Source organism: Cellulophaga sp. 3_MG-2023, from assembly GCF_030546975.1.
In the GTDB taxonomy this organism is placed as follows: Bacteria; Bacteroidota; Bacteroidia; order Flavobacteriales; family Flavobacteriaceae; genus Cellulophaga.
This window is the reverse complement of the sequence record NZ_JAUOPS010000001.1, coordinates 922743-1116748: the sequence shown is the minus strand read 5'-3', so window position 1 is coordinate 1116748 and position 194006 is coordinate 922743. Positions and strand designations below refer to the sequence as shown.

Annotated in this window: 194 protein-coding genes, 1 tRNA gene and 1 other RNA gene (1 of these 196 only partly in view); 81 read left to right on the top strand and 115 right to left on the bottom strand. The window is 31.4% G+C overall.

Annotated elements, in window-relative coordinates:
• From Q4487_RS04800 to Q4487_RS04765, 7 genes are all read right to left on the bottom strand, one after another.
• Positions 1 to 10926: hypothetical protein (locus Q4487_RS04800; protein WP_303571878.1), on the bottom strand; the 10926-nt coding region annotated here is incomplete at its 3' end.
• Between the two features lie 527 nt (positions 10927 to 11453).
• Entirely contained in the window at positions 11454 to 12872 is a 1419-nt protein-coding gene (locus Q4487_RS04795; protein WP_303541313.1) for a CCA tRNA nucleotidyltransferase, read from the bottom strand.
• 2 nt (positions 12873 to 12874) lie between these two features.
• The gene (locus Q4487_RS04790) at positions 12875 to 13465 is read right to left on the bottom strand and encodes an L-threonylcarbamoyladenylate synthase (RefSeq protein ID WP_303541315.1); all 591 of its coding nucleotides are present in this window, start codon (positions 13463 to 13465) and stop codon (positions 12875 to 12877) included.
• Positions 13449 to 15275, bottom strand: a complete 1827-nt coding sequence (locus Q4487_RS17050) for a CDP-glycerol glycerophosphotransferase family protein (RefSeq protein WP_336622660.1) — start codon at positions 15273 to 15275, stop codon at positions 13449 to 13451. The genes Q4487_RS04790 and Q4487_RS17050 overlap by 17 nt, the downstream gene beginning before the upstream one ends.
• Positions 15272 to 15958 carry a phosphocholine cytidylyltransferase family protein gene (locus Q4487_RS04775; protein WP_303541317.1) on the bottom strand — a complete coding sequence of 229 codons (687 nt, stop codon included), beginning with the start codon at positions 15956 to 15958 and terminating at the stop codon, positions 15272 to 15274. Before Q4487_RS04775 ends, Q4487_RS17050 begins: the two co-directional genes overlap by 4 nt.
• Before the next feature lie 148 nt (positions 15959 to 16106).
• Complete coding sequence (locus Q4487_RS04770; protein WP_303541319.1) at positions 16107 to 16937, bottom strand: glycosyl transferase; 831 nt, start codon at positions 16935 to 16937, stop codon at positions 16107 to 16109.
• 41 nt (positions 16938 to 16978) lie between these two features.
• The gene (locus Q4487_RS04765) at positions 16979 to 17836 is read right to left on the bottom strand and encodes an ATP-grasp fold amidoligase family protein (protein ID WP_303541321.1); all 858 of its coding nucleotides are present in this window, start codon (positions 17834 to 17836) and stop codon (positions 16979 to 16981) included.
• Positions 17837 to 17916: 80 nt separating this feature from the next.
• Here Q4487_RS04765 and Q4487_RS04760 point away from each other — a divergent pair, with 80 nt between their 5' ends.
• Complete coding sequence (locus Q4487_RS04760; protein ID WP_303541323.1) at positions 17917 to 18738, top strand: glycosyltransferase family 2 protein; 822 nt, start codon at positions 17917 to 17919, stop codon at positions 18736 to 18738.
• Between the two features lie 78 nt (positions 18739 to 18816).
• On the opposite strand, the gene Q4487_RS04755 is transcribed toward Q4487_RS04760, so the two are convergent.
• Positions 18817 to 19632: a 2,3,4,5-tetrahydropyridine-2,6-dicarboxylate N-succinyltransferase gene (locus Q4487_RS04755; RefSeq protein ID WP_100895567.1), complete on the bottom strand. Its 816-nt coding sequence runs from the start codon at positions 19630 to 19632 to the stop codon at positions 18817 to 18819.
• A 104-nt stretch (positions 19633 to 19736) separates the two neighbouring features.
• On the opposite strand from Q4487_RS04755, the gene ruvX reads away from it, so the two are divergent.
• From ruvX to Q4487_RS04730, 5 genes are all read left to right on the top strand, one after another.
• Positions 19737 to 20147, top strand: coding sequence for a Holliday junction resolvase RuvX (ruvX, locus tag Q4487_RS04750; RefSeq protein WP_100895568.1), 411 nt, complete (start codon positions 19737 to 19739; stop codon positions 20145 to 20147).
• Positions 20148 to 20194: 47 nt separating this feature from the next.
• The gene (gene def / locus Q4487_RS04745) at positions 20195 to 20785 is read left to right on the top strand and encodes a peptide deformylase (protein WP_100895569.1); all 591 of its coding nucleotides are present in this window, start codon (positions 20195 to 20197) and stop codon (positions 20783 to 20785) included.
• 58 nt (positions 20786 to 20843) lie between these two features.
• Entirely contained in the window at positions 20844 to 21275 is a 432-nt protein-coding gene (locus Q4487_RS04740) for a DUF5606 domain-containing protein (protein ID WP_303541328.1), read from the top strand.
• 188 nt (positions 21276 to 21463) lie between these two features.
• The gene (locus tag Q4487_RS04735; RefSeq protein WP_100895571.1) at positions 21464 to 22555 is read left to right on the top strand and encodes an ATP-binding protein; all 1092 of its coding nucleotides are present in this window, start codon (positions 21464 to 21466) and stop codon (positions 22553 to 22555) included.
• A complete protein-coding gene (locus tag Q4487_RS04730) occupies positions 22555 to 22953 on the top strand; it encodes a response regulator (RefSeq protein WP_303541330.1) in 399 nt (132 codons plus the stop codon). Before Q4487_RS04735 ends, Q4487_RS04730 begins: the two co-directional genes overlap by 1 nt.
• Positions 22954 to 22994: 41 nt before the next feature.
• Here the strand turns inward: Q4487_RS04730 and Q4487_RS04725 are convergent, their stop codons facing one another.
• From Q4487_RS04725 to Q4487_RS04715, 3 genes are all read right to left on the bottom strand, one after another.
• Positions 22995 to 23591, bottom strand: a complete 597-nt coding sequence (locus Q4487_RS04725) for a hypothetical protein (RefSeq protein WP_100895573.1) — start codon at positions 23589 to 23591, stop codon at positions 22995 to 22997.
• 137 nt (positions 23592 to 23728) lie between these two features.
• Positions 23729 to 25339, bottom strand: a complete 1611-nt coding sequence (locus tag Q4487_RS04720) for a family 20 glycosylhydrolase (RefSeq protein ID WP_100895574.1) — start codon at positions 25337 to 25339, stop codon at positions 23729 to 23731.
• Positions 25340 to 25348: 9 nt separating this feature from the next.
• The gene (locus Q4487_RS04715) at positions 25349 to 25993 is read right to left on the bottom strand and encodes an SGNH/GDSL hydrolase family protein (RefSeq protein ID WP_100895575.1); all 645 of its coding nucleotides are present in this window, start codon (positions 25991 to 25993) and stop codon (positions 25349 to 25351) included.
• 277 nt (positions 25994 to 26270) lie between these two features.
• Here Q4487_RS04715 and Q4487_RS04710 point away from each other — a divergent pair, with 277 nt between their 5' ends.
• The 6 genes from Q4487_RS04710 (at position 26271) to Q4487_RS04685 (ending at position 30895) form a co-directional block, all read left to right on the top strand.
• The gene (locus tag Q4487_RS04710; RefSeq protein WP_100895576.1) at positions 26271 to 27557 is read left to right on the top strand and encodes a DEAD/DEAH box helicase; all 1287 of its coding nucleotides are present in this window, start codon (positions 26271 to 26273) and stop codon (positions 27555 to 27557) included.
• 5 nt (positions 27558 to 27562) lie between these two features.
• Complete coding sequence (locus Q4487_RS04705; RefSeq protein WP_100895577.1) at positions 27563 to 27790, top strand: VF530 family DNA-binding protein; 228 nt, start codon at positions 27563 to 27565, stop codon at positions 27788 to 27790.
• Between the two features lie 88 nt (positions 27791 to 27878).
• Positions 27879 to 28655 (top strand): nucleoside triphosphate pyrophosphohydrolase, encoded by a 777-nt coding sequence (gene mazG, locus Q4487_RS04700; RefSeq protein ID WP_100895578.1) that lies wholly within the window; start codon positions 27879 to 27881, stop codon positions 28653 to 28655.
• Positions 28656 to 28712: 57 nt separating this feature from the next.
• The gene (locus Q4487_RS04695) at positions 28713 to 30086 is read left to right on the top strand and encodes an MATE family efflux transporter (protein WP_303541338.1); all 1374 of its coding nucleotides are present in this window, start codon (positions 28713 to 28715) and stop codon (positions 30084 to 30086) included.
• A 2-nt stretch (positions 30087 to 30088) separates the two neighbouring features.
• The gene (locus Q4487_RS04690) at positions 30089 to 30316 is read left to right on the top strand and encodes a hypothetical protein (protein WP_198519426.1); all 228 of its coding nucleotides are present in this window, start codon (positions 30089 to 30091) and stop codon (positions 30314 to 30316) included.
• Between the two features lie 9 nt (positions 30317 to 30325).
• On the top strand, positions 30326 to 30895 hold the full coding sequence (locus Q4487_RS04685) for a phosphatase PAP2 family protein (RefSeq protein WP_100895581.1): 570 nt from the start codon (positions 30326 to 30328) through the stop codon (positions 30893 to 30895).
• Here the strand turns inward: Q4487_RS04685 and Q4487_RS04680 are convergent, their stop codons facing one another.
• The 4 genes from Q4487_RS04680 to Q4487_RS04665 form a co-directional block, all read right to left on the bottom strand.
• Positions 30896 to 31558 (bottom strand): hypothetical protein, encoded by a 663-nt coding sequence (locus Q4487_RS04680; RefSeq protein ID WP_303541342.1) that lies wholly within the window; start codon positions 31556 to 31558, stop codon positions 30896 to 30898. It abuts the gene before it with no gap.
• 82 nt (positions 31559 to 31640) lie between these two features.
• Positions 31641 to 32357: a glycosyltransferase gene (locus Q4487_RS04675; RefSeq protein ID WP_303541344.1), complete on the bottom strand. Its 717-nt coding sequence runs from the start codon at positions 32355 to 32357 to the stop codon at positions 31641 to 31643.
• 23 nt (positions 32358 to 32380) lie between these two features.
• Positions 32381 to 33418, bottom strand: coding sequence for a methylmalonyl Co-A mutase-associated GTPase MeaB (meaB, locus tag Q4487_RS04670; RefSeq protein WP_303541346.1), 1038 nt, complete (start codon positions 33416 to 33418; stop codon positions 32381 to 32383).
• Positions 33419 to 33420: 2 nt separating this feature from the next.
• Positions 33421 to 33981 (bottom strand): DUF2911 domain-containing protein, encoded by a 561-nt coding sequence (locus Q4487_RS04665; RefSeq protein WP_303541348.1) that lies wholly within the window; start codon positions 33979 to 33981, stop codon positions 33421 to 33423.
• Positions 33982 to 34200: 219 nt separating this feature from the next.
• Between Q4487_RS04665 and Q4487_RS04660 the strand changes: the two genes are divergently transcribed.
• From Q4487_RS04660 to Q4487_RS04650, 3 genes are read left to right on the top strand one after another with little or no spacing between them, the layout of a single operon-like run.
• Positions 34201 to 34743, top strand: a complete 543-nt coding sequence (locus Q4487_RS04660; RefSeq protein WP_303541350.1) for an RNA polymerase sigma factor — start codon at positions 34201 to 34203, stop codon at positions 34741 to 34743.
• A complete protein-coding gene (locus Q4487_RS04655; RefSeq protein WP_100895587.1) occupies positions 34727 to 35305 on the top strand; it encodes a hypothetical protein in 579 nt (192 codons plus the stop codon). Before Q4487_RS04660 ends, Q4487_RS04655 begins: the two co-directional genes overlap by 17 nt.
• Positions 35286 to 36656 (top strand): hypothetical protein, encoded by a 1371-nt coding sequence (locus Q4487_RS04650; protein ID WP_303541353.1) that lies wholly within the window; start codon positions 35286 to 35288, stop codon positions 36654 to 36656. The genes Q4487_RS04655 and Q4487_RS04650 overlap by 20 nt, the downstream gene beginning before the upstream one ends.
• Positions 36657 to 36663: 7 nt before the next feature.
• On the opposite strand, the gene msrA is transcribed toward Q4487_RS04650, so the two are convergent.
• A complete protein-coding gene (gene msrA / locus Q4487_RS04645; RefSeq protein WP_303541355.1) occupies positions 36664 to 37329 on the bottom strand; it encodes a peptide-methionine (S)-S-oxide reductase MsrA in 666 nt (221 codons plus the stop codon).
• A gap of 86 nt (positions 37330 to 37415) precedes the next feature.
• On the opposite strand from msrA, the gene Q4487_RS04640 reads away from it, so the two are divergent.
• The 5 genes from Q4487_RS04640 to Q4487_RS04620 all read left to right on the top strand — a co-directional run bounded on the left by Q4487_RS04640 (position 37416) and on the right by Q4487_RS04620 (position 39964).
• A complete protein-coding gene (locus tag Q4487_RS04640) occupies positions 37416 to 38096 on the top strand; it encodes a peptidoglycan DD-metalloendopeptidase family protein (protein ID WP_303541357.1) in 681 nt (226 codons plus the stop codon).
• A 185-nt stretch (positions 38097 to 38281) separates the two neighbouring features.
• Entirely contained in the window at positions 38282 to 38518 is a 237-nt protein-coding gene (locus Q4487_RS04635) for a hypothetical protein (RefSeq protein ID WP_303541359.1), read from the top strand.
• A 235-nt stretch (positions 38519 to 38753) separates the two neighbouring features.
• Entirely contained in the window at positions 38754 to 39005 is a 252-nt protein-coding gene (locus tag Q4487_RS04630; protein WP_100896848.1) for a hypothetical protein, read from the top strand.
• A 254-nt stretch (positions 39006 to 39259) separates the two neighbouring features.
• Positions 39260 to 39496: a hypothetical protein gene (locus Q4487_RS04625; protein ID WP_303541362.1), complete on the top strand. Its 237-nt coding sequence runs from the start codon at positions 39260 to 39262 to the stop codon at positions 39494 to 39496.
• 225 nt (positions 39497 to 39721) lie between these two features.
• Entirely contained in the window at positions 39722 to 39964 is a 243-nt protein-coding gene (locus tag Q4487_RS04620; RefSeq protein WP_303541364.1) for a hypothetical protein, read from the top strand.
• A 205-nt stretch (positions 39965 to 40169) separates the two neighbouring features.
• On the opposite strand, the gene secA is transcribed toward Q4487_RS04620, so the two are convergent.
• The 8 genes from secA to Q4487_RS04580 form a co-directional block, all read right to left on the bottom strand.
• Positions 40170 to 43532: a preprotein translocase subunit SecA gene (gene secA / locus Q4487_RS04615; protein WP_303541366.1), complete on the bottom strand. Its 3363-nt coding sequence runs from the start codon at positions 43530 to 43532 to the stop codon at positions 40170 to 40172.
• A 200-nt stretch (positions 43533 to 43732) separates the two neighbouring features.
• Entirely contained in the window at positions 43733 to 43957 is a 225-nt protein-coding gene (locus Q4487_RS04610; protein WP_013551418.1) for a DUF2795 domain-containing protein, read from the bottom strand.
• A 134-nt stretch (positions 43958 to 44091) separates the two neighbouring features.
• Positions 44092 to 44667: a cob(I)yrinic acid a,c-diamide adenosyltransferase gene (locus Q4487_RS04605; protein ID WP_100895595.1), complete on the bottom strand. Its 576-nt coding sequence runs from the start codon at positions 44665 to 44667 to the stop codon at positions 44092 to 44094.
• Positions 44664 to 45020, bottom strand: a complete 357-nt coding sequence (locus Q4487_RS04600) for an SdpI family protein (protein WP_303541368.1) — start codon at positions 45018 to 45020, stop codon at positions 44664 to 44666. Before Q4487_RS04600 ends, Q4487_RS04605 begins: the two co-directional genes overlap by 4 nt.
• 5 nt (positions 45021 to 45025) lie before the next feature.
• A complete protein-coding gene (locus Q4487_RS04595; protein WP_286142029.1) occupies positions 45026 to 45157 on the bottom strand; it encodes a hypothetical protein in 132 nt (43 codons plus the stop codon).
• A 32-nt stretch (positions 45158 to 45189) separates the two neighbouring features.
• The gene (locus tag Q4487_RS04590) at positions 45190 to 45663 is read right to left on the bottom strand and encodes a hypothetical protein (RefSeq protein ID WP_303541371.1); all 474 of its coding nucleotides are present in this window, start codon (positions 45661 to 45663) and stop codon (positions 45190 to 45192) included.
• Between the two features lie 11 nt (positions 45664 to 45674).
• Positions 45675 to 47549 (bottom strand): ABC-F family ATP-binding cassette domain-containing protein, encoded by a 1875-nt coding sequence (locus Q4487_RS04585; RefSeq protein ID WP_303541373.1) that lies wholly within the window; start codon positions 47547 to 47549, stop codon positions 45675 to 45677.
• A gap of 13 nt (positions 47550 to 47562) precedes the next feature.
• Positions 47563 to 48735 (bottom strand): DUF4105 domain-containing protein, encoded by a 1173-nt coding sequence (locus Q4487_RS04580; RefSeq protein WP_303541375.1) that lies wholly within the window; start codon positions 48733 to 48735, stop codon positions 47563 to 47565.
• Between the two features lie 171 nt (positions 48736 to 48906).
• Here Q4487_RS04580 and Q4487_RS04575 point away from each other — a divergent pair, with 171 nt between their 5' ends.
• Positions 48907 to 49668 carry a phosphatidylcholine/phosphatidylserine synthase gene (locus tag Q4487_RS04575; protein ID WP_303541377.1) on the top strand — a complete coding sequence of 254 codons (762 nt, stop codon included), beginning with the start codon at positions 48907 to 48909 and terminating at the stop codon, positions 49666 to 49668.
• A gap of 18 nt (positions 49669 to 49686) precedes the next feature.
• Here the strand turns inward: Q4487_RS04575 and lptB are convergent, their stop codons facing one another.
• The 4 genes from lptB to Q4487_RS04555 form a co-directional block, all read right to left on the bottom strand.
• On the bottom strand, positions 49687 to 50427 hold the full coding sequence (gene lptB / locus Q4487_RS04570) for an LPS export ABC transporter ATP-binding protein (RefSeq protein ID WP_034645320.1): 741 nt from the start codon (positions 50425 to 50427) through the stop codon (positions 49687 to 49689).
• Between the two features lie 64 nt (positions 50428 to 50491).
• A complete protein-coding gene (locus tag Q4487_RS04565) occupies positions 50492 to 50848 on the bottom strand; it encodes a carboxymuconolactone decarboxylase family protein (RefSeq protein ID WP_100895601.1) in 357 nt (118 codons plus the stop codon).
• Positions 50829 to 51671, bottom strand: a complete 843-nt coding sequence (gene tatC, locus Q4487_RS04560; RefSeq protein WP_100895602.1) for a twin-arginine translocase subunit TatC — start codon at positions 51669 to 51671, stop codon at positions 50829 to 50831. Before tatC ends, Q4487_RS04565 begins: the two co-directional genes overlap by 20 nt.
• Entirely contained in the window at positions 51671 to 52636 is a 966-nt protein-coding gene (locus Q4487_RS04555; protein ID WP_100895603.1) for an SIS domain-containing protein, read from the bottom strand. Before Q4487_RS04555 ends, tatC begins: the two co-directional genes overlap by 1 nt.
• Positions 52637 to 52830: 194 nt before the next feature.
• On the opposite strand from Q4487_RS04555, the gene recQ reads away from it, so the two are divergent.
• Positions 52831 to 55032 (top strand): DNA helicase RecQ, encoded by a 2202-nt coding sequence (gene recQ / locus Q4487_RS04550; RefSeq protein ID WP_100895604.1) that lies wholly within the window; start codon positions 52831 to 52833, stop codon positions 55030 to 55032.
• Positions 55033 to 55109: 77 nt separating this feature from the next.
• Here the strand turns inward: recQ and Q4487_RS04545 are convergent, their stop codons facing one another.
• The 3 genes from Q4487_RS04545 to Q4487_RS04535 are packed head-to-tail and all read right to left on the bottom strand — an operon-like array spanning position 55110 to position 56024.
• Complete coding sequence (locus tag Q4487_RS04545; RefSeq protein ID WP_330400351.1) at positions 55110 to 55421, bottom strand: CCC motif membrane protein; 312 nt, start codon at positions 55419 to 55421, stop codon at positions 55110 to 55112.
• 9 nt (positions 55422 to 55430) lie between these two features.
• On the bottom strand, positions 55431 to 55757 hold the full coding sequence (locus Q4487_RS04540; protein ID WP_100895606.1) for a CCC motif membrane protein: 327 nt from the start codon (positions 55755 to 55757) through the stop codon (positions 55431 to 55433).
• 18 nt (positions 55758 to 55775) lie between these two features.
• Positions 55776 to 56024, bottom strand: a complete 249-nt coding sequence (locus tag Q4487_RS04535) for a DUF2752 domain-containing protein (protein ID WP_368411505.1) — start codon at positions 56022 to 56024, stop codon at positions 55776 to 55778.
• Positions 56025 to 56187: 163 nt separating this feature from the next.
• Here Q4487_RS04535 and Q4487_RS04530 point away from each other — a divergent pair, with 163 nt between their 5' ends.
• Positions 56188 to 56733, top strand: coding sequence for a Smr/MutS family protein (locus Q4487_RS04530; RefSeq protein ID WP_303541386.1), 546 nt, complete (start codon positions 56188 to 56190; stop codon positions 56731 to 56733).
• Between the two features lie 6 nt (positions 56734 to 56739).
• Here the strand turns inward: Q4487_RS04530 and Q4487_RS04525 are convergent, their stop codons facing one another.
• Positions 56740 to 57246: a hypothetical protein gene (locus Q4487_RS04525; RefSeq protein WP_303541388.1), complete on the bottom strand. Its 507-nt coding sequence runs from the start codon at positions 57244 to 57246 to the stop codon at positions 56740 to 56742.
• A 112-nt stretch (positions 57247 to 57358) separates the two neighbouring features.
• Between Q4487_RS04525 and Q4487_RS04520 the strand changes: the two genes are divergently transcribed.
• Positions 57359 to 58507 carry a cysteine desulfurase family protein gene (locus Q4487_RS04520; RefSeq protein WP_303541390.1) on the top strand — a complete coding sequence of 383 codons (1149 nt, stop codon included), beginning with the start codon at positions 57359 to 57361 and terminating at the stop codon, positions 58505 to 58507.
• On the opposite strand, the gene Q4487_RS04515 is transcribed toward Q4487_RS04520, so the two are convergent.
• On the bottom strand, positions 58504 to 59157 hold the full coding sequence (locus Q4487_RS04515; protein WP_100895611.1) for a hypothetical protein: 654 nt from the start codon (positions 59155 to 59157) through the stop codon (positions 58504 to 58506). The two genes, Q4487_RS04520 and Q4487_RS04515, sit on opposite strands and share 4 nt — an antisense overlap.
• Before the next feature lie 312 nt (positions 59158 to 59469).
• Positions 59470 to 61161 carry a M23 family metallopeptidase gene (locus Q4487_RS04510; RefSeq protein WP_303541393.1) on the bottom strand — a complete coding sequence of 564 codons (1692 nt, stop codon included), beginning with the start codon at positions 61159 to 61161 and terminating at the stop codon, positions 59470 to 59472.
• 196 nt (positions 61162 to 61357) lie between these two features.
• Here Q4487_RS04510 and Q4487_RS04505 point away from each other — a divergent pair, with 196 nt between their 5' ends.
• The 4 genes from Q4487_RS04505 to rny all read left to right on the top strand — a co-directional run bounded on the left by Q4487_RS04505 (position 61358) and on the right by rny (position 63749).
• Positions 61358 to 61648 (top strand): hypothetical protein, encoded by a 291-nt coding sequence (locus Q4487_RS04505; protein WP_100895613.1) that lies wholly within the window; start codon positions 61358 to 61360, stop codon positions 61646 to 61648.
• A gap of 16 nt (positions 61649 to 61664) precedes the next feature.
• Entirely contained in the window at positions 61665 to 61961 is a 297-nt protein-coding gene (locus tag Q4487_RS04500) for a cell division protein ZapA (RefSeq protein ID WP_100895614.1), read from the top strand.
• Positions 61962 to 62020: 59 nt separating this feature from the next.
• Positions 62021 to 62131: non-coding RNA, 6S RNA (ssrS, locus tag Q4487_RS04495), on the top strand.
• Between the two features lie 46 nt (positions 62132 to 62177).
• Positions 62178 to 63749 (top strand): ribonuclease Y, encoded by a 1572-nt coding sequence (gene rny, locus Q4487_RS04490; RefSeq protein ID WP_100895615.1) that lies wholly within the window; start codon positions 62178 to 62180, stop codon positions 63747 to 63749.
• Between the two features lie 73 nt (positions 63750 to 63822).
• On the opposite strand, the gene Q4487_RS04485 is transcribed toward rny, so the two are convergent.
• The 11 genes from Q4487_RS04485 to Q4487_RS04435 form a co-directional block, all read right to left on the bottom strand.
• Positions 63823 to 64059 (bottom strand): DUF6095 family protein, encoded by a 237-nt coding sequence (locus Q4487_RS04485; protein WP_100895616.1) that lies wholly within the window; start codon positions 64057 to 64059, stop codon positions 63823 to 63825.
• Between the two features lie 17 nt (positions 64060 to 64076).
• Positions 64077 to 64889: a DUF4249 family protein gene (locus Q4487_RS04480; RefSeq protein ID WP_100895617.1), complete on the bottom strand. Its 813-nt coding sequence runs from the start codon at positions 64887 to 64889 to the stop codon at positions 64077 to 64079.
• A gap of 5 nt (positions 64890 to 64894) precedes the next feature.
• Positions 64895 to 67267 (bottom strand): TonB-dependent receptor, encoded by a 2373-nt coding sequence (locus Q4487_RS04475; protein ID WP_303541397.1) that lies wholly within the window; start codon positions 67265 to 67267, stop codon positions 64895 to 64897.
• A 124-nt stretch (positions 67268 to 67391) separates the two neighbouring features.
• A complete protein-coding gene (locus tag Q4487_RS04470) occupies positions 67392 to 69602 on the bottom strand; it encodes an NADP-dependent isocitrate dehydrogenase (RefSeq protein WP_303541399.1) in 2211 nt (736 codons plus the stop codon).
• 650 nt (positions 69603 to 70252) lie between these two features.
• Entirely contained in the window at positions 70253 to 70603 is a 351-nt protein-coding gene (gene rplS / locus Q4487_RS04465) for a 50S ribosomal protein L19 (protein WP_013619598.1), read from the bottom strand.
• Between the two features lie 139 nt (positions 70604 to 70742).
• Positions 70743 to 71063 (bottom strand): hypothetical protein, encoded by a 321-nt coding sequence (locus Q4487_RS04460; RefSeq protein WP_100895620.1) that lies wholly within the window; start codon positions 71061 to 71063, stop codon positions 70743 to 70745.
• The gene (trmD, locus tag Q4487_RS04455) at positions 71056 to 71736 is read right to left on the bottom strand and encodes a tRNA (guanosine(37)-N1)-methyltransferase TrmD (protein ID WP_100895621.1); all 681 of its coding nucleotides are present in this window, start codon (positions 71734 to 71736) and stop codon (positions 71056 to 71058) included. Before trmD ends, Q4487_RS04460 begins: the two co-directional genes overlap by 8 nt.
• A 38-nt stretch (positions 71737 to 71774) precedes the next feature.
• On the bottom strand, positions 71775 to 72218 hold the full coding sequence (locus Q4487_RS04450) for a GNAT family N-acetyltransferase (protein WP_100895622.1): 444 nt from the start codon (positions 72216 to 72218) through the stop codon (positions 71775 to 71777).
• Between the two features lie 45 nt (positions 72219 to 72263).
• Entirely contained in the window at positions 72264 to 72890 is a 627-nt protein-coding gene (locus Q4487_RS04445; RefSeq protein ID WP_100895623.1) for a tRNA (guanine-N1)-methyltransferase, read from the bottom strand.
• Between the two features lie 160 nt (positions 72891 to 73050).
• Positions 73051 to 74499, bottom strand: a complete 1449-nt coding sequence (locus tag Q4487_RS04440) for a glyceraldehyde-3-phosphate dehydrogenase (RefSeq protein WP_100895624.1) — start codon at positions 74497 to 74499, stop codon at positions 73051 to 73053.
• Positions 74500 to 74638: 139 nt separating this feature from the next.
• Positions 74639 to 76039 (bottom strand): S1C family serine protease, encoded by a 1401-nt coding sequence (locus Q4487_RS04435; protein WP_198519428.1) that lies wholly within the window; start codon positions 76037 to 76039, stop codon positions 74639 to 74641.
• 118 nt (positions 76040 to 76157) lie between these two features.
• Between Q4487_RS04435 and dapF the strand changes: the two genes are divergently transcribed.
• The 4 genes from dapF (at position 76158) to Q4487_RS04415 (ending at position 79314) form a co-directional block, all read left to right on the top strand.
• Entirely contained in the window at positions 76158 to 76931 is a 774-nt protein-coding gene (gene dapF, locus Q4487_RS04430; RefSeq protein ID WP_303541410.1) for a diaminopimelate epimerase, read from the top strand.
• Positions 76925 to 77449 (top strand): GNAT family N-acetyltransferase, encoded by a 525-nt coding sequence (locus tag Q4487_RS04425; RefSeq protein WP_100895627.1) that lies wholly within the window; start codon positions 76925 to 76927, stop codon positions 77447 to 77449. The genes dapF and Q4487_RS04425 overlap by 7 nt, the downstream gene beginning before the upstream one ends.
• Positions 77449 to 78492, top strand: coding sequence for an endolytic transglycosylase MltG (mltG, locus tag Q4487_RS04420; RefSeq protein WP_303541413.1), 1044 nt, complete (start codon positions 77449 to 77451; stop codon positions 78490 to 78492). Before Q4487_RS04425 ends, mltG begins: the two co-directional genes overlap by 1 nt.
• 162 nt (positions 78493 to 78654) lie before the next feature.
• On the top strand, positions 78655 to 79314 hold the full coding sequence (locus Q4487_RS04415) for a hypothetical protein (RefSeq protein ID WP_303541415.1): 660 nt from the start codon (positions 78655 to 78657) through the stop codon (positions 79312 to 79314).
• A 51-nt stretch (positions 79315 to 79365) separates the two neighbouring features.
• On the opposite strand, the gene Q4487_RS04410 is transcribed toward Q4487_RS04415, so the two are convergent.
• Genes Q4487_RS04410 through dnaA form a run of 3 tightly spaced genes read right to left on the bottom strand, consistent with a single transcriptional unit; the run spans position 79366 to position 81980 of the window.
• Positions 79366 to 80085 carry an SAM-dependent methyltransferase gene (locus Q4487_RS04410; RefSeq protein ID WP_303541417.1) on the bottom strand — a complete coding sequence of 240 codons (720 nt, stop codon included), beginning with the start codon at positions 80083 to 80085 and terminating at the stop codon, positions 79366 to 79368.
• A 2-nt stretch (positions 80086 to 80087) separates the two neighbouring features.
• Positions 80088 to 80546, bottom strand: a complete 459-nt coding sequence (locus Q4487_RS04405; RefSeq protein WP_303541419.1) for a low molecular weight protein-tyrosine-phosphatase — start codon at positions 80544 to 80546, stop codon at positions 80088 to 80090.
• 9 nt (positions 80547 to 80555) lie between these two features.
• Positions 80556 to 81980 (bottom strand): chromosomal replication initiator protein DnaA, encoded by a 1425-nt coding sequence (gene dnaA, locus Q4487_RS04400; RefSeq protein ID WP_077402668.1) that lies wholly within the window; start codon positions 81978 to 81980, stop codon positions 80556 to 80558.
• A 206-nt stretch (positions 81981 to 82186) separates the two neighbouring features.
• Between dnaA and Q4487_RS04395 the strand changes: the two genes are divergently transcribed.
• Entirely contained in the window at positions 82187 to 82597 is a 411-nt protein-coding gene (locus Q4487_RS04395; RefSeq protein WP_100895632.1) for a thioesterase family protein, read from the top strand.
• On the opposite strand, the gene Q4487_RS04390 is transcribed toward Q4487_RS04395, so the two are convergent.
• The 4 genes from Q4487_RS04390 to ribD are packed head-to-tail and all read right to left on the bottom strand — an operon-like array spanning position 82594 to position 85714.
• Positions 82594 to 83202 (bottom strand): YigZ family protein, encoded by a 609-nt coding sequence (locus Q4487_RS04390; protein ID WP_303541422.1) that lies wholly within the window; start codon positions 83200 to 83202, stop codon positions 82594 to 82596. The genes Q4487_RS04395 and Q4487_RS04390 overlap by 4 nt on opposite strands.
• 1 nt (position 83203) lies before the next feature.
• Complete coding sequence (locus Q4487_RS04385; protein WP_303541424.1) at positions 83204 to 84064, bottom strand: DMT family transporter; 861 nt, start codon at positions 84062 to 84064, stop codon at positions 83204 to 83206.
• Positions 84065 to 84066: 2 nt separating this feature from the next.
• Entirely contained in the window at positions 84067 to 84669 is a 603-nt protein-coding gene (locus Q4487_RS04380) for an HAD-IA family hydrolase (protein WP_303541426.1), read from the bottom strand.
• A complete protein-coding gene (gene ribD, locus Q4487_RS04375; RefSeq protein WP_303541428.1) occupies positions 84662 to 85714 on the bottom strand; it encodes a bifunctional diaminohydroxyphosphoribosylaminopyrimidine deaminase/5-amino-6-(5-phosphoribosylamino)uracil reductase RibD in 1053 nt (350 codons plus the stop codon). The genes Q4487_RS04380 and ribD overlap by 8 nt, the downstream gene beginning before the upstream one ends.
• A gap of 41 nt (positions 85715 to 85755) precedes the next feature.
• Here ribD and Q4487_RS04370 point away from each other — a divergent pair, with 41 nt between their 5' ends.
• The 16 genes from Q4487_RS04370 to Q4487_RS04295 all read left to right on the top strand — a co-directional run bounded on the left by Q4487_RS04370 (position 85756) and on the right by Q4487_RS04295 (position 101811).
• Positions 85756 to 86241 (top strand): GNAT family N-acetyltransferase, encoded by a 486-nt coding sequence (locus Q4487_RS04370; protein ID WP_303541430.1) that lies wholly within the window; start codon positions 85756 to 85758, stop codon positions 86239 to 86241.
• Between the two features lie 30 nt (positions 86242 to 86271).
• Positions 86272 to 87123 carry a peptide chain release factor N(5)-glutamine methyltransferase gene (prmC, locus tag Q4487_RS04365; RefSeq protein ID WP_303541432.1) on the top strand — a complete coding sequence of 284 codons (852 nt, stop codon included), beginning with the start codon at positions 86272 to 86274 and terminating at the stop codon, positions 87121 to 87123.
• A gap of 63 nt (positions 87124 to 87186) precedes the next feature.
• Positions 87187 to 89181 (top strand): NAD-dependent DNA ligase LigA, encoded by a 1995-nt coding sequence (ligA, locus tag Q4487_RS04360; protein WP_303541434.1) that lies wholly within the window; start codon positions 87187 to 87189, stop codon positions 89179 to 89181.
• Between the two features lie 172 nt (positions 89182 to 89353).
• Positions 89354 to 89884: a hypothetical protein gene (locus Q4487_RS04355; protein ID WP_100895640.1), complete on the top strand. Its 531-nt coding sequence runs from the start codon at positions 89354 to 89356 to the stop codon at positions 89882 to 89884.
• A 58-nt stretch (positions 89885 to 89942) separates the two neighbouring features.
• Entirely contained in the window at positions 89943 to 90833 is an 891-nt protein-coding gene (gene dapA, locus Q4487_RS04350; protein WP_303541438.1) for a 4-hydroxy-tetrahydrodipicolinate synthase, read from the top strand.
• A 141-nt stretch (positions 90834 to 90974) separates the two neighbouring features.
• Complete coding sequence (locus Q4487_RS04345; RefSeq protein WP_100895642.1) at positions 90975 to 91787, top strand: outer membrane protein assembly factor BamD; 813 nt, start codon at positions 90975 to 90977, stop codon at positions 91785 to 91787.
• 10 nt (positions 91788 to 91797) lie between these two features.
• Entirely contained in the window at positions 91798 to 92130 is a 333-nt protein-coding gene (locus Q4487_RS04340; protein WP_013622851.1) for a DNA-directed RNA polymerase subunit omega, read from the top strand.
• A 2-nt stretch (positions 92131 to 92132) separates the two neighbouring features.
• On the top strand, positions 92133 to 93341 hold the full coding sequence (coaBC, locus tag Q4487_RS04335; RefSeq protein ID WP_303541442.1) for a bifunctional phosphopantothenoylcysteine decarboxylase/phosphopantothenate--cysteine ligase CoaBC: 1209 nt from the start codon (positions 92133 to 92135) through the stop codon (positions 93339 to 93341).
• The gene (locus tag Q4487_RS04330; protein ID WP_303541444.1) at positions 93334 to 94224 is read left to right on the top strand and encodes a DUF4835 family protein; all 891 of its coding nucleotides are present in this window, start codon (positions 93334 to 93336) and stop codon (positions 94222 to 94224) included. Before coaBC ends, Q4487_RS04330 begins: the two co-directional genes overlap by 8 nt.
• A gap of 52 nt (positions 94225 to 94276) precedes the next feature.
• Entirely contained in the window at positions 94277 to 95929 is a 1653-nt protein-coding gene (gene recN, locus Q4487_RS04325; protein WP_303541446.1) for a DNA repair protein RecN, read from the top strand.
• Positions 95930 to 95996: 67 nt separating this feature from the next.
• Complete coding sequence (locus Q4487_RS04320; RefSeq protein ID WP_303541448.1) at positions 95997 to 96812, top strand: enoyl-ACP reductase; 816 nt, start codon at positions 95997 to 95999, stop codon at positions 96810 to 96812.
• A gap of 66 nt (positions 96813 to 96878) precedes the next feature.
• Positions 96879 to 97880, top strand: a complete 1002-nt coding sequence (locus Q4487_RS04315) for a glycosyltransferase family 2 protein (RefSeq protein ID WP_303541450.1) — start codon at positions 96879 to 96881, stop codon at positions 97878 to 97880.
• A gap of 41 nt (positions 97881 to 97921) precedes the next feature.
• Positions 97922 to 98842 (top strand): YbbR-like domain-containing protein, encoded by a 921-nt coding sequence (locus Q4487_RS04310; protein ID WP_303541452.1) that lies wholly within the window; start codon positions 97922 to 97924, stop codon positions 98840 to 98842.
• A complete protein-coding gene (coaE, locus tag Q4487_RS04305) occupies positions 98839 to 99423 on the top strand; it encodes a dephospho-CoA kinase (protein WP_303541454.1) in 585 nt (194 codons plus the stop codon). Before Q4487_RS04310 ends, coaE begins: the two co-directional genes overlap by 4 nt.
• A gap of 82 nt (positions 99424 to 99505) precedes the next feature.
• Positions 99506 to 101089, top strand: a complete 1584-nt coding sequence (locus Q4487_RS04300; protein ID WP_100895650.1) for a sensor histidine kinase KdpD — start codon at positions 99506 to 99508, stop codon at positions 101087 to 101089.
• Between the two features lie 5 nt (positions 101090 to 101094).
• A complete protein-coding gene (locus Q4487_RS04295) occupies positions 101095 to 101811 on the top strand; it encodes a response regulator transcription factor (RefSeq protein ID WP_100895651.1) in 717 nt (238 codons plus the stop codon).
• A gap of 58 nt (positions 101812 to 101869) precedes the next feature.
• Here the strand turns inward: Q4487_RS04295 and miaA are convergent, their stop codons facing one another.
• Genes miaA through Q4487_RS04260 form a run of 7 tightly spaced genes read right to left on the bottom strand, consistent with a single transcriptional unit; the run spans position 101870 to position 108824 of the window.
• A complete protein-coding gene (miaA, locus tag Q4487_RS04290; protein ID WP_303541457.1) occupies positions 101870 to 102781 on the bottom strand; it encodes a tRNA (adenosine(37)-N6)-dimethylallyltransferase MiaA in 912 nt (303 codons plus the stop codon).
• Positions 102781 to 103644, bottom strand: coding sequence for an ion transporter (locus Q4487_RS04285; RefSeq protein WP_303541459.1), 864 nt, complete (start codon positions 103642 to 103644; stop codon positions 102781 to 102783). The genes miaA and Q4487_RS04285 overlap by 1 nt, the downstream gene beginning before the upstream one ends.
• 3 nt (positions 103645 to 103647) lie before the next feature.
• Positions 103648 to 105012 (bottom strand): exonuclease domain-containing protein, encoded by a 1365-nt coding sequence (locus tag Q4487_RS04280; RefSeq protein WP_303541461.1) that lies wholly within the window; start codon positions 105010 to 105012, stop codon positions 103648 to 103650.
• A 22-nt stretch (positions 105013 to 105034) separates the two neighbouring features.
• Positions 105035 to 105703 (bottom strand): YggS family pyridoxal phosphate-dependent enzyme, encoded by a 669-nt coding sequence (locus tag Q4487_RS04275; RefSeq protein WP_303541462.1) that lies wholly within the window; start codon positions 105701 to 105703, stop codon positions 105035 to 105037.
• 15 nt (positions 105704 to 105718) lie between these two features.
• Positions 105719 to 106957: a DUF1015 domain-containing protein gene (locus Q4487_RS04270; protein WP_100895655.1), complete on the bottom strand. Its 1239-nt coding sequence runs from the start codon at positions 106955 to 106957 to the stop codon at positions 105719 to 105721.
• Between the two features lie 6 nt (positions 106958 to 106963).
• Positions 106964 to 107854, bottom strand: a complete 891-nt coding sequence (locus Q4487_RS04265; RefSeq protein ID WP_303541464.1) for a 3-hydroxybutyryl-CoA dehydrogenase — start codon at positions 107852 to 107854, stop codon at positions 106964 to 106966.
• A 10-nt stretch (positions 107855 to 107864) separates the two neighbouring features.
• Positions 107865 to 108824 (bottom strand): Gfo/Idh/MocA family protein, encoded by a 960-nt coding sequence (locus Q4487_RS04260; protein ID WP_303541466.1) that lies wholly within the window; start codon positions 108822 to 108824, stop codon positions 107865 to 107867.
• A gap of 185 nt (positions 108825 to 109009) precedes the next feature.
• Between Q4487_RS04260 and Q4487_RS04255 the strand changes: the two genes are divergently transcribed.
• The gene (locus Q4487_RS04255; RefSeq protein ID WP_303541468.1) at positions 109010 to 111085 is read left to right on the top strand and encodes a DPP IV N-terminal domain-containing protein; all 2076 of its coding nucleotides are present in this window, start codon (positions 109010 to 109012) and stop codon (positions 111083 to 111085) included.
• Between the two features lie 129 nt (positions 111086 to 111214).
• Here Q4487_RS04255 and Q4487_RS04250 read toward each other — a convergent pair whose 3' ends face one another.
• Positions 111215 to 111628: a DUF6691 family protein gene (locus Q4487_RS04250; RefSeq protein ID WP_303541470.1), complete on the bottom strand. Its 414-nt coding sequence runs from the start codon at positions 111626 to 111628 to the stop codon at positions 111215 to 111217.
• Positions 111629 to 111632: 4 nt separating this feature from the next.
• A complete protein-coding gene (locus Q4487_RS04245; RefSeq protein WP_100895659.1) occupies positions 111633 to 112190 on the bottom strand; it encodes a YeeE/YedE family protein in 558 nt (185 codons plus the stop codon).
• A 145-nt stretch (positions 112191 to 112335) separates the two neighbouring features.
• Here Q4487_RS04245 and Q4487_RS04240 point away from each other — a divergent pair, with 145 nt between their 5' ends.
• Complete coding sequence (locus Q4487_RS04240; RefSeq protein WP_303541473.1) at positions 112336 to 113334, top strand: metal-dependent hydrolase; 999 nt, start codon at positions 112336 to 112338, stop codon at positions 113332 to 113334.
• Between the two features lie 58 nt (positions 113335 to 113392).
• On the opposite strand, the gene Q4487_RS04235 is transcribed toward Q4487_RS04240, so the two are convergent.
• The gene (locus tag Q4487_RS04235) at positions 113393 to 114799 is read right to left on the bottom strand and encodes a rhodanese-like domain-containing protein (RefSeq protein ID WP_303541475.1); all 1407 of its coding nucleotides are present in this window, start codon (positions 114797 to 114799) and stop codon (positions 113393 to 113395) included.
• Positions 114800 to 114871: 72 nt separating this feature from the next.
• Positions 114872 to 115507, bottom strand: a complete 636-nt coding sequence (locus tag Q4487_RS04230; protein ID WP_303541476.1) for a Crp/Fnr family transcriptional regulator — start codon at positions 115505 to 115507, stop codon at positions 114872 to 114874.
• Positions 115508 to 115706: 199 nt separating this feature from the next.
• Between Q4487_RS04230 and Q4487_RS04225 the strand changes: the two genes are divergently transcribed.
• The 4 genes from Q4487_RS04225 (at position 115707) to Q4487_RS04210 (ending at position 120900) form a co-directional block, all read left to right on the top strand.
• Positions 115707 to 118130: a TonB-dependent receptor gene (locus Q4487_RS04225; protein WP_303541477.1), complete on the top strand. Its 2424-nt coding sequence runs from the start codon at positions 115707 to 115709 to the stop codon at positions 118128 to 118130.
• Positions 118131 to 118216: 86 nt separating this feature from the next.
• Positions 118217 to 118543, top strand: a complete 327-nt coding sequence (locus Q4487_RS04220) for a hypothetical protein (protein WP_303541478.1) — start codon at positions 118217 to 118219, stop codon at positions 118541 to 118543.
• Between the two features lie 3 nt (positions 118544 to 118546).
• Positions 118547 to 118849 (top strand): hypothetical protein, encoded by a 303-nt coding sequence (locus Q4487_RS04215; RefSeq protein ID WP_303541479.1) that lies wholly within the window; start codon positions 118547 to 118549, stop codon positions 118847 to 118849.
• On the top strand, positions 118849 to 120900 hold the full coding sequence (locus Q4487_RS04210) for a PepSY domain-containing protein (RefSeq protein WP_303541480.1): 2052 nt from the start codon (positions 118849 to 118851) through the stop codon (positions 120898 to 120900). Before Q4487_RS04215 ends, Q4487_RS04210 begins: the two co-directional genes overlap by 1 nt.
• Positions 120901 to 120933: 33 nt before the next feature.
• Here the strand turns inward: Q4487_RS04210 and Q4487_RS04205 are convergent, their stop codons facing one another.
• The 4 genes from Q4487_RS04205 to Q4487_RS04190 form a co-directional block, all read right to left on the bottom strand.
• Positions 120934 to 121293, bottom strand: a complete 360-nt coding sequence (locus Q4487_RS04205) for a pyruvate kinase (protein WP_100895666.1) — start codon at positions 121291 to 121293, stop codon at positions 120934 to 120936.
• Positions 121294 to 121555: 262 nt separating this feature from the next.
• Positions 121556 to 121978, bottom strand: coding sequence for a hypothetical protein (locus Q4487_RS04200; protein ID WP_303541482.1), 423 nt, complete (start codon positions 121976 to 121978; stop codon positions 121556 to 121558).
• Positions 121979 to 122212: 234 nt separating this feature from the next.
• Positions 122213 to 123277 (bottom strand): hypothetical protein, encoded by a 1065-nt coding sequence (locus Q4487_RS04195; RefSeq protein WP_303541484.1) that lies wholly within the window; start codon positions 123275 to 123277, stop codon positions 122213 to 122215.
• Positions 123278 to 123420: 143 nt separating this feature from the next.
• Positions 123421 to 124926, bottom strand: a complete 1506-nt coding sequence (locus tag Q4487_RS04190) for a S10 family peptidase (protein ID WP_303541486.1) — start codon at positions 124924 to 124926, stop codon at positions 123421 to 123423.
• A gap of 283 nt (positions 124927 to 125209) precedes the next feature.
• On the opposite strand from Q4487_RS04190, the gene Q4487_RS04185 reads away from it, so the two are divergent.
• The 10 genes from Q4487_RS04185 (at position 125210) to Q4487_RS04140 (ending at position 137568) form a co-directional block, all read left to right on the top strand.
• Complete coding sequence (locus tag Q4487_RS04185; protein WP_100895672.1) at positions 125210 to 125695, top strand: CAP domain-containing protein; 486 nt, start codon at positions 125210 to 125212, stop codon at positions 125693 to 125695.
• Positions 125696 to 125982: 287 nt separating this feature from the next.
• The gene (locus Q4487_RS04180) at positions 125983 to 129234 is read left to right on the top strand and encodes a gliding motility-associated C-terminal domain-containing protein (protein ID WP_303541489.1); all 3252 of its coding nucleotides are present in this window, start codon (positions 125983 to 125985) and stop codon (positions 129232 to 129234) included.
• Between the two features lie 36 nt (positions 129235 to 129270).
• Positions 129271 to 130194: a type IX secretion system membrane protein PorP/SprF gene (locus Q4487_RS04175; RefSeq protein WP_303541491.1), complete on the top strand. Its 924-nt coding sequence runs from the start codon at positions 129271 to 129273 to the stop codon at positions 130192 to 130194.
• A gap of 10 nt (positions 130195 to 130204) precedes the next feature.
• Complete coding sequence (locus tag Q4487_RS04170) at positions 130205 to 132121, top strand: OmpA family protein (protein ID WP_303541493.1); 1917 nt, start codon at positions 130205 to 130207, stop codon at positions 132119 to 132121.
• Between the two features lie 125 nt (positions 132122 to 132246).
• The gene (locus tag Q4487_RS04165; protein WP_303571877.1) at positions 132247 to 132615 is read left to right on the top strand and encodes a hypothetical protein; all 369 of its coding nucleotides are present in this window, start codon (positions 132247 to 132249) and stop codon (positions 132613 to 132615) included.
• 249 nt (positions 132616 to 132864) lie between these two features.
• Complete coding sequence (locus Q4487_RS04160) at positions 132865 to 134478, top strand: glutamate synthase-related protein (RefSeq protein WP_303541497.1); 1614 nt, start codon at positions 132865 to 132867, stop codon at positions 134476 to 134478.
• A 12-nt stretch (positions 134479 to 134490) separates the two neighbouring features.
• Positions 134491 to 135225 carry a hypothetical protein gene (locus Q4487_RS04155; protein WP_303541499.1) on the top strand — a complete coding sequence of 245 codons (735 nt, stop codon included), beginning with the start codon at positions 134491 to 134493 and terminating at the stop codon, positions 135223 to 135225.
• 1 nt (position 135226) lies between these two features.
• Complete coding sequence (locus Q4487_RS04150) at positions 135227 to 135880, top strand: NAD(P)H-hydrate epimerase (protein WP_303541500.1); 654 nt, start codon at positions 135227 to 135229, stop codon at positions 135878 to 135880.
• A 6-nt stretch (positions 135881 to 135886) separates the two neighbouring features.
• Entirely contained in the window at positions 135887 to 136519 is a 633-nt protein-coding gene (locus tag Q4487_RS04145) for a Pycsar system effector family protein (RefSeq protein ID WP_303541501.1), read from the top strand.
• Between the two features lie 167 nt (positions 136520 to 136686).
• Positions 136687 to 137568, top strand: coding sequence for a DUF6268 family outer membrane beta-barrel protein (locus Q4487_RS04140; protein ID WP_303541502.1), 882 nt, complete (start codon positions 136687 to 136689; stop codon positions 137566 to 137568).
• Here Q4487_RS04140 and Q4487_RS04135 read toward each other — a convergent pair whose 3' ends face one another.
• Together Q4487_RS04135 and Q4487_RS04130 are read right to left on the bottom strand one after the other, a co-directional pair.
• Entirely contained in the window at positions 137569 to 138249 is a 681-nt protein-coding gene (locus tag Q4487_RS04135; protein ID WP_303541504.1) for a TrkA family potassium uptake protein, read from the bottom strand.
• A 6-nt stretch (positions 138250 to 138255) separates the two neighbouring features.
• Entirely contained in the window at positions 138256 to 140025 is a 1770-nt protein-coding gene (locus Q4487_RS04130; RefSeq protein WP_303541506.1) for a TrkH family potassium uptake protein, read from the bottom strand.
• A 135-nt stretch (positions 140026 to 140160) separates the two neighbouring features.
• On the opposite strand from Q4487_RS04130, the gene Q4487_RS04125 reads away from it, so the two are divergent.
• Together Q4487_RS04125 and Q4487_RS04120 are read left to right on the top strand one after the other, a co-directional pair.
• Positions 140161 to 141147, top strand: coding sequence for a hypothetical protein (locus Q4487_RS04125; protein WP_303541508.1), 987 nt, complete (start codon positions 140161 to 140163; stop codon positions 141145 to 141147).
• Positions 141148 to 141254: 107 nt separating this feature from the next.
• Positions 141255 to 141806 (top strand): DUF6515 family protein, encoded by a 552-nt coding sequence (locus tag Q4487_RS04120; RefSeq protein WP_303541510.1) that lies wholly within the window; start codon positions 141255 to 141257, stop codon positions 141804 to 141806.
• A gap of 76 nt (positions 141807 to 141882) precedes the next feature.
• On the opposite strand, the gene Q4487_RS04115 is transcribed toward Q4487_RS04120, so the two are convergent.
• The 11 genes from Q4487_RS04115 to Q4487_RS04065 form a co-directional block, all read right to left on the bottom strand.
• A complete protein-coding gene (locus Q4487_RS04115; RefSeq protein WP_303541512.1) occupies positions 141883 to 142515 on the bottom strand; it encodes a hypothetical protein in 633 nt (210 codons plus the stop codon).
• A 21-nt stretch (positions 142516 to 142536) separates the two neighbouring features.
• Positions 142537 to 143802 carry a hypothetical protein gene (locus tag Q4487_RS04110; protein ID WP_303541514.1) on the bottom strand — a complete coding sequence of 422 codons (1266 nt, stop codon included), beginning with the start codon at positions 143800 to 143802 and terminating at the stop codon, positions 142537 to 142539.
• A gap of 23 nt (positions 143803 to 143825) precedes the next feature.
• Positions 143826 to 144917, bottom strand: coding sequence for a DUF6688 family protein (locus tag Q4487_RS04105; RefSeq protein ID WP_303541516.1), 1092 nt, complete (start codon positions 144915 to 144917; stop codon positions 143826 to 143828).
• Positions 144918 to 144969: 52 nt separating this feature from the next.
• Positions 144970 to 145917, bottom strand: coding sequence for a tRNA-dihydrouridine synthase (locus Q4487_RS04100; protein ID WP_303541519.1), 948 nt, complete (start codon positions 145915 to 145917; stop codon positions 144970 to 144972).
• 45 nt (positions 145918 to 145962) lie between these two features.
• Positions 145963 to 147066 (bottom strand): toxin-antitoxin system YwqK family antitoxin, encoded by a 1104-nt coding sequence (locus tag Q4487_RS04095; protein WP_303541521.1) that lies wholly within the window; start codon positions 147064 to 147066, stop codon positions 145963 to 145965.
• Positions 147067 to 147129: 63 nt separating this feature from the next.
• Positions 147130 to 148038 (bottom strand): hypothetical protein, encoded by a 909-nt coding sequence (locus Q4487_RS04090; RefSeq protein WP_303541523.1) that lies wholly within the window; start codon positions 148036 to 148038, stop codon positions 147130 to 147132.
• 154 nt (positions 148039 to 148192) lie between these two features.
• Positions 148193 to 148726 carry a hypothetical protein gene (locus tag Q4487_RS04085; protein WP_303541525.1) on the bottom strand — a complete coding sequence of 178 codons (534 nt, stop codon included), beginning with the start codon at positions 148724 to 148726 and terminating at the stop codon, positions 148193 to 148195.
• 20 nt (positions 148727 to 148746) lie between these two features.
• Positions 148747 to 149865 (bottom strand): hypothetical protein, encoded by a 1119-nt coding sequence (locus Q4487_RS04080; protein WP_303541527.1) that lies wholly within the window; start codon positions 149863 to 149865, stop codon positions 148747 to 148749.
• Positions 149866 to 149889: 24 nt separating this feature from the next.
• The gene (locus tag Q4487_RS04075; RefSeq protein ID WP_303541529.1) at positions 149890 to 150681 is read right to left on the bottom strand and encodes a DUF1080 domain-containing protein; all 792 of its coding nucleotides are present in this window, start codon (positions 150679 to 150681) and stop codon (positions 149890 to 149892) included.
• Between the two features lie 177 nt (positions 150682 to 150858).
• Entirely contained in the window at positions 150859 to 151470 is a 612-nt protein-coding gene (locus Q4487_RS04070; RefSeq protein WP_100895695.1) for a short chain dehydrogenase, read from the bottom strand.
• A 73-nt stretch (positions 151471 to 151543) separates the two neighbouring features.
• Positions 151544 to 152107: a Crp/Fnr family transcriptional regulator gene (locus tag Q4487_RS04065; RefSeq protein WP_100896853.1), complete on the bottom strand. Its 564-nt coding sequence runs from the start codon at positions 152105 to 152107 to the stop codon at positions 151544 to 151546.
• A gap of 303 nt (positions 152108 to 152410) precedes the next feature.
• Between Q4487_RS04065 and Q4487_RS04060 the strand changes: the two genes are divergently transcribed.
• Positions 152411 to 153625 (top strand): hypothetical protein, encoded by a 1215-nt coding sequence (locus tag Q4487_RS04060; RefSeq protein ID WP_303541533.1) that lies wholly within the window; start codon positions 152411 to 152413, stop codon positions 153623 to 153625.
• Between the two features lie 102 nt (positions 153626 to 153727).
• On the opposite strand, the gene mnmE is transcribed toward Q4487_RS04060, so the two are convergent.
• Positions 153728 to 155116, bottom strand: a complete 1389-nt coding sequence (mnmE, locus tag Q4487_RS04055) for a tRNA uridine-5-carboxymethylaminomethyl(34) synthesis GTPase MnmE (RefSeq protein ID WP_303541918.1) — start codon at positions 155114 to 155116, stop codon at positions 153728 to 153730.
• Between the two features lie 224 nt (positions 155117 to 155340).
• Between mnmE and Q4487_RS04050 the strand changes: the two genes are divergently transcribed.
• From Q4487_RS04050 to Q4487_RS04040, 3 genes are all read left to right on the top strand, one after another.
• Positions 155341 to 157866, top strand: coding sequence for a DPP IV N-terminal domain-containing protein (locus Q4487_RS04050; RefSeq protein ID WP_303541535.1), 2526 nt, complete (start codon positions 155341 to 155343; stop codon positions 157864 to 157866).
• Between the two features lie 172 nt (positions 157867 to 158038).
• Positions 158039 to 158407, top strand: a complete 369-nt coding sequence (locus tag Q4487_RS04045) for a DUF4870 domain-containing protein (RefSeq protein ID WP_100895699.1) — start codon at positions 158039 to 158041, stop codon at positions 158405 to 158407.
• 125 nt (positions 158408 to 158532) lie between these two features.
• Positions 158533 to 159045: a hypothetical protein gene (locus Q4487_RS04040; RefSeq protein ID WP_303541537.1), complete on the top strand. Its 513-nt coding sequence runs from the start codon at positions 158533 to 158535 to the stop codon at positions 159043 to 159045.
• Between the two features lie 76 nt (positions 159046 to 159121).
• Here the strand turns inward: Q4487_RS04040 and dnaN are convergent, their stop codons facing one another.
• The 5 genes from dnaN to Q4487_RS04015 all read right to left on the bottom strand — a co-directional run bounded on the left by dnaN (position 159122) and on the right by Q4487_RS04015 (position 163902).
• Positions 159122 to 160243: a DNA polymerase III subunit beta gene (gene dnaN / locus Q4487_RS04035; protein ID WP_100895701.1), complete on the bottom strand. Its 1122-nt coding sequence runs from the start codon at positions 160241 to 160243 to the stop codon at positions 159122 to 159124.
• Positions 160244 to 160371: 128 nt separating this feature from the next.
• Positions 160372 to 162039, bottom strand: a complete 1668-nt coding sequence (gene gldG, locus Q4487_RS04030) for a gliding motility-associated ABC transporter substrate-binding protein GldG (protein ID WP_303541540.1) — start codon at positions 162037 to 162039, stop codon at positions 160372 to 160374.
• Positions 162039 to 162770, bottom strand: coding sequence for a gliding motility-associated ABC transporter permease subunit GldF (gldF, locus tag Q4487_RS04025; protein ID WP_303541542.1), 732 nt, complete (start codon positions 162768 to 162770; stop codon positions 162039 to 162041). Before gldF ends, gldG begins: the two co-directional genes overlap by 1 nt.
• A 4-nt stretch (positions 162771 to 162774) precedes the next feature.
• On the bottom strand, positions 162775 to 163071 hold the full coding sequence (locus Q4487_RS04020) for a putative quinol monooxygenase (RefSeq protein ID WP_100895704.1): 297 nt from the start codon (positions 163069 to 163071) through the stop codon (positions 162775 to 162777).
• Positions 163072 to 163902: an S-adenosyl-l-methionine hydroxide adenosyltransferase family protein gene (locus tag Q4487_RS04015; protein ID WP_303541546.1), complete on the bottom strand. Its 831-nt coding sequence runs from the start codon at positions 163900 to 163902 to the stop codon at positions 163072 to 163074.
• A gap of 128 nt (positions 163903 to 164030) precedes the next feature.
• Between Q4487_RS04015 and Q4487_RS04010 the strand changes: the two genes are divergently transcribed.
• Entirely contained in the window at positions 164031 to 164984 is a 954-nt protein-coding gene (locus tag Q4487_RS04010) for a PhoH family protein (protein ID WP_100895706.1), read from the top strand.
• A 9-nt stretch (positions 164985 to 164993) separates the two neighbouring features.
• Positions 164994 to 165944, top strand: a complete 951-nt coding sequence (locus tag Q4487_RS04005; RefSeq protein ID WP_303541548.1) for a phosphoribosylaminoimidazolesuccinocarboxamide synthase — start codon at positions 164994 to 164996, stop codon at positions 165942 to 165944.
• 53 nt (positions 165945 to 165997) lie between these two features.
• Here Q4487_RS04005 and Q4487_RS04000 read toward each other — a convergent pair whose 3' ends face one another.
• Positions 165998 to 166402 carry a response regulator gene (locus Q4487_RS04000; protein WP_100895708.1) on the bottom strand — a complete coding sequence of 135 codons (405 nt, stop codon included), beginning with the start codon at positions 166400 to 166402 and terminating at the stop codon, positions 165998 to 166000.
• 7 nt (positions 166403 to 166409) lie between these two features.
• Positions 166410 to 168704 carry a PAS domain S-box protein gene (locus Q4487_RS03995; RefSeq protein ID WP_303541551.1) on the bottom strand — a complete coding sequence of 765 codons (2295 nt, stop codon included), beginning with the start codon at positions 168702 to 168704 and terminating at the stop codon, positions 166410 to 166412.
• Positions 168705 to 169087: 383 nt separating this feature from the next.
• Here Q4487_RS03995 and Q4487_RS03990 point away from each other — a divergent pair, with 383 nt between their 5' ends.
• Positions 169088 to 169474, top strand: a complete 387-nt coding sequence (locus tag Q4487_RS03990; protein ID WP_100895710.1) for a YchJ family protein — start codon at positions 169088 to 169090, stop codon at positions 169472 to 169474.
• 1 nt (position 169475) lies between these two features.
• On the opposite strand, the gene Q4487_RS03985 is transcribed toward Q4487_RS03990, so the two are convergent.
• The 9 genes from Q4487_RS03985 to Q4487_RS03945 all read right to left on the bottom strand — a co-directional run bounded on the left by Q4487_RS03985 (position 169476) and on the right by Q4487_RS03945 (position 176048).
• A complete protein-coding gene (locus Q4487_RS03985; protein WP_303541556.1) occupies positions 169476 to 170819 on the bottom strand; it encodes an exonuclease domain-containing protein in 1344 nt (447 codons plus the stop codon).
• A complete protein-coding gene (locus tag Q4487_RS03980) occupies positions 170819 to 171589 on the bottom strand; it encodes a LexA family transcriptional regulator (RefSeq protein WP_303541558.1) in 771 nt (256 codons plus the stop codon). The genes Q4487_RS03985 and Q4487_RS03980 overlap by 1 nt, the downstream gene beginning before the upstream one ends.
• Positions 171590 to 171709: 120 nt before the next feature.
• On the bottom strand, positions 171710 to 172018 hold the full coding sequence (locus Q4487_RS03975; protein WP_303541560.1) for a hypothetical protein: 309 nt from the start codon (positions 172016 to 172018) through the stop codon (positions 171710 to 171712).
• A 14-nt stretch (positions 172019 to 172032) separates the two neighbouring features.
• A complete protein-coding gene (gene cydB, locus Q4487_RS03970; RefSeq protein WP_303541562.1) occupies positions 172033 to 173106 on the bottom strand; it encodes a cytochrome d ubiquinol oxidase subunit II in 1074 nt (357 codons plus the stop codon).
• A 3-nt stretch (positions 173107 to 173109) separates the two neighbouring features.
• Positions 173110 to 174441 (bottom strand): cytochrome ubiquinol oxidase subunit I, encoded by a 1332-nt coding sequence (locus Q4487_RS03965; protein ID WP_100895715.1) that lies wholly within the window; start codon positions 174439 to 174441, stop codon positions 173110 to 173112.
• 106 nt (positions 174442 to 174547) lie between these two features.
• A complete protein-coding gene (locus Q4487_RS03960; protein ID WP_303541564.1) occupies positions 174548 to 175129 on the bottom strand; it encodes a methyltransferase domain-containing protein in 582 nt (193 codons plus the stop codon).
• Positions 175129 to 175425, bottom strand: a complete 297-nt coding sequence (gene trxA, locus Q4487_RS03955) for a thioredoxin (RefSeq protein WP_100895717.1) — start codon at positions 175423 to 175425, stop codon at positions 175129 to 175131. The genes Q4487_RS03960 and trxA overlap by 1 nt, the downstream gene beginning before the upstream one ends.
• 26 nt (positions 175426 to 175451) lie before the next feature.
• On the bottom strand, positions 175452 to 175793 hold the full coding sequence (locus Q4487_RS03950) for a rhodanese-like domain-containing protein (RefSeq protein ID WP_303541568.1): 342 nt from the start codon (positions 175791 to 175793) through the stop codon (positions 175452 to 175454).
• 181 nt (positions 175794 to 175974) lie between these two features.
• Positions 175975 to 176048: transfer RNA gene (locus tag Q4487_RS03945), tRNA-Met, on the bottom strand.
• A 138-nt stretch (positions 176049 to 176186) separates the two neighbouring features.
• Between Q4487_RS03945 and Q4487_RS03940 the strand changes: the two genes are divergently transcribed.
• Complete coding sequence (locus Q4487_RS03940) at positions 176187 to 176570, top strand: START-like domain-containing protein (protein WP_013622743.1); 384 nt, start codon at positions 176187 to 176189, stop codon at positions 176568 to 176570.
• A gap of 54 nt (positions 176571 to 176624) precedes the next feature.
• Positions 176625 to 177470 carry an aminotransferase class IV gene (locus tag Q4487_RS03935; RefSeq protein WP_303541570.1) on the top strand — a complete coding sequence of 282 codons (846 nt, stop codon included), beginning with the start codon at positions 176625 to 176627 and terminating at the stop codon, positions 177468 to 177470.
• Here the strand turns inward: Q4487_RS03935 and Q4487_RS03930 are convergent.
• The 5 genes from Q4487_RS03930 to Q4487_RS03910 form a co-directional block, all read right to left on the bottom strand.
• A complete protein-coding gene (locus tag Q4487_RS03930; RefSeq protein WP_100895720.1) occupies positions 177467 to 178027 on the bottom strand; it encodes a YqgE/AlgH family protein in 561 nt (186 codons plus the stop codon). The two genes, Q4487_RS03935 and Q4487_RS03930, sit on opposite strands and share 4 nt — an antisense overlap.
• 113 nt (positions 178028 to 178140) lie before the next feature.
• Positions 178141 to 178413, bottom strand: a complete 273-nt coding sequence (locus tag Q4487_RS03925) for an HU family DNA-binding protein (protein ID WP_072302490.1) — start codon at positions 178411 to 178413, stop codon at positions 178141 to 178143.
• Between the two features lie 176 nt (positions 178414 to 178589).
• The gene (fmt, locus tag Q4487_RS03920; protein ID WP_303541576.1) at positions 178590 to 179537 is read right to left on the bottom strand and encodes a methionyl-tRNA formyltransferase; all 948 of its coding nucleotides are present in this window, start codon (positions 179535 to 179537) and stop codon (positions 178590 to 178592) included.
• A 1-nt stretch (position 179538) separates the two neighbouring features.
• Positions 179539 to 181437 carry an ATP-dependent DNA helicase RecQ gene (locus Q4487_RS03915; RefSeq protein ID WP_303541577.1) on the bottom strand — a complete coding sequence of 633 codons (1899 nt, stop codon included), beginning with the start codon at positions 181435 to 181437 and terminating at the stop codon, positions 179539 to 179541.
• Positions 181437 to 181979 carry an ATP-binding protein gene (locus Q4487_RS03910; RefSeq protein ID WP_303541579.1) on the bottom strand — a complete coding sequence of 181 codons (543 nt, stop codon included), beginning with the start codon at positions 181977 to 181979 and terminating at the stop codon, positions 181437 to 181439. Before Q4487_RS03910 ends, Q4487_RS03915 begins: the two co-directional genes overlap by 1 nt.
• Positions 181980 to 182074: 95 nt before the next feature.
• On the opposite strand from Q4487_RS03910, the gene Q4487_RS03905 reads away from it, so the two are divergent.
• The 3 genes from Q4487_RS03905 (at position 182075) to murA (ending at position 184448) form a co-directional block, all read left to right on the top strand.
• Positions 182075 to 182362: a DUF493 family protein gene (locus Q4487_RS03905; RefSeq protein ID WP_303541581.1), complete on the top strand. Its 288-nt coding sequence runs from the start codon at positions 182075 to 182077 to the stop codon at positions 182360 to 182362.
• A 103-nt stretch (positions 182363 to 182465) separates the two neighbouring features.
• The gene (locus Q4487_RS03900; RefSeq protein WP_100895725.1) at positions 182466 to 183125 is read left to right on the top strand and encodes a DUF4290 domain-containing protein; all 660 of its coding nucleotides are present in this window, start codon (positions 182466 to 182468) and stop codon (positions 183123 to 183125) included.
• Positions 183126 to 183140: 15 nt separating this feature from the next.
• Positions 183141 to 184448: a UDP-N-acetylglucosamine 1-carboxyvinyltransferase gene (murA, locus tag Q4487_RS03895; protein WP_303541584.1), complete on the top strand. Its 1308-nt coding sequence runs from the start codon at positions 183141 to 183143 to the stop codon at positions 184446 to 184448.
• Between the two features lie 6 nt (positions 184449 to 184454).
• On the opposite strand, the gene Q4487_RS03890 is transcribed toward murA, so the two are convergent.
• The 13 genes from Q4487_RS03890 to Q4487_RS03830 form a co-directional block, all read right to left on the bottom strand.
• Complete coding sequence (locus Q4487_RS03890) at positions 184455 to 184886, bottom strand: hypothetical protein (protein WP_303541586.1); 432 nt, start codon at positions 184884 to 184886, stop codon at positions 184455 to 184457.
• A gap of 117 nt (positions 184887 to 185003) precedes the next feature.
• On the bottom strand, positions 185004 to 185471 hold the full coding sequence (locus Q4487_RS03885) for an SRPBCC family protein (protein WP_303541588.1): 468 nt from the start codon (positions 185469 to 185471) through the stop codon (positions 185004 to 185006).
• Positions 185472 to 185473: 2 nt separating this feature from the next.
• Positions 185474 to 185935, bottom strand: a complete 462-nt coding sequence (locus Q4487_RS03880; RefSeq protein ID WP_303541591.1) for a TspO/MBR family protein — start codon at positions 185933 to 185935, stop codon at positions 185474 to 185476.
• A complete protein-coding gene (locus tag Q4487_RS03875) occupies positions 185922 to 186107 on the bottom strand; it encodes a Lacal_2735 family protein (protein WP_100895730.1) in 186 nt (61 codons plus the stop codon). Before Q4487_RS03875 ends, Q4487_RS03880 begins: the two co-directional genes overlap by 14 nt.
• Before the next feature lie 3 nt (positions 186108 to 186110).
• The gene (locus Q4487_RS03870; protein WP_303541594.1) at positions 186111 to 186644 is read right to left on the bottom strand and encodes a glutathione peroxidase; all 534 of its coding nucleotides are present in this window, start codon (positions 186642 to 186644) and stop codon (positions 186111 to 186113) included.
• 15 nt (positions 186645 to 186659) lie between these two features.
• Complete coding sequence (locus Q4487_RS03865) at positions 186660 to 187343, bottom strand: SDR family NAD(P)-dependent oxidoreductase (protein ID WP_303541596.1); 684 nt, start codon at positions 187341 to 187343, stop codon at positions 186660 to 186662.
• Between the two features lie 96 nt (positions 187344 to 187439).
• Complete coding sequence (locus tag Q4487_RS03860; protein WP_100895733.1) at positions 187440 to 187661, bottom strand: hypothetical protein; 222 nt, start codon at positions 187659 to 187661, stop codon at positions 187440 to 187442.
• Positions 187662 to 187665: 4 nt separating this feature from the next.
• Positions 187666 to 188352, bottom strand: coding sequence for a GTP cyclohydrolase I FolE (gene folE, locus Q4487_RS03855; RefSeq protein WP_100895734.1), 687 nt, complete (start codon positions 188350 to 188352; stop codon positions 187666 to 187668).
• 59 nt (positions 188353 to 188411) lie between these two features.
• On the bottom strand, positions 188412 to 188687 hold the full coding sequence (locus Q4487_RS03850; protein WP_100895735.1) for a TIGR03643 family protein: 276 nt from the start codon (positions 188685 to 188687) through the stop codon (positions 188412 to 188414).
• Between the two features lie 2 nt (positions 188688 to 188689).
• Positions 188690 to 190111, bottom strand: coding sequence for an SDR family oxidoreductase (locus Q4487_RS03845; protein WP_303541601.1), 1422 nt, complete (start codon positions 190109 to 190111; stop codon positions 188690 to 188692).
• Between the two features lie 4 nt (positions 190112 to 190115).
• Positions 190116 to 190730, bottom strand: a complete 615-nt coding sequence (locus Q4487_RS03840; RefSeq protein ID WP_303541603.1) for a flavin reductase family protein — start codon at positions 190728 to 190730, stop codon at positions 190116 to 190118.
• A gap of 4 nt (positions 190731 to 190734) precedes the next feature.
• Complete coding sequence (locus Q4487_RS03835; RefSeq protein WP_303541605.1) at positions 190735 to 192045, bottom strand: AarF/ABC1/UbiB kinase family protein; 1311 nt, start codon at positions 192043 to 192045, stop codon at positions 190735 to 190737.
• 3 nt (positions 192046 to 192048) lie between these two features.
• Complete coding sequence (locus Q4487_RS03830; protein WP_303541607.1) at positions 192049 to 192708, bottom strand: TetR family transcriptional regulator C-terminal domain-containing protein; 660 nt, start codon at positions 192706 to 192708, stop codon at positions 192049 to 192051.
• Positions 192709 to 192895: 187 nt separating this feature from the next.
• On the opposite strand from Q4487_RS03830, the gene Q4487_RS03825 reads away from it, so the two are divergent.
• Complete coding sequence (locus Q4487_RS03825) at positions 192896 to 193741, top strand: T9SS C-terminal target domain-containing protein (protein WP_303541609.1); 846 nt, start codon at positions 192896 to 192898, stop codon at positions 193739 to 193741.
• Between the two features lie 112 nt (positions 193742 to 193853).
• Positions 193854 to 194006: the 5' end (the start) of a DUF2911 domain-containing protein gene (locus Q4487_RS03820; RefSeq protein ID WP_100895741.1), read on the top strand. The gene runs 693 nt beyond the window's last position; 153 of the gene's 846 nt are visible here — the first part of the coding sequence; its start codon is at positions 193854 to 193856; its stop codon lies beyond the right edge, outside the window.

Genomic DNA, 194006 nt, shown 5'->3' with positions numbered 1-194006 from the left:
ATTAAAAGGATCAGTACCTAAATCTGCTTCTTGAGCATTGGTTAATCCGTCCATATCACAATCAGTATCATCAAGAGAAACCCCGTTAATAGAATCACAATCATCAAGCGGATTGGTATTATCGGTAACTTCTTGTCCGTCTAAAATGGTATCCCCATCAGTATCAGGGTTATTAGGGTCAGTACCTAAAGTAATTTCTTCACCATCTAAAAGACCATCATTATCCGAATCAGGATTAAAAGGGTCGGTACCAATAGCAGCTTCTTGGGAATTAGTTAAACCATCGTTATCACAATCGCTAGTAGGTAGAGGAGTACCACCAATAGAATCACAATCATCTAAAGGATTTGTACCATCTGTAACTTCTTGGCCATTTAATATGCCATCACCATCACAATCTACAGTTAAGTAGTCTCCAGAAACAGGAATTGTAACACTAGAAACTAAATAATCACAAGGATCATTTTTATCTGTACCATCTAGGTCTTCTTGAGTATCTAATACGCCATCACCATCACTATCTGCAACTTCTCTAAAGTCAACCTCAATTGTGCTTGTATCATCTTCGTTGTCAGTTGCAATTGCACCTGTATCCAAATCATTGTTTACATCATTACCTACAGTATCATCAAAAGCATCGTTCAATCCATCATTATCCGCATCTTCCAAAGGATCTACAAGAGTACCTTGACCAGCTTCCAGCATATCTGAAATACCATCGTTATCAGAATCAGCATCCAAATAATCTGGAGTTAAATCTGTATCAGTATCCTCTGGTCTTAATCCGTTAGGGTAGTTTGTATCTACACCATTTGGACTAAAAGATTCCGCTGGAGCAACATAACCTGTAGTAGGTTGTGCTTCTACGTTATCTGGAATACCATCGTCATCTGCATCGATATCCAAGAAATCTGCATTTCCTGATGTATCTGTGTTCAGTGGCGTTGTTCCTTCAGAACTATCTGCTTGACCATCATTGTTTGCATCTGCAAAACCAGTGTCGTTACTATCAATAACTCCGTCATTGTTCGTATCTAAAGCATCATTACCAGCTTCATATACATCAAAGATTCCGTCGTTATCTGCATCTATGTCAAAGTGGTTAGGAATACCATCACCATCAAAATCGAATAATGGTTCTGTTGTTCCGTTCACATCGCCAACCAATGGATCGTTAGGATCATCATCGGAATGGTTTGGAACACCATCATTATCATCATCGGCACTTGGGTCAATTCCGTTGGCCTCATCTAAATCTGAGATACCATCGTTATCATCATCAAGATCTGCTGTATCTGGGATACCATCACCATCAAAATCCAATACCGATCTAAAATCAACTTCTGCCAAATCAGCATCATCTTCGTTGTCAGTTGCAATAGCACCTGTATCCAAATCATTGTTTACATCATTACCTACGGTATCATCAAATACATCATTTAATCCATCACCGTCAGTATCTGCCAATGGGTCTGTCATTGTACCTTGACCAGCTTCCAGCATATCTGAAATACCATCGTTATCAGAATCAGCATCCAAATAATCTAGAGTTAAATCTGTATCTGTATCCTCTGGTCTTAATCCGTTAGGGTAGTTTGTATCTACACCATTTGGACTAAAAGATTCCGCTGGAGCAACATAACCTGTAGTAGGTTGTGCTTCTACGTTATCTGGAATACCATCATCATCAGCATCGATATCCAAGAAATCTGCATTTCCTGATGTATCTGTATTCAGTGGCGTTGTACCTTCTGAACTATCTGCTTGACCATCATTGTTTGCATCTGCAAAACCAGTATCATTACTATCAATAACTCCGTCATTGTTCGTATCTAAAGCATCATTACCAGCTTCATATACATCAAATATTCCGTCGTTATCTGCATCAATATCAAAGTGATTTGGAATACCATCACCATCAAAATCGAATGCTGGTTCAGTTGTTCCGTTTACATCACCTACTAATGGATCGTTTGGATCATCATCGGAATGGTTTGGAACACCATCATTATCATCATCTGCACTTGGATCAATACCATTAGCTTCATCTAAGTCACTAATACCATCGTTATCATCATCTAAATCAACGATATCCATAATACCATCTTGGTCAAAATCTAATATAGATCTGAAATCTACTTCAGTAGTATCTGGGTCATCTACATTATCAGTTGCGATGGCACCAGTATCTAAATCATTGTTTACATCATTACCTACAGTATCATCAAAGGCATCGTTCAATCCGTCACCGTCGGCATCTGCCAATGGGTCTGTAATTGTACCTTGACCCGCTTCTAAAATATCTGGAGCACCATCATTATCAGAATCAGCATCCAAGTAATCTGGAGTTAAATCTGTATCCGTATCCTCAGGTCTTAATCCGTTAGGGTAGTTAGTATCTACACCATTAAAATCAAAAGCATCAGCCGGAGCAACATAACCTGTTGTTGGTTGTGCTTCTACGTTATCTGGAATACCATCATCATCAGCATCAATATCCAAGAAATCTGCATTCCCTGTCGTATCAGTATTGATAGGCGTAGTCGTTTCAGAGCTATCTGCCTGACCATCATTATTACCATCAGCAAAACCAGTGTCGTTACTATCAATAATGCCATCATTGTTCGTATCTAAAGCATCATTACCCGCTTCGTACACATCAAATATTCCGTCATTATCTGCATCAATATCAAAATGGTTTGGAATACCATCACCATCAAAGTCGAATGCTGGTTCAGTTGTACCATTTACATCACCAACTAATGGATCAGTAGGAGCATCGTCTAAATAATTTGGCACACCGTCATTATCATCATCGGCACTTGGATCAACTCCGTTGGCTTCATCTAAATCTGAAATACCATCATTGTCATCATCCAAATCAACGATATCCATAATACCATCTTGGTCGCGATCTAATATAGATCTGAAATCAACCTCAGCGGTATCTAAATCATCTTCATTATCTGTTGCGATTGCACCAGTATCCAAATCATTGTTTACATCATTACCTACGGTATCATCAAAAGCATCGTTTAATCCGTCATTATCAGCATCTGCCAATGGGTCTGTCATTGTACCTTGACCAGCTTCCACTACATCTGGAGTACCATCATCGTCAGAATCTGGATCCAAGTAATCAGGAATTAAATCATTATCAGTATCCTCAGGCGTTATTCCGTTTGGATAATTAGTATCTAAACCTTCAGCATCAAAAGCATCATCTGGAGCATTGTAAGCTGCAGTTGGTTGTGCTTCAACATTATCAGGAATACCATCATCATCTGCATCAATATCTATATAGTTTGCACCACCTGTTGTATCCGTATTTAATGGCGCAGTACCTTCTGTAGCATCTGCTTGACCATTATCATTTGCATCTAAGAATACATCATCAGTACTGTCAATTGCACCATCATTGTTGGTATCTAAAGCACCGGTTCCATTTTCAACTACATCTAGAATACCATCATTATCTGCATCTATATCTAAATGGTTTGGATTTGCATCACCATCAAAATTATCTATTGGTAAAGCTGTACCAGGACCATCTGTAGCCGTAGGCGTTATATTATCATCTGTATCTGCGATATCTGAAAGTCCGTCACCATCTGCATCGGCAATTGGACCTGTACCAATAACACCATCGTTATCTGGGTCTGAACCACCAGCTTCTGTTACATCTGGAATACCATCATTATCAGAATCAGTATCTATTCTATCGTCAAATCCGTCTTCATCAGTATCTGGATTTTCTAAAGGCGTACCAGGAGTAGTTGCATCTGCAGGGTCTACACTATCTGCCAAACCATCACGGTCTGTATCTGTAGCGAAAGTATCTATAACGCCATCGTTATCTGCATCTGGACCACCAGCTTCTGTTACATCTGGAATACCATCGTTATCTGAATCTAAATCTATTCTATCTTCGATACCATCACCATCTGAATCTTCATCTGGTAAAGGAGTCGTTGCAATTTCATCTGCAAGACCATCATTATTGATATCTGTCATAGACGTTGGGTCCCCAGGAGTTGGGTAGTCTATATGACCATCACCATCCGTATCCGTACCACCAGCTTCTATTGAATCTGGAATACCATCGTTATCAGAATCTAAATCAATACTATCTGGAATACCGTCTCCGTCTGTATCTCCTGTTTCATCTGTATCTAAAATTCCGTCATTATCATCATCAATATCAACAGTATCCATGATACCATCATTATCAGAATCTAATATGGATCTAAAATCAACCTCTGCAGTGTCTAAATCATCTACATTATCCGTAGCGATTGCACCTGTATCCAAATCATTGTTTACGTCATATGCAGGAGTAGTATCATCAAAGGCATCGTTTAAGCCATCGGCATCGGCATCGGCTAAAGGATCTGTGATTGTTCCTTGACCAGCTTCCTCAACATCACTAACACCATCGGCATCAGAATCTGCATCCAAGTAATCTGGAATTAAATCACCATCTGTATCTTCTGGAGTTAATCCAACAGGATAATTGGTATCTAATCCGTTAGCAGCTTCAGCGTCTGCAGGGGCTATATAACCCGCTGTAGTTTGTGCTTCTACATTATCTGGAATTCCATCATCATCTGCATCTATATCCAAGTAATCTGGACCACCTGTGGTATCTGAGTTAGGAATTGGAAGTGGAGATGCTGCTGTAGCGTCATCCCAACCATCTGTTGTAGTGGTATCATCAAAACCATCTACAACGCCATCACCATTAACATCTAGTCCACCAGCTTCTGTAGTATCTGTAATACCATCATTATCTGAATCTATATCTAAGTGATTTGGAACACTGTCACCATCAAAATTGTCAATTGGTAAAGGTGTACCTGGACCATCGTCTAGTGTACCTGTTGTATTATCATTTGGATCTACTAAATCTGAAAGTCCGTCTCCATCTGCATCCGTAATTGCACCAGTACCTATTTTACCATCGTTATCCGGGTCAGAACCGCCTGCTTCAATTACATCTGGAATACCATCATTTTCAGAATCTAAATCTATTCTATCATCCAATCCGTCATTATCCGTATCCGGATTAGGAATTGGTGTACCTGGTGTAGCAGGCCCAACTGGGTCAACACTATCCGCAAGTCCGTCATTATCTATATCGGTCATAAACGTATCAATGATACCATCACCGTCTCCATCCATACCACCAGCTTCAGTAGTATCCGTAATACCGTCGTTATCAGAATCTAAATCCAATCGGTCTAAAATTCCGTCGTTATCAGAATCTTCATCTGGTAAAGGCGTAGCATCAACACTATCGGCAACACCGTTACCATCAGCATCAACAAAACCATCTACAGCACCGTCACCATCGGCATCTTCGCCACCGGCTTCTAAAGTATCTGTAATACCATCATTATCTGCGTCTAGATCTAAGTAATCAGGATTACCGTCACCATCCGTATCAATTGGATCAATACCATCTGTATCTGCACCAACTGCAGGTATACCTGTTAATGGGTCAATAGCTCCCGGAGCACTAAAACCAGTTGTAGTTTGTGCTTCAACCGTATCTAAAATACCGTCATTATCACTATCCAAATCGTAAGCGTTAATTAGTCCGTCACCATCAAAATCGCCACTATCATCAGTAGTACCATCTCCATCCGTATCAAAAACATTTGAAGTTGAATTTACCTGTACACAACCATTTTGTGGTGTACAAGGCGCACTACCTTCTGGACCGTCTGTAGTATCATTATCCACTACATCTGCAAGACCATCATTATCTATATCGGTAATATTGTCTAAAACACCGTCACCATTAGCATCATTATTTGCTGCACCAAGTTCTGTAATATCTGTTATACCATCATTATCAGAATCTAAATCTAAGTGGTTTGGAACGCCATCGCCGTCGGTATCAAAATTGATACATACTCCGTTAGCATTTAATCCGCCACAGGTTGGAAAATCTGTGTCATAGTAGTTTGGAGTACCATCACCATCTAAATCATCATCTGGATCTGGTAAGCCCATTGTTGCACAATCCCATCCGTTTACACCATCAAAGGTAGCAGCGCAGAAATCGGGATCTTCATAATCTAAAGTTCCGTCACCATCTGCATCACCATTGTATACTTCAATAACATCTGGTATACCATCATTATCATTATCTAGGTTTAATGGAGCACCTGAAGTTACAGGTACTACAATTGTAAAGGCCTCACACTGGCAATTTGTACTAGAAGGTAAAAACTCTACTATAAAATTTGTACCAGAACAAGCTGCACCAGCGGTAGTAAATACAATTTCATCTGTAATTGTAGATAAGTTAGGAATAGCATCAGCTATTGTACCGGTTGAGATAGCAGTACCATCTATATCTCCATTTACATCTGCACAATAAACACTATAAGCATAGCCTGCATCTGCATCTAAAGCACTTGTATTTTCTATATCTATAGATAAATGATACTCATAATTGTTACTAGTATCTACAGTAAAAAAACTATCGTTAGCAGTACCTATTATGGTTGGCTTTTCTAATGGCATAATCTCATAAGAGAAACCAGTTGCTACTTGAAAATCAGGACAAGCATTAGAGGCACACATAATACCATTAACAGTTACGTAATTTACTATTTGTACTTCCTCAGTAGCATCACATATACCTTCGTTTGTAGTTATAAAATCAAAATTAAAATTTATTTTAGATCCTGCAGTAACTCCCGCTGGATAGTTTAATATAAGCTCTTGATGATCTCCTACAGTAGCTATGCTATTAAATGTGGCACCGTCTGCACTAGCAAAAGAAGAAGCTACATATTCTATACCAGATCTTAAGGTTATTTTTCCAAAATCTGCACTACCTGTAGTACCTCCAGAAATTGTAGTTTCTACATTAATATTATCTACAACTCCACAGCCTATTATTGGCGCACCAAAACCAGGAAGATTTATAGTACTAAACGCATTATAAGGAGGTGTAGCACCAAATGCCTGAATGGAGTTAGAAACTATTCTAGATCCGTTACCAGCAGCAAGGTCACCACATGGCTCTTCTCCGTATACCTTAAATGTAAATTCAGAATTTGATATAAAATTACATTCTAATTGAATTTCAAGGTTAATATGTGCTGTTCTTTCATTAATTGAATTAATAGCAGGATTACCTTTTATACCATTTAGAGCAAGTATATTGGTATGTTCTAATAAATTTACTTTAGCAATACCATTTTCTATAGTAACAGTTACGGGCTGAGTGTCAGTTGGGTTAGTTGACCCCTTAGGATAAGTAACATTTGTACTTACTATAGTGATACCACCGTTTCCGCCAGGGATAGCAAATTCTAATGAAGGAAATATTAAATCTGCTAACTGAGCACTAATAACATCTACTTCTATATTAAAAGGTGTACATAAATTTTGTGGTGTGTTAGGTTGATTTGTTATTGCTACCTGTACTTGAGATCCTTTAGGTTCTAGGGTTATAGATGTAGAGTTTTGATAACAACTAGCACCTACTGCTTGAAAATCAGAAACATCTACATTAGTGTCTGGGTAACCAGGATAACCTAAACAATCCCATCCGTGTTCAACTAAAACAGTAAGATCTGTACAGTCTTCAAAATCTCCTTTAAAACGAATAGATTTTGTAGTGTTAGATGCAATTGAACCAGCTTCTATCCAAGTTTTATTTCCGGATTGATGAAATGTTACAGGTGTTTCTGTACCACCTGATACACTAAAAGCACTTTTAATACTTATACCTGCTGGCACAGAAACTTGTAGCCAATTGTAATTTACATCTTGCGGACTTGTATTACTTATATTAACATCAAAATCTACAGTGTAAGCATCTCCATTTACAGTAGGAGAAGGAGATTGTATTAAAAATGTAGGTTGAGTATATTGAAATCTGTTTGTATTTGTAAAACTTGCAGCTTCTGGAGTAGCATATGCAAAATCATCATAATTAATGGTGTAGTCATAATTAGCAGAAGCGGGTGAATTACAAGTACCCATAAATTCTACATAAAATCTGGGTTGTATTAAAGCACTTTGGTCACGATCTACATAACCAGGACCAGGAGTAATTGTTATTTGTCCATTACTTTCTGATACAATAAACTGGCCGCCAAGACTTGAGTAAGCACCATTAAATTGAATAGAAGAAACATTACCTGTAAACCTAGCGCCTTCTGGTATATCTACAACGGTAGATTTCCACAGTGTCATAGGTCTATATTCATCTCCGTGCATATCACTAGGAGCCATATTATGTTGGTAATACAATACTCCATTAGAAGGGGTACAGCCATTAGTAGACCTTGTTTGGTTACTACCATATATTCTAGGTCTAGAATAGTAAGCTCTATCTCCCCAAGTATCGCAACCAACTTTGTTAGGTTGTGTGTTAGCAGGGTAATCTGTAAAAGCAAAAAACTCTCCTCTTAAGCCACCAAGTTCAAAGTAGTCAATGTCTTTAAAATCTTTACTAAATTCAAAAGTTAATTCTATTTCTACTCTGTCCTTCTCTATAGCGTCACCTTCATAATTGTAAGAACCACTAATTAAACTTTTGTAAGAACTAAGATCAAAAGTTAATCTATGTTCAGTAGTCCCATTTGTAGTTAGTACAGGAGTAACAGTAATAGTTCCAGTTTGAGATGTTGTAGGTGAGTCATTAATTGTAATTTCTCCTTCTATAAAAGAAATAATATCAGGACCACCTGCAGCTAAACTTGCAGTATTGTATGTTAAATCAAAATATAAATTATCTAAAGAAATATTATTGATATAAGCAGAAGTAGAAATTTTCATTCTGTCTCCAGCAAGATATTTATTAATACCATCTGTATTATCATCTAATACTACTTTGGTATCCATTGATGCGTCTGTCCAACCAGCAGTAATTCTGTTAGCATTAAACCCTTCAATAGCAGGGCCAACGCAGTTTCCTGGACAGTGAGTATAAATATCTACAGTACCACAATGTATATCTTGACTCCAGCAAACACCGCTAGTACCAGTTGCAGTATAATTAGTTTTGTAAGGAATAGATTGTACACCGTTAGGCCCACATGTAAAAGTTAAAGGAAACTCTACCCATTCTTTATATTCAGCTCCACTTATATTTGTAGTACTATATGTAATTTCATTTCCAGACTGCGTAAACTCTGAAGAGGCACCTGGTCTTAAAGACATACCTGCTGGAGCAGTAATAGTAATACTCCAAACAGAGTTAGCGTTATTAGATAACATAGGTTGGCCATTTACTAATGGAGTACCAACACCATTGGCTTGTATAGACGGAGCTATTCTAATTTCAAAATCTTGATTATTTACAAGATCTGTAGGAGCTTCAACTTCTGTAACACTTCTATAATCTCTAATAATATTAAAGTAATTTAAATCTATACGCTCTGGTAATCTTTCACCTTTACATTGATCTTTAAAATAAACATCAAAATAAGTATGTTCCCAACCCATATATTCTAATCTTCCTGTTCCACAATTGTCTTTAGGTGTAATAGCAAAATCAAAAGATATTTCTGTAGAAGCACCTGGGGCTAAATCATCAAAAAAACCATCGTTATCTAAATCTTCTAGTCCAACACCAGGACCATCAGGGTCTGAGGTAAAGAAGTTAGGAGGTAAAGAAAGAGTATTACCAGAACCTCGAGAAGAGTAACTGTCACTAGGCCTACTGGTAGGCGAAAAACTTGTTGTTCCTACTTTAAAGTTAGAAACATTTCTAGTATCATGATAATCAAAATCCCATAAAGGATTATTATTTGCAGTAGATATAGGGGTAGAGTTTGCGCCCATTCCTAAGTTAACACCAACGTCTAAAGCCATAGAGCCAGCTGTAAGTTTTGTGTTTTCTAGTTTAACAGTATAGGTTACCGCCTCACAAAAATCTGGTGTTGTGGTTCCTATTTTAGTTAATGTAATATCTGGCACGTTTGCACCAAAATTTAAAGATCCTGTTTGCGGTGCAGCAGCTTGGCAAGTTTCGCCAACATTACATCCCCAGTATGCGTTATGAATAATTGCAGTATCTATACAATCATCTACTCTAAAGGCTTCTTGTAAAACAATTACTTCGCCGTTATCAAAACAATTATCATTATTGCCAACATCTCCAACAAAAGGAGCTACGTTTAAATCTATATTATATGTTAAAATTTGACCAACTTTAGATATAGGAGTTAAAGGCGTGCCTTTATATGATAATGTATAAATATCATCTACATCTTCACCTAAATCTACATAGTAAGTAAAAGTTTCAGTACAACCATTACCACCTTGTGCTATTGTAATATCTCTGATATATGATTCTCCTACGTTTGAATTTATAGTTGAAATTGGAGAAATATTTAAAGAAGCAGCTAATAAAGCATATGAAGATATGTTGTTGTCATTATCTGTAGCAGAATTTGCACCACCAGCATCATTAAAATTTATAGTATGCGCATCCTTAAAAAGTCCACCAGAATTTAAAAGCGTAACAGCATCACAATTTGCACTACGTTTAAATTCAAAGTATACTTCATCACCAACATTCCAGTTAAGATTTGGATCTCCATTTCTGTGTAATGTAAAAACAGGATTATTTGCTGTACCAGCAACACCTATTTCATAAGGATTTACAGTAATGGGAATTCCATTAGAGTCTACCTGAGATGTTATTACAACAGTACCGGTTTCGTACAAGACGCCGTTTGGTAAGTTAAACGTAATACTAAAATTATTACAAGATGCATTTTTACCTTGTACTAGTACACGCTCCAAAGAATTGTTTACGCCACCGCAAGTGGCCAAGTCTTCAGGAGTTAGGGAAACTTTATACCTGTTATCATCTATTTGAGCATTAAGATTTACAGCACTTAATGTTAATAAAATAATGAACAAGAAAAAGTTTTTGAATACTTTTTTCATAAAATAATGATTAGATTTTTTTCCTAAAAAGAAAGGAAATGGTTTAGTGTTTTTGTGATTTACTTATTTTTATAAGCAAAATCACGTGTTATTACTCTTTTTTTCAAAGATATCTATGAAAAAGTTTATAAATAATAATATGTTGCCGATTAAGACAAAAGTGTAGGTGAATGGTAGAAAAGTGTATGCGAAAGAAAATTAAAAATATACTGTTTATGTTTTTGTGAACTATGTTAAGTATTGTGTGTACTTAAAAAAATGTAATTTTTGGTTTTTTGTGAACCTACTTTTTCACTTTTTAACATAAAATTATAAATAGCATATTACCTATTAGGTATTTTGTTTAATGAAATTGCTCTTTTAAGTATATTAATCATATTAAAAGGCTCTAAATTGGAGCTATTACAATTGGGTTATTAGTCTTTTTTGCTTATAAGTTTATGCAAAAACTGTATAACTATATGTTATACATGTAGGTGTATGCAACGTTGGGTAATTATTTGTAAATGGTTTAGTGCCATTTTTAATTAGGTTAAACCTAACTCTTTTCCTTTTTGAAGCATAAAATTATAAGCAGCATCATATTCATTAGGAATTGTGCCATCTAAAATAGCTTCTTTTATAGCTTCTTTTAATATACCAATCTCTTTAGAAGGCTTTAGATTAAAGGTTTTCATAATTTCTTCACCACTGACTGGAGGCTGAAAATTACGTATTTGATCTCTTTCTTCTACTTCAACAATTTTTTGTCTTACTAATTTAAAATTGTTACGGTATTTACGTTGCTTTTTAGTGTTTTTTGTAGTGATATCAGCTTCGCATAAAATCATAAGGTCTTCTATGTTTTCACCTGCGTCAAAAATTAAACGACGTACAGCAGAGTCTGTAACAAAGTCTTCAGAAAGTACAATAGGTCTAGAGCTCATTAAAACCATTTTTTGCACGTACTTCATTTTGTCATTTAAAGGCATACGTAAACGCTTAAATAACTTGTAAACCATTTTAGAGCCAATAAACTCGTGTCCTCTAAACGTCCATCCCTTTTTTTTATGAAACTTTTTTGTTGGCGCTTTACCAATATCATGTAGTAATGCTGCCCAACGTAGCCATAAATTATCTGTATTTTCAGATATATTATCTACAACTTCTAAAGTATGCCAAAAGTTATCTTTGTGTTTGTGCCCTTCAATTTCTTCTATACCTTGCAAGGCACTTAACTCTGGTAAAATATAAGGTAATAATTGTGATTTATGAAGCAGAGCAAACCCTATAGACGGTTTTGGGCTATTCATAATTTTATTTAACTCGTCAACAATACGTTCTTTAGATATAATTTTGATTCTATCTTTATTTTCTAATATTGAAGCAAAAGAGTTATTTTCTATATTAAATTGAAGTTGAGTAGCAAAACGTATAGCTCTCATCATTCTTAACGGATCATCAGAATATGTTATACCAGGTTCTAAAGGTGTTTTTATGACTTTGCTTTGCAAATCATTAACTCCATTAAATGGATCTAGTAACTTGCCATACGAGTCTTTATTTAAAGAAATAGCCATTGCATTAATGGTAAAATCTCTTCTATTTTGATCATCTTCTAGCGTACCATCTTCTACAATAGGATTTCTGCTATCTGTATGGTAACTTTCTTTACGCGCACCAACAAACTCAAGCTCTAAGTCGTTATGCTTTAGCATAGCAGTACCAAAGTTTTTAAAAACAGAAACCTTTGGGGTTGTAGGTAGTTTAGAGGCTACTTTTTGAGCTAACTCTATACCGCTACCAACAGCAACAACATCTATATCTTTTGGAGTTCCTCTTTTTAATAAAAAATCTCGCACAAAGCCACCAATAACATAGCTATCTACATTAAGTTCTGCAGCAGCTTCTGCTATTACTAAAAAAATTGGGTCTTTAATTGCGTCTTTGTAGTTGTCTTGCGTCATTCCTATTTCCGAATCACCTTTACTTTACCATCATTACTTAATTTAATAATTGATGAAGGGGTGACTTTTTGTATGTTTCGCTGCAAATTTACGGCATAGTCTACACCTTTTAAAATATCAGAACTTATTTCTTTAAAACTTTTAGCTGTTGGTTCACCAGAAAGGTTAGCAGAAGTAGAAACAATAGGTTTTTTAAACTTACTTATTAAGTATTGACAAAATTTATCTGTTGCAACTCTAATTGCTAAGCTATTGTCTTTAGCTATAAGATTTTGAGCTACATTTTTTGGATTATCATATACAATTGTTGTTGGTTTGTCTGCAATATCTATAATGTCAAAGGCTACTTCAGGTACTTTTTCTACGTGCTTTTCTAACATAAAGTCATTTGCAACCAAGCAAATCATTGTTTTAGTATTTACTCTTTTTTTAAGCTGATATATTTTTTTTACGGCATCTTCATTAGTTGCATCACAACCAATGCCCCAAACAGTATCTGTAGGATATAAAATAACACCACCATTTTGTAAAACAGTAATACATTTATTTATTTCATCAATAAAATTCTGATCTGGTTTATTTCTTTGTGCCATTATGTAATTGTCGTAATTTTATATACCTCTTTTTTGTTGCGTTAGCGTAGAGGTAACTTATTATAATTCCCTTTTTACCATCTAAAACACCTAATTTAACAATATAATGCTCTAAAAACTTACCTATAGGTTTTATGTAGAGATGATAATGAGTAGCTTTTTTATTTTTAATAAAATCTTCTTGAGCTTTTAATTGCTCATACTTAATTCTTTTTTGTTTATATATGTTATAATCAAAATAAGCATAGTGAATTAATTTGTTTTTAAGGATAGAAGAATTTCCGTTAACCTCTAAGGTTTCATGAACAATCCTTTTTGTAGAAAAGGCAACCTTTTCTTTATTAAATAGTCTGTAGTTTTTATCGTTTTGCCAACCGCAAAAACGTAATATTTTATTATTGAACATAAATGTTCTGTAAACAAAAAAGGCAGAAACATCTATGTTTTTGTTATTTATGGTTATTAAAATTTCTTGCTGCAAATTATCAGGAACTCTTTCATCTGCATCAATAAATAAAACCCATTTATTTTGAGCTAAACTAAGGGCATACGCTTTTTGGTCTGAATAATTTTTAAATGCTCTCTGAATTAAAGAAACTTTAGGATGTTTTTTTATCGCTTCAACTGTTCCGTCCGTACTATAAGAGTCTACAATTATAATTTCATCAGCAAATTTTAAATTCTCAATAACAGCGTCTATATTTCTAATTTCATTGTATGTAATTAACAAGGCGCTCAATTTTTCAGATTTGGTACCCTTAAAGGTGTTTTTTATAGGTTTACCAAAAATAGAATTAATTTTAAGCGCTCTGTCTATAGGAAGCTTACGCTTGGCAGGCACACCATTTTTATGTGCTAATTCTTTAGCGGCATTAAGCATACGCTCTGCAGATTTACCGTCTGAGTATGGGTGGTACTCATCTTGAATGTATTTTCTTTGACTAGAAAAGGGATCATTTTTAAGATTAGTGATTATTTTTTCTTCTAGATTATTGTAGCTAGTAGAATTATCCCAGTATATAGTTTTATTTATGTTCTTATAGGTTACAACAGGTTTATTTAGTAGTAGAAACTCATAAATAACAGAAGAAGTGTCACTCACCATTAAGTCAGATAACAATAAATACTTTATAATATTATTATCTTCTACAAAAATAACGTTTGTATTTTCTTTTGCGACAGCTTTGTACGTGTCTATTAAATCATTACTCATTAGATCATGAAATTTAATGAGTATTAGATAGTCAGTATTTTTAGCAGTAGATTTAATTTCATTTACTAAAAAAGGAGCAGAAGTAAGACTAGGTGAAAAAGTAGGAGCATAAAGAATTATTTTTTTAGCGGTATACTTTTTTAATAATTCATTTTTTTCTGTATCATATTTATTTTTTTCAGAATAGTAGATATCTAATTTAGGCCAACCAGTTTCTACTACTTCAAAGTTTTTATATTTACGTTTAAACTCTAAAAATTTTTTTGTAAAATACGGTCCTTGTGTCAAGTACAAATCAAAATAATGTCTTATTTTAAAGTGACCTTTTTTTTCTCCTGCTAAGCCATGAAATATTTGTACTTTAACACCTTGTATGTAATAAGGAACTTCATTTCCTGGAGAAAATATAATATCGCTTTTGTAAAGTTGTAAGTCTGCTATTCTAGTGGTGTAATTATCTGTTTTGTACGGGAATTTCTGTGTAAGTTTAGAGTCAATGTACCATAAAAAGTCATCTCCTTTTTCAATCAATAAATTCTTAATTGGGTTCAGGATTCCAAAGGCATATGCATTTTGACAAAATAAAATTACTTTCATTTATAAAATAAATTATTAGCATTTACTAAATCTTCTTTAAAATCTACCTCCATACAATTATGTTTAGAAATATCAACAGCAGATAGTGCAATATTATCTTTTTCTATTGCTAATTCTAGACCTTTTTCAAAATAATCATTATCATCACACTCTTTTAATCTTTTAATAAAGGAATTAATGTCTTTTTTTGCAATAAAATTTATTCCTACAGCTTCTCCTAGCCCATTTTTAACAGATTTAGAAAGTTCAAAGATAAAATTATCTTTTAAGGTGTATTTAATTTCTTCTTCAGCAACACTATTTGTATTTACAGCTACAAAAGAATTATCTTTTTTAATGTGAGGTATTAATGTATTTAAAAGATTTTCATCAAAAACTACATCGCCATTTAGCCATAAAACAGATTGTTTTGTATTTTTTAATAATGCTCTTAATAAACTTTTTGATGTATTTGTACAGTCAAAAAAGGGGTTGTATATGTAGTTTAATTCAGGAAATCTTTCCATAATTAAATCTTTTTTAAAACCAACAACTATACTTATATCATTTACATTAAAAATAGCAGATAAATTTTCTATCTGCATTTGCATAATGCTTTTTCCATTACTTAATTTAGTAAGTGGTTTAGGAAATGGATTTCCTAATCTAGATCCAATACCAGCAGCAAGTATTACTATTTTCATTTTCAGTAATTTAATAATTTGGGGGCTTAAGTTTTTTTTCATCACTTAAGCATTAGATACATAAAACTTAAATAAGTTAGCAACTTAAATTATTTTATTTGTTTTTTTAGTGATTTTTCTTTTTTATTTCAGAAATAACTTACTTTTTTTATTGGCTTTTTAATATTGAAATTAAATCAAAATGATCTGACAGTGCTTGCCACTGAATTTCATTTTTATTCTTTTTAACATTCTCTAGCTGTAAAGATTCTTTTTGACTTCCAATTATTGGTATTGGTTGTTTAGGCTGTTTAGTAGATTTTTTAGAAATTGTATTGTTTAACAAAGACATTCCTTTGAACCATAAATCATCAGCTTTTGGCGTTAATTTTAAAAATAATTCTTCATTCAAAATAATATTAGACATAGAGTTTGGAGGATATAGTATACCCCAAGCTCCTATAGGTAGTAGACAATTATATAATTTACTGTCTTCTTTAACGCGCCATTTTATAAACGGTAGGTAATTATCATTTTCGTCTATTTTTATTTGCGTTGTGGCATGAGCTATAATTGACTTACTATCTAATAAATGATCATCGTATAAAAGTTCAAGCCAATCATTTCTATAGATCTGATCATCATCGCAAGTAACAATTGTTTTGTCTGGGTTTTCTTTTAAAGAGTGTATTAGTTTACGGTGAGAACACGTTAAATTAGAATATTTAATCTCAAACAAATTTGATTGTAGTTTATATAGTTTTTTAGGAAGATTATCTTTTAAAGATGTGTGTAGCCACAGTATTATTTTTTCTGGTATAATAGTTTGGTTAAATATACTTTTTATTACAATATCTATATTATTTAGCCTAGATGGAATAGATGTTAATGATACTATTACAGGTATGTTTTTTTTGTTTTTTATTAATTGTTTTTGTGTTTTTAATCTTAAATAACAACTGTAATAAATAGAATTTGGCAACTCTTTAAATACTTTCATTTGAATTTTATTTTTTTGTATTAAATTATTGTTTCAAATAATTATACAGTTGGTAATTTAAAATAATCTCCTATAATTTTGTTATATTTTTCTGGATAAAAATCATCTCTTGCGTCTGTCGGATAAAAGGTCATTTCACCAAAAATAGTTTTGTTGTTTACTGAGTAAAAATCAACACGAACAAATGGAAATCCACTTGATAATTTCTTTGATAATTCAATTAATTCATTAAAGTTAGAAGGTTTAGAAATAGAATTTTTATATTCTTTTTTCCATCTAAAAGGTAGCTCTTGCCATTTTAAATCATAAAAATACCTGCCTAGGCTATCAGACTGTGCAACTAGAAATTTAGGCTCACCATCAAAACAATAAAACTTATAATCTATTAGATCATTAGTTATATCATCTTTCATAAACTTTTCAATAATTAATTGTGGTTTAACATCTTTATATGCCCACTCTAAGCCACCTCTATAATATTGGTTTTTGTTAAGCCATTTATACATCTTTAAATTAGCCTTGGTTTTGTTAATTTTAGATTTGTCTGTTACAACTAAGTTAAAGTTACAACCATGAACTCCCTTTATTACAAATTTTTCAGGCAATTTGCTCCAATCAATATCTTTAGGATAATTATAAACACCTATACAGTCATTTAAGAATTCTTTTCCTATTTTTTCTTCTACAAATTCTCTTACTGCATATTTGTTTACTAATTTAGGAAGTAAGGGATTTCTGTAAAAAACTTTATACCAAGATAGTTTTTGATTAAACTCTACAGGGTTATCATAATCTAGTTTTTTACCAGTATAGTACTCGTAATAATGCCTAACATAAAATTTTTGAGGCAAAAATTTAAATGTTTTAATAAGTTTTACCCAAGTTTTTCTTAATGTCATTTTTCTATTTAGTATTGTTTTTCAAAAGTAAAGATTATTAAAATAATCCTTAGTACTTTTGTTATCATTTTTAAATTAATATGAGAGCACCAGAAATTTCCGTTATAATAAGTACTTACAATTCTGTAGAATGGTTAAAAAAAGTACTTTGGGGATATAACGCACAAACAGTTAACAATTTTGAAGTAGTTATAGCAGATGATGGATCTAATGATGACACTAGAAATGTAATAAATGAATTTAAAAAAGAGGTTAACTATCATATAAATCATGTTTGGCATAAGGACAATGGTTTTCAAAAATCTCAGATTTTGAATAAAGCAATAGTTGAATCTAAAGCGCCATATATTATAATGTCTGATGGTGACTGTATTCCAAGAAAAGACTTTGTAGAGGTCCATAACAATTATAAAGAAGAAGGTTATTTTTTATCTGGAGGTTATTTTAAGCTTCCTATGAATATCTCAAAATTAATTTCTAAAGAAGAAATAGAAACTAATATTTGTTTCTCTATCCCTTGGTTAAAAGAGCATGGACTAAAAGCTTCTTTTAAAAATAATAAACTAAGATTCGTAGGTTTTGGTGCTAAATTTTTAAACACAATTACAACAACCAAGGCAACTTGGAATGGCCATAATTCTTCAGGTTGGAAAAAAGATATTTTAGCTGTTAATGGTTTTGATGAACGTATGCAATATGGAGGGCAAGACAGAGAACTTGGTGAGCGATTAGTAAATTTAGGTATAAAAACTAAACAAATAAGATATAGCGCAATTGTTGTTCACTTAGACCATCCAAGAGGTTATGCAAACAAAGAAAGCTGGAAGATAAATAACGATATTAGAAAAGAAACTCGTACCTTAAAACATAAGGTAACTAAATTTGGTATTATAAAAGATTAGTACTAAAATGTGTTTTTTATAAAAAACAAAAGCCCACAATTGTAATTGTGGGCTTTTTGTTTCTCTAGTAGACATATACTAAACAGCAACATCATACTCTCTTAAAGCATCATTTAAAGATGTTTTTTTGTTGGTACTTTCTTTACGTTTACCAATAATTAAAGCACAAGGTACGTTGTATTCACCAGCAGCAAACTTTTTAGTATAGCTACCAGGTATAACTACAGAACGTGCAGGTACTCTACCTTTCATTTCTACTGGAGTATCACCAGTAACATCTATAATTTTAGTACTCATTGTTAAAACAACATTAGCACCTAAAACAGCTTCTTTTTCTACTCTAACACCTTCTACAACTATACATCTAGACCCAATAAAAGCACCATCTTCTATAATTACAGGAGATGCTTGTAAAGGCTCTAAAACACCACCAATACCAACACCACCACTAAGGTGTACGTTTTTACCAATTTGAGCACAACTACCAACTGTAGCCCAAGTATCTACCATTGTACCCTCATCTACATAAGCGCCAATGTTTACATAACTAGGCATTAAAATAGTGCCAGGAGATATGTAAGCTCCGTGCCTTGCAACTGCATTAGGTACAACGCGAATTCCTTTTTCTTTATAACCTCTTTTTAAAGGCATTTTATCATGGTATTCAAAAATACCAGCTTCTAATGTTTCCATTTTCTGAATAGGAAAATAAAGAACAACAGCTTTTTTTACCCACTCATTAATTTGCCAATCGCCTTCAACAGGCTCTGCACATCTAAGTTTTCCATTATCTATTAGGTCTATAACTTCTCTAATAGCATCTTGTGTAGCTGTTTCTTTTAGTAATTCTCGGTTATCCCAAGCAGCTTCTATAGTTTTCTGTAATTCTGTCATTTTTGTTAAAATCAATTTTAGCAAAGATAATAGGTGAGGCTTAATAATTTAATCAAATGTAAACATATAACAATTTATATATTATTTTTGCCAAAAAAAACAGTTTGGGTAGATTACTAGCTTTAGATTTTGGAAAAGTACGTACAGGTATAGCTGTAACAGATGAAATGCAAATAATAGCATCTGGGCTAACAACAGTTGAAACCAAAGATCTTTTAACATTTTTAAAGGATTATATTGCTAAAGAAAAGGTAGACAAAATTATAGTAGGTGAACCTAAACAGATGAATAATACCGCTTCTGAGTCCGAAGTGTTAATTGTACCTTTTTTAGTAAAACTTAAAACTATTTTTCCTAATATGCCAGTAGAAAGAGAAGATGAACGTTTTACATCTAAATTGGCATTTAAGACAATGATAGATAGTGGGTTAAATAAAAAACAGCGTAAAAATAAGGCACTGGTAGATGAAATTAGTGCTACAATTATTTTACAGTCTTATTTAAATAGAAATTAAAATTTTAATTGTTTTATAAAAACAATGTATAAAAATTAAGTAGTAATATGATTTTACCAATAACAGCATATGGCGACCCTGTGCTAAGAAAAAAAGCAAAAGATATAAACCAAGATCATCCTAAGTTAAAGGAACTTTTAGAAAATATGTGGGAGACTATGTATAACGCTAGTGGCGTAGGTTTAGCTGCACCACAAATTGGTTTGCCGGTACGTATCTTTTTGGTTGACACAACTCCTTTTTCAGACGATGAAGATTTGTCTAAAGAAGAACAAAAAGCTTTAAGTGGCTTTAAAAAAGTATTTATTAATGCAAAAATTACTGAAGAAACAGGGGATGAGTGGTCCTTTAATGAAGGTTGCTTAAGTATACCAGATATTAGAGAAGATGTATCTAGAAAAGAAAATATTAAAATTACTTATTTAGATGAAAACTTCAAGGAGCACACAGAAGAGTATAACGGTTTATTAGCAAGGGTTATACAACACGAGTATGACCATATAGAAGGTATATTGTTTACAGACAAATTATCATCATTAAAGAAAAGGTTGTTAAAGAGTAAGTTAAGTAACATTTCTAAAGGAAAAATTAGAGTAGAATACAGAATGCGTTTTCCTGAAATGAAAAAAGGAAGATAGATTCCTTTTTTATCGATATAAAAAATATAATATTTGTAGAAGATTTATAAAGTAAAATATGAGTTTAGATAAAATTTTATCCATTTCTGGAAAACCAGGATTACACAAGTTGGTAACACAAACACGTACGGGTTTTATAGCAGAGTCTTTAATGGACGGAAAAAGAAGTACTGTTAATATGCGTACAAATGTTAGTGTTTTATCAGAAATTGCTATTTATACGTTAGAGGAAGAAGTTCCTTTAAGAGAGGTATTTAATAAAATACAAACAAAAGAAAACGGAGAAAAAACATCTGTTAAGCATAAAGATGACAAGTTAAAATTAGAAGAATATTTCTTTGAAGTTTTACCTAATTACGATGAAGATCGTGTGTATGCTAGTGACATTAAAAAAGTAATACAGTGGTATAACTTATTACACGAACATGGTATCACAGATTTTTCTGAACCAGAGGAAAATAAAGAAACAAAAGAGTCTGCTGCAGAATAACAACAGAAACTTAAGTAAAAGAAAAAGGCAACATATAATTTATATGTTGCCTTTTTTTATTTAACTAAACTATTTTACCATTGGTCTATACTTTATAGCTTTCTATAGCAACCAAACTATTATTACGTTTAATTAACCTCAAATTTGCTACAGATTACAGTTTTAACCCCAAATAAAAAACAAGTAGTATGAGTGTAGAAGTTATTAATGTAGACAGTGAGATTAAAGGAGCTTTTTTTGATATGGCACATACGCCAAGTGTAATATTTGATAAAAATATGGTATTCTTAGATATGAATGAAGCTGCCATATCTACTCTAAATATAAAAAAGGATGATTTTATTGGTAAATCTATTTTAGAAGCTTTTCCTTATTTAGAAGGTACAGAAAGATTAGAGTCATATAAAAAAGTAATAGAGACAGGAGTACCTATTAGCTTAGATGAAATATCTTTTTACACAGATGACAAAACTTTTGTTTTTATAGTTAGAGCCTTTAAAGTAGGTGAAGGTTTAGGGGTTACTACTTTAGATGTTACAAATTTAATAGCTACAATTGATAAATTAAAAGCCACACAAAATAATTTAGAAAAAGTAAATAAAAATCTTAAACAAAAAAACAAAGAATTAGAAGAGTTCTCTTATGTTGCGGCGCATGACCTTAGAGCTCCTCTAACCAATATGCAGAGCCTTTTTGGTATGTTAGAGTCTAGTAATGTAATTACTGATGAAGTAAAACCTATATTTGATAAGCTAAAATATGTTGGTAAACTTATGTGCGATAAGTTAAAGGCATTAAACAATGTAATAGCTTTAAAGTCTAGTTTAGAAGATAAAAAGGAGGTTGTAAATTTTAAAGAAGTAGTTGCAAAGATTAAAGCAATACATTCTGAAAAAATTATAAATACTAGAGCTATAATAAAGGAAGATTTTGCGGCTTACCCTAAAATTAATTACAATGCTGTACAATTTGAGAGCATTTTACATAATTTAATTTCTAACGCAATTAAGTATAAACATCCGCGTAGAAAACCAATAATTTCGGTTACAACACAATTAGAAGATAATAAACCAGTTTTAATAGTAAAGGATAATGGTTTAGGTTTTGATACCAGTAATGACTCAACTAAAGTTTTTGGGTTATTCAAAAGAATGCATACTCACGTAGAAGGTTTAGGAGTAGGCCTATACATACTACATTCCATAGTTGTAAATAATGGAGGTAAAGTGCTAGTAGAGAGTGAGGAAAACAAAGGAACTCAATTTAAAATATATTTTTAATGGACGAAAAATTAACCAACTTATGTAAAATTCTACTAATTGAAGATGATGTAGTAACTAACTTTATAACAACTAGTAAGTTAAATAATTTAGGATATACAAATATAACAGCTGTAGAAAACGGTAAGGAAGCTATTGATTATTTAAAAGATAATAAGCCAGACTTAATTGTTTTAGATATTAATATGCCTATTATGGATGGTTTTGAATTTATGGAGGTTAAAGAGCAAAGTTGTATTTGTATGGGAGTTCCTATTGTTATAGTAACTTCTTCTGGGAGACCATCAGATAAAGAAAAAGCAGAAACATTTTTAGATGTAATAAGCTATTTAGAAAAACCATTAAATTATGATAAATTACAAAAAATATTAAAGTCTTTAAGAGAGAGTTTAAAATAAAAAATGCCTTGTATTACACAAGGCATTTTAAATATTATAGATTATCCCCTTCTGCGTTCTAGTAAAATCATCATCATTAATCCTAGCATTATACGGTCGTCATCATCATTATCCATTTCTCCTTGCTTACTTAGCTCAAAGTTTCTACCAAAAAAAGAAGGCTTCTTTTTTAATTTTATAATAGATTTTCCTTGGTTGTCTTTAACCATATAAGACGGATTAAATAAATAACCTGTAAAGAAATTTAAAACAGGAATTTCGCCTAGCATAGAGTCAAATACCTTAACCCAAGGGTTTTCTTCGCTTATGTTATATTGTTGTTTTTGGTTTTCATCAATAATATTGTAATGTGCTTTCCAAATAGATCTCCACCCTTTACGAGCTACTTTACCAAATTCTTTTCCGTTTTCATCTTTAAAGGCATATGCTGCAGAAAAATCTAACCATTTATCTGCTTTTATGCTATAATTTACTTTTGTTTTAGATTCGTCATTGTAAATTTTAATCTCTTCTTTAAATTTAAACATCTTTTGTTTTACATAGGCAATAGTTTTACCAGTAGCATCTGTTGCTGTAAAATCATTAGAAAAAGTAGATATTTTAAACTGAAAAGTAACAGGAAATTGAATGTTTTGCATAAATTAAATATTCTAGGTTTATGATGTTGTAATGATATGTAATATAACTCTTACCTGTATTTCTTATTGCATAAAAAAACTAGACTTATTGTTTTGGTAACATACTAAATCTAGTTTTTATAATAAATTTTATTTTTTTAATCTTTATCTATCTCTTTAAAAGTATGTTTGCTTTTTTTCCAATCTATTAATTTTGTTGGATAATATTTTACGTTCATCCTCTCTAAATAAGGAGCTTGGTTAGCTAATCTTATTTTATAGTCTTTCCAATTTCTATTTTCTTTTATGGTCCAGTTAAGCTCAGAGTAACCAATAATTCTAGGAAAAGCTAAATATTCTAACTCTTCAATATTACTAATAGTTTCAGACCATAAAGGGGCTTCAATACCTAAAACCTGTTCTTTAGGTAATTCTTTTACAAATGTTTCTGGTGTCCATATATAAGCAGAATCTACAGGAATATATGTTGCCCAGTGCAACCCGTGTTTAGATAACGTATCATACTGCATATCTAAATAAGCTTTTTTAGCTGGTGATAATATAATTTTCATCCCTTTTCCTAATGCCAATTTTGCATTTTTTTCGCTTCTCCAGAATTGAGCAACAGAATTACTACTAATATCTGTTGTAGCAATTTCATCCCATCCTATTGGTGTTTTTCCGTGACTTTCTACAATTTTAGAAACTTTTAAAATAAACTTTTTAAAATCTTTTTTCTTTGTAACGTGACTCTCATCTCCTCCTAAATGAAAATAAGGAGCAGGGGAAATAGCAGAAATTTCTCTTACAACATCATCTACAAAGGCATAAACAAGATCTTTATCTGTATCAAGAGTACTAAAGCCAACACGCATACCTGTATAAATTTTAGGCGTTTTTCCGTTGCCATTTAATTGCGGGTAAGCAACTGTAGCAGCGTTTGTGTGTCCTGGCATATCTACTTCTGGTACAATAATAATATGTCTTTCTTGAGCATAACGCACTAATTCTTTAAAATCTTCTTGGGTATAAAAACCTCCAGGACCACCGCCAACTTCTGTGCTAGCCCCAATTTCTGTTAATTTTGGCCAAGATTTAATTTCTATACGCCAGCCTTGGTCATCTGTTAAATGTAAGTGTAGAGCATTAAACTTATAGTAAGCTAAAATATCTATGTATTTTTTTACATCATCAACACTAAAAAAATGCCTAGCAACATCTAACATAGCACCTCTGTACTCGTAATTTGGTTGGTCAAGTATTTTTCCGCTAGGTATTAACCACATTTTGTGTGCTGTAAGGGTGTCATTACTTTCTTCTGGTATAATTTGCCTTAGAGTTTGTATACCTCTAAAAGCACCAGCAGCTGTTTTTGCATTAATAATTATAGAGTCTTGTGTAATATACATTTGGTAAGCCTCTTTATTATCTAACTCTAAGCTATCTGTTTTATTTATGTATATAATTTTAGATGTTTCAGGGTTTGTACTATTTACAGGAACCTCTAAGTTAATTTTTGAGCTAATTTTATTAGATAAAAAAGAACCCACTTGTTCAAAACCAGAATTTTTAGAGGTATAAATAGCCGTATTTTTATCTAATCCAAATGCACTATTAGTAGGTGTAACTTTTAGCGGTAAGGGAACCATACTTTCTGCAGATAAATCTGTAGTTGGGTAGTTAATAATTACTCTTTTTTCTTGGCAAGCAATTATTGTAAAAATGCCGATAAGGGTTAATAAGGTTCTAAATAAAATAGAATTTTTCATTTAAATTGGTTAGTTAATATAGTTTGTAATTACACTTTGCCAAATTTGGTATCCTTTGGCGTTCATATGTAGGTTGTCTTGGGTAAAAATATCTGGTTTTAACTGTTTGCCATTTAGCATAGGTTTCCAAACATCTACATAAGTTATGTTAGGGTTTTTCTTTGCTAAGTTTTTGTATTTTCTGTTTAGTTTTTTATAGTTTCTTTTTAGGTGCCACCTAGCAATACTAGGTTTAACAGAGATTAAAACAATTTGTGTATTGGTATTGGCTTTTTTTATTTTGTTAATTATTTCTGTTAGTTGTGATAGTACTAACTTGCAACTTCTATCACCTGCAATATCATTATCTCCTTCATAAATAAAAACCTGTTTGGGGTTGTAATTTAAAATTAAATCATCTGTAAATAACAGTAAATCTTCGGTTGTAGAGCCACCAAAACCTGTGTTAATAATATTTTTATTAGGAAAATCTTGTTCTATAGTTTTCCAATATTTAATACTAGAACTGCCTGTAAAAACTATAGTAGGTTCTGTGCTATTACGTTTACTTTCATATTTTTTTTGAAGCTTTTGTACTTCATTGTAAAAACGATGTGTGGTTTGACTATGTCCTAAAAAGGATACAAATAAAAAAAGTGATAGTAAAATTCTCATACTTTCAAATATAATGTTAATATAAGTTCTATGTTGTTGATGTGTGTTTATTTTTCGACAGGTAACGTACATTACCCGATACAGGTATTTTGCACATACATTACAATGTACTTAGTAGAATATAAAGCATATTAATAACAAGCTCTTTTTTAATTAATTATGGTTTGCGTCTTAACATTTTCTAAAAGAAACGATTAACCATAAAAATAGCATTACTTTTGCATTTAATTTTACGAACAGACTTTATTAAAAAGTTATGGTTTATCAATACTAATTTATGACATTTAAGAACTTAGGTTTATCTAATAATCTATTAAAAGCAATAGAGAAAAAGGGGTATACTACTCCGTCTCCAATACAAGAAAAAGCAATACCGCCAGTTTTAGAAGGCAAAGATGTTTTGGCATCTGCACAAACGGGCACAGGTAAAACTGCAGGTTTTACATTACCATTATTACATTTATTATCAGAAGAGAAAACGTTAAGACATAGGCCAGTACGAGCTTTAATACTAACACCAACAAGAGAGTTAGCAGCGCAAATATTTGCTAACGTAAAAGAATATAGTGAGTTTTTAGATTTACGCTCTGCAGTAATATTTGGTGGAGTAAACCAAAAGCCACAAATAGCAAACTTAAAAAGAGGAATGGATGTTTTGGTGGCAACACCTGGACGTTTATTGGATCTTCATAATCAAAGATTTTTATCTTTAGACAAAGTAGAGATTTTTGTTTTAGATGAAGCGGACCGTATGTTAGATATGGGTTTTTTACGTGATATAGAACGCGTAATGAAATTAATACCAGCAAAGCGTCAAAATTTAATGTTTTCTGCAACTTTTTCTAAAGACATTAAAAAACTAGCTCACGGTATTTTAAACAACCCTGTGCAGGTTGAAGCTACTCCAGAGAACACTGCCGTAGAAGTAATTCAGCAAAAAGTGTACAGAGTTGCAAAAGGTAAAAAAACAGGTTTAATTATCAAGTTAATATCAGATGGTAATTGGCAACAAGTTTTAGTTTTTACAAGAACTAAACACGGAGCTAATAATTTGTGTAAAAAAATGATTGCAGCAGGTATTTCTGCAGCGGCTATTCACGGTAATAAAAGTCAGGGTGCGCGTACAAAAGCACTAGAAGGTTTTAAAAAAGGAACACTACGTGTTTTAGTAGCTACAGATATTGCTGCTCGTGGTTTAGATATTCCTTTGTTACCACACGTAATTAATTTTGAGATCCCAAATATATCTGAAGACTATGTGCACCGAATTGGTAGAACAGGTAGAGCAGGAGCAAGTGGTGAGGCTGTATCTTTGGTAAGTGCAGATGAAACATCTTACTTAAAAGACATTCAAAAATTAATTGGAATGCAAATTCCTGTAGAAATAGTAGAAGGTTTTGAGCCAGATCCTAATGCATCAACAAAACCCATAAAACAAGGGCAGCGTGGAGGTTCTAGAAACTCTAGTAACAGACCTAAAAAAGCAGGATCTAAAAATGGTTCTAGTAATAATCGTAAACCTAAACGTAATAACGACCGCAGGTCTAATAATAAACGTAATTAATAATAATGCAAAAGTCTAATGACCCTTTACACGGTGTAAAACTAGCAACTATTATAGATGATCTAGTAGACTTTTACGGCTGGGAGTATATGGGTAACACAGTTAATATACGCTGTTTTACCCATAGACCTACAGTAAAATCTAGTCTTCATTTTTTACGTAGAACACCTTGGGCGCGTACCAAAGTAGAAGAGATGTATTTACAATTGTTGCAGGAAAAAGAGAAACAATAACCTTGTGCTTGTTTTAAGGTAAATTACTAGTCTTTTTTATGTTTTTAAAAAAGATAGTATTTGTACTTTTACCAAAACTTTTTACAGGATGAACTCCAGAAGCAAACAGTTACAAGCAATAGATAGGTTACTTACCATAATGGATGAATTGCGAGAGCAATGCCCTTGGGACAAAAAACAAACCTTACAAACTTTACGTCATTTAACCATAGAAGAAACGTATGAGTTGGGTGATGCTATTTTGGATAATAATCTGGAAGAAGTAAAAAAAGAGTTAGGAGATTTATTACTGCATATTGTTTTTTATGCCAAAATTGGTAGTGAAACTAGTGATTTTGATATAGCTGATGTAGCAAACGAGATTTGTGATAAGCTAATTCATCGTCATCCACATATTTACGGAGATGTAAAGGTAGAGGATGAAGAAGAGGTAAAACGTAATTGGGAAAAATTAAAACTAAAAGAAGGTAAAAACAGTGTTTTAGAAGGTGTTCCTAAAAGTTTACCAGCATTGGTAAAAGCAAGTAGAATACAAGATAAAGTTGCTGGCGTAGGGTTTGACTGGGAAGAGCCACAACAAGTATTTGAAAAAGTACAAGAAGAGTTAGCAGAATTACAAGTAGAAGTAGATGCTGCTAACCAAGATAAAATAGAAGCAGAATTTGGTGACGTTTTATTTTCTATGATAAATTATGCACGTTTTTTAAAGGTAAACCCAGAAGATGCTTTAGAGCGTACTAATAAAAAATTTATAAAAAGGTTTCAGTATTTAGAGGGTAAAGCTAAAGAAATGGGGAAATCTTTAGAAGATATGACACTTGCAGAGATGGATGTTTTTTGGAATGAAGCAAAAAAAGAAAACTAATAGTAAGTAAAACTAAAAAATGATTTAATTTCATTTTTTTTAAAGTATTCAAATAAATTGAAACAATACACTAAAGAATTTAAATATAACTTAAAACTGGCATTCCCTGTAATATTGGGGTTATTAGGTCACACTTTTGTTGGTTTCGCAGATAATATAATGGTAGGTCAATTAGGTACAGCACAATTGGCTGCTGTGTCTTTAGGAAATAGCTTTGTGTTTATAGCTATGTCTTTTGGTATTGGTTTTTCTACTGCAATTACACCATTAGTAGCAGAAGCAGATGGTGCCAATAATGTAACTGATGCTAAAAGTGCTCTTAAACACGGAATTGTTTTATGTACTGTCTTAGGACTTTTTTTGTTTGGTGTAATACTCTTGGGTAAACCATTAATGTACTTAATGAAACAGCCTCCAGAGGTGGTAGAATTAGCAATTCCTTATTTAGATTTAGTTGCTTTTTCGTTAGTTCCTTTAGTAATTTTTCAGGCATTCAAACAATTTTCAGATGGTTTATCACAAACCAAATACCCTATGTATGTTACTTTAATAGGTAATGCTATTAATATATTTTTAAATTATCTATTGATTTTTGGAACTTTTGGTTTTCCAAAATTGGGTATTATAGGAGCTGCCATAGGTACACTAGTTTCTAGAGTTGCAATGGTTGTTTTAATATGGATAATGCTAAAACAAACTAAAAAGTTTCATAAATACGTTACTGGTTTCAATTTTAGAAAAATAGAAAGCAAAGTAATGAACAAGATTATGAAAATTGGTTTTCCGTCTGCATTGCAAATGTTTTTTGAGGTAGCTATTTTTACAGCTGCAATTTGGATCAGCGGTGTTTTAGGTAAAAATCCGCAAGCAGCTAATCAAATAGCTTTAAACTTGTCTAGTATGACGTTTATGGTAGGTATGGGACTAGGTGTAGCTGCAATGGTACGTGTAGGTAACCAAAAAGGTTTGGGTAATTTTAAAGATTTACGTAGAATGGCACAATCTATATTTTTACTAACATTTTTATTAGAGGTTATTTTTGCAGCTTTATTTTTAATATTTAGACATTGGTTACCAACAGTGTATTTAGACGTAAATGATGCCGTAAACATAGTAGATAATACAGAAGTTATAGTAATAGCAGCTCAATTATTGTTAGTAGCATCATTTTTTCAAATATCAGACGGATTGCAAGTTGTAGTACTTGGTGCATTACGTGGCTTACAAGACGTAACAATACCTACGGCAATAACATTTGTTGCGTATTGGCTAATTGGTTTTCCTATTTGTTTTTATTTAGGGTTATACACCCCTTTAAAAAGCACTGGAATTTGGATAGGTTTATTAGCTGGTTTAACTGCTTCTGCCGTTTTACTATATATTAGATTTAATTACTTAACAAAAAGATTAATACTTAATACAGAAGAATAATTATGGATTTTCCTAAGTTTTTATTGGGTGATAACACAGACTACCCAACAGCTATATTTATTATACATACAGATTACCCTAGGTTTATAATTAATTTAGAGGATGATGAAGTAGAGTGGTTAGAAGATTTTACTAAAGAAGATGAAGAGGAATTAACTGAAGAAGCAGAAAAACTAATTGCAGAGGCTACTGCTTTTTATGACAGAGAAATTGCTCGTTACGAAGAATAACAGACTATTATGCTTGAAGAATTAATACAGTACGATACTAACTTTTTTTTATATTTAAATAATCTTGGTACTTCTACTTGGGATAGTTTTTGGTTATTTATAACTAATAAAGTAAATTCTATACCATTGTATGCCGTGTTGTTATTTTTTACATACAAGCAAGTAGGTATTAAAAAAACATTAGTAATTTTAGTGTCTATAGGTATTTTAATAGGAGCAACAGACCAGTTGGCTAATTTTTTTAAATACGGAGTAGCACGTTTAAGACCTTGTCATAATCCAGAATTAGATGGTTTGGTGCGCTTAGTTAAGAGCTCTTGTGGTGGTAAATATGGTTATTTTTCTGCTCATGCAGCAAATTCTTTTGCTGTAGCCGTATTTTTTGGAAATGTACTTAAAAACAAATTTAAATACGTAAAAGTATTACTGCTTACTTGGGCAGCATTTGTTGCCTATAGTAGAATATACATTGGTGTGCATTATACATTAGATGTTGCTACAGGTATTGTAATTGGTAGCTTTTTAGGATTTGTTTTTTATAAGCTAATGCTACTTATGTCAGTAAAATTAAAGCTGTAATTAATTCTCTTTTTTAAATATGTAATCGTTTAGTGGAGCTAAAAATATTAAGATAAATATTGCTCCAAAAACAAGTTCATAAACTTCCCAAGTTCTGCCAGATGGGTTACTTATAACTAAGGCTGTTGCAGCTAAAAAAGCTATGGTATGGTGCCATTTTACAATAGGAACAGCAAACATATTTACAAGGTTTTTAAACCATTGTTGTTTTCTGTATAAAAAAGGAGATACAATTAGGTATAAAACCATAACCACCATTAGTAATTGACTAAATATTAGTTTATTTACCTTGGTTTCTCCAACGACCATATTGTGTAAGTTGGTTTCTCCTTGTGCATTATTTTCTATAAAAAACTCGCTAGACTGTACTTCAAATATTCTTTGTCCCCAAGAAACTTCTTCGCCAGCACCAAATAAAAACAAAATAGCAAATAATAAAGTTCCAATTTTCCAAGTAATAGATTTTCCTTTAGAGATGGTAAATAACCTATAAATACAAATAAGACTTATAATAAAAAGCATTAATGCAGTACCGTATTCTACAAGTCCGTCTTCTTGAGCATAAGATTGATCAAAAAAGGCACTGTCTGTTAAACCAAAATATAGTCCAACACTACAGATTACAAATAAAACTGCGTATACTATTTTATCTCTTGTTTTCATTTTTATTTATTTAGTAATATTCAAAGGTAATAATTGGTTGTAAAAGGTGAGTTATACTTTGGTAAGATTTTAACTTTTAAGCTTAGTAGTTTCTTTTATCAACCTTATAATTAATGTATTTGTGTTTCATCCATAAATAAGCAAAACAATCTATTAAGGGTCCTAAAGATCTGTTCCAAAAACCAAATTTAGTCTTGCCTGCAATTCTAGGAAAGTGTTGCACAGGAACTTTTTTTATTTTTCCGTTTTGTAATAATATCATTGCAGGTAAAAATCTATGTAAACCATTAAAAATAGGTATTTGCTTTGCGTAATTTGTTTTAATCACTTTTAAAGGGCAACCTGTATCTTCTACACCATCATTGGTAAAAGAGCGTCTTATTTTATTTGCTAGGGTAGAGGATAGTTTTTTAAAACCGGAATCTTTCCTGTTTATTCTAATGCCAGTAACTAAGTCGTACTTTGGTGTGTATTCTAATAGTAAATTAAAATCTAAGGGGCTTGTTTGTAAATCGGCATCAATGTAACCAACTAGTTCTGTTGTGGCTTCATCAAAACCAGCTTTTATAGCAGCTGTTAATCCGTAATTTTTATCAAAAAGTAAATAAGAAAAATTAGAGTTGTTTGCACATATTTGCTCTAATAATATTTGACTACCGTCTTTTGAGCCATCGTTAATAAATAAAACACAAGTTTTTTTTGTAGCAATTTTAAGGTACTCAGTTAGCTCTTTATCTAATCTGTTAATGTTATCTTCTTCATTGTAAATAGGTACAATTATAGTAAACTCATACTTCATAATATACAAACTAATTGTTGGTCTTATTTACTATGTAACTTTAATAATTTGTCTGCAGCAGCAAAAGGAGATGTTTTATTGTTTATAACGGCATTTATAGCGCCTTTTAATTCTGCTTTTACATTTTTATCATCATAAAACTGTTGCTTTAGCTGGTCTTCTATAGTTTGCAATAACCAATATTTGTTTTGCTGTTGTCTTTTTGTATCAAAAAAGCTATTTTTAGTATTGGTGTCTACGTAGCCTTTAATAGTTTCCCAGACCTCTGTAATACCTATATCTTCTAAGGCAGAACAGGCAAGTACTTTTGGTACCCAACCATTATCTTGTGTTTTTAATAAATGTAATGCTCGAGCAAATTCTACTCGCGCTTTTTTGGCACGTTGTACATTATCACCATCAGACTTATTAATTACAATAGCATCTGCCATTTCCATAATACCACGCTTAATGCCTTGCAACTCGTCACCAGCACCAGCTAATTTTAACAAAAGAAAAAAGTCTACCATACTATGTACGGCGGTTTCACTTTGGCCAACACCAACAGTTTCAATTAAAATAACATTATAGCCAGCAGCTTCACAAAGTACAATAGTTTCTCTGGTTTTACGGGCAACACCACCTAAAGAGCTACCAGATGGCGATGGTCTAATAAAAGCGTTTTCATCTTTTACCAACTCTTCCATACGTGTTTTATCACCTAAAATACTACCTCTAGTAACAGTGCTTGTAGGATCTACAGCTAACACAGCTACTTTGTTTCCTTGGGCGGTAAGTCGTTTTCCAAAACGTTCTATAAATGTACTTTTACCAACACCAGGTACTCCGGTAATACCAATTCTAACACTTTTTGTTTTGTGAGTTAAACAGCGCTCAATAATTTCATTAGCCTGTTTGGTATGCTCACTATTGGTACTTTCTATAAGTGTTATAGCTCTGCTTAAAGCGGTTTTATCGCCTTTTAAAATACCATTGGTTAAACTATTTGTAGACGGTAACTCTCTTCTAAATTTTTTAATTTTAGAAGCACTCTTGGAACTTATATTTTTATGTGTGCTCAATATTATTTGCTAATAGGTACGTTAACTTTGGTTTTATCCCAAGCTAAAGTTAAGTATGGTTGTTCTTTGTCTTCAAAGTTAATAGTAAATCTTTCTTTAACCGAATCTAATTTTGTTACAGGTACAGAAACAGTCACAAGATCTTCTGAAGCATTTCTGGTAGTTTCTGCACCACCACTTAAAATAGTAACTCCCCAATCTGGAACCTCTTTATTAAAAATAATATCCCAACTATCTTTATTGGGTCTAGACCATATAGAGTAAGTACCTGCGGGTAGTTGTTTGCCATCTACTTTAATTGCAGAAGAAGTTTTAAATGTAGTAGGCTCATTAGCACCAGTTCTCCAAACTTTGTTGTAAGGTACAAGAGAACCAAAAATTTGACGGTCTTTTTTAGACGGACTACAATAAACTACATTTAAATTATAACCTTTTTTAGTATAGGTAGCAGTCTCCTCTGGACTAAACTTTTTTGTTTGCTCTTTCATCATAGGCATACCAACAAATACAGTAAGTAAACCAAGTACAGTTACTGTAATTATCATCCATTTTATAACTTTCATATTGTGGTTATTTTTTTAGATTTTTTCTAAGTTACTAAATCTTGCTTAATTAAGAATACCCAAAATTGTACTTTAACTTGCGTTTTATATAAAGTGTAAAATTGCTATAAATTTATAGTGATAACTATAAAAATCTAAAAATAATTTATGTTTTTGCAACATCTGTTATTTTATGTCGTCCTTTAAGCAACAAATAAAACCAAACCCAATAAATAATTAATGTTTACGTCTGATATTATTAAAAAATGCAAGGCAAACAACCGCAAAGCTCAAATGCAGCTTTATAAACAGTACTGTAATGGTATGTATTGCGTGGCTATGCGATTTTTAAAGAACGAAGGTGATGCAGAAGACGTAGTACAAGAAGCTTTTATTAATGCTTTTGAAAAAATAGAACAATTTAGTGGAGATGTAACCTTTGGAGCTTGGCTAAAAAAAATTGTTGTACATAAATGTTTAGATTTTATTAAAGCGAAAAAAGACAAGTATGTAGCTTTAACAGAAACTAATTTAAGAGTAGTAGAGGATGATGATTGGGTGGTTGAAGATACGGTAACACTACAACAAATAAAATTTGCAATAGCGCAATTGCCAAGTAACTACCAATGTGTGGTGCAGTTGTATTTGATTGAAGGGTATGATCATGCAGAAACATCGGGCATATTAAACATAACGGAGTCTGCTTGTAGAACTCGGTTATTAAGAGGTAAAGGGTTATTAAAAGAACTTTTAAAAGAGAAAAGATATGGGACAGGATCTTAGAAAAATATTTAAGGAAGAAAGAGCTAAAGAAAAGCACACCTTAAACAAAGGGCATATCTCTAGGTTTGAAGATAAGTTAAACGCTGCTATGCCTGTACCAAAACAAAATAAATGGTTTGTTTACAAAATTGCAGCAAGTGTAATTGTATTGCTTACTATTTCTATTTTGGTTTATAACAATCAATCTAAAAAAACAACAATAAAAAGTACAGTAGTAGACATAGATAAACCATCTAAAGACCAAGAGGGTATAACACTTGGAGCTTTATCTCCAGATTTAAAAAAGATTGAAGATTATTACAAAGTAAACATCAACTTAGAGCTGTCACAATTACAAGTTTCTAATGATAATAAAACATTGGTAGATAGTTATATGGAGCGCCTAGCGGAGTTACATAAAGAATACCAAGACCTTAATACAGAGTTAAATACCATTGGGCCTAATGATCAATTAATTTCTGCTTTAATTAATAATTTGCAATTGCGATTGCAGTTGCTACAAAAACTAAGAAAAAAGTTAAACGAATTAAAAAGCAATAAAAATGAGACAATTAGTGTGTAAAAGTATAGTGGCGGTAGCAATATTAGCTAGTACAAGCATATATGCCCAAAAGCAAACAAAAGTATTTAAAGAAGTGTTTAATGTAGATAAAAATGCTGTTCTAGATTTAGATACCAATAATGCAGATATAGAATTTGATACTTGGAACAAGAGTGTTATACAGGTAGAAGCTACAATAGAAGTAGAGGGTATGTCTGCAGATGAGGCAGAAAAATACTTTATACGTAATAAGATGGATATTTTAGGAAATTCTGCTAAAGTTACTGTGTCTACAGGCGGGAATAATTTTTTTAGCAAAACAGATACTTTTGCTAATGCCCATCCAATACATTTTAATACGTCTAATTTTCCTACTCGTTTTTCTTTTAATATGGATACCATAAGTATAGATACCATAATGGTAGACTATGACTTAAAAGATTTAAAATTTGCAGACTTTGATTATGAAGAATATGAAAAAGGAGGTAAGGAGTACATACAAAAGTGGCAGAAAGAGTTTCAAAAAGATATGGGAGCTAAAAACGAAGCCGAAATACAAAGATGGGTAGCAGAAGTAAGAAAGAAAGCTATATTAACTCAAAAACAATCTAAACTTTTAGCAGCGAGACATAAGGTGCTTGCAGAAAAGGTAAAAGCTAAAGTGTTAAAAGCGCATCACAAAGGAGATGTAATTTATATAGACTCTAATGAGTTTTACACTAGTCCAAATACATTTTATATTTCTAAGGATGGTGGTACAAAGAGTTTAAAGGTTAAAAAGACAATTAAAATTAAAATGCCTAAATCTGCAACCATAAAAATGGATGTACGTCACGGTAAAGTAAAACTAGCCGAGAATACTATAAATATAAACGCAAACTTGACTTACTCAAGTTTGCTGGCTTCTACTATAAACGGAGATAAGACGTATGTAAATGCGTCTTATTCTCCAATATATGTGAATAACTGGAACGTAGGGCAATTAAAAACCAGTTATGCTAAAGATGTAGATCTAAAAATGGTAAAAGAACTTACTCTAAGTTCTGTATCATCTAACATTACTATAGACCAGTTGTTAAAATCTGCTTTTGTAAAAAACGATTTTGGCAATGTGCAAATAAACGCTATATCTTCAGACTTTAAAGATTTAGATATTACCATTACTAACGGTGAGTTAGAAGCCGCTTTACCAAAATCTTCTTATACTATATATGTAAAAGGTAAATCTTCTAAAATAGCAACGCCAACGTCTTTATCTTTAACTAAATCTGTAAATCAGAATATAGTAGTGCATAAAGGATACAATACCTCAAAAAACACAGCAAAGTCTATTAATATAGATGCATCATATAGTGATGTTGTTCTAAAGTAACCTTGCTTTAATGAGTACCTTTTTTTAATAACTCAGGAAACTTACTTTTAAATTTATTTAACCTAGGTACAGATACATTTTTTAAGTAAGAGTTATTAGGATGTTTTTTTTCGTAATCTTGGTGGTAATCTTCTGCCTCGTAAAAAGTTGTAAAAGCAGTAACCTCAGTAACAATTTTAGAACTGTACACTTTTTCTTTTGTCAGTTTAGCAATGTAATCTGTAATAATTTTTTTCTCTTCTTTATTCTTGTAAAAAGCAATAGATCTGTATTGTGCACCTCTGTCTGGTCCTTGACGGTTAAGCGTTGTTGGGTCTTGTGAGCCAAAAAATACTTTTACTAAACTAGCATAAGAAACTTCTTTAGGATTATAATATACAACCACAGCTTCTGCGTGTGTGCTATTACCACTACCAACTTGCTCGTAAGTAGGATTCTTTTCTTTACCACCAGCGTAGCCAGACACCACTTCTTTAACTCCTTTAACGCTTTCAAAAACAGCTTCTACACACCAAAAACAACCACTAGCAAAATAAGCGGTTTCGTATGAGCTTAAATCTTGATTTAGGATTTCTGTATTAGCTTTTGTTTCATCCTTAGTTTTATTTTTAGATGAACAACTTGTAGATATTAATATAGTACATAGTACAAATGCAATTTTTACTGTTCTCATAAATTTCCTTTTTATAAATTAGTGCGCTGCTTTTAAAAATACTTACAAAGGCATAACTATTTTAAAGATAGATTAACATTTTACCTATGCAAAATATAGAGAGTTTATTACAGTCAGTAACAACTGGTTCTACATCAATATTAAAAACAACTAATAACAAAGATAGTTATGCAGCTTTAGATTTGTCTATAGATAATAAAGAATTAGCTACAGTAGATATTACAAATGCAACTGATTGTGAATCTTATATTCAGCAAATTTTAAATAAAACAAATAGCACAATTGCATTTGGAGGCTATTTGGAGAAAAGAAATTTGTATGCTAAAAATGCAAATTTCTCTAAACTAGAAGAGGCTGCTCGTAACATACATTTAGGTGTAGATTTTTGGGCAGATGCAGGAGCAAAAGTTATAGTTCCTGTAAATGGAGTAGTGCATAGTTTTAAAAATAATGCTGTGTTTGGAGATTATGGACCTACTATTATATTAAAGCATACTGTAGATGGCCAAACATTTTACACCTTGTACGGACATTTAGCACTTTCTTCTTTAAATGATATGTATGTTGGTAAAGAATTTACAAAAGGGGCTGTTTTAGCAACTTTGGGAACAGCTGAGGTTAATGTAGGTTATGCGCCACATTTGCATTTTCAAATAATTATAGATATTAAAGATTATATGGGTGATTATCCTGGCGTTTGTACTACAAAAGATTTAGATTTTTATAAGAAAAACTGTCCTAATCCTAATTTGTTACTTAAAATATAGCTTCTTTTTTAAGATTAAGTGCACCTTAGATCGATTAGCAGTTTTTTGCTTTTTTACAGTTATCGATGTTATTTTACCGTTTATCATAAGTTTTGTCAGACACCGAAAAATAAGTCGGTTTAAGCGATTTAGATTTAGTAACCCTAAGCTTGATAGTAATTTTACAGTATCAAAACTAAGTTACTATGAAAGCTATTATCACTTTATTATTTGTTCTTACAGTAAGCGTTGCAGCACAAGCACAAGAAGCTAATGTTTCTACTGTATTAAAATCAGATACTAAAGAGGTTAAAGCAACTGTAGTAAAGGAAGCGGTATTGCAACAAGAAGCTAAAGTTGCTCGTTTGTACAAGTTTAAAAATTCTAAAATTAAAAAAGCTTTAGCTTTTACTACTAAAAAAGCTGCATCTAAAATAGCTTAATAAATTTCTTACTCTTTATAATTCTCTTTGCTTTTAAGATGATAGATATTTCGTTTATCAAAAAAAAATCTCCACAATACCACTAACAGGTTTTACTTTGTATTTATAAAATTTAAGATGAATGTTAACAACATTTATTTTTTTACAATTCATCTATAGTTAAGTGTTACTCATCTGCAATCATCAATTTAAGTTGTTTTTGGTTGGTAGCTTTGTAAAACAAAACAAAAGTATTATGAAAACTGTTATCACTTTATTATTCGTTATTGTATTAGGATTAACTGCACAAGCAAAGGAAACTAAAACTACACCTGTTTTAAATGTAGAAAACACGGAAGTAAAAACAGGAGAAGTAAAAAAAGAGGTAATTAAAAAAGAGGTAGTTAAGAAAAAAGTTGAGGTAGTACGTTTGTATATGTTTAAAAATGCAAAAATTAAAAGAGCTTTAGCATTTACAATTAAAGATGTGGTAACTAAAACAGCTTAATTAAATATACTATAACTTTTGTTTTACATAAATATGTCTTACCCTAAACTGCATATTTATTTTCTTTGTTGCACAATATCTGTTGTAATGCACATAATTTTCGATTAGCAGATTTTACCCAAATTACAGTCATCGACGATTTTTTACACTTTATCATAATTTTTGTTAAACAGCGAAAAATATGGGGGTTTAAGCGATTTAGATTTCTATAGCTTTATGTTGGTAGTAATTTTACATCAACAAACAAAGTTACTATGAAAGCTATTATCACTTTATTATTCGTTATTACAGTAAGCATTACAGCACAAGCACAAGATGCTAATGTTGCTCCTGTATTAAAAATGGATAGTAAAGAAGTAAAAGCTACTGAAGTTAAAAAGGAAACTTTAAAAGAAGAAAATCAAGTAGCACGTTTGTATAAGTTTAAAAACTCTAAAATTAAAAAAGCATTAGCTTTTACAACTAAGAAAGCTAAAAGTAAAATAGCTTAATATCAGTTAGATAGTTATTATTTAGTGAGTTTTTGATTACCTTTTAGTTAACAGTTGTAGTGCTTGTTTTTTTGGATAAAGTGTTAGTTAACATAAAAACTACTATTTTTTAATAGGTAGTTCATCTAAGTTGTTGCAGATCAACGATAAAAAAGTGTTTTTAAACGAGTTTGAAAATAGATGAGTGAGCTTGGGTTGTAATTTTATAGTAAATAAAACCTATTTATGAAAACTCTAGTAACCTTATCTTTTATACTCTGTGTTGGTTTTTCTTTACAAGCACAAAAAGCTAAAAAGTCACCTCTTAATAAAGTTGAAGTAGTAAAGGTAGCTTCAATAGTAAAAGAAACTACAGTTAATAAGAATATTAAAAAGAATAGCGTAGCACGTTTGTATATTATAAAAAATGCAAAAATTATAAAAGCGTTATCTTTTGAAACAAAAGCAAATAAAGCAAAATTAGTTTAATTATGATATATATAACTTTAATTACCGTAGCAGCTATAACAATTGGCTTATTATCTAAAAATAAACCAGCTATGCGTGCTATTAAAGTTCCTGTTCGTAATAAACATATTAAAAAGTAACTAACGACGACAGCAGTTTTACACTGCATATAAATAAAAAGCAGCTCTAAAAGAGCTGCTTTTTTTATGACTATTAAGTACTAGTTTTATTCTTCAACTAGTACCCATTCACCTCTTGTTAATAAAGGTTCTGCTTGTTTAAATTTAACAACTTTAGATTCGCCATTCATTACATTTTTAATTGTAACTCTGTCGTTTCTACCAATTTTTGGTCTTTCTCTAGTAATTGTTTCTGTTACTTGTGGTCTATTACCTTGTGTTTGGCTAGCAGCTCTGTTCTGTGCAGCTAACTCATCACTGTTAGGTATTTCCTCTTTTGTAGTTTGTAAATTTGCTTGTGGCTTTCTTACGGTTCTTGCTTCCTGTATGTCTGATGTGTCACCAGTAGGCAATTCAGCTTTAAACAAGAATGATACTACATCTTTATTTACAGTATCTACCATAGATTTAAAAAGTTCAAAAGCTTCAAACTTATAAATTAATAGCGGATCTTTTTGTTCGTGCACAGCTAGTTGTACAGATTGTTTTAACTCATCCATTTTACGTAAATGAGTTTTCCAAGCGTCATCTACAATTGCAAGTGTAATATTCTTTTCAAAATCGTTTACCAATTGCTTACCATTACTCTCGTAAGCTTCTTTAAGGTTGGTAACTATTTTAAGAGCTTTAATACCGTCTGTAAAAGGAACCTCTATACGTTCAAAATTGTTAGCCGTGTCTTCATAAACATTTTTAATTACCGGAAATGCAGTAGCTGCATTACGCTCCATTTTGTTTAGATAGTGCTCGTAAACAACTTTGTAGGTTTTACTTGCTATATCTTGACTGGTCATTTTTGCAAAGTCATCTTCGGTAATAGGAGATGTTACAGAGAAATACTTAATTAATTCAAACTCAAAGTTTTTATAATCACTAGCACCTTTGTTACCTTCTGCGATAGATTCACAGGTATCAAAAATCATATTAGCAATATCTAACTTTAAACGCTCTCCTTGTAATGCATGTCGTCTTCTCTTATAAATTACCTCTCTTTGGGCATTCATAACATCATCATACTCTAACAAACGCTTACGAACTCCAAAGTTATTTTCTTCAACCTTTTTCTGTGCGCGTTCTATAGATTTTGTCATCATAGAATGTTGAATAACTTCACCATCTTCTAAGCCCATTTTATCCATCATTTTTGCAACTCTATCAGAACCAAACAAACGCATAAGGTTATCTTCTAAAGAAACATAAAACTGAGAACTTCCTGGATCTCCCTGACGACCAGCTCTACCACGTAACTGTCTGTCTACACGTCTAGAATCGTGACGCTCTGTACCAATAATAGCTAAACCACCAGCATTTTTAACATCTGTAGATAATTTAATATCGGTACCACGACCTGCCATATTGGTTGCAATAGTTACAATACCTGCATTACCAGCTTGCGCAACTACATCTGCTTCTTTCTTGTGTAACTTGGCGTTAAGTACATTGTGCGGTACTTTACGTATAGTTAACATTCTAGATAACAATTCTGATATTTCTACAGAAGTTGTACCAATAAGTACTGGTCTGCCAGAGTTAGATAGTTGTGTAACTTCCTCTATAATGGCATTGTATTTTTCTCTTTTTGTTTTGTAGATTAAATCGTTTCTATCATCACGAGCAATTGGTCTGTTAGTTGGTATTTCCATAACATCTAACTTGTAAATCTCCCAGAATTCACCAGCTTCAGTAATGGCAGTACCTGTCATACCTGCAAGCTTATTGTACATTCTAAAGTAGTTTTGTAATGTAACTGTAGCAAATGTTTGTGTCATTGCTTCAATTTTTACATTCTCTTTAGCTTCAATAGATTGGTGTAAACCGTCAGAGTAACGACGACCGTCCATAATACGACCTGTTTGCTCATCTACAATCATTACTTTATTGTCCATTACTACATACTCTACATCTTTTTCAAAAAGAGTGTAAGCTTTTAGTAATTGGTTCATAGTATGAATACGCTCACTTTTAATAGAGAAATCTTTAAATAACTCTTCTTTAAGTTCTGCTTCTTTTTCTATGTTTAGATTTTGGTTTTCTATTTGAGCAATCTCATAACCAATATCTGGCATTACAAAGAAATCACTATCTACATCTCCAGAGATGTGTTTAATTCCTTTGTCTGTGAGCTCTATCTGATTGTTTTTCTCATCAATTACAAACAACAACTCTTCGTCTACCGTAGGCATTTCACGGTTGTTGTCTTGCATATAAAAGTTTTCAGTTTTTTGTAATAACTGTTTAATACCTTCTTCACTTAAAAATTTAATAAGTGCTTTATTTTTAGGTAAACCACGGAATACACGTAATAATTGAAAACCACCTTCTTTAGTGTCGCCACTAGCAATTAATTTTTTTGCTTCTGCTAAAACGCCGGTTAAATATTGTTTTTGTAATTGTACAATATCTGCAACTTTAGGTTTTAACTCGTTAAACTCATGTCTGTCTCCTTCTGGTACAGGACCAGATATAATTAATGGCGTACGTGCATCATCAACTAAAACAGAATCCACTTCATCTACAATAGCAAAGTTGTGAGGGCGTTGTACTAGGTCTGTTGGTTTGTGTGCCATATTATCACGCAAATAATCAAAACCAAATTCATTATTTGTACCATAAGTAATATCTGCGTTGTAAGCAGTTCTACGTGCATCAGAATTAGGTTGGTGATAATCTATACAGTCTATAGTAAAACCGTGAAATTGAAATATAGGTGCCATCCAAGCACTATCCCTTTTTGCAAGGTAATCGTTAACTGTTACAAGGTGTACGCCATTACCAGTTAGTGCATTTAAGTACACAGGTAATGTTGCAACTAAAGTTTTACCTTCACCAGTATGCATTTCTGCAATTTTACCTTGGTGTAGAGCAATACCACCAATTAGCTGTACATCATAATGTATCATATCCCAGGTTACTTGCTTACCAGCAGCATCCCAAGAGTTTTGCCATACGGCTTTGTCTCCTTCTAGGCTAACATAGTCTTTAATTCCAGATAATTGTCTGTCGTACTCAGTAGCGGTAACAGTAAGGGTAGTATTATTTGTAAAACGTTTAGCAGTTTCTTTTACAACAGCAAAAGCTTCAGGTAAAAGGTCTGTAAGCGAGTTTTCTAATGTTTTATATACTTCTTCTTTTAAGCGGTCTATTTCTGTATAAAGATCTTCGTTCTTATCTATATCTGTAGACGCTTCTACTTCTAGTTTAAGAGCTTCTATTTGTTCATTTAAGTCTTTAGTATCTGCCTTTAGCTTTTCTTTAAACTCTACTGTTTTTGCTCTTAACTCATCTAAGCTAATAGCCTCTAAACTTTGTTCAAATGCTTTAATTTTATCAACTAATGGTTGTAATTGCTTAACGTCTTTTTTGGCTTTATCACCAACAAAGGCCTTTAGCACGGAATTAATGAAACTCATATATTTTATAATTTATAAAGTCTGTTGTTTACAATGTAAACACACTCAACTATTTAGATTAATGTTCCGTAAAACTGCGGAATGTAATTTCTTACGCAAAAGGTATTCCAGTTTTTAAAAATGTACAAATAGCCACCTGCGTCTGCCAAAATTACATAAAAAAAAAGCCTCCGAGGAGACTTTTTTGTGTATTTCTTTATTTAATATTCATCCTCGTTCCAGAGGTAATCTTCTTCTGTAGGATAGTCAGGCCATATCTCCTCAATAGATTCGTAGATTTCTCCACCTTCTTCTTCCATAGATTGTAAATTTTCTACAACTTCTAATGGTGCACCAGTTCTAATGGCGTAATCTATTAATTCATCTTTGGTCGCTGGCCAAGGCGCATCACTTAAATAAGATGCTAGTTCTAATGTCCAATACATGGTAATAGTTAATTTTAATTTTTTGCAAAAATAAATTTTTAAACAAGAAAAGCAAGTTTTTTTGTAGTTTTTTAATTTATTTTTTTAAAATTGTTGATATTCAATATGTTGATAACGTTGTAAAAAAGTAAATATTAGACTTTTTTCTCAGGAATCCATTTTATTTCGGTTGCATCCAAGTCTTTTGATAGTTTTCTTGATAATACAAATAAGTAGTCGGATAACCTATTGATAAATGACAAAACATTTGCTTCAAAAGGTTCGTTCTCATTTAAATGTGATGCTAAACGTTCTGCTCTACGACAAACAGTACGCGCAATATGACAGTATGACACGGTTGTGTGTCCGCCAGGTAAAATAAAATGTGTCATCTGTGGTAAAGATTCGTTCATTTTATCCATTTCTAACTCTAGTAACTCTATGTCTGTATTACTAATTTTTTCAATATTTAGGCGTTCTTTGCCGTTTTTAAGCACCATTTTTTCTGGATCTGTAGCTAAAACAGCACCAACAGTAAATAACTTGTCTTGTATGGTTGCAATAACATCTTTATAGTGGTTGTGTATCTCTTGGTCACGTATTAATCCCATCCAAGAATTTAACTCGTCTACTGTACCGTAAGACTCTATACGTAGGTGGTGTTTTGGAACTCTGGTGCCACCAAATAGGGCAGTAGTACCTTTATCTCCTGTTTTTGTATATATTTTCATTTATTATTTTCTTTAAATTTTGAGTCTATAGCTTTTTCTACCTTTAAAATTAAAGTAATAACACTTGTAAGCAGTAAAACTATACCTATTAAAATACTTATTTCTTTATTAGGTTGATATATTATACTTAATAACGAAAGTAAAACAAGTACAAAACCAATTTTTATAAGTTGTATTGATGCATATTTTTGCGCAAAATTCCACCTGTTTTGGTTTAACATAGACTTGCTAGTTCTGTAACCGTAAATACTATTTATTTTTTTAGGAGGAAATTTAAGTTGAAAAAGTCCTAGAAGTATAAAAATACAGCCAGAACCAAACGGAATATGAAATAAAGGGTTACTAAAATCCAAATAGCTTATTCTTTACGTTTGTAATTGTCCATAAATTTACGCGACTTTCTCTCTTTACTTTTCTTTTTGTTTTTAAAGTTTATAACAAGAAAAATAACAAGTACAATTCCGCCAACAATAAAAGTAGTATAGTCCATTTTATTTTTTTTCTAAATTTAAAAATACAGTATTATAATCTAATTTTAAAATGTTCTTTTGCTTGCTCTTTTCTGAAAAATACAGCAGCGCCATAAAAAACATCTACGGTAACAGTAACATTTTTAAGTAATTTTATTTGTTCCCAAGTTTCTTTTGTCTGTTTGCTACTGTAAATATTATCAACAAAAACCATAGTGTTGTTATGGTAGTTAATAGCGGTAAACTTATCAAGATCAGGATAATTTAAATATCCAAAATCTACACTAGTTTTTGTATAGTTTAAATTAGTTGTTATATTTTTTTTGAGCTTTTCTGATGCTACAAAGGCCGTTTTTATTTTAAAATAGGCAATACTTTTAAGTACAACATTATAGCTTTTGTTAGGGTGTGTCTTTTCTTTACTATATAAACATTTGGTTACGTAATTATATATAAAAGGCGAGTGTACTCCGTGCTGATTTGTTGCTTTTAGCAAAAATTGTAAATGAGCAATAAACTGAAACATAAAATTAAAATCTAACCTTCAACAATTGCAGAAAGCTCAAACCAGCGTTCTGTTTTTGTCTCAATTTCGTCTATAACAAGTTGTAAATCCTTAGATAAAGCATCAATTTCATCACCACTAAGGTTAGCGTCAGAAAACTTATTTTGAAGCTCAGTTTTTTTCTCTTCTAGCTTCTTTATTTTATTTTCTATGTTGTTGTATTCTTTTTGCTCTTGAAAAGATAGTTTATTGGTTTTACCTTCTGTCTTCCAAGATTTTTTTTCTGTTTTAGCTTCCTTCTCTTTGTTCTCTCTGCTTTCTAATACAGCGCTATCCTCATAAGATCTAAAGTCTGAATAGTTTCCAGGAAAATCTTCAATAACCGCATTGCCTCTAAATACAAATAAATGATCTACAATTTTATCCATAAAGTACCTATCATGCGATACTACCAATAAGCAACCAGGAAAGTCCATTAAAAAACTTTCTAAAACGTTTAGCGTTACAATATCTAAATCGTTTGTAGGTTCATCTAAAATTAAGAAATTAGGATTTTGTATAAGTATTGTACATAAGTATAATCTTTTACGTTCTCCACCACTTAGTTTCTCAACAAAATCATACTGTTTTTTTCTATCAAACAAAAAACGTTCTAACAATTGCTGTGCAGAGATTTGATGCCCTTTTTTAAGCGGAATATAATCTCCAAACTCGCGTATAACGTCTATAACTTTTTGGCCTTCTTTTATTTTTATTCCCTTTTGCGTGTAGTACCCAAACTTAATAGTTTCTCCTACAATTACTTTACCGCTGTCTGGTTGGTCTGTGCCTGTAATAATATTTAAAAAGGTAGATTTTCCGGTACCATTTTTACCAATAATTCCAATACGTTCTCCTTTTAAAAAGTTGTATTCAAATTTATCTAAAATAGGTTTGTTTGGATAGGATTTAGAGATTTTAACAAGCTCCATAATTTTACTACCCATACGTTCCATATTAATCTCTAGCTCTACCTTATGTTCTTTTCTTCGTTGGTGAGCTTTGGCTTTAATATCGTTAAAATCGTCTATTCTAGATTTAGATTTTGTAGTTCGTGCTTTAGGTTGTTTACGCATCCAACCTAGTTCTTTTTTATATAAAAGTTTAGATTTATGGTGTTCTACAGCTTCTTGTGTTAAACGAGCTTCTTTTTTTTCTAAATAATAAGAGTAATTACCTTTGTAAGGGTAAAGAGTATTATTATCTAACTCTATAATTTCGTTACAAACACGTTCTAAAAAATAACGGTCATGCGTAACCATAAATAAAGTAATATTTTCTTTTGCAAAATACTCCTCTAGCCATTCAATCATTTCTAAATCTAAATGGTTGGTAGGCTCATCTAAAATTAGTAAATCTGGTCTGTTTATAAGCGCATCTGCCATAGCTAAACGCTTTTTTTGTCCTCCAGAAAGTAAGCCAACCTTTAAGGTAACATCATCTAACTTAAGTTTAGATAAAATTTGTTTGTATTGTGTTTCAAAATCCCAAGCTTCAAACCTGTCCATAGCATCAAAAGCTAATTGGTATTTGTCTGCATCTTCAGGATTAGCTAATGCTTTTTCGTAATCAGCAATTACCCTTAAAACTTCATTGTCAGAGGCAAAAATAGTTTGTTCTATAGTTAAGTCTGGATCCATATTAGGCTCTTGCTCTAAAAATGAAACTCTAGTTCCTTTCCTATAGTTTACTTGTCCGCTATCTGGAGTGTCTTTACCAGATAAAATATTTAAAATAGATGTTTTTCCACTTCCGTTTTTAGCAATAAGAGCAATTTTTTGGTCTTTGTTTACACCAAAAGAAATGCCTGAAAATAGAGCGTGTTCTCCGTAAGATTTTGATATGTTTTCAACCGTAAGTAGGTTCATTTGCGAGTGTTATTTATTTTGTTTTTTGCCAAATAAATATATATCTAGTGGCAAGAGATAGCAGTATAGGAATAAATACTGGATGAAATTTTTGAATTCCGATTAGTTGCACAACAGGTACAATTAATAATAATATAAGTAAAAATATGCTGTATTTGTGTAGTTTAGATGCTGTATTTTCTTTTTTAAGTAGAAAAAATAAAGCAATTAAATTAAACGGTACAACCCATAGTAAATTAAAGTTATTGGTTGTTGCTGTGTGGTCAGTGGCAAACCAAAGTAAACTTAAAACAATACCTGTTATGCCAGTAACAAACAATAAAAAACCGTCTAACCATTTAGACCATAAATGGTTTTTAAAATCTATGTAAGTTATAAATAGGACTAAGGCAAAAAGTAAAATAGACCAAAACATTGGGGTTACTAAAAAATTAATACTGTCTACTTTTTTGTGTTCCTTTAAAATTATTCTGTTAGACAATACCAAAGGGTTACCTTTAATAGTGCTGTTATTTAGTTGAGACCATACATAGTCTGGTAAAAATGTATGCTGTAAAGCTGTAGCTTCTTTGTCTATTTTAGAGCCAAGAGCTAAATCAATACCAAAGCTAGACCAAGTATTTGTACTTAGCTTTTGATCTAATAATTCTCTAAACGTATATTTTTTTTCTAAATAATCTTCTTTAAAATTAATGTCTTTACCAATAGATATGTTTAAAACATCAACAATTTTAGTAGCACAATTGTTATACAAATAATCATATAAATAGTCTCTGTTCTCTGGTTTTACGTTTTTTTCTAAATAATTATAAAGCTGTTTTTTTTGATCGATATTTAAATTTAAAACTTGTTCTTTAACACCTCTTTTGTCATATTGATATTCATATAAAAACCTAGAAAAGTCTTGTTTGCTAACCTTAAAAAGTAACCTTCCTTTAACAAAGTTTAGGTAAAAATTAGGAGCATTAAAATCAAAAATACCATAATTATAAACCTTATCTGTTCTAGTAACAGGGTCCCAAACTCTAATGGCACTATGGCCAAAAATAGAATACAACTCACTACCAGGAGCACAAGTTAATACACTAATTTGAGCGTTCTTAGATATTGAGCTATTTTGCGAATATCCAAAAGCAGAGCAACTCAATAAAAGTATAAAAACGATAGATTTAATGTAATTTTTCAAGCTCATTATTTTTTAGAAGTAACAAATATCGAACAAATTAGCAGAACTGCCGTATGGATTTTAAAAAAGCAGCTTTTTAAATTGTTTTTTTTAAAGAAATACTATTTTTACCAACGCAACTAATATTACCGTATTTTTGATGACTACAGAAATACTATTAAATAAATTAGAATGAAAAAGCATATACCAAACTTAATTACCCTTTTAAATTTATTTTGTGGCTGTTTAGCGGTTCTCTTTGCTGTACACGGACTTTTTGAGATGGTAGCTCTTTTTGTGTTTTTAGGTATATTTTTCGATTTTTTTGATGGTTTTGCAGCTCGCATGTTAAAAGTACAGAGTGAGCTTGGTTTGCAATTAGACTCTTTAGCAGATATGGTTACAAGTGGTGTTGTACCAGGTGTAGTTATGTATAAATTGTTGTTAATGGCTACTACTGGCGGATGGAGTTCATCTATGTTTACAGCTACAGAAAGTGGTTTTCATACTTCTGTTTTTACAGTTTCATCTGTAATTCCCTTTTTAGGATTTATAATAACTTTAGCATCTGGTTATAGATTGGCTAAATTTAATATAGATGAAAACCAAACAGAGTCTTTTATAGGAGTGCCAACACCAGCAAACGCGTTATTAATTATATCATTACCATTAATATTAGTTTATCAAAACTATCCTGTTTTAAACGATTTAATTTTAAATCAATGGTTTTTATTAGCGATAACAGCTTTAAGTGCATTTTTACTAAATGCTAATTTACCTTTATTTGCCTTAAAGTTCAAAACGTGGAATTTTAAAGACAATGCAATACGCTATATCTTTTTAATACTTTGTATTGTATTAATAACAACACTAAAGTATTTAGCAGTACCAATTATAATAGTAGTTTATGTGCTATTATCTACGTTTAGTAAATTGGCAATAAAAAAAGCCTAAACTAAATAGAGTAGTGGTTTAGAAATCTATTTTAGTTTTACGTAGTTCAAAGTTTTGACCAAGGTATACTTGCCTTACCATTTCATCAGCGGCTAGTTCTTCTGGTTCTCCAGATTTTAAAATACCACCTTCAAACATAAGATAAGACCTTTCTGTAATGGCAAGAGTTTCTTGTACGTTGTGGTCTGTAATTAGGATACCAATATTTTTGTTTTTTAACTGAGCAACAATGCGTTGTATATCTTCTACCGCAACAGGATCTACACCTGCAAATGGTTCATCTAGTAATATAAATTTTGGATCTGTGGCTAAAGCGCGTGCAATTTCTGTACGTCTGCGCTCTCCACCAGAAAGCAAATCTCCTCTGTTTTTACGTATGTGCCCTAAACTAAACTCTTCAATAAGAGACTCCATTTTCATATGTTGCTCTTTTTTACTCAGTTTTGTAAGTTGTAGTACACTTAAAATATTTTTTTCAATACTAAGTTTTCTAAAAACTGAAGCCTCTTGTGCCAAATAACCAATTCCGTTTTGTGCTCTTTTGTACATAGGAAATTGTGTAATATTCATATCATTTAAATAAATATTACCGCCATTTGGTTTAACAAGCCCAACAATCATATAAAAAGAAGTTGTTTTACCTGCACCGTTAGGGCCTAGTAAACCAACAATTTCTCCTTGGTTAACTTCCAAAGATATACCTTTTACTACTTGTCGTCCTTTATAGGACTTCATAATATTGTCTGCTCTAAGCTTCATTTTTTCCATAGAATATCCAAATCTAAGTTATTCTTCTTGTAAACAGAGAAGATTTACCGTTTTTTTAACCTTCTTGGTTAGCCTCTATAGCTTCCCAATACTCGTGTGCGCGTCTTAAATGTGGAATAACAATACTGCCACCAACAAGAGTTGCAATACTAAGGGTTTCCATAATTTCTTCTTTATTGGCACCTTCTCTGTGCGAACTCTCTAAATGATATTTTACGCAATCATCGCAACGTAAAACCGCAGAAGCAACAAGTCCAAGTAACTCTTTAGTTTTTACATCTAAAGCTCCTTTACTATATGCGTTAGTATCAAGATTAAAAATTCTATTGATAACCTTATTTTTATCTGCTAATATTTTATCGTTCATTTTAGAACGATATTCGTTAAACTCTTTAACTGGATTTTGTGACATTCTTACCTAACTTTTTTGCTTCATTTTTTAATACTCTTCTAGAAATATAAATACTAATTTGATATAGTATTATAACGGGTATTGTTACTACAATTTGACTAGCAACATCTGGTGGTGTTATAACAGCAGCAACTATTAATACTACAACCAATGCTATTTTTCGGTGTTTTTTAAGTACCTCTGGAGTAACCAAGCCTACTTTAGTTAAAAAGTATATAATTATAGGAAGCTCAAACATAATACCACATGCAATTACGGATGCTTTTACGGTAGATATAAAAGAGCTTAAATCAAATTCATTTAATACCTCTTTACTAACTTGGTATGTACCTAAAAAGTTAATAGAAAAAGGAGTTACAATGTAGTAACCAAATAGCACACCAGAGAAAAATAAAAATGATGCAGCAAAAATAAATCCTTTAGAGTTTTTTCTTTCTTTTTCGTATAAACCTGGGCTAATAAAACGCCACATTTCATATAAAATATACGGAAAACCAAGTATAAAACCAGCCCAAATAGATGTCCATATATGAGCAGAAAATTGCCCAGCCATAGTTCTACTTTGTATAGTAAAAGGTAAAGTTTCTGCACAAAAGCTAGATTCCATTCCAAAATAAGTAGCTAAAGAACAAAAGAATTTATAGGTAGGAAAATCCATTTTCTTAGGACCTAGTAAAACCGTGTCAAAAATAAATTCTTTCATTGCAAAAGCAACAACACCAATAATTACTACGGCTAATGTAGACCTTATTAAATGCCATCTAAGTTCTTCTAAATGGTCTAAAAAGGACATTTCGTCCGGACTTTTTTTATTTTTTGCCATTATAAAATGCCTTCGTTTACTAGGTTATGTAAATGTAACAAACCAACATATTTGTTATTTTCTAAAGCTACTAACTGTGATATTCCTTGCTGTTGCATTAGTTCTAAAGCATCAACCGCTAAAACGTCTGTATTTACTGTTTTTGGACTTTTAGACATGATATCTTTAGCAGTTAAATTACCAATATTATCATACTTGTTAAGCATACGTCTTATATCACCATCAGTAATAATACCAACAACCTCATTGTTTTCTATAACAGCTGTAGCTCCAAGCATTTTCTCAGAAATTTCTACAATAGCTTGCTTTACAGGAGTATTTGAAGTAACCTCTGGTTTTTGGTTATTTTTTACAATGTCATTTACACGTAAATATAGTCTTTTACCCAAAGCTCCACCTGGATGATATTTAGCAAAATCTTTACTTGTAAAACGTTTTAGTTCTAAAAGAGATACTGCAATAGCATCACCAATAACCAATTGTGCAGTTGTACTAGTGGTAGGGGCTAAATTATTTGGGCAGGCCTCTTTTTCTACATATGTGTTTAGTACAAAGTTAGACTGTTGCGCTAAAAAAGAATCTGTATTGCCTGTCATTCCAATTAATATATTACCACCTCTTTTTATTAATGGAACCAAAACTTTAATTTCTGGTGTGTTACCACTTTTAGAGATGCAAATAACCACGTCATCTTTTAAAACAGTACCAAGGTCACCGTGTATTGCATCTGCAGCATGCATAAATATAGATGGTGTACCTGTAGAGTTTAAAGTAGCTACTATTTTTTGTGCAATAATAGCGCTCTTTCCAATACCAGAAATTATTAATCTGCCTTTAGAATTGTAAATGGCATTTACAGCATCTGTAAAATTGGAATCTAGTAGGTTAGATAAATTTTTTATGGCATCAGCTTCATTAGAAATTGTACGCCTTGCAATATCTAGAATTGTTTTGGAGTTGCTCAATGTAATCTTAAATTATGTGTTCTTTTAAAAAAGATGTATTATCTTTAAGAATACAAAATTACGTAAACTTATTTTTATGTGATACAGTAATTTGATGGAAATTAAAATTGACTTAAATTTTGTTTGGATTCCTAAAATTTGAGTATCTTGAAATTTATTTTATAAAAACAGGAATACAACCATTATAATATACTATGAGTAATTCTAAGATTGATTTGCATGCTTCCTTAAAAAAGTTTTTTGGCTTTAATAAGTTTAAAGGTCTTCAAGAAGATGTTATCAATAACTTGCTTCAAGGTAATAATACATTTGTAATAATGCCTACTGGCGGAGGAAAATCTCTCTGCTATCAATTACCTGCTCTAATGCAAGAGGGTACTGCTATTGTAGTTTCTCCCTTGATTGCCTTGATGAAAAACCAAGTAGATGCCATACGTGGTATATCTTCTGAGCACGGTATAGCACACGTTTTAAACTCTTCATTAACCAAAACACAAGTAAAAGAGGTTAAAGAAGATATTGTAAATGGTGTAACTAAAATGTTATATGTAGCTCCAGAATCTTTAATAAAAGAAGAGTATGTTGAGTTTTTAAGATCTGTAAAAATTTCTTTTGTTGCAGTAGATGAAGCTCATTGTATATCTGAGTGGGGACACGATTTTAGACCTGAGTATAGAAACTTAAAAAGCATTGTTGGTAGGTTAGGAGATGATATTCCTATGATAGGTTTAACAGCAACAGCTACACCAAAAGTACAAGAAGATATTGTTAAAAACTTAGGTATTACTGATGCTAAACTTTTTAAAGCGTCATTTAATAGGCCTAATTTATTTTATGAAGTACGACCAAAGACATTAAATATAGAGGCTGATATAATTCGTTTTGTAAAACAAAACATTGGTAAATCAGGAATTATTTATTGTTTAAGCCGTAAAAAGGTTGAAGCATTAGCGCAAGTATTACAAGTTAATGGTATTAGTGCAGTGCCTTACCATGCTGGCTTTGATGCAAAAACAAGATCTCGTTACCAAGATATGTTTTTAATGGAAGAGGTAGATGTTGTGGTTGCAACTATAGCCTTTGGTATGGGTATAGATAAACCAGACGTACGTTTTGTAATACATCATGATATTCCTAAAAGTTTAGAGAGTTACTACCAAGAAACAGGTAGAGCAGGTAGAGATGGAGGAGAAGGGCATTGTTTGGCTTTTTATTCTTATAAAGACATAGAAAAGTTAGAGAAGTTTATGTCTGGTAAACCGGTTGCAGAACAAGAAATTGGTAATGCACTACTACAAGAAGTTGTTGGTTTTGCAGAAACATCTATGTCTCGTAGAAAATTTATTCTTCATTATTTTGGAGAAGAATTTGACGAGGTAAATGGCGAAGGTGCAGATATGGATGATAATACCCGCACACCAAAAGAAAAAGTAGAAGCAAAAGAAAATGTGGCTAAACTTATAGGTGTTGTACAGGGAACTAAAGAAAAATTTAAGTCTAAAGAAATAGTAAATACTTTAATAGGTAAAAAAAATGCATTAATATCATCTCATAAAACAGATGAAAAACCATTTTTTGGCATCGGTAAAGATAAAGATGCTGGTTATTGGATGGCTTTAATACGGCAAACATTAGTAGCTGGTTATTTAAAAAAGGAGATAGAACAATACGGTATTTTACGTGTAACTCCAGCCGGAGCAGATTACGTTAAAAACCCTACTACTTTTTTAATGACAAAAGATCATGTGTACAGTCAAGAGAATGATGATGCTATTGTTAGTGCAGCAAAAAGTTCTGGCGGTGTAGCAGATAAAGAATTATCGTTATTATTAAAGCAATTAAGAAAATCCGAAGCTAAAAAACACGGTGTACCTCCGTTTGTAGTATTTCAGGATCCTTCTATAGAGGATATGGCGCTTAAGTATCCTATTAATATGGAGGATATGCTTAACATACATGGTGTAGGTGAAGGTAAAGCAAAAAAATATGGAAAGCCATTTTTAGCACTTATTACAAAATATGTAGATGATAATGATATTGTTCGTCCAGATGATTTGGTTGTTAAAAGTACAGGTGCAAATTCAGCTTTAAAATTATACATTATACAAAATGTAGACCGTAAGTTGCCATTAACAGATATAGCAGACGCTAAAGGTTTAGAGTTAGCAGAGCTGATAAAAGAGATGGAACAAATAGTATATAGTGGTACAAAACTAAATATTACTTATTGGGTAGATGAAACTTTAGATGAAGACCAACAAGAGGAAATACATGATTACTTTTTAGAAGCAGAGTCAGACAATATAGATACTGCTATAGAGGAGTTTGATGGTGACTATGAAGATGAAGAGTTACGTTTGTACAGAATAAAATTTATTAGCGAAGTAGCTAACTAGTTTAAGAATAAGTTTAAAGTAAAAAATCCCAAAACCTAAGTTTTGGGATTTTTTTATAATTAATATTTAAGAATAATTTAGTATTGCACACCATCCATACTTCCTGCTGTTATAGCAGCAATTATTACTCCAAAGTAAAGAATAGTAAATAATAATATTACGCAAGCTAGTACTAAGCCAACTATAGATAGTATTCTACCAGTATTGGCACTATCTACGCTTATATATTTGTCAGGATTTTCTTCAAATAATTTTTTTGCAGATTTTGCTTTTGCAAAACCAATAAATGAAAATATAGCACCAAAAGGTCCACAACAAAAAAGTGTTAATACAATACTTAATATTCCCATTGTTAAGGCGCTACTAGCACCTGGTAATTCTTCTTTCATAATTTTAATTTATTGTCCAGCTTCCATTTGGTCCATAACATCTTGCCATTGGTTCATACCTTCTTCAAGACCGCCAGTTGCAATAACATAAACCCATCTAATAATCATTAATACGTTTAAAATAACAGCTATTAAAGCTACAATTTTACCTGTTTTAATTTGTCCGGCATTGTCATACCCGTCAGGGTTTTCAGCATAAATTTTTTCGGCTTTAGTTGCCATAAAGTAAGCAATAGCAGACGGTATAATACCCAAACCTGCTAAACAACAGCATAAGTAACCTAGTACGCCTAATACTATAATCATTGTGCCATTTGGTAATTTTTCTTGTTCCATAATTTTAAAAGTAATTGGTTAAATAAATTTATATATATAATTAGTCAATATTAATAAGACATTAATAATGGCTAAGGCAGTTATTATTCTGCTTGCATTCTTTATTTTGTAAAAATAGTTTACTGCTACAAACGCAAATAAAAATAACAGAGAATAGATTGCTGGGTACATTTGAAAAGCACCACTAAAATCTCCCTGTAATATTAATGCTATAGATCTTTGTATACCGCAACCGGGGCAGTCTACACCTAAAAGCTTCTTGTTCATACAAGGAAGCATGTACTCATTAATATTAAATTCTAGTCTTGGTAGCAGCATTTAGGCTTGTAATCTATTTTTGAACTGGAAAAATACTACTATTTTTGTGGAAAGAAAATAAACGTCTTATTATTTTTTAAAAATTAAAGGATAAAAGATGTAAATATTAGGTATGAAAAATTTTAACATTGGTGATAAAGTAGAGGTTTTAGATGACACTATTTCTGGGGTAGTTACTGCTGTAGTTGGTGGTAATGTTACTATTGAAACTGATTTGGGTTTTGAAATATCTTATCTAGAGAAAGAGCTAATTAAAATTGCAAATGCAGATACAATAAGAGTATCTAATTATGAAGTAGCTAAAATTAAACAAGAAAAGGAACAACCAAAACGTAAAAATAAGCCTGCTATAAAACCAAAAGAGCGTAATATTCCCAAGATGGAAGTTGATTTACATATTAATCAGCTTGTAAAGTCTAGCAAAGGAATGGGTAATTTTGATATGCTTAATTTACAGCTAGAAACTGCTAAACGCCAATTAAACTTTGCTATTCAAAAAAGAATACAAAAAGTTGTTTTTATACACGGAGTGGGTGAGGGAGTGCTTAAGGAAGAATTGCAATACCTGTTTAATAAATATGATAATTTAAAATTTTACGATGCAGATTATCAAAAATACGGATTAGGAGCTACCGAAGTTTATATTTATCAGAATTAAAATTTATTATTGAGGAACAGTAGTTGTTATCACTGCAAAATCTTCAATATTTAAATTTGTAATACGTGATCCATCACCTGTATCTAATGTAATGTCTTTAAGTTTTATGGTGTGTACAAAAGTACCAGCTGTTTCTCCGGCAACAGTATTTATAGTAACAGTACCTGCTGTGGCATTAATTTCTTCAGCTACACTAGGTGTTGCAGGTGGTGGAGAATCACAAAAGTAATTGCTGGTAACAGTTCCAGAAAAAGTTCTGTATGCTAGTTTAGATGCTGTTGGTATGGTACTTTTTATTTCCTCGGTAGAAGCTTCATTTTTTAATAAGCCAGATGCTAATGTTAGTATTAAAGCCTCATTGCTATTTATTTTAAAAAATAAATTAGTATCAACAGTTAGTGTACCACAGTTTTGAGCAGCAACAGTACTAAAGTCTAAAGTTTCAATTTGCAAGTCACCATCACTACAAGATAATAATGTAAAAAGTGCGCTAAAAAGGAAATATTTCTTCATACTCCAAATGTAAAAGTTTTTCTTTTGATTAGTTGTAGTTTTTAACGTTTTTTAGAATTATTTAATTTTAAATCCCCTATTTTTGGGGGATTATAATTTTTGATAAATTCTGATGCAAAAAGTTTATTTAGATAGCGCAGCTACAACACAGGTTAGAGAGGAAGTTATTGCAAAAATGCAAGACGCTTTAGGAGAATGTTACGGAAACCCATCTTCTACACACAGTTTTGGTAGAACAGCTAAAACTGCTATAGAAAAAACGCGTAAAACAATAGCAAAGTACTTAAATGCTCATCCGGCAGAAATTATTTTTACTTCAGGCGGTACAGAAGCAGATAATATGATTTTACGTGCAGCAGTTAGAGATTTAGAGGTGCGTACTATTATAACATCAAAAATAGAACACCATGCCGTTTTACACACAGTAGAAGAGTTAGAAAAAGAGTATGGTATTGCTTTACATTATGTGAATTTAGATGTAGATGGTAATCCAGATTTAGAACATTTAAAAACATTACTAACACAAGATGATACTAAAAAAATAGTAAGTCTTATGCACGTTAATAATGAAATAGGTAATAAATTAGATATAGGTACTGTATGTGTATTGTGTAAAGAACATAATGCACTTTTTCATTCAGACACAGTACAATCTGTAGGTCATTATACTTGGGATGTGCAACAAACTCCAATTGATTTTTTAACAGCAGCAGCACATAAGTTTCATGGACCAAAAGGTATTGGCTTTGCTTATATTAAAAAAGATAAAAATATAAAACCTTTAATTTTTGGTGGTTCTCAAGAACGTGGATTTAGAGCGGGTACAGAGCCTTATCATAACATAGTTGGTCTAGAGGAGGCTTTTGTTAGATCTTATGATAACTTAACAGAAGAAAAAGCATACGTAACAGAGTTGAAGCAATATTTTATAGATAAAATTAAAGCGGAAATTCCTGAAGTGAAATTTAACGGGTTATCTGGTGATATAGAAAAAAGTACCTATACATTGGTAAATGTTAATTTACCTGTAGATGAGAAAAAAGGGTTAATGCTTTTATTTCATTTAGATTTAAAAGGTATTGGTTGTTCTAAAGGAAGTGCTTGCCAGTCTGGTAGTAGCTTAGGGTCTCACGTGTTAACAGAGGTTTTATCTGCTGAAGATTTGCAAAAACCATCAGTACGTTTTTCTTTTTCTAAGTACAATACTAAGCAAGAGTTAGATTATACAATACAAGTTTTAAAAGAATTTATAGAGAGCTAGTTTTTCTTGCTCTTTTTAATTCTTTCTTTATCATAAGGAAATTTACGAGTAGCTTTTTTCATCATACCATCAATTAGGTCTATGGTGTTTTTACCAGTCTTCTTGTTAATTTCCTTTTCGTATTTCCAAAGTAATTTACCAGAATCTCCGTCACTGACTTTTATTCCAATACGCCCGTAATTGGCGTTTCCATCAAAATAATCAAAGAAATTAAAAGATGTAGAAACACCATTAGATAGTAGTACGTTTAAATCAATATTACCGCTTATAATTCCGTCTACATTTAAAAGTTTAGCTAATTCTTTTGTAGTGTGTATATCTATGTTTTTAAATGTAATGTTGTTTTTGGCTAATAGGGCGTTAGTATTTTTTATGTTCTGAAACTCTACTGCGTACTTCTTTTTCTTTTTACCTCTTAAAAAATAAGTTTCTAATGCATTTTGTACTGCATAGCCTTCTTTTTCTTTTAAAGCATTTAGCTCTTCATCTGTAATGTCATCTTTTAACTCTAAATTGGCTAAAAAAGGTATAATGGCAAGTATTTTATGGTCTTTACTAATGGCGTCAAAATGCTGATTCTCATAAATGTTTTTTTGTGCATTAACTCCACAAAAAGATAATAATAGTATAAAAAGTAATGTTTTTTTCATTTTTGTATTCTCTAAAATTGCATTCCTGTATATTGAGTTTGAAAAACTCTACTTTTATAATCAGAAATGACTAGTTGCTTTACGTATCTCTAGTTTTGGTTTGAGTAATTGTATGTTAAAAGGCTTAAAAATTCTGTGATAACAGTGTTTTTTAAATCAATTAAACACACTCTTTTTGTAATTGAGTTTCTGCTTGCAAAAATATATGAAATTCCTAAATCTACACGCTTATACTAATTTAATCTACTGTTATATTTATGCTAATCTGTTTAATTATTGGTTTAACTATGTTTAAAGTTGGTATTAGGAAGTTTATTTTCTAAAAAAAGTAGTTTCATAAGTTTTAGAGTTGCCTACATTGTCTGTTACTACTACTTTTAAATTACACTCTTTTTTATCAAGAATTTTATCATCAAAATTATATGTAATTGTATTTGTTTTATACTCGTAGCTCATTAAAATCCACTCTCCGTTTAAGTAAGCGTTGTAGGTGTCAATTCCACTTAAGTCATCAACAATTTTAAGGCTTAAATACTTGTAATTGTTAAGCCATTGTTTTGCTTTAAAGTTTTTAGGAGTAATTACGGGTGCTATTGTGTCTTTAGCAAGTGTGTATGTGCCCAAGTTTTTTGTTCTTGTTGTAAATGTATTTCCTCTTTTGTATGTTGTAGCGTGTATTGGTTGTTTTCTGCTATTTAGTCTTGCTATAAAAAGTTTTTTTCTTTCTGATGCAGAATATTTACTAACATTAAAAGTAATTGTAAAGTTACGGTGAGCAGGAACTTCACCATTATGAATTTTTACAGTATCTGCACCTTTTTCTAAATCGATATAAAAATCTTTATAAAATGTATTAGCAGGGAAATAAACTTTGGCGCCATCTAAATTGTAGTTATTTGGCTTTTTTGCAATTAGATAATTATCTGTGATTTCTACTTTTTTAGGTGATTTTAATTCTTGTACTTTACCTTCAACCGGAATAATAATTTTAGTTGTGTTATCTTCCCAGTCCTTTAAAAGTAATACTACATTGTAGCTAAGACCATTATTTACAGTTATTTTCCCATCATTATGTAAGTCAGAGTAAATGCTAAGTTTATTACTAGGCTCTTTAAAACATTTTACAATACGTTGACTGTATTTACCGTAGTGTTGGTAGTCTATTAAAGTGTTAATATATCTAGACTCTGCAAACGAGAAAGTATTAAATTTAAACTTAGAATAGGTTTTACCATTTACTTGTTGTTCTATAGAATAAATACCGTTTTTATTTGCAGCCATATCTTGCCTGTCATATCCATTAAAGCCAATTCCTATGGTACCAGCAGCATACACTTTATCTGCTAAATAAGACCCATCTGCTTGCCTTTTAAATTTTAACTGTGTTTTGTCTGCATTGCGGTTTATTTGTGCATTATCACTTAAAGGATAGGCGTAAAGGTTTAATATTGTAGGGTCTGTTGCATCTCTAATATCATAGCCATACAAAAGCGGATTTGTAGGTTTGCTGGTTGTGTTGCTTCTAATTTCAAAATGTAAATGTGGACCAGAAGAACCTCCCGTATTACCAGAATAAGCTATAATTTCACCTTTTTTAACTTTTAGCTCACCAAAATCAGGAAAAGTTTCTACTTGGTAAGACTGTTTTTTGTATTGTATTTTTTTTATATACTCTTCTATTTTTGGAGAAAATTTTTGCAAATGAGCATACACAGATGTGTAACCGCTAGGGTGTGTAATGTATAGAGCTTTGCCATAGCCCCAATGTGATATTTTAATACGTGTAACAGAGGCATCATCTATGGCGTAAACAGCTAAACCTTCTCTTTGTTGGGTTTTAATATCTATACCAGAATGAAAATGATTAGAGCGTAACTCACCAAAATTACCAGCTAATATTAAAGGAATGTCTAAAGGAGATTGAAATTTGTTCTGTGGATATTTTTCTTGTCCGTTAACAGAAGTAAGTAAAAATAATGCAGCTATAAATGCGTAAATTCTCATATGTATTGTTAAAGTTGATACGAAAATAACCAATCCCGCTTAATTGAAAAAGACTAATACGTCTTAAAAATTACAAAACACCTTATTACAAGAGGTTAAGTGCTAAGATTTAATTCTTTACAAGAATAATTCAAAAAAGTATTGCGAAGTAGTTTATTCTATGTTAACTTTGTGATAAATGCATCGATTTTTGTAAATGAGCGAATTAGTTGAAATTGTTGATTCTTTAGAAAACAAAGTTAGCAAGCTACTTCATAAAATGGAGTTATTACAGCAAGCTAATAGTAGGTTGTATGGAGAATTACTATCGCTTAAAAAAGAACAAGCTGCTACTTCTAATTTAGTTTTAGATTGGGAAGAAAAGTACAATGCTCTTAAACTTGCAAATTCTATGCTAGGCAGTAATAAGAATAAAACAGAAGCAAAGCTTAAAATAAATACATTAATTAGAGAGTTAGATCATTGTATTGCTCAACTAGCTGAATAGTGTAATATTAATACTTATGGCAGAAAAGCTAAAAATTAAACTTTCTATTGCAGACAGGGTTTACCCATTAACTATAGATCCTAGTCAGGAAGAAGGTTTACGTAAAGCTGCAAAAAATATAGAGCAGTTAGCAAAAAAGTTTGAGCAAAACTATGCCGTTAGAGATAAACAAGATGTTTTGGCAATGTGTGCCTTGCAGTTTGCCTCTAAAATAGAACAAAAAAGTATTGATAAACAAGAAGATACAACAGAGGTGACAGAGCGTTTGAAAGCTTTGGAGAGTATTGTAGATTCTAAGCTAAGCTCTATATAGTACAAATACGTTCATTACATAACATTAAGTTACTGCCCACATTGGTATTTTTTTGACAAACTCAACATTAATTTGTTTTTAAAGGGTGAGTTTAGTTTGTAAAAGCAAGCCTTACTAGTATAAGGATCCTTGATCATGCTGTTAGCCCTAATCCTGTTTTATAGGAGTTTGTACAAAACACCCCCAATGTGGGTTTTTTAATATATATAAACAACCATGGAGAATATTACATTTATAATTGTAGGAGCTATAGTAGGTTTAGCAATTGGTTTTATGATAGCCAAATTTTTAGAGAAAGGCAAAGCCTCTAAAACAATAGCAAGTGCAAAACTAGAAGCAGAGTCAATCTTAAGAAATGCTAAGACAGAAGGTGAAAGCATAAAAAAAGATAAAATATTACAAGCAAAAGAAAAGTTTTTAGAACTTAAAGCAGAACACGAAAAAGTTATTATTGCAAAGGACAAAAAAATGTCCGAAGCAGAAAAGCGTACAAGAGATAAAGAGTCTCAAGTAAGTAATGAGCTTGCAAAAGGGAAAAAATTAAATGATCAATTGCAGTCTAAATTACAATCTGTAGATCATAAAAATGACTATTTAGAAAAGAAACAGTCTGAGTTAGATAAACTACATAAAAATCAAGTGCAGCAATTAGAAGTAATTTCTGGTTTATCTGCAGATGAAGCAAAAGAGCAATTGGTAGATTCTTTAAAAGAAACTGCAAAGTCAGATGCTATGGCGTTTATGCAAACTGCAATGGAAGAAGCTAAGCTTACTGCAGAACAAGATGCTAAAAAAATTATCATAAATACCATACAACGTATAGGTACAGAAGAGGCTGTAGAAAACTGCGTATCTGTTTTTAACCTTGAGTCTGATGATGTAAAAGGACGTATTATTGGTAGAGAAGGAAGAAACATTAGAGCCTTAGAAGCTGCAACAGGAGTAGAAATTATTGTTGATGATACACCAGAAGCAATTATACTTTCTTGTTTTGATTCTGTGCGTAGAGAAGTAGCACGTTTATCTTTACATAAATTAGTAACAGATGGCCGTATACACCCAGCACGTATTGAAGAGGTTGTGCGTAAAACAGAAAAACAAATAGAACAAGAAATTGTAGAGGTTGGTAAGCGTACAATTATAGACTTAGGTATTCACGGTTTACACCCAGAGTTAATTAGGGCTGTAGGTCGTATGAAATATCGTTCTTCATACGGACAAAACTTACTGCAACACTCTAGAGAAGTTGCTAAGCTTTGTGGTGTAATGGCAGCAGAGTTAGGTTTAAACCCTAAAACAGCTAAAAGAGCAGGTTTATTACATGATATAGGTAAAGTACCAAATACAGAAGTAGAGGTAGAAACTCCACACGCTATTTTAGGTATGCAATGGGCAGAGAAATACGGGGAAAAGCCAGATGTGTGTAATGCAATTGGTGCTCACCACGATGAAATTGAAATGAAAACATTAATTGCTCCAATTGTACAGGTTTGTGATGCTATTAGTGGTGCTAGACCAGGTGCAAGAAGACAAGTTTTAGACTCTTATATACAGCGTTTAAAAGATTTAGAAGAAGTAGCCTTTGGGTTTGTGGGTGTACAAAAAGCATATGCCATACAAGCGGGTAGAGAGTTGCGTGTTATTGTAGAGAGTGAAAAAGTAAATGATGATAAAGCAGCTGAGTTATCTTTTGAGATTTCGCAAAAAATACAAACAGATATGACATATCCAGGACAAGTAAAAGTTACTGTAATACGTGAAACTAGAGCTGTTAACGTTGCTAAGTAATTTTTAACCACATAGTATAATATTAAAAAAGCCTCCTAAATGGAGGCTTTTTTAATGCTTAATATTTTAGATTTTAATTGTTCTTTTTATTGCCAAAAATGGCATGCATCATTAAGCGTAAACTGTATAAAAATAAACCCATAGCAGCTAAAGATAATATAAAGCCAAGTATAAGCACAGGTAAATATAAAGGGTGATTTTCATTTTTAAAAGCTTCGTATATAGCTCCAGGGCCAGAAAACATAAGTAATATTGTTAACCCAAAAAACTTAATGCTTTTGTAAAAAGAGTCAGACTGTGTTGTGGGCATATGTATAATGGTATTTATTAATTTATAGTAATTGTATATTCGTATGTTTCAGATAAATTAAAATATCCTAAGGCGTAATTGTCTTCATTTGTGGTATTAATTATGTTGCCTCTAATAGTAGCTGGTGTTGTCTGAAATGGTCCTCCAGAGCTTTCTCCACTCTGAGCTAAAATTAAATCCATATAATTGTAAAATTGTTCATCTGCGCCATTTAACTTTATAACAACTTCCTTGCCAGAAGATAGATCATCATAAAAATAAGAGAATTTAAATGTCTCTCCCTGAAAAAATTCATCTGAAGTGGTTAAAAACTCACCAAAATCTAAATCAAAAACATAAAAATCTTCTCTGCTAGCATCATCTGTAAAAGAAACAATTAACTCTGTATCGTTTTCATCAAAAAGTGTAGCGTCTCCTTGTTCAACATTGTCAATAGCTACACTGGGTATTAGGGTTGTTTCTGCAGTATATGTATTGTTGTTGTACACAACATTTAGTTGGTATGTTTTGTTAAACTCGGGAGTAAAGTTATTTGTTGTAGATTGGTAATAGCCTGCGTTACCATTGGAGGTAAATGGATATAAAGTACCAGAATTTAAATCTGTAATTGTAACATTTGCATCATTTACTGGTTTGTTTTCATTAGCAAAATAATCTGTTGTTAAGGATAATTTTACAAAGCCATCTGTTCTTACAGGAGATTCTGTAGTGTATACATCAAAACTAGCATCTATAACTAATTTTGGTTCTGTGCTTGGTACATCTATGTCTACAACATCCTCGCATCCAAAAAATAATAAAAGTGGTATAATGTATGCTAACTTTTTCATTATTATTAAAATTTAAAATTATAAGTTACAGATGGTACTATACCAAATATTGAGGTACGTAAGGCTTCATTGTTTCCAGTGTCTTCATTTCTGGAAAAATTAATAGAAGCAGCATTTTTACGGTTATAAACGTTGTATATGCCAAATACCCATTGTGCTTGTAATTTTCTGTTTTTATTTTTTCTAGGAGTTAGTGTGGCAGATATATCTAACCTATTGTAGCTTGGTAGACGTTGATTATTACGGTCTCCATAAATAGGAATACTTAAGTCTTTGTATTCAAATTGCCCAATTGGGTAATTTGTAGGTTGCCCAGATTGGTATATTAAATTGCTATTAAAGCTCCATTTGTCATTTATGTTATAACTTGCATTTATAGATAAATCGTGAGTTTTATCAAATGATGTGGTGTACCATTTACCATTGTTAATTCCTGTTTCGTTAACTGTTCTAGGTGGAGTTTGTTGTTCGGACTTAGATAAAGTGTAGGATAGCCAGCCGTTTAATTTACCGCTATTTTTCTTAAACATAAATTCTAATCCGTAAGATCTCATTTTGCCATTTAAAATTACTTGCTCTATAGCATCATTAGCAATTAAATTTGCGCCATCTATATAATCTATTCTGTTTTTTACATCTTTGTAATAAGCTTCAGTTTCTAAAGAGTAGCTATCGTTTTTAAAGTTTTTAAAGTAACCTATTGCGTACTGATCTAATATTTGTGGTTTTATATATTTTCCACTAGGAGACCATACATCTAAAGGAGTAGGGGAGCTGGTATTAGAAAGTAAATGTAGGTACTGAGCCATATGGTTGTAGCTGGCTTTTATAGAGTTGTTATTGTTTAAAGCATATGATAAGGCTAGTCTTGGTTCTAAATTGTTAAATGTGGTAATTTGTGCAGACCTTTTAAAACGTTCTTTTCCTATAGGTTCTGCACTCTCGTATATCTGAAAATCGGTATTAAAATTTACAGCTTGGTCGTTTTCATATATAAAAAGTTCATCTTGACCAAGTCTGGTAAAATGACTCCAACGTACGCCGTACTGTAGTGTTAAGTTGTTGGTGACTTTATGTTCTGCATCTATATAAGCGGCAAACTCGTTAGCATATTTGTCTGTTAATTTATTAGTTAGAATGCCAGAATCGCCTCGGTTTGGTTTTATTTCTCCAGGATTAAATCTGTAGTAAGTATTGTTTACTCCGTAATTTAACTTTATGTCATTAGAAATGTAATTTTTAAAATCGTATTTAAGATTAAAGTTTTGTATTCCAGAGTTCCATTTAAAGCCAACAAAATCTAGTTCTAATCCGTAAAAGTAGTCTGAGTAAATTAAGGATAAATTACTAAATAGTTTATCTGAGAATAAATGATTCCACCTTAAATTAATTACAGAGTTACCGTATGTATTTTCAAAACTATTAGCAATACTAAAAACATCTCTACCAAAGTAACCAGATAAGTATATGTTATTGTTTTTATTTATTTTATAATTAAGTTTAGTGTTTAAATCGTAAAAATACGCCTTGTTGTCATTATCTAATAAGGGTAAAAACAAGTGAGCGTATGAGCTACGACCACCAATTAAAAAAGCACCTTTATCTTTTTTTAATGGTCCTTCTAGTAGTAACCTACTAGATACAATGCCGATACCACCATTAGCTTTAAATTTTTTGCTATTTCCTTCTTTTTGATAAATATCTAGTACAGATGAAATTCTACCTCCATATTTTGCTGGTATGCCACCTTTGTATAGCTTTAAATCTTTTATGGCATCAGGATTAAAAACGGAAAAGAAACCAAATAAATGTGATGAGTTGTAAATAGTAGCTTCATCTAATAAGATTAAATTTTGATCTACAGATCCACCACGTACATTAAATCCAGATGCTCCTTCGCCACCACTAGTAACTCCAGGTAGTAGTAAAATTGATTTTAGCACATCTGCCTCTCCTAAAATTGCGGGTATTTTTTTTATACTGCTAGATGAGAGCGAGTTTACACTCATTTGTGGTTTTCTAATACTAATTTTTTCAATGTCTTCAGTAAGTACAACTTCGTTTAACTGCTCAACGGCTTCATTAAGTTGAAGATTTAATGTAGTGTCTTTGGTTAAATTTATTTCTTTTTTAATGTCATTAAAACCAATATAGCTTACAATTATTGTGTAGTTTCCTTTAGGTAAAGTTAAGGAGTAAAACCCGTATTCATTAGTAATAACTCCTGTTTGTAATTCTGGTACTGCTATAGATACGCCAATTAGTGTTTCATTACTAGAGGCTTCTGTAATGGTTCCAAATAACGTAATTTTTTCTTGAGCTTTAGTTGCTGTAAATGCGAACAAAAATATTAAAAAGCAGACAATGGGTCTGTGCATAGTTGGTGTGGTTTTTTGTAAAAATAGCCACTTTTGTTGCTAGAATATAATAGTTAACATTTATTTAAAACAAAAAAAGCCTATTCGTTGTTAATGAATAGGCTTTTGTATGATAATAAATATATTAAATACTACTAATAATAGTGTTTAACGTATTACTAGGTCTCATAGCTTTGGCTAAAATCTCTTGGTTAGGTAAGTAGTAGCCTTCTATATCTACACTAGATCCTTGAGCGTTAATTAACTCTTCGTTTATTTTGCTTTCATTATCTTTTAATGAAGTGTAAACGTCTTTAAATTTAGCTTGCAGTGTAGGACTCTTAGTTTGGTTAGCTAATGCTTCTGCCCAGTATAGTGTTAAGTAAAAGTGAGAACCTCTATTGTCTATTTCATTTACTTTTCTAGATGGAGATTTATCGTTTAATAAAAACTTTTCTGTAGCATCACCTAAAGCTTCGGCTAAAACAAGTGTGTCTTTATTATTAGATTTTTCAGCTTCGTGTTCTAAAGAAACTTCTAAGGCTAAAAATTCGCCTAATGAATCCCAACGTAAATGACCTTCTTCTGTAAATTGCTCCACGTGTTTAGGAGCAGATCCACCAGCACCAGTTTCAAACAAACCACCGCCATTCATTAAAGGTACAATAGATAGCATTTTTGCACTTGTGCCAACTTCTAAAATTGGGAATAAATCTGTTAAGTAATCTCTAAGTACATTACCAGAAACCGAAATAGTGTCCTTACCGTCTTTAATTCTGGCAAGTGTGTATTCTGTTGCTTTTAAAGGGGAAAGAATTAAAATTTCTAGGCCAGAAGTGTCGTGATTAGGTAAATAAGCTTTTACTTTTTTAATTAATTCTGCATCGTGAGCTCTTTTTTCATCTAACCAAAAAACAGCAGGTGTATTAGTTGCTCTAGCTCTAGATACTGCTAATTTAACCCAGTCCTGAATAGGAGCATCTTTAACCTGGCACATTCTCCAGATATCACCAGCTTCCACATTGTGCTCTACAAGTACCGTACCGCTAGCATCTATAACTTGTACTTTTCCGTTGTTTGCAATTTCAAATGTTTTATCATGAGATCCGTATTCTTCTGCTTTTTGAGCCATTAAACCAACGTTAGGGACTGTACCCATTGTTGTAGGATTAAAAGCGCCGTGTTTTTTACAGAAGTCTATAGTAGCAGAATAAATTTCTGCATAACTACTGTCAGGTATAACGGCTAAAGTGTCTTGTGCTTTTCCTTCTGCATTCCACATTTGTCCAGAGTTACGTATCATTGCAGGCATAGAAGCGTCAATAATAACATCACTAGGTACGTGAAGGTTTGTTATTCCCTTGTCAGAATTAACCATTGCTAAATCTGGACCATTTTCTATAGTCTTTTCAATTTCAGCTTTAATTTCAGCACCATTAGATATTTTATCTAATTTATTTAATAAGCTTTCTAAGCCGTTGTTTGCGCTTATTCCGTTTTCTTCAAAAACTTTACCGTACTTTTTAAATACATCAGCAAAGAAAACTTCTACAGCGTGACCAAAAATGATTGGATCAGAAACTTTCATCATAGTTGCTTTCATATGTAAAGAAAACAATATGCCAGCATCTTTAGCTTCTTTCATTTGTTCTTGTAAAAAAGCTAAAAGAGCCTTGTTGCTCATTACTGTTGCGTCTATAATTTCGCCATCTAGTAAAGAAATTTTTTCTTTCAATACATCTTTAGAGCCATCTTCTTTTACTAAAACAATGCTAACATCTGTTGCTTTATCTAGTGTGATAGATTTTTCATTAGCTTTAAAATCTCCTGATGACATAGTGGCAACTTGAGATTTAGAATCTGGGCTCCAAGGTCCCATAGAGTGTGGGTTTGCTTTTGCGTAATTTTTAACAGCTTTAGGAGCTCTACGGTCAGAGTTACCCTCACGTAATACTGGATTTACAGCACTACCTTTAATTTTGTCAAAACGACCTTTAATTTCTTTTTCTTTAGCGTCTTTAGGATCGTCTGGATAGCTAGGAATAGCGTAACCTTTAGATTGTAATTCTGCAATGGCTTCTTTAAGTTGAGGAATAGAAGCGCTAATGTTTGGTAATTTTATAATGTTAGCCTCTGGGCTTTTTGCCAATTCTCCTAGTTGAGCTAAAGCATCTTCAAATTGTTGCTCTTTAGATAAATAATCTGGAAAAACAGCTAATATACGAGCTGCTAAAGAGATGTCTTTTGTTTCCATTTCTATACCTGTAGTTTTGGTAAAAGCTTGTACAATTGGTAAGAAAGATTGAGTTGCTAAAGCAGGAGCTTCATCAGTTTTTGTATATATTATTTTTGGCATATTATATTGATTTATTTTAAGCGAAACAAATATACAATTTTCAGCTATCTTAAGGAATGAGATATTTTTAAAAAACTATTAAAAATTGTGATTATTATGCAATAAATCAGTAAAAACAAAAGCCATATCATTGTAATGTATACATTGATATGGCTTTTAGAAACAATTCTTAACTTTTGTTTGTTTTATACCTTCTATAAAACGGCAACCATTGATTGCAGTTAACTTTTGTTTCTACGTTTAAAATAAAATGAATACTTCATATAAATCAAGTCAATCATTATATTTCTTCTTGTTACCACCTTTAAGTTAATTAAACATATAATTTATTAAATTAAAAATCTACAATTAAATTTTATCAACTTATTGTAGGCCTTCTTGTTAAAGCAATTAAGAATGTGCCTTAATTAGTTTATTTGAGGTCTTGTAACAATATAAAGAACGCAACTTTATAGAAATTTACTAAACACTTAACCATTAAAAATGATATTACTAGTAAACAACACTTAAAATTAATAAAAAATAATTAATAAACCTATAATTTTAACATATTCTATTTATTTTAAAATTTAACTGTGTATTTGGTAATTGTGTTAACAAAAAAAAGTCTACCGTTAGGTAGACTTTTTACTATTGTATTAGAAGTTGTATTATTTACGAACTTCTTTAATTCTTGCTTTCTTACCAGTAAGACCTCTAAAGTAGAAGATACGAGCTCTACGTACTTTACCTTTCTTATTGATTTCAATTTTTTGTAATGCAGGTAAATTAACAGGGAAAATACGCTCAACACCAACAGTACCAGACATTTTACGAATAGTAAAAGTTTCTGTAGCACCGCTACCTCTTCTTTGAATAACTACACCTCTAAAGAACTGAGTACGAGTTTTTTCACCTTCCTTAATTTCGTAGTATACAGTAATTGTATCACCAGCAGAGAATTTTGGAAAATCTTTTTTTGGAACAAATTCGTCTTCAACAAATTTAATTAATGCTTCCATCTTGTGTTTTTTTATATAAGTTTATTAAAATCAACAGTTCACGTGTTTCGCCAGAGGTTAATTTTAAATCGAGTGCAAAAATACATTATTAATTACATATAGCAAGTTTTGAATTGTATTTTTTGCTTTAAAATAGTTATTATGACTCTTTTTTTAATTTGCTAACGGCTATAATAAAGCCTATGACAAAAATAATAGAGAAGAAACAACTTAATACATTAACACTATAGTTAGCTAGCATTAGTTGCTCCATGTCTAAATTAAGTGCGCTTGTTAGTGCTGTTATTATTGGGTATGCTATTGTACACAAAAAGCTTACAATGCTACCAATAATCATAAAAACACCAGCTATATCCTTCTTTTTGGTGGTGTAAATTATAGCTCCAATAGTTGTTGTTATGGCTATTAGGGCGTAAAATATTGAAGTTATTCCGTATAATATTTCAAAATTATCAATCATTGTCTAGTAAATCTGGTCTTAATTGTTTGGTTCTTTCATAGGCTTGGTCTTCTCTCCATTTTTCTATTTTAGGAAAGTTACCATTAAGTAATACTTCTGGTACTTTTAACCCTTTGTATTCGGCAGGTCTTGTGTAAACTGGTGGGGCTAATAAATTATCCTGAAAAGTGTCTGTTAAAGCAGATGTTTCATTATTTAATACACCAGGAATTAACCTTATAATGGTATCGCATAAAACTGCAGCACCAAGTTCTCCTCCAGATAATACGTAATCTCCAATAGATATTTCTTTAGTAATTAAGGTATCTCTTACTCTTTGGTCTACACCTTTATAATGTCCGCAAAGAATAATTATATTTTCAGATAAGGATAGTGTGTTGGCCATTTTTTGGTTTAAAGTACTACCGTCTGGAGTCATATAAATAACATCATCATAAGTACGCTCTGCTTTTAGCTTGCTTATGCATTTGTCTATAGGTTCTATCATCATAACCATACCGGCACCACCACCAAATTGGTAATCATCTATTTGGTTGTAGCTTTTGTCTGTGTAATCTCTTAAGTTATGAAAATGAACTTCTACAAGTCCTTTTTCTATAGATCTTTTTAAAATTGATGCCTCAAACGGACTTTTTAATAACTCTGGTAAAACCGTAATAATATCTATTCTCATACTAAATTATTGGCAGCAAATATACAATTTAGATTTTGCTATTTGGCTGTCCAAAAGTAGTGAAAAGAGTTTGTGTCTTTTTTCCAGTTTAATTTTTCGTATAATTTTTGTGCAGGGTTGTCTGTTGCAGTCTCTAATGCAACTCCCTTATACTTATTTTCTAAACAAAACTTTTGTGCTTTTTGGAGTAGGGCAGCACCAATATTTTTAGATCTGTAATTTGCATCCACAAATAAATCGTTTAATATAAATATAGGTAGTAGAGATACTGATGAGTATGAGGTATAGAGTTGTGTAAAGCCAACGGCTTCATCACCTTTAAAAGCAATAAAAATATGAGATTGTTCTTTGGTTAATCTTTCTTTTAAAAAATTAATTGCAGCCTCTAAATTAGATTCTTGCTTGTAAAATATTCTGTAATTATTAAATAGAGGAGCTACTAAAGCTATGTGTTCTAGTGTTGCTTTTTTTACTGTTACCATAGTTTTTAAAATAAAAAAGCTCCTTATAAAGGAGCTTAGTAAAAATTATTTTTTTTGCTTGTTGAGTTCGTCCATAAGCTGTCTGCTTATTTTTTGTTCTCGCTCTAAAGCTCTTCTTCGGTGGTCTTCAAACTCAGTCTCTAATTCTGCTAAGTTTGTTTTAGCTTCTTGCGTTAATACATTACTTTTTCTAAATCTGTAGATAAATAATAATAATAACGTAAGTAAACCACCAATAATAGACCACAATATAAGGTTGTATGTTACTTTAGATACTTGCATACCTAAAAAAGACATACTGTCTTTTTCCTCTGTAATTGCAGAAAGGTTTTTGGTTGTAGCGTCTAATTTTTGATTTAGATCACTAATGGTAGTTTCGTTTTCTTTAATAGTGCTTTTTAAAGATGTTTCAGTTTTACCGTAAGCAGACAAAGAATCTAATACATTCTTCTTTAGCTTAGCTAAATTTGTAACTTTTACAACTTCATATTTAACACCAAGAGCTCTATAGTTACCAGATTTTTTGGCAACGTATTCAAATTGCGATTCAATAGGACCACTTTCTAAAGAAAAAGTAGTTTCTTCATCTTCTGATTCGTTTTCTTCTTGAGCAAACTGTACGTTCCATACTAGTAAAGCAATAAATATTGGTAATAGCTTTAAGCCTTTCATATAATGTTGTGTTTTAAAAAATTCTAATGAAGCGGCTAAAGTAATTTAATATTTTTAGATAAGAAAAAAACTCCGCTGAAACTTGGAGAATAATATAGGATTTCTCCTAAAATTAGCTCCAATTTATGAGTTACAACGAAGTTTTCCAACACATAATCGATTAATAGTAAGTAAATCTTCTTACTTTAGAGATGTACTTAGCTAATCTTATTACTTGATGAGAGTATCCATATTCATTATCATACCAGATATATAAAATAATGTTTTTACCATCTTTAGAAACTATGGTAGCAGGGCTATCATAAATTGATGGGGCAGAAGTGCCAACAATATCAGATGATACTAACTCATTATTTAAAGAGTATTTAATTTGCTCTACAAGGTCACCTTCTAAAGCGTATTTTTTAAGAATAGTATTTATACCTTCTTTAGATGTTTTATTATTAACATCTAAGTTTAATATAGCTAAAGACCCGTTTGGTACAGGAACTCTAATTGCATTAGAACTTAATTTGCCTTCTAAACTAGGTAGCGCTAAACATACTGCTTTACCAGCACCAGTTTCTGTTATTACCATATTTAGTGCAGCTGCTCTACCACGACGGTATTTGCTATGCATGTTATCTACTAAATTCTGGTCGTTAGTATAGGCGTGTATAGTTTCTAAATGTCCTTTTTTAACACCTAAAGAATCTTCTACAATTTTTAAAATTGGAGTAATTGCATTTGTTGTGCAAGATGCAGCAGAAAATATTTTAGTAGTGTCTGGATTGTGCTCTAGGTGGTTAACACCGTGTACTATATTTGGTATTCCTTTACCAGGAGCTGTTAATAATACTCTAGACGCTCCTTTAGATTGTAAGTGTCTGCTTAAGGCTTCTTTATCTCTAAATGCACCAGTATTATCTATAATTAAGGCGCTAATTATACCATATTTAGTATAGTCTATATCTTCTGGTTTTTGTGCAGATATAATATGTACTGTTGTGCCATTAATAATTAATGCACTGTTTTCTACATCTACATCTATAGTGCCTGTAAAGTGACCGTGAACAGAATCTGTACGTAAAAGGCTAGCTCTTTTTTCTAATACATCTTTGTTTACAGTACCTCTAGTAACAATTGCTCTAAGTCTTAATTGGTTTCCTTTACCAGTTTTGGCCATAAGCTCTCTGGCAACTAACCTACCAATTCTACCAAAACCGTAAAGAACAACGTCTTTTGGTTTAATAGTTTTAGCGCCATCAGCATCTTTTAATTTGTCTAAAACAAATGCTTTAACATTGCTGTAGTTGTTGTCATCTGCGTGGTATTCATAAGTTAATTTACCTATGTCTAATTTTGCAGGTGGTAATTTAATGTCGTTAATTGCTCTTAAGATTTCAACAGAATCAAAAATTGAAATTGGTTTTTGTACAAATTCACCTGCATATTCGTGTAGGTTAATAATGTCGCTTACATTTTTATCAATAATCTGATTTTTGAAAAGAACTACCTCAATAGACTTGTCATACCACAGGTTGCTCACAATTTTTATGAACTCTGTAGTTGCTTTTCTACGGTCTGCTTGAAAAGCTAATTCTTTCTCGTACGATTTACTGGCACTCATTAAATATGATTTAAAAATGAATTTAATTTTGCGCAAAAGTACTATATTTCAAACGTTTTCGTAAAGTGTTTTGGTAAAAAAAAATGCAGACTTCGTTAAGTCTGCATTTTTAACCGTTTAAAAGGATTGTGTTTGTTACTTATTGAAAGATAAGACGTTCTCTTTCTCCTTTTTCGTTTACCATAGTAATACTTGTGTAACCGTATCTGCCAATAGCACTAAAAAGGTTTTTAGCGTCGTAAACATTTTTAATTTCTTTTTTTCCTACAGCTATTAGTACTTTACCTTCTAGGTTGTACATTCTGTATAGCTCAGGCACACCTATAATTTTAACTCCGTTTTTAGTTCTAAATTTTTTCTTATCCTTGTCGTTAAGGTTTTTAACTTCTAGGCCAAGACCTTCAATAATTATAGTTTGTCTTTCTTTTAGTATCACTGGTTTTAGAATCTCTTCATCATCTCTTTTAATAGCTATTTGTATAGTGTCTCCAGGTCTTTTAGATGATAAATAACCATTTAGATCTGCTAATTTGTGAATATCAACTTCATCAGTTTTTTTAATAATATCACCACTTTGTAAGCCAGCCTCAAAAGCGCCAGAGTCCTCGGTTACATCTTCAATATAAACACCATCAACTTCATTTAAGCCGTTTTCTACAGCGTATCTAGAGTTAACTTTAGGAGTAGAAATACCTAAAATTCCGTCTAAAACATTACCATATTCAATAATATCATCTACAACCTTTTTAGCAATATTACTTGGTACGGCAAAAGAATAGCCTACGTAAGAACCAGTTCTAGATGTAATAGCTGTGTTAACACCTATTAAATCTCCATTAGTATTTACTAATGCACCACCACTGTTTCCTGGGTTTACAGCAGCATCAGTCTGTATAAAAGATTGTGTCTTGTTGTTAGTGTCTAAGTTACGAGCCTTAGCGCTTATAATACCAGCGGTAACAGTAGAAGTTAAATTAAATGGGTTGCCTACAGCTAAAACCCACTCACCAACTTTAGCATTATTACTATCACCAAAAGCCAAATATGGTAATTTTCTCTTTGCATCAATCTTTAAAAGGGCAATATCTGTATTAGGGTCTGTGCCAACTAACTCTGCTATGTATGTTTTGTTATTATTTAAAGTAACCTGTAGTTGTGTAGCATTGTCTATAACGTGGTTGTTTGTAACAATGTAGCCATCTTCAGAGATTATAACCCCAGAACCAGTGCCAACTTGTGGCTCTGCAGAAACACTTTGTCCGTAAAAAAAGTGCAATACTCTATTTTTTTCCTCGTTTATAGATACATTTTTAACGTGTACTACTGCGTTAACCGTATTTTCTGCTGCAGATGTAAAATCTACTTCGTTTATACCTGCTCCTCTAAAAGAAACAGGAGTGTTACTTGTTTTAAAAGTAGACGCATTAGAATCTTCTGTTATAATGTGATAATTTTGCTTCTCCAAAAATAATTTATAGGCTCCTAATGTAATTGTGCCAGCAAGCACAGAAACGGCTAGTAAACTTGTTATTTTTTTCATAATCATTCAATATATTAACATTTACAACCGTAAAATTATAGATTTTATATTTTAAAAGATCTAATTTAACGTCTTTTTAACTGCTAAAAAAACCTTAACAAATTATATATTTGTGACTATGCAAATTACATTTTATAAATATCAGGGAACAGGAAACGATTTTGTTATGATAGATAACAGAGATCTAGCTTTTCCTAAAAAAGATACCGAGCTAATTAATAAGCTTTGCGACCGCAGATTTGGGGTAGGGGCAGATGGTTTAATATTATTAGAGAATGATGATAATTTAGATTTTAAAATGGTGTACTACAACGCAGATGGTAACGAGAGTACTATGTGCGGTAATGGCGGAAGATGTCTTGTTGCTTTTGCTAATTTTTTAGGAGTAGTAAAAGATGAGGCTGCATTTAATGCTGTAGATGGTTTGCATAATGCTACTATTAATGGTGATGTTGTAAGCTTACAAATGATAAATGTTGAAACAATTAAGGAAAAAGAATCGTATTTGTTTTTAGACACAGGTTCTCCACACCACGTGCAATTGGTGCCTAATGTTACAGATTTTGATGTTTTTGCTGAAGGAAAAAAAATAAGATACGGACTTTATGGAGCTGCTGGTAGTAATGTAAATTTTGTAACTAAAGATGATAAAGGTTATGAGGTTAGAACTTATGAAAGAGGTGTAGAAGATGAAACTTTGTCTTGTGGCACTGGTGTTACAGCTGTTGCTTTGGCAATGCATAAATCTGGAGATACAAATGCAACTACAATACCAATAAAAGCTATGGGAGGTAATTTAGAAATTAGCTTTACTGTAGAAGAAGAAGGTTATAAAAATATTTTTTTAACAGGACCAGCAAAACAAGTTTTTAAAGGTGAAATAGTATGTTAAATCTACAAGGAGAACGTGTTTACTTAAGAGCAATAGAGCCCAATGACTTAGATTTTTTGTATCAATTAGAGAACGATACAGCTATTTGGGAAATTAGTGGTACTACGGCTCCATATGCAAAGCATATTTTAGAGTTGTATTTGCAAAACGCATACAAGGATATTTATGAGGCTAAACAACTACGTCTTTGTATTTGCGATGCAGAACATACTGTTTTAGGCTTGGTAGATTTGTTTGATTTTGACCCTGCAAATAAAAAAGTAGGTTTAGGTATTATTGTATCAGAAAAAAAGAAAAGAAATAAAGGAATAGGAGCAGAGGCTTTAGAGTTGGTTTGTTCTTATGTATTTAAAGTATTGCACTTGCATCAAATTTATGCTAATGTTTTAGTAGACAATGAAGCTAGTAAGCATTTGTTTAAAAAAATGGGATTTGTTGCTGTTGGTGTTAAAAAAGATTGGATTTTTACAGGCGGAGAATTTAAGGACGAAATATTATATCAAAAGATAAATAATTAATGTACATAAAGAAGATTTTAGTAGCAATTTTGCTAATTGGTTTAGTGGGTTGTAGTGTGTTTGCCTATATGGTATATGGTGTATTTTTTACAGATAACACTAATTTTAATAATGATGATGCATACTTATATGTAAAATCTACTGATACATTTAAAGATGTAAAAGAACAAATTACGCCTTTACTTAAAGATGTTGAAGATTTTGAAGCTGCGGCAAAACGTAAAGGATATATTTCTAATGTTAAGTCTGGTAAGTTTGTTGTTAAAAAAGGAATGAATAATAATGAAATTATCAATTCTCTTCGTGGGCGTAATATTCCTGTAAAAGTATCTTTTAACAATCAGGAAACCTTAGAAGATTTGGCAGGTAGAGTTGCTGTGCAGATAGAAGCTGATAGCTTATCTTTATTAAATGCGTTTAATGATGAGTCTTTTTTAAAAGAAAATAACTTTACCAATGATAATAAGTTGGCAATGTATATACCTAATAGCTATGAGTTTTATTGGAATAGTTCTGCAGAAACTTTTAGATCTAAAATGCTAACAGAGTACAGGCGTTTTTGGAATGATAGTAGAAAGGCAAAAGCAAAAGCTTTAGGTTTGTCTAAAAACCAAGTTGTAGCATTGGCGTCTATAGTACATAAAGAAACTGCAAAAGTAGATGAAAGACCAAGAGTTGCTGGTGTGTATTTAAATAGGTTGCGTAAAGGAATGCTATTACAGGCAGATCCAACTGTTATTTATGCGTTAAAATTGCATCAAAATAACTTTAACCAAGTAATTAAACGAGTACTTTATAAAGATTTAGAATTAGACTCTCCATATAATACATATAAGTATTCAGGATTGCCTCCTGGGCCAATTGCAATGCCAGATATTTCTGCTGTAAATGCTGTTTTAAATTCGGAAAAGCACAACTACTATTACTTTGTTGCTAACGTAGAAAACTTTGGTTATCACAAGTTTGCGAAGACATTATCGCAACATAACCGAAATAAAGAGCAGTATATCCGATGGATAAATAAGCAAAACATTAACAGATAAGCACTTTATCCGTTAATTGGTGTCGAATATCCTAAAAATCTCATCTTTTATGCTTTTTTAACATTCTAAGAACAATATGAGAGGTAAATTTGCACCCGAGAAATTTAAGCTGACTTAATATTAATTTAATATTAGACTGTAAGTCTTAAGAAATGAAACTATATGAGAAAGTGGATTAGTAAATTAATCCCCCTAATCATGATTTTTATTTTAACGAGTTTTAGTTACAATATTATTGCGCCAAAAATAGGAACTGTAGCATTGCCTAAAACACTTAAAATAGATGAACCTACTGAAGTTTTGTATCCCAAATACAAAACTACTATTGTAAATGATGATGATGAAATGTTGAGTGTAAATCCACCTTTTTTAGGGGGTTCATACAATGCATTTAAAGAAGCTCTTGCATTTAAGGAGTCTCAGGGAGATTATTTTGTAACCAATACGTTAGGGTACTTAGGTAAGTATCAGTTTGGTACAGAAACACTGCAGTTATTAGGGGTTACAAATGTAACAGCCTTTTTAAGCAATCCAATCTTACAAGAAAAGGTATTTTATACCAACTTGTGTAGAAATAAATGGATTTTGCGTAGAGATATTAAGCGATTTGCAGGTCGTAAAATAGCCGGATTGGAAATAACAGAATCTGGAATCTTGGCAGCAGCACATTTAGCAGGACCAGGTAACGTAAAAAAGTTTTTACGTTCTAGAGGTACTCATACAGTGCAAGATGCTTATGGATCTAGTATTGTTTATTACATGAAAATCTTTGCAGGATACGATGTATCTGCGGTAAAGTCGGTAAGAAACCCAAGAATTTAAAGTACTACACAATGAAAATGGAAAAAGCCTCAGCGTAATGCGAGGCTTTTTTTATGCTTGAAAAAGAAATATTGTTGGTCTTTTGTTTAAGTCTACATTAATTTTTTTCCAATCAGCAATAGTGTTAGTTGTTATTTGCTCTGTTGGTAAAGTAATGTCTGTTGCAATACATAATAATGTATGCGGAGCAAGTGTTTTTAAAAACTCAGCTAACAATTTATCATTTCTGTACGGTGTCTCTATAAATATCTGTGACTGATCATTATCCTTGGAGATGCGTTCCATTTTTTTAATAGTAGCTTTTCTTTCTCCATTATCAATAGGTAAATAGCCATTAAAAGCAAAGCTTTGTCCGTTTAATCCACTAGCCATTAGTGCTAAAAATATAGAAGAAGGTCCTACTAAAGGTACAACTTGTATGTTTTTTTGATGCGCAATTTTTACTACCTCTGCACCAGGGTCAGCTATTCCTGGGCAACCAGCTTCAGATATTATTCCTATGTTTTTTCCTTCAAAACAAGGGTTTAAGAAGCTAGGTATTGTTTGTGGGTCTGTAAATTTGTTAATTAATTCTATATGTAAGCTTGGTTGAGATTTTCCTGAGCTTATTTTTTTTATAAACCTTCTTGCTGTTTTTTCGTTTTCTACAATGTAATAATCTATTTGTTCAATAGTACGCTTAATAGAAATGGGCAACACTTCTAAGGGTTCATTGTCTCCTAAGGTAGTAGGGATTAAGTATATTTTTCCTGTTTTGGTTGTGTTGTCCATAGCTATTGGTCTTTAAGTGTTTTGGCAATATTGTTACAGGCTTGGTCTATTAAGTTGTATACATTTTCAAAACCTTGGTCGCCTCCGTAATATGGGTCTGGTACTTCTGTGGTGCTTGTATTTGTGTGCTCTAATAAAAGAGAAACTTTGTTTTTTTGCTCTTGGTTTTGAGCAAGTGCAACTACATTATTGTAATTGCTGTTGTCCATCACATAAATATTAGTAAACTCTTTAAAATCTTTTACAGTAAATTTTCTGCAAACTTGTTTGCTAATATCTATGCCATATTTTTTTGCAACAGCAATAGATCTAGGATCAGGTGCATTACCAATGTGGTAGCCAGCAGTACCTGCAGAATCTACAAAAGTAGTAGTAGGGTCTACCTTGTTTTTAAGTATCCCTTCTGCCAATGGTGACCTACATATATTTCCTAGGCAAACCATTAGTATTTTTGTTTTCATCTTAAAAGTTTAAGAGAATTTTTTAGTAAGATCTTCTATGTATTTGCGAAACTGTTTGTCTGTTTCTGCTAAATTATCAACAGTTTTACAAGCATGTAATACTGTAGCGTGGTCTCTTTTTCCAATTTGAGATCCAATACTAGCTAAAGATGCTTTTGTAAATCTTTTTGCAAAAAACATTGCTAATTGTCTAGCTTGTACAATATGTCTTTTTCTAGTTTTAGACTGTAGAGTAGAAACATCCATTTCAAAATAATCAGAAACCACTTTTTGTATGTAGTCTATAGATACTTCTCTTTTGGTGTTTTTAACAAATTTTTCTACAATTTGCTGTGCTAGTTCTATTGTAATTTCTTTTTTGTTGAAAGATGATTGTGCAATTAAAGAAATAACAGCGCCTTCTAGTTCTCTAATATTAGATTTGATGTTTTTAGCAACGTAATCTATAATTTCTTCAGGCATTTCAACGCCATCTCTATAAAGCTTGTTCTTTAAAATGGAAACTCTAGTTTCGTAATCTGGAGTTTGTAATTCAGCAGATAATCCCCATTTAAATCTAGATAGCAAACGCTGTTCTATGTCTTGCATATCTACAGGAGCTTTATCAGAAGTTAAAATTACCTGTTTGCCATTTTGATGTAAATGGTTAAATATGTGGAAAAATACATCTTGCGTACCAGATTTACCAGATAAAAACTGTACATCATCAATAATTAAAATATCTATTAATTGATAAAAATGAATAAAATCATTTCTAGTGTTCTTTTTAACAGACTCTATATATTGTTGTGTAAATTTTTCAGCAGAAATGTATAAAACAGTTCTTTCTGGGTATTTATCTTTTATTTCTACACCAATTGCGTGTGCTAAGTGTGTTTTACCTAAACCAACACCTCCAAAAATTAACAACGGATTAAAAGAGGTTCCGCCTGGTTTGTTGGCAACTGCCATACCTGCAGATCTAGCTAACCTGTTAGAGTCACCTTCTAAAAAGTTGTCAAAGTTATAGTTAGGGTTTAATTGAGATTCAATTTTAATATTTCTAATACCTGGTATAACAAAAGGGTTTCTTAGCTCAGGATTTTTAGATTTAATTGGTACATCTAATTCTTGAGGAGAAACTGTAGTTCTGTTAGAACTTGGTATTTTTTCTGTAAACGGCTCTCTGTTGCCGTATGTGTTCTCCATTCTTATTATGTAAACTAGTTTAGCGCTTTCTCCTAGCTCTTTAGTTAGGGAAACTTTTAATAGTTTAACATAATGCTCTTCTAGCCATTCGTAAAAGAATTTACTAGGAACTTGTACACTTAAAGAGTTATCAGATAGTTTAATTGGTTTTATGGGTTCAAACCATGTTTTGAATGCTTGGGGTTGTATGTTATCTTTGATAAAAGACAAACAATTATTCCATACTGATTCTGCAGTAACACTCATTATAAGATAATCTTTTTTTTGGTTAGTATTTTTGTTCTAATCTGAAAGAAAATAAAGGGGTGTTAACTTCCTTATCAGGGGAGGCAAATATGTGAACAAAATTTCTAAAAAAAAAATCAATTACTATTGAATTTCAAGTTTTTTTTTTGCATGTTGTATTCACAAAATATTTCACCCTTTAAATATATAATTTTTGTTGATATAATATGCGAAAAAATGAAATTACTTTTACTGTAAGATACGGAGAAACAGATCAAATGGGTGTGGTGTATCACGGCAATTATGCGCAGTACTTGGAGCTAGGGAGGTTAAGCTGGCTAAAGGATTTAGACGTTTCCTACAAGAAAATGGAAGAGAACGGTATTATATTGCCAGTAATTTCCTTACAAATAAATTTTAAGCAATCTGCGTTGTACGATGATGCTATAACTGTTGTTACAAGACTTAAAAAAAGACCAGCTGTTAAGATTGAATTTGATTACGAAATTTTTAATGAAAAAGGTGATTTGTTAGTAACTGCAAATACTGTTTTGGCTTTCTTAAATAAAGAGACAAAAAGACCTATAAAATGTCCGGATTATGTGTTAAAAAAGATTGATGATTTTTACGACCTTTAATTTTGAATTTTTATATACTGCATGGTATCAAAAATGTTGAAAACTTCTTCGGCTTTTGTTTTTCTAACAGAAATTACATAAGTGCAGTTAGCTTCCAATTTTTGAGATATAATGTCTAGTTTTTTTTGCTTTATAACGCGCATTACGCTATTCATATCTTTGTAATCAAAAGTAAGAGTGTATAGTTGTGTTATTATTTTCTTTTTAATTTCTGCTTCGTCCAATGCAATTTGTGCAGCGGTCCTGTAGGCGCTTATTAATCCGCCAACACCTAGTTTTGTGCCTCCAAATATACGAGCAACAGCAACAAGTACATTTGTAAGGTCATAAGCTTGTATTTGGCCATAAATAGGTAAGCCTGCAGAATTGTTAGGTTCTCCGTCATCATTGGCTCTATATCGTACGTTATCTGTGCCTAATTGCCACGCATAGCAGACGTGGTTTGCGGTGTGGTGTTGTTTCTTTAATTCTTCAATAATAGGTTTAACGTCATCTTCTGTAGTTATGGGGAATACGTAACCAAAAAATTTGCTTTTTCTGTCTTTATATAAAATTTCTGGGCTTGGATTGTCTATAGTTAAATACGTGTCTTTTTCTTTATTCATATTACAATGCCATTAAAATTATACTACATATAGCCAAGCCAATCCCTATCCAGTTTTTAGCGCTTAGTTTTTCTTTAAAAAATAATATACCAATTAGTGTGGTAAACAAAACAATTGCAACATTGTTAATTGTAAAAATTGAAGCACTAGAAAAATCGGATCCACGTAATGCTTTTATTAAAAAATAAATTGAAAAAAAGTTAGGAATACCAAGAAAAACACCTGCTATAACGTTTTTTAAGTTAATTTTTAGGGGGTGTTTTTTTGCTCTTACTAGTATAAAAATGATACCAAATAAACCAGCGGCTATAAATATAACTGAAGAAAATAAGGGTATTTTTTGCTCATCTACGTGTGCTTCTTCTAAATATTTAATAGTAATATCTATGGTTCCGGAACCAATAAATACTAAAAAAGGAAGTAGAAGAGATTTTATATTAAACGTACCAGTATTTTTTTTTATTGAAGCAAGATAAACAGCTGAAAGCGCAAGTAATATACCTGTTGTTTTTAGCGTGGTTAGGTTTTCATTATACATAAAAATACCGCCAAGTACAGGAATTACTAAAGACATTTTTGTAGAAACTGAAGCAACGGAAACGCCTAGTTCTTGAGACGTTTTTGCCATAATGTAAAAAACTAATATAAATAGTATTCCTAAAAATAAGGCACCTCCAAACCAAGACTCATTTTGTAGTTCTGTGGGTTTAATTGGGGTGTTGTAAAATGATAGTCCAACTAGGCAAGCCACAAAATAATTTGTAATTATAGCATATAGCGTTTGTACTTTATAAATATGAAATAGCTTAAATACTATAAAGATTAAACTAGAAAATAAAATGCTTAATACTAAATTTATCATACCTATAATTTGCTCTTTAGGTTGATGATGTCTTCTTTGCCAACTTGTAAATTCCAGCTTTTAATTCCTAATTTTTCTGCGGCAATTGTATTTTCTTTGGTATCATCAATAAAAAAAGATTCTTTAGCCTTTAAGTTGTTTTCTTTTAATACAAACTCATAAATAGCAGCGTCTGGTTTTCTAAAATTTATTAAGTGTGACAAATAAAACTGTTCAAAACAATTTTTGAACCTATTGTATCTGTCAATATTCATATTTTTAATTACTTGTTCTATGTGTAATTTATTGGTATTGCTAAGTAAAAACAAGCGGTAATTAGTTTCTTTGGCAAGAGTTTCAATAAACGTTAATCGTTCTTCAGGAAAATCTAATATAATTTTGTTCCAAGCAATTTTAAGTTGTTCTGGTGTAGCTGTTGTAAAAATTTTATTTGTATCAGCTATAAAATCATCAGAAGAGATTAACCCTTTTTCATAACTCTTCATTAGTGTGTCTAATTCTGGAGTTATTTCTGTAAAACCAAATTTACTCAATTCTAAAGCGGTTGCTGTTTTGTCTAGATTTATAAAAATATCGCCAAAATCAAAAATTATATTCTTAATCATTGTTGTAAATCTTTAAAGTGTCGGTTTTAATGTTGGTTGTGGTTTTTAAGTTTCCTTTAAACACTGGAGCTTTAATGCCATCTTTAAATGTAGATACTCCTTTAAAAACTCTTGCTTCATCCCAAAGGTTAGCATCAATAAACGTTTGTAATGTTTTAGTGCCGCCTTCTATAATTACACTAAGGATATTTTTTTTGTGTAAAACTCTACAGATTTCAGTAGCTAATGGTTTTTTAAAGTCTATTTCTTCGTAGTTAATACCATCTAGTTGCTTTTCATGATTAGCTTTCTCGGTAAGTACAATCGTATTTACAGATGTATCTAATATGTTTTTATTTATATCAATCTTTAGATTTTTGTCTAAAACAATTCTTGTAGGAGGTGTGCCGTACCAATTTCTAACATCTAATTTAGGGTTGTCTTTTATAACTGTATTTGTGCCTACTAAAATTCCTTGTTCCTCGCTTCTCCATTGGTGTACAAGTTGTCTAGATGCTTTATTAGTTATCCAAAAAGGTTCTGGAGTATTGTTTCGTTTTTCTTGTAACGGGGCAATAAAGCCATCACTAGTTTCTGCCCATTTTAATACTATATAAGGTCTCTTTTTCTCGTAAAAGCATAAAAAACGCTTATGATGATCTCTACATTCCTTCTCTAAAACACCTATTGTTACATTACATCCTGCATTTTTAAGTTTTTTAATTCCGTTACCAGCTACTTTTTCATGCGGATCTTTTAAGCCTATGACAACATTAGGTATTTTATGTTTTATAATTAAATCTGCGCAAGGTGGAGTTTTTCCGTAGTGGGAACAAGGCTCTAAGGTAACATATATAGTAGCTTCTTTTAAAGCTAGTTTGTCCTTAACGTTTTTTATTGCATTAACTTCTGCGTGGGAGCCTCCGTACGGAGAAGTAAAACCCTCTCCAATTATTACATTGTTATGCACAATTACTGCTCCAACCATTGGGTTTGGAAAAGTAGAACCTAAACCGTTTTTGGCAATTTCTATACAACGTAAAATGTATTTTTCATGTATCTTCACTTCGCAAAAATAGAATAATATTAAGATATAGTATTTGTTTCATGGATAATGTAGTAATAAGGCCTATTTTACAAAAAGATAATGCATCTGTAGCAGAGGTAATTAGGCAAGTGTTGGTAGATCTTGGTGTTCCAAAAGTTGGTACTGCTTATGCAGATAAAGCATTAGATTCTATGTATGAAAACTATAATGTACCCAAAGCAACTTATTTTGTAGCAGAAGTAAATGGCAAAATTTTAGGTTGTGCAGGAGTAGCACAATTAGAAAATTATGATACTGATACTTGCGAATTGCAAAAAATGTATTTTTTAGAAGAGGCAAGGGGTAAAGGTTTGGGTAGTAAAATGATGGATGCTTGTATTTCTAAGGCGCGTGAGTATCGTTTTAAAAAGTGTTATTTAGAGACAATGCCATATATGAAAGATGCTCAAAAACTATATAAAAAAACAGGTTTTAAGTATATAGATTGCCGTATGGGAGATACGGGGCATTATTCTTGCCCTGTTTTTATGTTATTAGAACTTTAATTGGTAGGTTTTATATATTGATTTTTTAGTATGTTGTTAAAAGAAATAAAGAAAATTTTTCATATAGAATTAGATGCTATGTATCCTGTAGAAGAGGTAGATAGTTTTTTTTATATGACTATAGAGCATTATCTTAAATTAGAAAGATTTATACTTGCTATGCAACCAGATTATGTGGTTAAAAAAGAAGAGGAAGGTGTTTTGTTTTCTACCATAGAACAGTTAAAAAAAAATGTGCCAATACAGTATATTTTTAAAACTACACATTTTATGGGGTTAGATTTTAACGTAAATTCTAATGTGTTAATTCCTAGGCCAGAAACAGAGGAATTGGTAAGTTGGATTTTAAGTGAAGTGGACATTAATCAAGAAATTACTATTCTAGATATTGGCACAGGTAGTGGCTGTATAGCTATTAGTTTGGCTAAAAACTTGCCTAAGGCAAAGGTGTTTGCTTTGGATGTTTCTAAAAATGCTTTAGAGGTTGCAAAAAATAATGCAGAAGCCAATAATGTATCGGTAACTTTTATAGAAAAAAGTATATTAGAAGAACCAAATCTTAAGCAAAAATTTGATGTTATTGTGTCTAACCCGCCTTATGTTAGGGAGTTAGAGAAAGCAGAAATGAATACAAACGTATTAGATAACGAACCAAGTTTGGCATTGTTTGTTTCTGATAGTAAGCCACTTGTGTTTTACGATGCAATTACAAATTTTGCAGTAAATTATTTGGTAGATGGTGGTAAGTTGTATTTTGAAATTAACCAATATTTAGGAAAAGAAACAAAGGTCCTTTTAGAGAAGCAAGATTATAAAAACATCATTTTAAAAAAAGATATGTTTGGTAATGATAGGATGTTAAAAGGGGAAATTGAAAATTAGTTTTAATAAAAAATATTCATTCAGTCTACTAAAAATACTGAATAAGAAAAAATAGAAGTAAGGATGTCTGTAAAAGAGCAAATTGAAGCATTGCGTGATGAGCTACGCAAACACAATCATAATTATTATGTTTTAGATACACCAACGATATCAGATTACGATTTTGATATCAAGTTAAAAGAATTACAAGCCTTAGAAGCTAAGCATCCAGAATTTTATGATGCTAATTCGCCAACATTACGTGTTGGAGGAGAAATCACTAAAAACTTTAATACAGTTGTGCATGAGCATAGAATGTATTCTTTAGATAACTCTTACTCTAAAGAAGATTTGTTAGACTGGGAAAAACGTGTAGAAAAAATATTAGGAGATTCTAATATAGAATTTACGTGCGAGTTAAAGTATGATGGGGCTTCAATAAGTTTAACTTATGAAGATGGTAAATTAGTACGTGCAGTTACCCGTGGAGATGGTTTTCAGGGAGATGAAGTAACAACTAATATTAAAACCATAAAATCTGTTCCATTACAGTTAAAAGGAGATTACCCTCCTAAATTTGATATTAGAGGAGAAATTGTATTGCCTTTTGAAGGTTTTCATAAAATGAATGAAGAGCGAGTAGCAAATGGCGAAGATCCTTACATGAACCCCAGAAATACAGCATCTGGTAGTTTAAAATTACAAGATAGTTCTTTGGTTGCTCAACGTCCTTTAGAGTGTTTATTGTATAGTGTTGTTGGGGCTAACTTAAATTTAGAAACTCAGTTTGATGCATTAGATAAAACACGTTCCTGGGGGTTTAAAGTGCCAACTGTAGCTAAACTTTGTAAAAGTGTAGATGAAGTTATGGCTTTTGTAGAGTATTGGGATGTTCATAGGCATGAGTTGCCTTATGAAACAGATGGAGTAGTGGTTAAAGTAAATACATTACGTTACCAAGAAGAGCTAGGATATACTTCTAAATCTCCACGTTGGGCAATGGCTTATAAATTTAAAGCAGAGCAGGTTTCTACGGTTTTAAATGAAATAAGTTACCAAGTTGGTCGTACAGGAGCAATTACTCCTGTTGCTAATTTAGAGCCTGTTTTGTTGGCAGGTACAACGGTAAAAAGAGCATCATTGCATAATGCAGATCAAATAGAAAAATTAGATGTTAGAGTAGGAGATACTGTTTTTGTAGAAAAAGGAGGAGAGATAATCCCTAAAATTGTTGGTGTTAATTTAGAGGTAAGACCACAAGATTCTTTACCTACGCATTACATAGAACATTGCCCAGAATGCAATACAGAATTAATTAGAACAGAGGGCGATGCAAAGCATTATTGCCCTAATGAATATGGTTGTCCGCCACAAATAACAGGTAAAATTCAGCATTTTATATCCAGAAAAGCAATGGATATAGATGGTTTAGGTAGTGAAACGGTAGAGTTACTATTTAAAGAAGGATTGATAAGAAATTATGCAGATCTATATACATTAACAGTAGAGCAATTGCTGCCGTTAGAGCGTATGGCAAAAAAATCTGCAGAGAATCTTGTAAAAGGTGTTGCGGCTTCTGTAGAGATACCTTTTGAGCGTGTTTTGTTTGCTTTAGGAATACGATTTGTAGGTGAAACGGTAGCTAAGAAATTAGCAAAGGCTTATAAAAATATAGATGCTTTAATGTATGCTTCTGCATTAGAATTAGCTACAGTAGATGAAATAGGAGAGCGTATAGCTTCTAGTGTGGTAGAGTTTTTTCAGAATGAAATTAATTTAGAGAGTATAAATAGGTTAAAAAGTTACGGACTCCAATTTCAGGTGTCTGCAGAAAAACTTTTAAATCAGACTGAAAAAATAAAAGGAGAAACATATGTAGTATCTGGAGTTTTTGAAATGAGTAGAAACGACCTTAAAAAATTAATAGAGGATAATGGAGGTAAAGTTGGTTCTTCTATTTCATCTAAAACTTCTTTTTTAATAGCTGGTGATAAAATGGGGCCTAGCAAACGTACAAAGGCAGAGAGTTTAAATGTCCCAATTATAACAGAGAAAGATTTTTTAACAAAGCTCGGTTAAATTTTAAAAATAGTAATAGATTGTAAATCAATATTTTGTAATTAGCTTCCTTGTGTGATTTAATATTTGTTATATTTATAACAAAATGTTTTATTTAAAAAACAAAGTAGCTTTGTATCTTTGCATTAAATTGTGCTAGATAATAATTACATTTGTGTAAATGTAAAATTGCATGTTAAAAGGCATAAAAAATAAATTTAAGCGCAAGGCAGCGGTAAAATTTTTAAACGAAAATAAAAACAAGCGTGTTACTTGTTCTAGAATAAAAAAAGGAATAAGTAAGGTTGGTTGTATTGTAGATTTGGACAATGTTCCAGACGGTACAGTTTTTAATGAGTTTATTAAGGAGTTTTCTTTGCAGCCAAATGCATTAAAAATTATAGGTTACAAAGCAGAGCATGATAAAAACTCTCCTTATTCAACTCCGGTTTTTTCGGAGGAAGATTTAGGTTGGGGAGCAAAAATAGAAAATAGTTACGCATTAGAATTTTTAGATAATGAGTATGATATGCTTATTAGTTATTATACAGAAGATAACTTATTGTTGCAATTGGTAACTATGCAGTCTAAAGCCAGGTTAAAAGTTGGTTTTGGAGAAGTTGATGAAAATTTGAATGATTTAATCTTAAATATACCAATTAAAGATTTTAGCATTTTTAAAAAAGAGCTGGGAAAATATCTCTCAGTTTTAAATGAAATATAAAAAGAACGTACTACTATGTAAAGCACGTTCTTAAATTTTGATGATTAAATTTATACGTGTGAAAGAGTTAGTTGGTACTGGTGTTGCGCTAGTTACGCCCTTTAAGTCAGATTTGTCTGTAGATGTTACAGCGTTGCAAAATATTGTAGAATACAATATAGCTAATGGTATTAATTATTTAGTGGTTCTTGGGACTACAGGAGAACCTGCAACACTTACAGCAGAAGAAAAACAGTTGGTTATAGATACTGTTGTTAAAGTAAATGCCGGGAGATTACCTTTAGTATTAGGTGTTGGAGGCAATAATACAATGGCTGTTGTTGCAGAACTTAAAGAAAGAGATTTAAGTGATTTTGCTGCAATTTTATCTGTTTCTCCTTATTACAATAAGCCAACTCAAGATGGAATTTACCAGCATTTTAAAGCTATATCTTTAGCTTCACCTAAACCAATTATAGTGTATAACGTACCTGGCAGAACAGGTAGCAATATGTTGGCATCTACAACGGTTAGGTTAGCAAAAGACTTTAGTAATATTATTGCTATTAAAGAAGCTTGCGGAGATATGGTACAAATACTGTCTATCATAAAAGATAAGCCAAAAGACTTTATGGTTATTTCTGGAGACGATTTTACAGCATTATCTACTGTTTTAGCAGGAGGTTCTGGAGTTATTTCTGTAATAGGACAAGGCATACCTGCAGAATTTTCTAAAATTATATCTTTAGGGTTAGAAAATAATGCGGCAGATGCACATTTGTTGTATAATAAAGTACATGATATTATAGATTATATTTTTAGAGAAGGAAATCCTGCTGGTATAAAAGCAATTTTTGATTATTTAGAATTATCTACAGCTAAAGTTCGTTTACCTTTATTAGAAGCTACGCCAGAATTAAAGTCAACAATAAATGGGTTTATGAATAGTTTTAATAAGCAAATGGCTTAACTTTTTATCATTTTAATAAAATATTAAGTTAAAACTTAGCCAAAAACTAGTGCAAACAATATTGGCATTCCTATTTTAGCGGTATAAAAAATGTTTTTTATATCCGTATAGAATGACTAATTTTGCAAAATGTTTTTAAGAATGAAGAAAATATTACCTCTTTTATTATTGGTGTTAGTCTTGGGCTCTTGTAGTGAATACCAAAAAGTATTAAAAAACCAAGATATTAAAGCTAAATATGAAATGGCCGAAAAGTTTTACAACGAAGGCGATTTTAAAAGAGCTAACCGTTTGTTTGAGCAAATAACACCTAAATATGTAGGTAAGCCACAAGGTGAGCGTGTAATGTTTTTTAACGCAAATAGCTACTATGAAATAAGAATGTACAATGATGCAGGTTATCATTTTGAGCGTTTTATAAAAGCATATCCTAGGAGTGAAAAAGTGCAAGAAGCTTCTTTTATGGGAGCTAAGAGTTATGCTCACTTGTCTCGTAACTATTCTTTAGATCAGACAGATACAGATAAGGCATTGTTAAAGATGCAGAATTTTATAAATACATACCCGGATTCTGAGTATTTAGCAGAAGCAAATGAGATTGCTGCTAAGCTAATAACTAAAAAAGAAAAAAAATCTATAGAAATTGCAAAGCAATTTACTAAATTAGGTGAGTTTTATGATTTAGAATACTCTATATCAGCAATTAAAGCATTAGAAAACTTTATGATAGACAATCCAGGTTCTATTTATAAAGAAGAAGCATTATATTACAAAACGCTTGCAGCTTATAATTTAGCAATAAACAGTCATCCTTATAAAAAGGAAGAACGTTTAAAAAATGCTAATGAAGCATACGGTAAGTTAATGAAGACTTTTCCTGAAACAGAATTTGCTAAAAAGGCAAATAATATGAAGGAGAAAATAGATAAAGAATTACAAAATTATTCAAAATAAATATTAGGCTATGAATATGAACGACTTGAAGAATTCAAAAGCAGCTGTATCTACAACTACCATTAATAAAAATGAGTTTGATGCTGGTACAGGGAATATATACGAAGCAATTTCTATAGTTTCTAAAAGAGCAATACAGATTAATTCTGATATTAAAAAAGAACTTTTAGAAAAGTTAGAAGAGTTTGCTACGTACAACGATAGTTTAGATGAAATTTTTGAAAACAAAGAGCAAATTGAAGTTTCTAAGTTTTATGAAAAATTACCAAAGCCGCACGCGTTAGCAGTAACAGAGTGGTTAGAGGATAGAATATACCATAGAAATACAGCGAAAGATTCATAGAGATGTTAGGTGGTAAAAATATCCTTTTAGGAATAACCGGAGGTATTGCCGCATACAAAACTACATTTCTTGTTCGCTTACTAATAAAAGCTGGCGCTAACGTTAAAGTTATTTTAACGGATAGCGCCAGCTCTTTTGTTTCTCCACTTACCTTAGCTACGCTATCTAAAAATCCAGTATTAACATCTTTTGTTAGTGAGGATAAAGAAGAAGGAACATCTTGGAACAATCATGTAGAAATGGGATTATGGGCAGATTTAATGGTTATTGCTCCGGCAACAGCAAACACTTTGTCTAAAATGGCAAATGGTGTTTGTGATAATTTATTATTGGCAACGTACTTATCTGCTAAATGTCCTGTGTTTTTTGCTCCGGCAATGGATTTAGATATGTATAAGCACCCGTCTACTTTGGCTTCTTTTGATAAGCTTACTTCTTTTGGTAATATTATGATACCTGCAGGGGAAGGTGAGTTAGCTAGTGGCTTACACGGTGAAGGTAGAATGGCAGAGCCAGAAGATATAGTGCTGCACTTAAAACAATTTTTAAATACAGGTTTGCCGCTAAGTGGTAAAAAAGTAATTATTACAGCTGGTCCTACTTATGAAGCAATAGATCCTGTGCGTTTTATAGGCAATCACTCATCTGGTAAAATGGGGTATGAGCTTGCTTTGGCAGCAGCAAACAAAGGAGCTAAAGTAGTTTTAGTTTCTGGCCCATCACACCTAACTATTTCTCATGATAATGTTACACTTGTACGTGTAAAATCTGCAGATGAAATGTATGATGAAGTACATAAACATTATGTGCATTTTGATATTGCTATATGTGCTGCTGCAGTTGCAGACTATAAGCCTAAAACTATTGCAGATCAAAAAATAAAAAAGAATGATGCTGAGATGCAAATAACTCTTGTTAAAAATAAGGATATTTTATTTTCTTTAGGAGAACAAAAGAAGCATCAATTTTTAGTAGGCTTTGCGTTAGAGACTCAAAACGAAGTGGAAAACGCTACAAAAAAGCTTAAAAAGAAGAATTTAGATATTATAATACTTAACTCTTTAAATGATACAGGAGCTGGTTTTGGAAAATCAACCAATAAAATATCAATTATAGATAAGAAATTAGATATAAAAACGTTTAAACTAAAGACAAAGGCAGATGTTGCCTTAGATATTGTAAATGAAATTATTATAAAAACGAATGTATAAATTTATAATTGCTTTTTTTTGTTTTGCTATTTTTTCTACTGCCACGGCACAAGAACTTAACTGTACAGTAACAGTAAACTCTGACCAAGTAGGGCAAACAAACCAGCAAGTTTTTAAAACATTAGAGCGTGCGCTTAATGATTTTATGAATAAAACTAAGTGGACAAATCGTATTTATAAAGAACAAGAACGTGTAAACTCTAGAATGTTTATTACTGTTACAGAGTACTCATCTAATAGTTTTAAAGCAAATATTCAAATACAATCTTCTAGACCTGTTTTTAATACATCATACGAGACACCTATTTTTAATTATAAAGACAATCAGTTTAATTTTAATTATATAGAGTTTCAGCCATTGGTGTATAACCAAAATACGTTTGATTCTAATTTGGTAGGAGTAATGTCTTACTATGCATATATTATGTTAGGTTTAGATGCAGATAGTTTTGCTCTAGAGGGAGGTACAGAACATTTTAAAAAAGCACAAGGTATTGTTACTCAAGCTCAGGGTAGTAGTGCAGCAGGGTGGAGTCAGTCTTCTAGTGAAAGAACTCGTTTTGAACTTGTAGATAACATTTTATCTAACGCTTACAGGGAATATAGAGTTGCAATGTATAACTACCATAGAAAAGGTATGGATGTGCTTGCAGATAATAACAGTACAGGAAAACAAGTAATTTCTGGTACTATACGTTTGCTGTCTACCATAGCTAAGCGTAGAACTAATGCGTTTGTATTGCAAACTTTTTTTGATGCAAAGTCAGATGAAATTGTAAGTATTTTTTCTGATGGCCCTAAAATGGATGTTGTAAAACTTAAAGAAGTTTTAAATACAGCAGCGCCTTTTTATTCTAGTACGTGGAATAAAATAAAATATTAACCCTCACTTTTTATATTATAATTATATTTGATGTAATTTTTAATTACACAAATTGTTAGTAACACTTTCTATAAAAAATTACGCTTTAATAGACCATTTAAATGTGTCTTTTACCAATGGTTTTACGGTAATAACCGGAGAAACTGGCGCGGGTAAATCTATCTTATTAGGTGGTTTAGCATTGGTGCTAGGTAAGCGAGCAGATTTATCATCATTAAGAGATAAGGAAAAAAAATGTGTTATAGAGGCAGAGTTCTCTATAGGCAAATACAATCTTAAGTCTTTTTTTAATGATAATGATGTGGATTATGAAGAACACACTATTATTAGGAGAGAGATACTGCCAAGTGGTAAGTCTAGAGCTTTTATTAATGATTCTCCTGTTAGGTTAGCAACTTTAACCGCTTTAGGAGATAGTTTAATAGATGTTCACTCTCAAAACCAAACGCTACAATTAGGAGATAATGCCTATCAATTTAAAGTAATAGATGGTTTAGCTTCTAATGCAGATCTTTTAGCTATTTATGAAAAAGATTTGCGTTCATTTAAAAAGGAAACCAAAGCATTAGAGTTACTGCTACAAGAAAAACAAGATGGTATTAAAGAACATGATTATAATACTTTTTTGTTAAGTGAGTTAGAAAGTGCCCCTTTAAAAGAAGGAATTTTAGAAGAATTAGAAGAGCAGTACGAGCAGCTTAATAATGTAGAAAACATTATGGAGCACTTGTCTAAAGGACACCAGTTAATTTCTGATGAGCAAGTTGGTATTTTAAATTTATTAACAGAATTAAAACAAGCATCTAGCAAATTGGCAGGTTTTGGTTCGCAATTCACAAGTTTAAACGATCGTGTACAATCTGTTTTTATAGAGGTTGATGATATTTTTGAGGAGTTTGAAAGTTTAGAGAATAGCGTAGAAGCTAATCCTAAATTGCTTGAAGAGGTAAACACTAAATTGCAACTGTTGTACGATTTGCAAAAAAAACACGGTGTTTTAGAGATTGAAGAGTTGTTAAAAATAAAAGAAGAATTAGCTGTCAAGGTTGATGCTACAGAGAATATAGATGCAACAATAAAAGCAAAAGAAGCAGAAATTGAGGCCAAAGAAAAAGCACTAAATACAATTTGTGCAAAAATATCTAAGCAGCGTAAGGCAATTGTACCGGAGTTAAAAAAGCAACTAGAAGCAATTTTAGAGTCTTTGGGTATGCCGAGCGCAGAATTTAAGATAGAAATAAGTGCAGCACAAAGTTTTATGTATAATGGGAAAGACGAACTTGTTTTTCAGTTTTCTGCAAATAAAGGATCTGCTTTTGGTGAGTTGAAAAAAGTGGCATCTGGAGGAGAGCTTTCTCGTATTATGTTAGCTATAAAGGCAGTTTTAGCTAAATATGAAGATTTACCAACCCTTATGTTTGATGAGATAGATACAGGAGTTTCTGGAGAAATATCTAACAGAATGGGAGTTATTATGCAAGAGATGAGTAGTAGTATGCAGATATTCTCTATTACACACTTGCCGCAAGTAGCATCTAAAGGTAATCATCATTACAAAGTATATAAAGAAGATAAAAATAACGTAACGCACACGCAAATGAAGCAACTTACTACAGAAGAAAGAGTAGTGGAGTTAGCAGAAATGTTGGGAGGTAAAGATTTATCAGATTCTGCTATTGCACACGCAAGGCAGTTATTGAATTAGAAGCATTGCATTCTACTTTTTTTGAATATCTTTACGCGCACATAAAAATTACCAAAATAAACAGCAAATGGCATACAATTTATTAAAAGGAAAAAGAGGTATTATATTTGGAGCATTAGATGAAAATTCTATTGCTTGGAAAACTGCAGAAAGAGTACACGCAGAAGGTGGTACTTTTGTGTTAACTAACGCACCTATAGCAATGCGTATGGGGCAAATAAAGCAGTTGGCAGAAAAAACAGGATCAGAAATTATACCTGCAGATGCAACTAGCGAAGAAGATTTAAACAACTTGGTAGCAAAGGCTACAGAAATTTTGGGAGGTAAATTAGATTTTGTTTTACACTCTATAGGAATGTCTGTAAACGTAAGAAAAGGTCGTGCTTATACAGATGAGAAGTATGATTTTACTGCAAAAGGTTGGGATGTTTCTGCATTGTCTTTTCATAAAGTAATGCAAAGTTTATATAAAGCAGATGCAATGAACCAGTGGGGAAGTATTGTAGCTTTAACTTATATGGCTGCACAACGTACATTTCCAGATTATAATGATATGGCAGATAATAAAGCATATTTAGAATCTGTAGCTCGTAGTTTTGGTTATTTCTTTGGTAAAGAAAAGCAAGTACGTGTAAATACAATTTCTCAGTCTCCAACGCCAACAACAGCAGGTCAAGGTGTTAAAGGTTTTGGTGGTTTTATTGCTTATGCAGATAAAATGTCTCCTTTAGGTAATGCAACTGCTCAGGATTGTGCAGATTATACTGTTTCTTTGTTTTCAGACCTTACAAAGAAAGTAACTATGCAAAACTTATTTCATGATGGAGGTTTTTCTAACACAGGAGTTAGCCAAGAGGTAATAGAGCATTTTACAGAAGAATAAGAATAATATAATATAGTAAGAGCCATCCTTTTTTTGGGGTGGCTTTTATGTTTACAGTGGTACTACATGAATTTTTTGTTTTCTTTTATAGTTCCGGTTTATAACAGGCCTAATGAAATTAGAGAGTTGTTGCAAAGTTTAGAGCAGCAAACCTACACAAAACCTTATGAGATTGTTATTGTGGAAGATGGTTCTACTATTAGCTCAGAAGAAGAGGTTTCTCGTTTTTCTAGTTTACCAATATCATATTATAAAAAAGAGAATTCAGGACCAGGAGATTCTAGAAATTACGGAATGCGAAAAGCTAAGGGTAATTACTTTATAGTCTTAGATTCAGATTGTATTTTACCATCACATTATTTAGAAACTGCAGAAGCATCACTGCAAAAAGACTATGTAGACTGTTACGGCGGGCCAGATGCGGCACATGAATCTTTTTCTACAGTCCAAAAAGCAATTAATTACGCAATGACATCGTTTTTTACAACAGGTGGTATACGCGGAGGTAAAAAGGCAGTAGATAAATTTCAGCCTCGTAGTTTTAACATGGGTATTTCTAAAGAGGCTTTTGAACAAACTGGTGGCTATGGTAATATTCATCCTGGTGAGGACCCAGATTTAACTATTAGAATCTGGAATAACGGTTTTAAAACCAAATTAATACCAGAAGCTTACGTGTATCATAAGCGTAGAATAGACTGGAATAAATTTTACATTCAGGTAAACAAGTTTGGTATGGTACGCCCAATATTAAATAAATGGCATCCAGAAACAGCTAAAATTACGTATTGGTTTCCGGCTTTATTTTGCTTTGGGTTTTTAGTTTCACTATTGGCTTCGTTTTTAGGACTACCCTGGTTTTTATATTGTTATAGTTTGTATTTTACGCTGTTATTTATAGATTCGCTTATAAAAAATAAAAGTATTGTAATTGCGTTTTTATCTTTGGTAGCTGTAACAATACAATTTGTTGGGTATGGTTATGGCTTTTTAAAATCTACTTTAACTTTAAACTCAAGTAAAAAGACTGCACAAGAATTATTTCCTAAATTATTTTTTAAATTATAAAGGTGTTAAGTAAAATAAAAAACGGACTAAATAAACGTAAAGTGAAAATATTTTCACTGTTTTTACTATGTGCTACAATGGCGTGGTTTATTAGTAATTTGTCTGATTCTTATACCGCAAATACTTATTTTAATTTAGAGTACATAAACGTACCAGATAGTTTATTTTTTGCAGAAAAACACCAGAAAGAAGTTCAGGTAAAAGTACACGCTGGAGGTTTTCAGTTGTTACGTTTAAATACTTTTAGAAAAAATATTAAAGTAGATTTAAAAAGTGTAGAACATAAAGGAGATAAGTTTTTTCTTAGACAGTCTGTGTTTAGGAAGCAAATAGAACAACAATTGCCCAACTCATTATCTTTAACAGAAGTTGGTTTTAGTGACACTTTGTATTTAGATTTGTATAAGTTGCATACAAAAAAAGTTCCTGTTATATCTAGTGTTAAAGTAGATTTAGCGCAAAATTATGTGCTAGATAAAGAGCTTAAAATAACACCAGATTCCATAAAAATTTCAGGACCAAAAACAGAGATAGATTCTATTAACTATGTTAGATCAGAAGAATATGATTTTAGTAATATTTCTTCAAACTTTAAGCAAAAACTAGGTTTATTGTTACCTCAAGATCTAACCAATACAAAGTTTTCTAACGAGAGTGTTGTTGTTTCTGGTGAGGTCTTTCGTTTTTCAGAGAAAATAATTACAGTGCCAGTTACTGTGTTAAATTTACCAGAAAACGTAAGTATTAGAACGTTTCCTAATAAAGTTTCTATTTTGTGTAAAGCAAAAGTTACAGATTTAAAAGAGGTTAAAGTGTCTGATTTTAGTTTAACTGCAGACTTTAATGATTATGTAGATGAAAACTCACCAATTTTAAAGTTAAAACTAAGTAAAAAGCCAGAGGGTGTATATAGTGCTAAGTTAAAAGAAGAAGCTGTAGAATTTATTTTAAACAGAAAATGAAAATAGTAGGTTTAACAGGAGGTATAGGTAGTGGAAAAAGTACAGCAGCAAAAATGTTTGCAGATTTAGGTGTTCCTGTTTATAATTCGGACCTAGAAGCTAAACAGTTAATGCATACTTCTGTTAGTGTTAAAGAGCAAATAGCAAGGTTATTAGGTAAAGATGCTTATGTAAACAATGTTTTAAATAGAGAATATATAGCAGAAAAGGTATTTGCGGATGCTAGTTTGTTAGAGCAGCTAAATAATATTGTACACCCAGTTGTAAGAGAGCACTTTTTAGAGTGGACTAAAAAACAAGACGCACCCTATGTTATACAGGAAAGCGCAATTATTTTTGAAAATAAAAACCAAGATTTCTACGACTACATAATTTTGGTTACAGCACCTTTGGAAGTCAGAATTAATAGGATTTTAAAAAGGGATAATACTACACGAGAAAAAATTCTTTCTAGAATGAACAATCAATGGACAGATGAAAAGAAAGAAAAAATGTCTGATTTTAAGTTAATAAATGAAGATATTGTAAATTTAGAGTTAAAAATAAATGAAATTCACTCTATATTAAGGAGCTTATCTTAATAATCGTTAAAGTTTAACTATTAGTGTTAAGGTTAGGTTAAACAGGAGAGACTATATATGTTAAAATCTTAATTTTGTCCAAATGAACAAGAAGTTATTGGTTGTACTTATTGTGTTAATGACCTTGTCTTTGCTAGGAATAATATTTGTTCAGGCGTATTGGATTAAAAAATCTATAGAGGACAAAGAAGAGCAATTTTATCAGACAGTATCTCAGGTACTAGATAATGTAGCAAGCAAAATAGAAACAAGAGAAATAAATGAGTATGGAGATAAGTTTATAGCGCTAAAAGATAGTGTTGGTAAGCCATCAGAATACCAAATTAGAGATATTTTTTATAGAGAGGTAGATGAAGACTCTAGAGAAGTAACTATTTATAATCACGGAATATTAAAAGAGAATTACAATGTTCCACCTTCGTTCTTTGACAATGATCTTTTAAGTGATAGTACAACAACTATTACTAGTTATACAAGCAAAACTGTAGAAACTGTTTTAAAAGAAAATTTTGGTATGGATGGTAAAGGTTACAGCTTTACACCCATAAAAAAAATAACAAAATTTGGAGATATTTCTAGGTTTGAAAAATTACAGTTTGAGGAATCTTTTAGAGATGAGGCAAACAGAAGGCCAATGTATAAAAGGGTTTCTAAAAAAGAGATTAGAACAGCTTTAGAAAAAGAATTTAAAAATAGAAAAATTGATATTGATTTTGAGTATGGTATTTATAGCAAAGGCCTACCAACATCTGTAAAATCTAGAAAATTTAAATTTGACCCAGAAACAATAAATAGAACACCAATTTTTAGGGATAGCGAAGGGAAAACAGATTTTTCGTTGCTAGTTTCTTTTCCCGATAAAAAGGAATACTTAATTGGTTCTATTTTAGGAATGGCATTAATTACATTTTTATTTACCACTATTATACTAATAACGTATGTAGGTGCTATTTATCAATTAATTAGACAAAAGAAAATATCTGAAATAAAAACAGACTTTATTAATAATATGACGCACGAGTTTAAAACCCCAATTGCTACTATAAATTTAGCAGTAGAGGCCATTAAAAACCCTGCAACCATAGGAGATAAAGAAAAAGTTGGTCGTTACTTACAAATGATAAGAGACGAAAATAAAAGAATGCACGCACAAGTAGAGAATGTGTTGCGTATATCTAAATTGGAGAAGAATCAATTAGATATTAGTAAGGAAAGAGTAGATGTACACGACATAATTGAAGATGCTATTACACACGTAGAGTTAATAGTAGATGATAGAGGTGGTTATATTAATACACACCTAAATGCTAAGCGTACAGATGTTTTGGCTAATGAAATGCACTTTACCAACGTGTTGGTAAATGTTATGGATAATGCTATTAAATACTCTCCCGAAGCACCAAAAATTGATGTGTATACAGAGAGTACTAAAAATAGTATTGTTATAAAAATTAAAGATCAAGGGTCTGGAATGAGTAAAGCTGTTCTGAAAAAAGTTTTTGAAAAATTTTACAGAGAGCACACAGGAGATATACATAATGTAAAAGGGCACGGTTTAGGACTGGCCTACGTAAAAAAAATAATAGATGATCACCAAGGTGAAGTTTATGCAGAAAGCGAAAAAGGAAAAGGAAGCACTTTCTACATTAAATTACCTATAATTTAAGAGATATGGAAACAGTAAACAAGAAAATACTTTTGGTAGAGGACGATCCAAACTTTGGAATAGTTCTTAAAGATTATTTAGGAATGAATAATTTTGATGTAGTATTAGCTAAAAACGGAATGGAAGGTTTTGAAAAGTTCAAAAAAGACATTTATGATGTTTGTATTTTGGATGTGATGATGCCTTATAAAGATGGTTATACTTTAGCTAGAGAGATTAGAGAAAAGAATGAAAACGTGCCAATTGTTTTTCTTACTGCTAAAACAATGAAAGAAGATGTACTAAAAGGTTATAAAGCAGGTGCAGATGATTACTTAAATAAACCTTTTGATTCTGAAGTTCTTTTAATGAAGCTAAAAGCTATATTACAAAGAAAATCTTCTAATACTATGGCAGATAGTAAAAAGTTTGAGTTTACAATTGGTGATTTTAAATTGAACTCTAAACTTAGATTCTTAAAATTTAAAGAAGAAGAAGCTGTTAAATTATCTCCAAAAGAAAACGATCTTTTACGTTTGTTGGCTTTACACGAAAACGATTTAATGCCAAGAGAATTAGCATTAACTAAAATATGGAGAGATGATAACTATTTTACATCTAGAAGTATGGATGTTTATATAGCTAAGCTTAGAAAGTATTTAAAGAAAGATGAGAATGTAGAGATATTAAACATTCACGGTGAAGGTTTCCGTTTGGTAATTAAAACTGAAGAAGAGTCTTAAAATATTTTTATTATAAAATATATAAAACAAAAAACCATCCTATTTAAGGATGGTTTTTTTATGCCTGTAACTTTTCTTTAATAGTTGCTATTATGTTTTTAGGATCATCATTAAAATTTACCCAAAGTGTTTCTTTATTTTTTTTAAACCAAGTAAGTTGTCTTTTAGCAAATCTTCTGGTATTTTTTTTAATTTCAGATAACGCAAACTCTAGCGTCCAATTACCATTAAAAAACTGAAATAGCTCTCTGTAGCCAACAGTTTGTAGTGCGTTAAGGTTTTGGTGTTCTGTTAGTGCTTTGGCTTCGTTTAATAAGCCATTTTGCTCCATTAGATCCACTCTAGTATTAATTCTGTCATAAATAATTTCACGATCTGCCGTAATACCAATTGTAATTACATTAAATGGTCTTTTAGGTTTTTCCTGATTTAAAAAAGTAGAGTAGGGCTTCCCAGATCCAATACAAACCTCTAAAGCACGTATTAATCTATGCGGATTGTCTTTATCTACTTTGTTGTAATATTCAGGGTCTAAATCTTCTAGTTTTTGCTGTAAGGCAGTAACACCTTCTTCTTCAAATAAAGTATTTAAACCTGCTCTAACACTAGTGTCTACTTTAGGAAAACTATCTAAGCCTTTGATAACAGCGTCTACATACAAACCGCTACCGCCAACCAGTATTGCAATGTCTTTTTCTTTAAAAAGGAGATCTAATTTTTTAAGCGCTTCTTTTTCAAAATCGCCAACAGAATAAGATTCTAAAATACTTTTATGCTGAATAAAATGATGTGGTGCGGCAGCAAGTTCATCTTTATCAGGAACAGCAGTACCAATAGCCATTTCTTTAAAAAACTGACGAGAATCAGCAGATATTATTTCTGTATTAAAATGTTGTGCTAATGTAATTGCTAATTTTGTTTTTCCAATAGCGGTAGGGCCAACAACAGACAGTAGAGTTTTAGTATTCACTATGCTTCTTTTTCGTTTTCATCTTCATCTTCTTGGTTTAAATCGTAACCACATTTTCTACAAAAATCAGCATCAGATCGTTTAATTTCACAACTACAATTAGGACAAGATCTTCCTTCGTCCATAGTTTTATTTGTGTTTAAGTTTGATGCGTACTCGGCAGATACAATACCTGTGGGTACAGCAATAACTCCGTAACCAATAATCATAATTAAAGTGGCTAAAAACTGCCCAAGTGGTGTTTGCGGAGAAATATCACCATAACCAACAGTAGTTAATGTAACTATTGTCCAGTAGACACTATGTGGTATACTGTTAAATCCGTGGTCTGGACCTTCAATTAAATACATTAATGTACCTAATAGTACAGATATTATCAATACAAAAAATACAAAAACTGATATTTTGGTTCTACTTGCTCTTAATGCATTTATAAGTTTATTAGATTCACCAACAAAACGCACTAGCTTTAATATTCTAAAAACACGTAATAACCTTAGTGCTCTAAATGCTGTAAAATACTGCGATCCCATAAAAAAGAAAGCTAAATATTTAGGCACAGTAGATAAAAAATCTATAATACCAAAAAAGCTAAAAATATACTTTTTAGGTTTGTTTATAATAATAACGCGTAATATGTATTCTATAGAGAATAAGATAGTTACTACCCATTCTGATATGTTTAAAAACTCGTGATATTTGGTGTCAAACCTAGGAACACTCTCTAGCATTACAATAATAACGCTGTAAACAATAAGTACAAGTAATAAAATATCAAACAATTTACCAGCAGGTGTGTGCGTACCGTAAATTATTTCGTGTATTTTGGCTTTCCAGCGTTTAGATGGTTTTTCGTTTTTCAATGGTTAGTCTAGTTGTATTTGTTGTACTCTTTTACTTTTTCTTAGGTAAGCTAAAATAAGATGAATAGTATTTGGAGTGCTTTTCATCTCTGTAATAATAGACTCTAAGATATGAATATTATTTATTTGATGGTTTAAATTATAGTACCCGTAACCTTTAAACTCTCCGTCTTTTATTAAAATAGCAGAATATTCGCCTATTTCTCTTCCTTTATCTTTTATTAAAATATTTTTACCCACAAGGCTATATCTAGCAATTACTTCTTGTACTCTTAGGTTGTAAGATGTTGCGTCTTCTTTATTAATACAAGCACCATTGCAATTGCCATCTTCATAATTGCCGCAATTTGTTTTAGCCTCAGAAATTAGATTAACCTTATTACACAAAGTATATTCCTTAGATATTTTATGAAGAAAATTTTTAGCAGAAATAAAGCTACTAAAAGTTCCAATAGCATTTTCTGTTGTAGTTGTTTTTTCTATTTGAAGTGAAATGTAACCATTTTCGTTTTCTTTTTGAAAAATGCCGTAGTTAAACAAGTTTTTACGTAAACTACTATTGTATTTAGGTTTTACTCTACGTAATTCTTCGTTTTCTTTTAAGGTTGAAATTAGCTCGTTTCCTGTTTTTTCAAAAGTAACTTTACGTGTTTGCTTTTGTAACTTTTTAGCAACATTAGAAGTTCCTGTAAAGTGTTTGTTTACTTTTTTCTTAATGTCTGATGATCTACCTAAGAAAATTAAGTCGCCATCTTTGTCGTACATATAATAAACACCAGTATCATTGGGCAATTGTTCTACAAGATTTATTTGCCTGTCTGATAGTTCTCCCATAGAACCTTCTTTAATAACACTTTTTATGATGGTTTTATCTAAGTCTTTTGCAAGTAGCAATTTAAATAATTGCAATGTAGCTAGGGCGTCACCATTGGCTCTATGCCTATCACTTACAGGAATACCAAGAGAACGCACTAATTTACCTAAGCTATAAGATTCTTTATCTGGTATTAATTCTTTAGATAAATTAACGGTACAAAGCGTTTTACGTTCAAAGTTAAAACCTAAGCGTCTAAACTCAGTTCTAAGAATTCTATAATCAAACTGAGCATTGTGAGCTACAATAACTGCGTCTTCAGTAATTTCAACAATACGTTTGGCAACCTCGTAAAACTTAGGAGCGGTACGCAACATTTTATCGTTTATACCAGTAAGTTTTACAACAAATGGCTGTATTTCTTTTTCCGGATTTACTAAGCTAATAAATTTGTCTACAACCTTATGCCCATCAAACCTATGAATGGCAATCTCTGTTATTCCTTCTTCATTAAATTTACCACCAGTGGTTTCAATATCTAAGATTACGTACATCAAATTTGTTCTAGCCTGTTGTTTATGAATAATTTCTACTTCCAAAAATACTGCTGCCAATACGTACCATTGTACTTCCTTGGTCTATAGCAAGTTTATAATCGCCACTCATACCCATAGATAGTATTTTTACATCTAAGTTAGTAGATTTTATGCTTTGTAAAGAAGAGAATATTTCTTTTAACGTAGCAAACTCTTTTTTTACTTGGTTTTTATTATCTGTAAATGTTGCCATTCCCATAAGGCCAACAACGTTTATGTTTTCTAATGCTTTAAAAATGTCAGAATCTATAAGATTGTTTAATTCTTCTTTATCCAAACCAAATTTTGTGCTTTCTTCTGCAATATGCATTTGTAACAAACAGTTTATAACTCTGTTGTGTTTTTTTGCTTGTTTGTTTATTTCTTTTAGCAGTTTTAGGCTGTCTACACCGTGTACTAAAGAAACATATTCTGCCATATACTTTACCTTATTGGTTTGTACGTGGCCAATCATATGCCATTGTATATCTTTTGGCATAACCTCCCATTTTTGGGTCATTTCCTGAATTTTATTTTCACCAAAAATACGCTGACCAGCAGCATAGGCTTCTTCTAAATCAGAAACAGGTTTTGTTTTAGATACAGCTACAAGTGTAACCGTATCTGGTAATTCTTTTTTTATTGTTAATAAGGATTCTTTAATTGACATAATTTTAATTAAAAACTAAAATTCATAAATAGTAACGCCACTTCTTAATTTAGGCTCTATAAAAGTACTTTTAGGAGGCATTTGCAAGCCATCATCAGCAATACTTTTTAATTCTTGAATATTGGCAGGTAACATACCAAAGCCAACCCTAAATTTACCACTATCTATTTTATTAACTAAACTTACAATCTCTTTTTTACCACTTAAATAATCTATTCTGTCATTTTTACGTAAATCTGTAATCCCTAGAATAGGTTTTAAAATGGTATTGTAAAGTAGTTGTGCATCTAATTTATCTAAAGAGTTTTTAAATGTGTAAATAGATTTACGTAGGTGTAAAGAATAAAACTCGCCATCTAAATACATACTAAAGTGATGTTTTTTATTGGGCTTGTATGGTATTGCACCTCTATTTTCTATACGGTAAACAGCATCTAACTTTATTAAAAATTCTTCTTTGGTTAAACCATTAAGGTCTTTAACTAGTCTGTTAAATTCGTGTATTTTAAGCTCTGACTCAGGAATAAAATAACTCATAAAATAGTTATAGTTTTCTGTGCCATTATGTTCTTTATTTTGCTCTTTACAGTCTAAACAAAGTAATTCTGATGATGACGATCTGTGGTGCCCATCTGCAATATAAACTGTAGGTATATTTTTAAAAGCTTGTACAATAGCGTCTATATCTTCTTTTTCTGTAATAAGCCAAAGGTAATGTGTGTCTCTATATGTAGTTGTAAACTCGTACTCTGCACGTTCTTTTTGCTTATTACTCATAATGGTTGTAACCTCTTTATTATCTGGATAGGTAATAAGTACTGGTTCTGCATTAAAACCAACTGTTTTTAAATAATCTTTAAAAACAATCTCTTTACTAGTAATAGTGTCCTCGTGCTTTTTTATAACATTGTTTTGATAATCTTCTACGCTGGCGGCAGCAACAATACCATTAAACACTTGGTTGTCTCTGTCTACAACTTTATAAATGTAGAAAAACGGAGTAGAATCTTGTGTAAACACTCCGTCTTCTTTAAATTCTGAATATCTATTTTTTACCAATTGGTAACGTTCTACACCAGATATTTCTTTATCATATTTATAACCAGGGTTAACAATATGTAAAAAAGAATACGGATTATGGTCTAGCCGAGCCTCGCGCTGTGCTTGCGTATAACTTTGGTAAGAACGAGAAGCAACTAAACTAACCTTATCTCTGGTTGGACGTACTGCTTTAAATGGTTTTATATTAGCCAATAGATTTTATTTAGCAAACTGAGAAGCTACTTTCTCTGCTTTTCTAGATTCTGAATAATCGTAAAAACCTTCACCAGACTTTATACCTAATTTTTTTGCCATAACCATATTTACAAGTAGTGGGCAAGGTGCGTATTTAGGATTTTTAAATCCGTCGTACATCACATTTAAAATGCTTAAACAAACATCTAAACCAATAAAATCTGCTAATTGCAATGGCCCCATTGGGTGTGCCATACCTAGTTTCATTACGGTATCAATTTCATCTACACCAGCAACACCATTGTAAAGTGTTTCTATAGCCTCGTTAATCATAGGCATTAAAATTCTATTAGCAACAAAACCAGGGTAATCATTTACCTCTGTAGGTGTTTTTCCTAATTTAGTAGACAACTCCATAATAGTAGCAGTAACCTCATTAGATGTGTTATAACCTCTAATAATCTCTACCAATTTCATAATAGGTACAGGGTTCATAAAGTGCATACCAATTACTTGTTCTGGTCTGTTAGTAACAGCAGCAATTTGTGTAATAGAGATTGATGATGTATTTGTAGCCAAAATAGTTTTAGCATCACAAGTAGCATCCAAATCTTTAAAAATCTTTAATTTTAAGTCTACATTTTCAGTAGCAGCTTCTACTACTAAATCTACACCTTTAACACCATCTGCAAGTACAGTATGTAGTGTAATGTTAGCTAGAGTATTATTTTTATCTGCTTCAGATATTTTTTCCTTAGCAACCATTCTATCTAAATTTTTAGTAATGGTAGCTAAACCTTTATCTAAAGATGCTTGTGCAATATCTATTAAGTTAACCTTATAATTATTTTGTGCAAAAACGTGGGCAATACCATTACCCATTGTACCTGCTCCTATAACTGCTATATTTTTCATTTTATGTATATTAAAAAGATTCTATAATTTGTAAAGCTACTCGTAATGCGTTTGTTCCTTGTTCTAAAGTTACAATAGGAGTAGTGTTATTGTTTATGGCGTCTGCAAAAGTTTCAAGCTCATCTAAAATAGCGTTGTTACCTGCAACTTCTGGGTTTTCAAAATAAATTTGTTTTTTCTCTCCTTCAGCATTTTGTAAAATCATATCAAAATCACCTGCTTGTTCTGGCGCATCTTTCATTTTTACAACTTCAACTTTTTTCTCCAAAAAGTCTACAGAAATATAGGCATCTTGCTGAAAAAATCTTGATTTACGCATATTTTTTAAAGAAATTCTACTTGCGGTTAGGTTAGCAACACAACCATTTTCAAACTCTATACGTGCATTTGCAATGTCTGGAGACTTACTAATTACAGACACGCCACTAGCATTAATAATTTTAACCTTAGAATTAACTACACTTAATATAGCATCTATATCATGTATCATTAAATCTAAAACCACCGGCACATCTGTACCACGAGGGTTAAATTCTGCTAATCTGTGTGTTTCTATAAACATTGGGTTTACAATGCTGTCTTTTACAGAAGAAAAAGCTGGGTTAAAACGCTCTACGTGTCCTACTTGCCCTTTTACATTGTATTTGTTTTTAAGTTCTATAAGTTCTTCGGCCTCTGCCAAAGTATTTGTAATTGGTTTTTCAATAAAAATATGCTTACCTTTTTCAATAGCTTTTTTTGCACATTCAAAATGAGAAAGGGTAGGTGTTACAATGTCTAAAACATCTACGGCATCCATTAGTTTATTTATGTTATCGTAATATGTATAACCAAATTCGGCTTCTACTTTTTTACCGTTTATAACATCTGGATCATAAAATCCAACTAAAGAATATTTTTCTGATTCGTTAAGCAAGCGCAAATGGATTTTCCCCAAATGACCTGCTCCCAAAACTCCAACATTAAGCATAAAAATCAATTTTCAACAAAAATAAGGATAATGTTTGTTCTATGGTTTATTGTATTTTAAAAGTTTACTTAGATAGAATTAAAAAAATGATATAAAAGCACCGCTAAACACAACTTATTTTATGTAATAGTTACAAATTAGTTTAATAATTGTAAATTTAGCAACCAAATTAAATACTCAAAAGAATGAAATTGAACACTTTTAAAACTGCATTTTTTGCAGCATTGTCTCTAGGTACAATTACAGCCGTGTCTGCACAAGATAAGCTAAAAAAAATGCCTGGTTATGAGCAATATGTAAAAGTTGCTCCGCAAATTAGAAGAGCTGTAAATACGTCTCCAACTTACGTTAAATGGAATGATGCAGGAACTACTTTTCAATATATAAAAGACGGAGAAGCTAAAGAGTTTACTATTGGTAAAGGTGAAGCAACTGCTACAACTAAATTAAAAGACGATAGATACGCTAAATGGGCTAACAGGCCAGCTCGTGGTAGACAATATGCATCTGCAGAGTCGCCAAACGGTAAATACAAAGCTTTTACTAAAGATAGAAATATGTTTTTTAGTAATGCTGATGGCTCTAATGTTGTTGCTATAACTACAGAAGGGAATGATGAAAACCAATTAAAGTTTGGTATTGCTACTTGGGTTTATGGTGAAGAATTAAGTCAAAACACAGCAATGTGGTGGTCTCCAGATAGTAAAAAGGTTGCTTTTTATAAGTTTGATGAAAAAGAATCTAAAAAATACTATGTTTTATATGATCAAACACAAATACAAGACTCAGTAGAAATTGAAGCATACCCTAAAGTTGGAGCTAAAAATTTACCTGTAGATTTAATGGTGTATGATTTAGAAACTAAAAAAGTACAACAATTAGATCTTAGAGATGGTAAACCTTATAATGACGGTGATTTAGGTACTTATATTTATGACGTTAGCTGGACACCAGATGGTAAGGAGTTATTGTACCACAGCACAAACCGTAAGCAAAATATAATGGAACTTAGAGCTGCAAATCCTAATACAGGAGCTTCTAGAACCGTAATTAGAGAAGAATGGTTGCCTAGTTACACAGAAAATAGTCCGGAAATGCACGTTTTAAAAAACGGAAAGCAATTTATTTGGGCATCAGAAAGGTCTGGTTTTAACAATTATTATTTATACGATTTTAGTGGTAAACTAGTTAAACAATTAACCAAACATAATTTTGAGGTAGACGGTATTGTAAGTGTAGATGAAGCTAAAAAAGTGATGTACTACACAGCGCGTAGTGGAGAAAACCATATGAAAATACAGTTGCATAGTGTAAAACTAACCGGTTCTGGAGATAAGAGATTAACAGACCCGGCTTTTAATCATTCTGTATTTTTAGCACCAAATAATAAGTACTTTGTAGATGTTGCACAAACTCATAATACTGCACCAGTTACTACTTTAAGAACTATTAAAGGTAAAAAAGTTGCTGTAGTTGGTACGTCAGATATATCAGAATTTAAAAAGTTAGGTTTAAAAACTGTAGAAGCATTTACGTTTACTTCTGCAGATGGTAAAACAGAACTACACGGGTTTTTACATTTTCCTTCTAATTTTGATCCTAATAAAAAATATCCACTTCTTTTAAGTAACTACGGTGGTCCTGCAACTAACGAGTTTACAGAGCGTTTTACAACACCAAACCCATTAACAGAATTTGGTTTTTTAGTAGCAGAGGTAGATGGTAGAAACGTAAAAGGTAGAGGTAAAAGATTGTTAGATAATTTATACCAAAACTTAGGTTTTACAGAAATGGATGATTTTGCAGCAGGTATAAAATCTTTATATAACAGACCTTATTTTAATAAAAATAAAGTTGGTGTTTATGGTACATCATACGGTGGTACTACATCTGCAACTTTATTATTGCGTTACCCAGAGGTTTTCCATGCAGCTGTTGCAAACTCTGCAGTAACAGATTGGCGTAATTATGATAACGTGTATACAGAGCGTTATATGGGCCTATTAGAAGAAAATAAAAAAGGGTATGAGGCAAGTAGTTTAATTACTATGGCTAAAGATTTACAAGGTGAGTTAATGATTTTCTTTGGTACTAGTGATAACAATGTACACCCAGCAAACTCTTTACAATTTATAAAAGCATTGCAAGATGCAGGTAAAAGTTTTGAAGTACAAATTGGTCCGGATAAAGGACACACAGCAATGGATACCAGTAGAATGATGGAATTTTTTATAGAGCATTTAGTTTTAGATAAAGAATAATTATTGTTCTAAATTTAAAGTAAAAACAAAAAAGGCTTCATTTAATTATGAAGCCTTTTTTTATTGTATGATGTAATTTTAGCGTGATGTTTTACTTATAAAACATTAAACTAAAGATTTTAAATAAATTTAGTGTGGTAATTTATCTCTAAGAATACCATATAAAAATGTTCCTAAGATTGAAAAAGCAATTACAATTAAAATAGGAGCAAAACCTGCGCCTACTAAAGTAAACATAGGTCCAGGACAAGCACCTGCTAATGCCCAACCTAAACCAAAAATAATACCACCAAAAAGATACCTGCTAATACTTTTGTTTTTAGGAATAAACTTTATTTCTTCTCCGTGAATAGATTTTAATTTATAGCGTTTAATAAGTTGTGTAATAATAATACCTAGTCCAACAGCAGAGCCTATAATACCGTACATATGAAAAGACTGTAGTTGAAACATCTCATAAATACGAAACCAAGATGCGGCCTCAGACTTAAACATAGTAATACCAAATAAAATGCCGATAAGTAAATATAAAAGGGTTCTCATAGTCTTAAAAAATTAAAGGATATAATACGTGAATCATAAATAAACCACCAATAAAAAAGCCAATAACAGCTATTAAAGATGGTAACTGTAAGTTACTTAAGCCAGATATTGCGTGGCCAGATGTGCAGCCACCTGCATACCTAGTTCCAAAACCTACTAAAAGTCCACCTATGGCTAATATTATAATACTTTTTATATCTGTTAAGGCATCTAAACTATAAAGTTCTGTTGGTAAGTAAGCATTACCAGCACTAGAAAAGCCAAGTTCTTGTAAATTTTTTATGGTCTCTGGATTTATGTCTACGGCAGTAGTTTCTGTTAAAAAATTAGCACCAATATAGCCTCCAATGATGGCTCCAATCATCACAATCAAATTCCATCTTTGGTTTTTCCAATCAAACTTAAAAAAGTCCGACTTTTTATCTGCTCCGCAAATGGTACACAGTGTTCTAAGATTACTAGACATACCAAAGTTTTTACCAACAAAGAGTAATAAAAATAATACTAAGGCTATTAAGGGGCCAGACACATACCACGGCCAAGGTTGAAAAATTGAATCCATTTTTGCTAATAAAATAGTTATAATATTTACAAAGTAACTTTATTTTATTGAGACGGTAAGTAACTTATGTTACTAAGCACAGTAATTTAATGTTTTAGACATTTTTAAACTTAATAGTTTAGTTTTGTGACACTATAATTTATATATGGATTCTTTAACGCAAATAGTATTAGGAGCAGCAGTAGGTGAAGCTGTTTTAGGAAAAAAAATAGGAAACAAAGCAATGCTTTATGGTGCTATTGCAGGTACAATACCAGATTTAGATACTTTTGCATCTTTTTATACAGATACTGTTACAGGCTTAGAACTACATCGTGGTTTTACACATTCGGTGTTATTTTCAGTTTTATTTGCGCCAATTTTTGCGTGGTTGGTTACTAGGTTTGAAAAGTACAAGGATTTTAAAGGTTGGTGTTGGCTTTTCTTTTTAGCATTTGTAACGCACCCAATATTAGATGCACATACAACGTGGGGTACACAGTTGTTTTGGCCTTTAGAAAACCGATTGGCATTTAAAACTATTTTTGTTGTAGACCCCTTGTATACAATACCATTTTTAGTGTTTCTTATTTTAACAATGTTTCAAAAGAAAACAGATCCTAAACGTAGAAAATACAATAACTTGGGTTTAATAATAAGTAGTAGTTATTTGGCTTTAACTTTTGCTTTAAAAGGTGCTGCTTTTTATCAATTTAAAAAACAATTAGAAGAACAAAATATAGCTTATACAGAAATTGAAACAAAACCATCTCCCTTAAATACAATTTTATGGACTGCCAATGTAGAGACTAAAAATGCTTATTATATTGGACATTATTCTTTTTTTGATACAAAGCCAATCAAATTTTCAAAATACACTAAAAACCATCATTTATTAGGTGATTTACTTAACAATACTAAAGTACAAAGGATGATTGCTATTAGTAAAGGTTGGTATACCGTAGATATTTATAACGATAACTTGTATTTTAATGATTTGCGTTTTGGAACATTAAGTATGAATTATAAGGCACACGATTTTGTTTTTAGCTACAAAATAAACACTTATGAGAATGGGACTATTGTTTTTGAAGAAAAGCCAAAAAATAGAGCTCAGGCTAAAAAGCTATTAGCAGATTTGTGGCAACGTATTAAAGGTAATTAATTAAAAAAGAAAAATGCTAAAGCAATAAAATTAATAGAGCCTTAGCATTTTTTATTTTTTACAATGTAGATGGGCAAACATAGTTGCTTACAGGTATTTTAATATCTTTTATAGCATTAAAACCTCCGTTTACATTAATTAAATTATGTATGCCTCTGCTTTTTAAGATAGATGCAGCAACCATACTTCTGTAACCACTAGCACAGTGAATATAAAAGTTTTCATTAGAAGGAAAATCTTTTATATACTTATTTATAAAATCTAAAGGAGTATTAATAGCTCCAATCATATGTTCAGAAAGGTACTCACTCTCTTTTCTAACATCATAAACTTTGGTACTACTATCTAATTCATTACTTAAATTAGACGCAGTTGTAGTATTCACAGTATCATACTCTTTAGCGGCTTTTTTCCAAGCATTAAATCCGCCTTTTAAATACCCTAAAGTATTGTCAAATCCAACTCTAGATAATCTTATAACTGTTTCTTCTTCCTTACCTTCTGGAGTAACCAAAATTATAGGTTGTTCTACATCTGCAATTAATGCGCCAACCCAAGGAGCAAAACTACCATCTAAACCAATAAAAATAGATCTAGGAATGTGCCCTTTTGCAAAATCGTCTTGGTGTCTAACATCTAAAATAATAGCTCCTGTTCTGTTAGCTAAAGCTTCAAGCATATCTGGGTCTAATGCTATTGTACCTCTTTTTATAATATCGGCAATATCATCATATCCTTCTTTATTCATTTTTACATTTAACGGAAAGTAACTAGGAGGCGGTAATAAGCCATCTGTAACCTCTTTAATAAACTCAGCTTTAGTCATATTAGCACGTAAAGCATAGTTCGTATTTTTTTGGTTACCAAGCGTATCAACAGTGTCTTTACTTAGGTTTTTTCCGCAAGCAGAACCAGCTCCGTGTGCGGGGTATACTAAAACAGTATCTGCTAAAGGCATAATTTTATTACGTAAACTATCAAACAAAAAGCCAGCTAAATCTTCTTCTGTAATTTCACCTGCTTTTTGCGCTAAATCTGGCCTACCTACATCACCTAAAAATAAGGTGTCTCCACTAAAAATAGCGTGGTCGTTTCCGTTTTCATCTTTTAAAAGATAGGTAGTACTTTCCATTGTATGACCAGGCGTATGTAAGGCAATTATTGTAACATTACCAATTTTAAATTCCTGATTGTCTTTAGCTATAATAGCATCAAAAGACGGATCTGCCATAGGTCCATATACAATAGGAGCTCCAGTTTTTTGAGCTAATGTAACGTGTCCGCTAACAAAATCTGCGTGAAAATGAGTTTCAAAAATATATTTAATTGTAGCGTTATTTTCTTCAGCTCTTGTAGTGTAAGGAGACGTTTCTCTTAAAGGATCTATAATAGCAGCCTCGCCATTACTTTCTATGTAGTATGCGCCTTGAGATAGGCAACCTGTATATATTTGTTCAATAATCATAACTATGTAGTTTTAAATTTGGACTACAAACTTATGAGTTATTAATATGTGTTACAGTAACTTATGTTACACTTAACTTAGATTTATGATTTTAAGGCTATTTCTATGTAATTCTATTTTACCAAGTTTCTCTAATTTTTTTAATAGTCTAGATATAACTACTCTAGAGCTATGAAGATCATAAGCAATTTCTTGATGCGTTTTGTTTATTGTAATACTTTTGGTTACACGAGACATTTCTTTTAAGTAATTTAAAAGTCGTTGATCCATATTTAAAAAAGCAACACTATCTACTGTTTGTAGGAGCTCGTTAATACGATTGTGATAGCTTTCAAAAACAAAATCTCTCCAAGATTTATATTTGCTGGTCCATATTTCCATTTTCTCTATAGGAACCATAATTAACTTAGCGTTAGTCTCTGCTATAGCTCTAATTTCACTTTTTTTATGTCCCATACAACAAGCCATTGTCATTGTGCAAGTTTCTCCTTTTTCTAAATAGTAGAGTAGTAGTTCATCACCATCTTTATCTTCTCTAAGTATTTTTATGGCACCAGAAACTAGCAAAGGCATAGATTTTACATAGTCTCCTATTTCTATCATTTTAAAACCCTCAGGAACTTCTTTATAGGTTGCAACTTCAAGAATTTCTTGTAATAATTCTTTTTCAAATAAATTACCGTAGCTGTTTTTTAGTTCCTCTATCATAGTATGTCAAATTTAATAAATAGTGAGTAAGACAACTGTTAAAAGTCCATATTTCTGTTTTTTTTATGTAGTTGTGAAAGTAATACATAGTATGATTTTAAGTTTATTTAGAATAAATAAAAATAATGTTTGGTTCGTATTGTTTCCTGTAATATGTTTGCATTATAAATATTATTTTAAATAAATCTAAATAAGAATAATGAAAAATTTAATTACGTTAGCATTTTTATTTGTGGCATTATTTGTTGCAAATGCACAAGAAAGTAAGCTAACAGGAAAAGTTACAGATGTAGAAAATAACCCGTTAATGGGTGTAAACGTTTCTTTAGTAGGTACAGGTTTAGGAGCACAAACAAATTATGATGGAGCTTTTAGTATATCAAATTTGGAAGCAGGTAGTTATACAGTTTTAGTTTCTTATATTGGGTTTAAAACTAAAGAGGTAATAGTAACTATTACCACAGGAGTGGAAAACACTTTAGATACAGTACAACTTTATGAGGGTAATGAAATTTTAAAAGAAGTAGTAGTTAATGGTGAGCGAAGAAATAAGTTCTCTAGAAAAGAAACTGCGTATGTAGCAAAATTACCTTTAAAAGATTTAGAAAACACTCAGGTTTACAATACAATCACATCAGATTTATTAGTGTCTCAAATAACAACAAAGTTTGATGATGCCTTAAAAAATGCAGTTGGTGTAGATAAATTATGGAGTTCTACAGGACGTGGTGGTGATGGATCTGGGTACTATAGTATTCGTGGGTTTAGTGTGCAACCGCAGTTGGTTAATGGTATGCCAGGTTTAACAAATGGTACTATAAATGCAGCAAATATAGAGCGTATAGAAGTTATAAAGGGACCATCTGCTACATTATTTGGTAGCTCTGTAACTTCTTACGGTGGCTTAATTAATACAGTTACAAAAAAGCCTTACAAAGGATACGGAGGTCAAATTTCTTTAACAGCAGGTTCTTATGGATTGTCTGTTATATCTGGTGATTTTAATACAGCGTTAGATAAAAATAATGACATCTATTTTAGATTAAATACAGCATACCATACAGAAGATAGTTTCCAAGATGCTGGTTTTCAAAAATCGTTTTTTGTAGCACCCTCTTTATCTTATCGTGTAAATAACAAATTATCTTTTTCTGTTTACGCAGAGATTACTGAGTCTGAACAAACAAATGCAACATCATTGTTTTTAAATAGAGCAGCAGTATCTGCATCTTCAAGCATTTCAGAGTTGGGGTATAATAATAAATTATCATACACCTCTAATGATTTGTCTATAGAGAATCCTACATCTAATTACAGGGTAGAAATGGATTATAAGTTATCTGATGCTTGGAAATCGCAAACCATATTATCTAAAAGTAATACATCTTCAAAAGGATATTACTCTTATTTATATGAGTACGGAACATTAGATCCTAATACATTCTCTAGAATGATAAATAAAGAGAATAGCACAACTAATACAACAGACATACAACAAAATTTTATAGGAGATTTTAAAATAGGAACTTTACGTAATAGAGTAGTAGCTGGTTTAGATTATTACCAAGCAACAAACATAAACCAAAGTTCTGGTTACTCTTTTTATGGTAACGTATTACCAAACGGAGATACAAACGGAGATAACCCTTTTACACCAGAAGTAGAAACTGATGCTTACCCGCTAACAGAGGCAGGAGTATTGTCTGTATTGGCATCACAAACAGCTAACAATATAAAATCAGAAACTAGTACCTACAGTGCTTATGTATCTAATGTTTTAAATATTACGCCAGCTTTATCTGCAATGGCAAGTTTACGTGTAGATAGGTTTGATAATGAAGGTGATGTAACTACAGATGCAGATGACTATGCGCAAACGGCATTTTCACCTAAGTTTGGTGTTTTATACCAACCAATTTTAGATAAGTTATCTGTTTTTGCAAATTATCAAAACGGATTTACAAACATTGCGCCTAGCTTAGTTGGTGATCCTGCAGATGGACCACAAACCCTTAAATCTTTTGATCCAGAGCAAGCAAACCAAGTAGAATTTGGTTTTAAAACAAACTTATTTAATGGCAAATTAAATGCAACGGTTAGTTATTATGATATTACAGTGTCTGATAAAGTAATGACAGACCCAACATCTGCATTTAATAAAATACAAGATGGTGAAGTAGAAAGTAAAGGTTTAGAGATAGAAATTAATGCAAACCCTATTAACGGATTAAATATTAAAGCTGGTTTTAGTAATAATGATAGTGAAATTACAAAGACCGATAATGCTATTTTAGCAGGTACACGCCCTGTAGAAGCAGGAGCAGAAACATTATACAACCTTTGGGCAAATTATGAGTTTCAGGTTGGTAGTTTAGAAGGTTTTGGAGTAGGTTTTGGTTTAAACGGTGCTAGTGAAAGTTCTATAATTAACTATGGCCCTGGCGGAACTTTTGATTTGCCAAGCTATACAATTTACAATTCTTCTGTTTTTTACCAAGCAGATAAATATAGAGTAGGGTTAAAGCTTAATAATATGTTTAATGAAAACTATTACAAAGGGTGGACAACCATTACGCCACAACAACCAAGAGCATTATTAGCAAACTTTACATATAAGTTTTAAAAATAGTTTAAGTTGGATTTTTTGCAGTAACATCTTAGTCTGGCTATGTACCAGGCTAGGATGTTTACATTAAACAGAATTAAAAAATGACCATATTAATTTTAGTAACCACCCTTGCTTGTTTGCTACATTATAGTACCTCTAAACGAGCCGTAATTACAAAACAGTTTAAACTATTATTTTGGTTACATAACAAACCCAAAAGTGTAAAAATAGCAGCAATTGTGCTTTTTTTATATAGTTTGTTTTTAGCTGTTTATGCATTTGGATTAGGAGCAGGGCTTATAATTTTTACAATTATTTTAATGCTAAGTTGGAGTTTAATTGTCCTGTTAGCTCCTTTAAAAATTGTAAACTACAAATTACTAACACTACTTTTTTTAGTAGCCTTTTTATTAGAAAAATCACTATAAATTATGCCAGCAAATTCTAAATATTTAACAACAAATCCTTGGCAACAGTTTGCTAAAATATCTGCAGGTATTGTAGGCGGTTATATTGTAGCATCATTAGTACATATAGCATTAGCGCTTTGGTTACCAGATCCAAAAGTAATTTTGGCAACATCTATTTATACCATATTTATAGTTTGGGGAGCATTAATGGTTGTTCCTTTTTTATTTAAAAACGGATGGTTGGTTTGGCTAGTGTATTTAGTACTAAGTCTACTGTTAGCTATTGCAATTTATCTAGGAAAACTTAATTCACCTTTAGTATAATGAGTAAACGTAATTACAATGTTTTTTTTCATACACATACCGTTAGCGGTATTGTAATTAGTGTAGCCTTATACATTATATTTTTTGCAGGAGCCTTTGCTCTTATAAAAGATGAAATTACTGCATGGGAAAAAGGAAATACAGCAGAAATTTTAGCACCAAAGGACATAGATTTTAATAGGCTTATTAAAAGTATAGAAGCAGAAGGGCATACACTTTACGGTAGAGATATACGTATAATACCACCAGATGCTAAAAAAGAAATTTATGTACAATTAACAGATTCACAAGACACCACAGTTGTTAATGTACCAGAAAAACCAACTTACTTTTATGCGGATCAAGAAACGTATAAAATAAGTGAGTATTACGCATTTTATAGTTTGGGAGAGCTATTATACAGGTTACATTTTTTTCATCAACTACCAACAATAGGTATTTACATAGCTGGTTTTGTAGCATTCTTTTTCTTGTTTGCAATTGTAACAGGTGTAATTGTACATTGGAAAAAAATGGTGTCTAATTTTTATGTTTTTAGACCTAAAACTAAGCTAAAAACTGTTTGGACAGATGCACACACGGCATTAGGCGTAATAGGTTTGCCTTTTCAGTTTGTATATGCAGTTACAAGTTGCTTTTTATGTATGTCTGTTTTTGTGTTGTTACCAGCTAATTATGTATATAATAATAACCAAGAAAAGTTATTAGAGGATATACGTCCAATGATGAAAACTTATCCGTTAGAAGGAAAAATGGATACTGTTTTAGATGTAAATTCTTTTATGGCTAAGGCCGATAAAAAATGGGAAAACTTTACAGCTCAGCAAATTTATATTAAGAATTACGGGGCAACTAATATGATGTTTCAGGTTGATGGTTTACTAGCTTCTAAAGAAAAGTTTTTAGGCAACGGAAGAGTTGTTTATAAAATGGCAACCAATACTATTGAATCTGAGAAAAACCCATATAAAAATAGCTATGTAGAAGATGTAGAGCTTAGCATACGTAAATTACACTTTGGAGATTTTGGAGGTATGTACTTAAAGGTAATATACTTTATACTAGCCTTAATAACCTGTTTTGTAATTATATCAGGTGTACTTATTTGGTTAGAGGCACGTAATAAAAAAAATATATCTGCAGCAAAGCAATTGTACAATAGGCGAGTAGGGCACGTGTATTTGGCCATATGTTTAAGTATGTTTCCTATAACAGCGTTATCATTTATAGCATCTAAACTAATACCAAGAGACTTAGATGCTAGCAGACAAACTATTTTATATGTAGTGTTTTTTGTAGGTTGGCTATTGTTAACCATTTATTTTAAAAGCAAAAGAGACAATTACATTACTAACAAATACAGCTTGTTATGGGGCAGTATTTTAGGGTTTTTAATACCAATAGTTAATGGTTTGGTATCTGGTAATTGGTTTTGGAAAACCTTTGCAAATAACCAATTAGATGTTTTTACAATAGATGCCTTTTGGCTGGTATTAGCATCAGTTGCTTTGGCTATATATTTTAAGTTAGAACGTAAAGTACCAAAGGTAAGTCACGCTAAACTACTAGCTGAATATCAAAAAACAGTTTTAGACCAAAGAAAAGAACAAGAAAACCAACAAGAAGTAGAAAAAGATCAATCTAAAAAAATAAAATTTATGAGAACAAAAATTTCAATATACTGGTTGCTAATTGTAGTAGGCTTTATACTGCACCACGTTTACGGTTTATTTGGTGTGTATTATAATGAGAGTTTAATGATAGAAGGTGCTACAGGAGATGTACCCGTAGAACACCACTTGTACCGCATATTTTTTGAAGGTATAGCAATGCTTTTTTGTATAGCAACTTTAGAAATATCTAAACAGTGGTTTAGACTAACCTCTATAATTTGGGCAATTTTATTAGGCATTTTTAATATATACCACTTTATAACAGCTATAGCTTATGAAGCTTCTAACATATCAGAAATATTAATACTAGCTTTAATGGGAGTTGTAAGTGTATTATTAGTAAAGACACTTTTACAATGGCGAAAAGAAATAGTCTAAAAAGCGTATAGTGAAACTAGAAAAGCATTTAGGTTATTCTAAATGCTTTTCTAGTTCTTTAAACTTTCTGTGAATAAACATAATTTCTTTTAAAGAAAATTCTTTTTCTTGAAACCAGTCGTAAGCTTCAATTTTGGCATTTTCTACCTGTGCATCTCTTATGGCTTCTAATGTAACAATGTGCCAATGCGCACCTTTGTTTTTAGAAACAGGATAACCAACATCACTAATAATGTAAGATTTACGAGGCTGATTTACCAATCTTACTCCGTTTTTTAAAACAGCTAAGGTTTTGGTAAGTGAAATAACCTCTGAGAAAGAGTAACGTGCAAAGTCGTTAAAACCATCTCGTTTTACATTAAAAAGCTTATCGCCAACTTCTAAATATCGCATAATTTATTTTACAAAGAGTTAGCAAAAATAGAACGATTATCCCTTTTTTGCTTTACTACCAAGCACTACTTATTAACAATGGTAAGGGTTTTGTAGCTATTAAGCTGATACTGATAATTTTTAAGAGTTATTTTTTTGTAGAATTATAGTAAATTAGTTTCTCTGTTAGTGCACACATTTTACTTGTTTGCTTACTCTTTATGGCACAAGCCTGACGCTCGCGTTAGCAGGGCGGTCTCACACTCAATTTGTATTTTATAATTTAAGATTTAATATTCTGATAGATGTTTATTAAGATTATTAACTTACATTCTTCTCCCTCAAACCAAGTAACTTTATATTTGTCATTCATAAACTGGGTCATATCAAAATTTTCATAAGTAAAACCTTCTGGAAGATTTCCTGACATTCTAATTTCATCAATTTTTGAAGTTGCTTCTAAGATTTTTGACATATTAGGGTTTTGTTTTGTAGCAGCTATAAAACAAGCTTCTACTTCTTTAGAAGAAAAATCTTGAGAAAGGTTAAGAGGTAATATTATTTTTTTTAATTCTTCAAAGGAATCTCCTTTAAATAAATCATAATCTGTAATAGTTCTAATAAACAATTTTTTATAACTCTCTGGGCTATTATCTACAAGAAACTTATTACTTATGAGTTTCTCTTCTGCAATCGAAATATTCATTAACAAATTGTCATCTGTAAAGCAAGAAAATATTTGACTATTAGATCTATTACAGGAAACAATAAAAAAAAATCCAATAAAAATTAGTGATATTTTATTAATATACATTTACCATATGTGTTTTTTTCAAATTTATATAGAATTCGAACAAATTCCTAATAGGACAGCAAAGTGTGTATGTAGGCTTTCCCCCGCTAGCGCAAGCATCTTGATTGTGCCGTTGAATGCATCTAACTAAATTAAATCAGTTTCTTCTTTCTCAAAAATATGAAGAGTTCCACTTGCTGTTAACACAGCAATCATACTATCATTTACCTTAATTTTATCTATATGATACCAGTTATCTTCATTAGATATTTTTTTGGGATCTTTTAAGAGTTCATAATAATCTATAATCTTATTTGTTTTAAGGTCTAAGACAGCCAATATACTGGCTATTAATGTTTCTCCTTGCTGTATAGCTAAGTATAATTTATTATTGAGAACAACACTAGATTGGTGTTTAATACTCCAATTATTAGCAGGAAAAATAGTGTTTAGCGTTGTTGTTTTGCACTCCTCTGTATCTAGATTAAAAATACTTAACGTTTGTATGTTATTAAAAATGCCAGAAGTAGCAATAACTTTTTTGTTATTGTTATTATATAAAAAGCCTTTAAGGCTAGGTATTTCTTTGTGTACTTTGCCAGTATTTGTGTTTATAACAATACTTCCTGTGGCGTTTAAACTGCTATTTGCAAAAGATAAAAACAACAAATTATTTATTACTAATAACTCGTTAGAAATTAAGTGATTGTTAATTTGTTTAGTATACTGTAGAAAGTTAAAACTCCACACTTCTTTTTCTGTATCTAAATAATAACAGTTTATATCTGTGTCATTTTTAGAAAGAAATGTATTATTTTCTAAAATTTTCCAAATTCCGTTTAAGCCATAATTTATAGGGTATTTATCTGAAGTTTTAAAATTTTTTAAATTTAATTTAATATTAAATTTCATCCCATTCTCCCGACTAACTCCAATGATATAGTAATCATTTATAACACTGGTAATATTTTGAAAACTAATTAAAGTATCTAGTTCTATTATCGAATTACTGATTAAATTATATAAAATCGTGTTTTTTTTATTCCAATCAATATAAATTAAATAGTTTTTGATACAGGCAAAAGATTTAACACTTAAAATCTTGTGTTTTTTACCATTATTGCTGATTATAAGTTCATTGTTCTCTTCTAAAGTAATCAATTTACTATCATCTAGTAGTTCAAATTGTTTTATTTCAGTGAAAATTTTCATTTAAAAATTAAATTAAAATTATTGATATAGTTTAAAGCTTCAATAATTACTTGTGATATTTCTTCTGGATAATCCCCCGCTAGCGCAAGCATCTTGCTTGTGCCGTTACACAAACTAAAATTATTTAATATCACTACAAAACTCTAGTACTTGGCAGCCTTACCATTAGCAGCACTATTTTTAATAAATGCTCTTATGTCTTGGTTAGCAGATTGTAAATCTTCTTTACGCAAGTACATCATATGTCCGCTTCTGTAGCCTTTAAAAGTAAACCTGTCTTTTAGTTTTCCGCTTGGGTCTGTTTGCCACATACTATATTTAGAGGTAAAGTAGGTTGTGGCACCATCATAATACCCTGTTTGGTACAATACTTTTAGGTATGGGTTTTCTGCCATTGCTTTACGTAAACCTTCTCTAACATTATTATTGCTATTGTCCCAAGGGTGTACACTACCAAACATATTGTATTTAAGATCTGTTTTAAAGTTTAAGTGCTCTCTAAGGTAAAAGTTAATTGCAGGTGTAAAAGAGTGTAACCAAGAGGTTAGCTCTGCATTATAGTCGGGCTTTGTGCCAGCAGCCATTTTGTCTATACCTAAATACCTAGAGTCTAAACGCCCAATTGTATGTCCGCTTTTATTGCGTAGTAAATCTTTCCAAAAGAAAGATGTAGGCACCATTAAGTTATGGTCTAAAATTGCTTTTTTAGACATACCAGAGTAGTACGCCATTTTTTCTGCAACTTCTTGCTTCTCGGCATCTGTTATAAAACCACCTCTAGCAATGGCAGGCATAAGCTTGTCTATGGTATATTCTTCTACTTCTGGTAATACCTCTAACAAGTCTTTTTGTTGTAAAGCCGCAGGTAACATTTTATGGTGCCAAGCAGCAGCAGTAAAATAAGGTAAGTTTATACCAGAAGATAAAGGTCCGTCTGCGTTGTATATTTTATAATCTGCTGGTGATACCATAATAACACCATTTAAATACATCCATTGTGACTCTTGTAGTTCTAAGGCTAAACCAGATACACGCGTACCACCATAACTCTCACCAATAATATATTTAGGAGATTGCCACCTGTTGTTACGTGTAACAAAAGTATTTACCCAGGCTGCCAAGTATTTAATATCTGCATTAATACCAAAAAACTGTTTGCGGTCTGGCATTTTTCCGTCTTTTTGTGCTACCATTCTAGAGTAACCCGTATTTACAGGATTTACGTAAACAATATCTGCTACGTCTAAAATAGAATACGGATTATCTTTAATACCATACGGTTGTACAGGGTAACCCTCGTCATCAATATTTAAAATTTTAGGTCCAGTATATGCAATGTGCATCCAGACAGATGCCGAGCCAGGACCACCATTAAAAGATACAACCAATGGGCGTTCTTCTCCTTTATTAACATTGGTCCTTTTATAATAGGTATAAAATAACGTAGCAACCACATTATCTTGTTTATCCCAAACGGGTTGCGTACCAGTAGTGGCAGAGTAGGTAAGTTTAGTGCTGTTAATAGTAGCAGTGTGGTTTGTTACTACTGTAGTATCTACAGCAATTTTTAAATCTTGAGCTTTTGTTTGTGTAGTAAAACTAAATACCGCTAAAACGGTAACGACTTTTAAAAACGCTAATTTTTTCATTTTTGAGTTGTAGTTGAGTTCAGATCTAAAAGTATATAATTACTGTAGAGAATAAAAATGTATTCTCCTTTTAACTTTTTTACTATTAATTAAAAAGTGGCTAACCCTAGATAATCTGCATATTTTTAGGGATGAAAAATTTTGACGATTTTTTTTATAGATGCTTTAAGGACACAATTCTGCAGTTCACCGTTTAAAATAGTGCGTTCATTTGATAATTTTAAAAAAGGCTTTAAAGGCGTGGTAACTTTGTCTCAGATTTAACCTACAAATGTTTTTTACCATGTCAAAATTTAAATTTTTACCAATAGGACTTTTAGCTTTATTTATAACAATGACTTCTTGTACTACAGAGAGCGTTGAGCAAGAAGATGCTATTTACGCACAAGTAGATACTTCTAGTGAATTAGAGAAAGAAGTAATAGCGTTGGTAAACGAGTACAGAGTTTCTAAGGGTTTAAATACTTTAGAATATGGTAAAGTAGCATACGGTTATGCAGCACAGCACAATGATTATATGATTGATGCAGGAAAAATTAGCCACGATAATTTTGATTTACGTGCATCTAATTTAGCTGTAGAGGCAAAAGCAGATTTTGTATCAGAAAACTTAGCTAAAGATTTTAGAACAGCAAACGGTGTTGTAAAAGCTTGGATTAATAGTCCAACTCACAAAAAAGTAATGGAAGGTGATTTTACATATACAGCTATAAATATTAAAGCTGATGAAAACGGAAAATTATACTTTACACAATTATATTTTAAATAGGATTTTTTAGGTTAAAATCTATTTTATTGCTGCACTTTTAAGACAATGTAAATTGTTTTAAAAGTGTTTTTTTTGTTACATATTTTATAAATAGTTAATTTTTAAAAGATTGAGTTATTTTTAAAAATTACTGCAAACGTTTGCATAATCTTCAATTTCTTAAAATTTTGTGTATTTCATCGAAATGGGGTGTATTTCATCGAGTAAACACAATAAGTGGAGAATACTTATGAGCTAGGTTACGTTATAACCATACCAAATTAGTTCTTAACCAAAATCTAGCTTAAATGAAAATAATTTTACCCCAGAAAATTAGAATCATTTTTGTGGGAGTCTTACTCGCGCTTACCACAAATTTAAAATCACAAACAAAAAATTACGCTACAACAGTTCCTATACAAGATAGGGTAGACAATGCTAATAATGCAGTAGACGGTAATTTATTAACTAAAGCAGACATAAATGCTAGCTCCGGAATACTTGTAGGTATAGGTGCTTACACAGGACATTTAGAGTTGCAGTACCCTACAAATTTACCTGCAAATACTACAAGTTACACTAAAATAGAAACTCAAGACGATATACTGTCTAGTCTATTGGGTGGTAGTTTAGGAGGCCTGCTATCAGACATTACAGGAGTTTTACTTTTAGGTAACCAGGAGTTTGCTGTAAAAGCACAAAATAATGCAGTTACTGTATTAGAAAAATTTTCTAATGCAACTAATGGCTTTTCTACAGAAGATGTTCGTGTGGTTGCAGACAAAGACAATAACTATTTTTTAGCAGTTACACCAGACCAGGAATACAATAGAATACGTATTGACAATTCTATGGGATCTTTAATAGGGTTAAACAACACTAGGCAATTAGGTGTTTATGAGTCTTACTATACTACAGGAACAGCTGGTTGCGGCTTACCAAGTTATACTTCTTTTAGTGGTAGCGGAATATCTTTAGACCTATTAAATTTAGGAGGTGCAGGTGTTGCAAATCCTAACTTTGCTTTAGATGGCGATGCATCAACCTACTCAGAATTAGGATTAGGAGTTTTAGATGTTGCAGCAAGCATACAGCAAACTATTTATTTTGATTCGGGTTCAGACCAAGACGATGTTATATATATACGTTTAGCTGTAGACCCTTCTCTTGTTAATTTAGGCTTATTAAACAATGTAAGTATTAGTGCAAGTAATGGTACAGAGCAAGTTTATACTTCAGATGCATCAAGCTTATTGTCTTTAGACTTACTAGGGTTATTACAGAATGGAAATAGTACAGTATTAGCGTTTAAGCCAGGAGAATCTGTTAATAGGATTACCGTTAGTTTGTCTTCGTTATTAAACGTAGCTGTTGGTCAGCAAATACGTATTTATGATATTTATAGAGCTCCAGAGCAACCAATTTTATCTACATCTACTACAGATATAAATATATGTAGTGGTTCTACAGCAGACCTAGTAGCTACGGTACAAGGTGCAACAGTAGAATTACGTTGGTATGATGCAGAAACAGGTGGTAATTTACTAGCAACTGTAAATTCTGGAGATACGTTTACTACTCCTGCTTTAAATAGTAGTACAACCTACTATGTAGCATCTGCTCATATTGGTTGTCCAGAAGAATCTGCTAGAGTAGAGGTTCCTGTTAATGTAATAGCAACACCTACAGCTGCAGATATTACCGTAATTGGTAATGAAAACCCTATATGTTCACAAAGTACAGTTGTATTAGTACCTTCTAGTGCTATAGATGCAACATACAATTGGTTTTTAGACAGCGCAGAAACAATGCCAATTACAGATGGTATGGTTTTAAACGGTGCAACATACAATATAGATGAAAATGGAGTATTATCTATTACTGGTTTAACAGATGTTAATAGTCCCTATACTTTTTATGTAGGTAGTACAGAAAACCTTGCTGGTTGTAAAAATGCAGATGGCGATTTAAAACCTGTAGAAGTAACTATAGTAGATTCTGCAAGTACAGCAGTAGATGTTACTTTAGATACAGATATTAGCTTAGCTAACTTAATTAATATTTTCCAGGTAAACCCAGCAACAAACATTACAGGTTCTGTAACAGGAGATGTTAATGCTGGTGATGAAATTACTGTTGCGCTAAACGGTACAACTTACACAGGCATATTAGACGCTAACTTAGAATTTAATATTGCAGTAGATGGTACAGATCTTTTATCAGATATAGATAATTTATTAGAAGTTTTTATATCAGGAGGTCTTTGTAGTATTACAGATGATGTTATAGTTACAATTCCAGACTTTATACTAGATAATTTAAATCAGGTTTTTTGCGCTTCTGATAATGCAACGTTACTAGATTTAGATGTAAATGGTAATAATGTTGTGTTTTTTGATAGCCTTTTAGGCAGTGCAACGGTAGATGCTAATACAGTATTAACAGATGGTGGTACTTACTATGTAGGACTTTTAAATGTTCCTTTATCTGTATTACCGCGTATACAAATTACAGTAACAATATTAGATACACCAGCGCCAACTACTATAAGCACTACGCAAGTTTTCTGCGAAGCAAACAATCCGGTAGTTGGAGACTTACAAGTTAATGAAACTAGTGTTGTTTTTTATGACGCAGAAACAGGAGGTACAATGTTAGATCCTTCTACAGCTTTAGTAGATGGTACAACATATTATGTTGCTAATACAGAAAATGGTTGTGAAAGTAGTACAAGATTAGCTATTACAGTAACCTTTACACAACCAGCACCAACAACAAGTAACACTGCACAAGAATTTTGTAGTACAAGTAATGCTACCTTGGCAGATATACAGATAAACGAAACGGCTGTTGTTTATTATGATGCAGAAACAGGAGGTACAATGCTAGCTTCTGATACAGTTTTGGAAGATGGTACAACATACTATGTAGCAAACTTAACATCTGGATGTGAGAGTGATGATAGGTTAGCAATAACTATTACAATAGAAGAAGCAGAACAAGCTACAATTACAGGTATTTTTGAAGAAGCTTGTTTAGAAGATTCCTATATGTATACTACAGAAACAGGCAAGCAAAATTATGTTTGGACAGTTACTGGAGGTACAATAATAGAAGGTGGTACAAGTACAGATAGCTTTGTAACTGTTACTTGGGAAGATTTATCAAATACAGAAATTACAGTTACTTATGATGGTGCTACAGGATGTACATCTGAACAAGAAACGTTAGAAGTAGGAGTCATTTCTTGTGGAGAGGTTTTAGGTGAAGAATTTTGCTTATTTGTTTACAATGAGTTTTCACCAAACAATGATGGTTATAACGATTTTTTTAAAGTAAAATGTATTGAAGACTATGCGTCTAATACAGTACAAATCTTTAACAGAAACGGTAACCAAGTTTTTGAAGCTGTTAATTACAGAAACGACTGGAACGGTGTTGCCAATGTAAATGGTGTTTTAAGCAAAGGAGACCATTTACCATCTGGTACTTACTATTACATTATTGCTATTCCGGAGTTAAACAGAACGCTTAAGGGCTGGCTGCAAATAGCAAGATAAAATTAACCTACACAACAACCCCAAATTAGTATCAAAATGAAGTTAACCAAAAATATAAAATATACACTGCTATTACTTAGTCTGTTTGGATTAAGTGTTGCAAATGCGCAGCAAGCACCGCAGTACACACAATATATGCACAACACTATGGCACTTAACTCTGGTTATACAGGAACAAGTGGCAAATTAGAAGCAACCATTTTACACCGCTCTCAATGGGTAGGTTTAGAAGGGGCACCAAACAACCAGTCTTTTTCTATACAAGGTAAATTTGGAGAAAAAGTTGGTTTAGGATTAAGTGCTATTAATGATAAGCTAGGAGCATCTAACAACATTACTGTAAACGGTAATTTTGCTTATGAACTGCCTCTAGGCTATGTTACAAAACTATCTTTAGGTATAAATGCAGGCGTAGATATTTTAAACATAGATTGGTCTAAAGGATCTTATGAAGATAATATGGATCCTGTTTTTAATGAAAACAATAAAGATGTACGTCCTGTTTTAGGTGTAGGTGCATTTATGTACGGCACAAAATGGTACGCAGGTGTATCTACGCAAAACCTTTTTAATTCATCTATTTTAAAAGATAATGATGAGGTTGTTACAGACCGTAAAAGTCAATATTATGTAATGGGTGGTTATGTGTTCGATTTATCTAGAAACTTAAAATTTAAACCAACTATTTTAACAAAGCACGTATCTGGAGCTCCAATTACTGTAGATGTTTCTGGTAACTTTTTACTAAATGAAAAATTTAGTTTAGGAGCTGCTTACCGTTATGACGATGCCGTTAGTGCATTAGCAGGTTTTAATATAACCAAAGAACTATTTGTTGGTTATGCGTATGACTATACGTTAACAGATTTAGGAGATTATAATAATGGATCTCATGAAGTTATTTTAAAGTACAGTGTTTTCAACTCTAAAAAGAGAGCATTATCACCAAGATTCTTTTAAAAATATAGATATGAAAAAAAGTTTATTCATTTTAAGTATACTTTTTGCTTCATTATCTGTAGCACAAAGTAAAGAGGAAAGAGCAGATGTTTATTTTGAAGATTTTAAGTTTAGTGAAGCTATAAAATTATATTCGAGCGCAGCATCAGAAAAAAGAAAACCATCATTACACGTTATACAACGTTTAGCAGATAGTTATTTTAATATAAACGATTACCAAAATGCAAAAGATTGGTATAGTAAGTTATATAGCATAAAAGGAAAAGAAGTAGGAGAAAGCAACCTTATAAAATTGGTGCAAAGTTTAAAAGCTAGTATGGATGTAGATAGGGCAGATGAGCTTTTAAAAGAGTATTATACCAATCCTACCAAACTAAAAATGATTTTATTACAAAAGGCGTATTTAGATAGTATTTCTAAGACAAAACCAAAATACACTATTAAAAATATGCCTTTTAATAGCTCAAAGTCAGATTTTGCACCTGCTATGTACTCAAGAGGATTGGTATTTGCATCTGCAAGAGACACTGCTAAGTCTAACAAACTATACCCTTGGAACAAACAACCGTATTTAGATTTGTATTTTACAAACCCAAAACAAGAAGACTTTGTGCCAGAAAAGTTTTTAGAAAATATGGAGTCTAGTTTTCATGACGCAACCATAGCAATTTCTAATAATGGAAGAACAGTATATTTTACGCGTAATTTTATTAAAAAAAATAAACTTAATGCCAATGCAGACGGTTTGTCTAATATGCAAATATTAAAAGGAACTATTGCAGATAATAAGTTGGTAAACGTTATGTCTTTAAGCTTTAACAGTAAAAACTATTCTTGTGGTCACCCAGCATTAAGTGCAGATGGGCAGCACTTGTATTTTACATCTAATATGGATGGCGGTTATGGTTCTAGTGACATTTATGTTGTAGAGCTATCTGCATCTGGAGATGTGGTAGGGAAACCTGTAAATTTAGGACCAACTATAAATACAAGAGGTAGAGAAATGTTTCCTTTTGTAGATAAGGACGAGTTGTATTTTTCATCAGACGGACATTATGGACTAGGTGGCTTAGATATTTTTGCATCTAAAATACTACCCAATAGTGAGTACTCATTACCATTAAATATGGGGAAACCTATAAACAGTAATATGGACGATTTTTCTTTTATTAGAGAAATGGCTTCAAACAGTGGCTATATAGCATCTAACCGTTATGGTGGTATGGGAGATGATGATATTTATCATTTTGAAGGTGCAAAACCTGTAAACTGTTTAGAGTACTCTGGTAATGTATATAATAAGCTAACCAAACAGCCATTAGAGCGAGTATCGGTTGCTATTTATGATGAAGATGACACGCTAATACAAAATAGTAAAACAGATGTAAATGGATATTATAATTTTGTTTTGCCTTGTAACCAAACAAGTAAAATTGTATTTGCTAAGGATAAGTTTTCAAAAAAGACAATTACCATAGCAACACAAGAAAACCCAGAAGAACCATCAATAAACAACAAAGTTTATTTAACACCTTATGAGAGCTTAATTGTGAAAGAGGATAATGTAGAAAAAATTAACGTAGAACCTATTTATTTTGATTATGATAAATACGATATTACGCCAAGAGCAGAAATAGAACTACAAAAAGTACTTTTTGTTTTAAACGAGTTTCCAAAGACTAAAATAAAAATAGAATCGCATACAGACTCTAGGGGTAAAGATGCTTATAACTTAGAGTTGTCGGACAACAGAGCAAAATCTACTAGAAGATACTTAATATCTAAAGGTGTAGACATAGACCGCATAGAAAGTGCCAATGGTTTTGGTGAAATAAAGCTTAAAAATAAATGTAGCAATGGTGTTAAATGTACAGAGCAAGAGCATTTAATAAACAGAAGATCTGATTTTATAATTGTTTCTAAGTAAAATACGACTGTTCCCCTCAAATCTTGAACACAAAGCACCCTAAAAAGGTGCTTTTGTTTTTGTTAAAATATGTTTAAAATACTAGTCTAATTTATATCATTTCGTTATTTTTAAAGTAAAATTTTATGAATATGAGAAAAATAATGTTAGTAGTGGTATTTTTATGTTTAACAATTGCTAGTAAGGCAAATACAGAACCAAGTTTAACTGAAGTTAAAGTAGGTACAGAGCTTAAAATAGGGGAGGCTTCTTCATCTACTTATCAACATTTAATTTTGCCAAGAAAAAACTTTATTATTAAACGTGGTGGTCTAGCAAATTATAAGAGTTTAAAAAAACTAACTGTTGTAGTTACAGCTGTTAATACAAACTCAGATGGTAATGTTGAGGTTACGTTAAAGCGTAAAAACGGTAAAAGATTTTTTAATAGTCACCCTACAATTAAGGCAGATTATAATAAGGCATTAGAACAGAAAGAGTTATTAAAAAAGTAATTTTAATAGTGATGTTGTAAAATTACAATTGAGATTAAAATTAAATTGGTTTTTAATAGTTAAATAAGGAGTTATTTTAAAGGTTACTTTATACTAAAAGCATCGCAAAAGCGGTGCTTTTGTTATTTATGTAAGATTTGTTTTTTTAGTATTGAAAGGCTTCTATCATTTATTCGTCCAATATTATATTCTTTTTGTAATTTGAGCAATAGAAAAAAACCACTAATAACAGCCAGAACCACATATTCTATGAAAAAACCAATTGCAATTGCCCAAGTAAGCTCTTTAGAAAATAAAAAACCAGAACACGCCTTAGTAAATGGTTTGGATTTAGTAATAGTAAAATTTGATGACGATATTTCTGTATTGTACGGCAGATGTCTGCACAGAGGAGCTTTAATGTCAGATGGTCACGTAGACGGTCATAATCTTATTTGTGGTGTTCATGGTTGGGATTATAGAGTTGATACAGGAGTGTCCGAGTATAATAATGCTGAGGTACTACATAAGTTTACCACAAAAATTGATGGAGATAGCCTTTTTGTAGATGAGGCAGAGATAGATGCTTATTTGGTAGATAGTCCACAACCATTTAATAGAGATGCATATTTAGGAGCTTATGCAGATACGCACCCAGAAGAGACAGAGCCATACACTGGTTACATTAAGGAATTAGCTACCAACGGATTAAAGAATTTAGGGCACCACGGGTTTTCGGACTCTATGGGGGTAGATAGAAATACGTTACCAAAATGGAGTGATATTCAATTTTTACCAGCGCAATTAGCAAGTAGACCGCTGTTAGATGAAGATAATGTAGTAACTAAAGTGATTATTGGACCTAAAGCTAAAAAGCCCTTGCATTTAGATATTCCTTTATTTGTTAGTGATATGAGCTTTGGAGCATTATCTAGAGAAGCAAAAATAGCACTATCTAAAGGAGCAGAATTGGCTGGTACAGGTATTTGTTCTGGTGAGGGAGGTATGTTACCCCAGGAGCAAGAAAGCAATAGCAAGTATTTTTATGAGTTAGCATCAGCAAAATTTGGCTTTTCTTGGGATAAGTTAGACAACGTGCAGGCGTTTCATTTTAAAGGCGGACAAGGAGCTAAAACAGGAACTGGCGGGCATTTACCTGGTTCTAAGGTAAGTAAAGAAATTGCAGAGGTTAGAGGTTTAAAAGAGGGTGAAACAGCAATATCACCTGCTACTTTTCCAGATTTTCACGGAGTTGAAGATTTTAAAGCTTTTGCAGCGCAGGTAAGAGAACGTACTGGCGGTATTCCAATAGGGTTTAAAATTGCAGCAAGTCATATAGAAAAAGACATACAGTTTGCACTAGATGTAGGCGTAGACTATATTATTTTAGATGGTAGAGGAGGAGGGACTGGCTCTGCTCCAACTATTTTAAGAGATAACATAAACATCCCAACAATTCCGGCTTTGGCAAGAGCCCGTAAATATTTAAATAAAGTAGGCGCTACAGATGTAACCTTAGTGATAACAGGAGGTTTACGTATTGCAGAAGATTTTGCAAAAGCTATGATGTTAGGCGCAGATGCCATTGCAGTATCTAATTCTGCTTTACAGGCTATTGGCTGTTTAGGAATGCGTGCTTGTGGCAGTAATAACTGTCCAGTTGGTATTGCCACTCAAAAAGAATCGTTACGTAGTAGATTAATTATTGACTCCTCTGCAAAGCAATTACACAATTATTTTGATGCAACAAACAATTTAATAAAAGTAGTAGCAAGAGCATGTGGTCACGATGATGTTTCTAAGTTTAACTTTGATGATTTATCTACTTTTAATTATGATATGCATAAACTAACAGGAATTAACTACGCTGGTATTAACGCCTAAAAAGATAAAAAAATGGAAAAAATGATGCACTTAGCGGCACAATATTTAGCTGCTGCAGGAATAAGTTTTGTTAATAAAAAGGATGATGATAGCCATACAAATCTTGGCTGGTCAATTGAAAAAAAGCAGTTAGAAACACATCCATTATCAGAAAATGGCGACGTACTTATTTTAAATTACAAAACGTTTTCCTTAGAATGGATTTCAGAAAAAACAAAAGATTCTTTTTTATTAGATAATAAAACACATACACAAGTGTTGGAATGGTTAGTTAGTTATGCGGATAAATTTTTAGGTAAGAAATATACCTATGATTTTCATTACGATTTGCCTTATTCAATTGAAGGTTCTTTTACTTATAAACTAGAAGTATCAGAATTAAAAAAATTAGCAGGGTTAAGAACTTTAGCGCAGATTAGTATAGAGAAAACACTAAAAGAAACAGAACTGGAGTCTAGTATTAGAGTTTGGCCGCATCATTTTGATTCTGGAGCTTATGCCAGTTTAACCAAGGATATAGCTGTAGGTTTTGGCTTGGCTGTGCCAGATAGTATGGTTAACGAGCATTATTTTTACATTAGTGGCTACAAAGGTCACGCTGGGCTAGATACTTCTAAGTTTGATTCACTCTCATTAGGCGAATGGAAAAACGTTGGATTTAAAGGAGCAGTGTTACCAACCACAAAAATTAATGAAGAACAAGTGGTTAAGTTTTTTACTGAAGCCATAAATACCTATAAAAAATAGCATGCAAGTAACTAGTCTTTCTTTGGATGCTTTTAAAGAAATGGATTATTGGGCTGTAGAAAAGTACAATTTGTCTATTGCTCTAATGATGGAAAATGCAGGTTTACAATTGGCTAGGCTAGTGGCTAAAAAAGCAACAAAAGGCTCAGTTATTACTATAGGTGTTGGTAATGGAAACAATGGAGGTGGCGGATTAGTAGCCGCGCGTAGACTTGCTGCTTGGGGTTTTAATATTAATTTAGATTTAGCGGTTTCTATCACTAAAGAATTACCTAAAGCACAATTAGAAAGAGCGTTATTGTTTGGTGCAAAAGAAGGCATTACAAAGAAAACAGATATTTGGGTAGATGCCTATTTGGGTTTCTCTCAAAGACTGCCATTATCAGCTGTATTTACTAATAAAATTAAAGTAGCAAATGCATCATCAGCCTTTAAAATTTCTTTAGATATTCCTGTGGGTATTTCTAAAGATGGGGAACTATTTGGGTTTAAAGCAAACCAAATAATGACTTTGGCAGCTCCTAAAACAATACTAGAAAAATTGCCAAGTGGTGTAGAAGTGTTTGTAGCAGATATAGGAATTCCAAAGTCGGTTTATGAGCATTTTAATATTAAGATGCCTAATTTTAGTGAAAACCAACTGATATCTTTATAAAGTGATATGATAAACGATAAAGAAAAAGCGAAAGAAATTGATAAGCAATTACGAAAAGAATTGGGTATTGATAAAGAGAAGCTAAAAGAGCTAAAGAAAAAACTTTTAAAAGTAGAGCCACGTTCTGAACGTGGTGCAGAAACATTGTTTCGTTTGGTGTCTAAAAATCAGTACACTTTAAACACAATGATTGATAGAAAATCTAATATTCTCATTTCTATTAATGCACTTATTCTTTCTATAACTTTAGGTACTGTACTCAACCAGTTAGATAAAGACCCGCATTTAATTTTTCCTGCTACAATTATGTTGCTTACCAATCTTATTTCAATTGGGTATGCTGTTTTTGCAACAAGACCAGAGCTTACACACGGAAATAAGAATACAAATAATTTATTATTCTACGGTAACTTTAATACAATGGAGGAAGAGCAATATACAGAGGAACTTACTAGTTTAATGTACAAAGGAGACGATCTTTATAAAGCTATTGCCAAGGATACGTATCATTTAGGGAAAACTATTGATAGAAAATTTAAATTGCTAAGAGCCTCTTTTCACGTTTTTTTAATTGGTATTATTTTGGCTGTTATAGGGTTTATTGCTTGTCATTTAATGTTTGGCAATTACTTTATTTAAAATTCTTTTATTTACGTTATCTATAAGCTTTTGTGGTTATTGGTATAGAATTTGTTAAAATGTTGTTTGTAACAAGTAATCAGTTAAAGACATAAGCATACTTAATCATTTATTATTAATAACTTTACAAGGTTTTATAGGTCCCAGTAGTAATTTAATAAATTTAAATGAGGAGTAAAAGTCTGTTGTTTGTAATGTTATTGTGTTTTGTAACCGTGTCTGCACAAATATCAGATTTTGCAAGGGTAGAATATAAAGTTTTACCTAGAGGTAGTTCTAATTTTGGATACAGTAGAGCTCGTGCAGCTGTTAATTACCCAATAGAACTTAAAAATAGCAATTACCTTTTGTTAGGTTTAGATTATAGCAATATAGAAATGTCTTTTGACCCTAAAATAGCAAAGTTTAATACAGACATTATTCAGGATTTTCAGATGTTAGAGTTTAACCTAGCATACATTAAAAAATTAAAAAACGATTGGCGTTTGGGTGTACGTTTTACTCCCGGATTTAGCTCTAATTTAGGCAGTAAAATTACCTTTGAAGATGCTGTCTTTGCAGGTGATGTAGTTTTTATTAATGATAAAAGAGATGATACTACTATTGATAAGCCTTACCGTTTAATAGTAGGAGTATCTTATTCGCAAAACAGAGGTATTTCATTTCCTTTGCCTTTTATTAGTTATTACCGTAAGTTTCATCCAAAATGGTCTTATAATTTAGGCGTTCCTAAGTCTAACTTACAATACCATATCTCTAAAAAATCTAGATTAAAACTGGTAACAGAATTAGACGGTTTTACAGCCAATATACAAGAAGGCTTACCTGTTAATAACGAAGAAGATTTAGCTAAAAAAATAAATGTATCTCTTATTTTAGGTGGGTTACGCTACGAGTTTAAAATAAAAGATCACCTAGAACTTTTTTGTAATTTTTCTGGAGTACTTATGGAAACCGCAGAGTTAAGAAATAAAGACAACGACAAGGTATCTACCGTAGATAAAAAAAATACCATTTATTTTGGTACGGGAATACGTATTAGAAGATAGTTAGTCTAAAAATCTTTTAATGTCCTTATTACTTCCGTAAATTACTAAAATATCATCTTTATTAAGTACATTATCTGGGTTAGCAACACCTTGTACTTTAGTAATATTTTTAGTTTTACCCACAATACTTTTTACCTCTTTATTAGCTATTGTTGTTAATACAAGCAAGTTATATTTTTTTCTTATATTAATTTCTCTAATGGTTTTACCATCGTATTTTAAAGGTAATTCTACTTCAACAATACTAAAATCATCATTAAGTTCAAAAGAGTTTAAAACACCTTTTAAACATAGTTTTTTAGCCCATCTTTCTGCAGATTCTTCTTCTGGGTGTACAATTTCATCAATACCAATTGCGTGTAAAACTTTTTCATGTAAAGCGTCTATAGCTCTACTAATTAATCGTTTTACTTGTAAGTTTTTAAATAAAGCGGTTGCCATAATATTTGCTCCTTTATTTTCGCCAATGGCAACAACAACCAAATCTGTATCTTTTAAAGGTAATCCAGATACAGTGTGCTCATCTGTAGCATCCATACAAATGCAATGAGATATACTTTCTTTGTACATATCTACACGGTTCATATTAGTATCTATACCAATAACCTCGTTACCTTGTTCTGTTAGTTTTATAGCTATTGAAGCCCCAAAACTTCCTAAGCCCACAATTATATATTTCATATTAGCTTAATTTATAGTCAATTCTTCAGTTGGATATTTATAATTTCTATGTTTGGTTTTTTTAACCAAAGCAATAAGTAAGGTTAACATACTAACTCTACCAATAAACATAATGCCAATAATAACAAGTTTGCTAGGCGCACTTAATTGCGCTGTAATACCAAGACTTAAACCTACAGTGCTGTAAGCAGAGAAGCACTCAAAAGCAATGTCTAGCAGTTTTTTTTCACTATCAAAAATAGAAACCAGTATAATTCCAGACCCTATAACTAATAGCGATAAGGAAATAACAGCAAAAGCTCTACGTACAGAGATGTCTGCAATTTCTCTTCTAAAAATTTCTATTTTAGATTTACCTTTGGCTAAACTCAAAAAATTAAGCGTAGCAATAGCAAATGTATTTGTTTTTATACCACCGCCGGTAGATGAAGGTGATGCACCAATCCACATTAGTAAAAAGATTAGCATTATAGTAGAAAAGTTTAGTGCAGACATATCTACCGTATTAAAACCCGCTGTTCTAGGGGTGGCAGCACCAAATAAAGCAGTTATAAACTTACCAATACCGCTATGTTCTTTTAACGTATTGTTATATTCATTAATATAAAAAATAATAGTACCAATAACCGTTAAGGAAATGGTTGTAACTAGTGTAATACGGCTATTAATATTTAACACCCAAGGTTTGTGGGTTTCTGTTTTTCCTGATAAATAAAATAATTTTCTAACAAAAAAGTACTTTAAGTATTTAATTAAATTTACGACTATAGGAAATCCTAATCCACCTAAAACAAAAGAAGCAATTAAAATACTATGAAGCATATAATTGTGTTTAAATCCTGTTTGGTATAAACTATTTGGTAACGTAGAAAAACCTGCGTTGCAAAATGCAGAAATAGAATGAAAAAGAGAGAAAAAACAACGTTCAAAAAAGGAACTAAATAACGTTTTATCTACACTACTATAAATTAATAAAGTTGCTAAAATTTCTATAGAGAATGTAATTACTAAAATACGTTTAAGGGTAGAAAATACTTCGCCTAGCTTAGCTGCACCAGTAATGTCGCGTAAAGAAAGTTGATTTTCATAACTAGCACCGCCTTTAAAAAAATAGCTAAAATAACTAGCAACTGTAAGTATACCAATACCACCAGCTTGTATAAGGCATAATATTATGGCTTGCCCAAATGTGGTAAAATAACTGCCAGTATCTACTACAATTAAACCTGTAACACAAACCGAACTTGTAGCGGTAAAAAGAGCATCTAAAAAAGAGATACTGGTATAGGTAGCGTTAGGTAACATTAACAATAATGTTCCAATAAAGATAATACCTAAAAAGCTAATTATAAAAAGTTGTGCCGGATTAAATACGGTACGTTTGTAGTTTACATTTTGCTCAGAAAATTCTCTTATAAAAGTTAGTATAATGGCAAACTTAACCCAAGTGTCATTATATAAAAAAGAAATATGTTTGTGTGCTTCTTCGCCTAAAAAATGAGCATATAAAATAGTTAAGGTGATAAGTATTGTAGCACTATCAAAAATAAGAACGCCACGTTTTATGGTCTTATGCCGCTTAATATAGCGTAACAGTGTGGCTAAAATACCTAAAGTGATAACTATAAAGTAATAGGTATTAAAAACGTACTGTAGTTGAGGAGATTTGTTATATCCAAAATCTATAACAAAAAGGAACAAACCAATTACACTACATATAAAAGTAATACGGTATAGTTGTTTAAAATACTGTTTGTAATTATTTAAAAAATTCAAAATGAGAAGATTTATTTTAAATATTTATGACAAAGGTAGAACTTAAAAAATCTAGTAGTCTTAATAAAAAACTAAATTATACTATCACTATTTATAGGGGGAATCTAGAGTAATTGTTGCATTATATTTGCTATTATGAATATAGGATTTAAAGAAATTGTTATTAGCCTTTTAGTTTTGCTTGTTATACTATTTTACACAGTAAAATCTAAATATATGCTGTCAGAGAAAATGGCAGCCAAAAACTTAAATACTTTTTTAAAGGCGAATTATGGTTCTACACTAAAATATACAGATTTATACAGGTTTTTTAATACGGCAACTATGAATCCTAATTGTTTTAAAGCTGTAATTTATGAAGTTGAAAATCCAAAAATAGAAATGCATTTAACTTTTGATGCGAGCAAAATTGCAGATCAAAAAGATGTTAAATCTATGTATCCAGACGGTTTGTCTTTTCATCAATTTTATATACAAAAACAAGAAGTAGTTGCATCACAAACTATAATAGATGATAAAATGTTAGCTATGGGTGTTTCTCTAGAATGGAGTTATGATCTAGTGATACTTACTTTTGATAAAGAATACTCAGAAACAGAAATAACACACAAAGAACAGTGTTTTTTAGACTTATTTAGTAAAGAAGACACAGATAAATTTGGTTATTACCATAGTTTTAATCTAAAATTAATGTTTTTAAATGACACTTATGCTAGTTTAACGCACTACATAGAAAAAGAGGAAAGTGTATGGGTTTTAAAAGATATAAAACTTAATGAAGACGAAGTTAGTTTTAATAAGATAAATGAGGATGTTAAAGCAGCAATACATAAGTATTTAAAAGAGACGCAGCCTAAATTAATACTAAGTAATTATTTTGGGACATTGGTAAACAAGTCCGACTTTAATAGGGTTATTTGGGTAGAGTATACAGAGGAGAAAAGAACAAAAATAGAAATAGAAGAGGCTAAAAAAGGAGTATATGTATCACCAATAAATGGTTATGTTGTTGTTTATTGGAATATTTATAAAAAACAGGCGCAACACATTGCGTTTATGCCTCTAAAAGAACATCTTACCAGAGTAGAAATTTTAGAGATAGAAAAAGAAAAATTATTATAATTATATTGTTTTACAAAAACCCTTTTAACAATTTTTATGTTTTAAAGACTTAAACCATAATTCTTTTTTGGAGTCCAAATAGTAATTAACTTTAAAATATAGAGATTATGGATTTTAAAATTAAAAAAATAGTTGTTGCTGCTTTAGTTGTATTTTTTATTGCATTTTCTGCTAATGCGCAACGTAGGTCATCTAAAAAAGCAGTAACCAAAACAACAGTAACTAAAACTAAGGTTGTTTACAAAACTCCAAAACCTAAAGTAAGAGTTGTACGTACGTTACCAGCAAAAACAGTTGTGGTAAAAAGAAACGGAGTAAATTACCACTATGCTAATGGTAATTATTACAGACATAATAATGGGCGTTATGTTGCTGTTACGCCACCAATAGGATTAAAAATAAAAACAATACCTACAGGATATAGAAAAGTAGTAATTAGAAATAAACCATACTATTATTTTGGGGGTACTTTTTACATAAAATCTGGTAGTAATTATAAAGTGGTAGAAGCTCCTACAGACGCTATTGTTTATAGTTTACCAGATGAGGCAGACGCTGTTTATATAGATAATAAAGAATACTATAGTTACGACGGTAAACTGTATGAGATTGTAATTACACCAAATGGTAAAGCATTTAAAGTTGTGGGTAATTTATAGTTTTTCAGTTTAACTTTTTAAAATAATAAAAGCCTCAATATTAATTATATTGAGGCTTTTTTATACATATCATTTATTAATTAAAAACAATAGCTGTCTTGTTTTTTATGCTGTAGTTGGCAGCTTCAAAAAGTGTTAGCCAAACTATTTTTTCTATCCAAAAATCACCTTGATTATCAATAGTTTTATAGAGTGTTTCTTTGCTTTGTACTTCTAAATTTTCATTTAATTCTACACCTAACTTTTTTGCAACGCTTTTTAAATCTGTTAATAAACCATAAGAAGAACCAATCATTGCACCGGGAACAGGATATTCATCTGTATCAAAAATTACATCTTCAAAATCTATAGGAATATAATAACCAACACAGTCTGAGTGCACTAAAAGATGACTATAAAACATAGATGTTTCTTCTTCTACAATAGCATCTGCTGCAGGATCTAAATTTTCATCAAAAGGAGTTGGAGTCCAATTTTCATTATTCATATGATAGGCAAAAAAACGTCTTAAATAATGAAGAAAAGAATACGGAAAACCACCAACGTTTAAAGGCTCTACATCTAATTTATTAGGTTCTAAGTGTATTTTGTACCCATTTAACTCTAGTAATTTGTTTACTTGTTCAAATTCAGCTTTGTAAGCTTCATAGCCTTCAGGTTCATTTTTTATAAAGTCTGCTAATATTCCGCTTGTAATAGTTAATCCCATTGTAGTTTTAAATCTATATTTTTAATCACAAACAGTATAAATAATAGATTTTGGATCTATTTTATATTGTTTTTGCTGTGTTGTTACATCTTGTAACATTACATATTTATTTACTTGTAAAAAGTTATGATAGTCACTTGTTTCTTCTTCGTAAGTAGGCGGAACTTTTCCTTTGTAAATATAATTATTTAGCTTTTTCTTATACTTATAACTCTTAGAGTTTATCTCTTCACTTTTAAACTCTTTATACCCAAAGTTGTAATATATAGTTTTGGGAGTAAAGTTAATTGTAGACATTTCTTTTATGAAGTTGTCATTTTCTGAGCCTGGTTTTGGCAAAGGAGATTTTTCTGTTATTTGATACTCCCCAAAGACTAATTTATTGCCATCTATTAATACTCTAATGGGCATTTTATTTTCTGCTCTTGTATATTCAAAAATAATAAAGTCATTAAAATTAGTAGTGTTTTTAAAATTATATAGTATTATTTTTTGATTTTCAGATGCCTCATAAGATTGATTAAATGCTAAAGATATTTGTTGGGGTACACTAGTTGTTTTGTGCACATAAGGAAAATCAAAACAATTGGCATCTTTATTAAAAATAGGAGTTAGGTTTACTGGGCTTTCATTAGTTTTACTGTACGTAATAAGTGTTCTATAGCTAAATCTATCACCCAAAAAAGAAGTTTTAGTAGAGTCTCCAATACTAGGATTGTAACGACCATATACACTAAATGGATATTTAGCTTTATTAGGGTTTAAGTGCAAATATTTTTCTTTTACTACGCGCCAAGTACCTGTTTGTACTTCTCCAAATGAAGCTATTACATATTTATTATTATGGTAAAGAAATAGCGTTGGGCTACCTTCTGGAGATCTATTACCAAAAGATAAGCCATAACTACCAAGTAAGTCTTCTTCTATGTTTTTATATTGTTTTTCTGTGTTATATAAAGAGTCCATATTAGTAATTAAGTAACTTTCTCTAAGTTTTGTTAATTTGGTTTCTATAGCATTACAATTTTCAAATAATTTTGATTGTAAAAGTTTATCGTATTCCTTAAAAGTAGTTTGTTTAATTACCTTTGTAGAGTCTTTTGTACTAAGCGCTGCACAAGATTTTAGCTTTATTTCAAAATCTGCTTGACTATCTATGTACTCAATTTTTTCTATACAATTACAAGTAGCTGAAGCTTTATCGTTAACAATTTCTTCAATACTCTGCGCATTACCCTTGAGTATAGTTATAAATAAGAAGAGAGTTACTAGTATTATGTTTTTCATAGGTACTTTGGTTAGTTTTACAGTTACATTTTATACTGATTATTAATCTTTTTTTCTGGATTAACACATAGTAGGTATAATGATATTAAAAAAATCCACTCTAAGGGTTTCATTAAAATATAGGTGATGTTAGACCCCATTTTTGAGTTGATTTTTAAAGAAAGATTATAGCCATACTTGTCATAATTTCTTCTGATAAAAGAGTGTAAGCCAGGAGATATATCTGTAATCATTTCTTCAAAGGCATTGGCAATTTGTAACTGTCTGTTTACAATAATAGTATTCTTGTGTCTTTTACCTAAACGAATGGGCTTTACAATTTTGGGATCTCCTTTAGCAGCTACAGTGCATAAATAATGACCTTTATGGTCTAGAATAGGAGGGTGCATTTTTTGTGAGAAAGCCCAAGTAGTAGTTTCTGTAAAAACTTTGGTAATAGAGTTTACATCTTGTCCAAATAATAGTAATATTACTGTAACAATAATAAAAACAGGAATAAAAAGTAGTAATGCCCAAACGGACTCGTTAAATCTACTAGCTAAAAAGGTATTGCAACTATTAAGAAACTTATTTTTGTATACTTTGTTTTTAGCCTGTATTTTTTCTTCTTTAATTATTTTTAACAGAAGTCCTACGGCAATAATTAAACTTATAGCAGGTGTAAATACAAATAAGAATGTACCTGTGTTTTCAGCATAAATGCCAAAGCTATCTAAGTTATGATGTGTTATTTGTATAAGTATAGCAGTATTAATACATATGCCGATTATTAAAAAAACTAAGAATAATACAAGCGATAACGGAGGTAGTTTACGGCCTTTAATCCATATAAAACCAGCAGAGATATTAAATAAAATAAAATAAACAATAAGCGTTAGTATGTGTTTGCCGCCAAACGGTATATAACATTCTGGGTCTATAGGGTCTATGGCTTCTGTATGCTGGTGTATATGTGTAAGTATACCCAGAGCAAACAAAAGAAAAGAAAGCAAATACAAAACAAATACAGTAACCTCTATATTACTTATGCCTTTTTTATTCTTTTTTAATGCTTTAACAGTAAAAAATATGAGGACAAAAAATAAAATAAGTAGTAAAGGGATAATCATTGACATTAGCTTTTCTTTTTAATTATACGCAATATTACATTTGGTGTTTATTAAAATTTTATTTCTGATCTTTAATAATATCAGCTACAGCTTGTTTGTATTTAAATTGGTTGCCAGCTTTTTTTATTGCTTTGTATGTTTTTTTTGGGTTGTTAGTTGCTAATGAAAAGAACTCCCAAAACCCTAACATTTTCATTTTTATTGGTGTTGGTCCAGATAGTAATTCATCATACTGATGGTAAATAGTATCGTGAAATTCTTTAAAAATTTGCCATTTATTTTTGGGATATTCTGTTGTGTTGTTTTTTATCATACTTGGTAAAAACGGATCTGCAATTAATCCACGCCCAATCATAAAATGTTGTATGCTAGGGAACTGTTCTTTCATTTTTTTAAATTGATCCACTGTTGTTATATCGCCATTATAATACAATGTATGTTTGGCAACATCTACACATTTTTGAAAACCTTCTAAATCTACACCACCTTTATATAATTGTTTGCCTAACCTGGCGTGTATGGCAATACTTTTTAGTGGATATTTATCTAGTACAGAAAAAGATTCTAGTATTTCGTTACTATTCTCGTATCCTAATCTCATTTTCATAGACACGGTAACATCTGTTTCACTATGTGCACGATCTAAAATATGATCTATTTTCTCTGGATTACAAATAAGTCCAGATCCCATACCACTATTTGTAACCATAGGATAGGGGCAACCTAAATTCCAATTAAGTTCTTTATACCCTAAAGACTGTATGTATTTTATAGCAAATATAAATTGGTCTGCATCTGCCGTCATTACCTGTGGTATAAGGTTTAAAGATGTATTTACCTCCGGATTTAAATCTCTTTGGTAAGAACCTTTTATCACCATTTTTTTATTAAACCTAATGTAAGGCGCATAATACGTATCTATACCACCAAAAAACTTTTGGTGCGCATTTCTAAAGTTATAATCTGTAAACCCTTGTAACGGGGATGATAATAGTTGGTATGACATTAATTGCTTTTAAGCAGCAAATATAAACTTTTGCAAACCTCTTTTTTAGTTATAAGTCTTCTCTGAAACTACTTTATCATTTTTGTACTCAACTTCTTTAGAAATTTTACCATTTAATTTATAATATTTCCACACGCCTGTTTTTTCATCATTCTTATATAAACCCTCACTTTCTACTTTTGCAGCTTCATTATATGTTTTAGCAATTCCGTTTCTTCTTCCATCTATATATGTATAGGTTGTTTCTAGCATATCATCACTATTGTAGTATTTCCACTCGCCAGATTTATATCCTATTTTAAAATCACCTTCTGTAACAAGATTTCCGGTTTTAGAATATTTTTGGTACAAACCATCTTTATAACCGTCTTTGGAGTTTACTACTTCTTTTTTATTTCCATTATCATAAAAACTAGTTTCTGTTATTGGATAGCTAGCAGCATATGTTCTTTCACTCAGTAAAAGTCCGGCAGAACTATAATATGTACTACTACCATCTTTTTTATTATTTACATATGTTTCTACAGAAGTTAGCTTACCATTTGGGTAATATTCTTTTCTAATATAATTTTTGGGAGCACTATACTCTTTTTCCCAAATTACACGGTTGTCTTCTGTTTTTTGAGACCATTTTCCTGTTGCTTTATCAGCATTGTAAAAAGATGTTTCTACCAATTTAGTACCCGTATTCCCATCCTTTAAATAGGTAACCCACTTGCCGTCTTTTAAGTCTTTTTTGTAATTTTCTAAACGTTGTACTTTTCCTTTTTTGTCAAAGGTTTTCCACTCACCATCTTTAAGTCCGTTTTTATAATTAAAATCCTCAAAAACATCACCGTTAGTGTAGTATGATGTACTTTTACCATTGGCTTTTCCGTTTTCATCAAAAACCATTTCTTGTTCTAAATTACCAGAAAAATCATAGTTTTTTTTAGTGCCTACCATTTTACCATTTGCAAACGTTACCTCTGTATATGCACCACTGTTTTCTGCAATTTTGTAGCTTCCATTTAAAAGTTTATTGTCTGTTTTAAATAATGTTTCCTTACCAAAACGTTGTGTATCTACGTTTTCCCACATTAGGTAGTTTACTTGTGCATTTGTAGTTACAGCAAGCAAAAAGGTTAGTATTAGTACAATGTTTTTCATAATAATTTTTTTTAACTAAATGTTAGTTTGTTTTCTGTTATTTAATTTTTTAGCTAGAACAAGTTAATATTCTAAACTCTCTGCGTTTAGTTCATCTACATCTAATTCTTCTGGTTCAAGTTGTTCTGTAGTTACATTAATATGAAACTCTTTAAGTAACTCATAAACATAATCTGCATTACCTTCATGATGTCTTCTAGCCCAAAATGTATATAAATAAGTTAATCTGTCTTCAGTTTTTAAATCAGTTGTTAAATAAGTTTCTTTTTTATAGGTAGAGTAGTTTTCATACTTTAAAATAGTTTTTAATTCTTTTAAAATGCTATCATCTACAGTTTTAGAAATAAAGTCATCAATTTCAATATTATTACCTTCTTTGGCCATAGAATATATTTCTTTCAGTATATATTCATTTTCTCCAATATCATCATGAATTAATAATGAGGATTTTAACATAGCCTCTGCACCAGAGTTTTTATAAATTTTATTATTTTCAAAAAGCTTGTAAATATTATCTTTAACTTGTGGAGTAAATATTTTTTTTAAACTTTCTGGACTTCTATCAATTTTAGAAACTATATAAGAATAATATTCGCTTTTTGTTTCAAAATCAGAAAACCCATTGTAAGAGTAAAAAAAATAGCTAACTGCAATACCTCTACGTGCATCACTATTATCTAGATCAAAACTATCAAAGAGATGCTGAATCATTTGTTTTTTATCAGTTAAAATGTCAATAGATTCTGCTATTATTGAATTTTTAGACTCTTCAGTTTCCTTATTTTTAGCTATTTCATCTCTTAGACCAGCAATAGTATTATTTAATCTTTCATTTTGTCTTTCTTTGGTACTACTTCTTATTTTTTCTTTTTCAATTACTTTTTCTAATTCAACTATTTTATCATTAGTACTAGTCTTTTTACAAGAAATAACCAGAGTAATAATAAGAGCAATTATAATTTTTTTTATCATTGGATTTAATTTTGATTGTTTTTTAGTTCTAGCATTGTTTTTTAATGAAAGAACTATTACAACTATCAATATTAAGTATATTACCCTGAGCGGTAATTAACCAATTAATATTCGTAAGGTATTATTGTATTTTTGAGTGATGATGTGCTTAGAATTATAAAATCTTATTGTTTTTATTTATAGCTTCTTTATAAATTTTTGAATCTCTTAACTGTAGATCTGTTGCTAATGCTTTTATATAAGTAATACCTAAATCTTCCCACTCACTAACTTGTGCAGCATTCAACCTTATTTCTCTAACTTGGTTTGCTATACCACCAAGAAAAACCCATAAAAGGTAATTGTTTGTACTTGTTTTGCTAAATATATAAAACCAATCTTCCCAATGTATAAGGGTATCTTTAGATTTTAATAGTTGCAAGTGTATTTGCTTAATACTTATGTTGTTATCTAGTACAGATAGCTCAAAAAAATCTTGATTACTATTATTTACATAGTTAAATATTTCTGATTTGTTTTTATCAGATAGCTTATAATCTACCTTTAAAAAGATGACTAATTTTTCTAAATCTGTAAAGTTTAATGAGGTTTTGTAGTAGTACAATTTATTTTGCCAAATTTTATAATTAGCAGTAATTTTAGATAAAATAAACTTGTCTGTTTTGGTATAAATTAAATCTAAAGGCATATTAAATTCACTGTATTTAATTATAATTTAGTAAGCAGTACTTCTTTAAAATATTTATAATAAATTTCATCATTATAATAGCCCGAATTGTCGTTCTCTAAAAAAAATAAAAGCTCTTTATCTGGTAAAAAAGATAAAATAATGTTCTCAAAACCATCATCTATAATAAACGTATTTGTATCTTCTGTGTGTAAAATTTCAATATAGTCTGATGAGTAACTAATTTGATCTTTAAGAACACGTAAAGATTCTTTAGTGTATTTATTTTTTATTTTGATTTCTTTTTTAACTGGCGTTTGCTTTAAGTCTTTTAATAATTTAGCTAAAGATGAATCTTTAACAATTGAAAATTCAAAATCTAACTTATTAGGTTCGTAAGTGTACCTAAAATTTTTAGGTTGCCTTTTGGTGTTCACAATTATAGTATCTATAAGAGAATTACTAAAATACCTTGGAAAATGTAACGGAACAACATTGTCTAGTTTTTCCCAATTTAGTTCTTTTTGGTTTTTATCATTTAAATGTTTTGCCATACGTAGTATGTCAATACTTTCATATAAAATTTCAGTATCTGTAATGTCTTTATTAAAACCTGGTATTTTTTGACTATGAAAAAGGTCAAATCCTTTTTTTAACCTATTGTATTTAAAGTGTATTAACTCTAAACCAGATATTATACTTGTACTATCTGCATAATCAATCCTATTATGTTGTTTTATTAATTTTTCTTTAGTTATAGCTAATGAATCTTCACTAGGTAAAAAAAACAAAAAAGTATTTCTCATCCCATCAGATCTAAAATCTTCTTCTTGGGTTAAAAATCGTATTGGATTATACTTATTAACCTCTTCCGTAATAATTAAATCTCCTACCTTAACTCTGTATTTACCAACAGTACTTTTAAAAGCTCTAAAATTTATAGGAACTAATAATTTTCTATCTTCTTCGGTTACATACCTACAAACTGATGGTTCAGAAATTAAATTTTTAATGTCCTCATCAGTAGGTATTTTTAGCGTGTCTTCTAGTTCAGGGATTATATAAAAAGTATCAAACCTTAAATTTAAGTCTAGATTTAGGCAACCACTTAAAAGGAAAATACAAGCTAGTGCTAAAGTTAATTTTATGTAGAATTTCATTTTACATTAAGTTTAAAAGAGCATTTATTCTAGTTCTTTAATCATAATATTTTTAAAAGCTATGCCTTGGCCTTCTGCTTGTAGTCCAATATAGCCACTGGTTAGGGGAGTGCCATCAATTTTAAGTTCTGGATTATAACCGTGTACAACACCGCCACCAATTTTTGGTTTGGTATATTCTAAAACCTTTACGCCATTAACTTTGTGTATAATTAGAGAGTCTCTGTAAACAATAAGTTCACCTTGTACCCATTGGTCCCATTTAAATGTTTTAGAAGTAGATCTAATACAGTGGCGAGCATCTTCTTTTCCTTTAAAAACTATATCTGTACCAGGAGAGCACATATTACCTGTAGGTCTTGGTTCACCTTCTTTTTCCTCTGCAAGTATTTGGTATTCTATTGATATTGGCCAGTCTTGTTCTTTTAAAATAGTTTTAGGATCTTGAGAGTGAAACATAATACCGCTGTTTCTGTACGTAAATTTAGGAGCATCTTTTAACCATTGGTCTGTAAACTTATATTCAAATTTAAGATGATATGATGAAAATGGCTCATTGTAAAATAAATGCCCATTGCGCTTATCAAAAGTTGTGTAATCGTCATAATTTACAGCTATAGTGCCATTGGTTACTCTAAAGGTATTTGCATAATTATCTCCTGTAACGTGGTGATTTAATTTAGGAGTCCACCCGCTTAAATCCTTGCCATTAAATAAACTACGCCATTCTCCTTTATCAGTTTTTACTTTATTACTACCACAAGAAATGGCAATTACTATTATAAGTATTGTTAAGCACGTTTTTACTGTTTTCATTATGGAGTTTTTTTTAATTGGTATAAGTTATGGTGTTTATTTATGTAGCTAAATATAAATATTTATGTATTAGAAGTCTTAAATGTAATGGTTTATACGGAGTAAACGAAGTAAAAACAAAAAAGCGCTTAGTTATAAAACCAAGCGCTTCACTTTATTTTTGTATAAATTTAGTTTTTAATATGCATCTACATACAAAACTTGTCCGGTTATAAAACCATCTACAGACCTTTCAAAAGCTTTACCAACCAGTCTCCCTGGTACTGGTTCAAAACCAGGCATCATTTCTCCGTAAACATCCCAAGCTTCTTCTAATACAGTTGGGTTTATAGAGTTTACGCGTATACCTCTTGGCATTTCAAAAGCAACACATTTTACAAAAGTATCTATAGCTCCACTAGTAGTGGCATCTGCAATTGCAAACGGAATAGGTTTTACATTTAAAATTCCTGTTATTAAAGTAAAAGAGCCCTTGTCTGCAATATATTCTTGGCCAATACGCACAATGTTTATTTGTCCCATCATTTTACTTAGTATAGTGCTCATCCATTGCTCCTCTGTCATTTCTGTAAAGTTTGCGTATTCACATACTCCAACTGTATTTACAACAGCATCAAAATGACCTACATCTGTATATAATTTTCTTAAAGATGTTTCACTAGTAATATCTACCTGATAGTCATAATTTCCGGCAGAACGTCCTGCGGTTATAATTTTATGTTTCTTAAGACCAGTTAACGCTGCTTGTCCCATTTTTCCGTTTGCTCCAATTAAAATTATTGTTTTCATATGATATATTTTTTGTGTTAAAAATCATATGCAAATTTATTATGAGTTAGTGGGGTAGGACTAGGACATTTGTCTAATAATCTATATTAGCTCTTATTCTGCTTAAATGTCTTTGTGTAACTCCTAGGTAAGAAGCTATATAAACTAAAGGAATTTCTTTAATATACTTTGGCTGTTTAGTTATTAAATCTAAATAGCGTTGTTGTGCTTTATCTTTTTGATGATTAAAAATCCATTTTTCTAGTTCTAGATATTCTTGTTCTGCAATTATTTTTAAAAACTGTAGCCAATTAGTATTAGATTTTGCTAAGTTATTTAAGGTTGTTTTTGGAATAGTAATTATTTTAGAATTGGTTAATGCTTGTATATTTTCTTTAGATCCCTCACCTGATATAAAAGATGAATAAGCCATTAATAAACTATTTTGAAAAGTGAAGCAATAGGTAATTTGATCTTGGGAATTTGAATGGTAAAAAGAGCGAAAGATGCCAGAAACAACAAAAGAAATATTGTCGCATATTTCATCTTCCATTAAAAAAAAATCATTTTTTTTTAATGTTTTATACTCGCAGATATCAAGAAAATTTTCAATCTCTTCATTACTAAATAAATTAAATGATTCTAAATATGCCTTCATTGTATCTTTCAATTTTTATGAGCTGTAATTATTCTAATATAGTAAAGAATATAAGGTTTATAAGTATAGAAGCTTCCTTTTTTTTAAATGCACACCTATAAGTGTTTTAATTTTAGCCCTTTATAATTTGAGTTAATCTTTGCATAAGCAGTTTCATCAATTAATATAACAATCAAAAGTATAGCGGTTTTGTTACATTAAATACGCATATCCTAAAGCATTAATAAAAATTAAACGCAACTTTGTTGCATTAGTAATTGCTTTATATATATTTGCACACCAATAAATAATTTAAAACATAATATGAAAAAGATTAATTTTTTGCCTTTTTTGGCAGCAACTATTTTATTTACAGCTTGCTCTAAAGATGATGACAGCTTAGATGATCAAGTAGATCATAATGATGATCATAAAAACGTTTCGTTATTAATTTCTGATGTTAATTCTACAGAAATTAACTTTTTAAACCCATATAGTAAAGAGGTTCAAACCTACCAAGCATCTTATACTAAAGGTGCTGTATATGCTACAGAATCTGGTAGATATGGTGTTATAACACATAGAGATAATAATTACACAGAAACTTTTAATATTGGAGGAGAAATTGATCACGGAGATCATAGTCATGATTTAGGTGAAACCGGTTTAGCAGCTATAGGTTTTGAAAGTGAAAAACCAACTCATTTTAAATCTGAACATGGTTACGTAGCGGTTTATAATGATGGGGATGCTACGCTTAGTATTTTTAATGAGGAAACAATTGTAAATAGTAGTGCTGTTAAACACATACCAACAGGTACAGTTGCTCACCATGGTGCTATGGTATTTTTTAAAAATGGTACTATAGCAGTTACTAATTTAGGAGATGGCGCCAGCTTACCCTTAAAAGTACACATTATAAATGAAGACGGAGAAGTTGTATCAGATGAAGAGCAAAGCTTAGTTACATCTGGTATTCACGGTAGTGCAGGCAATAATACTACAGCAATATTTGGTTCTAACACAGGAGTTTTAGTTGTAGATGATTCTGGAGATCAAAAAATTATAGATTACCCATCTAGTTTTGAAGAAAATGTATGGTTTGGTAGCCTTTTAGCAACTAGCTCATCTAATTTATTTGTTGGGTATACCACAAGTAAAGGTGTATATTTTATAAACATAGACACAGAAGAAATAACACCAATACATGAAACTACAGAATTATTTAAATGTATGGTTTCTAAGGATAAAGAAGAAATTGTAAGTTTAACTAAAAGTGGAGAATTAAAAGTAACAGATGTATCTACAAAAACAGCAGTATTTAATACTGTTTTATCTGTAGATATGGATACAGAATCTACAGGACATACATCTGTAACTAGCTCAATAGATTATTATGACAATTATTTATTTGTTTCTGTACCGTCTACTAAAAAAGTAATACAATACAGTTTAGATGATATGGAGATTAGTAATGAGTTTCAATTAAATATTACTCCTTACCAGTTTAAAGTTTTAGCTTACGATATAGAGCACTAAAAATAACTTACTTTATAAAAGAAAAACCGAGTCTTTTGCTCGGTTTTTTTATACTAAAAATTTGAGTTTAACTAACTCTTTTTTTAAACTATATATGATTATTTATTTCCCAATACAAAAATTAGCAAAAATATTACCAAGTAGTTCATCATTAGATACTTGACCTGTAATTTCACCCAAATGGTACAAAGCATCTTTTAAGTCTATAGCTAGTAAATCTCCAGATATACCACCATCCATACCAAGTTGTACTCTTTCTATACCTTCTAAAGATTTTAACAGAGCATCAAAATGCCTAGTATTGGTAACAATAGTTTCGTTATTACGTAACGCGCCTGTATTTACAAACTCTAAAAGCTTATTTTTTAAGGTTTCTACGCCATCGCCTGTTTTGGCAGATATAAATAGAGTAGAAGGTATTTCGGCCTCTATAGTTTCTATTTGCTTAGGTGTGTATAAATCTTTTTTATTAGTAATTACTACAAGTGTTTTTAAAGGAAACTGATTTTTTATTCGCTCAATTTCTATTTTAATACTTTCTAAGTTTTCAATAGCAGGTGTAAGCGGACTTAAATACAATACCACTTGAGCTTGTTCTATTTTTTCAAATGTTTTTTTAATACCAATACTTTCTACAACATCTGCAGTTTCTCGTATACCAGCCGTATCTATAAATCTAAAACCAATACCACCAATAGCTATTTCGTCTTCTATAGTATCTCTTGTTGTACCAGCAATATCACTTACAATAGCTCGGTCTTCATTTAAAAAAGCATTTAATAAGGTAGATTTACCCACGTTTGGTTCGCCTACAATGGCAACCGGAATTCCGTTTTTAAGTACGTTACCAACAGCAAAAGAATCTATTAATCGTTTTAAAACTTCTTGTATTCTAGACAATAGCGTTATAAACTGCGTGCGATCTGCAAACTCTACATCTTCCTCTGCAAAGTCTAACTCTAGCTCTATTAAAGAGGCAAAATTTAAAAGTTCTTCTCGCAGTTTTTTAATTTCTGATGAAAATCCGCCTCGCATTTGCTGCATTGCAATTTGGTGACTAGCCTCATTGTCAGACGCTATTAAATCTGCAACGGCTTCAGCCTGACTCAAATCTAACTTACCGTTTAAAAAGGCACGTAGCGTAAATTCACCAGCATCTGCCATGCGGCAACCATTGCGTAAAAACAACTGTATAATTTGTTGTTGTATGTATTGTGATCCGTGACAAGATATTTCTATAACATTTTCACCTGTATACGAGTTAGGACCTTTAAATAAAGACACCAAAACTTCATCATACACCTTTGTATCATCTACAATATGACCCAAATGTATGGTATGCGTTTTTTGCTTGGTTAAATCTTTGTTACGTACAGACTTAAATTTAGCGTTAGCCAAAGTAATTGCGTCTGGCCCAGAAAGCCTAATAACTGCTATGGCACCAGCGCCAGAAGGTGTTGCTAATGCAACTATGGTATCTTGTGAAAACATAAATGCAAAAATACAAATTATTAAAGTTGATGAGTATTCATTTTTCATTAAATAAATACAGTGCCTAACATGATAACGTAAGTTGTAACTTGTTAAATAAATGGTGAATCGGTAAAAAAGCAACTATGCATCATAACAAAAAGTTAAATCTCATATAGTTAAGATGTGTAATTATATTTTTGTTAACAACTAACAAAAACCTAACAAACTCAAAAATCTAAAAAATGATTAAAAAAATGGCCTTGTTGCTATTGTTTGCCGTATGTACTACGGTAACATTTGCACAAGAAGAAACTAGCAATGTGCCAACACCTAACTATAGGCAAGCGGCAAAATTTTCACCAGATAATTTAAGAAAAATTGTACATTCTACAACCGTTCGTCCAAACTGGTTAAAAAAAGGAAATCGTTTTTGGTACCAGTATAAAACTACAGAAGGTGCTAATTTTTATTTAGTTGATGCCGATCGTGGTACTAAAACCAAATTATTTGATAATGCTAAAATGGCAAAATGGCTTACTTTAATTACTAAAGATCCATACGATGCTAAACATTTACCACGCTTAAATTTTAAGTTTGTTAAAAATGAAACTGCAATACGTTTTAGAGTAACATCTAAAGAAAAAGTAGATGTAGTAGAGGATAAAAAAGATGATAAAAAGAATGATACCATTTCTAAAGACTCTACTAAAGCTAAAGACCCTAAAAAAGCTCCTAAAAAAGAAAACAAAGTTTATTATTTAGAATATAAGTTAGGTGGTAATGGCTTAACTATTATAAATAATAAAAAGGAAGACGAAAACAGAAAACGTTGGGCTAATATTTCTCCAGATAGTACAGTTGTATTATTCTCTAAGCAAAACAATTTGTATTGGATGGATAAAGCTAATTATTTAAAAGCTGTTAAAGACGAAAAAGATACTACAATTGTAGAACACCAATGGACCAAAGATGGTGTAGAAAACTATAGTTACGGTGGTGGTTCTTGGGGAGAAAACAATGAAACTAAAGAGGAGAAAAAAGACGACAGAAAAGGTATTAGAGGATATTGGTCTCACGATTCTAAAAAGTTTGTGTATCAACGATCTGATTCTAGAGATTTAAAAGATTTGTGGGTTATAAATTCGGTTGCCAAAAAAAGACCAACTTTAGAAACTTATAAATACCATATGCCTGGAGAAAAAGAGTTCTCTAAACCAGAAATTTTGGTTTTTGATATACCTTCTAAAGAAATGCTAACAGTAAAGTTAGACACTACAATACAACAGAGCATTGATATTTACAATGCACCTACTAAAAAAATGAATTATAGTGATGATTTTAGACCAACGTTATTGCTTTCAAAAAAAGGAAAAATTTATTTTAGTAGCACCAGCAGAGATCGTAAAAAAGTAACTATTAACGTTGCAGATATTAATACAGGTGATGTTAAAACACTTATTAAAGAAGAACTTAATACTTATGTAGAGGCTAAAGACATTGTTTTATTTAATAATGAACAAGAAATAATTCAGTGGTCAGAGAGAGACGGTTGGGCACATTTTTATTTGTATGATGCAAACGGAAATTTAAAAAACCAGATTACAAGTGGTAGCTACCATTCTAACAGTTTTGTAGGTGTTAATGAAAAAGAGCGCACATTATACTTTACGGCAAATGGTGTTACACCAGACCAAGACCCATATTATGAGCACTTATTTAAGATTAATTTAAATGGTACAGGATTAAAAAATCTTAATAAAGGAGATTTTACTACAAACACTAGTATGTCAGATTCTAACCAATTTTTTGTTAGTAACTACTCTAGAGTAAATACTGTACCTAAATCTGAACTTAGATCTAGCAACGGTAGGGTTGTTTTAAAGTTAGAAGAGGCAGATTTGTCTGCGCTAATGGCAACGGGGTACAAATTTCCAGAACCGTTTAAAGTAAAGGCAGATGATGGTATTACAGATCTTTATGGAGTTATGTATAAGCCATTTAATTTTGATGAAACTAAAAGTTACCCACTTATAGAGTATGTGTATCCAGGACCACAAACAGAAGCTGTTAACAAAGCTTTTTCTGTATCTATGAACAGATTAGATAGGCTAGCGCAAGTTGGTTTTGTTGTGGTTAGTTTAGGTAACAGAGGTGGCCACCCAAACAGGTCTAAATGGTACCATAATTACGGTTATGGCAATTTAAGAGATTATGGTTTAGCAGATAAAAAATATGTTGCAGAGCAATTGGCAGACCAACATTCTTATATAGATATCTCTAAAGTAGGAATCTTTGGGCACTCTGGAGGCGGATTTATGTCTACAGCAGCAATGTTAGTTTATCCAGACTTTTTTAAAGTAGCGGTTTCTTCTGCAGGTAATCATGATAACTCTATGTATAACAGTTGGTGGAGTGAAACGCACCACGGTGTAGAAGAGGTTAAAGATGCAAAAGGTGTAGTTAGTTATAAATATGATATTGATAAAAACCAGACTTTAGCATCAAACTTAAAAGGAAAATTAATGTTAGTAACTGGTGATGTAGATAATAATGTACACCCAGGAGCTACAATTAGAATGGCAAATGCATTAATTAAAGCAAATAAGAGATTTGATTTTATGATGATGCCTGGTCAAAGACACGGTTTTGGTAGTATGACGGAGTATTTCTTTTGGCTAAAAGCAGATTATTTTAGCAAACACTTTTTAGGTGTAGAAGCTACAAATGTAGATATGTTAGAAATGAATAGAGCTAAACCAAAGCACTAATTATATAAAAGCATAATAGTTTATTTAAGCGCCTGTATTGTAATAAATACAGGCGTTTTTTTGTTTTTAGGGTGATGAGTAATTTTAAATTAAAATAAAATTTTAAGATTTTAATGTAACATTTTAAATAATTATGCTACTGATATAGTATAACATCAAAATCAATCAAAAAATGGAAATCATCAATCAACACAAAACAACAACAAGGTCTGATAACGGATTATTAGCAGTTACACATTTAACACAACTATTACACTACTGCACAGGAGTAGGGGGCTTTATAGTTCCTTTGGTTCTTTGGTTAACAACAAAAGACACTGTAGATGGTATGAACGAGCACGGGAAGTCTATAGTAAACTTTCAGCTAAGCTTACTTTTATATATTGTAATTAGCGTGCCAGGTATATTGTTATTTGGTTTAGGACTTTTAGGATTTTTATTTGTAGGTATTATTGGTTTTATAATGCCAATAGTAAATGCAGTTAGAGCCGCAAATGGAGAGTCGCCAAGTAAATTTATGACCATTCCTTTTATTTCATAACAAATTAATAATAAACACTTTATATAATCTATCTCTAAATTTATCTTTAGAGGTAGATTTTTTTTGTTTTTATATCAAATTTATGTTCTAATTTTGCACATCACACATTAACTATAATATAAACTATGAAAAAGATTGTATTAGCAGCAATGCTATTGAGTTTTAGTGCAACAAGTTTAGTAGCACAAGAGACAGAAACAGAAAAAGTAGAAAAAACTGAAAACACAGAAACTACTAAAACTACAGAGGAGGCTTTAAAAGCAGAAGAGGCTGCAAAATTAGCAGCAGTTGCAAAAGCAGAAGAAGCCGCTAAATTGGCTGAGAAAGCTGCAAAACAAGCAGAAAAAGAACAAAAGGCTGCGGATAAAAAAGCGAAGAAAGAAGCAAAAGAAATTAAAGCGAAAGAAAAAGAGGCTAAAAAAGCAGCAAAGCTTAAAAGTTCTATAGCAAAGCAAAACAAGAACATTTCTAAAGTAGAAAGAAAAATTGCTAAGTTAGAGAACAAACTATCTCAGGATACGGCGGCTGGTAAATTATCTCCTGTAGCTATAGAAAAGCTAAAATCTTCTATAGCAAAGCAAAAGCTTAAATTGGTAAAAGAAAATGTAAAGCTTAATAAATTAGAACGTAAACAATAGTTTAGTTTTAATTTTATGAATAAAAAAAGAGGACATTACGTCCTCTTTTTTGGTTTTTTATGTTGGGTATTTTAGTTTATGCGTTGTTAAGCATAACTGGCATTACAAGCATAGTTACGTGCTCACCTTCATCTACACCATCAATAGGCGTTAAAATACCTGCTCTGTTTGGTAAACTCATTTCTAAAGAAACATCATCAGAACTTAAATTACCAAGCATTTCTACTAAAAATCTAGAGTTAAACCCTATTTGCATATCGTCTCCTTGGTAAGAACATGTTAAACGTTCTTCTGCTTTGTTACTGTAATCTATATCTTCTGCAGATATGTTTAATTCTGCACCAGCTACTTTTAAACGTATTTGGTGTGTAGTTTTGTTAGAGAATATAGAAACACGCCTAACAGAGCTTAAAAGCTGTGTTCTAGAGATGCTTAATACATTTGGATTCTCTTTTGGTATTACCGCTTCATAGTTAGGGTATTTACCATCAATTAATCTACAAATTAGTTCTGTTTTATCAAAAGTAAACTTAGCGTTACTTTCGTTATACTCTATAGTAACATCATTTTCACTACCACCAAGTATACCTTTTAACAATGTTAAAGGCTTTTTAGGCATAATAAATTCTGCTACTTGGCTAGCTGTAACATCTGTACGTTGGTATTTTACAAGTTTATGAGCATCTGTTGCCACAAACGTTAGATTCTCTGGAGAAAACTGAAAAAATACACCACTCATTACTGGTCTTAAATCATCATTACCAGCAGCAAAAATTGTTTTGTTAATTGCAGTAGCTAAAATATCACCTAAAATAGTTGTAGTACTTGGGTTAGATAATTCTACAGCATTAGGAAATTCTGCACCATCTACATACGCTAAAGCATATTTACCGTGGTTACTACTAATTTCTACTGTATTGTTTTCCTCTACAACAAATGTTAATGGTTGCTCTGGAAAAGTTTTAAGAGTTTCTAATAATAATTTTGCAGGTAAAGCAATTGTACCTTCATTATCAGAATCTACTTCTAGAACAGAACTCATTGTAGTTTCTAAATCTGAAGCCGAAACAGTAAGACTGTTTTGCTTTAATTCAAACAAAAAATTATCTAAAATTGGCAATGTGTTACTGTTATTGATAACACCGCCTAAAACTTGTAATTGCTTTAACAAATAAGTACTAGATACTATAAATTTCATCAGCTATATAATTTTCTTCATTTATGGTTAGGCTCTCAAATGCCTTAAAGTCTTCTTAAAAATCTTAAAAAATCCTTGAAACAAAGATATTTTAATTGTCCTTTTAACGAAAACAAACTTATTAACACTTATTTACCGTATTTCTGCTTTCTGTAATAATTAAATATAAAACCAAATAGTAGCGTTAAAACCACTGGTAATGCTATGTTTATAAGTTGCCACTTGGTTTTTTGTGCCACTATTTTTTCTTTATCAAGGAACGGAATTGCAACTTTTTTTGTTCGGATGTTTATAAGTCCGCTATCATCTAACAGGTAATTTACGCTATTCACCATAAAATCTTTATTCCCGTAAGCGTTGTTTGTCCATTTATCATAACCAAGTTGTAAAGGCTTTCCTTTGCTTATTTGGTTTTTTATAACATCACCATCTGCAATAACCAACATTTTATTTTCTGCACCAACTTCTTTGCTGTTTTTTAAAGAAAAAGGTTTTACGCGGTTGTTGTATACAGATTTAAATTTACCTTCTACCAAAACAGCTAAAGGTTTATTTCCGTTGTTATATTCTTCTTTATTAGGAGCCTTATTAACCAAATCTAAGCTAATAATATTTGGTGTACCTACCACTGTAGATAATGGAGAACTGTAATATAAAATATCCTTTTTATATTCGTTATTATCTAAAACATCTATAGAATTTGCAAATTGAAAACGCAATGCTTCTAAATTGTTGTTTATAGGATGATCGTTTCTAGAAAAAACCATTGGGTTAAATGGCCAAGGTACAGGATTGTATTGAGAGTTGTTACCGTCTCCTTGTGCTAAAACAATTTGTGTAGCGTATATATCTTTAACTAAAACAGGGTTTATGCGTAAGCCGTATTTAAAGAAAAAATCTTTTAAATTTAAGTCTTTAGGAAAAGCTAAAGATTGCCCTTCTTGGTTAAATAAACTATCTAACTCCATACTTACATTATCTATAAGCCACATAGATTTACCACCATTTATAATGTACTGGTCTAGCAAGTATTTTTCTTTATCTGTAAAAGGCTCTGTAGGTTTAGCTATTAAAGCAAGATCATACTCTTGCAATTGCTCTAAGGTTTTTTGAGGATTACTAGCAACAGAATCCAATGTAAAAGCACCAATATTATAGTATTCTTTAATGGTAGACAGGTAATCTGCTAAATAAATATCTTTTAACTCACCATTACCTTTAATAACAGCTATTCTCTTTTTTTCTTTAATACTTAATTTACTAAAAGCATCTGCAAAAGAATACTCTAAATGCTGTATAGAGTTAGTAACACGGTCTTCTGTAGTTGCGCCTAGTTTATTTTTAAGCAAGGCAACTTTTACCGTTTTATTATTGTAGTTAACCATTGCCCAAGGAAAAACAAATTCCTGAGATACTTTACCATTTTCTTCTACAGTAACATTAGCAGGCGTTAATCCTAATTTTTGCATTTCTGCAATTGCATTTTCAGACGACCCTGTGGTTTCTAAAGGATTAATAAAGTTGAATTTTATATTGCTATTTTCTGCTTTAAATTCTTCTAATATTTGTTTGGTTTCGGACTGTAATTTTACAAATTCGCCTGGCATTTCGCCTTCTAAAAGAACATCTATAATAACAGGGTTTGTAAAATCTTGTACAGTTTCTAATGCAGCATTAGATAATGTGTATCTACTATCTTCTGTAACATCTATTCTTGTATATATAAAGTTTGATGCTATGTTTAATACAACTAAAGCAATAAAACCAATGGCTACGGAGGTAAAAGTCTTTTTCATTACTGGTTTAAGTTTTTAAGTTGAATAACTGTTAAAAACAAGAAAAACACTGTTAAGCTAATAAAGTAAATTAAGTCTCTTGTATCTATAACACCACGTGCAATACTCTCAAAATGTGCTTTCATTCCTAATGAGGCTATAGCAACAGATGTGCTACCGTCTGTAAACAATGTGCTAATACCTTGAAAACCGTAAAAGCAGGCAAAACAAAGAATTAAAGCCAGTAAAAATGCAACTATTTGATTTTGAGAAAGGGTAGAAGCAAAAATTCCAATAGCTGTGTAACTAGCCATTAAAAATAAAAGTCCAAAATAAGAACCAAACACAACTCCCATATCTATATTGCCAATTGTTTGCCCAAGTTGAGACAAAGAGTACACATATAAAAAGGTAGGTATTATAGCAATTATAACTAAGGTAAGCGTACCTAAAAATTTGCCTAAAACCGTTTGCCATAAAGAAATTGGTTTTATAAAAAGTAACTCTAAAGTTCCTGTTTTTCGTTCCTCAGAAAAGCTTTTCATTGTAATAGCAGGTATTAAAAATAAAAATATCCAAGGCACTAAAAAAAAGAAGTTACTAAGGTCTGCAAAACCGTAATCAAAAATATTATATTCTCCTTTAAAGACCCATAAAAACAGGCCGCTAAATATTAAAAACAAGCCAATGACCATATAGCCAATTGGCGACGTAAAAAACGATTGTATTTCTCGTTTGTAAATGGCGTACATCTAATTAATTTAAAGTTTCATTTTTATTTACAGTCCAAGCCTCTGGCTTAGCAGCAAATAATATTTTAGTTTTTGCCCAAACACCAGTAAATAAATCTGAGTGTCTGTAGACATCTAAAGCATTTTCATTATCCCAGTAACTATAAGTAAAAAATATAGTTGGGTTATTTTTATCTTGGTATAATTCTAAAAAATTACAACCATCAAAATTTCTAATTAAATGCTTAGACTCATTAAATATGTTTTCAAAGCTAACAATATTTTCAGTTTTAAACGTCAATTTTACAATGCGTACTATCATTTATAAAAAATTAATGGTTATTGTGTCTCTATAATCTAACCCTAATAGGGTAGATACACCACCAACTGTAGTTAAATTACTTTTATAAATAGCAAGTTCTAAAAATTGAGATGAATTGAACAAAGCTAACAAGTCACCAGGACCATTACGTCTATTTTTTTCAACCTCATAATTAATAATATCGCTATACTTATTATGTATTGTTTTTAAAACCTTGCCACGTACTCTAACCTCATAATCTCTACCGTTTTTATAAGCGTCAAATAAGTTTTTCTGAATATTACTTACCACATTGCCATAGTTATCTATATAAACAATGTTGCCTATAATAGTTTTGCCACCGTCTATAAGTTGTGGTACAAAATCTTTAAAAGTTTTTAAATTATCAAACGGTTTGCCAACAACTTCCATTTTTCCGCCACGTGCCAAGTGGCAAGCAGCTTTTACAAACACATCATAAGTTGGGAAAGACCCATCTTTAGTGTCTGGTATATTAATAGAAACTATTTTTTCTGGTTTAACTTCAGAAGTTATTAAACAAACAACACCGTTGTTTGCACTAATAAAATAATGTCCGTCTACGTAAGTAATTATATGCTCGTTTTCTCTTGTTAACTCGGCATCTACGCCAACAATATGTACTGTTCCTTTTGGGAACGTTTTATAAGAGTTTTTAAGAATATAGGCACATTCCTGTATGTTAAATGGGTTTATACTATGAGAAATATCAACAATGGTAGCATTTTCAACCTCGCTGAAGATTGCTCCTTTAAGTGCGCCAACAAAATGGTCTTTGTATCCAAAATCAGTAGTTAGTGTTAGTATTGTCATTTATGACTGTTGATATGTTTTTTACCGTGGTGCAGTGATTTTGATTAAATTTGTTATACAAAATTACATAAAAAAATAGCCAACTAAAATTTATATTTACGTCCTAACCTTTTAATACATTTTTTCATTTGAACGAAATCATAATTGAACTCACAGAAATAAGTCCCAGAGAATTTTTTGGGCATCAAAATGCGCATATAGATTTATTGAAAAAATACTTTCCTAAACTGAAGATTGTTGCTCGTGGTAGTAAAATTAAAGCCTACGGAGATGATGAGCATTTAGAAGAATTTGATAAGCGTTTAGCAATGCTTATGACACATTTTGCTAAGTATAATAAAATAGACGAAAATGTTATAGAAAGAGTCTTTACTAGCAATAGTCAAGACGACTATGCTACAAAGGTAAGTAGTGGAGACGTTTTGGTACACGGAGTTAGCGGTAGGCTAATAAAAGCACAAACCGCCAACCAGCGTAAACTGGTGGAAGCTGCTAAAAACCACGATATGGTTTTTGCTATAGGACCAGCTGGTACAGGTAAAACTTATACTGGTGTAGCATTGGCTGTTAAAGCGCTAAAAGAAAAACAAGTAAGGCGTATTATTTTAACAAGACCAGCAGTAGAAGCAGGGGAGAACCTAGGTTTTTTACCAGGAGATTTAAAAGAAAAGCTAGATCCTTATATGCAACCTTTATATGATGCTTTGCGTGATATGATACCTGCAGAAAAATTAGCACATTACATAGAAAATGGCACCATACAAATTGCTCCTATGGCTTTTATGCGTGGTAGAACATTAGATAATGCCTTTGTTATTTTAGATGAAGCACAGAATACAACACACGCCCAAATGAAAATGTTTTTAACACGTATGGGTAAAAATGCAAAGTTTTTATTAACAGGAGACCCAGGGCAGATAGATTTGCCACGTAGGGTAATTTCTGGATTAAAAGAAGCTTTACTAGTGCTGGGCAATGTAGAAGGTATAAAAATTATTTACCTTGATGATAAAGACGTTGTAAGGCATAAATTGGTTAAAAAAGTTATAGAAGCATACAAAAATATAGAGCATCAAAATTAAAATGTACTAATGAATACAATTACAGATACCAATTTTAGATTTCCTAAACAAGTAGACGTTTATAAGGGTAAGGTTAGAGAAGTATATCGTTTAGAGGATGATATTATGGTAATGGTAGCAACAGATAGGCTTTCTGCTTTTGACGTAGTTATGCCAAAAGGAATACCGTACAAAGGGCAAATTCTAAACCAGATTGCCACAAAAATGATGAATGATACAGCAGGTATTGTTCCTAACTGGTTGCTACAAACACCAGACGCTAACGTTGCTATTGGTCACGCTTGCGAGCCTTTTAAGGTAGAAATGGTAATACGTGGGTATATGTCTGGGCACGCAGCTCGCGAGTATAAAGCTGGTAAACGTATGCTTTGTGGTGTTGCAATGGCAGATGGCTTAAAGGAGAACGATAAATTTCCTACACCAATTATTACGCCAGCAACTAAAGCAGAAATGGGAGACCATGATGAAGATATTTCTAGGGAAGATATTATTAAGCGCGGTATAGTATCTGAGGAAGATTACAAACAGCTTGAAGAGTATACGTTTGCTTTGTTTAAAAGAGGTACAGAGATAGCAGCTAAACGCGGTTTAATTTTGGTAGATACCAAATATGAGTTTGGAAAAACTAAGGATGGTAAAATTGTATTAATTGATGAAATACATACGCCAGATTCCTCTCGTTACTTTTATGCAGATGGCTATGCAGAACGCCAAGAAAAAGGAGAGGCACAAAAACAATTATCTAAGGAGTTTGTACGTCAATGGTTAATTAGTAATAATTTTCAAGGATTAGAGGGACAAACACTACCAGAAATGACAGATGAATATATAGCATCTGTATCTGAGAGATATATAGAATTATATGAGAATATTACAGGTGAAACATTTGTAAAGGCAGATATAACAGATATACAAAACCGTATAGAAACTAATGTTTTAGCTTGTTTAAAAACATTATAGTACTGTAAAATATTAAAAAAAAGACCGCTATTTTATAGCGGTCTTTTTTATTTTTATACTTCTAAATTTTCTATAATAGATTTTAATTGACCAGGTTTAATAGGCTTAATAATATATCCATTAATTTCAGATACATTATTAGCACGTTCTATATCTACAGGGTCAACAGACGAAGAAACCATATAAACAGTAATTTTTTTATCTAGTTTAGGTTTAAATTTTGCATATTCTTCCATAAACTGAAAACCGTCCATAATTGGCATATTGTTGTCTAGGAAGATTACATCTGGTAATTCATAATTATTTTCAAGATTGTCTAGCATAAAATCTTTTGCTTCTTCTCCATCAGAAAAAACCATAATTTTTTTTGCTAAGCCTAAGGCTTTTATTGTTTTTACTATTGTAAATTGATAGATGTCATCATCATCAATAATACAGATGTTAAAATGGTTTTTCATAATTATTTTAGTTTAGGGTTACTATAAAAATTGTTCCTTTATTTACTTCACTTTTAGCAGTTATAGTTCCTCCAAGAGACTCTATTTGTACTTTGGTCATAAATAAACCAATTCCTTTTGCCTGCGGATGTCTGTGAAATACTTTGTTAAGACCAAACAATTTGTGTCCGTGTCTTTTTAGGTCTATGCCTAAGCCATTATCTTCTACGGTTAATGTTATACGGTCTTTAACTAATTGTGTTTGTATGTGTATTACAGGGTCACGATCTGGTGACTTGTATTTTAATGCATTACTAATTAAGTTTAAAAAAATACTTTCTAAATATAACTGACTATATAATACAGATGGAATTATAGAAAAATCACTTATTATAGTAGCGTTGGTTTTTTGAATTTCACCAGTTAGTATTTCTTTAGTTTTGTCTAAAATGGTTTCAAACTTTAATTTTTTTAGTTCTGTAGGTGCTCCGTTAGATGTTTTTAAAGCTTCAACAAGTGTGTCTAAGGTTTCTGTTAAGTGCCCTATAACTATCTCAAACTTACTAAATACCTCTGCTTTGTCTTCTTCATCTGTAGCACTGTTATAAAAGCCTAAAAGTGAATTTAAATTGCTAACAGGAGCTCTTAAATTATGCGATGTAATATGTGCAAAATCTGCTAATTGCCTATTTTTATTTAATAGGTTATCTGTTAAAACCTCTAATCTTTCTTTGGCTTTAGTTATTTTATATTCATTATGTTTTTGTTCTGTAATATCTCTAATAGCTACAGATATAAGTAAGCCTTCTTCTGTCTCTAAAGGAGATAAGCTTATCTGAATAGGAATTTTTTCTTTTTGTTTATTAACAGCAAAGTACTCTTCACTACCTTCTATTTTGTTTGTTTTTGCACTCGTAAAAAAATTATTATTATTTGTTTCATATCTGTGCATAAACTTTTCAGGTATAAAAAGTTCTACAGGCTTATGATATAATTCTGCAGATGGGTAGCCAAATAATTTTTCTGCCTGTTTATTGCTAATTTGTATAACTCCATTCTCATCAATAATTAACATGGCATCAGGAGCAGATTCTAAAAGACCTCTAAATTTAATTTCGGCCATTCGTAACTGTGTTACATCTTGGCAGGTGCCCATCATTTCAATAGGTTCTCCTAACTCGTTAGTAATAAGTTCTCCTAATAAATGTACTGTTTTTGTTGTGCCGTCTTCTAAAACAATGCGGTGTAATACATCAGTAAACTTATTTACCTTTACTGTGTCATCTATAAAGTTAGAAACTTTTTCTCTATCTTCTGGATGTATATGATTAAAGTATGTTTCAAAGGGTATTGTTGGGTATAATATAGCATCTCTGCCAAAAATATTATACATATTTGTAGACCAATTAATTTCGTTGGTAATCATATTCCAACTCCAATTACCAATCATTGTAATTTGTTCTGCGTAGTTTAGGAGTTGATTCTTTTTTATGAGTTCATTTTCAGCGTTTTTTCTTTCTGTTATATCATAAAAAATTCCTAGAATTCCTAGGTGTTCATCTAACTCATTTCTTAGCGGAGTTAAGGAAAGTTCTACAGGAAATAATGTTCCATTTTTTTTACGAAAAGTCCATTCTCTTGTGTCTTTAATATTTTGTAATGCTAACTCGTAAAATGGATTAAAATTATCCATATACTCTTTATTATACTTTGCAGCAAATTCCTCACTTAACGATTTTACTTCGTTTTCTAATAAAATAGAAGTAGGGGCAAGATTTCCAATAACTTCTTGTGCTTTAAAGCCTAATAGATTTTCTGCTCCAGAATTAAAATGCCTTACATTGCCTTCTTTATCTATAGATACTATTGATACAGCACTTGAATTAATAATTGATTTTAATTCACTATTTACAGAGTGTAATTGAAGTTCTGTCTTTTTAATTTCGGTAATTTCCTGAAAAATACCATAAACACGGGTTATGACTCCATTTTCTATATCAGCTAAGCCAATTTTACGCGCCCATATTTTTTTACCTTTTACGGTTTCTAGAGCAACTTCTTCATCAAAACTAATACCACTATTAATTAAGTTGGACATTAATTCTGTTATTTTTTTTCTATGTTTTTTATCTTTAAATAATGTAATTGTTTCTTTTAGATTTATTACTTCTCTATTTTCTAAATCAAGAATCTCACAAGTAATTTTGTCTAGTTTATAATTTTTTGTGTCTAAATTCAATTCCCATATACCAATACGAGCAACATTATTAATACGATCTAGTGTATTTTTAATTTTAGGATTATTTTCAATAGCCTTATGCATTATATTTTTTTTATAAACTTTGTAAGCGAAAATGTTGTTTTGGTAGGGGGATACAACATTCTAAAAATAACCATTTTATTGAAATTATTGAGCCTTGTTACTAATAAATGTTCATATTGTTTATTTGTTTTCGATAAAAGACTACTTTAAGTTGTTAAATAGTAGTTGTTTATATTTATTTTGAAAGATTATAATTACAGATAAATCAAATTATACTTGAAAAAAATGAAAAATACTAAGGAGTTTTATATATAAAACTCCTTATTTTTAGATTGTAAAATAATACAATTAATTAAAAAAAAGTTACATATACTATAAGTTTAGAAAGTATTTATTAATTTTATCACTTAGTAATCAGCTAATTATAGCAAATAACTCAGTTTATGCAATGTCCTTGTACACCAACACAGCTTTATAAAAATTGTTGTGAAAAAGCTCATTTAGACATCACTAAGGTACAAACAGCAGAACAGTTAATGCGTTCTAGATATAGTGCTTTTGTGCTTGCAAATATTGATTATTTGCAAAAAAGTCACCATAGTAAAACACGACCAGGAAAGAGAGGGAGAAAAGAAATTAAAGATTGGACAAACTCTGTTCATTGGATTAAGTTATCTGTTCTAGACACAGATAAAGGTGCCAAACACAATACTACAGGTAAGGTAGAGTTTAAAGCTTATTATATGGAAGATTCTAACATTATAATTTTACATGAAATTTCTAACTTTAGTAAAGAAAATGGACATTGGGTTTATGTAGATGGTAACTAAGTTAAACTAGTTTTTGTTTTTTAATACCACGCAATATTTTTTGAATATCTAAATTATCTTTTTGAGGTATCAAATAGTTCTCTATATCTTCATTATTTTTAATAGTTTCTGTTTTATCAATAAAGCCATAGCCCATATATGTGCCATTTTTTAGTAAAACAAAAGCTTCTTCTTCTTCGGTGCGGCCTTTTTCTTTTAAAATCGTTAACTCGGCTACATCTTTAATGTGTTGTATTGCAAGGTTAACCCTTTGGTTGTAAGCTTCAGGAGCTTCGTTGTCTCTGCAAATACCATTACAAGAACTAATTTTATGGTGGTTACAGGCGGCTACACCCTCTTGTAAATGACAGTATTTAGGACATAAGTTAAATAAAAAACACAGTTCTTCTACATAAGCTCTGCATTGCCTTATATTAGAAAATATTTTTAAAGGATTAGGACTAGATTTTAAGGTGTTATATGCCAAATGCATTATTCCTTTACGGTCTGTGTAACTAAAAACAGCATAGTTTTTTAGGTTTCTTTTAGCTAATTGGTTGTACTCTGGGTAGTGTTGTTTTATAGCAGCATCTTCCATTAATAATGCTAGCAATTCGCTACCAGATAGTTCAAAATCTATATCTGTAGTCTCCCTACACATATCTAAAGATTTTTGTGTTTTACTGTAAAAATGAGAAAGTACTCTTTTTTTTAAGTCTATTGCTTTACCAATGTAGATAATTTTTCCTTTCTTGTTTTTAAAGTAATAAATACCAGGTGTATTAGGTATTTTATTAAAAACCTCTGTAGGTAGGTGAGAAGGTAAAGCACCTTCTTTAGATGTTTTTTTAAGGAAACTATTAAAAACAGTTTCTGCATCATCTTGCGCTAGCAAAATTTTAAAAAGTGTAACGGTAGCTTCTGCATCGCCTCTTGCTCTGTGCCTGCCCTCTATAGTAATGTTTAGGTCTTTAGATATTTTTCCTAAGCTATAAGACTTGTGGCCAGGTATAAGTTTTCTTGACAAACGAATTGTACACAGTTTTTTACGTCTAAAATCTTTATCTATAGCCTTAAACTCATTGCGTATTACATTGTAGTCAAAATTTACATTATGAGCTACAAATATGGTATCCTCGGTAATATCTAACACTTGTTGAGCAATTTCTGCAAAAGTAGGCGCATTGGCAACCATTGCATTATCTATACCTGTAAGTGTAGTAATGTAATAAGGTATTACGGATTCTGGGTTTACTAAAGAGGTAAACTCGTCTACAACTTTTTTGCCATCAAACTTAAAAATAGAAATTTCTGTAATTCTATTAGTTTGTCCGGTAGTTTCTACATCAATAATAGTATACATCATTATAGTGACTTTTCTAATGCTTTTAATTCTACACCAAGCGTATTAAACATTGTAATTATACTGCTTATTTTAAGCTCTTCCTCTGTGTATTCTTGTGTGTTAATACTACAGGTAAATTCCCATATTTCTAATATTTCATCAATAGATACTTCATAAGCTTGGTAATCACTATTGTCAGATACTAACTTTAGGGTGTTGTTTTCTTCAATTTGGTTGTATACTCTTTTATAAACCATACCGTCGTTAAGTGTAACTAAAACATACGTTTTTCCACTTATAATATCTCTTCTGTCTTCAATAAATTTACCAATAACAAAAGCTCCATTTTTCATAGGTAACATAGAGTCTCCTTTTATAGGAAAAGCTCTGTGCTTGCCTGTTGGCAAAAAAGGAAGTTTAATTTTAGACAATTGCTCTATATACTCAGGATCATCATAGCCTGCTAAATAACCTGCAGAGGCAGCTACAGGAACAATTTCTATAAGATTGTCATTGTCTACATCTACTGTAATAGGAAAAAGAACACGTTGGTTGCCAATCTCTATAAAAGATGCATCTGCAGCTTTACTTAGGTCGTTACGGACAAGAATATCTATAGGTAATTTAAAATAATCAGATAATTGGATAAGGGTTTCTATGGTAGGTGCAGAGCGGCCTTCTTCATAAGAACTTACACGGGCTCTTGTAATACCTAAGTTTTTAGCTAAACCCTCTTGTGTAGCACCTTTTAAGCTTCTTAAATGGCGAATATTTGTAGCAATAAAAATCATAATGCTACAAATGTAAACAATAATTGCAATTAATTGTAGCTAAAAAATGTAACTTGTATTTTTATTTATACTCAATTTATTGTACTTATTTGCTTATAAGCTGTTTACGTATATCTAAAGCTAATTTATTGTTGTTTTGTTTACTTTATTTTTTATTTTTTTTAATAAATAAAGTCCTAATACACCACCTAAAGCAGAAACGAAACAGTTAATTATAAATAAACTATTATTAAATGTACCATATTGCATTATAGACCAGGCATCAAAGCCTAGTCTGCCAAAAGATTTAATTAAAAACACGCTACCAAAAACACCAATTAGAGTATTTCCTGTAAAACCAAAAGAGTATTTTTTATAAAAAAAAGCAGTTAGGTTTGCAGCTATTATACCTATGATAATACTAATTAAAGAAATTAATGTTCCCGTCATACTAATAATTTATTTTAGTGTCCGTAATCCATTTTATCTATTTTGCCACCCATTAATCTTTTTTGTATAATTAAATATACAAAAAGAAGTATAAAGCCAATTATTCCCCAGTTTAAAGCTACAGATAATCCATATTCAGGTGCGGCTGTATTGTATATTGTTAAAGGCTCATTAACAGTATTAATAGAAGGTAAAATTACAGGGAATAACGATGCTAGTGAAGATGTTATTCCGCCTAAAATAATTAGACTAGATAATATAAAACTATAAATATCTTTCTTTATTTTTTTGATAAAAAACAAGCCAATTAATCCAGTTAAATATATAATTGGAAATATTATTAAATATGGTTTGTCTACAAAATTATTTAAAGAACTAGGATTAACTATTTGCCATACAATTAAAGAAAATACAGTAAGTACAGCAAGTATAATGTTTAACTTAAAAACAATACCTTTAAGCTTGTTATTTATTGATGAATTTGTTTTTAAAATAATCCAATTAGCACCGTGTATAGCAAGTGTAACCACAGATATTATACCTATAATTAGTGTGAACCAATCTATAATACCTGGTGTTTTACTTAACGGACTAAAAGTGCTGTCCCATAATGGTAAGAAAAAATAATGCCCTTCATGAGCAGATACGCCATTTTCTACACTGCCTAAATTTACGCCTCTAACAATATTACCAAGTGCAATTCCAAAGAAAAGGGCTAATAGTAAACTAGAAACGCCAAAAGATTTGTCCCAAATATCTTTCCACATTTGGTAATTAAATTGACCTCTAAACTCTAATCCTATTGCTCTAAAAATAATAAGCCATAACACTATTATTAATGGTAAATAAAAGCCACTAAAAACTGAGGCATAAAATGTGGGGAAAGCCATAAAAAGCATACCACCAGCAGCAACCAGCCAAACCTCATTAGAGTCCCAGAATAGTCCTGCAGATTTTGTAATAACCTCTTTGTCTTCTTCTTTTTTTGCAAAGAATAAATGAATTATCCCTGCACCAAAATCATAGCCATCCAAAATAAAAAATACAGCTAAAACAATAGCTATTGTAATATACCAAAATACTTCCATAGTTTAATGTGTTTTAGGTTCTGGACCTTGGTTAATAGTTTTTCCCACTAGGACTAAAAACAATAATCCAAGTAGCATATATAAGGCAACAAAACCAAGTAAGGTAAATAAGGTATTACCAGATGATACAGTAGGGGATACACCTTCGCTAGTTCTTAATAAACCATATACTAAATAGGGTTGTCTTCCTAATTCTGCCGTATACCAACCTGTAAGATTTGCAATATACGGGAACGGCACTAAAAACATAATTGTCCAAAGCAACGGTTTAATTTTGTATATTTTTTTACGCCATAAAAAGAAGGCGGATAAAAGCATAACGCCAATAAATATGGTGCCTAAGCCAACCATTATGTGGTAAGAGTAATAAAGTGCAGGAATGTTATCTGGTAATTCTTCTTTTTTAAACTGGTCCATTCCTGGTATTTGTTTATCCCAATCTTGGTGGGTTAAAAAACTTAATACATTGGGTACGGCAATTTTATTGTCTAATTTTTTTTCAACCATATTTGGTTGCCCAACCAAAACAATTTCTGCCCCAGCTTCTTCTGTTTCAAAAATACCTTCCATAGCAGCAAAAGATGCTGGTTGGTATTCTGCAACGTTTTTAGCATTCCAATCTCCGGTAGGGAAAGCAACTAGTATGCTAGAAATTAAACCAAAAATAACCCCTGTTTTTAAAAACAGTTTTCCGTATTCAGTTTGTTTGTTTCTTAAAACATAAAAAGCACCTATACTGGCAACAACAAAAGAAGATGTTACAACGGATGCCAATTGATTGTGTAAAAAAGCAGGTAGTAGCCAAGGATTGCTAAACAAGGCAGAAAAATTATTTAAAACAAATTTTCCGTTTTCTAATACCTCGTACCCAACTGGGTGCTGCATCCACGCATTGGTAGCTAAAATAAACCAACCGCTTGCCCAGGACCCTAGAAACACCAAAAAACCAGTTAAAAAGTGTAATTTTTGACCCATTAGTTTTTCACCAAAAATAAATAATGCTAAAAAAGACGATTCTAAAAAGAAAGAGAACATACCTTCCATTGCTAAGGTCTGACCAATAACACTACCTGTAAGCTCAGAAAACTTTGCCCAATTGGTGCCAAACTGAAACTCCATAGGAATACCAGTTATAACTCCCATTGTAAAGTTGACAGCAAAAATTTTCATTAAAAATTTTGCTGCATTATTATATTTTTCAATGTTGTTTCTAAGATATTTCCATTTAAAAAAAACAATTAATAATGATAAGCCCATTGTTAATTGCGGAAATATGTAGTGAAAAGTGATAGTAAAAGCAAATTGCAATCTATCATAAAAGATCATGTCTTCCATATCCTGGGTTTTAGACCATAAAAATACGACACAAACGTTAAACGCTATGTAACTTTAGTAACAAAAAGAGCTTTAAAAAAAGTTTTTTTGGGGGTAAGCTGGTTTGTTATTTTTTCTGTAAAATGATGAATAATTCGTTACCGCTTCTAGGTTTTATAGAGTTGTAAGCAGTGTCCATTATTTTTATATTAAAGTGTGGTTTAAAAAGCATTATATATTCTTCTTTATTACCGCCAAAAGGAGGATGCGTGCTGTTTAGTGGAATGTTAAATAAGAGTCCTGCAATTTTACCATTTGTGTTTAAAAGGTTAAATGCCTTTTCTACGTATTTACTGCGTAGGCTTGGAGATATTGCACAAAAGAAGGTTTGTTCTATAATTAGATCAAAGGTTATATTTAAATCAAAAAAATTAGAGTGAATAAGATGTGAAGAAGGAAATGTTGGAACTCTAGATTTTATATTTTGAAGCGCTGTTTTAGATAAGTCTACAACATACACATTTTTAAAACCTTTGCTGTGTAGGTATTCTGCCTCATAACTATTACCACCGCCAGGAATTAAAATGTGTAAATATTTGTTGGTTAATTGATTAAAGTAAGATTTTAGAGGAGGAGATACTTCTCCTAAATCCCAGCCAATATCACTTGTTTTATATCTATTATCCCAAAAATCTTCATCTAAAATCATTAATTAGCCGTTGTAATTATAGAAATAAGTTCATTTTTTTGGAGCACTCCAGATTGTCTCCAAATTTGTTTTCCGTTTTTAAAAAGTAACATTGTAGGTACGCCTTTTACTTGGTATTTGGCTGCTAATGTTTGGTTTTTGTCTACATCTATCTTAATAATAGAGACCTTGTCTTTTAAACTATCTTTTACATCTTTTAAAATAGGACTCATTGTTTTGCAAGGCCCACACCATTCTGCATAAAAATCTACTAAAACAGGTGTATCTTTATTTATTAATTCTGAAAACTTGCTCATAATTATTCTATTTTTTAATCTAAACTTTAATTATATCCTAAAATACCACCTTTTAAGTCGTATATTTTGGTAAAACCAACGCTAGCTAATTTATTTGCAGATTTACGACTTCTACTACCGCTTCTGCAATAAATGTATATAGCTTTATCTCTATTTAGTTTATCAAAATTAGATATAAAATCTCTAGAGAAAAAATCTATATTTATAGCATTCTTAATGTGTCCGTTTTTATACTCATTAGGTGTTCTTACATCTATTAGTTGCACATTTGTATGCTCTATTTTATTTTTAAACTCAGCAGAATTTAGTACTGTAATGGCCTTGTTTGTGTTTGTTTTAGATCCAAATAGGTATGTTAATATAGACATAGTTAAAAATTTGCAGTTACATAAAATACAGTAGTAAAATTATAAAATGCTATGCTTTTTGTAAGTAACTTAGGTTACAAAGTTTAAATTGAGTTTTAAACTATGCGCATTTAAAGTGGTCTATTTAAAACAATAGGGAATAAAAAAAAGCGACTTAGTAGAAACTAAATCGCTTTTATTGTAGCGAGAACGAGAGTTGAACTCGTGACCTCCGGGTTATGAATCCGACGCTCTAACCAACTGAGCTACCTCGCCAGGTGTTTTTTTTAACGGGTGCAAATATATGTATCTTTTTTCTGTTTATCAAAATTTATTTTGATAAAAATATTATAGCTATTTTAGTTTTTTTATCATACAGAAATATATATATTGCCTTTTCTAAACATTACGAGAATGAGTGATAAAATTAACTATGAGCTAGAGTTTGTGATACAGTCCTCACCACAAATGCTTTACCAATATATATCTACACCTTCTGGCTTATCAGAATGGTTTGCAGACAACGTTAACTCAAGAGGAGAGAAATTTACTTTTATTTGGGACGGATCTGAAGAAGTTGCTAATTTACTAAAGAAAAAAAGCGACGAATTTATTCGTTTTGCTTGGGAAGATGATGATGACGATTGTTATTTTGAACTTCGCATTAAAGTAGACGACATTACTTCAGATGTATCTTTATTTATTTCTGACTTTGCAGAAGAAGATGAAGTAGAAGAAGGGAAGTTATTATGGACAAATCAAATTTCTAGTTTAAAACAAGTCTTAGGATCTGCCTAAAAATTATGAAATAAACAATATCTTTGGCCTTGAATTTTTTTCAAGGCTTTTTTTATGATAAATTTTAACGGAGAATTAGTAGAAAACAACACTTTATTTTTAAATGAAGAAAACAGGGGATTACGTTATGGTGATTCACTTTTTGAAAGCATACGTGTTGTAAACGGAAAAATTTATTTTTGGGAAGATCATTACCTGCGTTTAATGGCGTCTATGCGTATTTTACGTATGGAAATTCCAATGAACTTTACAATGGAATATCTAGAAGAGCAAATTCTAGAAACTATTAATGCAGATAACCTACAAAATAATGCTGTGCGTATACGCCTTACTGTTTTTAGAAACAATGGAGGTTTATATTTGCCAACTACTAATAATGTAAGCTTTATTATAGAGACTAAAGTATTGGAAAATGCTTTTTATATACATTCTGATGAAGCTTATGAGGTAGAGCTATTTAAAGACCATTATGTAAACTCTGGTTTGTTATCTACATTAAAATCTAACAATAAAATTATAAACGTTTTAGGCAGCATCTACGCTAAGGAAAATGGTTACAGCAACTGTTTGCTGCTAAATAACCAAAAACAAGTTGTAGAGGCTTTAAATGGTAATTTATTCTTAGTTAAAGGACATACAATAAAAACACCACCATTAAAAGATGGTTGTTTAAACGGTATTACAAGAAAAAAACTAATTGCTAGTTTAGAAAAATTAGAAAATTACAGTTTAGAAGAAGCTTCTATATCTCCCTTTGAATTGCAAAAAGCAGACGAATTATTTGTAACCAATGTAATAACAGGGATACAGTCTATAACAAAATACAGAAAAAAGGAATTTACAAATACAGTAGCTAAAGATTTGCTAGGTAAGTTAAATGCAGTAGCTAGACTGTCTTAATTTAAGGCAGGATTTTCTGGTGCGTTAGACCAAAGCAGATAATCACCTCCTAATTGGTCCATTTTTTCTTTCCAAAGGTTGTTGGTGCATTTTTCTAAAATTAAGCTTTTATGTTCGTTTGTAGCAATAATCCAAGATTTAGAAGTTAACTCATAATCTAACTGCATAGAATCCCAACCAGAGTAACCTAGAAAAAAACGAATGTCTTTTTGGGTAATAGTATTATCGTTTATTAAACCTACTATTTTTTGAAAATCACCACCCCAAAAAATACCATTAGATATTTCTATACTGCCCTCTATAAGGTGAGGCACTTTATGTATAAAGTATAAATTGTCTTGCTCTACAGGTCCACCATTATATACTCTAAATGACGGTTTTATACCTTCAACAAGGTCGTTAATAGTATATTCTAAGGGTTTATTAAGAATAAAACCCACAGATCCGTCTGTATTGTGTTCTGCTAATAAAACAATAGATCTGTTAAATGAAACATCACCAGTTAGTGATGGTTCTGCTATGAGAAGGTTTCCCTTTTTTGGTTGATTAATGGTCATATAGTGGGGTTTGTACGATTAAATTAAATAAATTTTACGAGATATAAAAGATAACTACAAAAAAAAAGCGCTTCTACGTATAGAAGCGCTTTTTATATATTAAAATGTAAAGCTTAGTTTACAGAGTTGCTTAACTCAGTACCTGCTTTAAATTTAACAACGTTTTTAGCTGCAATTTTGATAGTTTTTCCAGTTTGTGGGTTTCTACCGTCTCTTGCTTCTCTTCTAGTTACAGACCAAGATCCAAAACCTACTAAAGAAACTCTACCACCTTTTTTAAGTGATCCTTCTACGTTTCCTAAAAAAGACTCTAATGCTTTCTTTGCTGCTGCTTTAGTGATGCCAGCGTCAGCTGCCATAGCATCGATTAATTCTGTTTTGTTCATAATTAAATTAAATTAATTGTTGTTTTTAATAACTTATATTCTTCTAACAAATTTATATGGATTTAGCGTTAACACAAGTAAATCGCTAGGAAATGCATCATTTTGTTAATAACTAAGACCGTTTGTTAATAAAGTAGGGCTTTTTCTACGACTTTTTCTGTTAAAAATGGGCTTAGCTAGTCTAAATATGCGGTTTCTTTTAATTGTAAACCGTTTAAAACATCGCTAGTTTTCATTCTTCGCTTACCAGAAAGTTGTATTTCTAGTAGTTTTAGGTAGCCATTAGGTACAGCAACTTTTATTGTTTTTTTATCAAAAATTAATTTTCCTGGTTTTAAATTGTGAGCTTCTTCTTCTAATTCTGTAGCGTAAATTTTTAAATCAGTTTTGTTATCATCATTATATAAGGTTGTCCAAGCTGCCGGGTAAGGACTAAGTCCTCTTATTAGATTGTAGGTTTTTGTGGCATCAGCTGTCCAGTCTATTTTACAAGTGTCTTTGTGTATTTTGTAAGCTAACTTTAAATTACTATGATCTTCTTGTTTTTTAGTAGTTACATTTCCTTTTTCAATTAGTTCTACGGTTTCTATAACAAGTTCTGCCCCTAAATGCATTAATCTGTCGTGTAAAGTACCTGCATTTTCTGTAGAAGAGATGTTTGTTTTTTTATGAAGAATAGTTTCTCCTGTATCAATCTTATCATCAATAAAAAAAGTAGTAGCACCTGTTTCTGTTTCTCCGTTTATAATAGCCCAGTTAATAGGAGCAGCACCACGGTATTGTGGTAATAAAGAAGCATGCAGGTTAAATGTACCGTATTTAGGCATTTGCCAAACTACTTTGGGTAACATTCTAAAAGCAACCACAATTTGCAGGTTAGCATCTAATGCTTTTAGTTCTGCTACAAAATCTGTATTTTTTAAGTTTGTTGGTTGTAATATATTAAGGTTGTTTTTTTCTGCATATTGTTTTACGGCAGAAGTGTGTATTTTTCTGCCACGACCCGCTGGCTTGTCTGGAGCAGTAATAACACCAACTACGTTATATTTATGTTGTACTAAACTATCTAAAATGGTAACGGCAAAGTCTGGCGTTCCCATAAAAACAATGCGTAAATTGCTCATATTATTGTAGGGTATATTTATTTTGTGTGTTTATATCTATTTTTTGATCTTCTAGTAAAGACTGCAGTGTTTCTAAAACAACTTCTTGTTTATAGGGTAGTAGTTGTATTAACTCTCTAGAGCTTAAATTAGTAGATTTTAATTTTGTAATTATTTCTGTAGAAACAAGATCTATAATACTACTATTTGTAGATGGGCCTTTGCTTAGGCAAACATCACACTTACCACACCTTTTCTTTTTTTCTCCAAAATAAGCAAGGAGTTGTATGTTTCTGCAAATGCTATCATTATTAATATATTGTAGCATTGCTTCTATATTATTTACTTTAACTTGTTGTAACTCTTTTACTTTTTTAGAGAACGAATTAATAGTTTGGTCATCTTCTCTAGGGACGAGAAAAGTTATTTCTAAATCGCTATTTTGAGCAGTGTAATTAATTATTTCATCTTTTTGTAATTTTTCTAACGCTTGTAAAATAGTGTTTTCATCAATATTTATTTTATTAGATAACAGAGCTGTGTTAATTTTTATTGGAAACTCAAAAATACCACCATATGTTCTTAGTAGGGTTTGTATAATTGGCACTAGTTTATGGTGTGTACTTAAATATTGATTTAAAGTTGGTTTTGTTGCTGTAAATTGTACAGTTGCTTGCTTGTTATAATTTTCTGTTAATGTTAATACAGAATGCTGATCTAAAACTTTTAGAGCATTATATGTTAACATTCCTTTTAACTTATAGGTATTGCAAAAATTATTAAAATTTAGTTGAAACGTTTCCTGGGTATCTTCACCATAAGATATCTGGAAATAATTATTTAACTTATTGTACAATAATTTTAAAAACTTAACATCTGGTAAAACACTTAAAAACTGTTGTTTTACTTGGTTTTCATCTTCTTTATTTAAAATTAAAACGGCGCTAGACTCTTGTTGGTCTCTACCGGCTCTACCAGCTTCTTGGTAGTAGTTTTCTATACTATCTGGAATTTGATAATGCACAACCAAACGCACATCTGGTTTATCTATACCCATACCAAAAGCATTGGTTGCAACAATAATTTTAGTTTTGTTTTTAAGCCAATTTGTGAGTAATGTTTTTTTGTCTTTTTTGGGTACTCCTCCATGAAAAAATGTAGTAGAAAAACCGTTTGTGTTAAGGTAGTTAGATATTTGTTCTGCCAAACGTCTTGTTCTAACGTATACTATTGCACTGTTGTTACTGTCTTTACAAAGTTGTTTTAATTGATAAAGTTTATCCTCTGTCCATATAACCTTGTAGGTAATATTATCTCTAGAAAAAGAATCTTTTATAATTAAGGAGTCTCTAAATTGAAGATTTTCTACAATGTCTGATGCTACTTTTTTTGTAGCTGTAGCGGTTAAAGCAATTACAGGTACAATAGGAAAAATATCTCTTAAAACACTACAGTTTTGGTAAGCAGGTCTAAAATCGTTTCCCCATTGAGATATACAGTGAGCCTCATCAATAGCAATAAGGTTTACATTCATTTGTAATAGGCGTTCTTTAACCAAATCTTGTTGTAAGCGTTCTGGAGATAAGTATAAAAACTTATAATTACCAAAAACACAATTGTCTAAAAGGTTATTTACTTCCTCAAAAGAAATACCGCCAGTAAGTGCTAAAGCTTTTATGCCTTTTTCTTTAAGACTATTTACTTGGTCTTCAATTAAAGCAATTAAAGGAGACACAACTATACAAATGCCTTCTTGTAAAAGAGCAGGTACTTGGTAGCATACAGATTTTCCTCCGCCAGTAGGTAATAAAGCTAAAACATCTTTTTGCTCTAAAACAGTAGTAATAATTTTTTCTTGCGAGCCTCTAAAGCTGGCATAGCCCCAGTATTGTTGTAAAATATCTTGCGGACTTTTATGCACTAGCTAATGTTTAAAGTATTTAAAATAAAGTTAGTACGTTCCTCTACAGTTCCGGTAGGTACAATAATAGGTGTGTAGCCATAATCTCTGTATGTTTGGTCTAGTAGACTGTGTAGCCGTTTTGCTTCTTCAAAATCCTCATACCTTTCATTGTCATTAGAATGTATTTCCTCCCACGGTGGAAAAATAAAAATAACATCGTATTTGGTATTTGCACATGCTTGGTTGTAGTTTTCTCCATATTTAATGTCTGTACCATTTAAGTAGGCAACAACATCTGGTACGCCACGATCTAGAAAAACAATATCTTTTTCTAAGCTATTAGCGTTATGGTATTGATTTACACGTCCTTCTAATAATTTATCGCTAAAAAGCAAAGGATTGGTTAAAAAAAGCTGTGTAATACCTTCTTCTCTGGCAGCCAAGGTAACATCTCTAGATATCTCGTGTAAACAAGTGTACCCAAGAGCATCAATCTTATTAATAACTGTTGTTTTTCCTGTACTAGGACCGCCTGTAATAACTATTTTTTTTGGTTTCAATATACTAGATTAAAGTAACAAAGATAACTAAAATAGGAACTACACAAAAAGTAGTATAAAATATAGCATTACATTATCTTTGTAAAAAATAAAGTATGAATACAGATAACCCAGAAGAATTTTACGCAAGGCTAAAAGAGCAACTAGAGTTAAACAACAGTTGGCCATCTAATTACTTGTATAAATTTATTATTCCTACAGATGAAGAAAAGTTTAAGCAAATAGAACAGATTTTTAATAATACAGGAGCAGTTATAGAGTCTAAAAAGTCTAAAAACGGCAAATATACAAGTGTTTCTATTACTGTAAATATGAAAAATCCGGATGCTGTTATTGCTAAATATGTAGAAGTTGGTAAGGTAAAAGGAGTAATATCTTTATAAAACTACCCATAAATGGTGTTTGTTTTATTTATTTTAGTACTTTGCAGAACATAAGCGTATAACTTCACGTTTAGAATATAAATTAGCATAAATCTTTTTTAGTTTGAATTTAGTAGAAAACTTACAGTATAATACTGAGCGTGATCAGCTCATTATTCCAGAATATGGTCGTCATTTTCAAAAAATGGTAGACTACGCCGTATCTATAGAAGATGCAGAGGAGCGTAATAAAGTAGCTAAGGCTATTATTAGCGTAATGGGTAATTTGCAGCCACATCTTAGAGATGTACCAGATTTTCAGCACAAACTTTGGGATCAGCTATTTATAATGTCAGATTTTAAATTAGATGTAGAATCTCCTTTTCCTATTACAACAAAGGAAATGTTGCAAGAACGTCCAGAGCCATTAGATTATCCTCAAAATTTTCCAAAATACAGGTTTTACGGTAATAACATTAAACGTATGATTGATGTTGCTGTAGAGTGGGAAAAAGGTGATATGAGAGATGGTTTAGAGTATGCAATTGCAAACCATATGAAAAAATGTTACTTAAACTGGAATAAAGATGTTGTAGATGATACAGCTATTTTTAAACATTTATATGAGTTAAGTGACGGAAGAATAGATTTAGCTGCAAAAAATGAAGTACTTACTGATAGTGGTCAGTTTTTAAAGAACAAAGTAGCAAAATCTAACACGAGATATACAAACTCAAAAAACAATCAAAGAAATAACAACAACCGAGGTAAAAAACGGTACTAAATAATAGAATCTTAAATGGGGACATTTAAAATTGAAGGCGGTCAACGTCTACAAGGAGAAATTACTCCGCAAGGAGCTAAAAACGAAGCTTTACAAATACTTTGCGCGGTGTTACTTACACCAGAGGAAGTGCAAATAAATAATATACCAGACATTGTAGATGTTAATAAACTTATAGCTTTATTGGAAGATTTGGGTGTAAAAATTCAAAAAAGAGGTAAAGGTTCTTATACGTTTAAAGCAGATGATGTAAACCTAGACTACTTACAGTCAGACCAGTTTAAAGAAGATGGTCGTGGTTTGCGTGGATCTATAATGCTAGTTGGTCCACTATTAGCACGTTTTGGTAAGGGATATATTCCTAAACCAGGAGGGGATAAAATTGGGCGTCGTAGATTAGATACTCATTTTGAGGGCTTTATTAACCTAGGAGCAAAGTTTAGATACAATAAAGAAGAATACTTTTATGGTGTAGAAGCAGATAAGCTAAAAGGAACATATATGCTTTTAGATGAAGCTTCTGTAACTGGTACAGCAAACATAGTAATGGCAGCTGTTTTAGCAGAGGGTACAACTACTATATATAATGCAGCTTGTGAACCGTATTTGCAGCAATTGTGTAAAATGCTTAACCGTATGGGGGCAAAAATCACAGGTGTAGGTTCTAACCTTTTAGTAATTGAAGGAGTAGATGCACTAGGTGGCACAGAGCACAGAATGTTGCCAGATATGATAGAAATTGGTAGTTGGATTGGTCTTGCAGCTATGACAAAAAGTGAACTTACAATTAAAGATGTAAGCTGGGATGATTTGGGACAAATACCAACTGTTTTTAGAAAATTAGGTATTACATTAGAGCGTAAAGGAGATGATATTTATATACCAGAGCATAAAGATGGTTACGAGATTCAGAACTATATAGATGGTTCTATCTTAACAATATCCGATGCGCCTTGGCCAGGATTAACACCAGATTTATTAAGTATTATTTTGGTAGTTGCTACACAGGCAAGAGGAGAAGTTTTAATACATCAAAAAATGTTTGAGAGTCGCTTATTTTTTGTAGATAAGTTACTAGATATGGGTGCAAAAGTTATTTTGTGTGATCCGCACAGAGCAACAGTAATTGGGCACGACTTTAAATCTACGTTAAAGGCTACAACTATGGTATCTCCAGATATTAGAGCTGGTGTATCTTTATTAATTGCAGCGTTATCTGCAAAAGGAACATCTACAATACACAATATAGAACAAATAGACAGAGGTTACGAAAATATAGACGAGCGTTTAAGAGCTATAGGAGCAAAAATTACGCGAGTATAATTTTTATTATAACCACATAGTAGTACTTTGTATAGTATTATAAATAGTCCAACCTAGTAAGAATGTAATTATAATTATTCTTACTAGGTTTTGTTTTGCTATACTTTTTCTTATTTCTTCAGAAGAATCTACTCCTGCTATTATTTTACCGTGTTTTGGTTCTATAATTACAATGTGCTGAAACCACATAAAAGCAATACATAAAACGCTAACTATTGTATACATATTTTGTCTGTCTATAAGTTGTAAAACAGATGTAATTAGGTGTCCTGGAGTTAGTATAATAGCAAATATAAATATACGGTCCCTACCAGAATGATACCATTTTATTAGTTCTTCTCTTGAGTAAAACATTAAAGAAGGATAAACTATAAGCTGTAGCATACTAAATACAATTACAGCACAAAATTCAAACATTAACCTAAGTATGTCTATCATTTACACTTATTTTAAATGCAGTAGTCTTTAAAAAAAATACTGTTAAAATTTAAACGAAAATAAAAGATACTCAAAAAAAACAGAATAACAATTGTAATAGAAATATAATGCTACTTACTATTTGTTATACACTCCAAAAAGAGCTTCTAGTTTTTCTTTTCTATAGCTAAAAATTTCTTCAAGTTTTGGTTTAACTAAAAATGGCTGAACTAGTTGTCCTAAAATCCCAAACGGAACCTTGTAGTCTATAATGTCTTCCATTTCTACGCCACCATCTATCTCTTTTATAAAATGTTTATGGTGCCATAACGCATACGGACCAAAACGTTGCTCATCTACAAAATATTTATTCTCTACCATATGGGTAATTTCTGTAACCCATTTGGTTTTTATACCTAAAACAGGAGTAACAATATATTGTATTATTTGCCCTTGATACATTGGCCTGTCTGCACCAGATAATATAATAAACCCCATATAGTCTGGAGTTATTGTTTTTAAATTTTCTGGTTTTGATAAAAACTCCCAAGCCTGTTCTACGCTTATAGGAAGTTTTTGTTTTTTATGTAGTGTGTAAATCTTCATACTTAGTTATAAATTAAGATATAAGCGTTTAAAGATGTTGCTATAAACAGCCAAATTATGTAGGGTAAAAGTAAAAGTGATTTATATTTTAAAATGTTTTTGTATTTAGTTGGTATATAAAGTATTAAAAAAGTTAAAGCTGTAATTATAACAAGGCCAATACTAATATTATGTTGATTAAAAAAAGCAAAGTTCCAACCTACGTTTAAAAACCACTGAATAACAAATAAGAAGATAAACTTAAAATTTTTACTAAGTTTTGCTAAAATTCCCAAGTAGATAGAAAAACAAACCATAATGATTGTCCAAGCTGCACCAAAAACCCATCCTGGAGGCGTCCAAGGAGCTTTATTTAGTTGTAAATACCAATTAGATTGTGCACCATTATCCATTAATAAAACACCTAGTGCAAGCGCACCAAAGTTTAGTACTAAAAATAGAATAATGTATTTAGCTAGTTTCATTGGTTTTTTTCATTAATAAAGCAATTTTATCTTGTATAGCTTCTGCTTCTGCAAATTTGGCATCACTAGCTCCACGGTTACTGGTAGAAAGAGCGTGGTACTCTTTCATTAATTGCTGGTATTGCTTTTGCAACTTTTCTATGGGTGATTTCTTTTTAAATAATCCAAACATAATTTATGGTGTTAAATGCTTTGTTATTTTTTTACTAAGCGGATTTGTAGTAGAGTAGTAGTAGTCTACAAATTTGCCTTCTTCGTCTACCAAATACTTTTGGAAATTCCATTTTACAGAGGTGCTAGAGTTTCCGTTTAATTCTTTTTTAGTTAACCAAGCGTATAAAGGGTGTTGTTGATCTCCTTTTACATTTAACTTTTCGGTCATTAAAAAAGTGACGCCATAGTTTCTCTGACAAAAAGTTTTTATTTCCTCTTCAGTTCCAGATTCTTGACTTCCAAATTGGTTACAAGGAGCGCCAATTATCATTAAATTATCTTTGTAAGTATCATAAAGCTTCTGCAGTTCTTCATACTGACCTGTGAATCCACATTTAGAAGCAACATTTACAAAAAGTATTTTTTTACCCTTAAAGTCAGATAAATTAATAGGATTGCCCTCTAAACCAGTTATTTTAATATCGTAAATACTTGTTTTAGGTTCTGCTTTTTGCTTGGACGCACAAGAAGAAAATATAGTAAGTAATGTAATCATAGCTAATTGTTTCATTTATAATTTAAAATTTACAATTCCGCAATCTACTTCTAAAATTTGACCAGAAATGCTTCTTGCTTTTTCACTAATTAGAAAGCTAGCCATATGTGCTACATCTGTAGGATCTAAAAAACGCTTTAAAGGATGTCTGTCCTTAATGTTTTCTATCATTTTATCATTACGAAGTAACTTAGCTGCTAAATCTGTATTTGTAACTGTAGGTGCTATTGCGTTTACACGCACTGTAGGTGCTAATTCTGCTCCTAAAGATTTAACAAGGCCTTCTACACCAGATTTTGATGTTGCAACACTAGCATGGTAAGGCATTCCTAATTTTGTAGCTACAGTACTAAATAGTGTAATAGATGGGGCATCTCCCTTTTTTACAGTGTTTAAATAATGCTTGATTGTTTTTACTGCACCAATAACATTAATTTCAAAATCTTGCTTAAAGTCTTCTATACTTAAGCGTCCTATGGGTTTTAAATTGATGCTCCCAGGACAATAAATAAGATTGTCAACAGTCTCTAACTCTGGTAAATTGTCTGTAAGCACATCACAGGCGTAATGTGTAAGATTTTGATGTTCTAATTCTGGCGCAGTTCTGCTAATTACAACAACTTTATGGGTAGCAATAAGTTCTTTTGTAATAGCAAAACCTATTCCTTTGCTACCACCAATAATAACGGTAGTTTTCATCAATAATTATTTAAATTTGAGCAAAGGTATACCTGTTGGACAAGTAAAATTTGCCAATTATTTGTAGATATTTACGGGTGTTTTATGGTAACAACACTATGGTAGCGGCTGCATATTTAGCCTTTTTTCTACTTTACGTTTAATTGCAGTAAGGCGCTTCATTAAATCCATAATCTCTTCGTCCTTATTTTCTTTGTAAATAGTATTAAGCTCAAGAATAAGGGATTTAGCTTCGCGAGAAATTTCTACTCTTTCGCTGTTAGATAATGACTTCATCTTTCTCTTCTCAAACTCTAATGCTCTATCTATAATCTCCATATTGTTAATGTTTTAAATAGTTTTGTATTTCTGTTATTTTGGTAGCGTTATTAAACTCGCCACCGTAAAAAGCTGTTACTGTGGTAGAGGTGTCATCCTTTACACCTCTAGATGCTACACATAAATGTTTTGCATCTATTATAACAGCAACGTCTTCTGTTTTTAATATTTTTTGAAGCTCTACACCAATTTGGTTGGTTAAGCGCTCTTGTACTTGTGGTCTTTTAGCATAGTATTGTACAATTCTGTTTAATTTAGACAATCCTATTACGTTACCAGATGATTTGTAGGCAACATGCGCTTTACCTATAATTGGAACAAAATGGTGCTCACAATTAGAGTAAAAAGTAATGTTTTTTTCAACAAGTATTTGGTTATATTGGTATTTATTTTCAAATAAAGCAATTTTTGGCTTATTTTTTGGGTTTAAACCACAAAATATTTCATCAATATACATTTTTGCAACACGTTTTGGTGTTCCTTGCAGAGAATCATCTGTTAAATCTAATCCCATAACATCCATAATTTGCCCAAAAAGGTTTTCTATTTTTTCCTTTTTTTGCTCATCGGATAACGCAAAAGCATCTGATTTTAAGGGAGTTTCTAAACCTGTAAACAGGTGGTCATCTCCAATATCCTCTACAGAAACCTTATCTGTTGTACTCATTAAATTTATAGTATCTATACTCATTATAATTTATAAAATTATTTTTACAATAAACCACTTATTATTTAGATAAAACAGTTTGTTTAATATCTTTTGCTTATAGTGTTATTGGTAATTTGTTTTTGCCTGCTACATTTAAAACGTCCGCTAACAAAAGTTCTAAGTTTTGCGTGCTTGGTTTTACGCCCTTGCACTCTTTTACGCCACATTTTAAAACTGCTAGGTTTCATTTCTGTGCGCATAATTGTTATTACTTCTTTTTCAGACAAGCCAAACTGATGTTTTATAGCATCAAAAGTAGTTCTGTCTTCCCAAGCCATTTCAATTACACGGTCTATTTGTAGTGTGGTTAAACTCATTTTTATGCTACTAATTTGTTTATCATTCCGTTAAAAATAAATATATGAAAAGGTAAAACACTGTACCAGTATAATCTACCTCCCAAACCTCTTGGTCTAAAGGTGGCTGTTTGTTTAAGTACATTATCTTCAATTTTAAACTCTAGCCAAGCTTCTCCAGGTAATTTCATTTCTGCATATAATAACAATTTTTGTTGTTCTTTATCAGCATAAATAACACGCCAAAAATCTAAAGCATCACCTGCACTTAAATCTGTAGTGCTAGTTCTTCCTCTACGCAAGCCTATACCACCAAATAACTTATCTAAATAACCTCTAAATTTCCAAAGAATAGTGCCGTAATACCATCCTGTAGATCCTCCTATAGCCCAAATTTTATTAATAGTCTTATTTTTATCTGTAACCTTACGCTCTTTATAATCTGTAAAACAACCGTATTTAGGCACATTTACATATTTATGTAAGTTACCTTTAAGTCTGCCACTACTTACAAGAGAATCTTTCCAGCTAGAGACAATACTATTTTGTTCTATTTTTTCAAAAGCCAATTCTACTGCCTCTTTGTAGCTAATTGGTTCTATGTTTAAAATTGAATTAATATCACTTGGTTTGCCTATAATTTCTACGCCCATACTCTTTACTAGGGTAGAGGCTAGTTTGTATGATGTTGATGTTACAAAATACAACCAGTATGATGATAATTTAGGTGTCATTACAGGCACGGTAATAATGCTTCTTTTTAAGCCTCTTACTGCTGCAAATTGTAATAACATTTGTTTATATGTAAGTACATTTGGTCCAAAAATATCTATTCCTTTATTGTAAATTTCTTTTTTTAATATGGCTTTAGATAAAAATAATAACACATCTCTTACGGCTAACGGTTGTGTTTTAGTATCTAACCATTTAGGAGCAATCATTACAGGTAATTTTTCTACTAAATCTCTAATAATTTCAAAAGAAGAACTTCCAGAACCTACAATAATACCAGCTCTAAAGGTAGTTAATGCATATTCTTTAGAAGCTAAAGTTTCTTCAACCAATTTTCTTGAAGATAAATGCATAGATAATTTAGGGTCATTTGTTATTCCGCTTAAATATATTACCTGTTGCGTATTTGTATCTTCAATATACTTTTTAAAGTTTATGGCGCATTGCTCCTCTAAAGATTTAAAATTATTTGAGGAATTAGACATAGAGTGTATTAGATAATAAGCAATGTCTATATCTTTAGGAATATTAGAAAGCGTACTTTCTTGTAAAAAATCTGCTTCTACAACAGTAATTAGGGGCTCGTTTTTATACCATTCTTCTGCACGTAACTTGTCTCTAACAGCGCATACAACATTGTGCCCTTCTTCTATTAAAAGGGGCACTAGTCTTTTGCCTATGTAGCCTGTTGTACCTGTTACTAGTATTTTCATTTATTTATTTTGGTCTTTGGTATGTAAATCTTTTGTTTGTTTTAGGAACCGCATAGGCGTCTAGACCATTAATTGCAGCTACTTTCCCTTTTGTTAAATCTATTAATCCATCTTTTTGTAAAAGGTCTTCATTAACATATAAATTCATTATTTCACCAATAACCAAAATAGTATTGTTAGCAGCTATAGGCATTTCTTCTATAAACTTGAGTTCTAATTGTACTGGAGCACCTTTTAAAAATGGAGCAATACAATTGTCTTTATACTCTGGTACTAATTTAGTCTTTGTAAATTCTGATACCTCTTCTGGATATTTGGCAGAAGTGTGGTGAGCATCTTCTAAAATATCCTGGTGTATATGATTAATGGTGTATGTTTTTGTTTCCTTAATATTTTTATAAGTATGTCTAGGTACAGTAGTAGGTCTACAAATAAAGCCTAATAAAGCAGGGTTAGAACCTAAATGAATAACAGAGCTAAATACAGCAATATTTTCTTGTCCGTTAACAGACTTAGTACCAATTAAATTGGCAGACTTATAGCCCGAGACACTATTTATCAAATTAATTTTGAACAAATGCTCTAGCTCTTTTATATTGTCATTAGTATATTTTATCATTTACTTAAAGCGATAGATAATTATTAATTTTAATGTTTTTTGATTTTAAATCGAACATTAAATTATACAATCCAAAAAATGTTCTGTTAATGTAAATAAAGTGCTTAGAACCTCTGTTTCCGTTCATTTTACGTAGTTCTGTACTTTTACTATATTTTTCTCCTAATTCTGCAATTTGATTAAAGAAAACTGGGTCAGAAAAATCAAACGTATCATTATGAAAAGGTTTTGTAAACAGGCTTAACATCTCATAAAAAAGATCAGAAAAAAAGGCAATTTCTTCTTTAGAGTCATCTTCTTTTAAAATTTCTAATTCGTGCATTTTCTGAGAAAATAATACAGGATTATTAATAACCTCTGGTTTAGCCAACTCAAAATAGGGTACGTAAAAGTTTGTAGGCACTTCTTTAATACATCCAAAATCTAAAGCAATTAGCTCAATCTCTTTAGAAATTAAAAAATTGCCAGGATGAGGATCTGCGTGTACTTTGCGTAACACGTGCATTTGGTACATATAAAAATCCCATAATGCTTGCCCTATTTTATCTGCTTTTTCTTGGTTTGTATTATGGGCTGTAAACTCGCTCAAATGCTCACCAACCATCCAATCCATAGAAATAATGCGTTCCGACGAAAATTGCTCATAATACTGCGGAAACTTTAAGTTTGGTATGTGTTCGCAAGCTTTTGCCATTTCCTTGCTTTGCTTTATTTCTAGCAAGTAATTGGTCTCTTCTATTAGTTTGTTTTCTACTTCAGCAAAATACTTATCAGAGTCTTTACCCTTTATATTAAACATTTTAATAGCTATAGGTTTTACCATAGCTAAATCTGTAGAAATGCTATCTGCTACACCAGGATACTGAATTTTAACCGCTAATTTTTTACCATTAGCTTCAGCATAATGTACTTGTCCAATACTAGCTGCATTTACAGAGTTAACATTAAAAGTGTCAAATATTTCATTTGGTGTTTTACCAAAGTATTTTTTAAATGTCTTTTGTACTAAAGGAGCAGACAAAGGAGGAACTGAAAACTGAGCTAAAGAAAATTTTTCTACATATGCCTGTGGCAATATGCTTTTTTCCATACTTAGCATCTGTGCTACTTTTAGCGCACTACCTTTTAATTGCTTTAGACTATCGTAAATATCCTCAGCATTGTTCTTATTTAGGCGTTCTTTTGCTTCTATTTCTGTTTTAGTTAGCTTATCACCATAATATTTAAGGTAATTAACACCAACTTTAGCACCAGTAGTAACTAATTTGCTGGCACGTTGTATTTTAGAAGTAGGTATTTTGTCTATAGTTTTCATAGGCTACAAGTTCATATTAATTTTTTCTTTATAAATAAACTTTCCTAGATCTATAATGCTTTGTAAGGGTTTGGTATCTAGTAGGTCAAACGTAGTGTTAACGCTTTTTTCAATAAAAATATCTGTTTTTTCAAAAGATGAAGAAGTATCATCTAACCAAAATTTAATTGTAATTAACAACTGTATCCAAGCAGATTCTTTTAATGTTTTTTGCTGAATTTTCTCTAATTTTTCCTGCTTTAAATCAATTGTATCTATATCTAAACCAATAATATAGTTGCTAAAACTATTTTTAAGATTAGACAACATACTTACAGATTTTAATTTGTTTTTGTGTTTATTTAAAGCATAAACTACATAACTTCTATTAGCAGTTAGCATTTCAAAAAAGGTATAATAAAAACTTAGAAGTTTAGTTCTACTGTCAAACTCGCTATAAGCTTGGTCTGTTTCTAAAGCTTTGATAGTATGATTATAAAAAGCGTTAAATATGTGTTTTTCTAAGGTATCAAAGGAATTAAAGAAGTTGTAAAAAATGGATTCTTCAAAATTATTAATTTTAGAAAATTTATAGACAGAAGACGGTTGCTTTTCGTTTTCTAGTACAAAATCCATATAAAAATTGATAATATCCTCTGCTGTTACATTCTTTTTCTTTGCCATAATTTCTTTATTTCTAAAACAAAGATACAAAAATGTCTAACTATTTTAGTTAAAGATTAGACAAAAATGCAATTATACCTGTTTTACAGGGTTTTATTTACCTAAATGTTAGTGTTTACTTAAATATATATAATGTTTAAATTGTTACCCTTAGCTTTGCATTTTATTAAAAATTAAGTACCTACTAATGAAGATTAAAATAATACTCATATATGTGTCTGCCTTAACTGCAGGTCTAATTTTTGGACAGTTTAGTAGCTCGTTGGTAGGAGTTTTGCCAGAGGCTGTATCAGAATCTTCCGGATTAATACTATACAATGATTTATTAATTACACACAACGATTCTGGTAACACACCAACTTTATATTTTTTGAATAAAAACAGTTTTAAGGTTGAAAAAAAAGTAGAGGTAACAAACGCAAAGAATATAGACTGGGAAGACATTACACAAGATAAAGATTATGTATATGTTGGCGATTTTGGAAATTATTGGGGGGATAGAGAAGATCTTGTTATTTATAGAATAGCTAAAAAAGACCTAAAATTATTAGATAAGGTTACTGCAGAAAAAATTTACTTTAACTATTCTGATAAAACAAGTAATACACGAAAAAGTAGAAGTGATTATGATGCGGAATCTCTTTTTTACAAAGGAGGGGAGCTGTATATTTTAACAAAGCAATGGAGGTCTAAAGGTACTGTTGCTTATAAAATACCTGCAAAACCAGGCAAACACATAGCATCTAAAGTAGGGGAATATAATACAAACGGTATGGTAACAGGAGCAACATATAACAATAGTAATAATAAGATTGTTTTAGTTGGTTACAATATGTTTATGTTGCCATTTGTAATAGAAATAGAAAATAGTACTGCATCTAATTTATTTGCAGGTACAGTAAAAAAAACACCATTAGAAATAGGTTTTGCTCAAATAGAAGGAATTACAAAGTTTAATGATGATACATATTATTTATCTTCAGAATCTTTTACAAAACTAGGGGCTAATGCAAGTATTTATAAGCTAAAATAGCTTAAACAGTATTTTTTTATCTAATTTGAGCTCTTAAAGTTTAAGATTTTGTTAACATTTAAAGGGGTGCGTGTACCGTAATTTTGAGGAAACTTAATAAACTACAAACAAAATGAAAAAAATTGCATTAGTATTAATTGCAGTGTTTGCTTTAACAGGAGTACAAGCACAGATTGAAACACCACAACCAAGTCCGTTTACTAAAATGGAACAAAAAGTAGGTTTAACAGATGTTACTTTAGAGTATTCTAGACCATCTGCAAGA

What these genes read in the sequence shown, in the direction of transcription:
- Q4487_RS04690 (WP_198519426.1), top strand. Translation starts at nt 30,089, where the DNA reads ATGGATTTTCCTAAGTTTTTATTGGGTGATAACACAGACTACCCAACA.
- Q4487_RS04510 (WP_303541393.1), bottom strand. Translation starts at nt 61,161, where the DNA reads ATGAGAATTTACGCATTTATAGCTGCATTATTTTTACTTACTTCTGTT.
- Q4487_RS04525 (WP_303541388.1), bottom strand. Translation starts at nt 57,246, where the DNA reads ATGAAGAAATATTTCCTTTTTAGCGCACTTTTTACATTATTATCTTGT.
- Q4487_RS04215 (WP_303541479.1), top strand. Translation starts at nt 118,547, where the DNA reads ATGCCAGCAAATTCTAAATATTTAACAACAAATCCTTGGCAACAGTTT.
- Q4487_RS04715 (WP_100895575.1), bottom strand. Translation starts at nt 25,993, where the DNA reads ATGAGAATTTTACTATCACTTTTTTTATTTGTATCCTTTTTAGGACAT.
- Q4487_RS04370 (WP_303541430.1), top strand. Translation starts at nt 85,756, where the DNA reads ATGGATAATGTAGTAATAAGGCCTATTTTACAAAAAGATAATGCATCT.
- Q4487_RS04170 (WP_303541493.1), top strand. Translation starts at nt 130,205, where the DNA reads ATGAAAAAAAGTTTATTCATTTTAAGTATACTTTTTGCTTCATTATCT.
- Q4487_RS17050 (WP_336622660.1), bottom strand. Translation starts at nt 15,275, where the DNA reads ATGAAAGTAATTTTATTTTGTCAAAATGCATATGCCTTTGGAATCCTG.
- Q4487_RS04410 (WP_303541417.1), bottom strand. Translation starts at nt 80,085, where the DNA reads ATGGACAACACAACCAAAACAGGAAAAATATACTTAATCCCTACTACC.
- Q4487_RS04275 (WP_303541462.1), bottom strand. Translation starts at nt 105,703, where the DNA reads ATGTCAATTAAAGAATCCTTATTAACAATAAAAAAAGAATTACCAGAT.
- Q4487_RS04320 (WP_303541448.1), top strand. Translation starts at nt 95,997, where the DNA reads ATGGCATACAATTTATTAAAAGGAAAAAGAGGTATTATATTTGGAGCA.
- Q4487_RS04640 (WP_303541357.1), top strand. Translation starts at nt 37,416, where the DNA reads ATGCAAAATATAGAGAGTTTATTACAGTCAGTAACAACTGGTTCTACA.
- Q4487_RS04085 (WP_303541525.1), bottom strand. Translation starts at nt 148,726, where the DNA reads ATGCCTTTAGATTTAATTTATACCAAAACAGACAAGTTTATTTTATCT.
- Q4487_RS04450 (WP_100895622.1), bottom strand. Translation starts at nt 72,218, where the DNA reads ATGGTAACAGTAAAAAAAGCAACACTAGAACACATAGCTTTAGTAGCT.
- Q4487_RS04040 (WP_303541537.1), top strand. Translation starts at nt 158,533, where the DNA reads ATGAAAAAGATTGTATTAGCAGCAATGCTATTGAGTTTTAGTGCAACA.
- msrA (WP_303541355.1), bottom strand. Translation starts at nt 37,329, where the DNA reads ATGAGAACAGTAAAAATTGCATTTGTACTATGTACTATATTAATATCT.
- Q4487_RS03965 (WP_100895715.1), bottom strand. Translation starts at nt 174,441, where the DNA reads ATGGAAGACATGATCTTTTATGATAGATTGCAATTTGCTTTTACTATC.
- Q4487_RS04060 (WP_303541533.1), top strand. Translation starts at nt 152,411, where the DNA reads ATGAAAAAGATTAATTTTTTGCCTTTTTTGGCAGCAACTATTTTATTT.
- Q4487_RS03980 (WP_303541558.1), bottom strand. Translation starts at nt 171,589, where the DNA reads ATGATTTTTATTGCTACAAATATTCGCCATTTAAGAAGCTTAAAAGGT.
- Q4487_RS04195 (WP_303541484.1), bottom strand. Translation starts at nt 123,277, where the DNA reads ATGAAAATTTTCACTGAAATAAAACAATTTGAACTACTAGATGATAGT.
- Q4487_RS04530 (WP_303541386.1), top strand. Translation starts at nt 56,188, where the DNA reads ATGAAAAATTTTAACATTGGTGATAAAGTAGAGGTTTTAGATGACACT.
- prmC (WP_303541432.1), top strand. Translation starts at nt 86,272, where the DNA reads ATGTTGTTAAAAGAAATAAAGAAAATTTTTCATATAGAATTAGATGCT.
- Q4487_RS04075 (WP_303541529.1), bottom strand. Translation starts at nt 150,681, where the DNA reads ATGAAAACAGTAAAAACGTGCTTAACAATACTTATAATAGTAATTGCC.
- Q4487_RS04480 (WP_100895617.1), bottom strand. Translation starts at nt 64,889, where the DNA reads ATGAAAAAGTTAGCATACATTATACCACTTTTATTATTTTTTGGATGC.
- Q4487_RS04790 (WP_303541315.1), bottom strand. Translation starts at nt 13,465, where the DNA reads ATGGCACAAAGAAATAAACCAGATCAGAATTTTATTGATGAAATAAAT.
- folE (WP_100895734.1), bottom strand. Translation starts at nt 188,352, where the DNA reads ATGAGTATAGATACTATAAATTTAATGAGTACAACAGATAAGGTTTCT.
- Q4487_RS04415 (WP_303541415.1), top strand. Translation starts at nt 78,655, where the DNA reads ATGAGAAAGTGGATTAGTAAATTAATCCCCCTAATCATGATTTTTATT.
- Q4487_RS04385 (WP_303541424.1), bottom strand. Translation starts at nt 84,064, where the DNA reads ATGATAAATTTAGTATTAAGCATTTTATTTTCTAGTTTAATCTTTATA.
- coaBC (WP_303541442.1), top strand. Translation starts at nt 92,133, where the DNA reads ATGTTAGGTGGTAAAAATATCCTTTTAGGAATAACCGGAGGTATTGCC.
- Q4487_RS04675 (WP_303541344.1), bottom strand. Translation starts at nt 32,357, where the DNA reads ATGAAGTATGAGTTTACTATAATTGTACCTATTTACAATGAAGAAGAT.
- Q4487_RS04355 (WP_100895640.1), top strand. Translation starts at nt 89,354, where the DNA reads ATGTTAAAAGGCATAAAAAATAAATTTAAGCGCAAGGCAGCGGTAAAA.
- Q4487_RS04655 (WP_100895587.1), top strand. Translation starts at nt 34,727, where the DNA reads ATGGGACAGGATCTTAGAAAAATATTTAAGGAAGAAAGAGCTAAAGAA.
- Q4487_RS04160 (WP_303541497.1), top strand. Translation starts at nt 132,865, where the DNA reads ATGAAAAAACCAATTGCAATTGCCCAAGTAAGCTCTTTAGAAAATAAA.
- Q4487_RS04300 (WP_100895650.1), top strand. Translation starts at nt 99,506, where the DNA reads ATGAACAAGAAGTTATTGGTTGTACTTATTGTGTTAATGACCTTGTCT.
- Q4487_RS04340 (WP_013622851.1), top strand. Translation starts at nt 91,798, where the DNA reads ATGAATATGAACGACTTGAAGAATTCAAAAGCAGCTGTATCTACAACT.
- ligA (WP_303541434.1), top strand. Translation starts at nt 87,187, where the DNA reads ATGTCTGTAAAAGAGCAAATTGAAGCATTGCGTGATGAGCTACGCAAA.
- Q4487_RS04605 (WP_100895595.1), bottom strand. Translation starts at nt 44,667, where the DNA reads ATGAAAATATATACAAAAACAGGAGATAAAGGTACTACTGCCCTATTT.
- Q4487_RS04445 (WP_100895623.1), bottom strand. Translation starts at nt 72,890, where the DNA reads ATGAAAGGCTTAAAGCTATTACCAATATTTATTGCTTTACTAGTATGG.
- mnmE (WP_303541918.1), bottom strand. Translation starts at nt 155,116, where the DNA reads ATGTTTTCACAAGATACCATAGTTGCATTAGCAACACCTTCTGGCGCT.
- Q4487_RS04095 (WP_303541521.1), bottom strand. Translation starts at nt 147,066, where the DNA reads ATGAAAAACATTGTACTAATACTAACCTTTTTGCTTGCTGTAACTACA.
- Q4487_RS03935 (WP_303541570.1), top strand. Translation starts at nt 176,625, where the DNA reads ATGATAAATTTTAACGGAGAATTAGTAGAAAACAACACTTTATTTTTA.
- Q4487_RS03835 (WP_303541605.1), bottom strand. Translation starts at nt 192,045, where the DNA reads ATGAAAACTATAGACAAAATACCTACTTCTAAAATACAACGTGCCAGC.
- Q4487_RS03875 (WP_100895730.1), bottom strand. Translation starts at nt 186,107, where the DNA reads ATGTTTGGATTATTTAAAAAGAAATCACCCATAGAAAAGTTGCAAAAG.
- Q4487_RS04190 (WP_303541486.1), bottom strand. Translation starts at nt 124,926, where the DNA reads ATGAAAAAATTAGCGTTTTTAAAAGTCGTTACCGTTTTAGCGGTATTT.
- Q4487_RS03985 (WP_303541556.1), bottom strand. Translation starts at nt 170,819, where the DNA reads ATGATGTATACTATTATTGATGTAGAAACTACCGGACAAACTAATAGA.
- Q4487_RS04625 (WP_303541362.1), top strand. Translation starts at nt 39,260, where the DNA reads ATGAAAGCTATTATCACTTTATTATTCGTTATTACAGTAAGCATTACA.
- lptB (WP_034645320.1), bottom strand. Translation starts at nt 50,427, where the DNA reads ATGAAGCTTAGAGCAGACAATATTATGAAGTCCTATAAAGGACGACAA.
- Q4487_RS04390 (WP_303541422.1), bottom strand. Translation starts at nt 83,202, where the DNA reads ATGAATAAAGAAAAAGACACGTATTTAACTATAGACAATCCAAGCCCA.
- trxA (WP_100895717.1), bottom strand. Translation starts at nt 175,425, where the DNA reads ATGAGCAAGTTTTCAGAATTAATAAATAAAGATACACCTGTTTTAGTA.
- Q4487_RS04255 (WP_303541468.1), top strand. Translation starts at nt 109,010, where the DNA reads ATGAAATTGAACACTTTTAAAACTGCATTTTTTGCAGCATTGTCTCTA.
- Q4487_RS04535 (WP_368411505.1), bottom strand. Translation starts at nt 56,024, where the DNA reads ATGAACAAGAAGCTTTTAGGTGTAGACTGCCCCGGTTGCGGTATACAA.
- Q4487_RS04515 (WP_100895611.1), bottom strand. Translation starts at nt 59,157, where the DNA reads ATGAAAAAAACATTACTTTTTATACTATTATTATCTTTTTGTGGAGTT.
- Q4487_RS04395 (WP_100895632.1), top strand. Translation starts at nt 82,187, where the DNA reads ATGCGAAAAAATGAAATTACTTTTACTGTAAGATACGGAGAAACAGAT.
- Q4487_RS03850 (WP_100895735.1), bottom strand. Translation starts at nt 188,687, where the DNA reads ATGAGTTTAACCACACTACAAATAGACCGTGTAATTGAAATGGCTTGG.
- Q4487_RS04760 (WP_303541323.1), top strand. Translation starts at nt 17,917, where the DNA reads ATGAGAGCACCAGAAATTTCCGTTATAATAAGTACTTACAATTCTGTA.
- Q4487_RS04240 (WP_303541473.1), top strand. Translation starts at nt 112,336, where the DNA reads ATGGATTCTTTAACGCAAATAGTATTAGGAGCAGCAGTAGGTGAAGCT.
- Q4487_RS04740 (WP_303541328.1), top strand. Translation starts at nt 20,844, where the DNA reads ATGAGTTTAGATAAAATTTTATCCATTTCTGGAAAACCAGGATTACAC.
- dnaA (WP_077402668.1), bottom strand. Translation starts at nt 81,980, where the DNA reads ATGAGTGTTACTGCAGAATCAGTATGGAATAATTGTTTGTCTTTTATC.
- Q4487_RS04440 (WP_100895624.1), bottom strand. Translation starts at nt 74,499, where the DNA reads ATGAGTGCCAGTAAATCGTACGAGAAAGAATTAGCTTTTCAAGCAGAC.
- Q4487_RS04345 (WP_100895642.1), top strand. Translation starts at nt 90,975, where the DNA reads ATGAAGAAAATATTACCTCTTTTATTATTGGTGTTAGTCTTGGGCTCT.
- Q4487_RS04720 (WP_100895574.1), bottom strand. Translation starts at nt 25,339, where the DNA reads ATGAAAAATTCTATTTTATTTAGAACCTTATTAACCCTTATCGGCATT.
- Q4487_RS04590 (WP_303541371.1), bottom strand. Translation starts at nt 45,663, where the DNA reads ATGTTTCAGTTTATTGCTCATTTACAATTTTTGCTAAAAGCAACAAAT.
- Q4487_RS04185 (WP_100895672.1), top strand. Translation starts at nt 125,210, where the DNA reads ATGTCAAAATTTAAATTTTTACCAATAGGACTTTTAGCTTTATTTATA.
- secA (WP_303541366.1), bottom strand. Translation starts at nt 43,532, where the DNA reads ATGAGTTTCATTAATTCCGTGCTAAAGGCCTTTGTTGGTGATAAAGCC.
- Q4487_RS04585 (WP_303541373.1), bottom strand. Translation starts at nt 47,549, where the DNA reads ATGAACCTACTTACGGTTGAAAACATATCAAAATCTTACGGAGAACAC.
- Q4487_RS04475 (WP_303541397.1), bottom strand. Translation starts at nt 67,267, where the DNA reads ATGCACAGACCCATTGTCTGCTTTTTAATATTTTTGTTCGCATTTACA.
- Q4487_RS04150 (WP_303541500.1), top strand. Translation starts at nt 135,227, where the DNA reads ATGCAAGTAACTAGTCTTTCTTTGGATGCTTTTAAAGAAATGGATTAT.
- Q4487_RS04735 (WP_100895571.1), top strand. Translation starts at nt 21,464, where the DNA reads ATGAGTGTAGAAGTTATTAATGTAGACAGTGAGATTAAAGGAGCTTTT.
- Q4487_RS04090 (WP_303541523.1), bottom strand. Translation starts at nt 148,038, where the DNA reads ATGATAAAAAAAATTATAATTGCTCTTATTATTACTCTGGTTATTTCT.
- Q4487_RS04080 (WP_303541527.1), bottom strand. Translation starts at nt 149,865, where the DNA reads ATGAAATTCTACATAAAATTAACTTTAGCACTAGCTTGTATTTTCCTT.
- Q4487_RS04115 (WP_303541512.1), bottom strand. Translation starts at nt 142,515, where the DNA reads ATGGGATTAACTATTACAAGCGGAATATTAGCAGACTTTATAAAAAAT.
- Q4487_RS04575 (WP_303541377.1), top strand. Translation starts at nt 48,907, where the DNA reads ATGAAAAAGCATATACCAAACTTAATTACCCTTTTAAATTTATTTTGT.
- Q4487_RS04295 (WP_100895651.1), top strand. Translation starts at nt 101,095, where the DNA reads ATGGAAACAGTAAACAAGAAAATACTTTTGGTAGAGGACGATCCAAAC.
- Q4487_RS04595 (WP_286142029.1), bottom strand. Translation starts at nt 45,157, where the DNA reads ATGGACTATACTACTTTTATTGTTGGCGGAATTGTACTTGTTATTTTT.
- Q4487_RS03880 (WP_303541591.1), bottom strand. Translation starts at nt 185,935, where the DNA reads ATGAAACTAGCTAAATACATTATTCTATTTTTAGTACTAAACTTTGGT.
- Q4487_RS04245 (WP_100895659.1), bottom strand. Translation starts at nt 112,190, where the DNA reads ATGGATTCAATTTTTCAACCTTGGCCGTGGTATGTGTCTGGCCCCTTA.
- Q4487_RS04725 (WP_100895573.1), bottom strand. Translation starts at nt 23,591, where the DNA reads ATGCAAAACATTCAATTTCCTGTTACTTTTCAGTTTAAAATATCTACT.
- Q4487_RS04635 (WP_303541359.1), top strand. Translation starts at nt 38,282, where the DNA reads ATGAAAGCTATTATCACTTTATTATTTGTTCTTACAGTAAGCGTTGCA.
- Q4487_RS04545 (WP_330400351.1), bottom strand. Translation starts at nt 55,421, where the DNA reads ATGAAAGAAGAATTACCAGGTGCTAGTAGCGCCTTAACAATGGGAATA.
- Q4487_RS04620 (WP_303541364.1), top strand. Translation starts at nt 39,722, where the DNA reads ATGAAAACTCTAGTAACCTTATCTTTTATACTCTGTGTTGGTTTTTCT.
- Q4487_RS03825 (WP_303541609.1), top strand. Translation starts at nt 192,896, where the DNA reads ATGAAGATTAAAATAATACTCATATATGTGTCTGCCTTAACTGCAGGT.
- Q4487_RS04120 (WP_303541510.1), top strand. Translation starts at nt 141,255, where the DNA reads ATGGATTTTAAAATTAAAAAAATAGTTGTTGCTGCTTTAGTTGTATTT.
- Q4487_RS04485 (WP_100895616.1), bottom strand. Translation starts at nt 64,059, where the DNA reads ATGCCCACAACACAGTCTGACTCTTTTTACAAAAGCATTAAGTTTTTT.
- Q4487_RS04610 (WP_013551418.1), bottom strand. Translation starts at nt 43,957, where the DNA reads ATGTATTGGACATTAGAACTAGCATCTTATTTAAGTGATGCGCCTTGG.
- Q4487_RS04660 (WP_303541350.1), top strand. Translation starts at nt 34,201, where the DNA reads ATGTTTACGTCTGATATTATTAAAAAATGCAAGGCAAACAACCGCAAA.
- gldF (WP_303541542.1), bottom strand. Translation starts at nt 162,770, where the DNA reads ATGTACGCCATTTACAAACGAGAAATACAATCGTTTTTTACGTCGCCA.
- Q4487_RS04105 (WP_303541516.1), bottom strand. Translation starts at nt 144,917, where the DNA reads ATGTCAATGATTATCCCTTTACTACTTATTTTATTTTTTGTCCTCATA.
- Q4487_RS03905 (WP_303541581.1), top strand. Translation starts at nt 182,075, where the DNA reads ATGAATACAGATAACCCAGAAGAATTTTACGCAAGGCTAAAAGAGCAA.
- dnaN (WP_100895701.1), bottom strand. Translation starts at nt 160,243, where the DNA reads ATGAAATTTATAGTATCTAGTACTTATTTGTTAAAGCAATTACAAGTT.
- Q4487_RS04175 (WP_303541491.1), top strand. Translation starts at nt 129,271, where the DNA reads ATGAAGTTAACCAAAAATATAAAATATACACTGCTATTACTTAGTCTG.
- Q4487_RS04505 (WP_100895613.1), top strand. Translation starts at nt 61,358, where the DNA reads ATGAGCGAATTAGTTGAAATTGTTGATTCTTTAGAAAACAAAGTTAGC.
- Q4487_RS04540 (WP_100895606.1), bottom strand. Translation starts at nt 55,757, where the DNA reads ATGGAACAAGAAAAATTACCAAATGGCACAATGATTATAGTATTAGGC.
- Q4487_RS04755 (WP_100895567.1), bottom strand. Translation starts at nt 19,632, where the DNA reads ATGACAGAATTACAGAAAACTATAGAAGCTGCTTGGGATAACCGAGAA.
- Q4487_RS04380 (WP_303541426.1), bottom strand. Translation starts at nt 84,669, where the DNA reads ATGATTAAGAATATAATTTTTGATTTTGGCGATATTTTTATAAATCTA.
- Q4487_RS03870 (WP_303541594.1), bottom strand. Translation starts at nt 186,644, where the DNA reads ATGATTACATTACTTACTATATTTTCTTCTTGTGCGTCCAAGCAAAAA.
- gldG (WP_303541540.1), bottom strand. Translation starts at nt 162,039, where the DNA reads ATGAAAAAGACTTTTACCTCCGTAGCCATTGGTTTTATTGCTTTAGTT.
- Q4487_RS04000 (WP_100895708.1), bottom strand. Translation starts at nt 166,402, where the DNA reads ATGAAAAACCATTTTAACATCTGTATTATTGATGATGATGACATCTAT.
- Q4487_RS04220 (WP_303541478.1), top strand. Translation starts at nt 118,217, where the DNA reads ATGACCATATTAATTTTAGTAACCACCCTTGCTTGTTTGCTACATTAT.
- Q4487_RS03995 (WP_303541551.1), bottom strand. Translation starts at nt 168,704, where the DNA reads ATGCATAAGGCTATTGAAAATAATCCTAAAATTAAAAATACACTAGAT.
- Q4487_RS04210 (WP_303541480.1), top strand. Translation starts at nt 118,849, where the DNA reads ATGAGTAAACGTAATTACAATGTTTTTTTTCATACACATACCGTTAGC.
- Q4487_RS04250 (WP_303541470.1), bottom strand. Translation starts at nt 111,628, where the DNA reads ATGAGAACCCTTTTATATTTACTTATCGGCATTTTATTTGGTATTACT.
- Q4487_RS04650 (WP_303541353.1), top strand. Translation starts at nt 35,286, where the DNA reads ATGAGACAATTAGTGTGTAAAAGTATAGTGGCGGTAGCAATATTAGCT.
- tatC (WP_100895602.1), bottom strand. Translation starts at nt 51,671, where the DNA reads ATGGCAAAAAATAAAAAAAGTCCGGACGAAATGTCCTTTTTAGACCAT.
- trmD (WP_100895621.1), bottom strand. Translation starts at nt 71,736, where the DNA reads ATGAGAATAGATATTATTACGGTTTTACCAGAGTTATTAAAAAGTCCG.
- rplS (WP_013619598.1), bottom strand. Translation starts at nt 70,603, where the DNA reads ATGGAAGCATTAATTAAATTTGTTGAAGACGAATTTGTTCCAAAAAAA.
- Q4487_RS04500 (WP_100895614.1), top strand. Translation starts at nt 61,665, where the DNA reads ATGGCAGAAAAGCTAAAAATTAAACTTTCTATTGCAGACAGGGTTTAC.
- Q4487_RS04140 (WP_303541502.1), top strand. Translation starts at nt 136,687, where the DNA reads ATGAGGAGTAAAAGTCTGTTGTTTGTAATGTTATTGTGTTTTGTAACC.
- Q4487_RS04330 (WP_303541444.1), top strand. Translation starts at nt 93,334, where the DNA reads ATGTATAAATTTATAATTGCTTTTTTTTGTTTTGCTATTTTTTCTACT.
- Q4487_RS03845 (WP_303541601.1), bottom strand. Translation starts at nt 190,111, where the DNA reads ATGAAAATACTAGTAACAGGTACAACAGGCTACATAGGCAAAAGACTA.
- Q4487_RS04065 (WP_100896853.1), bottom strand. Translation starts at nt 152,107, where the DNA reads ATGAAGGCATATTTAGAATCATTTAATTTATTTAGTAATGAAGAGATT.
- Q4487_RS04565 (WP_100895601.1), bottom strand. Translation starts at nt 50,848, where the DNA reads ATGTCACAAAATCCAGTTAAAGAGTTTAACGAATATCGTTCTAAAATG.
- Q4487_RS03960 (WP_303541564.1), bottom strand. Translation starts at nt 175,129, where the DNA reads ATGATTTTAGATGAAGATTTTTGGGATAATAGATATAAAACAAGTGAT.
- Q4487_RS04405 (WP_303541419.1), bottom strand. Translation starts at nt 80,546, where the DNA reads ATGAAAACAAAAATACTAATGGTTTGCCTAGGAAATATATGTAGGTCA.
- Q4487_RS04225 (WP_303541477.1), top strand. Translation starts at nt 115,707, where the DNA reads ATGAAAAATTTAATTACGTTAGCATTTTTATTTGTGGCATTATTTGTT.
- Q4487_RS03860 (WP_100895733.1), bottom strand. Translation starts at nt 187,661, where the DNA reads ATGGAGATTATAGATAGAGCATTAGAGTTTGAGAAGAGAAAGATGAAG.
- Q4487_RS04100 (WP_303541519.1), bottom strand. Translation starts at nt 145,917, where the DNA reads ATGTCATACCAACTATTATCATCCCCGTTACAAGGGTTTACAGATTAT.
- Q4487_RS04470 (WP_303541399.1), bottom strand. Translation starts at nt 69,602, where the DNA reads ATGCCAAAAATAATATATACAAAAACTGATGAAGCTCCTGCTTTAGCA.
- Q4487_RS03975 (WP_303541560.1), bottom strand. Translation starts at nt 172,018, where the DNA reads ATGACGGGAACATTAATTTCTTTAATTAGTATTATCATAGGTATAATA.
- Q4487_RS04200 (WP_303541482.1), bottom strand. Translation starts at nt 121,978, where the DNA reads ATGAATATTTCGATTGCAGAAGAGAAACTCATAAGTAATAAGTTTCTT.
- Q4487_RS04230 (WP_303541476.1), bottom strand. Translation starts at nt 115,507, where the DNA reads ATGATAGAGGAACTAAAAAACAGCTACGGTAATTTATTTGAAAAAGAA.
- Q4487_RS03990 (WP_100895710.1), top strand. Translation starts at nt 169,088, where the DNA reads ATGCAATGTCCTTGTACACCAACACAGCTTTATAAAAATTGTTGTGAA.
- cydB (WP_303541562.1), bottom strand. Translation starts at nt 173,106, where the DNA reads ATGGAAGTATTTTGGTATATTACAATAGCTATTGTTTTAGCTGTATTT.
- Q4487_RS04280 (WP_303541461.1), bottom strand. Translation starts at nt 105,012, where the DNA reads ATGTACGTAATCTTAGATATTGAAACCACTGGTGGTAAATTTAATGAA.
- Q4487_RS04765 (WP_303541321.1), bottom strand. Translation starts at nt 17,836, where the DNA reads ATGACATTAAGAAAAACTTGGGTAAAACTTATTAAAACATTTAAATTT.
- Q4487_RS04460 (WP_100895620.1), bottom strand. Translation starts at nt 71,063, where the DNA reads ATGATTGATAATTTTGAAATATTATACGGAATAACTTCAATATTTTAC.
- Q4487_RS04630 (WP_100896848.1), top strand. Translation starts at nt 38,754, where the DNA reads ATGAAAACTGTTATCACTTTATTATTCGTTATTGTATTAGGATTAACT.
- coaE (WP_303541454.1), top strand. Translation starts at nt 98,839, where the DNA reads ATGAAAATAGTAGGTTTAACAGGAGGTATAGGTAGTGGAAAAAGTACA.
- mltG (WP_303541413.1), top strand. Translation starts at nt 77,449, where the DNA reads ATGTACATAAAGAAGATTTTAGTAGCAATTTTGCTAATTGGTTTAGTG.
- Q4487_RS03890 (WP_303541586.1), bottom strand. Translation starts at nt 184,886, where the DNA reads ATGATAGACATACTTAGGTTAATGTTTGAATTTTGTGCTGTAATTGTA.
- Q4487_RS03925 (WP_072302490.1), bottom strand. Translation starts at nt 178,413, where the DNA reads ATGAACAAAACAGAATTAATCGATGCTATGGCAGCTGACGCTGGCATC.
- Q4487_RS04235 (WP_303541475.1), bottom strand. Translation starts at nt 114,799, where the DNA reads ATGATTATTGAACAAATATATACAGGTTGCCTATCTCAAGGCGCATAC.
- Q4487_RS04110 (WP_303541514.1), bottom strand. Translation starts at nt 143,802, where the DNA reads ATGAAAAACATAATACTAGTAACTCTCTTCTTATTTATAACTATACTC.
- Q4487_RS04680 (WP_303541342.1), bottom strand. Translation starts at nt 31,558, where the DNA reads ATGAAAACAAGAGATAAAATAGTATACGCAGTTTTATTTGTAATCTGT.
- Q4487_RS04125 (WP_303541508.1), top strand. Translation starts at nt 140,161, where the DNA reads ATGAATATAGGATTTAAAGAAATTGTTATTAGCCTTTTAGTTTTGCTT.
- fmt (WP_303541576.1), bottom strand. Translation starts at nt 179,537, where the DNA reads ATGAGCAATTTACGCATTGTTTTTATGGGAACGCCAGACTTTGCCGTT.
- recQ (WP_100895604.1), top strand. Translation starts at nt 52,831, where the DNA reads ATGAGTAATTCTAAGATTGATTTGCATGCTTCCTTAAAAAAGTTTTTT.
- murA (WP_303541584.1), top strand. Translation starts at nt 183,141, where the DNA reads ATGGGGACATTTAAAATTGAAGGCGGTCAACGTCTACAAGGAGAAATT.
- Q4487_RS04015 (WP_303541546.1), bottom strand. Translation starts at nt 163,902, where the DNA reads ATGACAATACTAACACTAACTACTGATTTTGGATACAAAGACCATTTT.
- def (WP_100895569.1), top strand. Translation starts at nt 20,195, where the DNA reads ATGATTTTACCAATAACAGCATATGGCGACCCTGTGCTAAGAAAAAAA.
- Q4487_RS04070 (WP_100895695.1), bottom strand. Translation starts at nt 151,470, where the DNA reads ATGAAAACAATAATTTTAATTGGAGCAAACGGAAAAATGGGACAAGCA.
- Q4487_RS04145 (WP_303541501.1), top strand. Translation starts at nt 135,887, where the DNA reads ATGATAAACGATAAAGAAAAAGCGAAAGAAATTGATAAGCAATTACGA.
- Q4487_RS03940 (WP_013622743.1), top strand. Translation starts at nt 176,187, where the DNA reads ATGAGTGATAAAATTAACTATGAGCTAGAGTTTGTGATACAGTCCTCA.
- Q4487_RS04020 (WP_100895704.1), bottom strand. Translation starts at nt 163,071, where the DNA reads ATGATAGTACGCATTGTAAAATTGACGTTTAAAACTGAAAATATTGTT.
- rny (WP_100895615.1), top strand. Translation starts at nt 62,178, where the DNA reads ATGGAGAATATTACATTTATAATTGTAGGAGCTATAGTAGGTTTAGCA.
- Q4487_RS04795 (WP_303541313.1), bottom strand. Translation starts at nt 12,872, where the DNA reads ATGACGCAAGACAACTACAAAGACGCAATTAAAGACCCAATTTTTTTA.
- Q4487_RS04135 (WP_303541504.1), bottom strand. Translation starts at nt 138,249, where the DNA reads ATGAAATATATAATTGTGGGCTTAGGAAGTTTTGGGGCTTCAATAGCT.
- Q4487_RS04425 (WP_100895627.1), top strand. Translation starts at nt 76,925, where the DNA reads ATGTTAAATCTACAAGGAGAACGTGTTTACTTAAGAGCAATAGAGCCC.
- Q4487_RS04705 (WP_100895577.1), top strand. Translation starts at nt 27,563, where the DNA reads ATGCAAAAGTCTAATGACCCTTTACACGGTGTAAAACTAGCAACTATT.
- Q4487_RS04520 (WP_303541390.1), top strand. Translation starts at nt 57,359, where the DNA reads ATGCAAAAAGTTTATTTAGATAGCGCAGCTACAACACAGGTTAGAGAG.
- Q4487_RS03865 (WP_303541596.1), bottom strand. Translation starts at nt 187,343, where the DNA reads ATGAAAACTACCGTTATTATTGGTGGTAGCAAAGGAATAGGTTTTGCT.
- Q4487_RS03840 (WP_303541603.1), bottom strand. Translation starts at nt 190,730, where the DNA reads ATGATAAAATATACTAATGACAATATAAAAGAGCTAGAGCATTTGTTC.
- Q4487_RS04435 (WP_198519428.1), bottom strand. Translation starts at nt 76,039, where the DNA reads ATGAAAAAAATAACAAGTTTACTAGCCGTTTCTGTGCTTGCTGGCACA.
- Q4487_RS03885 (WP_303541588.1), bottom strand. Translation starts at nt 185,471, where the DNA reads ATGAAGATTTACACACTACATAAAAAACAAAAACTTCCTATAAGCGTA.
- Q4487_RS04770 (WP_303541319.1), bottom strand. Translation starts at nt 16,937, where the DNA reads ATGAAAGTATTTAAAGAGTTGCCAAATTCTATTTATTACAGTTGTTAT.
- Q4487_RS04165 (WP_303571877.1), top strand. Translation starts at nt 132,247, where the DNA reads ATGAATATGAGAAAAATAATGTTAGTAGTGGTATTTTTATGTTTAACA.
- Q4487_RS04180 (WP_303541489.1), top strand. Translation starts at nt 125,983, where the DNA reads ATGAAAATAATTTTACCCCAGAAAATTAGAATCATTTTTGTGGGAGTC.
- Q4487_RS04685 (WP_100895581.1), top strand. Translation starts at nt 30,326, where the DNA reads ATGCTTGAAGAATTAATACAGTACGATACTAACTTTTTTTTATATTTA.
- Q4487_RS04710 (WP_100895576.1), top strand. Translation starts at nt 26,271, where the DNA reads ATGACATTTAAGAACTTAGGTTTATCTAATAATCTATTAAAAGCAATA.
- Q4487_RS04045 (WP_100895699.1), top strand. Translation starts at nt 158,039, where the DNA reads ATGGAAATCATCAATCAACACAAAACAACAACAAGGTCTGATAACGGA.
- Q4487_RS04265 (WP_303541464.1), bottom strand. Translation starts at nt 107,854, where the DNA reads ATGAAAAATATAGCAGTTATAGGAGCAGGTACAATGGGTAATGGTATT.
- Q4487_RS04665 (WP_303541348.1), bottom strand. Translation starts at nt 33,981, where the DNA reads ATGAAAGTTATAAAATGGATGATAATTACAGTAACTGTACTTGGTTTA.
- Q4487_RS03930 (WP_100895720.1), bottom strand. Translation starts at nt 178,027, where the DNA reads ATGACCATTAATCAACCAAAAAAGGGAAACCTTCTCATAGCAGAACCA.
- Q4487_RS04050 (WP_303541535.1), top strand. Translation starts at nt 155,341, where the DNA reads ATGATTAAAAAAATGGCCTTGTTGCTATTGTTTGCCGTATGTACTACG.
- Q4487_RS04005 (WP_303541548.1), top strand. Translation starts at nt 164,994, where the DNA reads ATGAATACAATTACAGATACCAATTTTAGATTTCCTAAACAAGTAGAC.
- Q4487_RS03830 (WP_303541607.1), bottom strand. Translation starts at nt 192,708, where the DNA reads ATGGCAAAGAAAAAGAATGTAACAGCAGAGGATATTATCAATTTTTAT.
- Q4487_RS03950 (WP_303541568.1), bottom strand. Translation starts at nt 175,793, where the DNA reads ATGTCTATATTAACATACCTATTTGGATCTAAAACAAACACAAACAAG.
- Q4487_RS04315 (WP_303541450.1), top strand. Translation starts at nt 96,879, where the DNA reads ATGAATTTTTTGTTTTCTTTTATAGTTCCGGTTTATAACAGGCCTAAT.
- Q4487_RS04260 (WP_303541466.1), bottom strand. Translation starts at nt 108,824, where the DNA reads ATGCTTAATGTTGGAGTTTTGGGAGCAGGTCATTTGGGGAAAATCCAT.
- mazG (WP_100895578.1), top strand. Translation starts at nt 27,879, where the DNA reads ATGAACTCCAGAAGCAAACAGTTACAAGCAATAGATAGGTTACTTACC.
- Q4487_RS04730 (WP_303541330.1), top strand. Translation starts at nt 22,555, where the DNA reads ATGGACGAAAAATTAACCAACTTATGTAAAATTCTACTAATTGAAGAT.
- Q4487_RS04155 (WP_303541499.1), top strand. Translation starts at nt 134,491, where the DNA reads ATGGAAAAAATGATGCACTTAGCGGCACAATATTTAGCTGCTGCAGGA.
- Q4487_RS04775 (WP_303541317.1), bottom strand. Translation starts at nt 15,958, where the DNA reads ATGAAAATAGTAATACTTGCTGCTGGTATTGGATCTAGATTAGGAAAT.
- dapF (WP_303541410.1), top strand. Translation starts at nt 76,158, where the DNA reads ATGCAAATTACATTTTATAAATATCAGGGAACAGGAAACGATTTTGTT.
- Q4487_RS04205 (WP_100895666.1), bottom strand. Translation starts at nt 121,293, where the DNA reads ATGCGATATTTAGAAGTTGGCGATAAGCTTTTTAATGTAAAACGAGAT.